Genomic DNA, 230,686 nt, shown 5'->3' with positions numbered 1-230,686 from the left:
ACTGCTTTATAGATTATTTGCATAGTGTTAGTATTACAACTAGTTAGAGGTCCTAAAATTAAGCGTTTATTATCTATACTACGTATTTGGTCTATTAAAAGGTCTGAATCTTTTTCTAATTTATTATGAGCCTTAATACGGATTCGTAAAGGAAAAGCATTATCTATTAAATTAGTTGTCAGTGGGATGATTAAGGTAGACGGATGATTTGCATCTAATAATACTTGATCTTGAATAATCAATACAGGTCTTGTTTTACCAGGTTCACTACCGATTCTAGGATTTAAATCGGCAAGCCAAATTTCTCCGAGATTAATTTTCAGGGTCATGTTCAATATTAGAAAATTCAGAATTTATTTTTATACTTTCCTTGCGGGTACGCATACTAGCTGCAAATAACTTTTCCCTACGTTCTTGCTCATATAAGCTTTTATTCATGTTTTCAATAGATTTTCTAATATACTGACTACGTGAAATATGAAGTTTTCTAGCCCTCTTAGTTACTTCTTCTGCTAAGTCATCGGGTAATCTTACAGTAAGTGCGGACATATGCTTTAAATATTACAATTATAGTTACACTAATGTAGTATAATTTGTAATATAATTTATGTCAAGTCATCCTTTTTATCAATCACCTATTAGGTGCTTAAGCAAATTATTATATACTCTTTGCAAATAACCGATATAGAGAATATATGATAAAAAATTATTGGAAAAAGTTTTGGGATAGTAATGTTACTAAATCACAGCATTTTATCGAGTTAAGTGACATTGCTTATGGTAATGCAAAGAAAATTAGAGTAGGAATTGATGCTTATCGTGAAAATGTTATAGTATATAGATGTGTCAACCTAATTGCTCAATCAGCCGGGCATGTTCCTTGGAAAGTACTAAAAAGTAAAAGTGGTGAAGTAATCTCAAATCATCCCTTAAATAATTTACTCAAAAGACCAAACCCCGAAAAAGCTGGAGCTGATTTTTCAGCGAATTAATATCTAGTATGTTATTGTTTGGTAATAGTTACATTTTATCGACATCAAACTTTAAACCTAAAGAGATTTATTTACTACCAGCTAGTGCAACTGAAGTAGTATTAGACCAGAATGTTTTAGTTGCATATAAATATCAAAGTGCAAGCGGTGATAAATTATATAGAATAGATCCTATTTCTAAAATAAGCAGAGTTTTGCATTTAAAAAACTACCATCCCCTAAATCAACATTATGGCTTATCATGCTTAGAAGCAGCTTCACTTCCTATTGATTTACATCAACAATCCTCTTACTGGAATCATTCATTATTACAATTACAAAATGGTGCTAGACCATCTGGAGCATTAATAGTGAAAGATAGTAATGGCTACCTTAGTGATGAGCAGTTTGAACGACTACAAACGCAATTATCAGGAAAATTTACCGGTAGTACTAACGCTGGTAAGCCTTTGTTGCTCGAGGGTGGGCTTGGTTGGCAGGAGATGAGTATTAACCCAAAAGATATGGACTTTATTCAGTCTAAAAATTCTGCCGCAAGAGAAATAGCCCTAGCATTTGGAGTACCGCCGCAATTACTTGGTATTAACGGCGATAATACCTATAGTAATATGCAAGAAGCAAGACTTGCTTTATGGGAGGAAACCTTAATCCCGTTACTTGATAAAATGGCTGATAATATAAGCAATTGGTTTTCTTATCTATTTAATGAAGAAATTACCATTGATTTTGATTCTGATAGTATATCCGCTTTAACCGAAAAACGTGAAAATCTTTGGGCTAAAATTTCTAATGCTAATTTCATGACTTTAAACGAAAAAAGAGCACTTGTCGGGCTACAAAGAATAAAAGGAGGTGATAATTTATGATTAAAGACACTACAGATACTTTAAATAATTTATATAATTTCACTACTAAGCTTATTCTTTTACTTGAAGATGAGCTAGAGTACCTTACTTTAAATAAAAGTGAAAATAATTTAGCTGATACTAAAAATATTGCAGAAATATTAAATAAATTAGTTAACCTACTAATACAATTAAATAAATTGCCTAATAATCAAATAACATTTGAAACTTCAAAAATAGATGAAAAGGATAAAATGATTATAGATAATTTCTTGAAAAATTATAATTTAAAGTCGAATTTTTAGAATGTAAAGATATTTTAACAAATTAATTTATTACAAAAAAAGTAAATATGAATTAATAAATTTTGACTTTTTTCATCCCCAAGTTTTCCCTTTAATCCATAGTAAAACCTATTGTTGTAAAAACATCTCATTAAATTAATAAATCTATTAATATTTAATATAAAAGTTAACAAGCAAGATTAGTTTAATATAGACTTATTAACAAGTGTATACCAATTAACAATATATAGTTTTATTAAAAATAATTAATAAATAGGGTTAGAGATTATGAGGAAAAAATCCAGCATACTAAAAAGTTTTTTAGCTACTGCTTCTTTATGTGGATCATTACTTTCAAGTTTTAATGCAGCAGGTGCATTACTTAATGTTACGGGTAGTGCGGTATTAAGTACTAATTCCGGTCTTTCGGGGTCTTTTAATAGCGGAGATAGTCTTAATATAATACTAGGTACTTCTGCTAATACTATATTAGCAGATAAAGATGATGTTGTAATTAGCGGAATAGGAACAACTCTTAATCTCTTAAAATATGGTGGAGTAAAGGTAAGTGGTAAGAATGTATCAATAGGTGCACTTAGTGCTTTAGTACCTCTTAATACTGATTTTGGTACCCTTTCATTTACTGCTGATAAAGCTAGTGCAACTATTACAGCTATTGGTACTGGTAATCTAATGTTTAACAGTGTGGATTTTGCCGGTAAAAATTCTACTTTACAGATTAATGATAATCTAACTATTGCAACTCCTATAGATAATACGGTAGCTGCAGTTAATGGTACATTAAATCTAGGAAACGGCGTAACTATTACTAAAGATATTGGTGGTACTAATTCTTTACTTGCAGTTAATATTAACGGTAGTGGTAACATAAACTTTGGCGGGATTGTTAAGGCAAAAGATATTAACTTAGGGAACTCTTCAGCAAATGTTACTGCAACAGGTTTAGTTACAGCACCATTAAATTATACACAAGGAGGAACATTTACTGCTAGTGCAGGTATTAAAGGTAATATAGATTTTAAAAACCAAGCTGGGACATTTACTTTAGCTGACAATATGACAATTACCGGTAATATAAATAGCACCGGTGGGGTAAAAGGTACATTAAATTCTGTAGGCGGTACTATTACCGGAACCATCAATAATTTAAAGTTACTGCAATGTAATGGTGGCACTGATAAAACCCTTAAGTTACAAGGCGATGCTATATAATAGATAGTTTAGTTTTTGCAAATGCTGCTGCTTCTGGAACTGTAAATGCAGTTGGTAAATTAACCCTTGGTGGTCTTACTTTTAACAATAATAACAACGCGGGTGGTACTTTAATTATTGGTGCAGCAAGTACTATTAACGGATCAATATTAAATGGTATAAAAGGGACAATAAAGTTAAACGCTAATTTAACAATTAATGATCCAAGTGCTGGTTCAGTAAATGAAATTGATATAGCAGATAACACCACTTATACAATTGATTCTGTAAATGGCGATATAGATCTATTAGCAAATAATAGAAAAATAATATTTGAAGGAGTGGATTCACAGTTAGCCTTAGTAAATAGCAGTAGCACGAATGCTAGAACATTTACTTTAAATAATAATCTAAATCCCTCATCGACTCAAGATGGTTACGGAATAGTAAGAGTAAGTACAGCCGGAAAGGATTTAACTATAACAAATGATGCTACAATACGCACATAGGTCAAGATAATGACCATCGCCTGAAAGAATTCATAGTTAGTACTATTGGAACTCCTGGGAATCCTGGAAGTATCACAATTGATTATATCGTGTTTACTAAGCTCTTAAGTATGAATAGCTTAGGTATAGTAACACTTAATAAAGCTTTAGATTTAGGAGCAGGTGGTACTATAGCATTTGGTGCAGACGGTACACTTATTGCAAATGGTATAACGGGTAGTGTTACTACTTCTAAAAACGGTCAAGGGACGTTAACAATAAATAGCGGTAGTGTTACAGGTACTATAGGTGATGCGACTAATTCTTTATTAGCAGTAAATGATTAATGGAAATGGTAATATTACTTTCAGTGATATCATTAAAGCAGAGACTATTACTATAAATAATGCAGCAGCAAATGTTGTTGTTACGGGCTTAATTACCGGAACATTAAACTATAATGCAAATGCTACCTTATTTGCCCAAGGTGGTATTAACGGTGGTGTAAATTTCAATGCAAATGGTGGTAATTTTTCTGTATATTCTAATGCTGGTCAGACCTTAACAGCAAATTTTGACAATCTAGATGCAGGAGCATATGGTTCAGTTACTATAAGCCATAATGGAGATGACGCTGGAACGGCTGCTATAATTAATGGTACTGTAGGTGGAACTAACCCTATTGCGAATTTCAATATTATAAACGGGAATGAATTTAGTACTAATATTGTACTAAACGGACCAATTAATGCAACAAATATCTTGTTTAAGCGTGATGTTGATGAAAAACCTAATTTTACTATAGCTATAAATAATAATATTACAGGTGCAATTCAAAATGTTAGTAATGGTAAGAATAATTTTGTATTGAACATAGCAGATGGAAAAAAGATAACAGGGACTATAGATTCGCAGGATGTCCTGTCAACAATTATAAACCTTGCAGGTAATAACGAAATTACAGGAGCTATTACAAATGCTTCCACTATTAACTTTAACGGGGCAAACATAAAACTTGATTCTACCGTAAATTCTACAAATTTTGTTGTCGCTAATGATGGAGCTAGTGCAATTGTTACTGATCTTATGACTGGTGATTTAGGATATAAAGCCGCAGGCAGTGTAACAGCTACCAGCGGGCTTACAGGTGGGGTAGATTTCCAAAATCAACGGAATATTTACTTTAGGTGCAGGCAAAACACTTACAGGTTCAGCAATTAGTACTGGCGGAAGAAGTGGGACATTTGTTTTTGTAGGTGATAGAATAGTAACCCAAAACTTAGGAATAGATGGAGCAGGATTAACACAAATAATATTTAATGGTACAGATGTAGTACGAGGCGGCGTAGACGCAACGACTTTAACAGTTAATGCTGGAGCAAACGCTGCAATAGCAAAAGATACGACAGGTAACGCAGTTTATGACGGAGCTGGAAGTTTAACCTCTACTGGAAATTTCAAGGGTGATGTAAATTTCCAAAATCAAACCGGAACATTTACTTTAGGTGACGGCTCTACTATAGACGGAATTGTAACAAGCACTGGCGGTGTGGCTGGTACTTTAAATTTCATCAGTAATGGTACAGTAACTAAAAATATAGGTGCTGATGCTGAAAATAGCCCAGCTATTATAAATCTTCAAGGTGATAATACATCGAATGTAGCTCTAAATAATAATGTGTTTGCAGGAAATATCAATTTTATAAATGGTGGAAAGCTTCAGCTTAGCGGAAATTTAAAAACGCCTAACCTTGATTTTAAAACAACTGGTGGTACTTTAGAATTTAACGGCAATGGTCAATATATTCTAGATGCTACTATAAATGGCGATAATGGTGTATTAAATGTTTTAGCTACATTAACGGCTACCAATGTAGGTACGCTTAAAACAATTAATATAGGAAACAATCTAGCCTCACAAATTTTTACTATTAAAGAAAATAATCCTAATGTCACTCTTCTAAGTATAGCGAATAGTAGTATTAACTTTAATAATGCAAATTCAGAGTTAGTAATATCTGCTCCAGTAGAACAAACTACTACATTTGCCGCTAGCTTAGCAGGCTTTACTGGTGGCGGTGGTATAGTCTCTTTAGATGGTAGTACTGCAAATTTAACTGTAAGTGGTCAAAATGGTGCAACACTTGGTACGGCTGGCAATGCACTTACTGCTTTAAATATTAAGGGTAATGTTACAATTAGTGATAATTTAGACGTTCATGATACCAATCAGTTAAACATTAAAGCTGGAGCAAATCTTACTGATCAAAGTTTAACATCAGCTTTAATTCAAAATATAGTTATAGGTGAAGCAGGAGCAAATGGAGCAGCTACTTACGGCTTAGATGCAGAAAGTAGAGATTTTGATTTAAGTACTACTAAAATGAAATTTATTAATGCAGATTCTGCCTTAAATCTTCAAAATAGCTCAACTATTACTGATCGAACCATCACTTTAACAGGAATTTTAAATCCAGGCGGTGATCAGTGCGGTAAACTAAAATTAACTGCGGGTGCTAAAGATTTAATAATTTCTGATGGTGGTAATGGTTATACGCTTGGTATAGACGGCAGCAGATTAAAAGAGATAGCTTTCATTAGTACTGGTGATGGTATAGTTAAATTAAATGCCGATATATTTGTTGAAAAAATTGTACTAGATGTTGATAGCATAGAATTAAAAGGAGTAAATTCAGATATTTATTTTGAATATGAGACAGTTTACTCAGCAACAGGTGATATAAACGGTAAGGTAGACTTCCAAGGTAATGCAGGTGTAATAAATCTTGCTGATGGAGTAAATATTAATGGAACTGTTACAAGCACTGGTCAGAATGGTACATTAACTTTCCTAGGTGCGGGACAAGTTACCGATTTAATTACTAATATAGCTATGCTAAAAGCTGGAGCAGGCAATGTATCTTTAACTGCTGGCGGTAACTACTCTATCGGCGAAATTCAGGGTAATGGTAATAATAACCTAACTTTTGCAGCAGGCACTAATTTAACTGGCGGCATTAATACAAGCGGCGGTCAGGTTGTAAATCTAATCTTTACAAATGGCGGTAGTGTTAGTGATAGTATAGGTTCAAGTGCAGCGGTCGGTAATATTACAGTGCAAGCAGGTAGTGTAAGCTTTGGCAATACTGTTAATAGTGGCAATATTGTTCTATTAAATGGTGCTACTGTAGAAGTTAAGAATAATTTAACTGCTACCGATATTTCTAGTGATAATACTAATAGCGGTACTTTAAAATTAAATAACCCAGCACCTATTAATATAACATCTACTATTGGGGCTAATAATTCTCTTAATACTATAGAAGTAGCAAATAGCGATGCTAAAATTTCAGGCGGCTTAAATGCTCAAAATATTAACTTTTCTAATGCAAACAACGCAGCAACTTTAACTTTAAATGCAGCAAGTAATGTTACAAACGTTACTACAGCAGGAAATAATACTCATACAATAGCAGTAACCGACTTTACAGCAAATGGAGCAATAGGTACTGATACTAATAAATTAAAATCAATAGAGTTACTAGGCAATGGCTTAGTCAATATTAATACTGATAAGTTCTATTCAGGTGTAACTACTGCTAATAACAGACAAGGTAATGTAAAACTTAATATTGATGGTGCTAGTAGTTATGATTTAGGTAGCAACGGGTAAAAGTTTAGCAAACGTTCAGTTTAGCGGTAATAATACTGTCAAAGGTGATCTATATGCTGGCAATGTTAATATTGATTCAGGTAAGACTGTTAATTTTGATCGTGGAACTAATAATACAAATCCTAAGACTTTAAACCTCCCTAACGCCATAGTAGATGGTACACCGCTACCTCGTTCACTTCAATTATTTACTTATTTAACCGATGTTGCGGCAAGTAATTTTAATTTTGCAGATTCTACTTCGTCTGCAGAATTCAAAGATGCAGTTTTAGTGAATGCCCCAATTAATAATGGCGGTACTGTAAAATTTGATCAAAATGTTTGGTTCAAAGAAGAAGTTAAAAATGTACAACGATTAGAATTCTCACCTAACACGTCTGTTATACTTGAGAAAAATATACAAGCAGGTACTTTAATAGCTGATAAAGCAAAATTAATTTTAACAGCTAACTCAGTGGTGGAGGGTGACCTAAACGTAACAGATGCCATTTTAGATTTAGCAAATTATGAGTTAAAACATACGGGAAATGTTACACATAATGGCACATTAAATATTATTACATATTTTGATACAACATTAAAAACAGGTGGACATATATTAGTTGATCAGGATTCAAGTTATGATATGTCCAACCTAAATAAAATAATAATCAATGTAGTATCAAGATCAGATACAACTAAAATTGCAAAAGGTGATAAGCATCAAATAGTTACTCTTAATGAGGGAGCAACTTTTTCCCCGTATCCTAACAGCGATGTAACTATTAATTCTAGCGATACAGGAAATAAATGGGTAAATTGGGTTAGTGATGGTACTGGATTTGCATTAGTTGCAGATGATGTAGATGGCGGTGGCGGTGGTAATGGCTCTGGCGGTTTAGATCTATCTGTAATAAACCCTATAACGAATCCTATAGCTAGCGGTATAGCAACACAATTAGCTAATAATGTTAAGGATTCTGACACTACTAGTAGTGCTGCACAATTAAAGAAAGATCTAGAAGCTATGCCTACAAATACTATGATTGAAACGTTAGATCGTTTAGGTCATAGAGTAAATATTGCAGAAGTTAGTGAGGGAGTTGGAGAATTTACTAATATGGAACTCCAAAATATATTAACCGATGTTGCTATAAACATGGATAACTTAACCTCAGAAGGAATTTTTGGACGATTAGAAGAATTAGGAGACGAAACTAGATTAAGCGGACTAAATGAACCAAATTCAACTCTTAAAAATAATAATACTAGCGGTAGAAGACGTACTATTAATAGAACTCAAGCCGCAACTGCTGCCGGTGATGAAGATAATATCGGTACTGGCGTTTGGGGTGTACCATTCTATGGCATCGCAACACAAAAATCTAAAAATGGTGCAAGTGGTTATAAATCCAATACTGGCGGTGGTATAATAGGGATTGATTATGCAGTCGATGATTCTATAGTACTTGGTGCTGCTTATACTAGAGCAGAGAGTAAATTACGCCATAAAAATACTAAAATTGGTGATAAAACTAAAGCTACAAGTAATATATTTTCTGTTTACGGGCTTTATAACTGGCTACAAAACAACTTATTTGCTGAGTTTATAGGTTCGTATGGTAGAAATAGAATAAAAAATAAGGAAAAACGTATTACTTCTACAGGTAATCAAACTGCTATAGGACAATTTACCAATAGTTTTTATAGTGGTGAATTACTTGGAGGTTATAATTATGTCATACCTAATTCTAACCTTACAACCTTAACTCCTATGCTTGGAATTCGTTATGCTACATTTAAAAATAACAGCTATAACGAAAACGGTACTACTTTCCAAAATTTATCAGTTAGAAGAAATTCATATAATAAATTTGAGGGGATAATCGGATTAAAAGGTACAACTAATTTCTTTGTAGAAAATATAATATTAAAACCTGAGTTACATGGCTTTATAAATTATAACTTTAATAATAAAACCCCTAATATCGCTGCATATCTTGATGGAAATGACGAACCGCTTACAACAATTGGATTTAAACCAGCAAAAGCTCTTTATAATGTAGGCTGTGGTGTTTCAACTAGATATAATATGTTAGAACTAGGTATTAGATATAATCTATCTCTTGCAAAGAAATATATTGCTAACCAAGGTTCTTTAAAAATTAAAGTAAATTTATAGATTAATATTGACTTCCTCACATAATCTCACATAGTAGCTATGTGAGATTATAAATGAGCCTGCAAAATTTTCGTATTCATAAAAGATTAAGTTTAAATCCTGAAACAGTTGAAGCTATATTAAATTAAATATTTGAGTTAAGCTATTATAGGTAAATAGATTTCCGTAACGTCCCCACTCTGTTACAGTATTTAATATGTTTGTAAGCTCGGCTCTGTCCAAATAAGTGTGTAAATTTCCCAAAGGTTATATAAAAGAAAATATAACAAAAAGAGAAATTACAATGACAGAGAAACAAAATGCTGCAATGGATCAAGCGATAGATTTATTGATCAATAATGATACAGATGTATCAACTTTATTTGCGTAGGATGGTTTATTAAAAGAACTGACCAAGCGTCTTGTAGAGAGAGCTTTACAGTCTGAGATGAATAATCATTTAGGATATAGCAAGTATAATCAAAGTGCTGCCCAGAATTCACGTAATGGTTATAATACAAAGAATCTAATTACAAAGAATGGTGCTGTTGAGATTGAGGTACCAAGAGATAGAAATAGTAGCTTTGAACCATCATTGGTAGCAAAGCGTCAAAGAAGACTTGATGGTTTTGATGATAAAGTACTATCTTTGTATGCTAAAGGTATGAGTTTATCAGATATAAAATTACAGCTTCAGGAGTTATATGGAGCTGATGTAAGCAAGAGTTTAATTAGCGGGATCACAGATGATATAATAGAGGATGTTAAGCTATGGCAGAGCCGTCCATTAGATCCAGTATATGCTATAGTATTTTTTGATTGTTTAATAGTAAAAGTGCGTCAAGATAAACGTATTATCAATAAATCAGTATATGTTGCCTTAGGCGTTGATTTAGAAGGACGGAAAGATATTTTAGGATTGTGGATCAGCGAGAATGAAGGAGCTAAATTTTGGCTTGGTAATTTTACTGAGATGAAAAATAGAGGTATGCAAGACATACTGATAGCATGTAGCGATAACCTTAATGGTATGTCTGAAGCTATAGGTGCTGTTTTTCCAAAGACGGAGCATCAATTATGTATTGTACATCAAATTACAAATAGTTTAAGATATGTATCATACAAGGACCGGAAAGAGCTTGCTGGTGATTTAAAACCTATTTATACAGCTAGCACAGAAAAAGAAGCACTTTCCGCTTTAGAGGCTTTTGAATCTAAATGGAATAAACAATATCATCAAATTGCTAAATCTTGGTACGTTCACTGGGATAATTTAATGATTTTCTTAGGATATCCAGAAGAAATAAGGAAAATAATTTATACAACTAATGCTGTGGAATCCGTTAATAGTCAACTTCGAAAAGTTACAAAAAATAAACGGGTTTTTCCAAATGATAATGCTGTTTTTAAAAGCTTATATTTAGCAATTGATTACATGACCAAAAAATGGTCAATGCCTATGCCAAATTGGAATGCGGCTATGGCTCATTTTTTAATAAAATTTGAAGATAGAATCTAGTCCTTTGAAAAAGTTTGCACACTTAATTGGGAAGACTCGTAAGCTCTTCATTTTTATATTCTTTTCTTAAGTGACTAATAAGAGTTTGCTTTTTCATTTGGCTTTTAGATTCTTGTAAAATACGCCTAATAGAAGCAGCTACTGGAATATATTCAATCAAATGTCTACCAAAGATTTTTCTTCTTTCGTCTGCATCCCTATCAAGGAATACCCTACCCGCTCCGGTAATATGGACATCACTATTTTGGATTTCAATGAACTGAAAAAGCTGCAAAGCTCCCAAAATGCTAAAGAAATTATCAGAAGATATATTTAACGACTTAGCTAGAGTAGCAAGGCTAGCCTGACCATTATACGGCTTAGATATTAATATTTCCATCATTCGCTCCATATTATAAGGCTCAGCAGCATGAATCGACATAATATCAGCACTGTTAGATTTTAAATTAATCTTCATCAAATCATAAATTTTATTTACAAGACAAGTAAATTCTTTACTTAAACGATCACGTGGATGCGGTAAAGTAATAGGAATCTCTGCTATAATCTTACCAGGATTGGAAGATAATACCATAACTCTATCACATAGAAATATTGCTTCTTCTATATTATGCGTTACCAATAATATAGATTTTAACGATATAGTTTTTTCTGACCATAAATCTAATAAATCTGTTTTTAATACTTGACCGGTTAAAATATCTAAAGCGGAAAAAGCTTCATCCATCAGTAAAATCTTAGGCTCAACTGCAAGCGATCTTGCAATCCCTACACGCTGTTTCATACCTCCTGAAATTTCTTTTGGATAATTATGTTCATATCCACTAAGCCCTATTATATTTAAAGCGTTTATGGCTTTTCTTCTTACCTCGTCTGATGGTAAATTTTTTGCTTTTAAACCAAGCTCAATATTCTCAAGTACTGTAAGCCATGGAAAAAGAGCAAAATTCTGAAACACCATAGAAATTTCCTCTATTGGTCCTTCAATTTTCTTGTTATTAAATATTACTTCCCCAGTTGTAGGTGGTACTAATGCTGATAATATCCGCAGTAAAGAGGATTTACCTGAACCAGATTTACCAAGCAACCCAACAATCTCTTTTTCATAAAGAGTAAAATTAATATTATCTAGAATTTTAACTTCATTACCTGATGGAGCAATAAAACTTTTATTTATTTCTTTTAAAATCAATATGTCTTTATTGGTCATAAGATTATTTCTATTAATTAGGCGATTTCAAAGTCGTCATTGTGAGAAGAAACTGAAAGTTTCGACGAAGCAATCTCATTAAACATCCTGAGATTGCCTTGTCGCTTCGCTCCTCGCAAGGCATTGTTGCGTGGATCATTCTCTTCTGTCATCCCGTGATTTATTCATGGGATCCAGTTAAAAATACTAATAAAATTAGTATTTTTTATTATTTTCTGGATCTAGTTCCCAAGCCACGGTATGACACCGAGGCGTTTTTCGATCCACGCAACAAAGCCTCCTCATAATGACGTATGGTAAATTAAGTTGAAGTTTGCGTATTAAAGAATTGAATTAAAGCATTATATAATTGATCAAATTGAGTAATTGTAGCTTTAATCCATCGCTTCATATTGGCCCAAAATTTCTCTATTGGATTTAGATCAGGGGAGTAAGGTGGTAAGAATATTATCCTACAACCTACTGATTCTATTAGTTCTTTGGTCCTTTGAGACTTATGGAAAGCAGCGTTATCCATCACTACAACTTGTCCAGGTTTTAGCTCTTTTATTAAAAATTCTCCAACCCAACTTTCAAATAATTGTCTATTACATGTTCCATTAAATATCATCGGTGCTATACACTCTTTATTAACATAACCAGCTATGATATTTGTTCTGTTGTAATATTTACCGCTTTTTTTACCAATAAGTTTTTCGCTTTTTTTGCCCCATCCTCTATCTTTGCAGATATTTATCTCAATACCACTTTCATCAATATATACAAGATGTTCTATTGGTATATCTTTTATGACCTCTTGGTACTTATCTCGCTTTTCTTGACTTGCTTCCAAGTAGGAAAAGTCTTTTTTTTATAGCTAAAACCTAGTTGCTTTAACCAATAATACGCACCCACAGAACTCATATTAAAATACGTACCCATTTCTAATAATGTGAAATTAGGATTAGAACTCACGTACAACTCAACATCTTGACTTGTTACCCGTCCTTTTTTGCCTCCTATTCTTCTTGCTAAATAATGTCCTTCGGACTTATATCTCTTATACCAATTCCTTACTGTGTTTGCTGCTATTTCAAATCTTATCGCAGTGCTATTGCAGCTATTACCTCTTTCTACATATCCTATAACTCTTTTTCTAAAATCTTGACTATATGATCTTGGCATTTTCCTTTATATATATCATCCCTATACTCAAACCTCAACTTAATTTACTATAGTATAAAACAACATCTAACTCAACTTACTTTTACTTACCGACAAATTATATAACGGACGCCATACTAAACGGCTTATAACTATAACATACAGTGACATTACCACTACCCCGATAGCTACTCGGCTATAATCACTAGCATTTGCAGCATTTGTAATATACGAACCAAGACCAATTGCAGAAATACGCACATTTCCCCAAGATACTATTTCTTCTACTATACTTGCATTCCAAGCTCCTCCATAAGCTGTTATAACGCCAGTAACTATATGCGGGAAAATTCCGGGTAATATAATATTTTTCCACCATAACCATCCTTTAACACGAAATATATTAGCTGATTCTTTTAGATCAGTAGGAAATGCTGAAGTTCCAGCTATAACATTAAAGAGAATATACCATTGCGTGCCAAGTATCATAAGAAAACTCAAAGCTATGTTAGGATTGAGATTATAGTGTGAAATAAAAATAACCACGAAAGGGAATAAAAAATTAGCAGGAAATGCTGAAGCAATCTGTATTATATGTAATAGTTGAGATTTGATCTTACATTTAGTAAAATAAATTAATTATTAAATGGAGATAAGAAATGAACTTAAATCAAAAAATAATAAAGCCAAAATTAGGATTACTAGAACTCGCTAAGAGTCTTGGTAGCATATCATCAGCATGTAAAGCGATGGGCTATAGCAGAGATAGTTATTACAGATTTAAAGAACTGTATGAAACTGGTGGTGAAGAAGCGTTGTATGAAATTAGTCGAAGAAAGCCAATAATAGCCAATAGAGTTGATCCAGTGATAGAGAAGGCAGTAATGGATATGGCAATAGAATATCCAGCATATGGTCAGCTAAGAGTATCAAATGAGCTTAAGAAGAGCGGTATACTTGTATCACCTGGAGGAGTGAGATCAATTTGGTTACGTAATGATTTAAACAATATCAATAAAAGGCTTAAAGCATTAGAAGCAAGGATGGCTCAGGATGGTATTGTACTTACTGAATCTCAGTTACAAGTACTAGAGAAACGACGTAGCGAAAAAGAAGCCCATGGCGAGATTGAGACACAGCATCCAGGTTATCTAGGATGCCAAGATACATATTATGTAGGAAATTTTAAGGGTATAGGTAAGGTTTATTCTCAGGTATTTATTGATAGCTATAGCAGAGTAGCTGATGCTAAACTATATACTGATAAAACAGCTTTAACTGCTGCTGATATGCTTAATGACCGCGTGTTACCATGGTATGAAACTCAAGGCATACCAATACTTCGTATTCTGACAGATCGCGGGTCAGAATATAAGGGAAATATAGAGCATCATGCTTTTGAATTATTTCTAAGTATCGAAGGTATAGAACATACTATTACTAAAGCATATTCTCCTCAAACAAATGGTATGTGTGAACGTTTTAATAAAACTATGACACAAGAATTCTTTGATACAGCTATGCGGAAAAGGATCTACACTGATCTTGATGATTTACAATTAGATCTTGATATTTGGTTAGAGCATTTCAATAATGAGCGACCACATTCAGGAAAATATTGTTATGGTAAAACGCCTATGCAAACTTTTAAGGATAGTAAGAAATTAGCTATTGAAAAGAACAATGAAATCTTATATCTTGAATACTCATCTGACAGTCATAATTTATCAGATATTCAGATATAATTTTTATAGTGTCTGTAAGATCAAATCTTGACTTCTACATATTATAGGCATCATTTTTTCGGTATAGCTATTATTTAATCCGATAAATACACCAATAGGTACCCATATAATGATAGCTAAAATTACCATAGCAATTACTCTTAACAGAGTAAAAAACCTAATTTTATTACCAATAAAAACTCAGGCAAGCTAATTGCTGTTTTAACAAAATCATAGCATTTATTTGCAGCATATATTGCTAAACAAGCTAAACACCCATACCATATGATAGCTATAAATAAATTTGGTATGGGTTTTATAAAGATAATATAGACCTTAGATAAAAGATTTGAGATAATTTTTGTTATATTATTAACAAGAAAATTACATGGTATTAATATAACAGAGATAATTTTTGCTATATATGTGGTGATAAAATTTGTCTTTTTGAATAAATCCAGAACCATGGATTTAGGGGTACAAGTTTTTACTATATTTTCATAACGAAACTTATCCGCCCACACAATTAACGGACGAAATATAATTTGATCATATAATATAATTACTATAAACATAGTGATTACAGAATAAATTATAGAAATTATATCTTTCTCATATATAGCTTTAGCTATATACGAACCAATGCCAGGCACACTAATTGTATTTCTACCTATTACTATAGTCTCTGATGCTACCAGTAAAAACCAACCACCAGACATCGACATCATACTATTCCAAATTAGTCCTTGTGTGGCAAAAGGCAATTCAAGTTTTAAAAATTTTTTCAGTGGGGAAAGTTTAAATACGCTATAGCTTAATGCGATAAGATAGTGACTTAGAGTATGAGTTAGATTATACTAAATGAAAAACTTATGGCAAAGGCATATTCATACGATTTAAGAATACGAGTAATAAAAAGTTTAACAGATGGTAAAACAATAAAAGAGACTTCTGAGATATACTCTATTAGTAGGAAGACTATAATAGAATGGAAAAAATTAAAGAAACAAACCGGCGATATCAAAGCAAAAAGTGGTTATCATACAGGACATCGTAGAATAATAAGAGACATAGAAGGATTTAAAAAATTTATAGAATTAAATTTTGATAAAACCACCATGGAACTAGCTAACAACTGGAGTCAAAAAGTATCTGCAAGTACGATATCAAGATTGCTTAATAAATTAGGTTATAGTTATAAAAAAAACTTTTCTTCATCCCAAAAGAGATGTTGGTCTAAGGAATGAGTTTATATTGAAACTAAAAACTATAGACAAACAAGATTTAGTATTTATCGATGAATCTGGGATAGAAGATAATAGCTGTAGAGTGACTAACGAATATTAGAATTCCCTATGACGAATATTAAAATTACCTATTTTTGAGTAAAAAATATTGTCTAGTGTATTATATTATTATCCTCCAATTTTATAGTTAATTTTTTTTCTTTTGCTGTAGCGATTCTATAACTTTCAGTATTCAGTTCAAGAATTGAAGAATGGTGAACCAATCTGTCAATGGCTGCTGATGTAGTCATTTCGTCTTTAAAAATGGAATTCCATTTTGCAAAAACTAAATTGCTAGTAATTAATACACTACGCATCTCATAACGTTCAGCTAATAAGGTAAATAAAACATCAGTTTCCTCACGATTATATGGTACATATGATATATCATCAATTATCAATATTTCAAAATAATCGAATTTTTTAATAATTTGCTTAAGTTTTAAACTAAGCTTTGCTTCTAGTAATTGTTGAACCAAATTAGCTGCTGTTGTATATAATACACGCCTACCGGCAAGACACCACTCACGTGCTAAACCTATACTAAGATGACTTTTGCCAGTACCAGGATTACCAAAAATAAGTATATTTTCATAGCGATCCATAAATTCTCCTTGTGCAAGATATTGGATCTTAGTTGACGATAATCCTGGGATACGCTTAATATCAAAGTTGCTTAATAACTTATCTCGAGAGAGTTTTGCTTGCTTTAGCAATCTGGCGATACGTTGCTGATGTCTATGTTCTAACTCACGTATGGCTAACTCTTGTAGATAATCTATATATGTTTTCTTTTCTTGCTCAAAGCTTTCTGCAACTGATTTATAGCATGATGCAAAAGTAGGTAAACAAAGGTTCTTGAGTAAATTATTTAGCGGTTGCGGAGTTATTATCTTTTTACTCATGCGACCTCCATTGTTTTAAAGCAATGTAATTGATCATATTCGGACAGTACTGGTTGATTAATTTTTACTGAACAAACAGTTTTAGTCTGACTATTTAGTAAATCTGTAATATGATCAATTATTGGTTCAATCTTCTCTTCTACTAGCATTTCTAATGCAGCAACTACATTCAATTCTCCATACATTTTTGCTAATTGTAATATTTTAAGATATATTTTATGCCCCTTATATGGATATATAGATATCAGCTGGTCATATACCTGACGAAATATAGCACGTGGAAATAAAGCTTCATAATATTGATATTGGGCAAATGCTCCAGGTTTACGTACTAAACTATCAATGATATGTCTATAATCAATAACATAGCCATTGCTGATTCTAAACATTTTTTGTAAACATTTGTTACCATAGTAAAGCTCTATTTCTTCAGAATAAATATAAGCTTTTAAAGTATAACCTATTAAGCGACTAGGCACAGAATAAGCTACAGATAAAATACTAACTGTACTGCTTGGGTTAACACGTACTGATAATATTGTAGGTGCATTCCATTTCCTGATTGGTAACTCTTTTAAATAAACTAATTCTTCAGCTAATTTTTCTTTTCTACAGCTATTGCGCTTTTCTTTAATTTGTGTAAGGAATAATTCATAAGCTTTTAAATCAACAAAATTACGTGATCCACGTAATAGCAAATGTTGATTCACTGCTTGCTTAAATGTATCATGACTTTTTTCAACAGAACCATTTTCATGACTGACACCGGGATTATTTCGCGATGGTGCAACATCGTAATAACCAAGCAATTCTTGCCATTTTTCTGTAAATTGTCTACTATTACCACATTGCTTGGTAGCTGCACTTAAATTATCTGTACGATGCTCTGGTAAAACTCCACCTAACTCCCATACAGCTTTTTCAAACCCTGATGCTAATGTATCAAAACTTTCACTATGGCATATGCTGAAAGTTTCCCAACATGAATAAGGCAATATAAAATGAAATAGTAAATGAGAATATGGTTTCCCATCAATACAAATACCTAATTGATTCATATTGGTCCAATCAGACTGGCTTTGTTTGCCAGGAAGAATATTTTGTAAAAAGATGACTGGCTTATCCTTACCATGTTCAGCTCTCCATTGTTTCAACCTTTTCTGCAAACAGCGTAATTGCTTTCCATTATAATTTCCATGATACTTTTCTGTCAAATATGCTAATATGGTAGTTGCTTGCAACTCCGGTGCTGATCCTAGCATTGATTCTATTTCATCCCAGTGCTTAACAAATGGATCCTTACGTGTCCTATATTTACGTACTGTTCGTAATTCGCTTGGATACTTATTAACACCTAAATATTTACGTGCTGTTTTTACACTCATACCTGCTTTTGCAGCAGAAATTATCTGATTATATTTTTTGATCTTTTGCATTAAAATACCTACTTGTTTATTTGTACATGTCATCAGTAATTCTCGAATAATAAATAAATCTTAAAAAGAAATTTTTATTCGATATTACTGTCCATAGTTACTTCTTTTTTATAGGTAATTTTAATGTTCGTTGAGGGTATTTCTAATATTCGTTAGTCAGTAGAGAACACGGGTGGAGCATTATCGGTCAAAGATGTTATGGTGAAAGGGTCTATCAACATAAATCACGGATTAGTATGATTGCTGGGGTGTCTGCCAAAGATATTATTGCCCCAATAATATTTGATGGGACATGTAATAAGGACATTTTTGAAACTTATGTACAAGAGATATTGATTAAAGAGTTAAAGCCTGGTCAGATAGTAGTAATGGATAATATTAATTTTCATAAAAGTACAAAAGTGAAAACGTTAATTGAATCTGTTGGTTGCAGTATTTTATTTTTACCAACTTACTCTCCTGATTTAAATCCTATTGAGCATTACTGGTTTAAAATCAAGAACGAAATAAGAAAAACTGTTTATAATTTTGAGCACTTTTTTGATGCGGTTTACTATGCTCTTGAAAAAGTCACTACCTTATCGCATTAAGCTATACTTGCTTCGATTAAATCATTTGGGATAGTTTTAAGTGATTGATAAAAGCTAAAGGCTATATTAGGTACTTGGTTAGTAAATGTAGCAAATATTACTGCACATTCTATACCTAAACTACTATTTGGAAATATCAATACAAACCATGTAACAGTAAATGTTAAAAAGCCTAATATTGGTATTAAAATATTTTCTGCTGTTTTATATTTTGCAGCAATAGTCCCGTATATTATAGCAGTGATCAACGAAATAATAATTGCTATAAACATTCGTTATGTAGTTTGCAGCGTATATTCTAATAAATGGACTGGATCTAAATATATTTCATTTTTTGCAATAGCCACAATGGATGAATCCATTTCATGCAGTCCCTTACCTATTGCAAATATAATTCCGGATACAATTACTATTATACATAGATCCCAAATATTAAATGAGCCTCTATGAAAATTGTTTTTATATATATGCATGTGCTTTGCTTTAAAAATTAGAAAACGTCATTTCGAGAAGAAACTGCAAGTTTTGACGAAGCAATCTCAGGATGCTTAACGAGATTGCCACGGCGATGCTACGCATCTCCTCGCAATGACGACAAAAAACACTTTACTCCAAACGTTCAATATATGTAATAGCCTTATTAAGATCATATTGATTAACTGCAAAAGGACCACGGAAAGGTTTATCTAATATAAATAATAAGAAAATCATAGAACCGGAGGTTATACAAACTAACATGACTGAAATTTTATGCAAGTAGACCCTAATCCCAAGCATACAAATAAAAATTAGGTTAATTAGTAGTCATAATAAATACGACTACCCAATATTGAACATTTAAGGAAAAATAAGACATTTTAATCCTATTATACCTGATAGTATAAAGCTCTTTGATCTCTTTAACTATTTCTTTCTTGATAAATAATTGCATCTGATCATTTACTTTATAATCTTTAAGACGACTAGTAATATCTTGTAGGAAACTAAGAGCCTCATGACCGATTTTTTTTACCCTCTCTCATTAACTGCCATTCACGCCCTACTACATTTTGTGCATAATTTTTAATATCTGCATAAATTGCAGGTTTCATCTCGTGGGGAAGCCAGCTAACACTATCTGCAAGTCTCATCAATATTGTAGATTCGGTTGCTACTACTTCCTGAGCCTTATTAAAATTACCAAGCAGATATATTAATACAAAACCAGTTGATACTGCATACATGCTTCCTACTACACCTGATAAAAATCCTCCAAGGCTGCCTAGTTCTTCTCTTTGGAAATTAGTTGGAATAATATATTTAGAGAGATATAAGCATATACTGCAAAACCCCATTAAAATAATGTTGATTATAAGAAATAAGACAATATTAGGAATGTCATAAATAAAATCAATTATCTGGTCAGGCATAGAATAATATTTATGTTTGTATCATTTTAAATAGTTAGCTGCTATACAATGTCATTCCCGCAAAAGCGGGAATCCAGCATAAAGCGAGATAACATCGAGCTTTTATTTTAAAAAATTTACTGTATTTAGACCTCCACTTCCTCCAAGGTTATTGTAGAGTCTGCAAGCTTAGAAATTTTCTCAATTTTTAAACGGGCTTCTTTGAGTTTCTTTTCACAGTGATTTTTAAGCAAAATACCACGCTCAAAACTATTCACTGCTGCTTCTAAAGTCTCTTGCCCGTTATCTATTTTTTTTACAATTTCTTCAAGTTCGCTTAAAGCTTCTTCAAAGCTAATATTTTCGTCTAAATTTTTATTAGTAGTCATGTGTTTTTATTTTTAATGGTTAACTAAATCAGTTGCCTCTGTAGTTGTTGGTGATATTAGCAATTTTTTTAATTCACTACTATCAAAGGTCTTTTTAGGAGCAAACATACTTCCTTGTACTTTCAAACTAAGATTGCTTAAAACACTCTTATCTGCATTAGAATTAGTGTTTTTTGTATCAGATTTAACAAGGCTAGACGGAATATAAAAAGATAGCATATTTGACGAATCCATATCAAAATTATATATATTAACTGCGAAAGATGCGGCTCCTGTACTATATTGTGTAACAAAATTTATATCTTTTAAAAGAGCAATACCTTTTTGTAAGTCAATATTACCACTTATACCCGTAATTCTTTGTTGTCCTGTCGTTATTGCACTATTTATATCTTTATCGAGATTCAATGCATTATAATCAAGATTGTTAATTTTTTGTATAAAAGAATCAATGTTAAAGTTATTAACGGTGATGATATTTATAGCAAATTGTGATTTACTAGTAAGATTGTATAATTGATTTTGCAGTGTATTACCGTTAGTAGAAAAACTACCACTGATACTTATCTCACCTTCTGAAGTAGCAAATATTTTAGGTAAAAGTGCTGAAGCTTTATCTAAATCTATTGTGTTTAATGCATATACAAAATTAAGAGAGTAAGGATTTAGCAAAATATTACCACTACCTTGCAATTTACCACCTAATAAGTCTGCTTCAATATTATTGAATTGTAGTAAATTACTATTATTTACTGCATAGAATTTAACATTTTTTAATACTAAATCATTTTGCGACAAGCTAGATAGATTACCATATATTTGTAGCGTAACTTTATCCAAACTATAATCATTTACTAATTTATTTCTTAAATCAAGTAGCTTTGCAGGTGATAATAAATCAGTACTTACACTACCATCTTTAATTTCTACAGTTAAAGATGGTAATACGCTAGAAGCATCCAAATTCCAACTAGTTGATAAGTAACTATTATTTGTTTTAAAATCTAGATTACTAATTTTTACATTAGCTGGTGAAATTTTAGCAAGTAGATTCATCTTATCAAAGGTTTGATCATTATATTTAACACCATCTACTAAAATATCTAAATTAATTATATAAGGATTCGTTCTAATCGGGATAAACTTACTTGGATAATCTAGACTCTTCATATCCTTAGTCAATCCCTGTACAAATTCGATAAAAGGTGAAATTACTGGATAACTATTTTTTGTTAAATCTAAGGAAGATATACTAAGTGTAGCATTTAAATGAGGGGTTTGAGCAATAAATTTACCAGAAAAATTCCCTGATAAATTTAAATTATCCGTCTTTAGTAATAAATCTTTAAAAAATAAATCTATTAAGGTTAGTTTTAACTCAGACGATAGAGTAAATGGTATAGCATCTTTAACTGTGATATCAGCAAATCCTAATATATTTAGCAACGAATTAAAATCATTATGCTTTAAATATATTTGTCCATCAAACATACTTCTAATAGAATTTTGCGTTACATTCCCTAGAAGCTTAAACTCACCACCTGGTTTAATACTTCCTAAGCATTCATCTATTTTTAAAGTACCTTTTGATAAGCTAGAAGTAAATGTTACTTTCTCTAATGCAGTATTATTACTTAAAATTACTTCATCAATTACAATATTGATTTTAAGCAACTTATCCGCAAAAATAAATCTAATATTCGATGGAGCAGTATCAAATGTTACCGGAGTATTTGAAGAGACTATTGAATTTAAATCTATTTTAGAAAAATTTAAATTAACAGTACCAGTAGTAGTATTATTTTTAGCAATACTACTAGCACCACCTCCTGTAATAAATGGTGATTCCACAACTATATCTTTTAACTCTACTGCATCTTCTGAATTTAAAATATTAAACTTAACATTTACTGCACTTGTTTGATTCAGCTTATTTAAAATATGGCTTAAATCCGGTAGTATATTATACATTGCTAATGCTAGATTTTTGATATTATATTCACCATTACCACCATCAAGCTTAGAATCCTTATAAACTTGTGATAATTTAAAATTATAATCTTTATTATCAATATCAAAGCTAAAATTTACTACATTCTCACTCTTATTAATTGAGCCTGAAATTGTTCCTAATTCATTACTTGTAGTTTTAAATATATAATTAGATGATAAATGTTCCTTTTTAAATGAACAATTAGAAAAATTTAAAATGGAATAATCTTGTTTATTAATAATATTGAGGTTAGTAACATTAAGATTTATATTTTGCAGTTTATATTTAAAAAACTTATCTATCAGCTCTTCATTATTATAAATATTAAGCATCTTAGAATCTGTATAAATCTTAGAATCTAATATTTCTAACTTACTAATTTGAGGGCTAAATTTTATAAGCGACCAGAATGAGAAATAGACTTTAACTTCTTCTAAATCTAATTTTCCTTCTTCCTTTATCGATTCAATAGCTAAATAAGGTATTGGGAATTTATTTATCTTTATTTTTCCGATATTCTCATTGGCAATTCCTAAGCGGCTAGTGAAATTACTTGCAACAGAATTATAATTAACTAGAGACAATGCACCAAAAAAAAGAAATAGTAATAAGGAGCAAGAAATTATTATGCTAGCAATTATTTTTTTTATCATATCTATAAAAAAGTTTTTAATTATATTATTATATATAACTATCAAAATTTAAAGGTAAATTAATGGATTCCTTAAAAAATTTAATTTTAGTCGGTGTAATAAAATCATGCCATGGGATAAAAGGACATGTAATTTTAAGATCTTTTACTGATCCTGCTATAAAAATAACTGAAAAAGAATTAGTAAACGAATCAGGCGAAAAAGTAAATATTAATCTAATTAAACAAAATTCTAAAGGTGAATTAATTTGCCAATTTAATAATATATCTACTCGCAATGAAGCAGAAAATTTAAAAGGCTATAAATTATTTTGTTTACGTTCAAGTTTACCAAAACTAGAAGAAGATGAATTTTATATAACTGATTTAAATAATTTATCAATATTAGATAATAACCATACTGAAATTGGCAAAATTAAACATATCCTAAATTTTGGTGCTGGTGATATAGTAGAAGTAGAATTTTTAGATAAAACAACCGAATTATTACCTTTTAATAAAGATTTCTTCCCCACTATAACGAAAGATTATGCCATTTTAAATTATAAGAGGGATGAATCATAAGGTCATTGCGAGCTGACTTTGCGGCATGTATCGAAAAGCACCATCAGTGTCATCCCGTGGCTTGTCCACGGGATGACACCGAGGGTGTTTTCTATCCACACAACAACTCTAAAAATTTATATCATGGAAATGATTGTCCTTTTTTATTATTAGGAGCTTTGACATTCGATACTGTAGGATTTTCTAACTGTATAGCACTTCTTGCATCCGTCAATTTTGCCATAATTGCTACATTATCTTTAATATTAACTTTATCTTTTCCTACAACCATTTTAGCTCTTTCAATATCTGGTTCATCTTTACTTATAGGTTTTAATTCAGACTTTCCTAATAAAGTTCTTACATCTTCTGTTTTATCTTGAGATTGCCCTGAAACAGCTGCCCCTCTTTTTTCCACCTGTTCTTGTAATAAATTATCTATAGCTTTTAAACGAGCATCTTTAGATAAATCTTTATTATCAATTAAATTAGCCTGTATGAAATCTAACTGATCTTTAGTAGAAGATTTTTCATTAAACTTTTCAGTTAAATCTTTAGCTTGCTTTTCCGATTCAGCTTTCTTTTCTTCATTAGTTTTAAGATTTCCGCGTTCATCAAGGAGGTTACGAAGATTATTAACTTTTTTACTTATAAATTGAGATATATCATTTAACCTACTTGAAGTTTCTTGTACAACTTTTTCTTGTTCAGATACTATAGGTTTTTCTGTTTGTTCTTTTGACTGTTTTGATGTATCATCAACAGATCCTTTTTCAAATCCAGGCTTAGCAGCTTCATTAAGATTTCCCAAAGCTTCCATTGTTTCTCTTGCAGCTTTAATTAAATTTTCTTTTGTTTGATCTATCGGCGGCTTATCTTGTTCTAGATTTTGTTCTTTTAACCCTTGAGTTAAATTCTGGGGTTCTCTTTCTAATATTGCTTCTTTTATTGCTGAGTTGGCTATGTTTTCAAGAGTAGATTTTTCTTCAGGTACAGCATTAGCTTTAATGCTTTTGACAACGCCTTGAGTTATTTCAGATGCTACCTCAGGACCTTGATTTCCTACACCCTTATGAATCCCATCTATCAAACCTTTAGTCATTAATTCCTTATCTTTTAGCTCAGCTGTGCTTTTTACAATTCCATCTTCTGTATACGAAGCAATGGTAGCTTTGTCTGGTACAGACATGGTTTTATGACTAGCGATGGTCTCACCTACAACCTCAATAATACCCACTTTATCCTTAATGTCTAAAGGACTTTGAGCAACTTCTTTTGTAATACCTTGAACTATCTCACCTTTTACTTCTGCTTTAGCTGGACCATCTAGGACATCTGTGGTGATAGTTTTTATTGCATCCGTCTTTTTTACAGCGTCAGATAAAGGATCATATAAAATACCTTGTACTTTCTTTATTGTTTCTTCTGCTGCTTGCTTCTCTTTAATTTTATCTAAATTTTGCTGTATTAATTGCTGCTGCTCTGGGCTTAGAATTCCTGCTTCCCTAGCCTTATCTAGTAGTACATCGCCTATTAATTGGCTTTTCTCTTGAAGTGGATGCTTTGAAGCTTCTATCCTATTGCTTACTATTTCAACTACTTCTCCTTTTTCACCTTTGTTAAGCTTACTGTTTATTACAGCATCAGTTATGCCATCAATAGCCTGCCATCTTACATCTGGCTCACTAAGCTCTAAAGCAGAGTCAGTTATCTTTCCTGCTAATTGTTTTTTAGAAGCTAAACCTAAATCATCTGTATTTAGAATAGCAGTCATCATATCTTTTAGCAGCATTCCTTTTTGTGGTCCTGATAAGCCATTATCCTCTTTATTTATAGCCTCTAATATAGCACCTATACCCTCTACCCTTACCTCTTCAGGAAGCTCTTTATTGCCTAATACATTTTCAGCTAAAGTATTAATTCCTGCTTGTTTTTGGTCAACGTTTGCTTCTTTCTCTCCTAAGATTTTCTCTGCTACCTCACCGATTAAACCAGCTGGCTCATTTTCATTTTTTAAATCTTTATTTAACTGATCTAATAAGTTCTGCATAGCTTGCGATAAGCCTGCTGCTGCATCAACTATACTTTGTGGTTGTGGCTGTGAAACCTCAGCTTGTTGTGGTTGTGGCATTTGTGAAACCACAGGCTTTTGCCCTGAACTAAAAGGTGTTATAGGAGGCACTTGATTAAAAGCTATCCCCGATTGAGGTTCAGGTATCTCTGTATTTTTAGTTTCAATAGGTTTTTCGTTTGCTGGATCTATTTGCTGTGAAGATATTGACTTTTCACCTCCTTGAACTCTATAAATATCTTGGTCTATAGTTTGTGAGACATCAACACCCTGCCCTTTGTTTATTGCAACCTCTTTCATCATGGCTTCATATTTGCCTCGTGTTACAGGCAGCGTATAAATTTCTCCACCATGCTCTATATAACCTACTGCATTTTCATCTTTTCCCATAAATTTTATAGGTTGCGGTGAGCTTATTTCTTTGAATTTAGGAGTACCATCAGGATGCGGATCTGCTTCATAATGTGCAGTAAAACGTAGTGCATTATTAGATTTACCTTCTTTATTTTGTGCAACAAGCGATAAATGCATTGTGCCACTTTTACCTTCAAGGTTTATAGGAAAGTCTACTGTTCTATAAGAATTAACTGTAACTGGAGTACCATCTTGCTTATAGACAGTCATCGGAGCAGTTTTATGAGTTTTTTCGGCTAATGTACAAATTTCTTCACCAGCACCATTTTTAATTACAGTTGATCTAAGATCCCCTGCACTTACTTGATTTTCCCACTGCATTGACCTAAATCCGCCAACATACTTATTGGCATATTCTTGTCTAATGTTTTCATACTGCCCTTTAAATTGCTCGTCAGATAAAGCTTTATCATATAAGCCTTGTCTTTCCCCTGCATTAAGGTTTGTTAAAAATTGTCTGAATTTTTCTTTATCTTGTGCTTCTTCTGAGTAAGCAGGGTCATTATTAAGATACTTTCTTAATAACTCTTCTTGTTCTTCTTTAATTTTATTTTCACGATAAACTTCTGCACTATGTGATGCATGAACGTTTTTATAGCCTGCTAATTCTATATTTTCTAATCCTTTTTTAAGCTCAGGATTTTCTAAAGTTTTATCGTATAATTCTCTTTTATTTGGATCTTCATTTAAAGTTTTTAAAAAATCTCTAAATTTTTCGTCATTTTCAAAATTAGGTTTTAGTTCAGGATTTTCTGCATTTTCTTTTAGTAATTGATTTCTTATTAAATCACGCTGCTTTTCCAGAATTTCTTTTCGAATAGCTTCAGTTATTGGATCTACAAAGCCATCTCCTGATATACCTCCTGCTAGAGCACTAGCTGAAAGCGAGGATAATGAAGTGGCAGTAGCAGGTGTAGCATCAACACCACTAGTGAAAAGACTATCTCCCTCAGACTCAAACAACTCTTGCTCTTGTCTTGTTTGTTCTTGCTTTTCTGCTTCAGTGAACTTTTTATTCGCTACTGGATCAAACTCTTTTATAACTTCCTCTAAATTAGGATCATTATCTTTACTCATAAAACCTCCACGCTATATTTTAAATTACATTAATTCTAATAATAGTTTGTTAGCAATAGCAAGAAAAAAATTGTTTTTTATTGAGAAAGTTTAACAGATTTTTTATATTCTTTGTTTAATTCTTTTACTGCCCAAAACCATATTAAACAGGTGATTATAAATATAAACATTAAACATACGGAAATAGATTGATAACTTGCAGAAGGCAAAATAATAAAAACCAAGGATTGTAAAAATGCACTTCCTGATTTTCCAAGTTTTGTACCAAGCACATCAGCAGCAGCTTTTCCTTTTATTTTTATTTCCTTATCTAACGGCACATAAGCCATCTCTTTTGTTGAATCAAATAAGGTATATTTACTTGATTTACTAAGCACATTTTGAATAGCACCAATAGTTATGGCAATTAAAGCTGGATCGGCAAGAATAAAGCTTGCTACTATTAAACCAGCAGAGCTTTCAAAATTATTAACAGTAAAAAATAATATACCTGTAGTAAAAACTATTATAGGAGTAATAATAGCTGCCGTAAACCAACCGAGTTTTCTAACTATATTTGAGCCAAGTACAACAAAAAGAATGGTAAACGCTCCCGTATAACTTAAATAATTACCGATAAATGCAGCATATTCAGTCGGGGTTTTGTATATTTTAGTGGCTGCTGCTTTCCAAGGACCTTCCACTAAATTTATAGCAATACCATAACAAATAAGTAAAGTTGCAATTAATCTAATATGTCTTGAAGAAAGGATCATCTGAAAGCTTTCGGCAATTGTCATGGTTTTTTTCTTTGCCTTAAAACGCAACAATGCCATATGCTCTTTGTCTAGCACTTTATGATTTAGTAGCCAAAACGTTTTAATACCTACTATTCCTAGAATTAATACTATGGTTAATATAATCTGCACGGAAAGAGTATGAAAAGATGCCTGTAGTGAAAATTTAGCGGCTACATACTCATTAATGTGACTTAAATTTTCTAAAAACTGTCCTGCTAAATAAATCCCTGTTTGGCTAAGTAATCCAAATAAAGGATAAAACCTTTTCGATTCTTCAACAGTAGTTATATTATTTACAAACTGCCAAAAAAGCAGTGCAAAAGCTACATTTGGCCATAATTCAGCTATTATATAAAATAGAGAAAAACTCCATTTCGACAAAAGCAAAATAAACCATTTTAAATTAGGCAGACTTGCAATTAAATTTTGAGCAGTAACTGGACTTAAATGTAATATCTCATGATTTGGGAAAATAACATAAGCAAAAAGGGCAAAAAATGCTAAAAATATTGAAATAATCAGATAAAATATATTTTCTGCTTTCATTCTATTGACAAGCTTCACATAAATAGCCGTCATTAAAAAAGCACAAGGCATAACTCCCCAAAACTTTAGAAAGGAAATTGTTTCTGCTCCAATCATCGTAGTAACTATACTATCTTTTAAAGCTCTGATTAAATTTTGAATAAATAAAATACAAAACATTAGTAAAGTAATGAATAAAAATTTAGAAAGCTCTTGGCGCTTTATTGGCCAAATATAGTCTGAAAATTTATTTATTAACTTGTTGATTTTATGGGGGGAATTATCTAAATTATGATTTGTAGAAGAATGGTTTAAATTATTTTGGTTAATTGTCATTGATTTTGGTCTAACCTAATTGGCTAGAATTGTATATTAGAGATTTTTTAAACACACGTCAAGTATATACTTGATCAACTTGAAAATTAGCTATGTCGTCTTAATAAGTTCTGCGGTGCTCACGTATTAAGTAACTGCTGCCGCTCCGAGGGGTTTAGACTCCTTGCCTTTTTCTAAGTTGATTCTCTTTTTTATCAATTCTTCATTTCAAAAAAATAATGTATGAATAGTTACTGGTTAAATGTTTATAAACCTAAAGGGATAAGCTCGGCTAAACTTGTTAGCATAATAAAAAAAGTACTTGGTAAAGTTAAGATAGGACATAGCGGCACTTTAGACGTTGAAGCTGAAGGAGTACTGCCTCTTGCTATAGGTGAAGCTACAAAATTAGTGCAAATGTTAATTGACGCTAAAAAAACCTATATTTTTACTGTAAAATTTGGCAAACAAACCGATAGTGGTGACTATGCCGGTAAAGTAATAGCTACAACAGATTATATACCATCGAAAGAAAGTGCCTATGCTATATGCTCTAAATTTATTGGTATTATAACACAAATCCCCCCTGCTTTCTCTGCTCTTAAAGTTAATGGAGTACGAGCGTACAAATTAGCACGAGATGGTAAAGAAGTAGAGCTAAAACCACGTAATATAACAATTTATGATCTAAAATGTCTTAATTACGACGAAAAAAATACTACCGCTACTTACTATGCTGAATGCTCAAAAGGTACTTATATAAGGACTTTAGCAGAAGATTTGGCATTGTCCTTGCAAAGTTTAGGATTTGTGATAGAATTACGCCGTACTCAAGTTGGAATATTTAAAGAAGAAAATTCTATCCGAATTGATTCTCCTACTGAGATTACCAAAACTTCCCTAGAGGAAAAAAATATAAAGATAGAAGCAATACTGGACGACATCCTGGTTCTTGATGCTAACGACGAGCAAGCACAAAAAATTAAATATGGTCAAAAATGCCTATTTGATTATGATAAAAACGCAGATTTTATATGGGTTCGCTATAAGGGCGTTCTGCTTGCAATTGGTAGTATAAGCAAGAATTGCTTTAATTCTTTACGAGTATTTAATTTAACGCAATAACTAAGGAGAAATGATCGATGTCGATTACACAAGAACGTAAACAAGAATTAATTAAAAATTATGCTATAAATGATAATGATACAGGCTCAAGTGCAGTACAATGTGCTATTTTAACTGAGCGGATCAACAACTTAACTGAGCATTTCAAATCTAACCATAAAGATCATACCTCAAGAAGAGGATTATTAATCTTAGTCGGACGCCGCCGTAGATTACTTAATTATATAAAGAAAAAAAATGTGAGCGAGTATTTAGATTTAATAAGTAAGCTCAGTATTAGAAGGATAAAATAATTACATAATCGTTATTGCGAAGAGCAATTGCTATGTGAATTTATGTCATCCATGCATGGATACCAAATCGTCATTGCGAGCGAATGAAATGAGCGTGGCAATCTCATGAAAAAGCACAAGATTCCTAAGATTGCCGCGTCGAAACTTACAGTTTCTCCTCGCAATGACGCAAAACACTAAAATAAAAATTAAGAGATATATATAGATGTTTAATGAAATAATTAAAACAGTTGAATGGGGCGGAAAGACTCTTGAACTTAGTACCGGCAAGATAGCTCGCCAAGCTGATGGAGCAGTTACTGTTAAAATGGGTAACTCTGTCTTACTATGTACAGCAGTCACTGCTGCCAAAGCAAAAGAAGGTATTGGCTTCTTTCCTCTAACAATTAATTATAGAGAAATGGCATATGCTGCTGGTAAAATACCAGGTGGCTTTTTTAAGCGTGAGGGCAAAGCATCAGATCGAGAGGTTTTAGTATCACGTTTGATAGATAGACCGATCAGACCATTGTTCCACCCTGCTTTTGTTAATGAAACATTTGTTACCTGTACTGTTCTTTCATATGCCCCTGAAACACCAGTTGACATACTTGCTATTATTGGTGCTTCTGCTGCACTTAGCCTTTCACCTGCACCTTATCTAGAAATAGTTGCTGCAAGTAAAGTAGGATTAATAAACGGGGAATTTGTTTTAAACCCAACACTTGACTTATTAAAGACAAGCCAGCTTGATTTAGTTGTTGCAGGAACAAACGACTCTGTAATGATGGTTGAATCAGAAGCACATTTACTTTCTGAGGAACAAATGCTTGCTGCTGTAAAATTTGGCTTTGACAGTTTCCAACCGGTAGTAAATATTATTAAAGAACTTGCGGCTGAAGCTAAAAAACCAAAGCTTGAAATGCAAGATTTATACCCTGCTGAATTAAAGAATGAAATCAAAAAACTATTTGCAAAAGAAATTGAGCAGACTTTTGCGATTAAGTCTAAGCAAGAACGTAGTACTAATTTAGAGCTAATACCTGAAAAAGTACTTAAGCATTTCGCAGATGATATAGAAAGTAAGAAATATAATAATTACCAAATCGAATCAGCTTTAAAATCTGTTGAATCCGATATATTACGTGGTAACATTTTACAAAAAAATAGACGTATCGATGGACGTACTACAACGGATATAAGAGAAATTACTTGTGAAGTTGGATTATTGCCTTGTGCTCACGGCTCAGCTTTATTTACTAGAGGCGAAACACAGAGCTTAGTAAGTAGTACTTTTGGAACTAGCTTAGATGAACAAATAATCGATAGCCTTGAGGGTGAATATAAAGAACACTTTATGCTTAATTATATCTTCCCGCCTTACTCTGTTAATGAAGCAATGCCAATGAAAGCTCCAGGAAGACGTGAAGTTGGACATAGTAAACTCGCTTGGCGTGCAGTAAATCCAGTATTACCTACTAAAACACAGTTCCCTTATTCTATTAGAGTAGTTGCAGAAACTACCGAATCTAATGGATCTTCTTCAATGGCAACAGTTTGCGGTAGCTCACTTGCTTTAATGTATGCTGGTGTTCCAATAAAAGCACCAGTAGCAGGTATTGCTATGGGACTTGTTAAGGAAAAAGAAAAATTTGCGGTATTATCTGATATTCTTGGCGATGAAGATTATTTCGGCGATATGGACTTTAAGGTGGCAGGTACTAGCGAAGGTATCACAGCTTTACAAATGGATATTAAAATATCTGGTGTAAATTTCGATATAATGCAAATAGCTTTAGAGCAAGCACGAGCAGGACGTTTGCATATACTTGAACAAATGAATAAAGTTATTAGTAAACCAAATAATGAGATGAGCAAAAACGCTCCATCTACTACTACTTTAAAAGTTGATAAGGATAAGATCAGAGATATTATCGGTCCTGGTGGTAAAGTAATAAAGGAAATTTGTGAAACTAGCGGTGCTAAAATTGATATAAGCGATGATGGCACAGTTTCTATTTATGCTTCAGATAAAGATAAGCTAAAAGTTGCTTTGGACAAAGTTAAAGCTATTGCTATTGAGCCTGAAATAGGTGAAGTATTTAACGGCACCGTGATGAAAATATTAGATTCTGGTGCTTTTGTTAATTATTTAGGCAATAAAGATGGTTTTGTTCATATTAGCGAAATTGCAGAAGAAAGAATCGAATCAGTCGGCAGCGTTTTAAAGCAAGGTGATATAGTAAAAGTTAAGCTTATCGGGTTCGATAATAAAGGTAAAGCAAAACTAACTATTAAGAATGCTGATAAAGATAAATCTTCAGCAAGTCCAAAACCAAAAAACAATCCTAAAGAACACCAAGAACCTGAAAAACGGGAGAATGATAAAAAAAGAGCTTGGAACGAAGACAATAATGCTGAAACAACTGAAGTAGTTACAGAACGTAAATATTTTACCTAGTAATATTGTCATCCAATGGTGGCATTATTGCATGGATCGAAAAGCATCTTTGGTTGTCATGCCGTGGCTTGACCACGGCATCCAGAAAATAATAAAAAATACTAATTTTATTAGTATTTTTAACTGGATTCCGTAAATAAATCATGGATGACAGGGAAAAATGATCCATGCAAGCAAACCTTACTCAGAAATGACATAGAAAGACAGGAATAAAACAAAAAGCACTGATTTAGAATTAAGTTTTTTACAATGAACCCTATAAACAATTACGAAAATATTGCTAAAAGAGTAATTTCTAGTGAAGCTAGTGCTTTAAAAAAGCTATCTGAACATATTCCTGAAGACTTCAACCAAATTGTAGAATTGTTACTATCTTTTAAAGGACGGGTAGTTTTAACTGGTATAGGTAAAAGTGGTTATATTGCAAAGAAAATAGCCTCAAGCTTTTCTTCAACTGGTATGCCAGCTTTTTATATACATCCAGCGGAAGCAAGCCATGGGGATCTTGGGATGATTACTAAAGATGATTTAGTAATTATGCTTTCTAATTCTGGCGAAACTAAGGAATTATTTAACATCATTAAATATTGCAAAAATTTTTCTGTAAAAATTGTTGCAATGACAATGAATAAAATTTCTACTTTAGCTACAAATAGTGATTTCTTACTTATAGTGCCTGAATATTCAGAAGCTTCAATAATTGGTGCTCCTACAGTTTCATCTTTAATAATGTTATCACTTGGCGATGCATTAATGACTGTTATACATGAAGTAAAAGGTTTTACCAAGGATGATTTCAAGTCATATCATCCTGGCGGTAGCATAGGGGCTAATTTGACAGAGATTAAACATTTAATGCGTAGCGGTGATCAAATACCTTTAGTGCATGAAGATACACCTTTTGCTGAAACTATAATTGTTATGAATAAAAAACGTTTAGGTTGTACCTTAGTAATAGATAAAGCTGAGAATTTAGTAGGGGTTATAACAGATGGTGATTTACGTCGTCACATTAACGATGAAATTCACCTAAAAATAGCCTCAGATATTATGACTAAAAACCCTGTATATATCTCATCTGAAATATTTGCAAAAGAAGTTTTAGACTTAATGAAAGCTAAAAATATTACTAATTTACCTATTGTTGACAATAATATCATTATAGGCATTACTCATATACATGATTTATTGCGAGCAGGAGTCAATTAGTATATGCCCTCTTCTTATAAAAGGCGAAAAAAATTTTGGAAATTTGCTTATTTCCTAATTATACTTGGAATTTTATATGCAGGATATATATTAGTTAAAAGTAGTCACCCTACTGAAGAAAATGATACTAATATTGTAGAAAAAGCTTCAGAAAAAAACCTTGATTTAAAATATAATATTATATTAAAAGATTCAGTTTTTGAGGGAGTAGATAAGAATTTAAATAGCTATCTAGTCAAAGCTGAGCAGGCTATAAAAGATTCAGATAACAAATATAAATTAGATACAATAAACGGCACATATAACGTAAATCAAAACCAATCAGTTACTGTTTATGCAAAAGAAGGGTTTTTAAACGAAGAATCGCATATATTAGATTTAAAAAATGATGTAAAATTTTATTTTGAAGATATGATATTTGACACTAATGATGCAAGAATTGATTTAATAAATAAAAGCATAATTAGCAACTCTTCTGCTACATTATTTCATAAAAGCTCTACTATTACTTCAGATAGTTTTAACACGCAAGACGACAATAATATTATAATTTTTAAAGGCAATGTCTACACAACTATTGATCTATCGGATTATTAAACTTGTAATATTCTTTACTATTAGTATCTCAACATATGCTGATGATAAAGAAGTTTCAAACTTACATATTACATCTGATACTTTAACCATTAATAGAGTTAAACAAAAGGCAGAATATCTTGGGAATGTCGTTGTTTATTTTGATAATGCGATACTTAGAACAGAAGAATTATATATTTTTTATAAAGCTGTAGATAATAAACAAACCATTGATTATATAGTTGTTCCAACTAAATTGAGTGTTGAGAAAAAAATAAATAACGAGTTATTATTAGCTGATTCAGGAAAATATTTTTTAGATAATAAACAACTTATTTTACTTGGTAATGTTGTATTAGAACGTAATAATAATATTTTAAAAACTAATAAACTTATTTATTATGTGGATATTATTAATAAAAATAATAAGAAAATAAATTAAATGGACAGCTTACAAGTTAAAAATATATCAAAATCCTATAAAAAGAGAACCATATTAAGCGATATATCTCTTAATGTAAAACAAGGCGAAATAGTTGGGTTATTTGGTCCAAACGGAGCTGGTAAAACAACTTGTTTTAACATCATTATTGGCTTAATGAAAGCAGATTCTGGACAGTTATTGCTAAATGATATTAATATAACTAATTTACCAATTTATTTAAGAGCAAGACTTGGTATTGGTTACCTTCTTCAAGAACCTTCAATTTTTCGAGGCTTATCGGTTGAAGATAATATTAAAGCTATAATTGAAATATCTGAAAATGATAAAGAAGTAATTGAGCAAAAAACGCATAATTTACTAGAAAAATTTTCTATAATACATTTAAAATATCTATCAGCTGCTAGCTTATCAGGGGGCGAAAGACGCAGGCTTGAGATTGCAAGATCGCTTGCAATAGAACCAAAATTTATCATGCTTGATGAACCGCTTGCTGGTATTGATCCCCTAGCTATTTCCGATATCAAAAATCTAATTACTTACCTACGTGAATTCAATATAGGTATTCTAATTACTGATCATAACGTGCGTGATACTTTAGACATAGTCGACCGAGCATATGTCATTTTTGAAGGGAAAGTACTGCTAGAAGGGAGTAGTAAAGAAATAGCAAGTAGCAAGAAAGTTAAAGAGGTTTATCTGGGAGAAAGCTTTAGCTTATAATATACTCGATTGTCATCGATCCCACTATAAGCACACGGGATGACAGCTAAGAATCCAGATTCCCGCTTTCGTGGGAATGACATCGAGGACGTTTCCCGAACTGTATGTAACAAAGGCAAATTCTATGGAAATCAACAAAGACATTTTTAGGGCATATGACATAAGAGGTAATATCCTTACCGATTTAACAGTAGAGGTAGCCTATAAGGTTGGTTTTTGCTTTGCAAAGATGACCATAAAAGATGGCAATAATAAGATCTGCGTCGGTATGGATGGTCGCCTTAGCTCCCCTGCTCTTTACAAACTCTTAGAAATAGGATTGGTTAATGGAGGAGCTGAGGTTATAAATATTGGTGTTGTCCCAAGTCCAGTTCTATATTTCGCTGATAAAAAATCTACACCAGCTGGTAGTATTATGGTTACTGGTTCACATAACCCTCGTGATGATAACGGCTTTAAACTAATACAGCATGGCAAATCTTTTTTTGGTTCTCAAATACAGGATTTATTAACAGAGATTTTAAATACTGATTGGAGTAATAATCCCCCTGAAATCAATCTTGTAAACAAGAATAAAATCAATATTAGTGACAGATATATAAAAAATATTCTAGAAGCAGTAAATATTAACCTCAACCTAAAAGTAGCTTGGGATCCTGGTAATGGAGCAACGGGAAATATTGTTGAGGAGTTAAAAAATCATTTAAATAATGAAAACATTATCATTAATAGCAAGATAGACGGGAATTTCCCAAGTCATCACCCTGACCCTACTAAGGCTGATAATTTACAAGAATTAATTAAACTAGTTAAAGAACAAAATTGCGATCTTGGTATAGCTTTTGACGGTGATGGCGATAGAATTGGCATTGTAAGCTCAAGCGGTAAGATGTTATTTGGTGATCAAATTTTATGCATTTTTGCTGAGGATATTCTAAAAGAAAACCCGAATGCTACTATAATACTTGATGTAAAAGCTAGCCAGCTTATAGCCGATAGAATCAAATCATATGGCGGACAACCTATAATATGGCGAACTGGTCATCCATTTATTAAAAGTAAAATGGCTGAATCAAAAGCTTTACTAGCCGGTGAGATGAGCGGGCATATATTCTTTGCCGATAAATATTTTGGTTTTGATGATGCAATCTATGCGGCATTAAGGTTTTTAGATTTATTAACTAGATCAAATAAAACTTTAGATGAAATAATATATGAGCTACCAAAAAGCTATAGCACACCGGAAATTAAAATTTTTGTTCCTTCTGAATTAAAATTACAAATTATTGAGGAAATTAAAGAAAAATTACTAAAAAATAAAATAGAGTTTAATGATATTGATGGGGTGCGAGTAAATACGGAAGTTGGGTGGTGGTTATTGCGTAGCTCTAATACTGAATCTGCTATTATTGCAAGAGCTGAGTCAAGTAATGCGAAAAAATTAGAAGAACTAAAAACAATGATTAATCAATTATTAAGCAAGTATGGACTTACTATTTAAGTGCAAAAGAAAGATATAATTATATTATGTGGTCCTACTGCTAGCGGCAAATCTTACCTAGGTCATGCATTTGCTAAAGCTTGCGACGGGGAAATAATAAATATCGACTCAATGCAGGTTTATAAAGAAATTCCAATTATTACCGCCTCCCCTCCGGAAAACTATAAAAGCGAAATTCCTTATCATTTATATAACTTCTTGCCTATTACTGAAGATTTTTCTGTAGTAAAATATCTAAAACTTGCTTCAGAAAAAATAAATCAGATAGCCACTAGTGAAAAGCTTCCTATATTAGTAGGTGGTACAGGATTATATATTAATTCTTTAGTTTTTGGATATAATAATATTCCTGATATATCTGACGATTTAAGACAGCAGGTAAGAAAGCTGCATAACGAAATAGGCAATATAGAACTACATAATAGACTTACAAAGCTTGATACTATTGCTTCCTCTAGAATTAATCAATCAGACACTCAAAGGCTAATTAGAGCTTATGAAGTAGTGCTGCAAACCGGTAAATCTATTTTCTTTTTTCAAACTTTACCAAAAGAACAAATCTTATCTGAATTTAATTTTAAAATTATCTTCTTAAATCCTGAGAGAAAATTCTTATATAAAACAATTGATGAACGTTTAGCTAATATATTTAAAGATGGGGCAATAGATGAGGTTGCTTTAATCAAAAAACAATTTAATTCTGAAAACTATCTAAACTTAAAAGCTGTAGGCATAAAAGAAATTTTGGCTTATCTAGAAAATAAACTAACTTTAAATGAGGCTCTAACCTTAGCTCAAACACGAACACGCAGGTATGCTAAAAGACAAATCACTTGGTTTAAGCATCAGATAAAAGAAAAAATAACTTTAGATTATTCTAACGAAGAAGAGTTTCTACAAATAACTCGAAAACTTTCTATTCTTATGGATTTGCCAAACAGCAATAAATAATAGACCAGTGGTAAATATTTGAAGTATTTGCAATGTTATGCCTAATACTGGTATAAAAGGAACAGCTGGTTGCAGTAATATCGGCACTCCACTTGAAAACATTACTAATCTTGTAGCATCTTGTACTGAAACACTATTAAATAATAATTTTAATGCAACACATACTAATAATATTATAATACTTCTTTCCAAAAAGAATGTTACGAACCAAAATAATATAATAGATGGCATACCAAGATAAATAAATAAATTTGGTAAATACATTAGGTTATCGGCGAAATATTTTTTTATTATTTGAGGGGTTAAAGTCATTTGATTTTGATCAAATAAACTTGAGTAATTAATGGTACGAGGGAAGCTTTTGTTAGTATTATCTATTGCAAAATTTATTGTAAGTTTATCTGCTTCAATTACGAAAGGTATCTTGCTTTTTTCTCTAATTGAAACTTGATTTGTTGTATCAATAACAGCTACTTTATCGTTATTCTTATTATATAAATAAATAGGTTCTTCATCTTTTACAGAAATTCGTGAATTAGCATATTGCATTTCCGGTAATTGATTGATGATATATTCAATATTATCGGTAGTTTTTGTCTGTTTTGTTCCGTTAAAGCTATCTTTCAAGGTTATTAAATAATTTAATATAAAGATACAATAAATTATTGCCGAAATAAAAGACACAATAAATAAATATCTTATTCCGTAACCATGATATTTTTGATATATGTCTTTATAGAACTCTATAGAGCTAATTGATAGACGTAACTGGCGGAGTAATGTATTTAGTCCTCCTAATATATATGATAATAAATACATTATTTTATTAAACTTTTATACATAAACAGCAGTAATATAGCGTATAATTATAGAAAATTGCAAATTTTTAGTGCATTAAAGTCTAATTTATATATAAGTTTATTGATAAAAAATTATTTATTTACTAATATTTATATTTCGATAACAACATTAATTTTATATGCTACTTCCTGAAATAACTCTAACTTTAACAGCACTTTTAAGCCAATTCTTTGCCGTAATACTGCAAGGTAAAAATAGAATTGTTGCTAATATAACTATTTTACTTACCATATTAACAATTTTCATTATTTTAAAATATTCTTACTCTGAAAGCGTATTATACCTAGATTATGTAATGTTTACTACCAATGCAAATATTGCTAATTATAAGGCTATCATATTGATATTTACTATAATATCTATGATAATTTATTGCGATTATTCGGTGCGTAGCGGTGAACCACTAAAATTTGAATTTATTACTTTGATATTATTATCTACAGTTGGGATTTTTGTGGCAATTTCAGCACAGAATTTTTTATTACTCTTTTGTGCCATGAAACTTACTGCCTTAACTTCCTATATACTTGCTGGTTTTAAATTAAGTGAGATTAAATCATCAGAGGGAGCATTAAAATATTTTATATTAGGTAGTTTAGTTAGCTGCTTATCATTATTTGGTATTTCTTTTATATATGGATTTGGCGGAAGCTTACAATTTTCAGATATATTTTATAAGCTAAATGATAGCTCTTCGGTAAATTTAGGTTTAGTAATTGGTGTAGTATTATTTTTAAGCAGCATTTTCTTTAAGCTTTCAAGTGCACCTCTGCATTTTTGGGCACCAGATGTATATGAGGGATCGCCTATTACTTCGGTTACTTATTTTACAGCGGCTTCAAAAATCGGAGCTATTGCTATTTTATTAAATATCGAAAATTTAATTATCAAAAACTATCACCCTATTAGCTATAATCTGATAAAAATAATTGCTTTATTATCCATGATATTTGGTGCTCTTGGTGCTATTCGTCAAACTTCTTTAAAAAGATTAATGGCATATAGTACTATTCTAAATATCGGTTATGTATTAATCGGCGTATTGTTGCGTACTGAAGACGGCAATAAAGCTGCTATGCTCTATATGTTAATATATGCAGCAGCAAGTATAGGGTTCTTTACTTGCCTAATTATGTTACTCGGAAAACAGACAGACAAAGCCAATTTTGAAAGTATTCAGGGAATTGCAGAAAATCATAAAGCTATAGCTGCTGCAATTTGTATAATTATGTTTTCTATGATAGGTATCCCACCGCTTGCTGGCTTTCTTGGAAAATATTATCTCTTTTATCAAGCAATTACCCAAGAAGAGTTTTTACTTGCTTATTTCGGTATCTTTACTAGTGTCATTGCGGCTTTTTACTATCTTAAAATAATTAAAACGATGTATTTTGCTGAAAAACCTAATCCAACAAAAATACCTATTTCCTACGGACTATTATTAATTAATTTTGTAATAATAGGTTTTTTACTTTTCGGATCTTTTATTATTTCGTCTTAGGTTTAAATGAATTTAGGTAGATATAAGCTATTTGTTTTTGATGAATTAGATAGCACAAACCTTGAAGCCGTTAGAATGGCTAAAAATAAACCTGATAGAGATTATATCATACTTGCTAAATCTCAAACTAAAGGACGTGGTAGAAGTGGTAAAAACTGGCAATCTACTTCTGGAAATTTACATACTAGTTTACTAATTAAGCCTAATAAAGACCTTGAATTACTACCGCAATTGTCTTTCGTTACAGCCCTAGCGGTTTATGATAGTGTGGTACATGTCATACCGTGGCTTGACCACGGTATCCAAAAAATAAACGGGATTCCTCTACAAGCACACGAGATGACGCCCCTAGTTCTTAAAAAAATCCAATTAAAATGGCCAAATGATGTTCTAGTAGGGGATAAAAAAATATCCGGTATACTTCTTGAATCAGTTAAAGTAGAAGATGTTTATTATCTTATTATCGGTGTTGGTATTAACATAACTTATCACCCAATAAATATCGACCAGCCTACTACCTCCTTAGTCAAGGAAAACTTCCCTATTATAACTCCTCAAGCTTTACTTGAAATATTAATAGAAAATTTTGAAAAATATTATCAAATTTGGGAGAAAGAAAGCTTTTCATTTATTAGAGAAACATGGCTGAAACATGCTTATAAGTTACATGAAAATATTACTGTTAAATATCAAAACGATATTATTACAGGCACTTTTCAAGGTATTGATTCCATAGGTAGAATAATATTGCAACTACCTTCCAAAAAAATACTCTCTATTTCTACTGCTGAACTTTCCTTTTAGCAAAAAAATTACTAAATTTAAATTATAAATTTAATTATTATTAATTATTTTTCCGTCATTGCGAGAAGAAAATGTAAGTTTCGACGAAGCAATCTCATTTACTTCTCGTAAAGCATTGCCTACATGGATTAGTTATGTTATTCCCGCGTAGGCGGGAAGACATTGCGGGCGTTTTTCGATCCACGTGAGTAATATAACAAAAAGCGATGAGGTTCAGACATTAAATTTGCGAGCAAGATTGCGGAGCGTATATTAAATACGTGAGCACAATCGAGACCTGCAAAATTCGCTTGTATCAAGCTTTCTGAATTATGCTGTATACCGCAAATACTTCAAGATTTGGTAAGTCAAATAAGCGGTGAGTCTGCGGAACGTAGATAAACTACGTGAGCAAAGACGAATCCCGAAATTTGGCTTACCAAATCTTGAAGTATTAAAGGTATACCTCCTCGCAATGACAATAAAAGCTTAAGCCCCTTAATTAAAAAGTAATACCATATGCCTCAAAATAATAATCCTAACCCTATTTCTCAAGAGTTCATGAACAAGGCTAATGAGCAATTTAATAAAATAAAAGAACTGAAACTTAGCAAAAATCCCAGTGTTAATAATATTAAAGAACTAATAGTCATGGTGGAGCACGCAGAAAAATACTTTAAATACGCTTTATTCACAGGTTGTAATAATGCGACTTATGCGTTAACCCAATTATATGATTTTATATTTACAAAATATCCTGACTCTCAGAATCAAGATTTACAAAAGAAGATATTACGTGATGATTTAGTTTTATTAGGGCAGAAATTTGAAGTTATCGAATGTAAGCAAATGAATTTAATATTTAATCCACCTAAGACAAGCGAAAGCGAAATAAATATTTTCTACGATGCTATTTGCAGAACACGAGAATATTTTAGTAATAAAAAATTAGTTGATAATCCTGAAACAAATGATGAAATTATTAATTATTACCTCAAATCTTTTGAAGCAATATCAGAGAAAAAAGACGTTAACAATAATTATAACCCAGAAGATGGTTGGTGTTACCCTACTCATACCTATTGGGAAAATGGTAATAAAGTTTGCATATATGAAAGTGGTGATCAAAAGTTTGAAATAACTTTGGTGGGTACTTAGTCAAAATTTTTTGAAATGTAAAAAAAGTATCAAATATAGTTAAATTATGAAAAATACAGGAACAGAATTTATTAAATTAACTCCAAAATATTTATTTGATAAAGGTATTAGATATTACAATGAATTTTTGGATATGAAACCTAAAAACGATAATGCAATAATTGAAAGTCAACAAGTCTACGCAAATGCTATGTTATATTTACAAGGTGCTATGTTTTTGGGTAGTAGTGATGCTTCTAATTTCTTAATTAAAATTTATAATGAATCTGAAATTAATAATAAACAAGTAAGTAACCTAATAAAAACTATAGATGGTATAGAAAATTTTTCATATTACTATAAAAGAACAAAATCTACAAATTTAAATGATTTTGGTATTACTGATCTTGCTGAACTTAATAGTATGGCTTTACTACCACTTTCATACATGGGTAGTATAAAAATAGATTGGAATGATGCTGTAATTTCTAAATCTTCAATTCTTGATATTTTAGAAGAATTTGTAAACGATTTTAATTCTTCTTTACCATTTGAATACCACCTAATTACTAGAGAAAATATTGGTGCGTTTATAGAAAGCATAAATGAAAAAATTATAGACACTTTTGTATTGTGTAAGATACCAGAAAAAAATGGTATATGGTAAATTAAGTTGAAGTTTGCGTATTAAAGAATTGAATTAAAGCATTATATAATTGATCAAATTGAGTAATTGTAGCTTTAATCCATCGCTTCATATTGGCCCAAAATTTCTCTATTGGATTTAGATCAGGGGAGTAAGGTGGTAAGAATATTATCCTACAACCTACTGATTCTATTAGTTCTTTGGTCCTTTGAGACTTATGGAAAGCAGCGTTATCCATCACTACAACTTGTCCAGGTTTTAGCTCTTTTATTAAAAATTCTCCAACCCAACTTTCAAATAATTGTCTATTACATGTTCCATTAAATATCATCGGTGCTATACACTCTTTATTAACATAACCAGCTATGATATTTGTTCTGTTGTAATATTTACCGCTTTTTTTACCAATAAGTTTTTCGCTTTTTTTGCCCCATCCTCTATCTTTGCAGATATTTATCTCAATACCACTTTCATCAATATATACAAGATGTTCTATTGGTGTATCTTTTATGACCTCTTGGTACTTATCTCGCTTTTCTTGACTTGCTTCCAAGTAGGAAAAGTCTTTTTTTTATAGCTAAAACCTAGTTGCTTTAACCAATAATACGCACCCACAGAACTCATATTAAAATACGTACCCATTTCTAATAATGTGAAATTAGGATTAGAACTCACGTACAACTCAACATCTTGACTTGTTACCCGTCCTTTTTTGCCTCCTATTCTTCTTGCTAAATAATGTCCTTCGGACTTATATCTCTTATACCAATTCCTTACTGTGTTTGCTGCTATTTCAAATCTTATCGCAGTGCTATTGCAGCTATTACCTCTTTCTACATATCCTATAACTCTTTTTCTAAAATCTTGACTATATGATCTTGGCATTTTCCTTTATATATATCATCCCTATACTCAAACCTCAACTTAATTTACTATAGTAAATTACTCCCCAATTTAAATTTTAAAGAGAAACCTATAGAAAATACGAAAGGCATCACAGCAAATGAGATTAAAAAACCAAATGAAGCACCTAAATTACCCCAAAAATTACACTTTGAGGATTACACTAATAATAAAATAGGAGATTACGAATCACGCTCAATGGAATCAAAAAGTGACTCTAGTGAACTTTTAGACCTAATAGGAGGATGTCCTATATCTTAAAAAGGAATGAAAACGATGAAAGAAAAATTACCTTATCTTTATGAAGTAATAAATAAGGCATTAAGTGATTATGAAGAATATATTGAAAAACCTCTTAGAATATCAAAGGATTTAGAAATAACACAAAATAATGAAGCAGTTTTAATTGAACTATATAAAAGATTAAAAGAAATATTCATTTATGGCGAAACAAAAGCAGCTTGGTATCTAGCTCAATTCTATTACAATGGTTGGTTGTTTGAAAAAGATCGCGAGATGGGAAATTTTATCATTGCAATAGGAATAAAGCTTGATTCGGTAAAATGTTTAAATAATGGATATGAAGGTGATCTACAAAAAGATTTGAACAATCTAGCTATAAAATGTGCTAAAACCATTAAAAATATTAAAAGACAATATCAAATAGATATGGATAGTATTATTACTGACGAAATAAGGAAAAATGCCGAACTTAATTTTAAAAAAAATTTAGAAAATTCTGAATTAAAAAATATATTTGAACCAAAATTTTTTCCTAATTCTTTAGACATGTTACAAGAAGCATTAAAATATTATTTTGAAAATATAAAATTACCTCTTACTCAATCAAAAGATTGTACATTAACAATAACACAAGATAATAAATATATTATATCCAAAATATATGTAAAATTAAAAGAAGCTTTAGTTTGTGGTCAAGAAAATGCCGCTTGGTACTTAGCTCAGTTTTATTATAATGGCTGGTTGGTTGAAAAAAATATTATTTATGGAGATTTTATACTTACGATAGGAAAGCATTTTGAAGCTAAAAAAAGCTCTAATAGCAATTATAAAGGTGAAGATATTTTAGCAGATTACTTACAAAAATTAGTTACAGCTTGTGCTACTTCTATTTCCAATAACAAGTATGTATACCGAGCAGGTATTAATGATACAATGAAGCACAATGCAGAATGTGCCATTAATATACATTTAAACAATACTGATTTAAAAGACATATTTAATAGCTGACTAACGAATATTAGAAATACCCTCAACGAACATTAAAATTACCTATAAAAAAGAAGTAACTATGGACAGTAATATCGAATAAAAATTTCTTTTTAAGATTTATTTATTATTCGAGAATTACTGATGACATGTACAAATAAACAAGTAGGTATTTTAATGCAAAAGATCAAAAAATATAATCAGATAATTTCTGCTGCAAAAGCAGGTATGAGTGTAAAAACAGCACGTAAATATTTAGGTGTTAATAAGTATCCAAGCGAATTACGAACAGTACGTAAATATAGGACACGTAAGGATCCATTTGTTAAGCACTGGGATGAAATAGAATCAATGCTAGGATCAGCACCGGAGTTGCAAGCAACTACCATATTAGCATATTTGACAGAAAAGTATCATGGAAATTATAATGGAAAGCAATTACGCTGTTTGCAGAAAAGGTTGAAACAATGGAGAGCTGAACATGGTAAGGATAAGCCAGTCATCTTTTTACAAAATATTCTTCCTGGCAAACAAAGCCAGTCTGATTGGACCAATATGAATCAATTAGGTATTTGTATTGATGGGAAACCATATTCTCATTTACTATTTCATTTTATATTGCCTTATTCATGTTGGGAAACTTTCAGCATATGCCATAGTGAAAGTTTTGATACATTAGCATCAGGGTTTGAAAAAGCTGTATGGGAGTTAGGTGGAGTTTTACCAGAGCATCGTACAGATAATTTAAGTGCAGCTACCAAGCAATGTGGTAATAGTAGACAATTTACAGAAAAATGGCAAGAATTGCTTGGTTATTACGATGTTGCACCATCGCGAAATAATCCCGGTGTCAGTCATGAAAATGGTTCTGTTGAAAAAAGTCATGATACATTTAAGCAAGCAGTGAATCAACATTTGCTATTACGTGGATCACGTAATTTTGTTGATTTAAAAGCTTATGAATTATTCCTTACACAAATTAAAGAAAAGCGCAATAGCTGTAGAAAAGAAAAATTAGCTGAAGAATTAGTTTATTTAAAAGAGTTACCAATCAGGAAATGGAATGCACCTACAATATTATCAGTACGTGTTAACCCAAGCAGTACAGTTAGTATTTTATCTGTAGCTTATTCTGTGCCTAGTCGCTTAATAGGTTATACTTTAAAAGCTTATATTTATTCTGAAGAAATAGAGCTTTACTATGGTAACAAATGTTTACAAAAAATGTTTAGAATCAGCAATGGCTATGTTATTGATTATAGACATATCATTGATAGTTTAGTACGTAAACCTGGAGCATTTGCCCAATATCAATATTATGAAGCTTTATTTCCACGTGCTATATTTCGTCAGGTATATGACCAGCTGATATCTATATATCCATATAAGGGGCATAAAATATATCTTAAAATATTACAATTAGCAAAAATGTATGGAGAATTGAATGTAGTTGCTGCATTAGAAATGCTAGTAGAAGAGAAGATTGAACCAATAATTGATCATATTACAGATTTACTAAATAGTCAGACTAAAACTGTTTGTTCAGTAAAAATTAATCAACCAGTACTGTCCGAATATGATCAATTACATTGCTTTAAAACAATGGAGGTCGCATGAGTAAAAAGATAATAACTCCGCAACCGCTAAATAATTTACTCAAGAACCTTTGTTTACCTACTTTTGCATCATGCTATAAATCAGTTGCAGAAAGCTTTGAGCAAGAAAAGAAAACATATATAGATTATCTACAAGAGTTAGCCATACGTGAGTTAGAACATAGACATCAGCAACGTATCGCCAGATTGCTAAAGCAAGCAAAACTCTCTCGAGATAAGTTATTAAGCAACTTTGATATTAAGCGTATCCCAGGATTATCGTCAACTAAGATCCAATATCTTGCACAAGGAGAATTTATGGATCGCTATGAAAATATACTTATTTTTGGTAATCCTGGTACTGGCAAAAGTCATCTTAGTATAGGTTTAGCACGTGAGTGGTGTCTTGCCGGTAGGCGTGTATTATATACAACAGCAGCTAATTTGGTTCAACAATTACTAGAAGCAAAGCTTAGTTTAAAACTTAAGCAAATTATTAAAAAATTCGATTATTTTGAAATATTGATAATTGATGATATATCATATGTACCATATAATCGTGAGGAAACTGATGTTTTATTTACCTTATTAGCTGAACGTTATGAGATGCGTAGTGTATTAATTACTAGCAATTTAGTTTTTGCAAAATGGAATTCCATTTTTAAAGACGAAATGACTACATCAGCAGCCATTGACAGATTGGTTCACCATTCTTCAATTCTTGAACTGAATACTGAAAGTTATAGAATCGCTACAGCAAAAGAAAAAAAATTAACTATAAAATTGGAGGATAATAATATAATACACTAGACAATATTTTTTACTCAAAAATAGGTAATTTTAATATTCGTCATAGGGAATTCTAATATTCGTTAGTCAATAGCTTAGAATCAACTATTATTCCCACAATTTCAGCTCCTTTACCTAGTACCACAGACCAACCATCTAATGCAGTAAGGCGAGCTACTCAAAGTGATATCAAAGATTTCAAAAATAAAAAACCTACTAATATAAAAAAACAAAAAGTACAATAGATTATAATGTTAATTTTGAAAAAGATGAAGAAACAAATTCAGTATTAACAAGCAACAAACCTACCACTAATATACACGAAACAAAAAGTAAATTAAATTATAACTCCACTACTGCTAAAAACGTTGAGGAAACAACTTTAGTATTAAGAGGCAATAATTATTATTATCAACCACCTATTAATACACAAGATGAACCACAAAACCTTATAAATCATAATAATAAGGGCGAAAACAAAGATGATGATGAAACTTCAATATTAGGTCATAAACAAGGATGCAGTTGTCTAATAATGTAATAAATTTGATTTAAGGTATATTTTGAAAACGACTCAAATAAATAACAATAAAATTTTTTATCTGTTACCTGAAAATCAGTTGCTTACAGAAGGTTTACTACAAGTTGAGTTATTATCTAATTTTGAGATGATTTAGGATTCTTATGCTGAAAAAGCGATAAATCTACTATTTGAGTCAGCAGTTGAAAATTTAACATGTGCTATGCTACTTGGTGAAGAAAAAGCAATATTACCGCTTGTCCAGCTTTATCATTAGGGCACTATTTATGGCATTTTGCCGGATTTAGTTTTCAGCGACTATATTATTTTGCTAGGGCGAAAACTCGAATATGAAATATGCAATGACATTCCTTTGCAAATTATCGTTAATACTAATTATTTTGATAAACAGTTAAAAGAGTTAGACATTATTATTAATTCTAATACCTTATTTTATTATAATAACTTTAAATGTATAGGGGAAGATATTAAAAAAAATCATTAGAGACTGCAACAAACAATTCGATAAGGAATGGTATTTTTGTAAATTTGAGTATTCAGATTTAACCTTATCATCGTTTGAGATATTAAATGAAGAACAGAATTTAGTAACTGTAACAGGTGAAAACACTGTGAGTGATAATAAATGTTTAATGTCTTGATTGGGTTCTCTTGCTCTTGCATGGCTTGATTTTTCTGTCATTGCGAGAAAGTTATGTAATAACCAACGAAGCAATCTTAGGAGTTTTACTTCATGAGATTGCCACGCCACTTTCAGTGGCTCGCAATGACATACATTTAATACAAAAACAACTTCTTCTGACTCTTCGATTCTTCGTTTACATTATTATTATTATTTTGTGGATAACCATGATCTAATGTTTTCAAATAATCACCAATTGCTTTAGAAAACTCCTCCATTTTATAACGGAAGAAATGATCAGCACCGCTAATAATTTTACATCCAACCTTAATATGAGCTTGTTGTTTAGATAACTTACTTGCTAAATCTTTTACCGCTTCAGCTGAGACTATACTATCACTATCACCTTGTAGTACAAATCCTGGAATAGGACAAGGCGAAAGGAATGAAAAATCATATTTATTTACTGGAGGCGAAATAGCAATAAAGTTATTTATTTCAGGGCGTCTCATCACAAGCTGCATAACTATCCATGCACCGAATGAAAACCCTAATACTAAATTAGACTGAGCGTTTGGATTATTTTGCTGTAACCAATCAAGAGCTGTTCCGGCATCTATAACCTCACCTACTCCATTATTAAAGTTACCCTCCGAATGCCCTACTCCTCTAAAGTTAATACGTAAAACTGTATATCCATGCTCAGATAAAACTTTATAGGCGTTATACACTACTGTATTGTTCATATCACCGCCATGCAAAGGATGGGGATGAAGAACCAATGCAACTGGAGCATTATATGCTTCTGCTTTTACATATATTCCTTCAATCCGCCCCTCAGGACCATTAAAATAAATTCGCGACATAATTATTTGTAATATTTAATTTGTTTTTGTTAATAAACTTTGCGTCATTGCGAGCGGAAACTTTATCACCCTGTCATCCTGTGGCTTGACCACAGGATGACAACATTCTTTTATTCACATAGGCAATGCCTCCTCGCAATAACAACTCATCAAGAAAACACAACCCTCTCGACCGCCTCAGCGTTATGCTGCACTAAATCTTTCGCTATTTCTTTGGTAATCATCTTTTTTAGACCATTTTTAAGCTCGTGACGAACGCAACCAAGCATTTGCGGTTCAGCAACTATAATTAGCTCTTTATACTTACCTTGGTCATGACCTACTGCTTTTTCTAAATGTTTTATAACGCTTTTTGCTGCTTCTTTATGCTCTATATCTTTTAAAGAAGTATGAGACTCGAACAATGAAGCAGGTGTAGATTTATTTTGGTATAAACTCTGTCTTTTTTCTCTATGGTGGTGATGCTCTTCCAAATCTAAAGGTAACTTTAAAGGCTTATTATTAGTAATTTTAACTCCTTGAGCATCGTAAAGCATCATTTGCTTGCTATCGATAACTGCAATTAATTTTAATGCTGTTGTATTATTCATAATACCTCCATAAGAATAGTTGGTAATTGTATGATAATACTAATTATTTCTTAAACCAAGACTAATTTAATACAAATAGCAAATTATTAGCATAATCCATTGCTTAACTATAAAAATTTATTTTCAAATCAAGCGTAGGAGTGCTCCAATGTTATTGAGTAAGTACTAATTTAATAATTTTTGCTTTTCACTATTAATTATCTCTTCAATCTTATCATTAAGAATACGTACATCAGTTTGTTCTACTTCTTCTTTTTCTATTACTCCAATAATTTTTACCTTTATAGTTCCTGGCTGTTTAAACCAAAAACCTCTAGGCCAAAATAAGCCGGCATTATGTGCCATCATTACTATTGGCACTTTAGTAATAGAAGCAAGCTTTACAGCACTTGGCTTAAATTTTACTGTTCTATCAGGTGGAACTTTTGTTGATTCAGGAAATATTATTAACCATAAACCTTCCTTGATTTTTTCCTCACCCTCTCTTAAAATTTGAGCAACTGAACTATTAGTACCACGATTTACTGCAATCGGTTTAACCATACGAAGCCCCCAACCAAGTAGCGGTATATTAAATAGCTCACGTTTTAATACCCATGAATGTTTAGGGATAATAAGCTGCATAAACATCTGATCCCAAAAGGATTGATGGTTAGAAACAACTATTGAAATGGTCTTAGGCAATTTCTCAATCCCCTCTACTTCATATTTTAAACCACAACAAATTTTTGCAAGCCACACAAAAGCATAAGAAAAGATAACAGCGATCCTATATCTTATTTGATAGTTGACATTGAAAAACGTTACGGGTATGTAACATATAAGAAAAAAGATAAAAGTAAATAACGATAATAATCCGTAAAATGATAAAATTCTTAAACGCCAAAGCATATAGTAAAAATTAAATATTAATTTGGTATACCGCAAATACTTCAAAAGTTGGTAAGCCAAATTTCGGGGTTCGTCTTTGCTCACGTAGTTTATCTATGTTCCGCAGACTCACCGCTTATTTGACTTACCAACTTTTGAAGTATTTGCGGTATATATATATATAACATATATTTGTTAATGAATACAATAATAAAGGTATACAATGAAAAAAACTGTTCTTTCAGGTGTGCAAGCTACTGGTTCTTTGCATCTTGGTAACTATTTAGGTTCGATTCGAAACTGGGTTAAAATGCAGGAAGAATATAATTGTTTTTTCTTTTTGGCTGATCTGCATTCTATCACTGTTGATATAGCACCTAGTGAACTTAAAAGATCAGTTATCGAAACTTTAGCGATTTATTTAGCAGCTGGGCTTGATCCTAATAAAGTCACAATTTTTGCTCAGAGTATGGTAAAAGAGCATACCGAACTCGCTTGGTTGCTGAATTGCGTGACACCGCTCGGCTGGTTAAAACGCATGACACAGTTTAAAGATAAGGCTGGAAAGGATCAAGAAAAAGCCTGCCTTGGGCTTTTTTCCTATCCAGTACTTATGGCTGCTGATATACTGATATATAAAGCTGATATAGTGCCGGTCGGTGAAGACCAAAAACAACATTTGGAGCTAACTAGAGATATCGCCGGCGTAATTAATAGGAAGTTTAATAAGGAAATTTTAAAAGTACCGGATGTTTTAATTGGTGGCTCAGGAACAAGAATTATGAGTCTTAGAGATGGCAGAAAAAAAATGAGCAAATCCGATTCCTCGGATTTTTCTCGTATTAATTTAAGAGATGATAATGATCTTATTCATCAAAAAATTAAAAAAGCCAAAACAGATCATTTAAGCTTTGTTAGTTATAATAAAGAAGCAAGACCAGAGATTAGTAATTTACTAGATATTTACACAAGCTTATCAGAAAAAAAACTTGAGAATATAATTCAGAACTATGAAAATCAAGGCTTTGCAAAATTTAAAGAAGATTTAGCAGAAATTATTATTACTAACCTGCAACCTATGCGTGATAAATATTTAGAGTTAATGAATGATCAAGAATATTTACTCAAAATACTTCAACAAGGTGCAGAAAAAGCAAGAATTAGAGCATCTGAAACTGTAAACGAGCTGAAAGAACAATTTGGATTTGTGATATAAAGAGTGATATGTTAGGTGTTATTACCGCTGATGTCATATAGCTCTGATGTTATTCCCACGTAAGGCTTGCTTGCGTGGATACTAAGTCGTTTGAGCTACGCGAATGAAATGAGCGTGGCAATCCAGAAAAAATAATAAAAATGCTATAAGCTAGCATTTTTATACTGGATTGCGTACGTACAATTACTTCGTAATTTCCTTAGCTCAGACGGAAAAAACTAATCCACGCGGGTAATGCTACCACAGGTTGACAGGGACAAAACTAAATCCTACAACACCACCAATAATTATAAGACCTTGTCACTAATTCTCCAAATTAAACGAACATAGGAAAGATTTTTTACGATTTCTCTTGAATTATTCTGTATTTTTTGCTATGAATCTTCTTGGATAGGTGGCCGAGCGGTTTAAGGCACTAGTCTTGAAAACTAGCGTACGGGCAACCGTACCGTGGGTTCGAATCCCACCCTATCCGCCAGCCAGCTCTAAAAAACTCTTTATTCCTTATAGCTTAGCTGTCGAAAAAGTAAAAATATCGTTATAATATATTTTTTCAAAAAATCCCCTATTTATAAAATAATATTTTTTGGTAAATATTTAGAATATCTTTCTAAATGATCTTCCTATTTATTAGATTTATCTATATAAGCTTTATTACTAATTAAACCCATACCGTAAGTTTTACAATATTCAAGCATTTCTATTGAGTCGGGATGCTCCGCTCCAAAATCTATAATTTGTGGTTTAGCAAAAAATTTATAGTTAAGCGTATCTTTTCTTTTACACGCAACCTTTGCTCCTTTAAGATTTACTTCGCTTACTTGTGCTACATTCTTATAATTTCTTCTATAAACATTAAAATATATACCTCGTGCATCCATATAGCTATCTAAAGCTTCCTCAAGCTTACCATCCGCAAATAATATATCCCCTCTTATTATACATGTAACAGCTATTGTAGGGTTGAATACATCAGACATTCTTCTACTCATAAAGCTTTTATCATTATTCTTAAAAATCTCTATTGCTTTATCTGCATATTCTAAAGCTTTATCTTTTTCACCTAAACCGAATAATGCTATTGCTTTTTGAGTAAATATTCTACCAAATATTATATTAGTTTCTTTTTTTACACGCTTTTGCATGTTATATACTTGCTCTACTTGATTAAGAGCTTCTTGATATTGCCCAAGTTTATTTAATATTTCAGCTTTTATTAAATAATCTACTGTTAAAAATACTGCATTTGGATCCAACCCACCAGAAATAGCAGCTTGAATAGATTGATTAATTTGTTCTAACGCTTCATTATATTTTCCTTCTATAAAAAATAATTTTGTTTCAGCAATATATATCATTGATTTATCAGCATTATCAATTACTTTATTATCTAACTGCTGTTTTAAAATTTGTATATTTTCTTGAGCTTCCTGCACATTTCCTATTGTAAGATATACTTGTGCTAACCCATAAGTTACATTAGCTTTATATGCTTCATATCTTTTAATATCTTTATATACTTCTTCAGATTTAGTAAAATATTCTACAGCTTTTTTATAATTATAAGATTTACCATAATACCATCCTATTATATTTAGATAACCAGCATATACTCGTTTTTCTTCATTACTCATTAACCATAATCTATATTTTCCCTTTTCGTTATTTTCTTCAAACCAATTAACTAATTTACCTGCACCAATTATATCATAAGAATTATCACATTGAACTAATTGCTGTAATTTTATTGCAGTCAATTTATGCAAATTTATATTATAGCTTTCTGTATTTTTTAATATTATTTCAATATTTCCTGGTATTGTTTTAGCATTTCTATACATAAACGCTTTTACCACACTTTTCGGCACAGCTTCAACAAACTTAATAACCACATCTTCTAAATATTTACTATTATTTGCACTATTTTTTTTCTAATATTTTTTGAACAATAACATCATGCATTTCAAAAACTGGATCATCTTCGCTAGCATCTATATTTGTTATTAAAGCAAATTTTGTTAGCTCAAAAATATCATCATTGAGGTTATCTTTATTATCGGTAATAATTCTAAGAGCCTGTCTTGAAAAGATATAAGAAATAATTTATATTGTCAAAAAATAATAAAGTAGGAATATGTATCCCAGTGATATAGTGGAAGAAGAAAGGATACATTTAGCTCCATTTGTTGGTCCTTGCAAGATAGGACGGTCACGTAAACATAATATAAGAGATATAATTAATGGCATTCGTTACGTAATGAGGAGTGGTTGTCAGTGGCGATTATTACCTAAAGATTTTCCCCCATGGCAAACAGTATATGACTATTATTTACGTTGGCGTAAGAATGGTAGATGGCAAGAAATACATGATAGATTAGTCCAAAAAGTAAGGGAGAAAGAAAGTAAGAAATCCACTCCTACTGTAGGGATTATAGATAGTCAGTCTGTTAAGACTACCCAAAAAGGGGAGCTAGAGGATATGATGCAGGCAAGAAGATTAAGGGTAGGAAACGCCATATATGGTAAATTAAGTTGAAGTTTGCGTATTAAAGAATTGAATTAAAGCATTATATAATTGATCAAATTGAGTAATTGTAGCTTTAATCCATCGCTTCATATTGGCCCAAAATTTCTCTATTGGATTTAGATCAGGGGAGTAAGGTGGTAAGAATATTATCCTACAACCTACTGATTCTATTAGTTCTTTGGTCCTTTGAGACTTATGGAAAGCAGCGTTATCCATCACTACAACTTGTCCAGGTTTTAGCTCTTTTATTAAAAATTCTCCAACCCAACTTTCAAATAATTGTCTATTACATGTTCCATTAAATATCATCGGTGCTATACACTCTTTATTAACATAACCAGCTATGATATTTGTTCTGTTGTAATATTTACCGCTTTTTTTACCAATAAGTTTTTCGCTTTTTTTGCCCCATCCTCTATCTTTGCAGATATTTATCTCAATACCACTTTCATCAATATATACAAGATGTTCTATTGGTGTATCTTTTATGACCTCTTGGTACTTATCTCGCTTTTCTTGACTTGCTTCCAAGTAGGAAAAGTCTTTTTTTTATAGCTAAAACCTAGTTGCTTTAACCAATAATACGCACCCACAGAACTCATATTAAAATACGTACCCATTTCTAATAATGTGAAATTAGGATTAGAACTCACGTACAACTCAACATCTTGACTTGTTACCCGTCCTTTTTTGCCTCCTATTCTTCTTGCTAAATAATGTCCTTCGGACTTATATCTCTTATACCAATTCCTTACTGTGTTTGCTGCTATTTCAAATCTTATCGCAGTGCTATTGCAGCTATTACCTCTTTCTACATATCCTATAACTCTTTTTCTAAAATCTTGACTATATGATCTTGGCATTTTCCTTTATATATATATCATCCCTATACTCAAACCTCAACTTAATTTACTATAGTTACAGATACACTTGGTTTAGTATTATCATGTGAAGTGCATTCAGCAGGTATACAAGACAGAGATGGTGCTAAAAATGTAATAATCAAGGCAAAAGCAAAATATCCTAGTATTATCAAATTTTTTGCAGATAGTGGTTATGCTGGAGCATTACAAATTTGGTGTTTTTTAACTGTAAGAGCATTACTGACAATTTCTCGTAAAATTGTTGATCAAGTGGGGTTTAAAGTGATTCCCAAGCGTTGGATAGTTGAACGTACTTTTGGCTGGCTCAATAATTTTCGTCGTATGAGTAAAGACTATGAGCATAACTATAAAACTTCTGAACATATTATTTATATCAATATGATTACACTTATGCTTAAAAAATTGACTAAACCTTAATTTCAAGACAGGCTCTAAGTAACCCCTTAGAAAAACTTTGGTTATTGAGTAATGCTATTTTATTTAGGAGCTACCTTGTAGATGGTTTTAATTGTTCTGTTACAAGCGAGAGATTAAAGCTTATTTTATCATCAGATTCTTGTATTTTATTTTTATATTCTTCTTTATCTAACCCCGGCACATTATTTAATATTTGAGCACCTTACTATTAATACCGGATAACCTTTAAACTCTTGCACTAAAAATTCTACTAAATTATTATCTTTATCTAATAAAATAATATTTGCAAGTTCAATAGTTTCGTGTTTTTTAAATGGTATAGCCTTTACTATATAACGCATTATATCGCTATCTTGCGAACAAAATATGATATTACCATTATGCTCCCAATTAATAAAATCCTGTATTTTTTTATTCTCACCTACTTTTAAATTATCAAATACTAACAACCATTTATCATTCTGTCCTAAATACTCCATTAACTCTTTTTTTACATTAGCTGCTTCTTCTGCTATTAAAATTTTCCCTTCAGCTTTATAGTAAATTAAGTTGAGGTTTGAGTATAGGGATGATATATATAAAGGAAAATGCCAAGATCATATAGTCAAGATTTTAGAAAAAGAGTTATAGGATATGTAGAAAGAGGTAATAGCTGCAATAGCACTGCGATAAGATTTGAAATAGCAGCAAACACAGTAAGGAATTGGTATAAGAGATATAAGTCCGAAGGACATTATTTAGCAAGAAGAATAGGAGGCAAAAAAGGACGGGTAACAAGTCAAGATGTTGAGTTGTACGTGAGTTCTAATCCTAATTTCACATTATTAGAAATGGGTACGTATTTTAATATGAGTTCTGTGGGTGCGTATTATTGGTTAAAGCAACTAGGTTTTAGCTATAAAAAAAAGACTTTTCCTACTTGGAAGCAAGTCAAGAAAAGCGAGATAAGTACCAAGAGGTCATAAAAGATACACCAATAGAACATCTTGTATATATTGATGAAAGTGGTATTGAGATAAATATCTGCAAAGATAGAGGATGGGGCAAAAAAAGCGAAAAACTTATTGGTAAAAAAAGCGGTAAATATTACAACAGAACAAATATCATAGCTGGTTATGTTAATAAAGAGTGTATAGCACCGATGATATTTAATGGAACATGTAATAGACAATTATTTGAAAGTTGGGTTGGAGAATTTTTAATAAAAGAGCTAAAACCTGGACAAGTTGTAGTGATGGATAACGCTGCTTTCCATAAGTCTCAAAGGACCAAAGAACTAATAGAATCAGTAGGTTGTAGGATAATATTCTTACCACCTTACTCCCCTGATCTAAATCCAATAGAGAAATTTTGGACCAATATGAAGCGATGGATTAAAGCTAAAATTACTCAATTTGATCAATTATATAATGCTTTAATTCAATTCTTTAATACGCAAACTTCAACTTAATTTACCATATTAATGGCTTTTGCTAACTTTAATAACTCGTCACTAATATTTAAATTGGAATCAATAAACCAAATTAAATTATAATCATTTTTATTTGCATAGGTATACATTCTAGCTAGCTGAGTTTTTCCCATGCCGCTAATGCCTACGATACTTGTTTGTCTGTATTTTTCTAGATTAGTTTTTATTTGATTTAATTGCTGGACATGATTTATAAAATAGCTGACCGGTGCAATTATATTGTTTACTTTGGCTTGAGCGAATAAATTTAAAGAGATGATAGATATTGTCAATAATAGTAAAAACTTTTTTATTTCTTTTCCTTGATTTTAGTTGTTAATATAATTTATAACGTCAAATAATTTTAATTAACTAATCAAGAAAGAGCTTAATTTCCTTACTTATTATATATGACTGTTAACAAAACAAGTTTAAATATTTAGTCTGATTCTTCTTTATCCCAACCAGCTAAATAAATGATATTATCTTCATTTGATATTTTATTTTTTAACTGCTTTTTCACTTATTTCTATAAGGTTTATCTTATCATAGCTTACTTTGCAGTTAAATCCGTTTAACTTTAGTATTTTAAATATTTGTTCTATACTAAGGATAAATGGATTAGCATGTGATTTCGTAAATTCACTTGATACTGCAAATAAATCCTTTTCTTTTTCTAGCGGTACTCCACTATAATTAAAATTGAGTGATACCTTACCTGCAATATTACTTATGAATAAATTTATTTGATGTTTATTATTATAAAATTGCTTTTTAATAATAAAGAAAAGATAATTTATTATACTATATATCACTTGATAAAGTGCTGCGGTAGAAGAAAAGTATATTTGTTTTTCAAGGCATTTTATACTAAAAGAAATGTGTTCATCTTCTTTATCAAATCTATTAGTAAAAACTTTAATTAACTTTCTTACATCTATTTCCTCTTTATTAGAGGAATTATATAAAGCGATAGAACAATATAAATCTTTTTCTAAATATGATCTTTTTAATTTTTTATCTTGTTTATCTAGTGAATCTTTTTCATTTAATAATGTTGTTTTTGCTACTTCTTGATTAAATAAATAATTAATTTCAACATCTGTAGTTTTTTTAAACTCTGTATCCCACAATTTTGTCATCCATAGCTTTTCACACTCTTTAACAGCGGTCTCATACTTGTCTTTATATTCTATCTCATTTTTTTTGATAAAGCTTGATATATATAATATAAAACGATAAAGGTAAGAGATAAAAAGGTGATCATAAACCATAAGGGATTCTTAATATCTCTTACTATCTTATTCCAGTAGTCATTATTAATACTGGTTCTTATTATTAATTTATTATCTTGATTTAAATAATATATTTTATCCATTTCATAATTTTCAAAAATAGCATTTGAATAAATTAAACTATTATTCAGTTCTATCTTTACATTATTAAAATTAGGTATAGATCGCTCTAATAGTGATTGCAGTTTGTATAAGCTATAATTTACACAATTTTCATTTTTACAAATTCTAATATAATTATTATTTGAAGAGATATTAGTAGACTGTAAATTAGTATCTAATCTAAAAGCTAATGATTGAAACTTATTTAAACCAGTTTCTAATATTAAATTATAGTTGTTATTTAAAAATAATAATTTTGCGTCTTTTATTTTTTGGTCATAATAATTAAAAAGTACTAACATGATAACTATATAGCTAACTCCAACGAAAATAATTGTAGAAAAATTAATTCTTTTCGTTTTGCATATGGATTTTAAAATATTGAAATGCATAAACCAAAAATGACACTCATAATCATTACAAAACCTACTAAAACCTTAATTTAGGTTTTAAATTTTAAATTAAATTTAGGAAATAGGCTTTTGTACCAAAAAGATTTATACTTTTTCTACTAAAAGTCAATAAGAATTTTTATGTTGTGTAAAATAAAGAAAGTACGGGAGGTATATTTTAGATATTATAGTATTTTTTAAGTAATGTGAGCAAAAGATATAATTTAAATTACTAGGTTCTATGTATTTAATAAGTATCTAAAATGATGCATAGTTTTAGATATTGTAAGGAGGTAACGATGGTGGTCAGGTTATTAATATAATTATAATTAATGAACCGTGCCCCGATATGTTACTCCTTACTTCCTTTGGTTCCGAACAATCAATAGAGCAAGGGGTTATTCACTTGATCTTAATGGTTGATCGTGAATAACCCCTTAGCTCGTACATAGAACAGGAGAGAAAACATGACAAAGAATATTTTTATAGGTATAGATGTATCTGAGGATACTTTAGATATATGGTTACACCCGTTGAATAAATATAAAGTTTTTGATAACAACCAAAAAGGAATTAATGAGCTAGTCGAATATATAGCGGATTATAATATTGCTAAAATTGTAATTGAAGCTACCGGAAGACTTGAATATGAAGCAGCAAATACTTTACAAAAAGTTGGATATTTAGTCTCAGTAGTTAATCCTTATTTTACATCAGCGTTTAGAACTATGAGAGGTAAGTTTACCAAAACCGATACTATTGATGCACAAATGTTAGCATTATTTGCAGAAAAAATGAATCCTGAATCTAGAAAAGTGGCGAATGAAATAGAAAAAGAATTAAAAGAGCTTACAGCTAGACGTAACCAACTAATTACTATGATAGTATCTGAACGCAATCGCTTACGTAGAGTTACTAATCAAAAAATAATTAATAGTATAAATAGTGTTATTAATTTACTTAATGATCAAAAAGAAGAAGTGGAAAAGCTTATATTATATCATATTTTAAATATAGAAAGTTATAAAGAAATATATAATTTACTTATTACTATCCCGGATATTGGCTCGATTATAGCAATAACCTTAATTACAGAGTTGCCAGAGCTTGGTAATTTAAATTGTAAACAAATTGCTTCTTTAGTAGGAGTAGCACCTCACTGTAAGGAAAGCGGTAAAACAAGATTTAAAGCAAAAACTAAAGGTGGTAGGAAAACGGTACGGGCGGCATTATATATGGTTGCTGTTACATCTGTAAGATGTAATCCCGCAGTTAAACCTTTTTATAAAAGACTTGTAGAAAAGGGAAAAGCTAAAAAATTAGCTCTTACTGCAATAATGAGAAAAATAGTAATAATTGTCAATAACATTGTTAAAAACAAACGACCTTGGCAAAACCAATATAAAATATTCTCTTGACTTCTCGAACACAATCATCGGGGAGTTCGAAAAACCGCCAATAACAGTCTATAATAGCCTTTAGGTTTAAAACCTTGTACATAGCTACTATCTCCCCCAACCATGACAAAGTTGAGGAGCATTTTTAAATGGATGATTCTAACCATCTGTGATCAAGGGCTTCTATACCCTAGGATAGCATTGCTGCTATCCTTGCAAAGGATTTTAGCTAACTTTTCTAAAATGTCAACTATATTTTCTAATGATACTCCTCGCAGCAGAGCTACGAGGTATCTATCCAAAAAGTTTTAACTGTTTTTGTTGAAATGCTTTATAAGAAGGTTTGCCTGAACCTTTATTTTTTACATAATTACGTAATTTCCGCTCATCACCATGTTTACATACTGTGCTCATAAAATATCCTTTACTCCAAAACTCACTTCCCCATAATTTTTCTTTAAGATTTGGATATTTCTTAAACATTTCCTTAGATGTAATACTTTTTATGATTTGAGTTATTTTTGTTGGGCTATACATTGGTATTGACTGTAGTAAAAAATGTACATGATCTTTATCTACTCCTATTTCCAAAAATCTAATTTCATAACGAGCTTCTATGTCCTCACAAATTTTACATAAATAATCGTCTAGTTCCTCATTGAATATTACTCTTCTATACTTTGCCGGTGTTACTAAATGATATATTAGTACTGTGACATTATGACTTTTATGTATATAACTGCTTTCTTCTATGCATCTAGTATATCACGAAGCAGAGCTTCGGGGAATTAAACCCTAAGAGATTAATAATAGAAAATATAAATTATTTTTTAATTAGCTATTTATTTGCAAACAAAAAGTATATTTTTGATAAATGAAGAGTTGATAGACGAGGTTTAATTACTCGTCTCTTACTACTAAGACTGATATACTAGAGTGACGAACGATTTTAGAGGCATTAGGACCAAGCATATAATCTCTCAGCTGTGGTCTAACTGCTGAGATTATTATTAAATCAGCTTTGATATCATTGGAACGCTTAATTATTTCATCATAAGCAGCACCGCTACCTATGTAATAATCGGCTTCAATCTCATCAGGTACATATTGTTTTATAAGCTCTTTTACCTGAGTTTGATATTTTGCTTTTTTTTCTGCAATCCAATTTTTAGGTAAATAATCTTCGACCATTTTCATACCAAAATCAGAAATCACATATAAGAAATGCAGCTTTGCTTGAGAAGTCGTTGCAAACATTAAAGCTTTAGAAAGAAGAGCTTTCATAGACTTTTTATCTGCTAAGTCTATAGGTATAAGTATATTTTTAACATAGTATTTCTATATAATACTCTAATAAATAGTTATTCTCTATTTCTGACCGAATCATGTTTTGGTAAAACAAAGTTTTGAGTATCGGCAAAATAGTTAATGTTAATATTGTTCAATAAATAATTAGAAAGTTTAAAATTTGCAACATTTCTATGAAAAGCACCAATAAATTTATCTAACATATTAGAATCTATATCATCTCTAGTCACTAAAATTGCTGATACTTTTACAGTTGTTTGATCATCTGTAATACCTGGATATAAGCCTTTATGAAGCTCTGCTTTGCGAAAAGCTCTGTTTTGTTGTATTAACTCGGCTATTTTATCATTTTCAATTGAAATAAAATCGATTTCACATCTATTAGCAATTAAATTCACTAAAGGGTTTGGATGTCCAACCATCATGATTATAGCATCTATTTCTTTTTGACGGAATTTATCGATAGAATCTTCGTAATTAATATCAGTGTTTATTGGTTCTTTAGCAAATTTATATAGAGAACACATCGCATCATAAGTAATATTGCTGCTAGAATATTCTGGACCACTAGTTATTCTTTTCCCATCAATATCAGCAAAAAACTTTATCTTATCCTCATCTTTTACGACAACTGTAAAAAATTCATCATGTAAGTTTAACACCTGACGTAGATTTTGCATTTTTTCTTTATCGCTATAATAACCTATTCCGTCATATGCTTCTACTGCAATATTCGCCTGCACTATGGCTAAATCGATTTTACCTTGTTGCAATAATTTTAAATTTTCAATACTACCATTTGTTGCAACAACTTCGCATACTATATTTTCGTTATTTTTTTCATCTCCTATAATTGTTTTGCATAAATCAAGACCTATAGAATAATAACCTTGCAAAATAGAGCCAGTACCAATCTTAAAGACTTTTTGCTTTTGATCGGCATAAATATTATTACATATAAGAATTATACTAAAAACAAAGCTATATAATACTAATTTAAGGTTATTCATATAATTAATTCGCATGATTTTCAGGCTGCTGTTTTTCTTTACTATCGCCAAGTTTTAACTCAAGTAAATTAATAGAGCCGATATTTATTCCTTTTTCAGAAAATTCAACATCAAACTTAGCTTTTTCTATATTATTATAATCAGGATTTGAGCCATCTGATTCTTTAACTACAGCTTCATCTGAAGCATTATTAACTGCTTTAGCAATAACTGTTTTAATAAACTTTTTAGAAAACATAATATTATTAGGTAATAACTTATCAATAATAGGGTGATAATTTTCAAGCTCAAATGATAACTTACCTTGTGGTAATTTGTTAGCAAAAAACTGTAAAGCACCATTTAGATTGATTTTAGAGTTATGATCACAACTAAAGATAAATTTCTCTACATTAAAATTTTGTAAAATAGCAGAATTTTCACCATCAGGAGCGAATTTTAATAAAGCAACAATATCTAAATTAGCATTTTTAAAATTAGCTATGTTCTTTTCAGAGTCATAATTCATATTTAAAATCAATGAAATATCTTCACTATCTGTCATATTTTTCTTAGAAATAAAGAAAGCTAAGTCATTAATTTTGAAAATCTCTTCATCATCTTTAAATATTAATAATGATTTATTATTAAGCTGAATCGATTTTATTACTTCTTTTAAATCATCATCTTTAGATATTTTATATAAAGGTTTATTAAATTTCCCTATTCCTTTTATATCTTCTTCACTACGCATATCATAAGTGAATGTTTTATCCCCATAATTATCTACTTCTTTAATAAATGGTCCAAAATTTAAAGTAGCTTTCTTAGTACTAAATTTAATACTTAAAACAATATTTTCGCTTGAAAGCTCTTTAGAATTTACATGATCTATTAATTTTACTTTTGGATCTGTTATAGTAATTTTCCAGTGAAACGGATATCCTAAAAATTCAACTGTATTATAAGATATTTTAAGATTATCAGATTCAGAGTTTTTAATTAAATTTATTACATTATTTTTTAAAGTATAAGCGGCAGCAAACCATACTATAGTAAAGGCTAAGAAAACAAAAATAAGTATTTTACGTATCACTTTTTTAATCCATTATTTTATGTTACGAGTAGCGGAAGGGAGACGTACTTTTATACCGTCTAGTTTTTCGGTTAAAATAATCTGACACCCTAATCTAGAAGTATCTGTAAGACCAAAGGCTAAGTCAAGCATATCTTCTTCTTCGTCCTTAGGTTTTTCTAATTTGTTGTAAAATTCTTCCTCTAAAATAACATGGCAAGTAGCACAGGCAAGAGAACCTTCACAAGCACCCTCAAGATCTATACTATTACTATGAGCAACTTCTAAAATAGAAAGTCCCAGCGGTGCTTCTATTATTTTCTCTTCCCCATTATTTATAATAAATGTAACTTTTACTGTTTTCGACATTATCCTGTTTCTTCCTTAGATTTTTCATATAACTTATCTTATAAAGAGGAATTTGCAGGAAACACGGAACGCAGCACCGCAGCGTACATAAACGTACGTGAGGATGCGAGTACCGGATTGACGTACAAATTACCTTTAGAAGTAAGTTATTTGATCTGATTGATATTTTTACCTTTTAACAAATTACTAATTACTACATTAATCTTTGTATTTAAAGATTTTTTTGTTTTAGATTTAAAATCTTTAACAGCGTTATTAATTAAAGCACGATCTCGTGCATCTATTGCATGCTTTATATTATTTAATAAATTACTGATTATATGCTTTTCATTTTCTGATAGTAAATCTACTAATTCTTTAATAGCATGCTCTATATTAAAAATCAAAGATTCAGCTTCAATAACTGTTTCTTGTAATAATCTTGCAGCATGATCTAGTTTAGCATTTTTATAAGCACTTTCTAAAATCTTATCAACTTCACTTGTATCAATCCCGTAATCCGGCTTCACTTCTATAATATGTGAGGTATTACTTATTTTTTCGTAAGCAGAAACAGACAATATACCGTCAGCATCAATAGCAAAAGTAACTTCCGCTCTAATACTCCCTGCTTTCATAGGAGGAAGTCCCTTTAGCTCAAACCTAGCCAAAGTGCGGCAATCTGTTACCATTTCACGTTCACCTTGTAATATATGAAATTGTATGCCGGTTTGATTATCAGTATAAGTTGTAAATTCTTTTACCACAGAAATAGGGATCGGAGTATTTCGCATGATAATTTTTTCAACAATGCCACCATACAATTCCATACCTAAAGATAAAGGTACTACATCAATCAATAATGAATCGATGTTCGGTGTTGTTAGATTCTCTGCTTGCAGTGCAGCCCCGTATACAATAGCTTTATCAGGATCAATATCTGAGAGAATATTTACTTTAAAAGCTTTATACAATTCATCCTTAATTAACGGAATACGAGTTACGCCACCAACCAAAATAATGCCATCTATGTTCGGATTTTCTGCTATTTCCAAACATTCTTTGGCTATATTGATAGTACGACCTATTATAGGGGTAATTAACTGTTCAAATGTTTGTTTATCAAACGATATGTTATTGAACTCAAAACTATCTTGTTTCGATAATGCTTCTTTTGCTTTTTTAGCGATCTGCAAAGTATCTAAATTATCAGGTAAATTAAATTTATTACAAAAATAATCAACAATGATTTTATCTATATCATCGCCGCCAAGCATATTATCACCACTTGTTGCTATAACCTGAAAAACTCCCTCTGTAATATTTAGAATTGATACGTCAAAAGTACCGCCGCCTAAATCATATACAAGATAACAACCTGTTTGGTTTTTATTTAATCCGTAAGCATATGCAGCTGAAGTAGGCTCTGCAATCAACCTTAGAACTTCTAAACCTGCAAGCTTTGCGGCAAACATCACCTGCCCTCTTGCAGCATCATTAAAGTGAGCAGGAACAGTAATAACAGCTTGAGTTACTTCAGTTGCAAGCTCTTTTTCTGCTTGCTGTTTTAAATATATGAAAACTTCTGCCGCAACCTCAGCAATCCGCATTTGATTATTGGCAAAATTTAATTTAACTTCTTGACCTTGCAGATCTATATAATCTTTAACTAAAGAAAAAAGAGCAGGAGTATTTAGAATTTCATTTAATGTTTTGCCGAATAACCTTTTAATTGAGCGTAAACCTTTATTACTACCTACTATAATATTGTTATTCGTAAATTCTATAGTAGTTGGGATTAATTCTTTATTATCTTCAGTTTGTATAATTTTAACTTCTCTACCAACTGAAATAGCTATTAGCGAGTTAGTAGTGCCAAAATCTATACCCACAGCTATTTTAGCCTCTTGTTTAGATTCTGCTTGCCCTGGTTCTCTAATTTCTATTATTTGCATAATTTCATTTTTTCCTGAAGCTTACTCAGCAATGTATGAATATATTTAAGTTTACTAGTTTTGATAGTCGCATCTGATAAATCTTGCTTTTTAAAGGACTCGGCTAGAAAATTTATTTCAGCTTTTTCCATTAACTCATATTTGCTTTTTATTTCTTCCAAACTTTTATATGAGTTAGTATTTTCTATAAGCTCCATTTCATCCCAAAACATACTTAACTCAAAAGCTGAAAGCTTGCTGCGTACTTTCTCATCATTTAAGTTTACGCCATACAAAAGCAGCATATATTCAGCACGCTTTAAACTATCTTTAAGTGTAGAATAAGCTTTATTTAGGTTTGATGCTATAATAAGATTTTGCTCTTTTTCTTGCAAATTTTTGGCTTTATCAGGATGATATTTTATCTGCATGGCAAAATATTGCTTTTCTAATATCTTCAAATCAATATTATAAATTTGCTCTAACCCTAATAATTCAAAATAATTTTGCACTTTTACTTTTTTGTAATTCTAAACTGCTTTATCATACATTAAAAATATAAAATATACAATTATGGAAATAGATATATTACATTTTGAAAAAAATCCAAATTTCATTCTAGCCGGCATAGATGAAGCTGGCAGAGGACCATTAGCCGGACCAGTAGTAGCTGCCGCTGTTATAATTGATCAAGACAATATTATAGCTGGTATTAAGGATTCTAAAAAGCTTTCTAAAAAGAAAAGAGAATTATTATATGAGCAGATAACTGCTAATTACACTTGGGCAATTGGTATTATTTCACACACTGAGATCGATGAGATTAACATATTAGAAGCCACGAAAAAAGCTTGCATACTTGCTACAGAAAACCTTAGCACTAAGCCGGAAATAGTTTTAGTTGATGGTAATATGAAATTTTGTGATAAAAGATTTATCAGCATCATAAATGGGGATAATTTATCACTATCGATTGCCGCAGCTTCTATTGTAGCAAAAGTTACTAGAGACCGATTAATGCTAGAGTTAAGTAATGAATTCCCGCAATTTTTATGGCATAAAAATTCAGGTTACGGCACAAAAGATCATATACAAGCCATAAACGAATATGGCTTATCCCCATATCATCGTCTAAGTTTTACCAAAGCTTTATATAAATAAAAGTTTATTTTATATTACTGATATTAAACTTTAAGCTTAGATAAATATAGACATCACATACAAATTAGAATAAAATACGCTGCAAAATAAAACTACTAGATTTTGTGGTCAAAAAAATTAAAGCATGATTCCTTAGTAAAAATTATAATGACCGATAAAATAGCGGCACAAGAATTTTTAGAATATTATTTACCTGAGGATTTTAAAAAACTAATAGATTTATCAAAAATAACTGTAGAACAAGAAAGCTATATTGAAGAGTCTCTAAGTAAAAAATATAGTGATATAGTGTATGGAATTGACCTTCATCTACCAACTTTTCATTTAAGTTATTTGATAAATATTTATCACCGCAACACAAGGATAACATTATGAAAACTATAGCAGATACGTATATAGATGAGGGAAAACGAGAAGGTGAGTATAATAAAGCGATGCTGATAGCAAAAAAGATGTTCTTTCAAGGGTTTAAGGTTTCCGTTATTGCTGAGCTTATCGGTCTTAATGAATCTCTTATTCGCTCAATTGCAAAAAAGTAATTAATAGTGAAGTAATTTACTACACAATTTTTAAAACTTTATATCTTTCTCAAAAAAAGCAACGCGTTATTGTCATAATTAAATATACTCTTTATAATGCTGTTATTCAAACTAGTAAAAACATTTATGAAAGAATTCCCGAAGAATTATAATTTTATCGAAAGCGAAAAGAAATGGCAAAAGATTTGGCAAGAAAAGCAAATTTATGCTTACGATGAGAATATCGCTAAAGACGAAACATTTGTCGTAGATACGCCTCCACCAACTGTTTCAGGGCAGCTTCATATCGGGCATGTTTACAGCTATACGCAGACCGATTTTATAGTACGTTTTCAGCGTATGATGGGAAAAAACATTTTCTATCCTATGGGCTTTGACGATAATGGACTACCAACAGAACGACTTGTTGAAAAGCAAAGACAAGTTAAAGCATCTAATATGGGCAGAGAAGAATTTATTAATATTTGTAATGAGGTAGTAGCAAGCGAAGAAGAAAAATTCAGAAGCTTGTTTAATCATATAGCTTTATCGGTAGATTGGAGTTTAGAATATCAAACAATCAGCCCCTTATCTCATAAAATCTCACAAATGTCTTTTCTTGATTTAGTAAAAAAAGGTGAGGTTTATCGTAATAATCAGCCAATTTTGTGGGATCCAGTAGATGGCACAGCCCTTGCTCAAGCTGATATTGAGGATAAGGAAAAAGCCTCATTCATGAACTATATTACATTTAAAACTGAAGCAAATGATGAATTTACCATCGCAACTACACGACCTGAACTATTACCTGCTTGCGTTGCTGTATTCTATCACCCAGACGATAAACGTTATCAACATTTAGCAGGAAAGTTTGCCGTCACTCCGCTGTTTAATATTAAAGTTCCGCTTTTAGCTGACCCGTTAGTGCAGCAAGATAAAGGCACAGGTCTTGTTATGTGTTGCACATTTGGTGATCAAACAGATATTATTTGGTGGAAAACGCATAATCTGCCTTTGAATACTATTATTACCAAAAAAGGTACGATAGATTTTCCTCATGAAATTGGGATAGATGGCTTAAAAATAAAAGAAGCTCGAGCAAAAATAATAGATATTTTAAAAGAGCAAGAATTGCTTGTTAAGCAAGAAGAGATTACCCAAACTGTTAAATGTGCTGAGCGTTCAGGTGCACCTCTTGAGGTACTAACTGTGCCACAATGGTTTGTTAAAACTATATCGCATAAAGATGAGCTATTAAAAAGAGCAAACGAACTAAATTGGCATCCTAAAAATATGAAGATTCGTTTAGACAACTGGATTAATGCCATATCTTGGGACTGGTGTATAAGCAGGCAGCGTTATTTTGGCGTGCCGTTTCCTGTTTGGTATTCTAAAAGAATTGGCGAAGAGGGTAAAATTTTATATGCCGATATCTCGCAGTTACCTGTTGATCCTTTAAAAGACTTGCCTGCTGGCTATAGCAAAGATGAAGTAGAGCCCGACTTAGACGTTATGGATACTTGGGCAACTAGCTCTGTTTCGCCGCAACTTTCAACATGGGGTATTTCTGATGAATTCGCTATTAATAAGGATAGGCATGATAAATTGTTCCCAATGGATTTAAGACCTCAAGCACATGAGATTATTAGAACTTGGGCATTCTATACTATCTTAAAAGCTCATTTACATCAAAATACTCTACCATGGAAAAATATCATGGTTAGTGGTTGGTGTTTGGCTGAAGATCGTAGCAAAATGTCTAAATCTAAAGGAAATGTATTAGTACCGGAAAAATTGCTAGAGCAATATGGTTCTGATGTTATACGCTATTGGTCAGCTAATTCGAGGTTAGGAGCTGATACTGCCTATTCAGAAGACGTAATGAAAAATGGTAAAAGGCTTGTTAATAAGCTATGGAATGCTGCTAAATTTGTATCGCAGCATTTTGATAAATTATCTGCTGAAGATAAAAAAGCAAATTTTATAGATGTAAAAGAAAAAATTACTCATAAATTTGATCAGTGGATAATTAATAAATTAGTAGAGCTAGTAAATAATGCAACCAATGAGTTGCAAAATTATGAATATGCTAATGCTATGCATTTAACGGAAAAATTTTTCTGGTCAGTATTTTGTGATAATTATTTAGAGATAAGTAAAACACGAGCTTATGATGAGGAAAATAAAAACCCTAACGGACAATATAGTAGCATATTAACGCTTTATCACGTTATGAAAACTTTACTTAAACTATTTGCACCATTTATGCCACATATTACTGAGGAGTTATATCAAATATTATATAGTGATAATTCTATTCACATTAAAGGTAATTGGATTAATTATGGTAATTTAAACTATAAAATAGATGCAAAACAAGCTGAAAGATTGCTTGAAATTTTAGATCATGTTAGAAAATTTAAAGCTGAAAAAAATCTATCCATAAAAGCAGAAATACAATTGCTTGAAGTTAGCGGCATTGAATTATCCGATGAATTGACATCAGATTTAAAAAATGTTACATCAGCAAAAGAAGTAAAATTCAAACCAACAAATGATGAAATTAAAGTCAATATTCTTACCTAAAAATATTTTAGGCTCTATTCTCTTGCTTCTTGCCGGTATATTTTTTTATACTCACGTGCTTGAACATGATTGGCGATATAAAACGCTTACCGATGAAGAGATAAAAAAATATAGGATTAGTGAGAATACGGCTCTCTCACTCTATCAAATAATGAAGGATACTCATGAGTTGTTAACTAAGCACAATATTAATTATTGGATAGACGGTGGAACTCTACTTGGGGCAGTTCGTCATCAAGGTATAATACCTTATGATGATGATCTTGATATTGGCATAATACAGGAAGATGAGATAAGGCTACAGCAAATATTTCCAGAGTTTCAAAAATTAGGTTATTCTATTTCTCATGATCTAGCTTATAAAATATGTCAAAAAGGCTGCATCGATATTTTTACTTTTCAAAAAGAACAAAATAAATTTATTCATGCTAACTTAAAAACACGCACTCAATATCCTAATGATTTTTTTTATGATCATGAGTTGTTGCCTTTAAAAAAATATAAATTTGGTAATATAGAAGTTTTTGGTCCTTATAACCCAAAGGAAAATTTAAATAGACAATATCCTGAATGGGACAAATATGCGGTGATACATCATCCGCACAATTTTCATTTGTTTTTTCTATCAAATATCGAGAAAAAAACTAAATTCATATTAACACCGGAATTGTTAAAACCGGCTAAAGCACTTAAGCCCTTAAAAAATAGAGTAGATTAATGTTATTAAATGATACACATAAACTAGAATTATTAGAAATAGTAGAAAATAACTCAGCAGATATAGCATCACTGCTAGATTATCTAGAAAATAATTTAGATATTCTTCCCACTGATCTAGAAGGTGAAGATCAAGAAACTTTAAAATTCTTTATAATAAAAAGCTTTAACAATGAAATTTCTAATTTTCAATCAGAAAAAAACTTGAGAGTGTTAATGAATTACTAGAGGAACTAGAAGAAGGATGGGATGCTTGTTTTAATGAAAACGTAGAATATAGAATGTATAAATTAACAATTAATGGTCAAACTTATTATGAAGAATTAGACTTTAGTGGAGGTGAAGAAGAAATGAATTGCGATTCTAATTATGATAAAATTTCATCAGAGTATTTAGCTGAACCTAAGCCTATTAAAGAATTACCAGAAATTAGGTTTAATTTAGCTGAAATATTAACCTTGGGGCAAAAATTACTTTGGAACAACTAAATATTTTATTAAATATATCAGCATCTCAAGCTAACTTTCCTATTTTAAACCAATATAGTAAAACTTTAGCTATGAAAGTCTTTTCTATAAGTGATAAAAATATTTTCAATATTAGTTTACAATCTAATGATGCTAATTTTGCTAATGCAATAATATATTTAACTGATAAATTTGATCAAAGAGGAAAGGCTGATTATAACCAAGGTCTAACTTTGTGTATTAATAACCAAGAAATTACCTCTCAAGACATATTACCAATTGATGAGTCTTTACTTTTAGGTTTGCCTAATATTTCAACATAGGTAAATTAATTAAGAATATCATATTATTATCACTACCCAATAAAAACTTAAATAATTAATCCTAAAATTAATGTTGCTGAAAGATTTTTAATGCTAGACTCAACATATTAATTATTATTAAATTCAAGGATAAATTATGATTAACTATGATTTAAATACTAATTATACATACTATATGCTAGAGGGGTTAAGAGCACAAATAGCCCCTATGCATTTAGGCATAAAGATTTTGAAAGAAGCATATGAGCGTGAATCATTAGAGAATAATGGTTTTGCTAGAATCATGCATTCTTACTTAACGCTTTGCGAGCGTATGACTAGAAAATATGAAAAGCCAGAATTTAATATCCTTGAAACTACTATTGATAACAAAACCTGCAAGATCAATGAAAAAGTTATATTGAAGAAGCCTTTTTGTGAGTTACGTCATTTTGAAAAATTAGACTTTAAAAATACACTACCTAAATTATTAATAGTAGCACCTATGGCGGGTCACCATGCTACGTTACTTCGCTCAACTGTGCAGGAATTATTACCATATACGGATGTTTATATTACCGACTGGACGGAAGCAAGCTATGTACCGCTTGAAGCAGGTTCTTTTGACATGGATGATTACATTGATTACGTAATGGAGTTTATTAATTTTCTAGGACCAAATGTTCATACTATGGCTGTTTGTCAACCGACTGTACCTTTGCTTGCTGCTATTAGTTTGATGTCAAAAGATAATAACCCAAACGTTCCAAGCTCAATGATTTTAATGGGCGGTCCTATTGATGCTAGAAAAAATCCTACCGCAGTAAATGAATTTGCTTTAAGCAAAAGTTTGGAGTGGTTTTGCAAAATGGTTACGATGCAAGTGCCACCTAATTATCCTGGTCATGGTAGAAAAGTATATCCAGGATTTTTACAATTAGCTGGTTTTGTAAGTCTAAATCTATTCCGTCATATAGATTCTCATTTAGAATTATGGCAAAATTTATTAAATTGTGATTATCAAAAAGCTGATCATACTATTAAATTTTATGATGAATATTTAGCCGCTATGGATATGCCGGCAGAATTTTACCTACAAACTATTGATGAAGTATTCCAACAATTTGCACTAGCAAGAGGCAAGTTAGTTTCAGAAGAGCGTCCTATTGATCTAAAAAATATTACTAAATGTGCATTACTTGGTATAGAGGGAGAACTTGACGATATTGCAGCAGTTGGTCAAACCAAAGCTGCTTTAAAGCTTTGTGCCAATATTCCTGAATCAATGAAGAAATATCATTTACAAAAAGGTGCAGGACATTATGGCGTGTTTAGCGGAAGCAAGTTTAAACAGTTTATAGTACCTATTATTAAAAGCTTCATATACGATTTTGATAAAGCTAATTTTAAACAAACTAAAACCAAAATGGTTTAACAAAACTTTAATAATAAAAAAATAATTATCTATAGTAAACGGAGTTGAATTATGTGCCATTTATAGGAAATATTTTATTTTTTTAAGGATATAGCGAATACCGCTAATGCTAACCCATTTACGGTATGAGATATGTTTTAAAAAAATTAAAAGATAATGTATAAATAGTATATAATTCAACTCCGTTTACTATATCATTAGTTTGGTCTTCCCATCTCAATAATAGTTGAATCTTTAAAATCAGTATTTATTAAAAAAGGTACAGTAATATAAGCTTGTATTCTATTATTAGCTACTTCTTGTGCTATAAGATCATCAATTGGCTCGCTAAAACTTTTACTATATTTAAGAAGCTTTATAGCAGCTTTTAAATTTATCAAATAAGCTGTAGCAGTATAAAAATATCTTTGGCTACCAACTTTTTTAAGATAAGGATTATTATAAATTTTATAGAATTTTTGCCTTGGTAGATGCATCAAAAATAAATAAACTAAATCCCAATCATTAGGTAAATATTTGATTATGGTTGAGAATTCCTTATAAAGATTTTCTTCTAATATAGCATCGTCTTCTAAAATTAAGGCATATGAAATATTTTCTTTGACCATTTTAAGCCAAATTTCTCTATGACTACAATAACATCCAAATTCACCCGCTGTTAAAACCCGATTCAACACCTTACTATTTGCATAATAATTTATATTCTCTGATGGACAAACAATAGCATAATTATTATCTAATGATAAAAGAGAAGGATTATTCTTTAGATCCAAACCGGTAAACTTTTCTCCTTTCTCATTTACCATAGATAATTCATAACCGTTTACTGCTCTAAATCTTTCATAAGGTAAATTAATATGAATAAATTGTTTATTTATATTATTATATCTATTAGTACTATGATCTAGATTGATTACAAAAATTTTAACATCTTTTTCGCTAATCGGGGTGGTTTTTAACTGATAAGTAATATAGAATAAAGAAATTTCATTTGATCCAAATTTACAAAATATTAATAGACAGCTGATTATAATAAATAATATAAAAAAATATTTTTTTATGTAATAAATTTTATTTTTCATTTAATAAAGGTAAAAGTTTTTCTTTTAATTTCTCTTTTATTATAGGGTAATTATTTAGAGAATTGGATACAATTGAGTTATTATATATTTCACAATACTTTTTTGTCATCTTGATCAACAGAAATAATTATATAGATCTTATTCTAAATCAAAATCTTTAGCGAATATTACTGCCTTAGGCTTTAACTCTTTATATAGCTTTCATATGTCTTTTTTTATTGCAAGATCATAATTTTTATAATCTATAATAATTTTCTTAACATTTGAATTATCGATTTACTCCTCTATTTGTTGTGTTGGTGGATTTTCTGCTTCTACCTCAATAATTTCAGATTTGGAAGAAACAATTTGGTAGCGTTCAAGACTTGCAGGTAGCGCCTTATTTCCTGAATCAATACCGAGTTTTTGGATATTCTTAACTCTTGACATAAAATTACGATTAAAAGAAGCCGCAAACTTATCATAATTAGTAACCATATTATGCAGATTATTGCCAATTTTTTGAGAATAATCTGCTATAGTACCAATAGAGCTTAATAATTTTCTTACTTCTTCAATAATTACTTTATAATTTTCTGAACGTCTATGATCAGTAATTTGAAATTTTGCGAATGAAAGCATATTCATAAGCCCACTAGGACCTACTGGGAAAATACTACAGCCCCAAGCTTTTTGTAGAAAATTAGGATCAGCTGCAATAACTTTTTCAACGGCTTGTTCAGTGGGTAAAAACATCAAAGTAATGACATTGTTATAATTCTGTTCTTTTTTATTTAAGTCAGCTAAAATATTTTCAGCATAATCTTTATTGGCTAACGACTTTAAGTGATAATTCATGGTTTTGCTAAGATTTCCGCTATTATCCTGCTCATCAACTAAAAATTTGGAAGCTTTTGAATCAATCACCATCAAATTACCGGAAGGTAGAAAAATAAGTGCATCAGGTCTTAATTTAGTGCTATCTGAGGTAGTTAAACCATATTGCATGATGAAATCTAAATTAGAACGTAATCCTGATGATTTTAAGATATTTTCAAGAGTAATCTCAGCAAGTAGCCCTGCCCCAATAGGCGAAAGTAACGACTGTTTGATTAAGTCCACTGTGCTTTTAGACTGCTCAATATCTTTATTAAGTGCTCCTACCATAGTAATTAAACGCTCAAACTCGCTATTAAATTTTCCTGAAGCAGTAGCAATGTTTTTCTCAGCTAGCTCTCTTGCTGCTGTATTTTCCATTTTATGTATTTCAATTAGCTGCTTAGATAAATCTTTGCCCAAATCAAATAAAGCAGCTTTAGCCGAAGAAAAAGATTCACTACGTATTTTTTCGGAATCTTTAATAGATTGTTCTTGATACTCTACTCTGCACTTTAGTTGTTCAATTTTTTGTAAGTAAGCTATTTTTTCTTGATTAAGCAGCTGATTATGATTAGAGAGTTCTAAGTTCTGATCTGTTAAGAATTGTAGCTGAGTTTTTAAAGTTTTGATCCTTATACAAAACCAAATATCTAAGCTTACTAAGATGAGTAAAACTATTGAGGCACTTAGTAATAAATAAGGCATATGGAAAATATTGTTTAGTATAGATGTTATCCCGTGGCAGCATTGTTGCGTGGTTCCGATGTCATTCCTGAGAAAGCAGGAATCCAGTAATTACTAAATGAAAATTTAGTTATTTTTATAATCAAAAATTCTATTTATTCAAATTTTTTCTGGATTTCCGCCTGTGCGGGAATGACATACAAAACATTTTTCGAGCCATGCAACAAAACACTATGCTCCTTGCAATGACTTACACCAACCTTAAGCCGGTATATCTTCAACAGCTGATTGCTTTTTACTTGATTTTGCTGCTGGAGTAATAATAGAAGTAATTATTGGCTCTATTAGCCCCTTAACTACATCTTCCGTGATAGTAACACGTTGTTTCTTTAACTCAGCGACTTTATACATACTATCAAGCAAAAGATGCTCAATTATCGAACGAAGTCCTCTTGCTCCAGTTTTTTTAGCTAAAGCTTTTTCAGCAATAGCTTCTAATGCAGAATCCTCAACTATTAACTCAGCTTCATCAAGCTCAAATTGTTTTCTAAACTGTTTTATTATAGCATTTTTTGGCTTAGTTAAAATTGTAACTAAAGCTTCCTTATCTAAATCATCTAAGGTTGTAACGATTGGTAATCTTCCAATAAATTCAGGAATTAAGCCAAATTTTGTTAGATCCTCAATCTCTAAAGATTTAAGAATTTCTCTGTTGATTTTTTCTTTGTCAATATTTACATTTGCTGCAAAACCTATAGAACTATTATTTGTTCTAGAAGTTATGATGCTATCAATTCCCATAAAAGCACCACCGCAGATAAACAAAATATTTGAGGTATCGAACTGCACGAAATCTTGCTGTGGATGTTTTCGACCACCTTGCGGAGGAACGGAAGCAACTGTTCCTTCCATAATTTTAAGTAGTGCTTGTTGTACGCCCTCCCCTGATACATCTCTAGTAATTGAAGGGTTTCCGGACTTTCTAGCAATCTTATCAACTTCATCGATATAAATTATTCCTTTTTGAGCTTTTGCGACATTAAACTCGGCGGCTTGAAGTAATCTAAGCAGAATATTCTCAACATCTTCACCAACATAACCAGCTTCCGTTAAAGAGGTAGCATCAGCCATAGTAAAAGGTACATCTAAAATTTTAGCAAGTGTTTGAGCAAGCAAAGTTTTACCTGAACCGGTAGGACCAATTAACAAAATATTGGATTTATTAAGTTCAACATCATTATTGCCTGATTGGACATATTCGAGCCTTTTATAATGATTATATACCGCTACTGCTAAGACTTTTTTAGCTTGATCTTGACCAACTACATAATCATTTAAAACTGAACATATTTTTTGCGGAGTCGGAATGGTGGAAGTAATTTGCTTTAATGCAATTTTACTTTCTTCTTCCATTATATCCATGCATAAATTTATACATTCATCGCAAATAAATACTGCGGGACCTGCTATTAATTTTTTCACCTCATGCTGCTTTTTACTGCAAAATGAACAAATTAATTCTTTTTTATTAGCTTCTACTACCATCAATTTTTCTTTTTTAATATTATATTTAATTGTATGAATCAGTTTTTCGTCATTGCAAGAAGAAACTGAAAGTTTCGACGAAGCAATCTCAGGAGTTTGCTTTATGAGATTGCCACGTAGGCAAAGCCTGCTCGCAATGACAGACTTTTCTTATAAAACTCGTGCATACATATAGTAATCTTTATGCTCATTTGCAACTACTTCATATTTCTTACGTATTCCCTCACGTGCAAATCCACATCTCTCAAGTAAATTAATTGAACGAATATTATCAGTAATTACTGTTGCTTGAATTCTAATGATTCCCATATGATCGGCAATCTTTAAAATATTTTTTATAGATTTTAACATTATGCCCTGCCCCCAAAAGCTATAATCCAAATCATAACTGATTTCTGCCTTGTGATGCTCTAGATTTATTATATTAAAACCGGCAGTGCCAATAAGTTTATTATCGGTTTTAAGTGCAATACCCCAATAAAAACTTCTGTGGTTCTTATATAAACTAGACCAATAACGAATTTCTTCCTTAGCTTCCTCTAAAGTTTTTGGTCTATTACTATCGGTTATATAAATAGCCATTTCAGGCTTATTCATATAATTAAAATAATCTTCCACATCTGCGTCCGTTAGCTCTCTTAATATTATATCATTTAAATCGAGCGTAGGAAAGGGGGAGTATAAATATTTTCTATCAATCATACATGTATACTCGCTGAATTTGAAAAATTGGCGGCGGCGTCTTTGTAAATCCTCGGATGCTCACGTATTAAGTATACGCTCCACTCCTCGTCTTACAGTCTCCTTGCTCTTTTCCAAATTGAGCTTCGTCTACCAACTATTTGTTTATTAAAATAATATATAATTAATTGGGTCTTGTACATTATTCTTTTTAAAAGCATCAAGCCTTATCGTACAAGCAAGGCAAGTGCCGCAAGATAAATCATCTTCGCTAGGATCATAACATGATATAGTATTTTTATAGTCTACTCCAAGCTCAAGCCCTGTTCTAATTATCTGATCTTTGGTCATATCAATCAAAGGAGTATGAATAGTAACTCCGCCTATATTAGTTGCTAGATTTGCCATTGCTTCAAAAGATTTTATGTATTCAGGGCGGCAATCAGGATAATTTGCTGAATCGCTAGTATGTACCCCTATGAAAATATCCTTAGCACTTATTACTTCAGCAAACCCTAATGCATAACTTAAAAAGATCGTATTACGAGCAGGTACATAGGTAACAGGTACATCTTCAGGTAGCTCTTTCGCATCATGATAATGAGGAACTTTTATATTATCATCGGTAAGAGCAGAACCACCAAAAGCTCGTAGGTCTATATTAATAATTTTATGCTGCTTGACGTTATATTCTTTTACTAGCTCTTTAACTTTTCTTAATTCAGCATTGTTACGCTGCCCGTAATTAAAGCTTATAGCATGAATCTCATAACCTTGCTTTTTCATTATTGCAAGAACAGTAGCAGAATCCGCCCCACCACTAACTAAAATAACTGCTTTTTTCATTTCTATATTCATTTCTCTATTAAGAATAATTATAATACAATTATATAAAATATATACAGATTATATAAAATATATACAGAAATTTTTATGACCACAAAAATATTTATTAAAGAAAAAACTATCAATAGTAAAGATTTGAGTGCTTTAAGCAAAGATATAGACAACGCTAAAAAAGGTACAAATTAATACAACAATTATCAGGTAAAAGCACCTCAAATATGTCTACTGATGAAATAATGAAATTAACACGAGGTAAGGTATAAATATTCTTGACTAAATAATGATAATAATTTAAAGTCACGCTGTTACTTTGATAACTCATGGCGGGTGTAGCTCAGTTGGTTAGAGCATCAGGTTGTGGTTCTGAGGGTCGCGGGTTCGATTCCCGTCACTCGCCCCATTTTTTAGTTTTGTTAACGTCACGTCATTGCGAGGAGCAAAGCGACGTGGCAATCTAATACAAACATCCTGAGATTGCCACGCTCATTTCATTCGCTCGCAATGACGTTTTTTTCATATGAACATCAACCTTTTATATAGATTAGCTAAAAACTTAAGATTCTATAAAAAAGATTTGATAATTGTTATAATCTCTCTTCTTAGCGTATCACTTTCATTATTACTAATCGGTAATGTTTTCAGAAATTTAGTTGATCAGGGTTTGGTTTTGGATCATCCTTTGGCAGTTAATAAATCCATATTATATATCTGCCTGCTTATTATTATCTTAAGTATTGCTAGTTTTTTCCGCTCGTATTTTATCAATAATGTTGCTGAGAAAGTCTCAAGTCAAATAAGAAAGGAAGCATATAGCAATCTAATTAATTACGAAATTACTGAATTTGAAGAGCTAAAAATCGGCGATATAATCTCACGTCTTACGAGTGATATAGATCAAATATCTAAGCTCATTGTTAATTTCCTATCCTTTTTTATTCGCAATTCGGTGATGCTAATCGGCAGTATTATTCTGATGTTTTTTGAAAGCTTTAAGTTGGCATCGATAGTAATTATCACCATTCCTTTGCTGCTAATTCCCATAATCAAATTTGGTAAACACGTTAAAGCTTTATCCAAAAAAACCTTAGAATCTCAATCACTTTTAGCATCTGATATTAACGAAAGCTTTAGTAACATCAAAACCATTCATGCTTTTGGCGGTCAAATCGCTAAAATTACCGAATTTAATAATTTACTGCAAAATTATCTAAGTTATTCCGCAGCACGTTTAAAAATTCGTGCTTTATTCTTTGCGTTCTCAATGGCCCTTATATTTCTTGGGATTACACTGGTTATTTGGATTGGAGCTTTGGATATAGTAAAAGGGAATTTATCCTCTGGTCAAATTATATCATTTATTTATTATGCAATTATTGCCGGTTTTAGTAGTGGCGGTATTTTTGAGTTATTAAGCGAGATGCACTTGCCACTTGCTGCTTTAGAGCGAATAGTTACTATTATTGATAAATCACCTATAGTCCATAATAATTATTCAGATTTAAAGCCGACTAATTCTATATCGTTAGAGTTTAAAAACGTAAATTTTTCCTACCCATCAAGACCTAATTTAAAAATTATCAATAATATATCTTTTAAAATAGATGCTAGTAGTTTTATTGGAATTGTCGGCAGATCAGGTTCAGGCAAAAGTACTTTGATGCAGTTATTATTACGCTTTTATATCCAGGAAAGCGGTACAATCCTGATCAGCAACCAAGATATATCTCTTTTAAATCCTAACGGAATCCGTAAGCTAATTGCTTATGTTCCGCAGGAAGCTAGTATTTTTTCTGGTACTATTAAATCAAATATTATGTTTGGTAATGACGCTAGTGAAGAGGATACAGCAGAAATAATAAAAATTACCGGTATAGCTGATTTTGCTGATAAAATTCCTGATGGGATTAATGCCAAAATAGGCGAAAAAGGCGTAAGATTGTCAGGTGGGCAGAAGCAAAGAATAGCCTTAGCAAGGGCTTTACTACGCAAACCGCAAATTCTACTTCTCGATGAAGCAATGAATGCTTTAGATAGTCAAAGCGAGCAGAAACTATTAAACTCTATTAGGGATATAATGCAAGGGAAAATCATCATATCAATCGCCCATCGCATTAGTAGCATAGAATCAGCCGATAATATTTTGATAATAGATAAAGGAGCGGTAGAAGCCGAAGGAACGCACGCTCATTTACTTAAAACCTCCGACCTCTATCGCACTATTTGTAAGGAAGTAGATTAGTGGTTATATTTCATTGTTTGTTTATTGACTTTCAAGATAATATAGGTTATTTCTGATTCTTGTAATATTGATTTCTATAACTTTATAAATATAGCTCTTTATATGTCTAAACTAAAAATCTCACTAATATTTGCTTTTGTAATTATTATAAATACTGCTGTTAATGCTAATAGTAGCATTAACAATGAAATCTATAAATCTCAAGATCACAAACAAGAAAAACAAGCTGATCTACTTAATAAAATAAAAGTCAGTGCTTCTAGATATTTATCATATAGGGATATTTCGGCTCTATTAAAACAATATGTTCATGGGACTAAAGCGTTAGATTATGGTTCCGGCACAGGATTGTCTACCAAATTCTTATTAGAACAAGGCTATGAAGTTACAGGAGTAGAAGTTAGCCTTGCAATGATAGAAAAGTCTAAGAAAGCCTTACCTGAAGTAAATTTTTCATTAATTAAAGATGGGGTAATTCCTTATTCCTCTAATATTTATGATTTGGTTTTTTCAAGTTTAGTACTTTTTGAAATTGGTAATGAGCAAGAAATGGTTAAATACCTACTTGAAGCCAAAAGAGTTATGAAAAAAGATGGGATATTTCTAGTACTTATCGGGTCAGAAGCTATGTATTATAATAAAAATCTTTATAGCTTTTACAACGATTATCCCGAAAATAAGAATCTTAAAAGTGGTAGTTTAGCAAAAGTAAAGCTGCCTGATATTAATTTAACCTTTGAAGATTATTATTGGTCAGAAGAGGATTATAAAAAGTTTTTTAAAATAGCGGGTTTTAATATTATCAAAATTCATCATCCGCTTGGTAAGAAAGGCGAGCCATATCTATGGCAAGATGAAAAATCTATATCTCCATTTATTATTTTTATCCTGCAAAAACAAGCTGAGTGATAACTTCTATGACTAACAATTCACGTGTTGGTATAGGGTATTATTCTATTTAATAGAAAAAATTAAATTTTGCTTGGCAAGCGAATTAGCTCGCATGGTGAATCCACATATGGTAATCCGGGTGGACATTTAGAATTTGGTGAAACTTAGAACCCCATAAAGTAGAAAGCTGGCAGTGGTTGCGTTAGATAAACTACCAGATAATCTTTTTTTACCTCTAAAAAAGTTAATTGATAGTAATAGTTATGTAATAATTAAAAATATGTTATAGTATATCTTAATAATTGGATAGATTATTTCAATGTTAAGTAGAATTAAATTATATATTAAAAAGCACTATAACAGCAAAAAGAAACTTTCTTTAATTACTCCGGAAGCCTTGTTTAAGGCGATACGAGAGAAAAATATTGCTGAAGCTAAGTATTTGCTTGAACATGGCATTAGTCCTAATACAGATTATCAAGATAATATTGGAGGAGGCGGGGTAATTTTACATTGGGTTATAAAGGAACAAAATGAAAATGATACAATAATTAAATTATTATTAGAAAAAGGAGCTGATCCTAACAGCCGAGATAGTTTCGGAGATACGCCATTACATTTAGCTTCTCAAAAAGGTTATACTAATATAGCAAAAATTCTTCTTGAAAATAATGCTTTTATAGATGCTCAAGGTTTTTGCGGTTTTACTCCATTTGAGGCAGTAGCTATGTTGTTTCCCAAAGTTAATTTCGATATTGTTAAGCTGCTATTACAATATAATGCTAACTTTATTTCAAAGATTATAAATAATTTTTATAGGTATCAAAAATCAATAAATGATGAAAAAGAAATAGCTTTAAAAGCTTTAATAGAACTTGAACAGCTATTTCGCAAAGAAAAAATATATAAAATTGCAAATAAAACCTATATTACAAAAGATCATTTTGAAGATTTTGTTAAATGGAAAGCAGAGGCTGAAATACCTAAATATATCAAAAATAATAAAACCCTTTTAAGTAAGTATATCTACAAATTATTTACTCTAAATAATTATTTAAACGATGATTCTTTTCTGGTTAGCAAGGAAACAAAAAAACTTTTGGAGAAAAAAATTCAAGAATATGTAGGGAATCAAAATTTAACTGAAACATTACGACCAGTACTAACTTTAAAATATCTTGCTGAATTTAAATTAATTCAAAATCCTGATGAGAGTAAAAAATATTTGAGTAATAATTTATCGCTTCCTGCTATAGAAATTATTGAAAAACTAGAGCAAGAATATAAAATTAATATAAGCGGTATAAGCGACCAAAATGAGGAGGTATATAATCTTAATTTGATCTTCTAGCTCTTTTTAGGTAACCCTAAAAACTTGTCATTTCAAAATAATCTAATATTTCTTGCTCTTCCTCTGTCAAATTATATTTTCCTAACTCACTCTTTAAATTGTTCTATTAATTAGAATACTAAAAATAGTTGCATGTTAATACTACTTTCTCTATTATAATCCCAATTTTTGGGTTACAATTACATACCTAATAATCAACTAATTTATATTAAATTATGGCTCATAAAGATTTATCACATTTAACAAAAGAACAAATCAAAGATTTAATAAAACGCTACTATAATCATAAAAAAATGGTTGATTTATTAGAAGAATTTGATATTAACGTACATCCTAATACGCTAATTAAACTCTTTCCTCCTATAATTCATAATGAATTATTTTGTAAGTATTGCTTAGATGTAAACCTAGTAAGTAAACTAGAAAGTAGAAATCATGCTAATTGTAATGTAGTACATTTTGAAAAATTTTGCCCTGCATGTGATCATAGAGATAATTCACACTGTCCATGTTCTCATTGCAAAGATATTAGAAAACAAAAAAAACAAGCTGAAGAAGAAAACAAACGAAATATTTTAATGCAAACATTTTTGTCTACTAATATTGATATTCCTGCAGTTGAGGAATTGACATTGAAAGATGCGGTATATTTAATTTCTACAGCAGAACACTCTGCTACTAAAGACTTTGAGTTTATAAAACCATATTTAGAAGGACCTACTATAAACAGTTTAGTACCAGATGAAGAATTAATATATGATATTATAGAGCATTTAAATCGTAGAGGCTTCATACAAATTAATCCTTTAAAAAATAATCTCGATGTTTTTAAATTTGATTTAAACGACAAGGTAGTAGGTTATTATCGAGATAAACTATTATGGGAATTTTTACCTAATATGGATATTAAAGAAAAAATAGAATATTTAAATTTGATTCTAAATATTACTAAAGGCGAGTGGTCTTTTTCATGGAAAAATGATGTTATTGAAATGTGGGAGTTAATCACTAAATATGAATGTTTAGAAAATTTAAAATGTTTATTAGAAGAACATAGTTTTCCTGAAATGGATCAGCATGCAGAAAAGCAAGCTTTATCAACTTTTATAGATTTATTTGAAGATTTTTCAGTAGGACAAATATTTAACTTATCATGGCAAGCAGTACGTGACACAAAATATGAAAGTTCTTTAGAAAAAACCAGTTATTATAGATATAACAAAGATAACATCGCCACCATAATTATAAATAGAATACAACCAATAGCACTTAGAATAATAGCAAACCGCTGGGCTATAAAAAATTCTAAAAGAGAATATTGTACTCCACAAACTATACTTAGCTCTGTTTTTTTTGATTTATTCTTAGATAGAAATAAAGAATATTTTGAAAATGTTATACCAAGTGAATATAGTAAATAAATTTTATTTATAAAAATATGAATAATTTACGATAAAATTTCTTGAAACTTTAATCCTTTATATATACTCCCAAGTATAGCAGGGTTACCTTTTGGTAAAAAATTAAAAGGTATACAACAAATTAAAGTTTCAAAACGACAATCAAAATCCATGTTATTATACAATTTAACATCTAATGCATTCATATTATATTTGTCTATTCGTTTATCTTGAATATATTTTTTAAAGAAATTTTTTGCTTCATTAACTGTTTCTGCTTCAATGATAATCTGCTCACAATAACTAGTATCTTTTATTTTTTTAGAATTAACTTCTACATTAATAATCCATCTTTTTAAATTTTTTATATTCAATAAATGGAAACGATAAGCAATGTAGAAAAATTTTGCCATAATAAATTGCAATAATTTTAAAATTAAACATATTGACGTTAAAATAAAAAAGCTATTTTCAAAACAAGGGTAGAAAATGTATAGCTTAATGCGATAAGATAATGACTTAGAGTATGAGTTAGATTATACTAAATGAAAAACTTATGGCAAAGGCATATTCATACGATTTAAGAATACGAGTAATAAAAAGTTTAACAGATGGTAAAACAATAAAAGAGACTTCTGAGATATACTCTATTAGTAGGAAGACTATAATAGAATGGAAAAAATTAAAGAAACAAACCGGCGATATCAAAGCAAAAAGTGGTTATCATACAGGACATCGTAGAATAATAAGAGACATAGAGGGATTTAAAAAATTTATAGAATTAAATTTTGATAAAACCACCATGGAACTAGCTAACAACTGGAGTCAAAAAGTATCTGCAAGTACGATATCAAGATTGCTTAATAAATTAGGTTATATGGTAAATTAAGTTGAAGTTTGCGTATTAAAGAATTGAATTAAAGCATTATATAATTGATCAAATTGAGTAATTGTAGCTTTAATCCATCGCTTCATATTGGTCCAAAATTTCTCTATTGGATTTAGATCAGGGGAGTAAGGTGGTAAGAATATTATCCTACAACCTACTGATTCTATTAGTTCTTTGGTCCTTTGAGACTTATGGAAAGCAGCGTTATCCATCACTACAACTTGTCCAGGTTTTAGCTCTTTTATTAAAAATTCTCCAACCCAACTTTCAAATAATTGTCTATTACATGTTCCATTAAATATCATCGGTGCTATACACTCTTTATTAACATAACCAGCTATGATATTTGTTCTGTTGTAATATTTACCGCTTTTTTTACCAATAAGTTTTTCGCTTTTTTTGCCCCATCCTCTATCTTTGCAGATATTTATCTCAATACCACTTTCATCAATATATACAAGATGTTCTATTGGTGTATCTTTTATGACCTCTTGGTACTTATCTCGCTTTTCTTGACTTGCTTCCAAGTAGGAAAAGTCTTTTTTTTATAGCTAAAACCTAGTTGCTTTAACCAATAATACGCACCCACAGAACTCATATTAAAATACGTACCCATTTCTAATAATGTGAAATTAGGATTAGAACTCACGTACAACTCAACATCTTGACTTGTTACCCGTCCTTTTTTGCCTCCTATTCTTCTTGCTAAATAATGTCCTTCGGACTTATATCTCTTATACCAATTCCTTACTGTGTTTGCTGCTATTTCAAATCTTATCGCAGTGCTATTGCAGCTATTACCTCTTTCTACATATCCTATAACTCTTTTTCTAAAATCTTGACTATATGATCTTGGCATTTTCCTTTATATATATCATCCCTATACTCAAACCTCAACTTAATTTACTATAGTTATAAAAAAAACTTTTCTTCATCCCAAAAGAGATGTTGGTCTAAGGAATGAGTTTATATTGAAACTAAAAACTATAGACAAACAAGATTTAGTATTTATCGATGAATCTGGGATAGAAGATAATAGCTGTAGAGAACACGGGTGGAGCATTATCGGTCAAAGATGTTATGGTGAAAGGGGCTATCAATATAAATCACGGATTAGTATGATTGCTGGGGTGTCTGCCAAAGATATTATTGCCCCAATAATATTTGATGGGACATGTAATAAGGACATTTTTGAAACTTATGTACAAGAGATATTGATCAAAGAGTTAAAGCCTGGTCAGATAGTAGTAATGGATAATATTAATTTTCATAAAAGTACAAAAGTGAAAACGTTAATTGAATCTGTTGGTTGCAGTATTTTATTTTTACCAACTTACTCTCCTGATTTAAATCCTATTGAGCATTACTGGTTTAAAATCAAGAACGAAATAAGAAAAACTGTTTATAATTTTGAGCACTTTTTTGATGCGGTTTACTATGCTCTTGAAAAAGTCACTACCTTATCGCATTAAGCTATACCTCCATAAAAACTTTCTTAACGATAATATATAATGTAGCACTTATAATTATCCATAAAACAACTAGATTTGTACGTTGTTTATCTTTAAATTTGTCTGTTAGAAAAAGAAAAAACCAATAAGCTATTGTTCCACCTATAGTAAAATTCCAAATTTCAATATCATTAAGTGATCCTCTAATGCCCCATTCAACATGATCCCAATCTACAATAGTTGGTTTATCCTCGGTCATAATAAACCCCATATTCTCGAATGCTTCAGTTAATAAAGCTTTTATATGAAAAGCAATTATAACACAACTAACTCCAAAAAAATTAATTATGATATCAGACTTAATCAGATGTTTAAAATTAAATCTGATTAATAGATTTATTACTAACAGTACTAGAATTGCTATATCAAAATACATATCTTTTTTGATTATTTGGACATAAATATAATGAATTATTTTCTATAATATTACTATAAATTTAAACTATAAGTAACAAAATTTGTTATTCTTTTTTATTTATCTCCTTCGCCTCTCTCCAAAGTTTCAGTAAAAATTCTGCGGATTGTCCTTGTAGATTTGGCAAATTATGTTTTCTGGTAAGTGTTTTTACTGCCTCCATACGCTTAGCAAATTTTACACCAGTTTTGTTAAGCGTCTCTTCTACATCAAACTCTAAAAACCTACATAAAGAAATTGCCGTATGAAGTAAATCGCCTATTTCTTCCTGCACTCTTTCTTTGGATTCGCCATCGTTAATAGCTTCTTTTATCTCTCTACATTCATCAATTACCTGCTCTAAAATCATCTCATAATCAGACCAATCAAAGCCATAATCCCGTGCATCTTTTTCTAAGGTAATTAAATCTTTTAAAGCGTTCATAAATTTATATTTTTACTTAAGTTTTTTAGTAAGAAATAATACTAAATCGTCATCTAGTATAGTTTTATCACCATAATTTAAAGTACGGTCATTATATGCAATTGATTGACCATCAGGTATATAACCGTTTCTAATATAAAGCCTTTGAGCGGCAGCATAGCCTGAATATAATCCAACACCGATACCGATAATATTACTTTTCTGCTGTGCTGTATTTTCGGCTGTTTTTAATAATTTTAAACCAATACCTAAATTTCTAAATAACGGTAATACATTGAGATCTTTTATTTCAGGAATTTGGTTTTTATAAAACGGCAAATATTTTGATTGCCAAACAAGGGTTACATATCCAGCTATTTGATTATTTAAATACGCAACCCAAATAAGCATTTTGTTTTGTTGTTGTTCTTGCAAATATTACTCAAAAATTTCTTTCGGCTTATGCCATCCTACCTTAGCAAAATTTGATACTAGTAAATCAATATCGACAATATTTAATTCTTTGATTCTGAGTTTAGCAATTAAATCTTCTTCCATAAATTTATAATACTTTTCCCAAATCTATATAATTTTTCTGTATTGAAACATCGTTAAATTCCATATCTATATATCCAAGCTTGTGGTAAAAAGTTTCAGCACTTATTCTTGCATGCATTTTTAGAATTTTGATATTTTGGTCTCTTAACCATTTTTCTAAAAGCTGCATCATATATTTACCGAAGCCTTGCTTTTGATGTGGCTTATCCACCGCAAGCGATCTTAAAGCTGCTTCATTTTCATTTAAAAATTCTATATGGGCAGTTGCAACTATCTCTTTTGCCTTATAAAGCACAAAATGGTAATGATTACTTGCGGTTATAGACGGATGGTTAGTGTCATATTCTACATTTATAGGTTCGAAAATTTGTTCCGCTCGTATGCGGTGATATTCTTGCCATTCTCTATCATTGGTGCAACGTGTTAGATATATTTTATCATCTTTAAACATAAATGTATTTTTTGAAATTGTTTATGCTATAATATTCTACTTAAAATTTAAATTACTTTATATTTATGAACAAAATTATTACACAATTACCCGAAATTAAGCTAGTCGGTATTACAACTCGTACTTCTAACGCAGCTGAATTCAATCCTGATACTGCTAAAATAAAGTCTATGCTGCAAAGATTTTTTGCTGATAATTTACAAGATAAAATTTTAAATAGAAAAAATCCTGGTAAAATTTTTGCAGTTTACACAAATTACGCTAGCAATGAAAATGGGGAGTATACCTATTTTCTAGGTGAAGAGGTTACTACTTTTGAGAGTACTAGTCAAGGATTTGAGGAGCTGACTATTCCGGTGCAGAATTATGCAAAATTTACATCAGATCATGGTCCAATACCGGCAGTCGTTATTAATATGTGGCAAAAGATTTGGCAAATGGATGATACAGCTTTAGGCGGTAAAAGAGCTTATATAGCTGATTTTGAAATATATGATGAAAGAAGCCACGACCATAATAATGCTGTTCTGGATATTTATATTGGTATCAAAAATGAAAATATTTAATAGCTATCGTGATTCGGTTTATATCAAAGATCACGTCAAATCAAAGCATATTATAGCAGGCGAGTATTCCTATTATTCAGGCTATTATCATGGTGTGGCATTTGATGAATGTGTTATGTATAGTAAATTAAGTTGAGGTTTGAGTATAGGGATGATATATATAAAGGAAAATGCCAAGATCATATAGTCAAGATTTTAGAAAAAGAGTTATAGGATATGTAGAAAGAGGTAATAGCTGCAATAGCACTGCGATAAGATTTGAAATAGCAGCAAACACAGTAAGGAATTGGTATAAGAGATATAAGTCCGAAGGACATTATTTAGCAAGAAGAATAGGAGGCAAAAAAGGACGGGTAACAAGTCAAGATGTTGAGTTGTACGTGAGTTCTAATCCTAATTTCACATTATTAGAAATGGGTACGTATTTTAATATGAGTTCTGTGGGTGCGTATTATTGGTTAAAGCAACTAGGTTTTAGCTATAAAAAAAAGACTTTTCCTACTTGGAAGCAAGTCAAGAAAAGCGAGATAAGTACCAAGAGGTCATAATAAGATACACCAATAGAACATCTTGTATATATTGATGAAAGTGGTATTGAGATAAATATCTGCAAAGATAGAGGATGGGGCAAAAAAAGCGAAAAACTTATTGGTAAAAAAAGCGGTAAATATTACAACAGAACAAATATCATAGCTGGTTATGTTAATAAAGAGTGTATAGCACCGATGATATTTAATGGAACATGTAATAGACAATTATTTGAAAGTTGGGTTGGAGAATTTTTAATAAAAGAGCTAAAACCTGGACAAGTTGTAGTGATGGATAACGCTGCTTTCCATAAGTCTCAAAGGACCAAAGAACTAATAGAATCAGTAGGTTGTAGGATAATATTCTTACCACCTTACTCCCCTGATCTAAATCCAATAGAGAAATTTTGGGCCAATATGAAGCGATGGATTAAAGCTAAAATTACTCAATTTGATCAATTATATAATGCTTTAATTCAATTCTTTAATACGCAAACTTCAACTTAATTTACCATATTTAGATGTAGAAAATAATAACTGTGATGCTGATGAAATTGATAAGCTGATTATTGGCAAATTTTGTTCGATTGCTACCGGTACTAAATTTATGATGGGAGGGACACAAGGGCATAATTATAACTGGATAGCATCTTACCCACTCGATTCTTTTGATGAAGATTTTGACAATTACGAAACAATCCCGCCGAAAGCTTATAAGCTTAAAGGTGATACTGTGCTTGGGAATGATGTTTGGATCGGTGCTGAAAGCTTAATTATGCCCGGGATTAAAATAGCCGACGGAACAATAGTCGGGGCAAGGAGTTTAGTAACTAAAAACATTGGAGCTTATGAAATATGGGGCGGTAATCCTGCTCGTTTAATTAAAAAACGCTTTTCTGACGAAGATATAGAAAAATTGCTACAAATAAAATGGTGGGATTGGCATGACGACAAAATAAAGCAAAACTTACATCTACTCAGAAATTCAGATGTAGAGAGCTTGTGGGAAAAGTTTAAAGAAATATAGGAAAGCAATTAATGCAAATTATTTATATGTTATAATGCTCATAATATTTTAGAGGTTATTATGATAAGTGAAAAATTTTGATTATGCATTCAAAATATTAGAGTTACAAATACATATATTAAGTTTAAAATTACAGCAAATAAAGTTAAAAGACTATAAACACGTTAAAGAGTTAAATGAGCTAGATTATCAGCTTTATATTTTGATGAAAAGCATAACAAAATATGATTTTATTTCTCGTATTAATTTCGGTAATTCATTGTTAGTTGGGAAGGGTAATTTAAGCTTTACTGTTAGCTTAATAAAAAAATTACAACAATCACCTAAATGTACTATGGTAAATTAAGTTGAAGTTTGCGTATTAAAGAATTGAATTAAAGCATTATATAATTGATCAAATTGAGTAATTGTAGCTTTAATCCATCGCTTCATATTGGTCCAAAATTTCTCTATTGGATTTAGATCAGGGGAGTAAGGTGGTAAGAATATTATCCTACAACCTACTGATTCTATTAGTTCTTTGGTCCTTTGAGACTTATGGAAAGCAGCGTTATCCATCACTACAACTTGTCCAGGTTTTAGCTCTTTTATTAAAAATTCTCCAACCCAACTTTCAAATAATTGTCTATTACATGTTCCATTAAATATCATCGGTGCTATACACTCTTTATTAACATAACCAGCTATGATATTTGTTCTGTTGTAATATTTACCGCTTTTTTTACCAATAAGTTTTTCGCTTTTTTTGCCCCATCCTCTATCTTTGCAGATATTTATCTCAATACCACTTTCATCAATATATACAAGATGTTCTATTGGTGTATCTTTTATGACCTCTTGGTACTTATCTCGCTTTTCTTGACTTGCTTCCAAGTAGGAAAAGTCTTTTTTTTATAGCTAAAACCTAGTTGCTTTAACCAATAATACGCACCCACAGAACTCATATTAAAATACGTACCCATTTCTAATAATGTGAAATTAGGATTAGAACTCACGTACAACTCAACATCTTGACTTGTTACCCGTCCTTTTTTGCCTCCTATTCTTCTTGCTAAATAATGTCCTTCGGACTTATATCTCTTATACCAATTCCTTACTGTGTTTGCTGCTATTTCAAATCTTATCGCAGTGCTATTGCAGCTATTACCTCTTTCTACATATCCTATAACTCTTTTTCTAAAATCTTGACTATATGATCTTGGCATTTTCCTTTATATATATCATCCCTATACTCAAACCTCAACTTAATTTACTATATTACTAAAGCATATTCTCCTCAAACAAATGGTATGTGTGAACGTTTTAATAAAACTATGACACAAGAATTCTTTGATACAGCTATGCGGAAAAGGATCTACACTGATCTTGATGATTTACAATTAGATCTTGATATTTGGTTAGAGCATTTCAATAATGAGCGACCACATTCAGGAAAATATTGTTATGGTAAAACGCCTATGCAAACTTTTAAGGATAGTAAGAAATTAGCTGTTGAAAAGAATAATGAAATCTTGTATCTTGATTATATATCTGACAGTCATAATTTATCAGATATTCAGATATAATTTTTATAGTGTCTGTAAGATCAAATCTTGACTTCTACAAATAATCTATCGCCTATAGTTGATTATTTGATTTTCGGCATTGTTCATAAAGGGCATGAGAACTTACCTATAGTTTACATCAGTCTTAAAGATATATTAAACCAATTAAGCTATAGTGATATTTTAGTAGGGCTGAGCAAAGAATTTACGATTATGAGTGCAGACTCTTTTTTGCATAAAGTATCGATCAATAATATGCCTTTATTAGTAGAGTATTCTACAGGATATTATAGTAGAATAAAAATGGACGTTATAGCTGAAACGCAAAAGGCACAAGGTTTTTTAAATAAAATTAGAGAGATTGTAGATCAAAAATCAATTCAGAATCATATATATGTTAATCCTGGGGACATCGTCATATTAAATAACAAAATGGTTTTACATAAGAGAGATAAATATACCCCTAAATGGGACGGAAAAGATCGTTATTTCACAAGAATATATGCAGTAAAAGATATAAAACAAGGAGTGCTAGCAAATCCTGATAAACCTTGGATATGGGTATAAATATAGATATCGTCAGAGGTAAATGGCAATGCTGTGTGAAATTGCTCGCATGGACCAAAAAGCGTTCTCAGTGTCATATCGAATAGTATTGGACAGTTTTATTATTGTAAGGATATTAAATAGCTTCCAAATCGTCATTGCGAGGCGGCTTGCTTGCGTGGATACTAAGTTGTCTGAGCTACGCGAATGAAATGAGCGTGGCAATCCAGAAAAAATAATAAAAATGCTACAAGCTAGCATTTTTATACTGGATTGTGTACGTACAATTACTTCGTAATTTCCTTAGCTCAGACGGAAAAACTAATCCACGCAACAATGCTTTCTCGCAAAAGCGGGAATCCAGTAATTACTAAACGTAAATACAATTAGTTTTTATAATCAAGAATTATATTTATTTAAATTTTTTCTGGATTCCAGCTTTTGCAGGAATGACATACGGGACATTTTTTGAGCCATGCAACAACACTGGTACTAATAAGGGAGTGACAGGGGAAAATGATCCACATAGGCAATGCTTTCAAAAGAACAAGTAAGTTTTATTAACGTATTGGGCTGTTGAAAAAGTATTTTTTTTAAAAAAATTTCTACAAAAATTACTATTTTTATATAAAAATGTATTTAAAAACACATAAATTTTCATAAAAAGCATAATTATTAGTAGTATTTTTATGAAAAAATAAATAGTAAAAAAATAGTTTTAGGCTTTTTCAACAACCCGATATGAAATAAAAATTATTGCAATTTTAAAACATGTTCTAAAATTTTTTCTGCTGCACTTGAAGCAGACAGATCGCTTACGTTCAGTTCTAATAAATTAGGATGTGAGATATTAATTAACTCTATCCCCTCTTCAATTCGTAGAGATTTATAACGCAAAGCTCTTTCAGGATTTGCTACACGCTTTTTATTTTCCTCTTCAGAAATAAGTAGCTTTAACCGGCACAAAAAGCGAATCACGTTGCAAAGCCATATTCTCTACTTGTTTAAAAAGCTTGTGATCTCGTTCAATTTCACCGAGTACATTAGTTAGCACATAATTATTGCTATGTTCGCAAGAAATAAATTCAAAAATACTATCCCGAATTTTCCTAATTATTTCCCAAGCAAATTCCGGAATCTTCTTAAAGCCATCATATTCAAGCAAAGCAAAAATAGGGTTATTGATTAGCTGATTATCACATATAATATATCCGCTTTTGCTAAGCTTTTTTGCTATAGTATATTTACCCGTTCCTGGCTTTCCTATTAAGTAGATAATGGTGATCATTTTCTAAATCTTTCCTCTAATTCCTTATCCAAAAGCCAAATATGTTCTTTTTCAAGTATTTCGTAACGTAATTGTTCTTTTTCTTTATCAAGGATAGGTAAAGGTGCTATTTTGGCAGCTCCGTAATGAATACCTTGAAAATCAATATTCATATCTAGGCAAGCTTTTTCAACCGACTCCAGCTCTTTCATCTGATCATCAACAAAAATAATCTTTTTAAAATGCAAATTATACTTCTCAAGAGCAGCTTTTAATACTAAACCTTTATCTGCTAAGGAGGTTAAAATAACTCCCGATATTAACATCGGAATACCGTTTTTATTTTCAAATTCCGGAAAGGTTCCATCTTCTTTAAAAGGTGAAGTAGTAACAAAAGAAATTCCTACTTGATTCAAACCTGTAAATCTTAAATCTTCCATTTTATCTATATTGCCGTATTTACCTGTCCACCAACCAGTTAGAGCAATTGCCGGAATGTTTCGTTGCTCCAAACTCTTAATCAAGCTTCGCATATTTTCGTCAACAGGCTGGACAGTACGTCTTTCAAAGACGCAACTATACAGATATCTAAGCTCATCTTTTGAGTAGCGTTCTCTTAGTTTTTGCGTTAGCTCTAATCTAACCGGAACATTAAAAGCAAACTCATCGGTCGGCATCACTAATACATCATCTACATCAAAAATAACCAAAGTATCTTTATCGGCTTTGTTTACATATTCTTCTATTACTTTGAAATTATTAGTCGGGATAATATCCCCGAAACAATTAGCAGATAAACAAAAAAAGCTTAAAAAAAAATTAGATTTAAGGGTTTCATAATTATTTTATTACTTTTCTAAAAGTCAGAGATATACGCCTATTACGAGCTATTTTATTATCACTCTTTCTAGCTATAATTCCATGCTGCCATTTATATCTTGCTTCATTTTTAAGTATTAGTAGACTCCTAGCTTGAAGAGTAATAGAACGCTTGACTTTATCTTTCGTTAGCTCCATAGCACATCTTGAACCTAGACTTAACGAGCATATAGTATCTGAAAAACAAGGTATACAATCTGTATAAGGTGTTATTCCTTGCCCGGGCATATATTCATTTATTATTACTTGATCGGGAATTTCATGAAAAATATTTTGTTTATGTAATGAATCACATAAAGTTTGCAACCATTGAGGTAACATACCTAAAAAATAGGATTGATTTATAAAACGACTTTTATAGTAATATTTATAACCGTAATGTTGCACTCTACGTTTCAATTCATTGTTCCACTTGCTATTATCTATTAATTTTATCAGCTTATTCTCTTCTTCGATCGTTATATATTCTGAAATATATGTTAACCCTGGAATAATTATCTGATCATCAAAAAGACTAAGCTGATTCATAATTTAAATTCCCAAGTAGCAAATTTAGAATGTTCTTCAATTGCACTTTCATCTTGATTGGTCATAGTGTGTGAATATTCTGGATAATCTTTTGGATCAAATTTATATTTAATAGGCATTGGTATTTTTAATTCTTGAGACAATTTCTCAAACTGAAATATTTTATTATAAAAATCACTATAGTAAATTAAGTTGAGGTTTGAGTATAGGGATGATATATATAAAGGAAAATGCCAAGATCATATAGTCAAGATTTTAGAAAAAGAGTTATAGGATATGTAGAAAGAGGTAATAGCTGCAATAGCACTGCGATAAGATTTGAAATAGCAGCAAACACAGTAAGGAATTGGTATAAGAGATATAATCTGACTAACGAATATTAGAATTCCCTATGACGAATATTAAAATTACCTATTTTTGAGTAAAAAATATTGTCTAGTGTATTATATTATTATCCTCCAATTTTATAGTTAATTTTTTTTCTTTTGCTGTAGCGATTCTATAACTTTCAGTATTCAGTTCAAGAATTGAAGAATGGTGAACCAATCTGTCAATGGCTGCTGATGTAGTCATTTCGTCTTTAAAAATGGAATTCCATTTTGCAAAAACTAAATTGCTAGTAATTAATACACTACGCATCTCATAACGTTCAGCTAATAAGGTAAATAAAACATCAGTTTCCTCACGATTATATGGTACATATGATATATCATCAATTATCAATATTTCAAAATAATCGAATTTTTTAATAATTTGCTTAAGTTTTAAACTAAGCTTTGCTTCTAGTAATTGTTGAACCAAATTAGCTGCTGTTGTATATAATACACGCCTACCGGCAAGACACCACTCACGTGCTAAACCTATACTAAGATGACTTTTGCCAGTACCAGGATTACCAAAAATAAGTATATTTTCATAGCGATCCATAAATTCTCCTTGTGCAAGATATTGGATCTTAGTTGACGATAATCCTGGGATACGCTTAATATCAAAGTTGCTTAATAACTTATCTCGAGAGAGTTTTGCTTGCTTTAGCAATCTGGCGATACGTTGCTGATGTCTATGTTCTAACTCACGTATGGCTAACTCTTGTAGATAATCTATATATGTTTTCTTTTCTTGCTCAAAGCTTTCTGCAACTGATTTATAGCATGATGCAAAAGTAGGTAAACAAAGGTTCTTGAGTAAATTATTTAGCGGTTGCGGAGTTATTATCTTTTTACTCATGCGACCTCCATTGTTTTAAAGCAATGTAATTGATCATATTCGGACAGTACTGGTTGATTAATTTTTACTGAACAAACAGTTTTAGTCTGACTATTTAGTAAATCTGTAATATGATCAATTATTGGTTCAATCTTCTCTTCTACTAGCATTTCTAATGCAGCAACTACATTCAATTCTCCATACATTTTTGCTAATTGTAATATTTTAAGATATATTTTATGCCCCTTATATGGATATATAGATATCAGCTGGTCATATACCTGACGAAATATAGCACGTGGAAATAAAGCTTCATAATATTGATATTGGGCAAATGCTCCAGGTTTACGTACTAAACTATCAATGATATGTCTATAATCAATAACATAGCCATTGCTGATTCTAAACATTTTTTGTAAACATTTGTTACCATAGTAAAGCTCTATTTCTTCAGAATAAATATAAGCTTTTAAAGTATAACCTATTAAGCGACTAGGCACAGAATAAGCTACAGATAAAATACTAACTGTACTGCTTGGGTTAACACGTACTGATAATATTGTAGGTGCATTCCATTTCCTGATTGGTAACTCTTTTAAATAAACTAATTCTTCAGCTAATTTTTCTTTTCTACAGCTATTGCGCTTTTCTTTAATTTGTGTAAGGAATAATTCATAAGCTTTTAAATCAACAAAATTACGTGATCCACGTAATAGCAAATGTTGATTCACTGCTTGCTTAAATGTATCATGACTTTTTTCAACAGAACCATTTTCATGACTGACACCGGGATTATTTCGCGATGGTGCAACATCGTAATAACCAAGCAATTCTTGCCATTTTTCTGTAAATTGTCTACTATTACCACATTGCTTGGTAGCTGCACTTAAATTATCTGTACGATGCTCTGGTAAAACTCCACCTAACTCCCATACAGCTTTTTCAAACCCTGATGCTAATGTATCAAAACTTTCACTATGGCATATGCTGAAAGTTTCCCAACATGAATAAGGCAATATAAAATGAAATAGTAAATGAGAATATGGTTTCCCATCAATACAAATACCTAATTGATTCATATTGGTCCAATCAGACTGGCTTTGTTTGCCAGGAAGAATATTTTGTAAAAAGATGACTGGCTTATCCTTACCATGTTCAGCTCTCCATTGTTTCAACCTTTTCTGCAAACAGCGTAATTGCTTTCCATTATAATTTCCATGATACTTTTCTGTCAAATATGCTAATATGGTAGTTGCTTGCAACTCCGGTGCTGATCCTAGCATTGATTCTATTTCATCCCAGTGCTTAACAAATGGATCCTTACGTGTCCTATATTTACGTACTGTTCGTAATTCGCTTGGATACTTATTAACACCTAAATATTTACGTGCTGTTTTTACACTCATACCTGCTTTTGCAGCAGAAATTATCTGATTATATTTTTTGATCTTTTGCATTAAAATACCTACTTGTTTATTTGTACATGTCATCAGTAATTCTCGAATAATAAATAAATCTTAAAAAGAAATTTTTATTCGATATTACTGTCCATAGTTACTTCTTTTTTATAGGTAATTTTAATGTTCGTTGAGGGTATTTCTAATATTCGTTAGTCAATAAGTCCGAAGGACATTATTTAGCAAGAAGAATAGGAGGCAAAAAAGGACGGGTAACAAGTCAAGATGTTGAGTTGTACGTGAGTTCTAATCCTAATTTCACATTATTAGAAATGGGTACGTATTTTAATATGAGTTCTGTGGGTGCGTATTATTGGTTAAAGCAACTAGGTTTTAGCTATAAAAAAAAGACTTTTCCTACTTGGAAGCAAGTCAAGAAAAGCGAGATAAGTACCAAGAGGTCATAAAAGATACACCAATAGAACATCTTGTATATATTGATGAAAGTGGTATTGAGATAAATATCTGCAAAGATAGAGGATGGGGCAAAAAAAGCGAAAAACTTATTGGTAAAAAAAGCGGTAAATATTACAACAGAACAAATATCATAGCTGGTTATGTTAATAAAGAGTGTATAGCACCGATGATATTTAATGGAACATGTAATAGACAATTATTTGAAAGTTGGGTTGGAGAATTTTTAATAAAAGAGCTAAAACCTGGACAAGTTGTAGTGATGGATAACGCTGCTTTCCATAAGTCTCAAAGGACCAAAGAACTAATAGAATCAGTAGGTTGTAGGATAATATTCTTACCACCTTACTCCCCTGATCTAAATCCAATAGAGAAATTTTGGACCAATATGAAGCGATGGATTAAAGCTAAAATTACTCAATTTGATCAATTATATAATGCTTTAATTCAATTCTTTAATACGCAAACTTCAACTTAATTTACCATAGTATGTTCTATACCTTCGATACTTAGAAATAATTCAAAAGCATGATGCTCTATATTTCCCTTATATTCTGACCCGCGATCTGTCAGAATACGAAGTATTGTATGCCTTGAGTTTCATACCATGGTAACACGCGGTCATTAAGCATATCAGCAGCAGTTAAAGCTGTTTTATCAGTATATAGTTTAGCATCAGCTACTCTGCTATAGCTATCAATAAATACCTGAGAATAAACCTTACCTATACCCTTAAAATTTCCTACATAATATGTATCTTGGCATCCTAGATAACCTGGATGCTGTGTCTCAATCTCGCCATGGGCTTCTTTTTCGCTACGTCGTTTCTCTAGTACTTGTAACTGAGATTCAGTAAGTACAATACCATCCTGAGCCATCCTTGCTTCTAATGCTTTAAGCCTTTTATTGATATTGTTTAAATCATTACGTAACCAAATTGATCTCACTCCTCCAGGTGATACAAGTATACCGCTCTTCTTAAGCTCATTTGATACTCTTAGCTGACCATATGCTGGATATTCTATTGCCATATCCATTACTGCCTTCTCTATCACTGGATCAACTCTATTGGCTATTATTGGCTTTCTTCGACTAATTTCATACAACGCTTCTTCACCACCAGTTTCATACAGTTCTTTAAATCTGTAATAACTATCTCTGCTATAGCCCATCGCTTTACATGCTGATGATATGCTACCAAGACTCTTAGCGAGTTCTAGTAATCCTAATTTTGGCTTTATTATTTTTTGATTTAAGTTCATTTCTTATCTCCATTTAATAATTAATTTATTTTACTAAATGTAAGATAAAATCTCAACTATTACAAATAATGCATATATTATTCCTTTAATATTAATTAATATTATTATGCTATATTAATTACATTTAATTAAGGAATTTTATTAAATTAGGAAAATTTATTTATTTATTATTGCTTAAAAACTACTTATTATTAAATAGAAAGCTTATATTATTATTTTAAAAGCGTACCAAACAAAAAGTAGATTATTTATATAATATAGATTGATAAATAAACAAGATAGAATAAATGTGGGGATAAGAAAAATTTTTGAAAAGCAAACAATTAGTTAAAGATAGTGACAGTAAATATTTGGACTGAAGTAATTACTATTAAAGTAATGTACTTAAATTTAGTCTTTAAGGAGGTAATCCAGCCGCAGGTTCCCCTACGGCTACCTTGTTACGACTTCACCCCAGTCGCTAATTTTACCGTGGTTGGCTGCCTCTTGCGTTAGCTCACCACCTTCAGGTAAAATCAACTCCCATGGCGTGACGGGCAGTGTGTACAAGGCCCGAGAACGTATTCACCGCGGCATGCTGATCCGCGATTACTAGCGATTCCAACTTCATGCTCTCGAGTTGCAGAGAACAATCCGAACTGAGATGTCTTTTAGGGATTTGCTCCACGTCGCCGTCTTGCTTCCCTCTGTAAACACCATTGTAGCACGCGTGTAGCCCAACCCGTAAGGGCCATGATGACTTGACGTCGTCCCCACCTTCCTCCGGCTTATCACCGGCAGTTTTCTTATAGTTCCCGGCATTACCCGCTGGCAAATAAGAATGAGGGTTGCGCTCGTTGCGGGACTTAACCCAACATCTCACGACACGAGCTGACGACAACCATGCAACACCTGTGTGTGGTCCAGCCGAACTGAAGGAAAGCATCTCTGCGATCCGCGACCACCATGTCAAGGGTTGGTAAGGTTTTTCGCGTAACATCGAATTAAACCGCATGCTCCACCGCTTGTGCGAGCCCCCGTCAATTCCTTTGAGTTTTAATCTTGCGACCGTACTCCCCAGGCGGAGTGCTTAATGCGTTAGCTGCGAAACCGAGAGAAAATCTCCCAATATCTAGCACTCATCGTTTACGGCGTGGACTACCAGGGTATCTAATCCTGTTTGCTCCCCACGCTTTCGTGCATCAGCGTCAGTTGTAGCCCAGATGACCGCCTTCGCCACCGGTGTTCCTCCTAATATCTAAGAATTTCACCTCTACACTAGGAATTCCATCATCCCCTACTACACTCTAGATTAGTAGTTTTGAAAGCAATTCCGAGGTTAAGCCCCGGGCTTTCACTTCCAACTTACTAAACCGCCTACGCACTCTTTACGCCCAGTAATTCCGAACAACGCTAGCCCCCTCCGTCTTACCGCGGCTGCTGGCACGGAGTTAGCCGGGGCTTTTTCTGCAAGTAACGTCATTATCTTCCTTGCTAAAAGAGCTTTACAACCCTAGGACCTTCATCACTCACTCGGTATTGCTGGATCAGGCTTTCGCCCATTGTCCAATATTCCCCACTGCTGCCTCCCGTAGGAGTCTGGGCCGTGTCTCAGTCCCAGTGTGGCTGATCATCCTCTCAGACCAGCTACAGATCGTAGGCTTGGTGAGCCATTACCTCACCAACTACCTAATCTGACGCGGGCTCATCCATCAGCGATAAATCTTTCCTCCGTAGAGAATATACGGTATTAGCTTTTATTTCTAAAAGTTATTCCATACTGATGGGCAGATTCCCACGTGTTACTCACCCGTCTGCCACTAACTAATTGGAGCAAGCCCCAATTAGTTCGTTCGACTTGCATGTGTTAAGCATACCGATAGCGTTCGTTCTGAGCCAGGATCAAACTCTCAAGTTTGATTCTGTCAGTTTTACTTTAAAAAATTGACAGGTTTAATTATCACTTTTGTGATATGTACATGTTTACTGTCACTATCTATATCTAATTATTTACTTTTAAAAACAGCTGCGATTTTTTTTCATTTGTCGCTCTCGATAGGTGTAGTTATAAGCAATATAATCGGACCTGTCAACTACAATTTTGAAATTATTTTTATTTTTATTTTGTACCTTATTACTACCCAGTATAAATATTTAACTTCAAAAGCCTTAAAAGCTTATTCTTAAGGGTTTTTACCTTTAATTATGTATTTAAAATATAAATTAGACCCACCCTAAAATTATAACTATTTTGCTTTATATCTTTCGTCATGCTCAAAATATTAAAATCTTGCATTTCCTTTATCGCTACGTTTTATAGTTGATTCTTTTAATCTCTCTACATGACTTTTGCTATTAACTGGTTTTTTATTTGTCATTTCTTTCTTTTCTTGCCTCTGAATAGCATGCTCATCAAGTTTCTTTTGACAATAATTTTTTAATGAAGATATACCTAAAGCACCTGATATTTTTACAATAAGGCTATATATTTTATCTTTAAATGGCAATTTAGAATCTTTCATAACTTCCTGACGATCTTGGGAAGCTTCACTTTTTAAGTATTGATCTACTTTATTATGAGCAGCTAATTTATTTTCTTTAAGGCAATTTGCTAATTGTGTTTGAACTTTTTTTAGCTCTTCTGCGTGATTAGGATTTTGTAAATTTGCATTATCTATAATATCAATTAAAGGCTTAGCAGGATCTTGCTGTATTTTTTTGCCGGATGTGTAAGTTCATACTCATTTAAAGAAAGCATTTTGCCATTTGTTAAAGTAATTTTAACGTTATTATTAGCGATAAGGTGAATATTATTTTTCTAGCTACTTGTTCCCAATCTCTGTAACCGGCGGGAGGCAAATACATCTTGTCATCTTTATTATATTTACCTTCAATACCGGTAATTTTTTGTAATACATTGGTAGCAGCAGCAACCACACCATCATCAGTATTTCTAGTGTTACTTTCGTAAAAATCGTTTCCAGGAAGTGAAACATGATCCCAGGCTACTATTTTATATAAAGTACAGTTTTTAAATTCTCCTTTTTTTTCTTCATATTGCTCAGGAGGCAATAATTGAGGTTTTTTATCTTGCCCGTCCGGAGTTTGCTCACTAGGTCTAACTCGGTATTTTATTCCTCCTATATTTTTTTCAGTATTTTCAACCTCATTATATGGATCATAATATATACATGCTATGTTAGGGAATTTTTTCTCATGTTTTGCATTGCCAAATCTAAATGAGTACCCATTTTTCCATAAAATTCTCCGGCAAAATTACCGCAACCTATACCTGGCATAGTAATTACTGCCGGCTTACCTTCATTACTTGCAGTTTCATTAGCATGAGCTAGAAGAGGTAAAAGCCTTTTTTCAATTAAGCTGTCATATTTTTTTTGATCTATTTTACCGTTAGTAGTTACTTCATCATAATCTATCGGCTTACCTTCGAGACCTGCTATACCGTTTAATAAAACTCCAGGTGTAAATAAAAGATTTCCTTTAAATGGCTTATCATGTGTTTTTAAATTTGGATCAGTCGTAGACCATACACCGTTATCATGCACCTCAACATTTACCGCAACATTTACATCTCCTAATAATTTTAATTCTTTATGATTCCAATCTAAACCCTTTCCTTGAACTGATAGTTCAACAAAAATTCTAGGCTGCTTAGTTGATAATAGAGCTTCTAAAAATTTTTCGTTGCTCATAGCACTTAAATCTTGATTACCTAATTTTTCTTTTAAGTAAGCACCTGGTTGCTCGTGACCTTCTATTAAAGCGTTTTTATAATCGATTAATTCTTTTAGACTGGTTTCATTTAAGATTAAATTATACTCTGGTTTTGTTTTAGACATGATATTAACTTTTTACATTAGTACTTAATAAGTATAAATATAAAATCTTAACCTAAGCTAATAAATATTAACTTTTTGATAATTATTTTAAATATTTGATGTAAATAAAATCATTTATTTAGCAAATCCTCTAATTGGAGAAAATATTTATAGTAACCCTTTCACTAGTGTTGAGCCTTAAATTATGGACTTTCTGAAATTTTTAGAAAGCCTAACTAATTACTCCTATTTCTTGACGTCTAATCTTGAGTTTAAGTTCTTCAAGGTTAAATCTAATATCAATCACAGCTCCGCTTGCCTCTCTATTTGCGATATCTAAAACTCCACAATGTTCTTCGACTATTCTTTTAACAATAGCAAGCCCTACTCCCATACCTTTACTTCTAGTGGTTACATAGCTTTCAGTAGCCTTACCTATTAGCTCAGGCGGGAATCCTCTGCCGTTATCTATGACTGTAATATTAATAAATTGCTCACTCACATTTATCTTAACTTTTATCTCTGCTTGATTGCTTCCCTCTAATGATTCTTCAGCATTTTTAAGTAAATTTATCATTACTTGATTTATCTGAGTAGTATCACACGTAAAATCAAATTGATCGATATTAGTTTCGAAAATATAAGAAATATTATCATTAAGTAATTTACGTGCTTCTACAATATTATTAATTACATAAATCAAGTCACAATTAGTAAATTTAGGTGCAGGAAGACGAGCAAAAAGAACAAACTCAGATACAATATTTTTAATATCATTAGTATGGCGAATAATCATTTTTAAATAATTCTCAAACTCTGCCCTTTCTTTAATTTCAGGACTAAATTTTTTAAGTAATCGCTCGGAAGCAAGCAAAATAGGTGTTAATGGATTTTTAATCTCATGTGCTACTTTTTTTGCTACATCTGACCAAGCTAACGCCCGTTGTGCTATCACTAAATCTCTTTGCTGGCGTGAAAGTTGCTTAATCATTCTATTAAATGCGGCATAAAGCGTTCCTATTTCATCTTTATCCACTTCATTCTCTGGAACTTGAACTGTTAGATCACCGCCCTTTACTTTATCTGTTGCAATAACTAACTTTTTGATAGGGTTTACTATTTTAGCAGTAACTATAACACCAAAACTTATCGCTACTAAAAGAAGTAATAAAGCAATAAAGATAAAAATAATTGAGAATTTTATTTGTATGTTTCCTATTTGGTTTTTAAGACGATGATACTCTGCTGCCGCTCCATTAGTTGCATCTATATGATCAATAATTTTATTATCAATTAACCTACCAACTAACAAATATACGTCATTATATTCTTTTAATTTAATCAACATTCTTATCTTAGTCGGATCAGATTTTACTTCCACAGGCTCACACGAATCTGCCTTTTTAATTAGATGTGCAGGAATAGTTGCAAATGATAAGGAAAAACTTAAATAGCTATTAGCAATTATTGTGTTGGTCGACTTATTTAATACTATTGCCTCATCAAGCGATCTCATTTCAGCTTCAGTATTTAGTGTCTTAGTAAATAAAGCAGGATTATGAATTAAATCGTAATACATATCGCTTAAATCTTCAGCAACAGCAAGTGCTGTTTCTCTCAACTGTAATTTATGTTCAGTAATATAAGAATCAGCAACCATTATAGATTGATCAAGCACAATAGAAATTTTTTGATCAAACCAAGCCTGAATACTAAGGTTTAAAAAATAAGCAGAAGATATTGAAACAATTATAGTAGGAATAGCAGCAGCTAGACTAAACGCCACTACTATACGGTTTTGTAACTTAGAAGTATTTTGATCGCTATTTTTAAAGAAAAAACTTTGGAAAAATTTACGAGTTAATAGTACGCCAAGAATTAAGAAAATTATTAAATCAATTAGTAAAAACCAAATTACTTTACTAGAATTAACTACACCACTTTTTGTACCTGTAGATATTGTGTAATAAGTAAGATAAGAAAAAATAATAGCTATTGCGACTAAAATACCGATAAATCTTTTACTATAGAGATATTTAAATAAAAATATTTTTAATTTTGGCATCTTGCTATCTTAAAATCTTAATTCGTTTGTTATTTTAGCGTTGTTGCATGGCTCATAAATTGTCATGAGCTACATGACTGCAATGAGTGTGGCAATCTCATGAAGTAGAACTCCTAAGATTGAGGCTTCACCTCTCCTCACAATGACGACTCTACATCGATGCAAGCAAGCCTCACACGAGAATATTAACTATAATAACAAAAAAAGCTAGAAATACCACTATTTCTAGCTTTTATGCTTCTAATAAATGAAGATGATAATTTAATTAAATTCAAGCAGCATCTGACCTTTGACCACATTATCCTTTTCACTTACAAAAATTTTAGCTATTTTCCCGTCACGTTCAGCTAAGATAATATTTTCCATTTTCATAGCGGTTAAGATCATTATTTCCTGCCCTATTGTTACATCTTGCCCCTCTTTCACTTTAATTGAAGCAATCTGACCATTAAGAGGTGCTTGCATTTCAGAATTTTCTTCTGTTACTACTTTCGAAACCATTAACCCCTCAAGCTCTGAAATACGAGGGGAGCGAACAAAGGCTTTTACACTAATACCAGCATGTGATAGTAAATAACCGGTTCTGATATTTTCGATTTTAATATTTGTCTTTTTGCCGTTAATTATTGCTACAAAAAGCTCGTTACCTAAATTCCAGTTACTACGAATATATATTCGGTCACTTTCATGACGTATATTATAACCATTTTCAACAGGCGTAATTAGAACGGGGAACAATTTATCGTCAATCGTTACCACCCATCTAGTACCGATTTTATTAGCTTGGTTATTGATATTTCCAGAAATTAAAGAGGCACGTCTTTGCTCAGATATATAAATAAAAATAGCAGTTGCTAAAAATACTGCTGTTACTTCTGAGGTTAGACTTGCACCAGAAAATCCATCTGGATATTCTTCTTGAATAAAAGCAGTAGAAATATCACCGCTAACAAAACGAGGATGAAGCATCACTGCTTCTAAGAAACTAATATTATGAGAAATACCATTAATAATGTAAGAACTTAAGGCAGAACGCATTACCTCAATTGCCTGCTCTCTTGTTTCGCCGTAAGTACATAATTTTGCGATCATCGAATCATAAAACATACTAACTTCGCCGCCAAGTCCAATGCCGGTATCTATACGAATATTTGGGCTTTTTACAGGTTCAGAATATGCAGTAATCCTACCACTTGAGGGCAAGAAACCACGGCTTGGATTTTCTGCACAAATTCTTGACTCAAACGCCCACCCTTTTAACTTTACGTCATCTTGCGTAAATGATAATTTTTTACCGGCAGCAATTTTTATCATTTCTTCAACGATATCTATATCGGTTATTAATTCAGTAACAGGATGCTCTACCTGCAATCTTGTATTCATTTCTAAGAAATAGAAATTCTTTTCACTATCTACTATAAACTCAACAGTACCTGCAGAGTAATATCCAACTTTTTTGGATAGCGATATTACTTGCCTATACATTTCTTGCCTTATTTCTTCAGTAATAAACGAGCTCGGTGCTTCTTCAATTACTTTTTGATGGTGACGCTGTATTGAGCATTCACGTTCCCCAAGACATACGCTATTGCCATACTGATCAGCAAGCAGTTGAATTTCGATATGACGAGGTCTTTGAATTAATTTTTCAATAAATAATCTATCATCGCTAAAACTATTACCGGCTTCAAGCTTTGCAGATTCAAAAGCATTTGCCATTTCAGAAGGGTTATTTACTACCCTCATACCACGCCCGCCACCACCGGCAGCCGCTTTCACAATCACCGGAAAGCCTATTTCTTTTGCGATATCTATTGCTTGTTTAACATCATTTATAGTTCCCATATAACCTGGAACAGTACTAACTCCTGCTTCTATTGCTATCTTCTTTGCTTCAATTTTGTCACCCATTTTCTTTATAGTAGCAGCATTAGGACCTATTAAAACTACTCCCTCTCTTTTAAGAACATTGGCAAAATTAGGGTTTTCAGATAAAAAGCCATAGCCAGGATGTACGGCATTTGCACCACTTTCACGAATTGCCGAAACAAGATTTTTAATAGATAAATAGCTCTCTGTTGCAGGTGAATCGCCTATATAATAAGCTTCATCAGCATGTTGAACATACATTGAGTTTGTATCGGCTTCAGAATATACGGCAACCGATCCAATTCCCATTTTCTTTAAAGAACGAATTATTCTAACAGCAATTTCGCTACGATTAGCGATTAAAATTTTATCAAATAAAGGTTTAGTCATAGAATTTTGATTAAAATAGTTATTTAGTTATCCACCGATATGTGGCTCAGCATAAATTGTTTCACCTGTAAGAGATAAAGCACATGTACTTGTTATATCATCATAGAACTCAACAGGTATGGGAGGTGGCGCTTCTTCTGGGGCTGAATCTTTTATCGGTCTTACAAGTGCATGTGCTGGATTATAGAAATATTTACTTTCCTTATGATTAAAAAACGAATTAGATTTAACGAAAGGCGTATATGGAGTCATAGGTGTTACTGGAGTCATAGGTACATCCGAAGAAGTATTTTTTTTATCTCTTGCAATCCTAGTTACTGCATAAGGAGTAATTATTTTATTACCATTATAATCTATTGGAGTTGGAGGTGCTATATATATTAATTCCTCTTGTGGTACGATAATTAAAGGTGATGGTGAAGTTTTCATAATTAATTTTTGATTATATTATTGTTCTCAAATCTTATATTTTATTTTTAAATGTTATTTTTATGTCATTCCCGCTTAAGGCTTGTTTGCGTGGATCATTTTCCCCTGTCATCCCGTGATTTATTCACGGCATCCAGCTATAACGGCAAATTATCATGTTTCTTCCAAGGTAGTTCTACTTTTTTAGTACGTAAGAAATTCAGGGCTTTACATATTCGCCATCTTGTATTTTGTGGTCTTATGATATCGTCTAAATAGCCTCTAGATGCTGCAACAAAAGGCGATGTTACTACTTTTTTATATTCATCGATTTTTTGTTTTTTAGCCTCTGGATCTTTACATTCTTCCCTAAATATTATTTCAGCTGCCCCCTCTGCTCCCATAACTGCGATTTCGGAATTAAACCAAGCATAATTTATATCACCTCTAAGATGCTTAGAGTTCATCACTATATAAGCTCCACCGTAAGCCTTGCGAGTAATCACGGTAATTTTTGGCACTGTTGCTTCAGCATAAGCATATAAAAGTTTAGCACCGTGCTTGATAATACCATCATGCTCTTGAGAAGTACCTGGCAAAAACCCTGGCACGTCAACAAGGCTTATTATAGGAATATTGAAAGCATCACAAAACCTAATAAATCTTGCTGCTTTTCTTGAAGCATTAATATCTAAACATCCCGCTAAATGCAATGGTTGATTTGCAACGAATCCTACCGGATATCCCTCCATATAACCAAGACCAATGATGATATTCTTAGCAAAATCTGGCTGCAATTCAAAAAACTCTCCCTCATCTACAATACGCTCGACAAGCTCTTTCATATCATAAGGTTTATTGGGAGTATTAGGGATCAGAGTACTTAGAGACATATCAACCCTATCAGCAGGGTCAACAGTAGGACGAATAGGTAGAGGACTACGATTAGATGATGGTAGAAAATTAAAGAATCTACGAATTTCTAGCAATGCTTCTATATCATTATTAAATGCAAGATCAGCCACACCGCTTTTAGTAGTGTGCATACGTGCACCGCCAAGCTTCTCTTGGCTTACTTCTTCACCTGTAACAGTCTTTACTACATCAGGACCAGTTACAAACATATAGGAAGTATTTTTAACCATGAATATAAAATCGGTTAAAGCAGGTGAATAAACAGCACCGCCCGCACAAGGTCCCATAATTAAGGTAATCTGAGGAATAACCCCTGATGCTAACACATTACGCTGGAATAGCTCACCATATCCGGCAAGAGCATCCACACCCTCCTGAATTCTTGCACCACCTGAATCATTAATACCGATTACGGGAGCACCAGTTGCTATAGCTTGATCTAGAATATCGCAAATCTTTTTAGCATGATACTCACCAAGTGAACCACCAAGCACTGTAAAATCTTGGCTATAAATAAAAACTAATCTACCATTTATTGTGCCATGACCCGTTACAACACCATCGCCTAAAAACTTCTTATCATCCATCCCAAAATTTTCGCATCTATGAGCTACAAACATTCCTGTTTCGGTGAAACTATTAGGATCTAATAATACTTCTATTCGCTCACGTGCTGTTAACTTACCTTTCTTATGCTGGGTATTAATTCTATCTTCACCACCCCCTTGCCTCGCAATATTTTTTTTCTCGTCAAGTAACTCCGCAGAGACTATATTACTTTGATTCATAGATATTTATAATTTTATTTTTCAAAATATCCGTAGTATAATATAATAATGTTAGCGTGAAAAGATAATTATTTATGTCATCTACCAAAGATAGCAAAGAACAAACTACAAAAACCAAGATAAAGCCTAATTTTAGCAATTTATCATCTGCTCTAAAAAAGAATTTACAGAGACGAAAGAAAGTTCAGAAAGAAAAAGAGAAAAAGATGTAACCTCTTAATAAAAATATTTCAAAAGTTAATGTTTCTTTACCTTTGATAAATAATTTAGCTTGTAATATATTAAAATAAAGTATAAGAATGCACAGCAAATTACTAATGAGGAGGAAACAAATATGATTATAACGCATGAACTAATAAATAGAATAGCAACACAACAAGTTACAAAAAATGATATCGCAACACTAAAAAGTGCTTTTGGTAACGATATCCCTGGACGCAAAGCTTTTCTTGACGCATTAGATGAAATTTTAACAGATCAGGAGTTACACGCATTAAACTCCGCAGTAATGAAGCATGCTAACATTTTAGGTGATGCACCGAATCTTCTATGTAGGACGCAAGAAGAGAAAATTTTTGCTGACTTATTAGTAATGGAAGCTAAACGTAGTGGTATGCAAATAAAATTTGACGATAATAATAATGCACAACCTCTAAAGCCACAAGATATTCCTGACGCTATTTTGGCTCATTATAATACATTGCAGGAACATTTCTATAATGATACTAAGGTCAGAGAGAATAATAAATCTAATTATGATATCAATACTTTAGTATCTCAAAGCATAAATTTTCTTTTATACCCTACTCTTTTAAGAGATACAAAAACTTATCAAGATTGGAGCGATGAGACTAAAATGAGTACTGAAATAGCATTGCAAAATATGAAAGGTCAGTATATTAAGCAGTTAAGTGACTCTAATATTGCACAACATGCAATTAATCATAAACAAGTAAAATTTAACTCAGACCCACAAAAAAATATATCTTCAGATGATAAAACTAATAATATTATTACTATTTATGGTAATAATTTAGGTATAACTACAGAAAAAATAGTATCAAGTGCCATAGAACAATATGAAAATAATAACAAATTAAATTTAAATAATTCAACTAAAACAAACGAAATAAAAATATTAACCGATCAACTAAACGATAATTTACTCAACAAGCTAGAGAAGAATTTTTATCCGACATTAGTTATAAATAGCAAAAAAAATAATAGATGTAATTACTAAAGGATTAGAAAAAATTAAGTTAAATAAGTTATTTAATAAATTTGCAAATTTTAATGAAGAAAATTTATTAGCAATAACAAATAAAGTATCAGAAAAAATAGGAATCGTTGAAAATAAATCTAATACACATAGAAAGCCACAAATATTACCAGTAATTAAGGGTGATGTAGATGAAATTTTGAATAAATTGTCTAAAATGCCAAATTTATCAGAAAAAGAAAAAATGTTATTACAAAAACCCAATCCAACAAATAAACCAAAATCACAAAAAAGCCGTACAATTTGACATGTTAATATAAATTGCATAATATATTTGACAATAATTCAAACCTAGAGTAATGATTAAAATCATGTATCCTCTGTCATCCCGTGATTTATTCACGGGATCCAGTTAAAAATATCAATAACATTGATATTTTTAGTTATTTTTCTGTATGCCCTGGACAAGCAACTAGATGACACCGAAGATGCTTTCCGATCCATACAACAAAGCCTCCTCGTAATGACAAAAACTTAATAAATTACTATATACTATGGATTCACATAAATTATATCTTTTCAAGGATAAACGATTCTTACCGAATTTTATAGTACAATTATGCGGTTGTCTTAACGATAACATCTTGAAAAATGCTCTTGTAATTTTAATTACTTATGGAGTTGTTGGTTCTCTAAGCAAATATAATAACTTACTTGTTTTAGTTACCAATGCTATTTTTGTTCTACCTTTTATAATATTTGCAAGTATAGCCGGACAAATCGCTGATAAATATGAACGCTCTACCCTAATTAAAATTATAAAAGCTTGCGAGATTGCTATAATCGCTTTTGCTATTTACGGCTTTCATCATAATAATATTATAGTACTACTCTGCTCTATTTGCCTAATGGGTATTCATTCCACTTTCTTTGGTCCAATTAAATATAGTGTACTGCCTGATCATTTAAGTAAAGATGAGTTACTAGGTGCTAACGGCTTCGTTGAGGCTGGAACTTTCATTGCTATTTTTATTAGTACTATAATCGGCAGCTATTACACAATCAGTAATAATTTCATAATTTATTCCTTAGTTACAATTGCAGCTATTGGTTTTATTTCAAGCCTTACTACACCAAAATCAAATAACGCAAATCGTGATATTAAGGTAAATTTTAATATCATAAATGAAAGCCTAAATATGATAAGATATGCTCAAACCAAAAAGCAAATATATTTAGCAATACTAGGTATTTCATGGTTTTGGTTTATTGGAGCTGCTATAATTTCTCAGATACCTTTACTTGCTAAAATAACGTTTAAAGCTGATGAGAATGTTGCTAATTTGTTTTTAGCAGTTTTCTCGCTTGGCGTTGGTGTCGGCTCATTTTTATGTAGCAAAATATTTGAAGATGAAATCACTGTTAAATACCTCTTTATTTCAGCACTTGGCATTAGTATTTTTGGCATCGATTTATTTTTTGCTAGTAGAATTAGTGCCGTTGCTTATGAACCAGCTCAACTAAAAAGTATTTTTGTATTTTTATCAAAAAGGCATAATTGGCGAATAGTTATTGATCTATTCTTTTTAGCAGCAATTGGTGGATTATATATTGTACCTCTTTTTGCTATATTACAGCATTACGCAAATCCCGCTCACCGCAGCCGTATTATTGCCATAAACAACCTAATTAATTCTATCTTTATGGTAGGATCAACTATTATCCTATCATTATTATTTTATTTAAATTTTACGATACCTTGGATAATATTATTTATCAGCCTATCTAATATGATCGTTACCATCTATATTTATCGCTTAATCCCTGAAGTTAAAATTATTCCTTATCCTGTCCTACGTAGAATATTCCAATTTTGGTTTGATTTAATGTATAAGGTTGAAGTTAAAGGACTTGAGAACTTACAGAAAGCAGGCAACAAAGTAGTAGTAATTGCTAATCATATTTCATATCTGGATCCTCCATTAATTGCGACCTACCTAAAAGAGGAAATGACCTTTGCAATAAGCCCTGATATACGCAAAATATGGTGGATTAAACCATTTTTACGTATGGCTAATACTTTGCCTGTTGATCCAAACAACCCAATGGCAATTAAGACCTTAGTAAAAGAAGTACAAAATGATCGTAAAATAGCTATTTTTCCGGAGGGTAGAATAAGTGTTACTGGCTCTTTAATGAAGATTTATGAGGGTCCTGGGATGATTGCTGATAAAGCAAACGCAACTATTCTACCGGTTAGAATAGATGGCACACAATTTACTCATTTCTCAAAACTACAAAATATATTAAAGAGAAAGATATTTCCTAAAATTACTGTTACTGTTCTACCACCGGTAAAATTTGCTGATATTGGTTCTGCATCCGGTCAAGAAAGACGCCAATATATAGCAAGAACTCTATATGATATTATGGCTGATATGATGTTTGAGAGTTCAGACTATAAGAATACTTTATTTGCATCATTGATAGAAGCTGCCAAAATTCATGGATTTAAGAAAAAAATAGTTAATGATTTTGAAAATAACAAAGCTACTTATCAAGATTTAATACTTAAATCTTTTATTCTTGGCGATTTAATCAAAAGAAATAACATTTTTGGCAAGCATTTAGGTTTAATGCTACCTAACACGACAAATACCCTAATTACTTTTTATGCTATGCAATTTAGCGGATTTGTTCCAGCTATAATTAATTGGAGTAGCGGGATAAGTACTATTATTAACTCCTGTAAAACCGCACAGTTAAAAGTAATTTACACTTCAAAACAATTTATAGAAAAAGCAGAGCTACACGAATTAATAATTAATTTATTAGATTTTGGTATTAAAGTAATATATCTAGAAGATTTTAAAAACCAAATCAATCTAGCTCTAAAATTAAAAGCTTCAATAGGCATCCGTTTTTCTAAAACTTATTATAAGTATTTTTGTCGTAATCGTGATGATGAAAAACCAGCAGTAATAATTTTTACTTCAGGTACTGAAGGAGAACCTAAAGCTGTAATGTTATCTCACAGAAACCTACAAGCTAATAGATATCAAGTAACTGCTAAAATACCTTTTAGCCCTGATGATATAGTATTTAACTCATTACCACTATTTCACTGCTTTGGGCTTGGCGGAGCAATTATTACAACTTTAAACGGCATTAAGCTATTTTTATACCCCTCACCTTTAAATTACCGCAGCATACCAGAAATGATATATGATGTCGGAGCAACCATATTAATTTCAACTGATACATTTTTAAATGGGTATGCCAATTATGCTCATCCATACGACTTTTACTCATTACGTTATATATTTGCAGGTAGTGAAAAATTAAAAGAAACTACAAGGCAATTCTGGCTTAATAAATATGGCATACGTATTTTTGAAGGATATGGTATAACAGAAAGCTCACCTATAATTGCTTGCAATACCCCTATGCATAGTAAAGCTGGTACTGTTGGGAGGTTATTGTCAAAGATTGAATATAAACTTGAAAAGGTTGAGGGGATAGATGAGGGGGGACGCTTACTAATTCGTGGTCCTAACATCATGCTTGGTTATTTAGACGAAAGCGGTAATTATATTTACAAAGAATGGCACGATACGGGTGATATAGTTAAAATTGATGGAGAAGGATACATAACTATTTTAGGACGTTTGAAAAGATTTGCTAAAATAGCTGGCGAGATGATTTCGCTTACAAAAGTCGAGGAGCTTGCAAGTGAGATTGATCTTAGCTCCTTACATGCTGCAATTTCCACGCAAGATGAAACCCAAGGGGGAAAAATTATTTTATTTACTACCAGTACTGTTATAAATAGAGAGAATTTTACAAATAACATACGCAAAGCACAAGTTTCTTTACTCTATGTACCAAAAATAGTTATTACCTTACCTGAAATACCGCTACTTGCAAATGGTAAAGTTAATTACTTAGAAATGACGAAAAATTTGGATAAGTATATTTCTCCTCTTTGAAAAAGAGTATTTTGTAATCCTTTCAAAAGAAGTTTAAATATTTTATTGCACAGTTGAAATTTATTAGATATTTTCAATTAAGTTTAATTAATTAGAAAATTATTATGAAAAAACAAACTTTAACACAAGGTATGAATTACCTGACGAAAAAATTGTTTTTTGTCACATGGTAGAACCTACCTTAAGAATTACTAAAACATTAAGTCAAAATTGTTTACAAGAATTATACTTAAATGTTACAGATAACTCAAACAAGTCATTTAAGTCATCTGATAAAGAATGTCAAAGAAAAGTAGAGGATTTTATGGCAAAAAAAGATGGTATAATATACCCAGTTTTTAGAAAAAAATTAGAGAATTCTCTACAAATAGATACTAGATCAAGTGATGATACTGTAACAATAATTGATCCTAAATTACATACCATCGAAGATTATTATTACGACTAGTACTATAACAAATTTACCATGCGGTCAAGCTGTGTTTGCATAGCTTGCGTGGATCGTTTTTTTGTTGTCACCCTGTGATGGCATTGTTGCGTGGTTTCGATGTCATTCCTGCGAAAGCAGGAATCCAGGAAAAAAGCATAAATACAGCAAATTTTTAAAATTAAAAGCTCGATTTATCTCGCTTTATACTAGATTCCTGCTTTCGCAGGAATGGACATCCAGGATGTTTTTCGATCCACGCAACAAAGCCCCCTGTGATTTATTCCGAGAATCCCGTTACAAGTGAGCTAGATGACAGAGGTAAAATTGAGCTATGCAACAACATACTTTAGTAGGAATAACATAGGCAAAATGTAGTATTACTATATAGAAACGGTATACCATTCTGAAGCAATGTTTAGTCCAATTGACTTTAAAAATAGGCGTTTAGGTTCATCATATCCGCCACAAATAACTAAAATTTGACTAGCATTCTTTAGTTTAGCTCTAGCCTTAATGTCCCCCTTCGGGGATCAAAAATCCCTCGCCTTTAGGCGAAGGGAAGATATAATGAAATTGCTTTAGCAATGAATTTATATCAAGAAATATGAGAAGTTATAGAAAGAATAGTCATAGTCAGTATGATTTAAAAGTGTATCTTATATGGATACCAAAATATAGGAAGAGAATATTGATAGGCAAAGTATCGGAAAGGACTAGAGATTTACTGAGGCAGATTTGTATGGAACATGAAGTACATATAATTTCAGGGAAAATATCATGTGATCACGTACATATGTTTATCTCATATAAGCCGCAAATATCTCTTAGCAAGTTAGTACAGTATTTAAAAGGCATTAGCTCAAGAATTTTATTGCAAGAATTTACTCATTTACGAAAACAATTTTGGGGCAATCATTTGTGGGCTAGGGGCTATATGGCAGTCAGTTCAGGTAATATAACTGATGAAATGATACAGCACTATATTGATGAACAGGAAGGTGAACCTGTGAATGATGATCGATTTCTAATCGATTCCACTTTATAACCCCTCAGCTTATAGCTGAGGGTTGTTTAGTTTCTTCTACTAGCTTATTGCCTACTGAAAACCAATCATTCTCTGTTTCAACACAAAAATCATCAACCATTAAAGTAAGACCTAATGGGTCATAAACTTCGGGAGCTTCTATTATCTTACCTATAATAAAACCAATTATTTTATTTTCACTTTCTGCAATCAACATAATATAATCATCAAGTAGTAATAGCTCTTTAAACCATTTAGCTTGTAACTCTTCGGCTCCTTTTTTATAACGCCAAAATTGTGGTTGAGCTTTTTCATAAGCCAGGCGTTTGGTGTGCGATAAAGAGACCATGGCATGAATATCATCACTATTAGTAAAACGAATAGAGATATTGTTATTTGTTTGAATATATTCTTGTGTATTAAACTCAAAAATAACTCTTTCGGCTTCATAATGATCTATTTGGGCAAGCTTAATTTCTTCTTGATAATTACCTCTAGTAAATTCATTTATTGCATTACGCCAGAATGTTATTGCAGATTTATTTTCAGGTAAAGCAGAAACTTCCCATAATCCTTGATGCATTTGCCAAATTTGCTGTGCTACTTGCTTGCCTATTCCTTTATTTTGAAACCTTGCCGTAATAAAAAATTCAGCCATATTCCAATCAAGCTTATCAGTAGTTCCTATTTTATTAAGTAATACAAAACCTGCTATTTCATTATTTACTTTAATCAAATAAGCTTTCCTATCAGGACTTGTAAAATATTTTTTATAATCGGTAGCTTTATATAAACCATCTTGTGGCAACGACCAATCATATTCATCCGATTCAAAACCACAATAACGCGACAAATCATATACATAAAACCGTGCCATATTTTGGATTAACGGATAATCATCAAAGGTGGCAGGAATCAAATTTACATTCTTTATAAAACTACTTATCATAACTCTTTCCTAAAATAGGCTCTTAATCAAACTGTTTTAGTTATTAAAGATACATATTCATTACTTAAACTATATTTTCTTCCTCTATTAGAAAAATCTACAATTTTTAAAAATCCTTGATTTACCCAATCGGCACAGAGCTTAGCACTTGTTCGTGGTTTAAAACCGAAAAGATTACCGATTTGACTACTAGTTACGATTTCAAATTCTTTAAAAAGTTCTAATACTTTTCTTTGTTTAGGATCAAGTTTTCTTAGTAGAATACTCATATCCGGAAGACCTTTGGTACTGGCGTCTTGCATCTGATTAAGTACTTTTTCAAAAGATATAGCCATACCATTTATGAAATACTCTATCCAGCCCGTTATATCTGCTTCAGCACGCCCCATATAATAATTATGATGTCCTATGCTAATAGCTTCATAATAAGATCCTAGATTTTTAGCATAATACTCTTCTAGAGAATATAAACCTTTAAGATCATAACCACCTAAATGCAGTATTAAAGTTGTAAGTAACCTTGCAGTTCTGCCATTACCATCATAATAAGGATGAATCGTTGCAAATTGATAATGAGCTATTCCTGCAACAATAGGGAAAGGCAGCTCATTATTATTAATCCATAATACCATATTGTGCATAAGATTTTTTACGTCTTTTGCTTCTGGAGGCATATAAATAATTGATTTAGTTCTGCTATCTTTTATGACATTTTGTCCATCTCTATATTTTGTAGGCTTAACATTGGTTCTACCATCAGACATAACTAAGGCATGAAGAGTTTGTATTATATTTTCTGTAATTTTTATATTTTGGGCTACCCATTTTTCGACTTGCGTTAAAGCTGCATAGTAACCTTTAACTTCATGCTCATCTCGTTCTCTTCCTGGAAAATGTTCCTGATGTTGAACTATAGCTTAATGCGATAAGATAGTGACTTAGAGTATGAGTTAGATTATACTAAATGAAAAACTTATGGCAAAGGCATATTCATACGATTTAAGAATACGAGTAATAAAAAGTTTAACAGATGGTAAAACAATAAAAGAGACTTCTGAGATATACTCTATTAGTAGGAAGACTATAATAGAATGGAAAAAATTAAAGAAACAAACCGGCGATATCAAAGCAAAAAGTGGTTATCATACAGGACATCGTAGAATAATAAGAGACATAGAGGGATTTAAAAAATTTATAGAATTAAATTTTGATAAACCACCATGGAACTAGCTAACAACTGGAGTCAAAAAGTATCTGCAAGTACGATATCAAGATTGCTTAATAAATTAGGTTATAGTTATAAAAAAAACTTTTCTTCATCCCAAAAGAGATGTTGGTCTAAGGAATGAGTTTATATTGAAACTAAAAACTATAGACAAACAAGATTTAGTATTTATCGATGAATCTGGGATAGAAGATAATAGCTGTAGAGAACACGGGTGGAGCATTATCGGTCAAAGATGTTATGGTGAAAGGGTCTATCAATATAAATCACGGATTAGTATGATTGCTGGGGTGTCTGCCAAAGATATTATTGCCCCAATAATATTTGATGGGACATGTAATAAGGACATTTTTGAAACTTATGTACAAGAGATATTGATCAAAGAGTTAAAGCCTGGTCAGATAGTAGTAATGGATAATATTAATTTTCATAAAAGTACAAAAGTGAAAACGTTAATTAAATCTGTTGGTTGTAGTATTTTATTTTTACCAACTTACTCTCCTGATTTAAATCCTATTGAGCATTACTGGTTTAAAATCAAGAACGAAATAAGAAAAACTGTTTATAATTTTGAGCACTTTTTTGATGCGGTTTACTATGCTCTTGAAAAAGTCACTACCTTATCGCATTAAGCTATATGTTTTTAATCTGATCTGCATCAAGCCTATTCCCTTCTAGGCACCGTCAAGTTAAGAGAGATGTAAATTAAGTATTGAGCAAATGCATGGAATAATTTATATAATAGCAGTAACCATTTATCTCTAAATTTCACCATTATGCGTATTACTCAAGCTCCGAAGAGACATCGTTTTCCAGCAAGCATCATTAGCCATGCAGTATGGTTATATCATCGTTTTAATAGTAGCTACCGAGATGTTCAAGAACAGATGGCATATCGAGGTATTATTTTGAGTCATGAGACAGTAAGATTTTGGTGCAATAAATTTGCAGTTTATTTTCAAGATGTTATCAGAAAGAGAGAGCGGAAGCCAACTGATAAATGGCATTTAGATAAAATGAACATTAAGATTAAAGGTGAAGTATTCATACTATGGAGGGCTGTTGACTCTGAGGGACATGAATTAGAAGTATTGCTACAGAAGCGACGCAACAAGAAATCAGCTATTCGCTTTTTATTAAGATTATTGGGCAATTACCCAGCTCCAAGAGTAATTGTTACTGATAAGCTCAAGAGTTACATTAAACTGATTAAGCTTATGTGTCCTAGGACTAAACATCGAACTAATAAGAGATTAAATAATCGCGTTGAGAATGCACATCAACCAACTAGGCGAAAAGAGAAGATATTGATTAAATTTAAGCATCCTAATGTAGCACAATGTACATTATCACTGATGGGAAAAGTTAGAAATATATTTGCCGTAAATGTTGGAAGATATACTAAAACAGCACCTGACCAAAGAATTGCATTTGCATCCGCTAAATCCATTTGGGATGAAGCTACTCAAAGACTTCTTGCTGTCTGAAATCTAAAAATATTACTCTTTTTGACACTATGTTACTTAACTTGACGATGCCGTGGCGTGTTGTAAAAATAGACGAGTAAAAATTTGATAGCAAATTTACTAGGTAAATGTATTTAAAGTTAACTTACTTAGAAATTACCAAGAAATTTAGAAATAATTAAAATTATGTTCTCCAATATTGATGAAAAATATCTTTCTCATATACCTGCTGTAAAAGCACTAATGGCATTCGGCTACGAACTGCTTAATCAAGCAGAACTGAAAAAAAAGCGAGTTAATCCTCACAACATATTATTGGAGGATATATTAATCAAAAAAATTAAAGAACTTAATAAGAATAAAATTGATTTAGATAATGAAGATGCAAAAAAGGCTTTGTATCAGCTTACAAACATTAAAAATTCCGGTTTAGTAAAAACCAATGAAGAGATATATGATTTACTAACTTTAGGAGCAAATATTAAGAAAGATTTTAAAAGCTACAACTTAAAATATATCGATTGGCAAAAGCCTAAAAATAATAGCTATCACGTTACTTTTGAAATGTCCTTAGATTCTGTAACAGGTAAGACACGTATATGTGATATTGTATTATTCGTTAACGGCATACCTTTTGTAGTAATTGAATGTAAAACACCTTTAGAGTCATTAGATCAAGCTATATCTCAACATATACGTAATCAAAAACCAAATGAAATACTGCAACTTTTTTACTATGCTCAATTATTAATTGCGTTAAATAAGAATGAAGCAAAATATGCTACCGTGGGTAGTTCAAAAAAATACTGGAGTATTTGGAGAGAAGAAGAGAAGCAAAATATTGATATTATACGCAATTTAATTAATACTCCTTTGCTCGAAAAAGAAAAAAATAATCTTTATACCGGTGCTTTTGCTGATAGTAGAAATTATTTTGATACACAACAATTAGACGGCACTATAGAACCTACCGAACAAGATAAATTATTTTATGCATTATGTCGTCCTGAAAGGTTGCTTGACCTAGTTGCCAATTTTTGTGTTTTTGACAATTCAGTAAGAAAAATAGCTCGACATCATCAGTTTTTTGCTACACATGCAACTGCAAAAAGAATACACAAAGATAATGAGCATAATATTAGAAAAGGCGGAGTAATATGGCATACTCAAGGTACGGGCAAATCTTTAACAATGATATTTATTGCTAAATTTTTACTTGAATCCTCCAATATTACAGATTCACGTATTATAATTATAACAGATAGAATCGAACTTGATGAACAAATTAAACATGCTTTTAAAAATTGTGGGCTTGAACCTAAACTTGCAACTTCATCCAAAAATTTAATTGAACTACTTAAAGGCGGCACATCCGTCATAACTTCAGTTATTCATTAGTTTAACAAAGCTTTTTTTGAAGACTTTCGAGATTCTAATAACAACTTTTTTGTCCTTGTCGATGAAAGTCATCGCACTCAATACGGTGATTTAGCCAATAAAATGCGAATTATCTTGCCTAAAGCTTGTTATATAGGATTTACCGGTACGCCTCTCTTAAAAAAAGAAAAAAATACTGTGGAGAAGTTTGGTAGACTAATTCATGCGTATACTATAAAAGATGCTTTAAAAGATAATATGATTGTACCATTATTTTATGAGGGGCGTAATATTGAAAAGCTTCTTAATAATGAATCCATACTTAATAAAAATTTTGATAAAATTACATATGAAACAGATGAAGAAACAAAAGTAGCTTTAAAAAAAAGCATATAGTAGCTTAGATGCACTTTCTAATACAGAGGACATTATTAAAGCTAAAGCAATCGACATTTCAACGCATTATTCAACAATGTTTAAAGGCACTGGTCTAAAAGCCATGTTAATAGCCCCCTCTAGATCGATTGCTATTCGTTTTAAAAAATTTTTGGATGAGATAGATCAAGTAAGTTCTGAAGTTATTATATCTTCTTTTGATGATCGAGAAAGTCATAATGATATTGAAAGCAAAAATGAAATACAAGAATTTTTATCTACCCAAAAAGGGTTAAAATCAAACCAAATCATTGAACAATTTAAAAATACCGATAACCCTGAAATTTTAATTGTAGTATCAAAATTACTAACCGGTTTTGATGCACCTCGTATTGCAGCTGTTTATATATGTAAAAAATTAAAGGAGCATAATCTTTTACAAGCAATTGCCAGGGCAAATCGTCTATTTGAGGAGATTGAGAAAACTAAGGAATATGGTTATATAATTGACTATGAAGGGTTAGCAGTAAAATTAGATGATGCATGCAAGCTTTATGAAAGTGATAAGTTAAGAAGTTTCGATAAAGAAGATTTAGAAGAGGCTATATTTGTCATAAATGACAAGGTGGAAGAGTTTTTCTCGTTACTGCAAGAAATTAGAAATATTTTTACTAGTGTATCTAATAGCTCAGATCTTGAACAGTGTGAGCAATATTTAGCCGATGAAAACATACGGAGTAATTTTTATTTCCTGCTAGACAGATTAAAAAATTTGATGTCTATATTCTCTAATTCTAATAAATTAGCTGAATATTTTAAACCAAAAGAATTAGACGAATTATATAGCCAATTAAAAAACTTTAATAAGCTTAAGAAAATAGTAGAAAAGCGTTATAATGAAAAAACAGATAAAAAAATATATACCGAGCAAATCGCAAAGTTACTTGATGAGCATATTACTGCCGGTGATATTACTAACACTGAAACAATTAACATTTTTGACAATGAATTATTTGGCAGTTTTATTAAAAGAACAGACATTACAGCTTTAGAGAAAGCTAATCAAATTAATGCTGAGATAAATTATATTATTAGTAATTGTATACGTGTTGATCCTGCACTTTTTCAGAAATTTTCTGAACTTATAAATAAAACAATTTTACAACATCGCAACAAACATTTATCGGATAGCGATTTTTTAAACAAATCTATAAACATACTAAATGAACTTAAAAAAGATATACCAAGTGAATTAGGACTTAGCAAAACAAAGCTAGCTTTTTATAGGAAATTACTTAACTTTTTGCATGATAAAACAAATCAAAATCAGCGTGAAAATGCTATTAAAATTGCTCTTGATACCTATAAAATCATTAAAGGGAAAATAATTGTTCATTGGCAAAAAAATAGTGAAGTTTTAAGAGAGATGAAAAATGCACTTGACGATTACTTTTATGATGTTGTTGGAAAGAAAATGGATATTAATTTTAATACTAAAAATTTAAGTATTCTTACAGATAGTTTAATTGATCTTGCTATAGAGCATGAAAGCTAAATAATTATGCTCCTGATTCTTGCAGGAAGTTTTTGCGATTTATTTTTCATAAAGTTTAGAAATTGGCTAACTGAATCTACTATATCATCATTTTTGATATGCGGGAAGTTTAGTAATTCTTTTAAAACTATGGTTGATGGTTTAGGTATTAACACTATACTGGCTTGAAATAAAGGCACTACCGCAGCAAATCTCGTAACTTTATCTAATTTTGGTTTAATACCAATCACTCTAATATTATCCCCTAAGAAAGCCAAATCTTGAATTAGCTGCTGTCCGCTTGCTTTATCTTCTATTAATATAAATCTCGGTTTATACTGATTTGCTAATTTTTCCGTCAAATTTTTAAGTTCTGGATAATTAATTCTTTTACGTATTAATGATACTAAATAATATTTCTGCCCTAAAATACCCCATATAGTACAGACACTATAGTCAGAATCTTCAGAAATTTTAATTGCCGTATCCCAGCTTTGGACAAAATAATCAAATTTCTCAGGCAAATTTTCATAAAAGCTAATATCTTCCATATTAAGCAGTGATGAGCCTTGCGGTATAGGTTCTTGCAAATATTGAGCATAATAATTATGGCTACCTATTTCTTGCTCTAATTTCTCTAAACAATCAGCAGGCTTTTTGTAGCTATCCAGCACCTCGCCACTAAAATAATTATATTCTTTTTTCTGATTATTAATCGTTAACTTAAAAGCAAGATCATTACTAGCTACTGCTGGAATTTTTAAATGATGCCACGCATTGCTATTATTAAGCAAATATCCAACTAAATCATCACTATGCAGACGCTGCATAACCAAAACTATTGCCACACGATTACGATTATTAAGCCTACTGACAAAGGTTTGTTCAAACCAATCTATAACTTTTTGGCGTATTTTATAGGAATGTATTTGCGTAGGGTTATGTGGATCATCAATAATTAAGATATCACCTCCCTCCCCTGTAGCTGAACCCCCCACCGATGTTGCAAACCGAAAGCCATTAGCAGTTGTAAGAAATTTACTTTTTTGATTATGAGTTTTACTAAGTATAGTATTTGGGAAAAGTTCCTTATACCAATTGGAATTCAAAATAAAACGACAATCGAGTGAATGTTTTACGCTAAGCATTTGAGAATAGCTTGCAGCCATAATACGCTTGGTTGGATCAATTCCAAGCAAAAAAGCAGACCAAGCAACACTAACGCAGATGGATTTCAGGCTTCGCGGCGGTATGTTAATTATTAAGCGATTAATATCACCATTTTGCACTGCCGTTAAATAATCGCTAATTATATTTATATGTTTACTAGGATAATATTCAGCACCCGGGTTAATAGTATTAAATACTTTAAAGATAAAACTAGGAAAATCCTGACGCAAAATTGAGTCTAGTAATTCTTTTGAATAGATCATATTGGTTTAATTGTCATTCCTAGCTAAAAGCAGGAATCTAGTATTTATTTAATTTTTTGGGATTCCCGCCTATGCGGGAAATGACATTGAAAACGTTTTTTTATCCATGTAAACAACGCCTCTCCTCACAATGACGTTTAAAACCTATCATAAATTATCATTGCCATTAATAGCCTATAGTATATAATTCTTAAAACTACATAATTTACTTATGAAATCTTTAAAAACCATTTTAGCGTTTATTATATTTACCTGCTCGCCTACTATATTTGCAGAGGAATTAGATTCTGTTGCAACTACTGAAGATATTGAGAATGACATATTTAACCTTATTAATAATGATCCACCGGTTTTAAATTCTGATCAAGCCATTAGTGATAGTACAGAATTCAAAAATTGTGATAATTGTGAGATTATTGCCTTAAATAAAACTACTGCTAAATCTGAAAAACTCACGTTTAAAGTTGGCGAAGAACAATATTTTGGTAATATAAAAATTAAAATATATAAATGTGTTAAAAACCTTGATCCGTATAACGAAGATAATTATATATTGATGACTATAACGGAATATATAATTGACGAAGACCCTAAATTACTTTTTCAAGGTTGGATGACCTCTGGCAGCATTTCACTTTCTACATTCGAACACCCTATTTATGAAATATTTGCTAAAGAGTGTTTTTAAGTTAAAATGATAAACTATTTTTTTATATTCTTAATTCCTAGCCTTGGCATGGTTGCCGGCTTATCAGTCGCAGCTACTGTAACGGTGTTTTTGCTGGGTGTTATTATACATGCATTGGCATCCAGCGGCTTGACCACAAGATCTAGAAAGAATGTTTTGCATATTTTACTAGATTCCCGCTTTCGAGGGAATAACATATGGGGTAGTGAGAATAAAACAGAACTACTCTTCGCTGGTTGGTGCTTGATATCCTGTTTATTTGCGATCAGACCTATTAATAGCTTAATTAACTTTACTCAAGTCTTTACAATCTTATTTCTTGGTTTTGTGGTTAGTAATTTCAAACCATTTCAAAATCGTCCACAGCTTAAAAAAGCTTTAATATTTGGCACTCTTACCGCAATTTCACTATTTTTTATTGAGTATTTCTCTCATGGCTTCTTAACTAAAATAGTTAAAGCAAATTTTAACCTTTATATGCTAGATCGTGGTTGTGCTTTATTATCAATTACTACATGGGTAGTTATCGCTATTTTAACTCATAATAAAAAATATTACTTAGCTCTAATATTATATATCTTAGTGCTTTATTTATTAAATATTTCTGATAGTTTAGCAAGTTTCTTAGGGTTTAGCTTAGGGGGAATAGTATTTATTTTAGCAAGGATCATAAAACCAATATTTTCTAAATTGATAATATTTGGTCTAATAATCAGCTCAATATTATTTCCAATTATAGCCGGACAAATTAATCCTAAGGAGTTATCAGACAAATATTTGACTACTCACCTATCAGCAGCTCACCGTCTATTTATTTGGCATTTTGTTGCAAATAGAATTACTGAAAAACCACTTATGATTAATGGCTTTAATTCTTCTAAATATACCCAAGTTAAAGATAGTGAAATGATCGATTATAAGGGTGAAAAATGGCATCCTTTGCCGCTTCACCCGCATAATAACATATTACAAATTACCTTAGAGCTGGGATTAATAGGGTTAGCTTTATTCTTAAGCTTGGTTTACAAATATCTCAAACAAATCGGTAACATAGCAAATGATAATTTTAGAGCAAGCTCTTATGCATGTTTCATAAATTATTACATTATCGGCATGATTTCATATAATGTTTGGCAAATATGGTGGGTGGCAAGCAGCATTTGGGTACTAATTTTAATGAAGTTATTAGTCAAACCCGATATTGTCATTGATAAATAATGTTATTTGGGGTAGATTGTTAGAATCTGGATCATTGCGAGGAACAAAGCGACGAAGCAATCTTGTCAAACATCCTGAGATTGCTTCGCCGAAACTTTCAGTTTCTTCTCGCAATGACGATAAAACAATAAAAAAATATATGCTACAGAATTCAGAACTCTTACAAGAATATTTACCGATTGCTATATTTTTTGGTATTGCAACATTGGTATCTAGCCTAATAATGATTTTACCGAATCTGTTATCTACCAAGAAATATAATAAGGACAAATTAGAGCCTTATGAGTGCGGGTTTGAACCTTTCGACGATGCCAGATCAAAATTTGATATACGATTTTATTTAGTTGCTATTTTATTTATTATCTTTGATCTTGAAATCACATTTTTAGTTCCTTGGGCTATTAGTCTTGGAACAATAGGTAAAATAGGCTTTTTCTCAATGATGTTCTTCTTATTCGTGCTTACTGTAGGATTTATATATGAATGGAAGAAAGGAGCTTTAGACTGGGAATAAGAAATACTTGTTTAATTTAAAAATTAGCGACACCTCCTTTTGTTTTTAAATTAAACTTCGTATTTCCGTCCATATTTATTAGATTTAACTTATGTAAAAATAAAATGCATAATAATTTTTATCAAGAAGATGAGCTGCTTAATAATGAACTTTCAAATCGAGGGTTCTTATTAACTAAAGTCGATGATGTTATCGGTTGGGCGAGAAGCAATTCATTATGGCCTATGACTTTTGGGCTTGCTTGTTGTGCTGTTGAGATGATGCAAGCAGCAGCAAGTAGGTATGATATGGATCGCTTTGGCATGCTGTTTAGACCAAGCCCAAGACAATCCGATCTTATGATAGTTGCAGGAACGCTTACCAACAAAATGGCACCAGCATTACGTAAAGTATACGACCAAATGGCTGAACCTAAATGGGTACTTTCAATGGGTAGTTGTGCTAATGGTGGTGGGTATTATCACTTCTCTTATTCGGTAGTAAGAGGCTGTGACCGAATTGTACCGGTTGACGTATATGTCCCTGGCTGCCCTCCTACAGCTGAAGCTTTAATTTACGGACTTATGCAGTTACAAAAGAAAATCCAACGCACTACAGGTTTTAAATATGACGCTCGAAAAAATCATTGAAAAGCTTACTGCTAAGTCCAACATTCTAATAACTCCTATTATAGTTAAGGATTACATAGCGTATAAAGTTGATCTGAATTTTTTACTACCTTTCTTAAAAACCTTAAAAGAATCAGAAGAACTACGTTTTACCATACTAACCGATTTATTTGGTAGCGATTTTCCTGAAAGAACTAAACGATTTGAAGTAGTATACAATTTATTGAGCTTAAAACTAAATAAACGTCTTATCATTAAAACTTATGTATCTGAAAAAGAAAGCGTACCATCTATAATCAATATATTTAATGCCGCTTGTTGGTATGAACGTGAAGTTTATGATATGTATGGTGTAAATTTTGATGGCAATGATGATAAAAGGCGGATACTCACCGATTATGAGTTTGAGGGACATCCTTTGCGTAAAGACTTCCCATTAACCGGTTATACACAAGTTAGATATGATGAACAAGCAAAGAAAGTAGCTTACGAACCGGTCAATTTAGACATAGAATATCGTGAGTTTGATTTTAGCTCACCTTGGCATAGCCCTACTTATGTATTACCTGGAGATGAGAAAGCTAAATGATTAGAGCTTTTACTATTAAAGAAATGATTCCATATATTGTAAAAGGTCAACGAAATAACTTAACCTTACATAAAAATTTTTCATTAAAAATAGATGAAGAATTTTTTAAAATATTTAGCGAAAAAAAGTACCATATATACATTTACGTACTATTAGTGACTTTTCAAAACATATGGTAATTGATCCTGTAAATAAATCATTTATACGTTACAGTGAAGATGTTAAGTCTAATTATGGGTGGCAAGTAAATTATAATAAATTTTCTCTTTCATACCAACTTGTTTTAGCAAATAAACAAAATCAAGAATTATATAACACTTTTGCTTATTTTAACCCTTTTCTATTTGATTGTATAATAAACGATGACTTTGAAATATTACCTTTAGGTTCTGTTAATATAGAAGAACCTTTAATATAAAAATAACTATCATGCAAAACAACACTAAAAGTATAACGTTAAACCTTGGTCCGCAACATCCGGCAACGCACGGAGTTTTAAGGCTAATTCTTGAGATGGACGGGGAAGTGGTAAATAACGCTGATCCTCACATTGGGTTACTTCATCGTGGTACCGAAAAGCTGATTGAACATAAAACTTATCTGCAAGCTATACCTTACTTTGATCGCCTTGATTATGTTTCGCCAATGAGTCAAGAACACGCTTTTGCTTTAGCTGCCGAATCACTATTAGAGTGCGAAATACCACGAAGAGCTCAGTTTATTAGGGTGCTATTTTCAGAACTAACGAGAATCCTGAACCATACATTAAACATCGGTAGCCAAGCTTTAGATGTCGGGGCAACCACTCCTTTATTATGGCTGTTTGAAGAGCGTGAAAAGATCATGGAGTTTTACGAACGTGTTTCTGGCTCTCGTATGCACTCGAACTATTTCAGACCAGGCGGCGTTGCTGAGGATTTGCCTAGCGGCTTACTTGAAGATATTGATAAGTTCATTCAGCAATTCCCGCCTAAACTTCAAGATATTGAAAATCTGCTAAATGAAAATAGGTTATGGAAACAGCGTTTAGTGGATATTGGTGTTGTTTCACAAAAAGAAGCCATGGACTGGGGATTTTCAGGACCAATGCTTAGAGGTTCGGGCATAGCCTGGGATTTGCGTAAATCAAACCCTTATGACGTTTATGACGAAATGGATTTTGAAGTACCGATCGGCAAAAATGGCGATTGTTATGACAGATATTTAGTGCGTATGCTTGAAATGTATGAGTCTGTTAAGATAATCAAGCAATGTATAGAAAAAATGCCGCAAGGTCCGGTTAAAACTGATGATCCAAAACTAGCACCACCAACAAGGGCTAAAATGAAAGAGTCTATGGAAGCAATGATTCATCACTTTAAGCTTTATACCGAGGGGTACGATGTTCCAGCCGGCGAGATTTATAAGGCAGTAGAAGCTCCTAAAGGCGAGTTTGGCGTATATTTATACTCTAATGGCGGTAACAGACCTTACAGATGCCGAATTAAAGCCCCAGGATTTGCTCACTTGCAAGGACTTGACTTTATGTCTAAAGGTCATTTAATGGCAGATGTTATTACTATTATAGCAACACTTGATATAGTATTCGGTGAGATCGATAGGTAGACTCGTTTTATTTGAAAAATTGGCTACGTCGCTTCTAGATTTTTGATCCTCACGTACCAAAGTGTACGCTGCGGTCAAAAATCTAGATGCTTCTTGCTCTTTTCCAAATAAAACTTCGTCTACTAAATTATTCATGATATTAGGAGTATATGAATACAAAAATGACAAATTTTAGTTTTGATAAGAAAAATTTAAGTCTAGCAGAAGATATCATAAAAAAATATCCTCCGGAGGGCAAAAGAAGTGCCATATTACCACTTCTTGATCTTGCTCAACGTCAAAATGGCGGTTGGCTGCCCGTTCCTGCTATTGAGTATGTGGCGAATATGCTAGAAATGCCGTATATGCGAGCTTATGAAGTGGCAACTTTTTACACTATGTTTAATCTAAGGTCCGTCGGTAAGCATCATATACAAATATGCACCACTACCCCTTGCTGGTTGCGTGGTAGCGATGATATCATGAAAACTTGTGAGAAAAAACTTGGCATAAAAGATAAAGAAGTAACCAAAGATCAAAAATTTAGCCTAATTGAAATCGAATGTTTAGGTGCATGCGTTAATGCTCCGGTAGTGCAAATTAATGACGATTATTATGAAGATTTGACGCCGAAAAAGATGGAAGCAATTATAGATAAGCTGCGAAATGACTAGAATATTATTATTACTTCTTACTTTCTATCGATATTTTATTTCCCCATTACTTGGTGGTAACAATTGCCGATTTTATCCTACCTGCTCCAAATATGCTAAAGAGGCACTAAACACACATGGAGGTATCAAAGGATCATGGCTTACTTTTAAAAGAATAATTAAATGCCAACCTTTTTGCGATGGCGGATATGATCCTGTTCCAACAGTAAATAGTATTACTACCCCTATGTCATTCCCGCGAAAGCGGGAATCCAGAAGAAAAATTAAATAAATACAATAGATTTTTAAAATTAAAAGCTAGATTTATCTCGCTTTATACTGGATTCCTGCTTTTAGCTAAGAATGACATATAGGATATTTTCCGATCCAAGCAACAATACCTACGCGGGCATGACACCGAAGATGCTTTTCGAACAGTGCAATGAATTAATAATAAATTAAAATGAGTAATACACTAACCCCATTAGGACGTGAATTCTTTGCTAGAGATACTAATATAGTAAGTCAAGAGCTGCTGGGTAAAGTTTTATATTTCCAAGGTAAAACAGCTATTATTACTGAAACTGAAAGCTATATTGGACAAGAAGATCCGGCTTGTCATGCTGCAAGAGGTCGTACAAAAAGAACTGATGTAATGTTTGGTCTGGCTGGTTTTAGCTATGTTTATCTGATTTACGGCATGTATTATTGTCTAAACTTCGTAACCGAAACTGACGGCTTTCCTGCTGCCACCCTAATTCGTGGAGCATATATTATTTCACCTACAAATTTGCATCTAAATGGACCAGGAAAGTTGTGTAAATATTTAGGAATTAATATTTCTCATAATAGAATTGACCTAATTAATAACAACGAATTTTTTGTTAGTGACATTAACTTAAAACTCCCTTATTCTACCACCACACGTATCGGCATAACTAAAGGCACAGATAAGCTATGGCGTTATGTCGTTGCTAATCCTATCAATTTAACAAAAATATCATTTTAACTAAAAGCAGAAGTTTGGAAGAAGATTATTGGAGCGGGTGGAGGGATTCGAACCCTCGACTTCGACCTTGGCAAGGTAGCGCTCTACCCCTGAGCTACACCCGCTTAAATATAGAATAATTAGCTGTGGGCATTTTAATATTTGAATTTAAGGGGATAAAATTCATTATTAATATTAAAACGCCCTTGTGCTTTTTATTTAAGCGACTTTGAATATAAGAAATAATGGAATAAATTGCAATAGTTAAATTAGAAAATTATTAATATATTGCATTTATTTTTAAGACGATTTCTTCCATAAATCGCCCCTTTGCACTAGCTGATAAACTTACTAGGCTCTGTCCAAATAAGTGTGTAAATTTCCCAAAGGTTATATAAAAGAAAATATAACAAAAAGAGAAATTACAATGACAGAGAAACAAAATGCTGCAATGGATCAAGCGATAGATTTATTGATCAATAATGATACAGATGTATCAACTTTATTTGCGTAGGATGATTTATTAAAAGAACTGACCAAGCGTCTTGTAGAGAGAGCTTTACAGTCTGAGATGAATAATCATTTAGGATATAGCAAGTATAATCAAAGTGCTGCCCAGAATTCACGTAATGGTTATAATACAAAGAATCTAATTACAAAGAATGGTGCTGTTGAGATTGAGGTACCAAGAGATAGAAATAGTAGCTTTGAACCATCATTGGTAGCAAAGCGTCAAAGAAGACTTGATGGTTTTGATGATAAAGTACTATCTTTGTATGCTAAAGGTATGAGTTTATCAGATATAAAATTACAGCTTCAGGAGTTATATGGAGCTGATGTAAGCAAGAGTTTAATTAGCGGGATCACAGATGATATAATAGAGGATGTTAAGCTATGGCAGAGCCGTCCATTAGATCCAGTATATGCTATAGTATTTTTTGATTGTTTAATAGTAAAAGTGCGTCAAGATAAACGTATTATCAATAAATCAGTATATGTTGCCTTAGGCGTTGATTTAGAAGGACGGAAAGATATTTTAGGATTGTGGATCAGCGAGAATGAAGGAGCTAAATTTTGGCTTGGTAATTTTACTGAGATGAAAAATAGAGGTATGCAAGACATACTGATAGCATGTAGCGATAACCTTAATGGTATGTCTGAAGCTATAGGTGCTGTTTTTCCAAAGACGGAGCATCAATTATGTATTGTACATCAAATTACAAATAGTTTAAGATATGTATCATACAAGGACCGGAAAGAGCTTGCTGGTGATTTAAAAACTATTTATTACAGCTAGCACAGAAAAAGAAGCACTTTCCGCTTTAGAGGCTTTTGAATCTAAATGGAATAAACAATATCATCAAATTGCTAAATCTTGGTACGTTCACTGGGATAATTTAATGATTTTTTTTAGAGCCTGTCTTGAAAAGATATAAGAAATAATTTATATTGTCAAAAAATAATAAAGTAGGAATATGTATCCCAGTGATATAGTGGAAGAAGAAAGGATACATTTAGCTCCATTTGTTGGTCCTTGCAAGATAGGACGGTCACGTAAACATAATATAAGAGATATAATTAATGGCATTCGTTACGTAATGAGGAGTAGTTGTCAGTGGCGATTATTACCTAAAGATTTTCCCCCATGGCAAACAGTATATGACTATTATTTACGTTGGCGTAAGAATGGTAGATGGCAAGAAATACATGATAGATTAGTCCAAAAAGTAAGGGAGAAAGAAAGTAAGAAATCCACTCCTACTGTAGGGATTATAGATAGTCAGTCTGTTAAGACTACCCAAAAAGAGGAGCTAGAGGATATGATGCAGGCAAGAAGATTAAGGGTAGGAAACGCCATATAGTTACAGATACACTTGGTTTAGTATTATCATGTGAAGTACATTCAGCAGGTATACAAGACAGAGATGGCACTAAAAATGTAATAATCAAGGCAAAAGCAAAATATCCTAGTATTATCAAATTTTTTGCAGATAGTGGTTATGCTGGAGCATTACAAATTTGGTGTTTTTTAACTGTAAGAGCATTACTGACAATTTCTCGTAAAATTGTTGATCAAGTGGGGTTTAAAGTGATTCCCAAGCGTTGGATAGTTGAACGTACTTTTGGCTGGCTCAATAATTTTCGTCGTATGAGTAAAGACTATGAGCATAACTATAAAACTTCTGAACATATTATTTATATCAATATGATTACACTTATGCTTAAAAAATTGACTAAACCTTAATTTCAAGACAGGCTCTTAGGATATCCAGAAGAAATAAGGAAAATAATTTATACAACTAATGCTGTGGAATCCGTTAATAGTCAACTTCGAAAAGTTACAAAAAATAAACGGGTTTTTCCAAATGATAATGCTGTTTTTAAAAGCTTATATTTAGCAATTGATTACATGACCAAAAAATGGTCAATGCCTATGCCAAATTGGAATGCGGCTATGGCTCATTTTTTAATCTCTTAGGGTTTAATTCCCCGAAGCTCTGCTTCGTGATATACTAGATGCATGGAAGAAAGCAGTTATATACATAAAAGTCATAATGTCACAGTACTAATATATCATTTAGTAACACCGGCAAAGTATAGAAGAGTAATATTCAATGAGGAACTAGACGATTATTTATGTAAAATTTGTGAGGACATAGAAGCTCGTTATGAAATTAGATTTTTGGAAATAGGAGTAGATAAAGATAATGTACATTTTTTACTACAGTCAATACCAATGTATAGCCCAACAAAAATAACTCAAATCATAAAAAGTATTACATCTAAGGAAATGTTTAAGAAATATCCAAATCTTAAAGAAAAATTATGGGGAAGTGAGTTTTGGAGTAAAGGATATTTTATGAGCACAGTATGTAAACATGGTGATGAGCGGAAATTACGTAATTATGTAAAAAATCAAGGTTCAGGCAAACCTTCTTATAAAGCATTTCAACAAAAACAGTTAAAACTTTTTGGATAGATACCTCGTAGCTCTGCTGCGAGGAGTATCATTAAAATTTGAAGATAGAATCTAGTCCTTTGAAAAAGTTTGCACACTTAATTGGGAAGACTCGATTTCTGATTCATGCGATATACACTTATTATTTGCATAACTTTTATACAACTTATAACCGGCATAACCAATTGCACTTATAACTCCTAAAACTGCCGCTCCACCTGCAATGTACACACCTAGTGAATAACCATCATTGTGGCTTTCGTTATCCTCTTGCTGCTCTGTCATTGAATTTAATAATGTAGTTACAGTAGTATTTACTATTTCAGATACAGTACTATTTGTTGCTTGAGTTATATCATTCAATATTTTAAATACCCTACAATCCCCAAGCTAGAAAAATTGTTGAATAAATTGTTCATCATTGTTGGGATATATTAGTTCCTGTGTATTTTTCTTATTATTTATAAAATTCCAAATATCTTCTCTAGTATAATTTTTAACATCCTCAAAAGTGCGTTGTTGAAAAATATTTAGTGCTTTATATAGATTTTGTATACATACTTGAGATTTTTTATTATCATACAAATAAAATGTACCGTTTAACTCATGTTGCGTATAGTTATAAGCTGCTTCATTATTTTGTAATGCAGTTACGACATTATCTTTTATTTCAAAAATTCCCTTAAACTCTTTTTCTACATATTGTATGCCCAATTGGCATGTATTACCTAATGATTCAAAAAATTTTCGAGCTTGTGTAACACATGATTTAGGAGTAATATAACTATCATTAGATATAACATATTCTTCACTTCCTAGAAAAAAATTGGTAAAATTACCGAACATATTAGGATTTTCTTTAACCCTAGAAATAGGTTGAAGACTTAATTGAAATTGTTTAGGCATAACACTCTCCATATATTATAGTTGATTATGAAAAGGTATAATATAAATATTTTTAGCGGTTAATAATTGTTATTATTTAATAAAATTGCTTTTTAATTGATATAATAGCTCTAAAGCTTCTTTAGGCGATAATTTATCAGGGTCGATGGTTTTAAATTTTTCCTCCAATTTACTGTTTTGTAGTTTAGGGGACTCAATAGCGAATAGACTCAAATTATTTGACTCCGTCGATAAAATATTCTTTCCTTTACCTGCGGCATTTTTCTCAAATTTAAGCAGAATCTGCTCTGCTCTATTGATAACGCTTGCAGGCAGCCCCGCTAAAGCTGCAACATGAATGCCATATGATCTATCGGCTGCACCTGCTATAATATTATGTAAAAACAAAATATCTTTGCCTGATTTCTCAATAGCAATAATATAATTTTGCATAGCCGGCAGAAAATTATCCATAATAGTTAGCTCATGGTAATGGGTTGCAAATAAACACCGACATTTCAGCTTATCATGGATGTATTCAAGCACTGACCAAGCGATAGATACGCCATCATAAGTAGAAGTTCCACGCCCTACCTCATCTAATATAATCAACGAGTTTTTAGTAGATTGTGCAAGGATCGCTGACGTCTCTAACATCTCTGCCATAAAAGTCGATTGTCCTTTAATCAAATCATCAGCTGCTCCGATTCTGCTAAATATCTTATCCACCATCCCTATTCTAGCACTTTTAGCAGGCACAAATGAACCTATTTGAGCAATGATTGCGATAATGGCATTTTGCCTTAGGAAAGTACTTTTACCTGCCATATTAGGACCGGTAATTAGCCAAATACGTTCCGCTTCCGATAAATGACAATCATTATGCACAAAGCTTTTTCTCTCTCTATTCAAAGCCTCTTCGACTACCGGATGTCGCCCTTTAACGATGTCAAAGCTTAAATCATCCGTAAACTCAGGTCTGACATAATCATTTTCGCTTGCAATATAAGCAAAGTTACAAAACACATCAATACCGCTTAAGGAGCTAGCAAGAATCCGTAAATAATCGGATTGCTTCGTTACTCGCTTGCATATATCTTCGTATAACTCTTTTTCCAAACTTACTACTAAGGTTTTAGCATTAACTAGATCGCTTTCAAGTTTTTGCAACTCAATTGTAGTATAACGCACGCTATTAACAGTAGTTTGACGATGAATAAATTTGGGATCATTAATCTTATTAGCATTTTTAGCGGTGATATCGATAAACAGCCCTATCACATTATTATGAGATATTTTTAAACTATCTATACTTGTTTCTCTTTTATATTGATCTTTTAGTTTCTCAATATGTAGTTTACCATTATTAATTAAATCATGTAGCTGCAATACTTTTGGGTGGTATGAATGCTTTATAACACCGCCATCATTTAAATTATTCGGTGCATCTTCACATATGCTTTCCTCAATTAAATTATACAACTCATCATTTCTTATTAACGGTTTAACAATTTTTTCAATAAAGCTTGGTAGCTCAAAACCATAATTATCAAAGAATATTTCTTTAATAGAGTTAGCCGCCTCTAACGTATATTTAATACTAAGCAAATCACGCCCCGAACCTCTATTCATAGTAATACGGGTTAAACAACGCTCTATATCGCTGGTTTTCTTAAGTAGCTCACGGACTTTTGCAGTTATATCTAGATTAGAATGAAAAAAATCGGTTATATTTAAACGCTGATTTATTTTATGAATGTCAGTTAACGGGCTTGATAGGAAATTATATAACAATCTACCGCCTTGTTTAGTAACAGTGTGGTTAAGGGTACTTAGCAAGCTTCCTTTATTCCCTCCACACGAATTTGTGACTATCTCAAGATTACGTCTTGTTGAAAAATCAATTGTCATATAACTATGAAAATCGATAATTTTTGGCTTTGGTAAATTTGGGATATTTTCTTTTTGCGTTAGGGTAAGATATTCCAAAATACTACCTATTGCACAAATTTGGTTGCTAGATATTTCCCCTACCCCTTTAATATCTCTCATCTTATAAAAATCTAGAATAATTTTTTCACATTTATTAGCAGCAAAAAAACTATCAACCTGATAAGTAATACGGAAATTTAGTTGCTTAGAAATATTACTCACAAGATCAGAAGATCTTAAATGCTCACTAAGTAGAATTTCACGAGGCTTAAGGCGGGCAAGTTCATTAAGAATTTCAAGCTCAGGAACGTTAACTACAAAAATTGTGGAAGTAGAAAGATCAGCATAGCAAAGTGCTGCCATATCTTTGTTTTTCGGCACAACAAGACTTGCTAGATAATTCGGTTCAGCCGTAGTAATCAATTTTTCTTCAATCACTGTGCCAGGCGTTATAATACGAGTAACATTTCTATTAACTACCGCCTTATAACCGCCTCTATTTTTTGCTTCTTCAGGAGTTTCGAGTTGATCGCAAATAGCGACCTTATAATTTTCTTCGATTAATTTAGTTAGGTAATTTTCAAGAGCATGGTAAGGTACGCCGCACATCGGCACTTCTTCATCGCCGTTCTTACCCCTCTTAGTTAAAGCAATACCGAGTACGCCGCTAGCAAGCACGGCATCCTCATAAAACATTTCATAAAAGTCACCCATTCTAAAAAGCAATAAGCAATCTAGGTGAGCAAATTTAATATCTAAATATTGCTGCATCATTTTAGTAGCAGCATCATACCCAAATTTATCCTTAAACTCTTTAAAATCCATACCAAGTAAAATTATTTATATACTGGTTTATGACTATATAAGAATGTGCTAATTAATTAAATATATATTTTTCATTATCAGATTTTTAGATAATCATTGCTGTGTTTCTCAACATATTCTTTATATTTACCTTTAAAATCGATAATATTTCTTTTATGAGAAAGAGCGATAATTCTAGTTGCTAGGCTTGCAAAATCACGATCGTGAGTAACTAATATTACTGTACCCTCAAAAGACACCGTCAAGTTAAGAGAGATGTAAATTAAGTATTGAGCAAATGCATGGAATAATTTATAGAATAGCAGTAACCATTTATCTCTAAATTTCACCATTATGCGTATTACTCAAGCTCCGAAGAGACATCGTTTTCCAGCAAGCATCATTAGCCATGCAGTATGGTTATATCATCGTTTTAATAGTAGCTACCGAGATGTTCAAGAACAGATGGCATATCGAGGTATTATTTTGAGTCATGAAACAGTAAGATTTTGGTGCAATAAATTTGCAGTTTATTTTCAAGATGTTATCAGAAGGAGAGAGCGGAAGCCAACTGATAAATGGCATTTAGATAAAATGAACATTAAGATTAAAGGTGAAGTATTCATACTATGGAGGGCTGTTGACTCTGAGGGACATGAATTAGAAGTATTGCTACAGAAGCGACGCAACAAGAAATCAGCTATTCGCTTTTTATTAAGATTATTGGGCAATTACCCAGCTCCAAGAGTAATTGTTACTGATAAGCTCAAGAGTTACATTAAACTGATTAAGCTTATGTGTCCTAGGACTAAACATCGAACTAATAAGAGATTAAATAATCGCGTTGAGAATGCACATCAACCAACTAGGCGAAAAGAGAAGATATTGATTAAATTTAAGCATCCTAATGCAGCACAATGTACATTATCACTGATGGGAAAAGTTAGAAATATATTTGCCGTAAATGTTGGAAGATATACTAAAACAGCACCTTACCAAAGAATTGCATTTGCATCCGCTAAATCCATTTGGGATGAAGCTACTCAAAGACTTCTTGCTGCCTGAAATCTAAAAATATTACTCTTTTTGACACTATGTTACTTAACTTGACGATGCCCTTCTAATTCATGTCCCTCAGAGTCAACAGCCCTCCATAGTATGAATACTTCACCTTTAATCTTAATGTTCATTTTATCTAAATGCCATTTATCAGTTGGCTTCCGCTCTCTCTTTCTGATAACATCTTGAAAATAAACTGCAAATTTATTGCACCAAAATCTTACTGTCTCATGACTCAAAATAATACCTCGATATGCCATCTGTTCTTGAACATCTCGGTAGCTACTATTAAAACGATGATATAACCATACTGCATGGCTAATGATGCTTGCTGGAAAACGATGTCTCTTCGGAGCTTGAGTAATACGCATAATGGTGAAATTTAGAGATAAATGGTTACTGCTATTCTATAAATTATTCCATGCATTTGCTCAATACTTAATTTACATCTCTCTTAACTTGACGGTGCCATTCTATTAATCAAATTAATAAAAGTGGCGAAACAGCTTTAAGTTTAGCTGAGAACAAAAACTTTAAAAATATATGTGATTTATTAAATGAACAAATTAACGGATTGAATAATATTAATGAATTAGGCAAAATAGTATTTTTGGAATAGATTAGAAAAAGAAATGGACGCAACTTATCCACCCTTTAAATTTTTATGCTGCTTGTGAATTTTGTTGCATAAAACTTTACCCTTGGTGGTTAGCAAATCGTACTACTTGCTTCCACCATTCAAATTATTCGCAATTAATAATAAATGTACTAAATATTAAATTCATTATACATATTTGTATATTTTCCTATAATATCTTTAGCTAATTCAGCTATATTAGCATTAATTTACTATCCGATGATAGATAAACTAAATATAATAATCATCTGAAAGTCAAAAAATCATGCATAAATTCTTATTAACTTTAAAATTAATGCGGGCAGATAAGCCGGTAGCTTATTTGCTGGTCTTCTTTCCTGCCTTATTTGGCTTGCTACTTGCAAATCCGTCTAAAGCAGATTTAATACATTTATTGCCATTATTTATCTTAGGTAGCATAACTACAAGAAGTAGCGGGTGTATTATCAATGATATATTTGATCGAAAATTCGATAAGCATGTTGCCAGGACTAAAAACCGCCCTATAACTAGCGGTGCTTTGTCTATAAAATATGCTATCAGCATACTCTTTATTCTTGCTTTTATCTCGCTTTTTATTTTGCTAGCTTTGAGTAGGACGGCAATATATATAGGTTTTTTTGCAGTAATTATGATTAGTACATATCCGCTAATGAAACGGATCACTTACCTCCCACAAGTTTTTTTAGGCTTTACGTTTAATTTAGGAACGCTAATAGCCTATGCAGCAGTTCAGAATAAGCTTGATATAGGAGCAATTATCATGTATTTAGCCTGCTGTTTATGGACGATAGGGTATGATACTATATATGGATTTATGGATATAAATGACGATAAGAAAATAGGAGTAAAATCTTTAAGTATTTACTTAGAGAATAAAGCCTATAAATTTTGGCTTTATATATTTTATGTTGGATTTATTTTGTTATTTATCTCAGCTGCCGGCTATAATGTAGACTATCTACCTATCCTAGCTGCTTCAATCTTGTTAATATTACAAATAGCAACTTTAGAAATTCACAATCCAACTAATTGTATGACGAGATTTAAAGCAAATCATTATGCCGGATTTCTATTAAGTCTAAGTCTTTATTAAATATATTACTAATTTATATATAACCATACCTATACAAATCTTACAAAATTCGCTGGCACCGTCAAGTTAAGAGAGATGTAAATTAAGTATTGAGCAAATGCATGGGATAATTTATAGAATAGCAGTAACCATTTATCTCTAAATTTCACCATTATGCGTATTACTCAAGCTCCGAAGAGACATCGTTTTCCAGCAAGCATCATTAGCCATGCAGTATGGTTATATCATCGTTTTAATAGTAGCTACCGAGATGTTCAAGAACAGATGGCATATCGAGGTATTATTTTGAGTCATGAGACAGTAAGATTTTGGTGCAATAAATTTGCAGTTTATTTTCAAGATGTTATCAGAAAGAGAGAGCGGAAGCCAACTGATAAATGGCATTTAGATAAAATGAACATTAAGATTAAAGGTGAAGTATTCATACTATGGAGGGCTGTTGACTCTGAGGGACATGAATTAGAAGTATTGCTACAGAAGCGACGCAACAAGAAATCAGCTATTCGCTTTTTATTAAGATTATTGGGCAATTACCCAGCTCCAAGAGTAATTGTTACTGATAAGCTCAAGAGTTACATTAAACTGATTAAGCTTATGTGTCCTAGGACTAAACATCGAACTAATAAGAGATTAAATAATCGCGTTGAGAATGCACATCAACCAACTAGGCGAAAAGAGAAGATATTGATTAAATTTAAGCATCCTAATGCAGCACAATGTACATTATCACTGATGGGAAAAGTTAGAAATATATTTGCCGTAAATGTTGGAAGATATACTAAAACAGCACCTTACCAAAGAATTGCATTTGCATCCGCTAAATCCATTTGGGATGAAGCTACTCAAAGACTTCTTGCTGCCTGAAATCTAAAAATATTACTCTTTTTGACACTATGTTACTTAACTTGACGATGCCGGTTTAGGCATTAAATTTACGAGCGAGATTGCGGAGCGTATAAAAATACATGAGCACAATCGAGACTCGCAAAATTTCATGTATCAACCTTATTGATTGACGCTATATATGTTTGTTTATAAAATCATCTGTAACTTCAAATAAATCTTTAATTGGTGGGCGGAAGCTATTAGTCATTAAAACAAAAGCTTTTTTATGGTTTGATCGTGCCATATTATATCCACATAAGCAGCTTGTTCCTGACATATAACCAGTTTTTGCGATAATATCTTTTGAAAGTTTGGTACGATTTTCAAGTGTAGAATTTTCTTCTCCAGATCTTGGTAATGTATTTATAAATTCAGGGATTTCATAGCTTTTTTTAACAACGAAAAAAGAATGGCAGGTTGAATACGGTTATATCTTGAAAGCCCAGAACCATCAACAAATAAAGAATCCTTTGTATCAATTATAAAATGCTGTTTAATTAATTGTTTGATAATATCATTCCCTTGAGTCCAATCTGTAATTTTTTGGCTTGAGTTATAATTAATGACAGTCAAATATATACTGTCAAATACTAAATTGTCAGAACTCTTCATTGCAGGTTTTATAATTTCTTTAAGAGGGAGTGACTCAATTTGATTTAATAACTTAAAGCTACTAATTATTTTACTTGTATCCTGAGCAATTTTTATTTTACCTTTTATATTAAGTGTTTTAAGTATTGCTTGTATTCTCTTTACTATATACTCATCGTGGTTTTTAGGAGCAAGTTTTAATTCTATAGGATCATCTTTGTTATTAATATTGCCTGCAATTCTAATTGTTCCTTTTAGTTTCTTTACTATATATTCATCATGATTTTTAGAAGTAAGCTTTAATTCTATAGGATTATTTTCCTCATTAATATTGTCTGTAATATTCATTATTTCGTCATTCCATGATAATTGAAAAGATGAAGGGCTACTATTTGTTATTATATTAGAATGAATATTATATCTCAGATCAGTCAATATTTTAGCAGGTTTTCCTAGGTTATTTGGTGTTATTTTTACTTATATAAGATTTTTATCTATGTTTATAGAAGATACAGGCGTCGAATAGTTTTTTCCTATATCGTCTATCATAAGATTAGATGAATATGGAGACGTTTTAAAAATTGAGCTATCTAGAATGATATATCCGTTAATTTTTGAATTACGAAGTGGTTGTAATAAACTTATTAGCTGCTTAGAAGTTAATGTAGGATCACCAGAAAATTTTATTATTAGATCATGAATTTTATTGCCCTTTTTGTTAACTAATAATTCTGTTTTATATTTATATAAAGGATCAAGAGTTTTTAATGCAACAAGAGCAGTTACAACTTTTTGACAGTTAGCAGGTGTAGCATAAACTTTTGAGTAATGTTCTTTATAAATATAATTATTTTGTACATCTCCAATGATGTAAGAATAAAACCCTGGCTTTTTTTGATATAATTGTTTGTATGGTGAAGTGCAGCTTGTTAGTAATATAGCTATAATAATTAGAAAACAAATTTTCATTATCCTCCTATGTAAACATCCTAACTATTGGAATATTTGAAGGATCAAGCAATTTTTTCATTTGCGTAAAAGCTTGCACAATATTTTCTACAGAACTATCAATAAATTTATCGGTGTTGATATAATTTTCTGATTCATCTTGAATATAAAAAAGAATAGATGATACATAAACTGAAAGCAGTAAGCCTCGTTTAGTATAATAATTATAATCAATCGATTTATCACCAGTATATTGCCAAATAATATCACAGCTGTGGAATGCAACTTCTGTACCTTGAATAGGGTTTAGTGCAAAATATGTAGCATTTTTGCTATGAATAATAGGTAACACGACTTTAATTCTAGTCCTTACTGCTAAGGATATTTTTTCTCTTATTTTATTTGGTACTTCCTGTTTATTTAAAATCTCTAGCGTAATATTGTCTAGATAGCTTTCAAAAAATTTTACTATTTCGGCTAATCCATCTGGAAAAAGTATTAAGCCATAGCCCTTAGCAAAGCCGCATTTTTCTTCTGCTTCATTAATTATTTTGTCATTCCATTCGTTAAATGGTAATAATTCTAGTAATGATTGCATAAAGCTTATTTTCTTTATGTAGTGTTCTTCTTGAATATTCATATTTTTAACCTTGACATATAACTTATTATATAGATAATATAGCTTGTTACCAAATATATATTTATTTTTAAGGAGAGTAATTTTAGTGATACTAGTAAATGTTCACGCCGGTAATTGTGATAATACGCTTAAGAATTTTAAGAAAAAGCTACAAAGAGAGCTTTATTTTCGTAAAATGAAAGAACAGCGTTACTACGAACCAAAGTCAGTAAAGCGTGTTCGTAAAGCACAAGAAGCTGCACGAAGAAAAAGAAAGTTTGCTCGTAAAAGAATGTACGAAGATTAAAATTTCTAATTAGTTTCAGGTAAAATAAAAGGCAAGTTATTACTAAATAGCTTGCTTTTTTATTGTTTATATGCTACCTGTCATCCCGCGACTTGATCGCGGGATCCAGCATAAAGCGAGATAAATCGAGCTTTTAGCTTTAAAAAGTTATTGTATTTATTTAATTTCTAGATTCCTGCTTTCGCAGGAATGACATAAAACTCAAGCAACAACGCTACACCCTACGAACGTACAACAATCCATAAATCAATGAGCCAATTATTATGACTAATGGCGTTAGAGGAAGATCGAAATAGAAAGAAGAAGCAGCAGCACAAAAATTAATAAATAGCGAAACAAAAATCGATATTATAATCATCAAGGCAGGACTGTTCGCAATAAATCGTGCAATCATAGCAGGAATAATCAAAATAGCCGTCACCATAAGCACCCCAACTATTTTAATTGCAGAAAATACTGACACGGATAAAATAAGTAAAAATAATAGTTCTATAATATTAACTTTTACGTCTTTAATTAGTGCTATATCTCTGTTAATAATTATAAGAAGAATTTGATTATAAAAATATATAATAAAACCTATAATAACTATAAACATTATTGCTAGCACAATTAAATCATCAAAAGTTATAGATAAAATATCGCCAAACAGTAAATTTACTATATTGTTTTGTGCAGAAGAAAAATAATTAATAATTAAAGCAATAGCTAGCATAGTGCTAGAAATTAAATTAATAACTGCATTTTTTTCAGAATTATTTTGGAAGATAAATACAAAAATCGAAAAAAGAATTGCAACAATTAGTCCTGAATATATTAACGGAAAATGAGCGATAATACTAATGCTGACCGCTAAAAAGCTACTATGAGCAAGCCCGTCGCCAAAGTAAACATATCTCTTCCATAATGCTATGCAGCCGATGGGAGCAAATATGCAGCTAATTAAAATTAAGGCTAATATTATTAATATCATCTAAGTATATTAGAGCTTATGTCTTCAATCGATAAAAACGAATTAGAAAAATTTGAAAAAATCTCTCATAGTTGGTGGGACAAAGAGGGGGAATTCGGTATTTTACACCGCATAAACCCTATTCGTCTTAACTATATAATAGAGAAAATAAAATCGTATTACAACGATATTTCTAAACTAGAAATATTGGATGTAGGTTGTGGTGGCGGTTTAATTGCTACTAATCTTGCAATGCAAGGTTTTAACGTTACAGCTATTGATGCTTTGCAAAGTAATATTGATACTGCTTTGGCTTACGCTACCAAAAATAATATTAAGGTAGATTATTTAAAAAGCACTATAGAAGAATTAGAAAACGATAAGCAATATGATGTAGTGATTTGTCTTGAAGTTATAGAGCATGTGGAAAATGTTCAAGAATTTATGCTTAATTTAGTAAAGCGTATTAAGCCAAAAGGCATGGCTATAATTTCTACGATTAACCGCACCAAAAAAGCTTATTTACTCGGGATAATAGCAGCTGAGTATATACTCGGATGGGTGCCCAAAAATACTCATGATTATAGTAAGTTTCTAAAACCATCTGAAATTTATGAGATGCTCGCAGACACTAATGTAGAAATTGAGGAGCTAAAAGGTTTGGTGTATAACATGGCAGAAGACAAATGGGTATTAAGTGATGATGATATAGATGTAAATTATTTTATGTGTATACTCGTTTAATTTGAAAAATTGGCTACGTCATCCTACAAGTACTTCGGTACTCACGTACTAAAGTGTACGCTCCGTTCCTCGTCTTGTGGATTCCTTGCTCTTTTCCAAATTAAACTTCGTCTACTAACTTTTATGCACTTATAGATATATTAAAAAAATGACTAACAACGTAATTACTAGATTTGCTCCATCACCGACGGGGTTTTTACATATAGGTTCAGCAAGAACGGCTTTATTTAACTATTTATTTGCTAAGCATAATAACGGCAAATTTCTATTACGTGTTGAAGATACTGATAAAGAAAGATCAACAGAAGCAGCAGTAGAAGCTATATTTTCAGGTCTGAAATGGTTAGGGCTTAATTGGGATGATGAAGTTGTATTCCAATCTAAACGCAATGATCTTTACAAGCAAGTAGCGTTAAAGTTGCTTGCAGAAGGTAAGGCGTATTACTGTTTTACTCCACAAGAAGAAGTAGAAAAGCAGCGACAAAAAGCTGTAGAAAATAAACAACATTTTATTTTTAACAGCGAGTGGCGTAATAAAGACCCATCTACTTATCCAAAAGACGTAAAGCCGGTTATACGTTTAAAAACTCCAAGCTCAGGTAGTATAACAATTCATGATACTTTGCAAGGTGATGTGGTAATTGAGAATTCCCACATTGATGATATGGTATTGCTACGTAGTGATGGCACTGCTACTTATATGCTAGCTGTGGTGGTTGATGATCACGATATGGGTATAACTCACATTATTAGGGGTGATGATCATTTAACGAATGCTGCAAGGCAAATCGCTATATATAACGCTTTTGGTTACCATGTTCCAATTATGACTCATATACCGCTAATTCATGGAGCAGATGGTGCTAAATTATCTAAGAGGCATGGGGCTTTAGGTGTTGAAGCTTATAAGGATATGGGATATTTGCCGGAAAGCTTATGTAATTATCTGTTGCGGCTTGGTTGGAGTCATGGAGATAATGAAATTATTTCGCTGGATCAAGCAATAAAATGGTTTAACCTAGATTCACTTGGTAAATCACCTGCAAAGCTTGATTTTACTAAAATGAACAGCTTAAATAGCCATTATTTAAGAATGCTTGATGAAAATAGTTTAATTACTAAAATTTTAGAGATATTAAATAAAAATTATAAGGTCAGTGAGCAGGAAGTAAATTATATAAGACGTGGTTTGCAAGGTTTATTAGTTAGAAGTGAAACACTGCTAGATTTAGCAAAGCTTGCTAAAATTTATTTAGTAAATATTCCTGTTGCTTATGAATCGGAGGCAAAAGAGATAATAGCAAATTGCAATAAAAATTTGATTAATAATGTTGTACAAGGCTTAGAAAAACTTGAGCGGTTTGATAAAGAATCAGTACAGGATGAATTTAAGAAAATAGCAGCAGCAAATAGTTTAAAGCTAAATGAAGTTATGAAGCCTGTGAGAGCTTTAATAACCGGTATGGTCGGCTCACCTAGCATATTTGAAATTGCTGAAATTTTAGGGAAAGAAAATATTTTAAAAAGGTTAGAAATAAAATGAAGAATTATATAAAGAAAACTATATTTGTTTGTAGTGGTTTATTTGTAATAGTTGGGGTTTTTGTATTATTTAGGGTGGAAAATGTTAATGCTTCAACAGCTCCTAAAAAATATGGAGCTTGGAATTTAAACTGCAATCTTAATAACGAACAAAAACAAATTTGCTTTCTATCACAACAAATTAATAATACGGAAAAAGATAAAGAGAAAGAAATATTAGCAATGTACCATATTGGTTATTTCAGTGATGATCAAAGCATAAAAGAATTAAAACTAATTGAAGTACTACCGCCAAATGTTCAAATTCCTGCTGGCACAGCTATTAATAGCGGTGAGAAAATATTGCACCAGGAAAATATATAAATTGTACGATAAATAGTTGCCAAGCTATAGCTACTATTACAAAAGATGATATTGAAATGATTTTATTAAATGATAATTATTTAGAGTTCATAACGGCTGATGGCAAGCAAGCTAAAATTACATTTATAAAACATGGTTTGAAAGAGGGACTAAAGGTTTTAGAGAGATAGCAAATTACTAATTATGATATAATATGAATGAAATAAATATTCGTTCCGCAACAATTAATGATATATCAAGTATTTTACCTTTAATGTCGCAACTCGGTTACCCATCTAGCATAGAAGAATTAACAGCTCGTTTTAGTAATTTTATAAACATTGATGGATATGGTGTTGCCGTAGCTAGTTTAGATAATAAAATTGTTGGAGCTATTGCTTGGTCTAAATCTATATTATTTGTTTCAGACAAAACTAGGATTCATGTTGAAGCTTTGATTATTGATGAAAATTACCGAGAGCAAAAAATCGGTAAAAAGCTTATGGAATATTTAGAAGAAATAGCAAAAAATTATAGCCCCGTAATAGTTGATCTTACTTCTGGTTATAGACGAGCTAAAGACGGTACACATGCATTCTATGAAAATATAGGATATAAATGCGGTGAATCAGCAGGAGCATATTTTAGAAAAGAGCTATATATTTAAAATAAAGGCTTGATTTATCTGCACTTTATCTGCATACTATAAATAGTAACTTATGCAGATAAAGTACCGTTATTATGCAGATAAATCTAAAATTTAAACCGGCATCGTCAAGTTAAGTAACATAGTGTCAAAAAGAGTAATATTTTTAGATTTCAGGCAGCAAGAAGTCTTTGAGTAGCTTCATCCCAAATGGATTTAGCGGATGCAAATGCAATTCTTTGGTAAGGTGCTGTTTTAGTATATCTTCCAACATTTACGGCAAATATATTTCTAACTTTTCCCATCAGTGATAATGTACATTGTGCTGCATTAGGATGCTTAAATTTAATCAATATCTTCTCTTTTCGCCTAGTTGGTTGATGTGCATTCTCAACGCGATTATTTAATCTCTTATTAGTTCGATGTTTAGTCCTAGGACACATAAGCTTAATCAGTTTAATGTAACTCTTGAGCTTATCAGTAACAATTACTCTTGGAGCTGGGTAATTGCCCAATAATCTTAATAAAAAGCGAATAGCTGATTTCTTGTTGCGTCGCTTCTGTAGCAATACTTCTAATTCATGTCCCTCAGAGTCAACAGCCCTCCATAGTATGAATACTTCACCTTTAATCTTAATGTTCATTTTATCTAAATGCCATTTATCAGTTGGCTTCCGCTCTCTCCTTCTGATAACATCTTGAAAATAAACTGCAAATTTGTTGCACCAAAATCTTACTGTCTCATGACTCAAAATAATACCTCGATATGCCATCTGTTCTTGAACATCTCGGTAGCTACTATTAAAACGATGATATAACCATACTGCATGGCTAATGATGCTTGCTGGAAAACGATGTCTCTTCGGAGCTTGAGTAATACGCATAATGGTGAAATTTAGAGATAAATGGTTACTGCTATTCTATAAATTATTCCATGCATTTGCTCAATACTTAATTTACATCTCTCTTAACTTGACGGTGCCGTGGAAAAAGAGGAGAATATATTATGCATAATATTTCTCCTTAATCTCAGTTATAGGAGAGATTTTGAAGAAATTATAGCTCTGATAATGCAATCTCAAAGGAGAATATAGGGAGCATAAGAATTTTTTGATAACAATATTAAACTGTGAAAGCCCTAGAGATAAGGTGGTGGGCGATAGGGGAGTTGAACCCCCGACCTTTACGATGTCAACGTAACAGTTCGTTTTTTTAGATATTATCTGAACAATTTTATAAAAATAAAATACAACACTATAGTGCTGCATCACGCCTAGTGAAAGCCTTATATTCATAGCTACCTCTTCGATGTGTAAAGAAATAATTTTACTGTAGTTAACTTTGAATGACCTGTCAAATACTTATTAACATATACTAACAACTTACACTGACAGGAGAACATATGGAGCATTAATATTATCAACCATTATCTAATTTCGGTGATTATTCTTATATGATTTGCTATCATAGCCAAAGCATATTATAACTTTAGTTATCAATGCTCTTATGAGGTATTTATGTCAGTAAAATCTTTATTCTTTACTAGAGAAGCATTAAATAACATTAAAATCCCAACAGAAAAACAAAATATATATAGAGATACTAAAGAAAAAGGATTATTTTTAATAGTATCATACGGTGGCAGTAAGACATTTTACCTTGGTAAAAAAATTCAACAATTATACCAAAAAATCAAGATAGGGCGTTTTCCAGAACTATCTATTACTGAAGCAAGAACAAGAGCATCTGAATTAAAGGGGGAGATTGCAAAAGGATATAATCCTGCTGAAGAAAGAGCCAGATTATTAAAAGAGCTTACCTTTAAGGATTTTTATGACAAATACCTTAATGAATACAGTAAAATTAATAATAAAAGATGGAAAGATTATGCTGCTTCTGTAGATAGATATGCAAAACATTTATATCCTAGAAAAATATCCACCATTCAAAAAATAGATATTCAAGAGTTGTTTAATAATTTAACTAAAACTGGTAAATATGGAGCTAATAGATTTCTTGAAATATTAAGTCCTGTATTTAGCAAAGCAATAGAATGGGGATTAATTAAGGTGAATCCCGTTATTGGGATAAAGAAGCATCAGGAACAATCTAGAGACCGTTATTTAACTAGAGAAGAAATACCACAGTTTTTTACAGCAATAGTAGAAGAGAAAAACCAAGTAATGAAGGATTTTTTCTTAATAGCTTTATATACATCAGTTCGTAAAGACAATTTACTTACTATGAAATGGGAGCAAGTAAGTTTTACTGACAAACAATTGTATCTTCCAGAAACTAAGAATGGTGATCCCCACCATTTACCTTTATTAGATCAAGCAATAGAAATATTAAAAGCTAGGAAAGAGCAATCTAATAGCATTTGGGTATTTCCAAGTGAGAGCAGCAGTAGTGGTCACCTGCAAGAACCAAAGAAAGCATGGAAGAGGATTTGTAAAAAAGCAGGAATAGAAAATTTAAGGATCCATGATTTAAGGAGAACAATACCAAGTTGGATGGCAATGACTGGAGCAAATCAATATGTAATAGGACAGCTTCTAAATCATAGAGATCCAAGATCAACGGCAATTTATACTAGACTTGCCACTGATACTGCTCGAGAATATATGCAAAGAGCCATTAATGAAATGATCTCTACTACGGTTAAACAGTAAGAAATCCATCCACCAGTGTACCAAGCAAAGGGCAAATCTTTGTCATCTATTTTGCTAAGATGTTTATATCATATTTTGATCTTAAATTCCAGTTTCAAAATAGGTCTAATGTTTGAATATCATTAAGTAAATCTATTATATGGCAAAATAGTTTGTATAGGGATAGCGTAATTTTTTTGATAAATACAAGATTGTAAAAAATTTAGTTCTGATTCCATATTATTCTCAATAATTTCAACCATCCATGCTTTATAATTTTCCTGTGGATGGGTAGACCAACGATATCCTCTAGACTTTAATAAATCCTTAGTCTCATAGGGTGCATTTTTAGCCCAAACTTTAAATCTTGTTTTATGACAATTCATGAGTAATTGTTTCAATACTAATTCTTTAGAAACTGGTAGATACTGTGATAGTAAATGTAACCCTGCAAGGCAATCTATAACTGCTCGGTGTCCTTCATAAAAGAAATTATATTTATATGCAAGATATTCCAATTTTTGGCTTTCTATTTTTTCATATTTCCAATCTATGTCTACTCTAGAACAGCCCCAAATTTGGGGTGTCAGATCTGGAAATAATTTATCAAAAAATGGTCTATCAAATCCTGCATTATGTGCAATAATAATACTTACATTCTGAAGAAAATTAATAACTTCTTCTTTATTTATATTTTGGTCACGAACCATTTCATTGGTAATACCGGTTAGTTCGGTAATATGTGGTGCTATAGGCTCTTTTGGATCTTGATATTGATTAAATTCCTCAAGTATATTGTAAATACGTCCATCGTTCGTGTATTCAAATTTCACCATTCCAAGTTCTAAGATTTTATCAGTAACATAAGATAATCCAGTAGTTTCTGTATCTAAAAACACTCCTATTTTTTTTGGTCTGTCATCAGGTATGCTATAATAATTCGGTTTATTGTATCGTTTAATCACTTTATATTGATTAGTATTATTTAATACATCTGCTATTTGATCTAAATGGTTAAACATAGTATTTTATTTCAAAATATAAATTAAAAACTTAATTATGCACATAATTTATTCAAATTTAAGAAAAATATATATGTTGTTATTAAAAAGCTAAACTTACACTATGTTATAGCAAATATAATAAAAGACCTTGATTATAAGGTAGATTTTTAATAATACAGTATTTTAAACTTAAGTCATTTGTTATAAAATATAGTGTAAGTTTAGATTCTTATGTGCATAAATTAGTAATAAGAAAGCTCTCTATTATTATAAATTAACTTTTTCGATAATAGTAATATTGCTAGTATTATTCAAAAGATAAATACTAACAAGTAGGACAAAATTTACCGTGTACTGAAATATCAAATATTCTAGAAGAACCTAAGCAAATCAGGACAGGTGCATAAATAACATATAGAGTATTATGGTATTCTATCTTCAAATTAATGTAGTGAGATTTACCGATTCATGATATGTAAACCAATATGGCATATTTCTTTTAGACCATCGAGGTTTTATCTTATCATGATACCATTTAGCACTAAGGTATTTTTGATAAGCTATACATACATTAGATACACTAGTAAAATCTAAGTTTAAGATTTTTGATCTAGTACAATTAATAAATGTAGTTATTGTACTATTAGGAAGATAATAATTATATTTTGGTAAGGTGGATAACAATATTTCTGTTTTATGTAACTTATTAAAACGAAATTTATACTCTAAACATAAAGCTTCGAAGTGTTTAAAGAGCCAATTCCAATTAGCAATATTCACAGAAGTCCAAATAGTACAAGGATGTTTTAAATGAGTTGGTTTATATATGTCATTATAAATGGATTGACTGTTGATGAAAATTGCCGAACTTAATAATTGTGCAGATTCAAGTATCATTTTAACAACACGCTTATCATCTAATGCTTGGGCAGACACAATAGGAGAAATATCAGTAACAAAGATGTTCATACTCTGTGAATATTAATTTAAACTCGCCTTATTGATAGAAAATTGAATTGGTATATTTTCATTATTTTCCATAAGAAATTGATAATAATGCCTTGCTAGATCTACAGCATCACAACTACAGCAGGACTGGATAGCAAGTTTTAAACATTCTAGTTTTAATTCCATATCATTTTTAAACATACAAAACTCATCAATAATGTATTTCATTAATATTAACAAAATTACTGCTAGTTATCAACAAATTCATGGATAGAGCTATAGATTCTATCTCCAGATAAGCACAGTTTTAGATGAATTACAGTTTTTTTTATTATGGCTTAAAACTCCACTGGCAATGTAAAAATTAGGATGTTAATGTCATCATTAGTAAAACTTATCTATTAATGGAAATATCACTTAATTAATATGAATAATAATTGTGCTAATCAAAGATTATATTGGTCACTCTCTACTCCCCTAAAATATATGGGTTTAAGCTTAGATGAGTGGTTTGTTATATTGCTTGGTATAGTACCTGGGATAGTGTTACTGAATAGCGGACATGCTAAGCTTGGGGTCATTAGCATTATAACTGGTATTGTGCTTTGCTATATATTTAAAAAGTTTAAGAAACTATCAGAATATTTTGTACTTAAGAGTTATTTAGTCGCTAAGAAATGGCTATATGCTCCTACCTCTTATCCTAATTTGCTTAATAAAAAGGTAGGCAAGTAATGGAGCATTTATTTAAGCAAAGCTCCATTCAGCAGCTAGTTAAATATAATCAGAGATTATTGCTTATTACATTGCTGCTTGCAGTTACGAGTCTTCTTGGGATGATTAAAACAGTTAGCACGGAAGAAAAATGGTTATTAATTCCGGCAATAGAGCCAGATCGTCGGATGATAGTATCGTCCAAGAGCTATCATGAGACCTATCTTAAAGAATGGGCAGTTTTTGTAATGAAAGAATTATTTACTACTTCACCAGAAGAAGTAGAGAGGCAAATAGCAGATATGAAGGTGGTATCTAGTAATACAGAGCAATTGGATAAATTTTTTAAGGAACATTTAGATTTTGTTAAAGGATCTAATGTTTCATCAGTATTTTTTCCTAAAAAAGTAAAAGTCATTGAGGATGGAGTATTAATTAACGGAACATTTCGTTATTGGTTTTCTGAGAATAAGCATATAGCAGCTGATAAAACTTATTTGTTAACCTACAAGCGAGGAGCAAATCATTTGTTATTACTTACTGGTATTAAGGAAGAAGAGGCAAATAAGCAATGAAAAGTTTAAAATTAGAGTTGCAGATCTTAGTAGTTTTTGTTGGAATAATGTTTGCAAGCTTTAGTAGTAATGCTTATGGGACACATTATATGTTACATACTGATTCTTTGTTAGAGCTGCAAATAGCCAAAGACGCTCCAACTAGGATTAATATCGAAGGAGAAAAAATTAATGATATCTTTATTCACCCTAGGGAAGCTGCAGAAATAGTAGTACATGATTCGGGCTGTTTATTTATTTTACCGCAGCAAGATGAAGTCAAGCTTTACTTAACCCTAATTGGGGAAAATGGCACAATCCAAGATTTAATGCTGAATCTTACTAAAAGCAAACCAACGCCAATTAGACTTATGAAGTTTGATTTAGAAAAAGAAGTAACAAAGTTAACTAATAATAAGGAAGATAAGCATCATGAATGTAAAAAACAAAGATGTAATAGAAAAAGAAAATAATAAACAGTATTTAAGAATAATATATCCTTTATTGCCGGTATTGTTAATTTTTTGTGTAAATGTAATACTATCTGAAGTAGCTTTAGGAGAAACATTAGAAGGACAGTTAGATCGCATTGGTGGACTCTCTACTGGTAAACTTAAAACTATCGGGATATCAGGAGCAACGATTTTATCATCAATCTGGGCAGTAGTCAGGGGTAATTTAAGACTTGCCGGAGCAATTGTAGCCATTGGTATTATTTTAGGGTTTTATTTAGAGTGGGTCTCTAGTGGGATGAAAATCAGTTAGATAATTAAGATATTGATTAAAAGCAATGGATCAAGATTTCAATAAGCAGGCAGAATTACAAAGTACAGTAGAGGATCATAAATTACCATCTGCATTTAGTAAAAGATTATCAGGACTCATAGAGATAATTAAAAACAGACCATTAGTAACTCTAGCTTGCATGGGCGTAATAATAGTTTTGGTGTTTTATGGATTGTCAGAAAGTGAGGTAAAAACTTCCCGAGGTTTACAAGAAGATAGACAATCAAGGGAAATATCCGGAATAGAAAAAGCCATAGATCCAAGGGCTAAATGGACTGCAGAAATATTAAATGAAGTCAAAAACATGCAGAATCATTTAGAGAAGCTAATCGAGAATAAATATTTAGAAACTAAAACTAAAATTGACGATTTTAGTCAAAAGTTAGAATCATTAGAGAATACTCGTGAAGAAACTATATTATATGATGGCAATGATTTTAACAATAATCAAAAAATAGAAGATTTATTAGATAATAACCTTGAGCAAAGCACTGCTGCTGTTTCTACCGCTCCAGTAAAAAGATTACTTGGTTATGTAAAAAGAGCTGATGTAGAGCTCAAAAAAGATTTTAAAGATTATATTACTACTGGAAGTTTTGCACGAGGGGTGCTGCTTACTGGAGTAGTAGTTGGAACTGGCACTAATAACTCAGCATCTCCTGAGCCAATAATGATAAGGCTTGTTGATACAGCTATTTTTTCTAAAGGATATGAAACGGAGCAAATCAAAGAAGCAATTTTAATTGGTTCTTGTAGTGGGGATATTTCATCAGAGCGGGCTAAATGTCGTTTGGAGACGGTATCTTTATTAAATCGTAACGGCAAGATAATTGAAAAACCAGTAGAAGGATGGTTAATAGGAGAAGATGGGAGGCCTGGAATTAAAGGGATAGTAGTTGATAGATCATCAGATATCGCAAGGATGGCGGTGCTTAACGGCGTACTTGGCGGAATAGCACAATTTTTCCAGAACCAGGCAACAAATAGTATATTTCCGGTGTCACCGATTACCGGTCAGCACAATGCCTTAAAAGCTCATGACTCTCTTAAAGCTGGTGTTTATGCCGGTACCGGTAATGCTTTAGAAAAGCTTGCTGATTTTGCAATTAAACGAGCAGAAAGCATGAGTCCAGTAATTGTTGTCGCTTCAGGTAGAGTAATAGATGTAGTATTTAGAAAAGGTTTTGATTTAAGAGAGAATAAAGCGGTTGCTAAAGTAGATAGATTACTACCACCAACTACTACTGATTATTCGCAAAAGGAGGTAAATTATAGTAATTATCAAAATTATTCTGGGAATAAAGTGACAAGTTTTTCTAATAAAAAAACTAAATTGCAAGAACGTTTTATCAAGGATAATGGGACTGATGAAATGACAGATATTGATTTGCAGTCAGAACAACAATATCCGGGTAATTTTTAATGAATAATAAAATAATTAATCTGCTTTTGTTATTAATGTTAAGCTTTAGCGTTGCTAGTTGTAAATTGATGCCATATAGAAGCGATTTTGATTGCCCGCTGCCCCAAGGACTAAAATGTAAATCATTATATGAAGTAAATAAAATGGCAGATCTTGATATGTTTAATCCAAATAATAATGATAAGCCTAATTTTAAATCGAGATGCTCTGCTAGATGCTTTGGAGGGTATAATAATGATATCAGGAATTGATAAAGATTTTGCTCGGGAAAGACTAGCTAAACATTTTGTTTATGAATCATATGATGAGGAGAGTAGCTTGTTTTTTAATAGGGCTTCAGTAGGATTTGTCCTGCTTGGCTGGTCGTTAGTTGGGACAAGCTTGCAAGCACAAGGGGAGATAGCTGAATTTTTAAAAAGTGATGAGAATTTACCGGCAGGAAGTAGTTTTCAAATATTGATGATTGGCTCTGATCATATAAGAGAATATCTAGATAACTGGCAGTTACATAGAAAAAATACAATCTTTGCTGAGCTTAGCAGTAGAAGAACAAAATTTTTAGAGCAAAAAGCACAGGAAGAGGGAAATATCAAAGATGTAGTTTTATTAATTTCAGTCACTATTCCGACGCTGACGATTGATATTAATGAGATGATACAAAGAAGAGAAGCACTGCAAGATACATTTAAATCAATTGGTCTTACTACTTATAATGTTGAGGCAACATTGTTATTAAAATTTGTGCGTTTAATATTTGGTTGGAGAGAAGAAGAGCATCCTGAACTTAACCTTTGCGAAATATTATCTGAGCAGATTTTACCTGGTAATTTTTCTTTATATGAACAGGAAGATTATGTCAGTCTTAATGACAATCAAATATTTATCGCTCTAGAGGCAGGTAAAAGACCTTCTGAGTGGCGATTATCAGCCATGGATTTGTTTTTAGGTAATGAGCTAAGACGAGATGAATATATTAGATCAAATTTTTTAATTCATTTTGGTTTGCAGATTATACCAAATCAGTTAGTGGCAAAAACAGCTGCTATTACTAAAAGAGAAGCTTTAGAGAGAAATATTAATGCTGGAATGGGTAAATTCTTTCCTAACTTAGCTAGTGAAGCACAAGATTTAGCAGGAGCAGTAGCGTGCTTGCAAAACGGCGATAGAGTAGTAAATATCCATTTAAATGTCATTATGTGGGATAAGAAGAACAAAGCCAAAGGGGCAGCATCACAGTTTTGCTCAATGCTTAGAAGAAACGGCTGGTATTTTGTCCCTTGTAAATATGATCATTTAGCGGTGGTACTTGCTAGTTTACCGATGCAGTTAGTTGAAGCAGCACCAAATTCCTTAGTAGGTAAATTTAATAGATTCAATAACATATTTAATAAAAAGACTCAGGGAGTTGGTGTAGCATTATCAAATCTTGGTAGAGGCATAAGAACTATTGCCTCAGAAAGTAAGGTGTTACTGCCTATCATTGGTGAATGGAAAGGGGATTTGAGCTCTCCTGGTATGCTACTTATCGGTAGAAGAGGACAGATAATGTATTGGTCTCCTTTTGGTTCAGCATTAATTGGCTCAAATTTATATAACACAGCTGCAGCTCCAAATGAAAATTTTAATCTTTGTATAGCAGGAGTACCAGGATCTGGTAAATCAGTGTTTATGCAGGAGTTAATGCTATCAATTTTGGGTGTAGGCGGCAAAGTATTTGTTCTTGATTATGGTAGATCATTTAAAAGAACCTGTTTGTTATTGGGCGGTAATTATATTGAATTTGATGTGAAAAATCCGATATCAATTAATCCATTCTCAGAAATTCCAACAGGCGACAGCGAAGATTCAATTGAAGCACAAGCAGATTTTCTCGCAAGTTTTCCATCGATTTTAGCGACCATGGCAGCTCCTCAGTATGGAACTAATGATTTGCAGCAACCAATGCTGCAAAAAGCCTTAATAGCTGTTTGGCACGCAAAAAGAGCAAGAGCTGAGATCACTGACATAGCAGATTGGTTGCTTAAAAGAGAAGAGTCTTACGCACAAGAACTTGGTAATATGTTATTTCCATTTTCCCGTGATGGGCAATATGGCAAGTTTTTTAGTGGTAAAGCAAAATTATCACTAAATTCAGATATAGTAGTAATTGAAACTGATCATCTTCGTAGTAGCCCGGCACTACTTGCAGTAATTGTACAAATCATGATTGTGCATATTAACCAGAACATGGTTAAAGGTGATAGGAAGCGTCCCTTTCTAATCATGATTGATGAAGCATGGAAATTACTATCTGGCAAGAGATCTGGAGAATTTATTGAAGAAGCAGGAAGAATAGCAAGAAAATACAACGGCTCAATTACTCTTGCTACTCGGCAATTAACTGATTACTTCAGGGAAGCAGGATCAGCTGCAGAAAAGGCATTTGAGAACTCATCACATAAAGTTATTCTTAAGCAAAATCCTGAGAGCTTTAAAGCAATGAGAGCAAACCCTAAGCTTGCAGGTTTTGTTGATGAAGATTGGAAGCTAAATTTACTGCAATCAATTCATTCAAATCCACCGCATTATAGTGAAGCAGCGATTTATGGACCTAATGTCCATGGAGTTGTAGCAAGATTAATGTTAGATCCATTTACTCTAATGCTGACCTCTACTAATGCTAGGGATTACCAAACCATAGAAGATAGGATGAATGGGGGAATGAGCGTTACAGATGCCATCAATAATATACTGGAAGAGCGAGGCTTGGCTTAAAGTGATTAGAAAATATGAGAAGATATTTAGCTCTAAAAATTATTGTCATCAGCTTTTTTGTTTTATTTTTAGCTATATTGCAAGTCAGTAATGTTAATGCGGATGGTGTTAATAAGCCTGGCAAAAGCAGCAAAATATTAGATTATGGTGTTAGAGGTCATATATTTCCCATTATTGAAGAATCTTTACTAGAGATAATTATGGCGAGGCTCAAAATAGTAAAACAAAATGGAAATTTAGAGAAAATACAGGAAGAATTTCAAAATAGAGCAAAGCAAAAAATCTCTAGACCAACTCCGGTCTTAGCTCTAGCAAAAGCAAATAAAAACCGTAGCTGGTACTATAATCCAAGCTTTATACAAAAGACAGATATAAAAGATCAAGCAGGAAACATCATAGTAAAAGCTGGAACAAGTGTGAATCCTTTAGAAAAAGTAAGTTGGGGGGAGCTATTGATATTTATTGATGGTGATGATGAGCAGCAGGTTAAGTGGGCTAAATCAAAAATAGGGAAATTAGTACTCACGAATGGCAATCCTGTGGCACTTATAAAAAAGTTAAATAAGCCGGTGTTTTTTGATCAAGGTGGCGTTCTAACTACTTGTTTTAAGATAAAAGCTATTCCAGCTATAATAGAGCAAGAAGGGGTTTTATTAAAAATTAGTGAAATAAAGATTAATTGAAATGTTATAGTATTTGAGTAAAAATTAAGGTGTGAATAAAAACTGATAAAATCCGGAGGTAATCTATGAAGAAGTGGCAATTATCAGACGCAAAGCAAAATTTAGAAAAGATAATAGATTATGTATTACAAGGTAAGGTGCATGCAATAGTAAAGCCTAGTGGAGAAGTAGTATATCTAATTGCAGGTGAGAAAAATAATATAATAGCAGAGCAACCAAAGGTAGTTTATCAAGCAAATACAGATTTAATAACTTCTAAAATACACAAGTAATAATGAAATTAATAATGTTTATTATAATTATTTTGCTTGGTAATTATAGTTATGCATCAATTGGCTGCACTGGTAGGTTTGTAAATCCAATCACTGATGTTTGCTGGAAATGTTTATTTCCAATTACTATCGGAGGAGTAAAAATTGTCTCAAGTTCTATGGCTGATACTAATAACCCAAGGCAAATAATTTGTTTTTGCCCTAAGCCTTCGATTCCGATGCCGGTTCCTGGAATTCCAATTGGATTCTGGGAGCCGGTAAGACTGGTGGATGTAACTAAATCTCCGATGTGTATGGTAAGCCTTGGAGGCATTAATCTTGGTACCAGCATGCAAAAAGGTGTTAAGGATGATATAGAGGGAAGTAGCTTTTATCATGTACATTGGTACATATATCCGGTTATTTACTGGCTTGAGATCTTACTTGATTTTACCTGTTTAGAGATGTCACAAGTAGATATCGCATATTTAACTGAATTTGATCCATTATGGGGAGACGATAGCAAAGCTGCCATATTAAATCCTGAAAGTTTATTATTTGGAAGTATTACAGCTCAAAGTGCATGTATAGCTGATTGTGTGAGCTGTAGTTCTGGTAGTCTTTCTAATGATACGATGTTTTGGTGCGGGGGATGTCAAGGATCTCTTTATCCCTTTACCGGCACAACTAGCCATCATAATGGCGGTGTTGGAACTTCTGCATTAATAGTTGCTAAATTTATGGCTAAGTTACATAGGGAGTTGTTATTATGGGGATATATGGGGAGTAGCGGATTATGCGGTAAATATCCAATGCCAATAATCAAAAAGAGCCAATATAGACTGCAGATGACTTATCCTATACCAGAGGTGCATTCTTGTAAAAAGATTGGTGAGACTGAAACTACCTGGCAGGGTGCACGCGAATTCCCGGTTAAAGGTGAGGATTTTGGTTATTTGATTTGGAGAAAAAAATCATGCTGTCTCTTTTGATGTTATGATGATGCAAGATAACGGGATACAGAAAAATATGTGTTTCAACTTAATAGTTTTAATGAGTTTGCTAATTTTAAGTAATATAAATGCTTTGGCACAACAAGAAGGATTATTAAAGAAGAGCATACATCATAAGACATTAGAGGCTAAAACATATAATCAAATCTACATTTTTGTTTCATTTTCAATGCCTGATTCAGCATTAAAGAGTTATTATATTGAAGCAGAACAAGTAGGAGCAAGACTTGTAATGCGAGGTCTAAAAAATAATTCTTTTTTAGATACTAAAGCACAAGCTGATGAGATTGGTATTAGTTTTGATATTGATCCAAATCTATTTGAGAAATATCAAATTACTTCTGTACCGGCAATAATAGAGAATAGTGAAGACAAGGGAGTGAAAAAACTAACCGGTCACATATCATTACATGATGCATTAGAAATTATGAACAAAGGAAATTCATGAGGTTCACGTTTTTATCAATAATTATTGTATGCTTTAGTTTTAATGCAATTGCTAACATTCAAGATAGTTATAATAGGGCTAAACAATATGAAAATAGTATCAGGCTTGGCAATCCTGATCAAATGGGCAATAAAGTAATATTTGATAAAGACGTAGATATTTCAAACTTAAGTAATATGAGCGATCAAGATTTAACAAAGCAAGGCGGTCAAATATTAAATAATAGTTCATCAGGTCAATTACTACAACAAAGTGAGCTTAAAAAAATAGATGCTTCTCAAGAATACGACCTTAATGCTAAAAATCCATTAATTAGTAATTCAGCTAAGATTGAGGCAGATCCATTAAGTCATACTGAAGGGACTGCACTTAATGCTAGTGAAAAAGTAATTAAGACTAAAATTAGTAAGAGTTGCAGCGAAGGAGTAGAATTTGAAGTAGATATCATCAAGAATCTCATACTAGATGCGGAATTAATAGATAAATGGGGAGATTGGCAGGATAAAGCAATAGTATTTTCAGGTTCTGAGATAAGTAACAGTTATCGTCACTGGCTTTATCCTGTCTTTTGGAAAAAGAAAAGACATTTCGGTAAGCGTAAAACAATATACAGCATGCATATGCATAATAGTCAAGCAATAATGCTTGATATAAGAACAGCAATTGCCGGTAAGTTAAATGTTTCTCTTGATCATATTGATACATATATCGGCATTTCTGCTCAAGGAGAAGGAGCATTAACTGAAGGCTGGGATAGAGATATAGTTAAGTGGGATAGATATGTTTTTACTTATAAATATCGTGATAAAATCAAGGAATTTAGAGAAAAAGGTGAATATTTCCAAATAGTAAATAAATATTTAGAAGCTTTGCTTGAAGAACATGAATGCCATGAAATAAATCGCATATGTCTTGAAGCTGGTAATAAATTATTTTTTAATCAATATAATGTTAATCGTCCATGCTGGAGTGAGCAAATTAAATATCAATGTAGTAGTGAGCCAAAAGATGGGTGTGATCATTTAAAGAAGCAAGCTTGTGAATTAAAAAGTAGTAACTGCATTAAGCGAGCCTCTAGTATCTGTTTGCAGTGGAGGCGAGATTACATATGTATAGCCCAGAAAAAAGAGCTTAGCTCTTCTATTGCTGGATCACAAATGTTTTGTTTAGGAGGGGATTGTCATACTGCAACTATTGTGCCAAATACTGATATGGGAAATGTTGGATATCTTGCCATGCTAAATGAAATGAAAAAGGATATGCAGACAAATCCGATTATGGTTTTTAAAGGTGCAAGTGATAGTTGTCGTAAAACAAATATCGGTAATTTTCTTAATTGTTGTTCCGGATTCAAAGGTTGGGGACGGGATCTAGGATTAAGTAGGTGCAGTGCAGAAGAAAAAGCTTTAGCCTTAAAAAAAGCAAAAGATCAGTGCTATTATATAGGGACATATTGTGCTAAGAAAGATAAAGTATTTAAGACATGTATTACAAAAAAATCTACTTATTGCTGTTTTAATTCAAAACTTGCAAGAGTATTTCAAGAACAAGGCAAAAAACAATTAGCTATTGGTTTTGGCACGGCACAATATGCTAATTGCAGAGGTTTTACGGTAGAAGAGCTGCAAAGAATAGATTTTTCTAAATTTGATTTAGAGGAGCTATTTAGTGATTTATTGGATCAAGCAAAAGACAAAATGAATAAGAATTTTCCTCAGCAACTAAAAAACCAGATGCCTATAATGCAACAACAAAGGTTTAATAATAATCGTACTGATTCAAATTTATCTTATTAAAATAATGAAGTGGCTAGTAAACACAATAATTAAATCATCACTAGCTATTACATTATTAGTAATTAATTTATTGTTATTAATTAATAATTGGTCAAATAATGCATTTGCCGGTACTATGGAGTTAGATAGTAATAATAAAAATGAAATGATTAGATTTAATATAAATAATCAGTTTTGGCAACAACCCCAAGGGTTTTTATGGTATAATGAGGATCATGCTTACAAGCCAGAAATATTAAAATTTTCTCAAGATAAAAAAAAGCAAGAGCCAGAACTTGAGCCTTATGATGAAAGGATAGACGCTTTAAAGAAGGAATTTAATAGAGCTAAGCGTAAAGCCTTAGATGATCCTACTCTTGAAAATGTCATTATTGCTCAAAGGTTACATAAACAAATTTTAGAAAAATCACATAAATTTGCCACCATGTGGCAACTAGCAACGATATTAGATTACAAGCTAGTAAACATGGATGAACCAGTAAATTCCTTACATAAAAAATTATATGAAGTAAGGCAAGAAGAAGAAAACAGTAAAAAACTAAGATTTTTAGCTAAGAATTGGGGATTAATTCTGCAAGTAAATCAAGGATGTAATTACTGTCAGGCATTTACCCCTATTGTAAGAGAATTTGCAGATAAATATGGCTTTCAATTAATTTTTGTAAGTAATAGTGAAACTAGATTTCAAGGGATGCCAACCATTAAAGATACCGGTTTATTACAAACACTAAATCCTGCAAAACTTGTACCGGTATTATATTTAGTCGATAGCAGCGGCAAACAAATATATCTAATTGCAAAAGGCATTATTAGTGAAAATAAAATTGCTGAAAATATTTTATTGATAGTGCAGTACTATAATGTACTAAAGGTTAGTGATTATGATTGGTAACAATAAGTTTAGAAGAGTGATCTACATAAAACATGTGATACATATTTTCATGATAGTTTTGTTGTTACAAGCCACAACATCTTATGCTTGGGATTTACAGGATGTATTTGAAGGGATGAGTGTTAATGTAACGAAACCTGGTTCATATCAATCTCAAGCTGCCGGCTATTATGCAGCAGGAGGACTATCAATGCGGACAAGTAAAACAGCTTTTAATCCGATCTCTATAACTCCGCCAACACTGACCATGAGCTGTAGTGGTATTGATTCTTATCTTGGTAGTTTTTCGATTATTTCAGGTGAAGAGCTGGTACAGCTGATGAAAAATATTGGCTCGCAAGCAAAAGCTTATGCATTTTCATTGGGTCTTAAGACCTTTGCTCCACAAATAGAAAATGCCTTAAAAGATTTAAGAAATCTTGCTATGGAAATGAATCAATTTGCTAAGGGAGATTGTGAAATGACTAAGGCTCTTTTTGCTTCCATTTTGCCTAAAGATTCAGCCATGAGAGAATCAGTTTGCAAAGATTTACAATCCAGCTCTGGTTTGGATTATTTTGCTGCCGGCAAAAAATGTCGTAGTGATTTAGAGCAGAAACAAGCTTTAGCCAGCATCCAAAATAAAGATCCAGAGCTAATGCTAGATAATTATAATATTTTTATCAGGGCAGCAGAAAAAGCAGGGATTCCTGAAAATATGAGAAATGCCATTATGTCAATGATGGGAACTATAATAGTTCGAGATAATAATGTCTATTTCTTTGAATCACTTGCTCAAGATGAAAAGAGCTGGATTGCTCATTTAAAAGGCGGTGAATCTGCCTCAATTTATACTTGTGATAATATTCATTGTTTAAACCCAGCCCTAAGACATAATATTACTATTGCTCCAGATCAATCATATCAAGGCAAGGCTAAAACCAAGCTAGATGAATTAAAGAGCAAACTTGCTAGTAATAATGAGTTTAGTAATGCCGATATTACTTTCCTATCTTCAATAGGGGAAGCATTTCCAATATATGATTATATTACTTTAGAAGCAATATCTGGGGTAACTATTTTAGATAGCTCCTCAGAATTAGTGGCTAGTTACAGCTTGTTGCAGCATTTAAAGGAGGTAGTCTCTGAGGTTAGAAAAGCTGTTACCATGCTAAAACCAAAACAAGTAGCAGATCATCATTTAACTGCCTACTTAAAAGCTTTAGATCGAGTACAACTTTTTGCTCAGGAGAAATGGAGTAATATGCTAACCAGTAGTGATCAGATTGATAGAAGAGCAAGATTAATAGAACAACATTTAATAGCTAAAGAGAGGGCTTAAAAATTAATTATAAATTAAAGTTAGATGAGCAAGTAGATAAGCAAGCACAAAAATAAGCAAAGCAGATAAAAATTAAAAAGAATATGGCAGATTACGTAATACATACATTTGGTGGAGGAGATATATTATGGCAAATTTTTAATGGTATAGGAAGAGTCTTTGCCTCAAATAGTGAGTATTTTACACCAGTAGGTAAATTTGCTTTGACAATTGGTGGTATTTGGGCAGCAACTCGTGCTATTTTTAGAGGTAATATTGGTATTTTTGCCATGGAGTGGTTTTTTCCATCCTTATTTATTTTTATCTTTTTATTTGCTCCAAAAGCAAATGTATGGCTTAAGGATGAAATATCAATGCAGACTCCTGTTAAAATTGATAATATTCCAATAGGAATTGCTTTATTTGCGTCAGTATCATCAAAAATAAGTTATTCCTTATCAGAAATGCTAGAAAAACATTTACTACCACCTAATGAAGGGTTATCAAGCAGGAAGAATGGCATTATGTTTGGGGCAAAAGCTATCGGTAAAATCAAGGATATTCAAATAGAGGATCCAGTAACTTTAACCAACACAAAAGAATTCTTAAGACAATGTTTTATGAAACCTTATATAATTGGTAATATTTTAGGCAAAAAAGCCGAAGCACAAAGAGCAAGTGATATAATTGCTTTTATCGAACAAAATATGCCGAATAATTTTGGTATTTATTATAAAGACCCAAATAATTCTGCTATTTCTTTTAAAACTTGCAAGCAAGTAACTCCTTTAATTAAGGCAGCTATTAATAAAGAATTAAATGATGGCTTGTTGACTAAATTTGCAAATATCATAGGGATTCAGTCTGATAGGCAAGAGATATTATCTAGCAGATTAAAAACTATGACCTCTGATACTCTAAAATATCTTAAAAAAGAGCAAACAGATATTCACCAGTGGATGAGGCAAGCAATGCTACTTAATGCTAATCGTGAAGCTTATGATGACTTGCGAGAAAAATTTTCGCTATCTAGAATATATCCTCAGTTAGTTAGTATGAATGCTACCCGCGGGTTATTTCAGCAATCATTTTCGTATTTGGTTGCAGGAGAGATGGCAGCAAATATAATGCCTATCTTACAATCAGTATTTTTTGCCTTGGTGATTTGTCTCATTTTCGTAGTATTTCCCATGTCAATGTTGCCTGGTGGTTATACAATTTTTAAAACTTGGATAACCTTAATTATTTGGGTAACTAGCTGGCCAGTATTTTTTACTGTGATTCATTGTTTAGGAATGATTAGCCTATCTGGTAAATCTGGCACGAATCACTTTACTGGTTTAAATATCTTATCGCAAGGGAGTTTTTCAGAAATGGTGCTGCATGAATTTGCAACGTTTCAGATGTTAGCTGCTTCAGTGCCGATGTTATCCTGGGCAGTATTAAAGGCGTGTGCCCATGCAACTACCATTTTGGCCAATCAATTTTCTCCAGTACCGGTTGCAAGTAATATTGGTACTAATATTGCTGATAATAACCTCTCTATAGATAATTATAGCATCGGCAATCGAACTGTTGCTCAACAAAATCTTTCCCCACTACTTCAAATGGCAGGAGGAATTATTGATGATGGAGGAATGAGAGTGACTGTTACTTCCAGCGGTAGACAAGTACTGACTCAAGCAGTAGACTCACTTGTTAACAACTACCGCTCTTCTAAATTATTACAGGATAGTTATCAATCTCAGTTTATGAGTTCACAAAGTTATCTTGACTCATTAAATGATAGATATAGTGATTTAACTACTACAGGAAATTCCATAGCAACTGAAATAGGTAAAAGATTAAGTTATGAGGAAGCAAAATCTATCGGTATTACTGATAGCCAGTATCTAGCCTTGCAGCAGATGAATTCAGACAGCACATCTGCTACTGATCATACTGGTAGTAGTAATAGAAAAGGAACTAGTACTAGTTCCGATATAGGCTTAAGAATACCTAGTATACTCGGAATAACAGTTGGATCAAGTAATGACAAAGTACAAGATCAAGGTAAGTCAGTTAATCAACAACAATCATATAATGAAGCATTATCTAAGATTAAAAGTGCCACTAAAGAGGGTAGATTAGGTCACACAAATAGTGATCTGCAGTCATTTAGTAATAATCTAAATAGTAATTTTTCTGAGCAACAATCTGTAGGGCAAGAAATAGCAAGAACTAAACAAAATATCGAGCAATTAAGCTATAATATGAATTATATATCACAAAACTCGGCTGCTATTGATCGCAATTTAAATGAACCGGTATTAAATAGCATAATTGCCAAAAATATTCCCGGAGTAAGTAGTAAAGAGCAAGCTGCTATGTGGGCAAGTACTCACCAAAAAGATGCTGAACAAATAGCTTTAGATATAGCTAAAATTAATAATACTATACCTCAAAATTTAAGTGCTACAAGTAGCTCTCATATTCCATCTAAAGAAAGCTTGCGATCAAGTTTTGATGAAAATAAACAACGATTAAATGATCAAGCGGCTATTAGTAGTATTGATGACAGAAGAAATGATATTTATGATAAAAATGTAGAACAAATGCTAATTAATAATGTAGATAATAATGAAGTAGAAAAAGTAAAGATTCTTGAGCAGTTATCTGATAAAGTAAAAGATAAGAAGGTGCAAATTCAGGGTGAATTTAATAAAACTCCTGAATCAACGATTGTAAGAACTGGTGAGCAAATAGCAGATAATCTTGGCATTAGTGATAAGGCGATAAAGAAAAGAAATATTAAACTACCGGGCTATAAAAATGAAAATAATTAAGAAGAAATTTATGCAAAATATAAAAAAATTAGTGATTTTATCTATCTTGCCATTAATACTTTTTAACATTGTTTTAGCAGAAGGCTCAAATAACTATGTTAATGAAAAACCACAACCAATAAATCAACAACGCCACATTCAAGATTCAAGCATTTTAGCAGAAGAATATTTTAATATTGGTAGTTCTTTTTATAAATTAGGTAAATATCAGGAAGCTATCAAAAACTATGATTTAGCTATTAAATATAAGCCTTACTATGCTATAGCTTATAATAGCAAAGGAATAATTTTCAATAAGTTAGGAAAATATCAAGAGGCCATTAAAAATTATGATTTATCCATTAAATATAACCCTCACTGTGCAGAAGCATACAATAATAAAGGAAACGTTCTAAATACAATAGGACAGTATCAGAAAGCTATAACTTTATATGACATAGCTATTAAATATAATGCTAGTTTTGCAGAAGCATATAATAATAAGGGGAATTCTTTAAATAACTTAGGAAAGCATCAAGAAGCGATAGAGAATTTTGACCTTGCTTTAAAATATAACCCTAGATATCCAGAAGCTTATTATAATAAGGGAATATCTTTAATGTATTTATGGCAAAATCAGGAAGCGATAGAAAACTATAATTTGGCTATTAAATATAAACCTGATTATGTTAACAGCTATAACAATAAAAGTGTATCTTTAATAAATTTAGGAAAATATCAAGAAGCAATTGATACCTGTAATATAGTTATCAAATATCAGCCTAATTGTGTAGAAGCATACTATAACAAAGCCATGTCTTTAAACATATTAAAAAAACATAAGGAAGCAATAGAGAATTGTGATTTAGCAATCAAATATAATCCTGATTATATAGGATCATACTTAGAAAAAGGTATAGCCCTTAGAAAATTAGGACAATATGAAGAAGCAATTAAGAGCTATGATTTAGCTATTAAGCACAAAATTGATTATGCTGAGAGCTACTTAGAAAAAGCTATTACTTTAGTGAATTTAAACAAACATAAAGAAGCAAAAGAAAACTTTAATTTAGCTCTTAAATATAAACCTAATCTTATGACAGAATATAAAGAAATAATTAAGGCTTTAAGAAAACTAGGTAATGATCTGATGGCTGGTGAGTTTGAAGAAAAATTAAAGATAATGCAAGATAATTTATACGCACATAAAAACCACGGGGCTTGCCCCGTGGATGTAGTGCTCCCCATATCTTTCTGCTATGGTGATGTATGCAGATTAGAAAACAAGGTCACTGTGCTTACCAATGTGAGTATCATTTGGTGTTAGTGAGTAAATATAGGCGGAAAATATTCAATGCTGGGAGTTTTGGGTATTTTGAAGCAATACTTAAGCAGGTGTGGGGAAATATACCTGAGATAAAACTATTGACGATAAATCATGATATAGATCATATTCACATGCATCTATCTATACCACCAAAGGTGAGAGTTAGTGATGTGGTGAGGACAATAAAATCTATAACTGGTAGATTATTAAAAAAGAAATTTGAATATATAAGGAAGGCTTATTGGGGTATTGATGGAGTCTGGTCAGATGGATATTTCGTGTCAACTGTTGGAATTAATGAGCATATAATAAAACGATATATAGAGCATCAGGGGCAGGAGGATATGGGGCAAGCACAGCTTGTACTCGACCTATAGGTCGACACAGATACCACGGGGCTTGCCCCGTGGAGTGTTCACAATTCTATGCAACCACAAAATCAAAATAATTTTACTCGTGGTTCACAAATCTTTGCTCATCAGCTACGAATGCTTAGTCAAGGAAGTATCAATACTTTAACAGCTGGGCTAATATTTACTATAGTTTGGTTAATGTGGCGTATATATCAAAAATTATCCTTGATAAGTCTATATTATTTTATCATAGAGCGATACGTACAATTAAAACTTGCCATAGGAGAGCATTTTTACCCTATAAGCCAAATAGGTATTAAATTCTATTATTTAGAACAAAAAGCTTGGGTTTACCGTAATGCTGAAGAATTTGTTCATAAATTCTGGCATGTTACACCGCATTCGCATAATATCAATCAATTTGAGCAATTCTTATTGCATTCAGCTTGGCAAGAAGGTATTGTTACTTTTACTATTGGTCTATTTACTGCTATCATCTTTTTTATGTATCGAGGTAAAAAAGCTGTTATCCAAGATAAGATCAGGGGAGCAGATTTTGTCGAAGCAGGTATTTTAGCAAAAATGCTTTATAAAAACAACCAAGCTGCTAATATTTGCTTTTCTGGATTGCCATTGGTTAAAAATAGTGAAAGGAGACATATTCTTATTACAGGTACTACAGGTAGCGGTAAAACCAATATGATAAATGAGCTATTACCTCAGATTAGAAAAGAGTGTGGTAGAGCAATTATTGTTGATTTAACAGGTAGCTTTACTGATCGATTTTTTGATCCAAAATGTGATAAGATACTTAATCCTTTGCAAGAGAATAGTTCAGCATGGCTGCCGTGGAATGATTGTCATGACATTTGGGATTATAATGATATGGCAAGTAACTTTAGTAATTATAATCCAAAATTAGATGATTTTTTTGCTAAAACTGCTGAGTTGGTACTGGCTGAAGGATTAAGATTATATCATGATAGTAAAGACATCAAAAAACTAATAAATACTATTCTTTATGCAAATAATAAAGAATTTGTTAGGATCTTTAAAAATAGTGCAGTAGCCGGTATAATTAGCAGTAGTGCCCCTGAGACTTCGTCCGGTATTCAAGCAACTATTAGTAAAAATATTGAAGCTCTGCAACATTTAAAGCCTGATGGTAGTTTTAGTATTAGAAAGTGGTTTACTGCGGACAAAGGTTGGTTATTTATAACTAGTACTCCTAATCAAAGAGTAATGCTTAGACCACTTATTGCTGCATGGATTAGCATAGCGATAAAAGCATTAATGAATAGGAACATCAATAATACTTATAGTAATATGTGGTTTGTGATTGATGAGCTACCAGCACTGCAAAAGATATCTTCACTTCCTATAGCTTTAGCTGAAAGCAGGAAATATGGTGGTTGCGTTGTTGCAGGTATGCAAAACATTCATCAATTAGAGGAGATATATGGTTCTGCAGGAGCAGCTTCAATGCTTGATCTATTTGGCAGTAAATTTATCTTTCGAGTAAGTGATCAGCAGACAGCACATAAATCAGCTTTAATGCTTGGTGAGCAAGAAATAATCGAGACTCAAGAGAATCTCTCTTATGGTGCTAACTCTATGCGTGATGGAGTAAATATGCACAGCTTAGAAAAAAGGAAGTTATTAGTAATGCCATCTGAAATTATGAACCTAGAAGATCTCACCTGCTATGTAAAACTTGTGGGTAATTTCCCTATTACTAAATTACCAATGAATTTACAAACTTGATTTAAATCCAAAAACATAGAAGCCATTTTAATGGCATTTTTAAAAGATTTTAATATTTGATAAAGAGAACATACCTGAACAAGAAAAATCCTATTATAATGCCCCTTTAAATCGCTAATTTAGTATTACGAGTTTTAGAGGTAAGCCGTATATAAAAAACTTTTTTGTTATTTCAGAATCTTTTATAAATGATTTTTCAAACAGCAGAGTAAATTTTACAAGAAATATGTTTACTCTAAAGAACTAATAAAAGCTTCATCAAGACCGGTTACACTAGAAATTAAAGCAATATTGCAACCTTGAGCTAACATTTTCTTTGCTACCTCTACTGCTTTATTATATTCCCCTTCAGCTTTTCCTTCAGCTTTTCCTTCAGCTTTTCCAATTTGGATACCTTTAGCTTCACCAACTTGTAAGCCTTCAAGAATACCTAATTCTTTTCCTTCTTGTTGCCAATGTTCTGCTAAACTTCTCATAAGCCTTGTCCCTATTTCTGGATTTAACTTTGTTGATAATAAATTCTCTAGTTTTATTTTATCAGCTTGCTCTATCTTCGTCAATGTATAATATAATATCATTTCTAGATAATCATAGCCTATAGTTATTTTTGTTAATTCCGGTAATATATCTGATATTTCTTGCCATCTCTTTAATAATTCCCGCTCATGTATATGCTTGAGAAAAAATTCTAATATCCCTGACCATATCCTTTGTTTAAACTCTTCATCTGGTATTTCATGGACATTCACTAACTTGTAATCATTAATCCATAATTCTTTTGCTAATTTGTTATTAGCGAACAAATCCCATAAATTCCTTGAAACATTATATTTTTCCTGACCATTATAAAATATCATTGGGTATATTAATGGTAAAGTATTAGATTTAGGATTTTGTATTAAATATCGCTCACAAATATTAATCATATATTTAAATAGCCTAAAAGCCATGAAATGATCTGCTTTTGATTGATGTTCTACAAGCAAAAATAAATATCCGTCTTGTTTATCAAATTTGCATGAGAATAAAACATCAGAGATAGAATCTTTTAAAGAGCTTTCTACAAAAGTGGTGTTTTCCATTGCTAAACTAGGAAAATCTATTAAACTTTTAATATTTTGGGGCAAATGTGCATTAAAGAACTCATTAGCAACTAGAGGATTCTCCAGTGCCTTACGAAATATCTTATCATGCTTGTTTTTCTTCTTACCCTGATCTGGATCACCCAGCAAGTTTCCTTGTTCACTCATATATTTATATTTTTTAACTTGATAAATATTATTATACTATACTCTAAACTCTTATTCCTTGACTAAGCTTTACCTCAGATACTTGCTTTATCACACTTCTTATTTCTTTACCTATTTCTGAGCTTGGACTTATATATTGCATTACTTGTTTATCTCTTCCTATGGCATTTAAGTAATCTTCAGCAACGAGATGGCTTTTGCCTTGAAAATCATATATTACTATATCAGAAAATTTTTTATCACCAAGATTATATTTAGGATCAAATTTATTCTGCATAATTTGTAAATCTTTCTGTATCTTCTTCTCTATTGCTGCTATGCAAATCTTGTTACTATAGAGCATACAAGAATCTATACCTTTTTCTCTGTAGATTTGTATTGCGGTATTGATATTCTCTTCTGTGCCAAACTTGGCTAGAGCTGTTATTTGCTGTTGTTGCAAATTATTTAGTCCGTTATTATCGTTATTTACCATTTTTGAAAATAGTAATTCTATAGACTTAATTTGTGATTTGCTATTATCATTTGCTTTTAAGGATGATTTAAGTTCTATTGCCTTGATAGTTGCTGTTAATTTTATTATTTCAGGCTCTATAAGCTTATCTATAGATTCTGCCCCTTGGGATTTTAACATATCATTAAAATCGCCTTTTTCTGCTGGTCGTATTATTGATACTATAGCTCCTTTGCTAATTAATTCTTCCTGTGCTTTAATTACAGTATTAACTGATACTGCATCTTTACCATCATTATCAGCAGCAATTATTATTCTCTCACCTTTGATAGGCTCATAGTTCCTGATGTTACTTACACCTAAACTACAAAGAATTTTGCCTTTAATACCAGCTTCCGCAATGCTTAAAGCGGTTTCTACCCCTTCTGCTATAACCGTTACATTACTTGCTAAATTATTGCCATCTTTACTGCTTTGTACGTTCTGCTGTTCGTTATTTTTATTAATCTCAACAAAAGAACCTTTAATTTTTCCAAATGAACGTTTATTAACCTCAATATCAGCTTTATTATTTGTTTCTTTGTTTAAATAAATTGATTGTCCACCGGTAATATTACCATCTTTATTTCTAGCAAAAGCAATTAATGCAGGATAATATTGTTTACTATTACTATCCCACATCATATTAGTTTTTAGATCGTTACTTAGTTGGTATCTTGTTAATACTTCTTTAATTCTACGATGTTCTGATAAATATCTTTTTGCTACATTATTTGGCATGACATATTTTACAGAGTCTGATTTTTCATATAATCCTATAGCTCTCTTAATTTTTACTGTTTCAGCCTCTTGCTCTGTTTGAGTTTTAATTTGTTGATTTTTGTTTGCTGCTAAATTTACTGCTAGATCTTTACTATTTGTTGACACACCAACCATATTTTGTAAATATTTCTTAGCTTCTACAAAATCACAATTTTTTTCTCTTTGTACTAAGGTAAATAAATCTCCTCCCTCTCCTATACTAAAATCATGCCAGATACCAGCTTTACTGCCACCTATCTTCATCGCTATTTTACCATCTTTCTCCCAGCGGAGTAACTGGCTATTTGATAAATGCTTATTTGGACTACCAAGTAAGCTTCGTCCTATTTCTTCAGCTTTAAATGATAATTTTTGTTTTAATTCCAGAGCTTTTTGTTTATTAATTACATTATAATCTATTTTATTCTTTGCTATAACCTCCTCTTGTAATTTAACACTGATTGTTGTAGCTTGCTTATTACAATTATTGAGATTATCAGAAGAGCTTTTTTGCTCTTCTTGGGCTTTATGGCTTGTGGCAAAATTTGTGCTAGTGCTTCTTAGGATTTCTGCTACTTTAGCAGGTGGTCTTGAGCTTATTCTTAAGTGGTAATAATTATCATTACTGTGTAATCTATCCTTAATATCTTCTACTACCCCTTTAAACCAATTACCTACTTTATCTATAATATTAGGACTCTTGCTTTCCTGAACTGCTAGCAACTCTTCTAAAGTTTTAAAATTAATGCTAGATAGCCTATTATCTATTTTGCTAAGTTGCGATATTAAACTGACCATATTCCTGGTAGCCTTCCTATTATAGTAAAGTTTTACCTCTTCTATATGTCTAGTCATGGCTACATAAGAATTTCTGCTATTTCCTGCTAAATTATGTAATACATAGACATCTTTAATTGAGGCTCCTTGTGCTTTATATACTGTAGAAGCATAGCCATGTTTAAAGCTTACATCTTGAGGATTAAATTCTATTTCTTTCCTGCTATCTGTTTTAGTAACAAACTTATCGTTGCTTACTGAAGTTATCGTTGCAAATTCCCCATTTTCTATTTGTAAATCTTTATTAGTACTTTTAAACAAAATACGATCTCCTGCCATATAATCTTCATACTGCTGAGATGGTAGATAGCGTCTATACTCTTTACCGGTAAGCAAGCCTTTAGCTTTTAGTAACTCCCTGATCCCTTGATTAATACTATCTACTTCAACATTACGCATGGTAATTATTAAACGCTCATTTAGAGCAAATTTGCTGTTGCTCCAATCATTAATTAATCTTGCCATTGATTCTTCTAGCGTATGATCAATCTTTAAACCATCATGTTGTGCAAGTAAACGCAAGCCACCAGCAATATCTGATTTTGCAAAGCACGAAGCCATGTCTCTTGCCCATACTTTATTTTGTCTTCTAATTCTACTCAACTCATACGAGCCAAATTTACTAGCCAATACTGCAAACATTCCTCCTCGCTCAACGGAAGTTAGTTGTCTCTCATCTCCAGCCAGTATCAAATTACAATTATTACTCCTTGCTACTTTTAATAATTCTAAATAATCACTATTACCTACCATTCCTGCTTCATCTACTACTAGCGTAGTATTTCTTGGTAGCTCAGCTTTACCATTATATAATTTAAATAAAAACCCTTTTACCGTATGACATTGCTGGTAGCCTTTACTTTTAAGCTCTGATGCTGCTTTATGAGTAGGAGCGAGTCCTATAATATTTTGCCCATGATGAGTAGCAATTTTATAGCCTTCAGCAAGTACTTGTGACTTACCGGTGCCGGCTCTACCTTGAAGGATTTTAATACCTTGACTATTAATTAATATGTGATGCAGGCTTGCTCTTTGTGCTTCATTAACACTTGCAAGATTATCAATAGCACTTTTAAGCTTAATAACATTATTAAAATGAATCTGGCTATTTACCTTATCAGCTATTCTAACTATCCTTAATTCTTCATCCCGTATGTCTTGAGTAGTATAGTATTTAGTATCCGTGCCATCTTCATTATATAGTTTTACCAGCCTATCTGAATTTAATACCTCCCTTATTAGTTTTTGCTTTTCTGCTTCTTCTGGAATTTCTTTTACTGCTTTTTCTATATCGAGTTTAGTAAAAATAGCTTGATGACGAATAATACGATCAAGTACCACATCCGCTCCTTTGATAATTTCAATATGGGCTAACTTACATATTTTATTTTGCTCTGCTATTTCATTGATAATACTTCTCATTCTAGTAGGACCAACATGCTGCTCAGGGCTAAAACTTATTGGGTCTACTCTGATTTCTAAACCTAATTTAGCAAAATATTTATTGATTACTTCTTTAGCTCTCTCATGAATTATCTGATCTTCGGGGATAATAAACGCTTTGCCACTTACCTTGGCAAATTTAGGATTTAAATCTACTGCCTTAGCTCCTAAAGATTTTCCATCTTCTGTAAATCTTCTGGTAGTAACAAGCAAGTGAGCATGCCAATTCTTCTCACCATCATGAGGTGAATGAATATCTACCTGCACCCCAAGCCCATTCTTTACCCATCCCATTTCTTCAATAATTTCATGGGTAATAGCTATTCTATCTTGTAAATCTAATTCCGTATCATCAGGCAGTGCTATAACTACATCTTTTAATAATTGACTGTTTTTTCTTTTCTCACTCCTTTCCACTTCGTTCATCAAGATACTTGGATTTTTGAATTTCTGATCTACGTGGCTAGGTAATAATACTGCATGGTAAACATTATCGCCTTTTTTGCTAAAATTATAAGTCACGTTAGTTCTTTCATCTTTAATAATCAGCCTAGCATTATAGGCAGCTTTACAGCAGCTATTGCCTCCTGAACTTCTACCTACTATCTCTATTCTTGCAAACTGTATTGCCATGATTCTTTTTCTTATGATTATTACAATCCTGCATTACATTAGCATGAATGTTTTTCATCATCCATTGAATCAGCAATAAATTAGCAAATAATAAACGATAGTTTATATATTGCGTAGTGCGACACGATGGCACTAAAATAAAGTCTGCAAGTATATTGCGGCTAGGTTGCATTTAGACCTAATTACTATTATTGCGGTGCAAGGTTGGTAACGATCTTGTGCTAAGCGCAATAAGAAGCCTAACTAAATTACTAATCTGGATGGGAAATAGGGGCAAGGTAAAGTTAAAATTGGTTAAACGAAAGTGAATCTTTGTTTGGAAAATATCGTAAATATAAAAGTAGATACTCCAGATAATATCTGTTATAGGGATGAAGCTGAAAAGCTTAGCTGTAAGAAGGCACACGCGACCTTCTTTAAAAATGCCAGTTCCCCGGTATACAGAAGGTAACCAACTTAACGCATCTTTAATTAGTGAAACGTGGTAAGCCTATTATTTGGCAACTGATAGTAGGTAAGAGAGGTCTTAAAAAGCTAATGACACTAAGTCGAAAGACTACAGGAATACATAACTGGGTGTATAGGCACTATGTGCTAATCAGAAATGATGCTGACTTAAGACTGGTGATTTACCCTAAATAAGTAAACAAGATTATGAATTATATTGGAAAAGTTAGATGCTAAACGCAAATGTAACAATTAAGACTAATGATAATAATAATTCCGAGCAAATCCATTGGTATGCAATTGATTGGCAGGATATTAATAAAAAGGTTAATAATCTTCGTAAACGTATTTATAGGGCATCTGCAAATGGTAATACGAAACTAGTAGGTAGTCTAAAGAAACTGATGTTAAAGTCAAGGTCAAATAAATTACTTGCTATAAGACGTGTTACCCAAATCAATCGAGGGAAGAGAAGTCCTGGTATTGATAAAATAGTTGTTAATACAGATAAAGAAAGAAATCTATTAATGCACAAATTAATAGATAACAATCTATTATCTGTTAAACCAATCAAGCGTGTGTACATACCTAAAAGAAAGGGCAAACTTAGACCCCTAGGCTTGCCCACTATTTTGGATAGATGTAGGCAAGCTGTTGTTAAATCAGCACTTGAACCATACTGGGAAGCTAAGTTTGAGGGTAGTAGTTACGGCTTTAGACCTGGACGTAGCACCCACGATGCAATACAGAGAATTTCTGCTATTGTTTGCCCTGGTACAACTAGGGGATGGATATTAGACGCTGATATTAAAAGTGCATTTGATAATATCGATCATGATTTTCTTTTGTGAAGATTGTAGGAAATTTTCCAGCACGAAATTGGATTAAAGCATGGCTTAAATCTGGCGTAATGGAAGAATATCAATTCACCAAAACAACAGTTGGTACTCCTCAAGGAGGAGTAATCAGTCCCTTACTTTTAAACATCGCTCTTCATGGAATGGAAGACATACTTAACATAACTTATGATAAATATGATCATCTCCACCCTAAGTCTGAATATGCTTTAGTCAAATATGCAGATGATTGTGTGCCACGAGTGCAAAGGAAGTTACATGAAGCCATAAGTGTAAATTGAATTTGTGCGTAACTATATAAGAGATGGAAGTAGGTCTTCCGAAGCCGCTTTACAGGAAGAGGCTTCAAACCACTCTAAGCTGCGTTGGTTAAGAGCCAAGGTGGTGAGCGTTAGAGAAAAGGTACCTTGCAAGGTATCAGGTAAGAATCAAGGAGATGAAGCGATTAAACCATTGCTGAAGTGTCGAAAGCGTATAGATGAGATCAAAACTGAGGGGTAGTCGTTAACTCAGGATAAATTTGGCGGGAACCTGTTTACTGGTCAAGTGGTCTCCGGCATAGAGGTGGCATGAACTTGATTTAGGCTCTTATGTGGAACGTGGGAACTTGTGTATTGATGCAAAGGGAGCGATGCAAGTGGAAGCCCCACGAGTATCTGAGTACCAAAGCAGTACATAGGGGCGGATTGGCTCGTAGTAGTGATGAAGCTGTTGAAAGGCAGTGGAGCAAAGGGGCTGAGTTATCCGTTTTATTGATTAGTCAACTAATAAGAATTGGGAGGAGCTAAATTGAATAAAACAAAACCATTTTGTATTTCCAAGAAAAGTATAATGGCAGCTTGGGAAAGAGTTAAAGCGAACAAAGGTACCTATGGGGTTGATGAAGAATCAATTGAAGATTTTGCATTAAACCTAAAGGATAACCTTTATAAGTTATGGAACCGGATGTCATCTGGTACGTATTTTCCTCCACCTGTAAAGGCGGTAGAAATAGCAAAATCAGATGGTAGCAAACGCTTGTTAGGTATTCCAACTGTGGCAGATAGAATTGCACAAGCAGTGGTTAAAGAGCAGCTTGAGCAATTAGTGGAGCCAAAATTTCATGAAGATTCTTATGGGTATCGTCCTAGGAAATCGGCATTGGATGCAGTTGGAGTAGCAAGGCAGCGATGTTGGCGGCAAAATTGGTGTATTGATCTGGACATCAAGAATTTCTTTGATAGTTTGGATCATCAATTAATGATAAAAGCCATAAGATTCCATAGCGAAGAAAAGTGGATCCATCTTTATGTGAAGCGGTGGCTTCAAGCCCCTTTACAATTGGAGAGTGGAGAACTGATAGAAAGGAAGTCTGGTACTCCTCAGGGAGGAGTAGCGAGTCCTTTGTTGGCAAACATTTTTATGCATCATGCATTTGATGATTGGATGAGAAGGAACTATCCAGAAGTAAGGTTTGAGCGTTTTGCAGATGATATTTTAGCACATTGTAGTTCACAAAAGCAGGCTAAGAAAGTACTGGAAGAGATTAAGATTAGACTAAAAGAGTGTGGTCTTGAACTACATCCAGAAAAGACGAAAATAGTATATTGTAAAGATGATGATCGAGGAGGCTCTTATGAGCATGAAAGCTTTGAATTTCTTGGCTATACATTTAGACCACGATTGTCAATGAATAAATATGGTAAAACTTTTGTTAACTTTACACCTGCAATTAGTAAGCAAGCTGCAAACCGTATCAGAAAGGAGATAAGGGGTTGGAGAATACATCTGCGAAGTGATAAAACTATTACTGACCTAGCGAGGATGTTTAATGCACATGTACAAGGATGGGTAAATTATTATGTACGATATTATAAATCGGCTATGTATCCATTTTTACGTAACATGGAGCGTTTTCTAATACGTTGGGTAATGAGGAAATACAAAAGATTTCAAGGTTACAAGAAACAAGCAAGGAATTGGTTAGGATGTGTGCGAAAGCGTGAACCTAGACTATTTGTTCATTGGAGGTTAGGTCTTGGATCAAGGTTTGGATAATGGGAGCGGTGTAAGCTGAGAGGTTTGCGCACCGTTCTGCGAGAGACTGGAGGGGAGGTTCCTTCGGTCTACTCACCTTGTCATTTGTGCAAAATCTGAAAGCTCTTGTATCAAAGCAAAGCAGATAATCAACGATTGGTTAAATATTAGAGGATTAGGATTATCAGAAGAAAAGACCAAGATACTTCATATTAAGGAGGGTTTTGACTTTCTGGGATTTAATATTCGTCAATATAATACTAAAAGTAGAAGAAGAGGTGTAACACTACTAGTCAAACCGTCCAAAGATACTATTAAATCATTTAAAAAGCGAATAATGATTGAATGGAAAAGAAGCTTCGCATGGGGAATTGATAGAATAATTGAAAATCTTAACCCTAGAATAATGGGGTGGTGCAGTTATTTTAACAAGGTTGTCGCCAAAAGAACTTTTATCCAACTAGATCGTTGGATGTGGATGCGACAAGCAAGATTTGCTTGTAGAAGACATCCTAATAAATACTGGAAGTGGCTTAAAGAGAAGTATTGGGGCAGAATCAAAGCTCGAAATGATAATTGGGTCTTTATGGATAAAAGTAAAGATCTATATCTATGGAAATTACAATGGACAGCAATTAAAAGGCATATTCTAGTTAAAGGCAAAGCATCTCCTGATAATCCAGCACTTAAGGAATACTGGCAAAAACGTCAAGCTAGTAAACCAAAGTACTTCTTTAAGACCAGACAGATTCTTTGGCGTAGACAAGAAGGTAAATGCCTTGTTTGTTTAGATTCAATAGATAATGGAGAAAATGTACAAGTCCATCATAAAATACTTAAAAGATGTGGCGGCACTGACCATATTAACAATTTGTGCTTATTGCATACAAACTGTCATAGGCAAGTACATAGCAAGCGAGGTCAACTAATTGCAGCTGTTAGTAAATTGCTTGAGCCGTATGCATAGCAATATGCTTGTACGGTTCTTTGGGAGGAAAGCACTCTAAGTGCCTACCTACCCGCTGCTCTTTTGTTTTTACAAACCAAAAGCTAACATCTCTCTCTTTGTTGTTTTTAACGATCTTAACTAATAGCAATTATTCTTGTTTGTATTTATTTAGTTTTGCTGGTTCGGGTAGGTATGGGAGATTATTTTAATATTGGATTTTGAAGTCTAGATTTGTATCTATTACACTAGTTCAGATGAAAATTTCACAGAATTTTTTATTGCTTGCAATTATGGGAGTGTTGCGAGATGAGAGAATAGCAGTTATAATCAAAAAATAAAAATATGTTTATATGTCAGAGCACCAAATGTTAATGGTAAGTTTAGATGAGTTAGTAAATGTGAATCATCAATATCGTAAATTCAAAAGTTTATTTAATGTCCCCTTCGGGGATCAAAAATCCCTCGCCTTTAGGCGAAGGGAAGATATAATGAAATTGCTTTAGCAATGAATTTATATCAAGAAATATGAGAAGTTATAGAAAGAATAGTCATAGTCAGTATGATTTAAAAGTGCATCTTATATGGATACCAAAATATAGGAAGAGAATATTGATAGGCAAAGTATCGGAAAGGACTAGAGATTTACTGAGGCAGATTTGTATGGAACATGAAGTACATATAATTTCAGGGAAAATATCATGTGATCACGTACATATGTTTATCTCATATAAGCCGCAAATATCTCTTAGCAAGTTAGTACAGTATTTAAAAGGCATTAGCTCAAGAATTTTATTGCAAGAATTTACTCATTTACGAAAACAATTTTGGGGCAATTATTTGTGGGCTAGGGGCTATATGGCAGTCAGTTCAGGTAATATAACTGATGAAATGATACAGCACTATATTGATGAACAGGAAGGTGAACCTGTGAATGATGATCGATTTCTAATCGATTCCACTTTATAACCCCTCAGCTTATAGCTGAGGGTTGTTTAGTTTCAAAGCAGTTGAAGCTGAGTTATTAGAAGTAGAATGCCAAGCTAATTATAAAGGATATGGTATAGAAAGGCTGTTTAAATGTTTGCTTCTACAATTTATGGAAGACTTATCTGATCGGGAATTAGAACGTTATTTAGCTGATAGCACAGCGGCGAAATGGTTTTGTGATTTTGCTCTTACAGAGAAGACACCTGATTATAGTGTATTTAGTAAAATACGTAAAAAAATAGGCACTAATTTACTATCAAAAATATTTACAAAATTCCGCGATCAGCTACGAGTACAAGGTTATATGGGTGAAGTATTTACCTTTGTAGATGCTTCTCATTTAATCTCAAAAGCTAATCTCTGGGAGGAACGTGATAAGCTAAGAGCACAAAAATATGATAAATTGAATAATAAGACTTTGCCTAAGGTTGCAAAGGATAAACAAGCTAAAATTGGCTGTAAGGGATGGAATAAGTTTTGGTATGGTTATAAAAAACATGTGAGTGTCGATATTCAATCAGGCATGATCAATAAGGTTGCAGTTACCCCTGCAAATGTTACTGATAGCAAAGGTTTTAAGCATGTTATGCCAAACTTCGGTGCTACATATGTTGATAAAGGTTATTGTACAATCTCTGCCAAGAATGCAGCAGCTAAAAAGGGACTCCATCTTTGTGCAATAAAGAAAAATAATATGAAAGATAAGAATCTTAACCTTGATAAATATTATACGAAAATCAGAGCACCTTTTGAGAGGGTGTTTTCAAAAGATAATAAGCGGATTAGGTATATAGGAATTGCCAAAAATCAATTCTCCGAATTTATGAATGCCATATGTTTTAATGTCCCCCTTCGGGGATCAAAAATCCCTCGCCTTTAGGCGAAGGGAAGATATAATGAAATTGCTTTAGCAATGAATTTATATCAAGAAATATGAGAAGTTATAGAAAGAATAGTCATAGTCAGTATGATTTAAAAGTGCATCTTATATGGATACCAAAATATAGGAAGAGAATATTGATAGGCAAAGTATCGGAAAGGACTAGAGATTTACTGAGGCAGATTTGTATGGAACATGAAGTACATATAATTTCAGGGAAAATATCATGTGATCACGTACATATGTTTATCTCATATAAGCCGCAAATATCTCTTAGCAAGTTAGTACAGTATTTAAAAGGCATTAGCTCAAGAATTTTATTGCAAGAATTTACTCATTTACGAAAACAATTTTGGGGCAATCATTTGTGGGCTAGGGGCTATATGGCAGTCAGTTCAGGTAATATAACTGATGAAATGATACAGCACTATATTGATGAACAGGAAGGTGAACCTGTGAATGATGATCGATTTCTAATCGATTCCACTTTATAACCCCTCAGCTTATAGCTGAGGGTTGTTTAGTTTAAAACGATTAGTGGTTTTAACAACTTTAATGGCTTAAAGAAATTTATTAATAAAAATCCTAACTCTGTAAATAAATCTCTATTAAATTACTATATTATTGAATAAAATTTATCTCAATATTAAACAGAATTCCTTTTTTAAAATATTTATTTATCTCCCTTCCTCTTATTTTACTATCAAACATTATCTTTCAACGGTCCCATTATAGATTGATAGAAGGCATTTTTAATATAATCAAAGCCATAAGTAAATAATGAAAATAGTTGTTTTTCAATGGTTTTATAGCTTTTTATACGAATTGGATTTAGTGCATTTTGTATTAATCCATTCTTGATTATTAAGGCTGAAGTGATAGCAGCTACCACTAATAATTTCTCAAATCTGTCCAAATTTACTAAATGACTTTTTTCAATATCAAAACCACCACTTTTAAGATGCTTAAACAACCGTTCGATTGACCATCGATATCTATATAAAGCGAAAATATCAACTTCAATCTCAATGGATGATACCAACACCATTAGTTCACTTTTATCGTTTTTATATGCAGCAAAAATGATACTCCTCGCAGCAGAGCTACGAGGTATCTATCCAAAAAGTTTTAACTGTTTTTGTTGAAATGCTTTATAAGAAGGTTTGCCTGAACCTTGATTTTTTACATAATTACGTAATTTCCGCTCATCACCATGTTTACATACTGTGCTCATAAAATATCCTTTACTCCAAAACTCACTTCCCCATAATTTTTCTTTAAGATTTGGATATTTCTTAAACATTTCCTTAGATGTAATACTTTTTATGATTTGAGTTATTTTTGTTGGGCTATACATTGGTATTGACTGTAGTAAAAAATGTACATGTTCTTTATCTACTCCTATTTCCAAAAATCTAATTTCATAACGAGCTTCTATGTCCTCACAAATTTTACATAAATAATCGTCTAGTTCCTCATTGAATATTACTCTTCTATACTTTGCCGGTGTTACTAAATGATATATTAGTACTGTGACATTATGACTTTTATGTATATAACTGCTTTCTTCCATGCATCTAGTATATCACGAAGCAGAGCTTCGGGGAATTAAACCCTAAGAGATTAACTTTTTTATCCCACAATACACCGCTACAAACCTTATATTCTAAAGCTTTAAGATCATTAAATATTTTTACAATGCTTAGAGTTTTTAAACTTTTTTCAAGGCGAATTTTGTTATCTCTTTTTAAGGGAATAGCAAATTTTATGTGATTATTTATCAGAAAATTTAACCATTCTTTATTCATAAATTCCCGATCAGCAATCAAATACTTTATTTTTTCAACACCCAAATTTTTAATAAATTTCTGTAAAAATTCTTCCATCAATTCTCCAGAACATACCCCACCATGCGGTAAAGATTTCCAGTACACTGGCACTGATATTTTACCAATTATAATTACTAAAAATAAAATATTAATATCTGATTTCCCAAATTTTCAGTTTGTTCGATCTATTGCTACAACATAATTTTCTATACAAAAAAAGCTTAATATCAATGATGCAACTTTCATATAATCAAAAGTAAATTCTTTCAAAAAACGATAAATCCTATGGGTTTTTGATGATATTTTAGCATCACCTACAATACCAAGGGCTAAACCTTTTTGATAAATAGAACTTCCAGTCATTAGACTGATTATCATTCCAGACAAACATTTTAATCTTGATTTATTTCCATCTATATATAAAATTAATTCTCGAAGTAGTATTTGGTGCATTGTTTTCCAAAAAATCCACCTTATACTACTTTATTACCCTTTAAATCAACCTTTCTTCAACATCTCTACAAAATTGTAGGGTACTATGATTCTTAATTTACTAACTATGAAATGAATGATAATACTAAATAAGTATAGTATAGTAATTGAGTAGGTTTTAAAAACTACAGAAAAAATAAATAAAAAAAGTCATTGTGTTAAAGTTTAAGAATAACTAAAGTAATAATAGAGGTTTTTGTATTTACTGTAAGCTAATACAAAAATCCATAAGATGTCATGTAGTTTTACGATCCAAAAAATAAATAGGAGAAAATTTTATGCGTTCTGATCAAGTTAAAGAAGGGTTAGTGGCTTCTGTTAATCCAAATGATCCTTATAAAGGGGCTAAACAGCTACAAATAGAGCATTGGTGTCATTTATATGGTGCTCCTTTACTGAAGACAAGTTTTCCAGATGAGTTAGATTTTATTGCTCAAGTAATTAATGATGATGCTTGTTGGGGAAAAGTAGATAGTTTAGAACAAGTAAAACTCAATAGAAATGAAGTAGGTAGGAGATTACTTGCAGAAAAGACTCCAGATGGTAAAGAAAACCCTTTTGATAATTTTCAAAAATATAGGGTAGCCTGCTGGTGCTGTTTTGAAGATGATATTCGCAAGTTATTTGATGAGGCTCAATCTGATCGTGCTTGGCCGGCATCTATAGAATCTATACTAGATAGTACATATTCACGTGCGGGAGGGTTAGTATCCTTTTGGTCACATTTTATTACTGGTTATACAGACAAGTTTAAAAATAAGTTAAAACTTGCAGGAGATAATTTAGATATGCATGGTTATGAATGTGCAATGATGGGAAAACATGTACAAGCATTAGAGTTTTTTTGGAATAAATTACAACCGATATTATCTGCAGAACAAAAAGAAGAGCTATTAATAAACACGGCTATTTACTATGAGCTATTTAGTGGCAGAGCTAATGTAGATATGATTGATTTTTGTCTTCATCGTCTTGATGTCGATAAATATCCTGAGTTGTTAAAAAGAGACATTGAAAAGAATGGTCATCATTTTATTTTTACAGAACTTGTAGGTGATTATTATTTTGACCGTGCTCAAAAATTATTTACATATTTAAAACCAGAAGATTTACCCAATGATCAATATAGTACATTAGTATCCATAGCATTAACCGAAATCTCTTCAGCACCTGATAGTAGTTTTGTAAAAGCTGGCTATGATATGCTGAGTGTTATGTGGAATATGCCCGGATTTGAAGAACATAAACAAAAGTTTTTACATGAACTAAGTTATAGTTTTGTTGCTGCAGGTAGTATAGCAAAACTCATTATAGCAGGGAAACACTCAGAAATATTATCAGAAATAGTTAGCTCTCTTAACTTAGAACAAGTACAAAATCTTAAGAAACACCAATGGATTTATGATGTTTTTATAAAAAATAATCTATTTAATAATAGTCTTAATATAGTGGATTCTGATCAACAAGAAATTGCTTTATTAGAAGGTGCAGGAGATGTTGTTGTGTTATTAGGGGTTAACGCTCCCATATCTACATTATTGGATGAGAATGGGGCAGGAGATATAGGTTAGATAGGATTAAGAAATTTAATCAATTTAAGGATAAAAGTTTATGTAATAAATATTTATGAGGTTTATTATGCCTAATATAAAGGAAAAACCACAAGAATTTGAATTAATAGAACTACTTTTTCCAGATATTGCTAAAAGTAGTATACCTCAAAATCCACCACTTGATTATTCTTTTCAAGCAAGATTCCAGTCATTTTTAAATCAGATTCCTTCTTACTTACATTCTAGTATAAAAGAAGGTTTTTTTCCTCATTTTTTCTTAGGAAGTTTTTCTACATTATTAGATACTAGGCTTGGTGTACAAAAAATTGGAATAACAAGTCTTTATTTCCGTTTTGATAGTGCAAGAACTTTAAAAGTAGTGGTAGAAATAGAAAAAAAAGTACATGTTTTTATCTTTAATGAAGAGGGCAACAAAAAATATACATCTGAACAATTACGTATACGGAAACTTGAATTTACTACAGATGAATTAGATGAGATAAATAATTTAAGAGCAAATAATAAACAAAGCAAACTAAAAGAAAAAGACATTAAAATTCAATTAATAAAGATTAATAAATCTACAGGAGAAAACAAAATCACAGTTGAAATAGATAATAATATACCAATAAAACATAATGCAGGCCCTGCTCCTGTTAAGTTTCCATTTCAAAAAGTAACTAAGCAAAGAGCAGGAGACGATTATCTAGAAAATGATATAGCTAAGCTTGCTAGTTCAGATGCAAAGCAAGTAAGAGATATCTTTGAAAAAATCTTAACCCATATTAAAGATACTCACACTGCTTTAAGTTTGTCAAAAGATGTTTATGGGAGTCAAGCACGAGAAGCTGATCATCATGGATTTGTAGCCGGTGTATTTGATAATTTTAGGTATCGCGAAAATACCCGTATCTATTTAGAACAATTTGCAGGTAGAGGATATGCCGATATTATTTTATTAGTTCGTGGTCCTGATCGAGCAACAAATTCTATTCCTATCATTATTGAACTTAAGGCAGGAATTACAGGACAAATAGGATCTAGTGATGCTCTTAAACAAGCAAAAGATTACACTAAGGGATTCCAACCTAATACTATGAGGATTCTAACTATTCCAGATAATATTCTTTGTGTTGGTATGAACTTGGATAGTACAGGCTCATCATTTATGCAAATGGAATTGGTAAAACGTGATATAGAAATAACTCCTTTAGTACAGGGAATACTAGATTCTACACGAAAATGGGAAATTAGGGATCAAATTACTCGAGAAAAAGATAAGAGCGTTTTTCAAGATAAAATCAAAGAGTATTTAGAAAATACTTATCATACCTTTCCAGGCACAGGAGAAAAAAGTGAGAATCATTACTTTAGCAGGTTTCTACTTGGACAATCGATATTATTAGAAGACGATAAATATACAAAGCATATTTTTATCTATAATAAGGATGATATTGTAGCAACTGAAGAACTAAAAGTGTTGGATTCTCAGGCAACAAGAGTGCAACCTGGACGTATAGCCAAAGATAAGACTAAAGATAGTCAACAAACTGATCTCAAAGGAGATAAGAGTCATGCCATTACAACAGTGTTGTTTATCCCATCTAGTCAAAAAGACTCTGTTATTTTATTAAATATTATAGAAACTAATAGAGATGTGCAGCTAAAAAAGATTCCATTAAATCAAGCATTAATTGGTGATAGGAAAATTATTCAACTGGATTTACATTTTAGAATAGATAAAAAGCAATTTGAAGAATATTGTAATATAAAAATAATTGATCTTTATCCTTCTCTAAAATCATATAATGATGCTTATAATGAAGAATCTAAGGGAGATTTTACAAAAATTACTTACCCTGATAAGCTAAAAGAAAAGTTCGCTGATGCTCTAAATTCTCAGTTACAGGCTGATATTTCATCAGATAAATATAATAATTTATTAAAGAAAATCGGGGAAGGGATTAATCCTATTAAATCATTCATTAGTAAAGAAGCACATTTTCAAGCAATATTACATGGAGCATTTAGTCATTATAGTGATGTAAAATTAGCAGAAGAAGAGAAAATCAGAGAGTTAGTATTAACAGAATTTCAAACAGGAGCTGGTGGTAGAATAGACATGTTAATTCAAGGTATTGGAGCTTCTGTTCAAGGTACTAAAGAGTACACGCCTGTAGGACTAGAATTAAAATATGATGACTCAATTAAACTAACTCAAACACAGGAAAATAATCTATTAAAAATAACAGATATAGCAGAAAAAATACAAAAAGAACAAGAATTTCTAAATGATAAAGGAAAAAAAGTAGTAAAAAACTTAGTTGACGAACAAGTCAACAGATACTCCCAAGGAGCAGCTTTAAAGGCGATAACAGATAGTGATAAAATAGTTATAATGGGAGCTGTGTTTAATGCTCAAGCTAGGAATGCTGATTCTTTGTTATTAACAAGTGATTCATTTACTTCTGCTATAGTAGTGCATAGTTCTACTACTGTTGTTGATCCTAATGTAGTAGCTGGGCTGTCAAAACTATGTTTAGGTGCTGGAAGAACAAAAAGGAGTATTAATGATTGTTTGTATTCATGGGATGATGTAGATAATTTTAATGTAAACAAAAAAGTACCAAGAGATTTAGATCAGATTATGATTGATAGTAAGAAATTTCTGGAGTATACCAAAAATATTCAAGATAATAATAAAAATTCTCAACTATTAGAATTAGCTAAAGAAAGAATTACAGCAGGTGATAACAATATTAATATTATTGGTGAGTACAAGTATTTATTGAATAATGTTATTCAAGATGGAGGATATAATAGTTATATTCAAAATGAGCGCATTAAAGATTTATCACATGATTTTTCAAAGAGTGATGCTTCAAAAATCAATCCTAAATTAAAGCAAGGGCTATTAAATGCTGCAGGTAAAGTTCAATTAATAAGAGGAATACATAGTACTATTGCTACTTGTCAAGATGGAAGTGAAGGATATTGTGCATTAAGTGTGACTGGGTTGAGTTATTCTTTTCTATCACAACCAATTGAGCATATAATGGTAAAGATTACACCTAAAATTGTCAATACAGCTGCAAATACTGCTGGCAAGTTTGTACCACGTGTTTTAGGTTATAATACAAAGTTCGTTATCCAAATAGGAGGAATGAAATATGGCGCAAAAATAGCAAAAGGTACAGCAGGAGCATTAGCAGGAGTATTTGATATTATTGATATAGCAATGTCATCCAATGCTTTAGTACAATGTGCTAATAAAAAAGGCAGTAATGATCCGTGTAGTGATAAAGACATAAGAGATAACATAGCATCCATATCTTTTTCTGGTGTTTCATTTATTGCAGGAGTAGGTCTTACAGTTGCAGGAGCTCCGCTAGCAGCTACAGGAGTTGGTTTAGTATTAATGGTGGGTTATGGAATATATAGCGGTGTCAGCAACATTATAGAGTATGAAGAGAAATATGATACGACACACGGCGAGAATTGGAGTATCTTTTGGCGAACGTTTTTGTTAAAAAGAATGCCAGAGGATATAGAGCATTTAAAGGCAAGACATGAATTTATTAATAGTATAGTAAATAATACTCGGCAGATGTTAGAACAATCTCCTAATGAAATAGTTGCTTATGCTACAGGATTAGGTAAAATAGAATTAGAGTATAGACCATTATGTACTACCACTGTGCATTATGCTCCGGTGTTTTGTATAGGACGTAGACCTAAATCAGGGCCATGTAGCAATGGTGGCACCGGATTTATAGCACAAAATGTAACAGAATGTACAATACGCTCTCAATATATTCCAGTTTTACATCCAGCTGCTTCAAGCATTGATTTACATCACGCAAGTAAACATAATGCACATAATCTTTCACGTGTATTACCGAAAGGTATTGCTAATGTTACAATGACTTGTCTACCAAAAATAACAAATATGGATTATGAGAAAGACTTACCCCAATCAAGGTCAGATGTTGTGTATGAGTGTGATAATGCAGTGGTTATGGTTCATAATAAGAGAAACTCGTCAAAAAACAATAATAAATGGATTATGTATGATCTAAGATATATAAATACAGGTACAATAATTGGTAGTAGTGAATTACATAACATTTTTTTACTTTATGAGGGTAATACAGGAATATTTGGTGGTTATAACACTACTAATAAGTTTATTTTTACAAGTGATAAATTTTTAGGTCCTATTTCTTTAGGTAGCAATTCTACTAATGTACTTAGTACAGAGCAATTAACAAATGAGGTAATAGGCTTTAGGGTCACGAATATTTACTCATCTGGTATAGGATTATCGCAAGTAATATTAAAAAATGGTTATAGTTTTGCAGTACGTTATTTTAGGTATAATGATGCTAAGCTTCATTATGTTGGAAGAAAAAATAAAGTAGATAATGTTGTTTGTGAACCATTTCATCTTACAAACGTTCATTATCCAGGAGAATATCATATACCCGCACCTCATATCTCTATAGATAGTGGAGGAGGTAATAGTGAAGATAAAAAAGATTTAGTTGAAAACTGTGGTAGAGTGATTGTAAGACCTTTTACTGAGGTTAGAGGTGGTAATAGTACTTATACTTTTGATGTAAAAACGGAAGGATATGAAAACCAGGATTCAAGTTCAACAATTAATGTACATGGAAATGGCACGATTATTTTTCCAGAAATTAGTTTATTCAAAGATTGTGATCAAATAACTTACTCTCCAGTAAATAATACTATGTCTTTTAGGATACCGTTGAGTCAAAATGGTACATTCACTCTTGACGTTAAAAACTATCTTGATAGGAACAATAATACCAACTTTGCATTAATAGACAAGTACGGTAGTAATATTATCCCTAAACTAGATAGTAATTCTACTGTTGTTAACAGATTTGAACTGCATACAAAACATTCCCTTGATAATTTTAATATTGCTAAAGATTATTATAGAGAAATTGCACATACAAAAAAAGATTATCAAGTTTTCGGTGTGATTAGTAGTGCATCGGAAAATGAGAATAAAGGATCCTATAAGATGTTTATTGGTTCCTCTGGTATTGATGTTATTAATCTTGATAAGCAAACTGTATTTGTTAAAGGTGGAGAAGGACAAGATGTGTATATAGCGAGTAACACTTCAGGTGAGAGTACAGTAACAATTGATAATAGGTCAGAAGATAAAAAATTTGATATTTTAAGTGTACAATCTATCGATGATGTTTCATTGGAACAGGAGGGTAGTGATTTAAGTTTCTTCATTGAAAAAAAAGTTAATCATACGACTAGAATAGATACTATTATAGTAGAGAATTATTTTTTAGGGAATGAATATAAACATCTGCTATTGGTAGATAAAAATCGAAATTCTTTTGTACCTTTTGAGTTAAGGAAGGATGTTGTATTAGTACCTTTTTATCATGCTAGTAGTGGAAAAAATGTATTTACGCTACCGGTAAGTGTAAAACAGGTTGTAGTGGATAGTAATTTAGAAAATATAGAATTCTGCAGAAATAATAATGATCTATTATTATTAGAAAAAGACATAGGTGAAAATCCTAATCCTTTGGTTGTAATACTTAAAGATTTTTATTCTGATACTCTTAAATGGCAAGATTTTAAACTATATTCATATAGCAATGGTAGTATAAATTATAAATATAGTACTAATTTATTACAAGAATACCCTAAAGCTTTAGATTATAAAAAATATAATTATGAAAAAATTGTAAAAGAATATGTTGTAGATTTTGGTAAATCCTTTGAAATTAATCATAATCAGAAATTAGTAAATAACACCTTAATTTTTATAGAATCAGATGCACAACGTATAGGGGTGATGTTATTAAAAAATGTGCTACCTGAACAAATTAAAGTTCATATTATAGATCAAGATTTAATATTTACTGATAAAAATTCTAATAATTTTATTAAAATAAAAAATTGGTGTATTAATGAAAATTATAGAATATCTACACTAGAATTTGATTTAGGTTTAGATCCAATAAAAATTCAAAGGTTAGATAAAAACAACTGTTCTACCTCGTATTTAGAGAATAACATTTCTAACGCTTCGCAATTATATAAATTAAATAAAGAACTAGAATCTGTGATAGATTATGATATAGAACATGTTTTAAGATGTGTAATGTCAATTAATAGCTTCGATATCACCGAAGCTTACGCGATCCTAGGCTTTACTTCAGTGCAAGATGAGATTAATTTTATTGAAGATTATGATTTTAAAGAATTTACTAGATTAAAAAGTCATATTAATAATAGTTTATTGTCTAAATATCAAGATAAATTATTATATAACGTACAATTACAAAACTATTCTTTAGATAAGGCAACACAATATAGTAATATAATAAATCAGCAACTTTTTCCTGATAACGTTGTTAATAGAATAATGAAAACAATCAATCATGTTCAGAATCCAGTCGAATATGTAAAAAATAGAGATGGTTATAACATTACGATTAATAAAGTTGAGGATAATACTATTATAGATTTACGTTCTTTATCAAAACGAATAAAAGAAAGTTTATATAAAGAATTACAATCTGAGATTGTGGAGTCTGGTAATGATATATTAATGAAATTATTCTATTATAAAGATGGGGGAAGAGTATCTCCACTTACAAATGGAGAAATATATCTTTTTCCACCAGATAAAAACTATATAGCAACAATAAAATTAAAAGAAGCATTAAACCAAGATTGGTATAAGAGATTGGAAATATATTTAAATGATATAGCTATAAGGATCAGTTATAATAGCGAAGGACTATTTTTTGTTCAAGTGCCTTTGATTATGAATGCTAATAAGAATGTTATTATTATTACAGAAAAGGAGATAGAATGGAAAATGCAGTGGACCATGCTACAGACTGCTCAAAATAGCATTATAGATTATGTATCTAATTCTAGCACAGAAAACAGTGTAATATATGATCGTTATCGTCGTGAGATTGCTGAGGGAAACGAAACAGAAAATATCAGTGATCATGTAATAAGTAATGCAGCGAGTAACATGTCATCACCAATAAATAATATGATTAATTGGTTAAAAAGTAACATAGTAGGAGTATTATCCAATGTGCTAAATCCAGTTAATAAAATCAATTGGTTTACTACAGAAAATATTAAGACTCCATCAATAGATGCGAAGCAGATAGTGGGTAATAGTACAAATAGTACAGATAAGAATTCAACATCAATTAAGGAAGTAGATTATTCACAATTTAATCTTAATGATAGTTTAACATTAGCTGATTTAATAATAAGAAAAATTACAAAAGTAAAACCTTATATTACAAAAGAAGAACCGCTTAATTTATTAAAGGTTCAGGGGTATGTCCTTAATATCATATCAGGATTTGAGGAAATGTTAGAGGAATATGCCCAAGGAAAAGATATCTTAATGGAAGAATTAGAATTTGACCCTATAACTCTACAAACGCAATTAATCAGCGAAATAGTAAATGGTAATCATAGTAATATAGTAGAAATATTATCTAAATCTATAGAAAAAACTCAGCTAGCCATTAAGGCTACTAAACTAAAAAATGATTTACAAGATAAAATTGTAGAAATGCTAGAAAAACAACAAGATATGTTATTAGCAAATGAACCATTAATTGACAACAGGCAAAATAATCAATCAAAGATAGAAAATACAGATATAGTGTATAATATTTCTGACATAGAAAATTATGCTAATGTAACCACTAACTGTCAGCCGGATGTTGGTTTGATTGGATAAGGGAAAAGCTTGGTAACTGATAGTCAGAAATTCAAGCAAAAATTGAAATCCTACTGTTACTTTTTAAGAGAAAGGATAAAGGACTCATCAAGACCAGTGACAGCAGCGTGAATCAACTATGTTTAGAATAAAAATTTAAATATTTTTAAGTTTAAATGAGAACGTTCATAGAACCATACGCATCAAGTTAAGCTGTCAACTGCCTTGATTACAGTAGTTTATGAATAGTTTGATTATAACATCATATGTGACTGGGAATACATATTTAAATATAAATGCCTTATTTATGGTAAAACAAAACATAATGATTTTACACTTAAAATGCTTGAATATGAGATATATTCCTTAACTTGATGCGTATGGTTCATAGAACTGTGTCAAACTAGAAACCTCTTCCAAAATTTAGCCTATTGGGAAAGTAAATATCTAGCTGGGAAATTGTCAGTGCCCAATTTGATACTGGCATGTTCCATTTAGCTATTATCTGTTTTATAGCACAAAATACTAACTTAAACAAGGCATTTTCACTGGTAAATGAGCCTTTGGTTTTAGTATATTTTCTGACCTGACGATGGAATCCTTCAATAGGATTAGTCGTGTAAATCAACTTTCTTACTTCGCTTGAATATTTAAAATATGTAGTTAAATTGTAACCGTCTGGGGAAGGTGGTCTATGAATAATAAATGAGGGATGGTAAGATTTCTTGATTTAATTAACAAGGGACCTCATATGAAGAGAAAGAGAACAGCTGTATCAAGAGAAGTGAAGGCTAGTATAATATCAGAATCATTTGAAGGTAATTGTAGTATAAAAGATCTTGCTAAGCAATATAAATTATCAACCACAACAATTTATAGATGGAGAAGAACAAAGAAAAATATCAAAAGACAAGAGCAGCAAGAAAATACACAATTTATAGAATTACATCCAATCACAGTATCAACAACATGCACTCTCAAGAAGGTAGAATTAATTTTTGATGATTATAGATGTTGTCTTGAAGGCAAGATGAATAGCAATCAACTTATAAAATTAATTCAATTATTAGAAGAAAGAGTATGTTAAATATTGGTAATAATAGTAAGATTTATAGTCCCTTTGGTGGTTAAAACCTCCATCTTCCAGATGGAAAAGCTTTAGCTTGCCATGTGGCGCCATGATGCGTTAGCATCATAAGCACCATGACTCAATACAGCAACAAATCACACACAGTTTACTATCATCGCTATCATATAGTGTGGATTACAAAATATCGATACAAGGTGTTAACCTATGATATCAAAAAGCGAGTGAGAGAAATTATTGCAGTAGTTGCAGGAGAGCTCAATATTAAAATAGAAAATGGAGTAATATCAAGCGATCATATACATATATTTGCCAATATACCACCTCATATTAAAGTGAGTGAATTTGTACAAAAAGCTAAAGGAAGATCGTCAAAAAAGATACAAGAAGAATTTCCAATATTAAGAAAAAAGTATTGGGGTAGACATTTATGGGCAAGAGGATACTTTAGTTCGACTAGTGGCAATGTGACTGATGACATGATTAATGAATATATTAATAGACATACTGATGCTCATGAACCAGCAATGACTACTAATATAAGACTGGAATAAGCTTTAGCTTGATTTGCGACTTCTAGTCGCTATAGACAAACTTTCATCTCTCAGATGAAAGTGATTGATTTATGTACAGGACACACAGATATGAGAAAATGATGTGGCTATAGTATTCCGGACAGTTAGTATGAGACAATATTAACAGAAAGGAAATACAGTATGACAAAAACAAAAATATATACTAGTGAATTTAAAGAATCAGCAGTTAAATTGGCAACTGAATCGAAGCGACCTGTTATTCAGACTGCAAAAGAATTAGGTATCAGTAAGAATACTTTATATAGTTGGATAGATAAATATTCTAAGCAATTTGAAGAATCAATAACAAAAGCAGACGAACATCTGTATGACGAATTACAAAGATTAAAGAAAGAGCTGGTGATAATAACACAGGAGCGTGATATACTAAAAAAGGCTGCAGCGTACTTTGCAAAAGAGTCCCTGTAAGGTATGCATGGATAAAGAAGCATCAAGATTATTTCTCAATTAATGTCCCCTTCGGGGATCAAAAATCCCTCGCCTTTAGGCGAAGGGAAGATATAATGAAATTGCTTTAGCAATGAATTTATATCAAGAAATATGAGAAGTTATAGAAAGAATAGTCATAGTCAGTATGATTTAAAAGTGCATCTTATATGGATACCAAAATATAGGAAGAGAATATTGATAGGCAAAGTATCGGAAAGGACTAGAGATTTACTGAGGCAGATTTGTATGGAACATGAAGTACATATAATTTCAGGGAAAATATCATGTGATCACGTACATATGTTTATCTCATATAAGCCGCAAATATCTCTTAGCAAGTTAGTACAGTATTTAAAAGGCATTAGCTCAAGAATTTTATTGCAAGAATTTACTCATTTACGAAAACAATTTTGGGGCAATCATTTGTGGGCTAGGGGCTATATGGCAGTCAGTTCAGGTAATATAACTGATGAAATGATACAGCACTATATTGATGAACAGGAAGGTGAACCTGTGAATGATGATCGATTTCTAATCGATTCCACTTTATAACCCCTCAGCTTATAGCTGAGGGTTGTTTAGTAGATTTTTAGAAAATGAAAAATATACTCCTTCTTTGTTATGGGAACACATTAAGAATGATTTTATCTTTTCATCTAACGGATATACAATATTTGATGATACGGTGTTAAACAAAAGGAACACAAAGAAAATAGAGGTTGCTAGATCGCAGTATAGTGGAGCTACAGGTGGAGTTACTACCGGTATAGGAGTAGAGAGTCTTGTATATTATAACCCCGATATTGATAAGTTTTGGGTAATAGATTATCGCATTTTTTCACCTGATCATGATGGAGCGACGAAACTAGATCACCTACTAAAGATGTTCAATAATGCTGTTTATAGCAAAAAGATTCCTTTTCAAACTGTACTTTTTGACACATGGTATGCTACACACAAAATTATGCAACATGTTGACTCCTTGGGCAAATATTATTATGCCCCTATTAAAGCCAATAGAAATGTTAGTAAAACGTGTGATTACGAGCCTTATAAAGCTGTTAGCAAGTTGACGTTTTCAGATGAAGAAATTAAGAATGGAATGGAGATTCATATAAAAGGATTTGCCAAAAATAAGCATGTTAATTTGTTTAACATTTACTGTTTCTACCAACAGAGTTGATTATGTTGTTACCAATAACAAAACTCAAAAATCTTCTAAAGCTGCACATGTCAACAGCGGTCGAAAAATGATACAGATTTTTAATATGCAACGGCTGAAAATTGATACAGTATCATAAAAAAATTATCTGATATTTAAGTCATAAGATTTTCCTCCTGTTTATTAATAATTCCTATTGGCACAAGACCAGCTTTCTTTTTATCCTTAAGCCTGAAACTATCACCTTTAATATTAAGTATAGTGGAGTGGTGAAGCAGACGATCTAAAATAGCAGCTGTAAGAGCACTATCCTGAGCAAGACTATTATGCCATTGTCCAAATGGAAGATTACTTGTAAGAATTATGCTACCCTTTTCGTAACGCTTTGCTATAACTTGAAATAACAGATTAGCTTGTTCTGGTTTTAACGGCAGATATCCAAACTCATCTATTATAAGTAATTTATATGGTAGTATGACTCTTTTGAATATGGAGTCCAGGTTTCCCTGATTTAGCCCAGTATTAAGTACAAGCATCAAATCTGCAGCTGTTGTAAATTTAGTCTTGATTCCACATTGTGTAGCTGCATAACCAAGAGCAATAGCTATATGGGTTTTCCCTACTCCAGAAGGACCAAGCAGAATAATATTTTCCTGTCTTTCTACAAAAGACAGAGACCTTAGACCTTCCAGAATCTTGCGTTGTATTCCTGTAGCAAAATCATAGTCAAAATCATCCAGCGTTTTAATAGCAGGAAAGCCTGCCATTCTGGTGAGTATTGATTTACTTCTATTCTGTCGTGCCAACAGCTCTGTTTTTAATATTGACTCAAGGAAATCCATATAACTTGAGTCTTCTTACTAGAGGATTGTGCAATATCAAAATAATTTTCAGCTATCTGAATAAGGTTTAAAGAGCGGCACAGCTCTTCTATACGTTGGTGCTGCAGGTTCATAATGCCTCCAGTATACTTTGGTATATGCATAGGGAATGTTGTAAGGAAACTGTAGAAAATTGTTGCCTTTTATCTTCCATAATCTCTAGTGCTGCAGGATGACTACCACTATAATCCAATGGTAGTGGCTGAAGATTGCTCCTTTCAAACTTTAATCTTTCTGCAGGTATTTCGCCTGTTGTTCCATGCACACGCCGATTTGCAGTATCACGCAACCATTTTAGTACCTCTGAATTTGCAGTATCCACATCCAACACTAACTCTGCAGTTTTTAATTTTGTTGCTAATGGATTATAAAAGCTTTCTCTTATATATCTGTTAAATCGCTCAACCTTGCCCTTAGTTTTTGCTCTATAAGGCCTACACACTTTTAATCGGAAACTGTAATGTTTGGCAAAATCCAGCATACCTTTATTAAAGCGGTGTATGCCAGGACCATATGTATCCCTATCCAGTATTACTGTCTTCATGTTGTCATACAGTACTTCTTCTGGCACTCCGCCAAAATATTCAAATGCCCACTTATGGCATTCTATTAATGTTACAAGCTTCTCATTAGTAACAAATTCTACATAGCTTGCTCGACTAAATCCTAATGTAGCCACAAAAGCTGATAGAGGCCTTTTTCCCTTACGAAATTCAATCCAGTCAACTTGCATCTGTTTGCCAGAAGCAGTCTCAAATCTTAGCATATCCTCCTGTTTAGCTGCAGGCTTTATACTCCTTAAATAATCCCTGAGTTGGGTCATCCCGCCTGTGTAACCCAACTCCTTTATCTCTTGAAACAGTACAGTACCAGGTAGTGATACAGGATGGGCAGATTTTATTCTGTCACTCAAGTAGTCTTTATATGGGGCAAGCTTTGTTACCAACTTTGGCCTATCCTTATATTTAGGGTTACCATCATATTTTAAATATTTACGTACTGTATTTACTGATGCACATACTTCTCTTGCTATACTTCTTGTCATTGTCAATTAGAAAGGGACCAGTAAATTACGTCAAAAAGGGACCACTATATTTAAAAATTTTTATGCCATATTACCTCCAGATTTATAGTTATTAATACGATAACTTTTACCTTTTATGTTTAGTATATGAGCATGATGTACCACTCGATCAATAATTGCATGAGTTAATACTTCATCAGCAAATATTTCATTCCATTTTTCAAAATCCTTGTTTGTGGTAATAATGGTAGATTTATTTTCATATCGTTTAGCAATAATATTAAAAAAGTCTTCTACTGAATGTTTTGGCAATTGCTTAAACCCGAGCTCATCAAGAATTAATAAATCAAACGATAGGAGTAATTTAACCTTTTTGTGATAACTATTATCTGCTCTTGCAATATGTAAATTATAAAGCATATCCGATACCGTAGTAAAATATACAGAGTATTCTCGTGTTAAAGCTTTTAATGCTAGCCCAATGGCAAGATGAGTTTTCCCAGTTCCTGAATCACCTATGAATATTACATTTCCCTTAGTATTAATATAATCACAAGTTGATAAATCACTTATTACTTTGGCATCAACACTTGGTTGGAAATTAAAATCAAAGTCTTCTAAATTTTTAGTTACCGGTAATTTAGCAGCACTTTTACGGCGACGGTAATTATTATCCTTACGGTTAGATTTTTCATCTTCACATAATAGTGATAGAAATTCTTTAAATCCTAGTTTATTATTTTGAGCATAAATAATCCTTTCATTTAAACTATTGACTATACCTGATAATCTAAAGCTTCGTAGGTCATTAAATAAGTTCTGCATTATTACCTCCAAACTCTGGTAATGGTAAGTTTACTGCATTACTATTTAAAATATTCTTAATTTTAGAGTAAGAACTTATACCATAATGTAGTGCTCTATGACAGGCTTTATCTATTAAGTCATCATTGTAAACCTTACGTAAAGAAATGATGCCTCTGGCACAACGTTGCCAATCATTCACTCTTGTTTGTTGTAATGATTCTAATAATAAACTGCAATTATTCCCTATCTGCTGCATTTGTTGTTGATAATGTTCACTATATTCTATAAAACCTGGGCATAGACGTTTGTGTTTGGCATAATGAGACGGATTAGTGGTAAATATCCCCTTGCCCTCTGTTCTAACATGTCTTGCTATTAAATCATTTTGTATAGAAAATATTTGAACAAGTTTTGGGGACAATTGTACCATTACATCACTGTATATATATTTTGCTGGTACAGAGTAATAATTATTATCTATGGTAATATGACAATCTTTTGCTACTTTTCGATTATGCCAAGATGACAAATCAAAAGTTTCTAATGGTAAAGGAATTAAACTACTTCTTTCCTCTTGCTCAAACAGTTCTCTAGGTATTCTCTTAGTAGTACCATGTATTCGGCTATTGACCTTATTTAACCAATTTGCAAGACCATGTGTTAATTCTTCATATCTATCAAATTTACGACCAGCAAAAAAATTATTTTTAACGTATTTTATTCCCGACTCAACTTTGCCTTTTTCTTGCGGTTGATAAACTCGACAAGGAGAAAGTAAAATTCCATAATGATCGGCTAAGCACTTATATTCCTTCTGATATACTGGCTCATAAAAATTGGCATCTACCACTCCAGCTTTAAGATTATCAAGTTTTATTACTTTTGGACTACCAGCAAAATAATTAAATGCATTGATATGACATTGAATCCATGTTTGACAACTTTGATCAAACACTACTTCATAATAATCAAGGCGACTATAGCTTAAACGCATATTAAATACATATGCTTTAACTCTACGCCCCTTAGAATTATACTGTAAGCCTATGTCACCAAAATCTACTTGTGCTTCCTCTCCTGCTAAAGTATGAAAACGAATGCAACTGTTATCCTTAATTTTATATTTTTTGATATAACGGGTCAAAGAAGTATAACTGCTTGTATAACCTTGATTTTTTAACTCCTCAAAAATTCTTATGTAACTTAGATTTTTTTCTAATAACTCAATTATTTTTTCGTGCCAAAAATCCAAAACTGAAGATCGTTCATAGATTGCTGGGGATTCTGTACCAGCCTCTACATAGCGGTTTATTATTTTTCGTACTGTTTTGCGGTCTGTTCTTGTTAGTTTGGCAATATTCCTTTGACTATTGCCTTGTTTATAAAGGGTGATAATTGTTGTATACATATTTATTCTTATCATTGTATCACTAGATATTTACTTGCTTAATTATCTAGTGAATATTGCACATTAACCTTATTAGGTCACACCAACTTCTCTGGTCCCTTTTTCGTGCAATTTACTGGTCCCTTTTATTTTAGCAATGACACTTCTTAAGCTTTTACCATGTTTATTCAATATTTTTATTTCCATTATTTGCTCCAGTATTATCATTATTCATTACCTCCTTATTCAGAAGATATTACTTTAATACTGTATCAATTTTTATCCGTTGCTCTGTATCATTTTACTTCCGTTGCTAACACACAAGATGAGTTTGGCTTGCGATGGGTAATTGAGAGCATGCATAGAGAAATTAAGCAACTGACTGGTATAGAACGTTGCCAATGCAGAAAACAGCGTATCCAACGTAATCACATTAGTTATGCATTTCTAGTTTGGGCTTTTCTCAAAAGAACTGCAAATAAAATAGGTAAAACGGTCTACCAAATAAAGTTAGGGCTTTTAGATGACTATATGCAACAACAGCTTCGTTCTCCATCTTTACGATATTTAGAACCAAACATAGCGTAAGTTTTGTATAATTGGTAAAATATCAGTGCCAGTGTACTGGAAATCTTTACCGCATGGTGGGGTATGTTCTGGAGAATTGATGGAAGAATTTTTACAGAAATTTATTAAAAATTTGGGTGTTGAAAAAATAAAGTATTTGCTTGCTGATCGGGAATTTATGAATAAAGAATGGTTAAATTTTCTGATAAATAATCACATAAAATTTGCTATTCCCTTAAAAAGAGATAACAAAATTCGCCTTGAAAAAAGTTTAAAAACTCTAAGCATTGTAAAAATATTTAATGATCTTAAAGCTTTAGAATATAAGGTTTGTAGCGGTGTATTGTGGGATAAAAAAGTTAATTTTGCTGCATATAAAAACGATAAAAGTGAACTAATGGTGTTGGTATCATCCATTGAGATTGAAGTTGATATTTTCGCTTTATATAGATATCGATGGTCAATCGAACGGTTGTTTAAGCATCTTAAAAGTGGTGGTTTTGATATTGAAAAAAGTCATTTAGTAAATTTGGACAGATTTGAGAAATTATTAGTGGTAGCTGCTATCAATTCAGCCTTAATAATCAAGAATGGATTAATACAAAATGCACTAAATCCAATTCGTATAAAAAGCTATAAAACCATTGAAAAATAACTATTTTCATTATTTACTTATGGCTTTGATTATATTAAAAATGCCTTCTATCAATCTATAATAGCTATAACTCAACTCATAGATACCTTATTACTACCTCCAAAAAAAGAGCTTTTTCACACTCTCAACGCCCCATTACAAAAATTGTAGGGTACTATGCTCTACGCCCCTTAGAATTATACTGTAAGCCTATGTCACCAAAATCTACTTGTGCTTCCTCTCCTGCTAAAGTATGAAAACGAATGCAACTGTTATCCTTAATTTTATATTTTTTGATATAACGGGTCAAAGAAGTATAACTGCTTGTATAACCTTGATTTTTTAACTCCTCAAAAATTCTTATGTAACTTAGATTTTTTTCTAATAACTCAATTATTTTTTCGTGCCAAAAATCCAAAACTGAAGATCGTTCATAGATTGCTGGGGATTCTGTACCAGCCTCTACATAGCGGTTTATTATTTTTCGTACTGTTTTGCGGTCTGTTCTTGTTAGTTTGGCAATATTCCTTTGACTATTGCCTTGTTTATAAAGGGTGATAATTGTTGTATACATATTTATTCTTATCATTGTATCACTAGATATTTACTTGCTTAATTATCTAGTGAATATTGCACATTAACCTTATTAGGTCACACCAACTTCTCTGGTCCCTTTTTCGTGCAATTTACTGGTCCCTTTTATTTTAGCAATGACAATATTATTATATAAATTTAATTTTTTGTAATTTGCAGTTATATTTAAACAATGTTTGTGTAATTGATTTGCAACTCTCGGTACCTTGAGATAAGTAGCAATAGTTAAGAAAAATTGTAAAGTCTCTAAAATTATTTTCCATCCTTTCTCAGGAATTTTAGCTCCGACTGTTTGTATATTATGTAATCGATCAAATAATTTAATTAATAGCAACTCTTTTTTCTTTTGCTGATATAATATTTTAACTATTTCTGCTGAACTAATTTTTTTATCATTTTTAACTCGTGTTAAATCTTCAACTTGATTAGCAATCTTGTGACCAAATTCTTGTATAATCATTTCTTTAGTAAGTAACGTATCTTCAATACAATCATGCAATATGCTAGTTATTATAATATCTGTTCTAAATAAATAATCAGAAACCATATATGTTACTTCTAAAGGATGTGAATAATAAAATTCTCCTGTTTCTCTTCTTTGCCTGCCATGATACTTTTTAGCAAAATAAATTGCTTTTTTAATTTTATTAAGATCAACTTTGTTTCTAGAAATCTTATTAATAAGCATGATCTTCGTTAATAGTCTTTTACTATATCGGCAATTTGATAGATATGTAACTTTTATTTTGTTTAGCTCAAGATCTATACTTTTAGGTTTTAACTTTCTTACAATAGGATCTATAGTTTTTTGATGATTTTCTTGACTTTTTGCCATATATCCTTCCTTACTATAATTTACTTAAGTGTAGCAAGTGAAGCACAATAATCAAGAAAATCATCATTATTAGTTAATACATAATCATTAAAACCTTATAAGTCTTAACATTATGTATCATAAATCAGATCATCAAGAAGAGGTAACTTAATTGGTATATTACAGACTATAGTAGTACTTTTACCTTTTTCACTGGTTACTTCAATCTCTCCATTTAGCTCATTAATTAGACGTTTTACAAAACTTAATCCTGATCCAAGTCCATTATATTGCATAGCAACATCAAATTTATCAATCTTTTCATGAAGATGTTGCCTGATTTCTTTAGACAGACCAATACCACTATCATGCACCATAAATTGGAATACCATTTCTCTGTTTTGTTGTTCTGATTCTGAAACGGCTGGACTAATAGCAAACATGTTCACTGTTACCACAACTTTACCTTCTTTAGTAAATTTAATAGCGTTATCTATTAACTGCTCTAATATTACTCCTATTCGATAAGTATCACTAATTATAGTATTTGTTAAATCATACTGAAAATTACAAGATAAATTTAATCCCTTACGTTGAGCTATTGGCATCGCTTTATCAATAATCTTATTTACCAGCTGTTTTGGATCAAACTTATTTAAAACTATAGGAGGTAGTCCAGAATTATTCTGTAGATAACTAAGTATATTGTTATAATAATCCAGTAATTCTTCAGCACAACTTACTACACTAGCTAGATAATCCTTTTTTTCAGGATTATCTTCTATTTCATAAAGAGCTGTTACTAATGAAAAAATCCCATTACATGGAATCTTTAATCCATGTACCATATTTTGCACCACATCTCTTTTAAATAACGCAGATTCTTTCAATTTATTATTTGCTTCTTGTAATTCTAATTTATATTTAATTATATCAGTATAATTTGTGATCGTCGAGTTAATGATATTCTCTTCTTGCTGATATGGTATTAATGTGACAGATATGGGAGATAATTGAAGATTCCAATTTGTTTTAGTAAGATTATGATTATCTTTTGGTTGATTTTGATTATTAATTGTCATAGCATTCCCTTGCTGTTAAAGTTAAGAAAACAGCTCAGAGGTTAAGGTGATAAAATTTTGTTGTTTTTAACTTAGCCTCTGAACTCAGAACTGCACCATACAGCTCTCAACAAGGATAGATATCACCACAATTCTTTGAAGTACAGAGGATTTAAGAGCTTTTTTGACAAACTTTGCACAATTTAACAAACAGCTGCACAAATGAGACAGTGCTAAATTGCTATTGTTTGCTTGCTCAACTTTTTATCTATTACATATAAATCAAAAGTAGCATTAATTATGCTACAAAAAAACATTAAAAATTCCTTCGAGTACAGCATTTTGCTGGCATTTAAGCCTATTTTATACTATAATTTATGGTATAAATATTTTAATCATAATTTCATGTCAGTAAAAACTTTAGATAAACCGCAACCATTCATACAATGGGTTGGTGGTAAAAGAAAAATTGCCGATCAATTAATTAAGTTTTTTCCATCACGACTAAATAACTACTATGAACCATTCCTTGGTGGTGGGGCTTTATTTTTTCAAGTTAGAGATAAATTTAAACAATGCTATTTATCTGATATTAATCTAGAGCTAGTAACGTCCTATAACACGATAAAAAAGAATCCAGAGCAGGTCAGTAAATTACTAGACTCATATAAAGAAAAACACTCGAAAGAACATTATTATCAAGTTAGAAGTAATAATGACAGTAATGACCCAACGAAGATTACTGCAAGATTTATCTATCTTAATAGATATTCATTTAAAGGCATTTACCGGATTAATATTGATGGAAAACCAGCTCAAACTTTCTCTGGTAGGAATTATAGTAAATCCGATATTGCCTTTAGATTAAAACAGTGTAGTCAGCTTTTAGCTGGCACATCTATTTGTGCTATGGATTTTTCTTTCATTGAACCACAAAAAAATGATTTTGTTTATTTTGATCCTCCTTATCATAAATCAGGTGAGAAATTTTATACTAGATTACCCTTTGATGAAAATGAGCAAATTAGACTGCGAGATTTTGCTACAGAACTCAATGATAAAAATGTTAAAATAATGGTTTCTAATAGTGACACTCCTTTTATTAGAAACTTATACAAAAATTTTAATATTAGTACTATTAAGGTTAAATATTCCATGCCTGAACATAATAAAATATCTGATGAAGTAGTTATTACAAATTATCAATTACCACAATAGCTTAGTTATATTCAAACTTGATTAATTCAAAGCAATAATCTTGTATCTTAAAAGCTTCTTCTAGATCTTGCATATGACGATTCCTAACATAATAATCATTAAAAGCTGTTGTTGATTTAAGGATTACCTTTTTGTTGACTATATCTTCCTCTACCACTACTAATTTACTTAATACCCCAAAATCAATATATTGGTTATAACGTTCAATAAGAAATTTCCGCACCCGGTACCATACTGAATTAGGATTTAATTGCTTGCTAAGCTGCAGTAGGTAATTTTGTTTTTCATCTTCAGTATTATTCTGCTTCGTTTTAAGTTCAGCAAATGGTATGATTTGTAACTGTCCAATATTACTGCCATAGATCACTTGTACTTGCTGTAGTATTTTATCTTGTGCATTTTCTGAAAGCGTAATATGTTTAAGCAGTTTTATTTGATAGCTATTACCTACTACCCCAATAAATGAGCAGGAGCTTAGTAATTCATAAGCTGTATCAGGATCAAAACTACCAACAATTTTACGTTTTAACTGAGCTTGCAAGCTAGTATCAAGGCTACTTTCTATCTTATCTAGATATCGCTCCTTAACTTTATGCACATTGCTAGATTTAAACTGAAACTTCTCACAATTAGCTTGAGTAGTTTCTCTCAGTTCATGAGCTAAGGCTTTAGCCATGTAATTTAAAAACACTTTTTTATGACCAAAATGATGTTCTGGGTATTGTTCTGCTAGTTTCAATAAGAGCTTGTTAATAAAAGTAAGATTAAATTCTCGATTTGATTTTATCTGTAATAAATCAGCCTCTTCTTGGGTTAAGGGATGAAAATCTGTTAATTTTTTTCTTTTGAACCAACTTTTATGATTAACGGTATTAATTGCTGCATTATTGCTACTTGATGATGTAGAGTCATATTTTTTAGAGATTTTATTAATAACTGCTTGTAGTGCAGTATTAATCCGTGTAGCACCTGTTGTGATATTAGCACTAGAGAAATTAGTATTATCAGCTTGTTGTTGATCGTTGATTGAGCTTGTTACCTTGAATTGTAAATATGCTGCAAGTTTTTGTTGTTGTAATTGAGTTTGGTTATTATGATTAAATTCATTTTTTTTATTTTGAAAAATTGTAGATTCGCTATATCTAGATTTATTAGATATATTTTTATTATTATCTATATATAAGTAGTTAGCGAAATTTCTTTCGGGTTGAGCTGAAATTTCTTTCGGGTTGGGGCGAAAAATTTTTCGTGTATGGTTGAAATTTTTTTCATTTTCAGCTGAAGATTTATGATTATAAGGCTGGAAATTTTTTGCTAATTTTACACAAGGAGTATTACGACATTTGATACCATATTTAATTATTGTTGAGGTAGAGAGATTGATGAACCCGGATTGTTCTAGTTCGAGTAGACATTGTCTTACTCTGCGTTGACAAACACTTAAGTGTTCTTCAAAGAAATGATAGGATTCCTGAAGTTCATCTATACTGTTGTTATAGTAGATTTGCATGCGGAAGACTATTAGAGATAGTAGCTGTCTTGCAGTTTTGCTTAAAATTTTACCATTATGAGAGGAAAGAGTACTCCATTCAGGCGGAATAAAATTACCGACAAAATTGTAGAATATAACAGAGCTATTATCACTATTGTTAATATTTAACTTATTATTAGAGTTAGAGGTGGAAAAAGAGGAGAATATATTATGCATAATATTTCTCCTTAATCTCAGTTATAGGAGAGATTTTGAAGAAATTATAGCTCTGATAATGCAATCTCAAAGGAGAATATAGGGAGCATAAGAATTTTTTGATAACAATATTAAACTGTGAAAGCCCTAGAGATAAGGTGGTGGGCGATAGGGGAGTTGAACCCCCGACCTTTACGATGTCAACGTAATGCTCTAACCAACTGAGCTAATCACCCTTATATTTTTAAATTCTATATTTATTGTATAATATTCTGGATTTCAAGCATTATTTATATTATTTTATTATTTATTTATTATGAATTTAAAATCTAAAGCTTTTGACTTTACTCAAAATTTTATTATTGCACTTGATGGTCCTGCTGCTTCCGGTAAAGGTACTATTGGGCTTATGCTTGCTGAAAAATTTTCTTTAAAATATGTTCAATCAAGTATCGTTTATAGGAAGCTTGCTTTGGATTGTATTAGTCAGAAAATAGATATCGCAGATATAAATAAAGTAATTGCTTTATCTAAAGAAATAGATATCACAGGTAAATTTGACTTAGAGGACGAAAATATAGGAGCCATTGCTTCGCAGATTGCCGTAATAGCTGAGGTAAGAGATAATCTAAATAAGCATTTAGTAAAGTTAATTAATACTACACCTCGAATTCTTATGGAGGGTAGAGATATAGGGACAATAGTTGCACCTAATGCCGATTTTAAAATATTTATAACCGCAAACCCTGAAGTTAGAGCTGAGAGACGATATAAACAGTTGCAAGCTAAAGGGAAAGCATGTATACTTGACGAGATTTTACAACAGATAATTTTGCGTGATAAAAGAGATAAAGAGCGAGAAGTAGCACCTTTATTACCGGCTTTGGATGCATTAATTATTGATACTTCCAAACTTTCACCCTTATCGGTTGTAGAACAAGTAACGCAGTTTATATTGCAAGAATAAAATAGCTTGGTGCTTATAGTTTATTTTATTTATTATTTATTAACCCTTTAAAAAAGATTATCTATTAGTTCGGCACCACTAATATTTACGAGAAAAATTATGACAACAAAATTAAAACAAAGATTCGTCCCACAACTTGCAGCAGTTAATCATGAATTTGAAGATGATTTTTCTAAAATGCTTGAAACTGTTGATACGAGTCATATAAAACCTGGAACAGTAGTAAAAGGTCAAGTAGTTGATATTAATGAAGTAGTGGTTGTTGACGTTGGATTAAAAAATGAAGGTAGAATACCTAAATCCGAATTTTTATTATCACCAGCACATAAATTACCTGAGATTGGTGATTTAGTTGATGTTTATATTGAAAAAACTGAAGGGCATAGCGGTAAAACCCTAAGCCGTGAGAAAGCGATAAAAGAAGAATTATGGGGTCAGCTAGAACTCATGTGTAGCAAAGGTGAGTTTGTTGATGGTACAATTTTTGGTCGTGTAAAAGGTGGATTCACTGTCGATTTATCCGGTGTTGTAGCGTTTTTACCAGGAAGCCAAGTGGATGTTAGACCAATTAAAGATCCTAGCTCTATAATGAATATTAGGCAACCGTTTAAAATCCTTAGTATGGATAAAAAGCTTGGTAATATAGTTGTTTCAAGAAGAGCTATATTAGAGGAATCACGTTCTGAAGCTAGAGACGAAATGCTATCTAAAATCAAGGAAGGAATGATCCTTGAAGGAACAGTAAAGAATATTACAGATTATGGTGCATTCATTGATCTTGGTAGTGTTGACGGCTTATTACACTTAACTGATATTTCTTGGGGTAGAGTTAACCATCCATCAGAAGTGCTAGAATTTAATCAGAAAGTTAAAGTAATGGTTATCAAGTTTAACGAAGAGACTAAAAGAATATCTCTCGGTATGAAACAACTTGATTATAACCCATGGGAAAAAATTAAAGAAGAATTCCCTGTAGGTAAAAAAATGACTGGAAAAGTCACAAATTTTGCTGATTATGGTGTGTTTATTGAATTAAAAGACGGTCTAGAAGGGCTTGTTCACTCAAGTGAAATTAGTTGGCTTAAATCTAATCAAAATCCTAGAAAGACCCTTACTATAGGTCAAGAAGTAGAATTCATGGTATTAGAAGTTGATACGGAAAAACATCGTGTTTCTTTAAGTATTAAGCAATGCCAGCAAAATCCTTTAATAAAATTTGCTGAAACTAATCCTGTTGGAACAGTGATTAAAGCTCCAATTAGAAATATTACTGATTTTGGAATCTTTGTTGCACTTAGTGATAATTTAGATGGTATGATTCATGAAGGTGATATTAGCTGGGAAGATAATGGCAATGAGTTACTTAAAACATACAAAAAAGGTGATGAAGTAGATTGCAAAGTTCTAACAATCAATATTGAAAAAGAGCAGATTAGCTTAGGTATTAAGCAATTAACTCCTAATCCATATCAAGGAATTGCTGATGAATATAAAAAAGGAACAGTAGTTAAAGCTGTTGTAACAGCAATAAAAGATGACGGATTGGAAGTATTAGTAAACGATAAAGCAGCAGGATTTGTTAAAAAATCTGATTTATCAGATGAAAAAGAAGAACAAAAATCTGAAATGTTTGCAGTAGATCAAGAAATCGAAGCAAAAGTTGTTTCTATCGAAAAGTCAACCAATAAAATCTTATTATCAATAAAAGCCCATAAAATAGCAGAGCGTCAAAAGGCTCTTAAAGAATATGGTTCTAGCGATAATACAACCAATATGGGCGACATACTTGCTAATGCTTTAGAAGATAGTAAGAAGTAGGATTGTTAGTCAACCTCCTAGGTGTAATCCCGTGGCTTATCCACGGGATGCCTTGTTGCGTAGATCATTCTTCCCCTGTCATCCCGTGATTTATTCACGGGATCCAGTTAAAAATACTAATAAAATTAGTATTTTTTACTATTTTCTGGATACCGTGGACAAGCCACGGTATGACTACCTTGGGGCGTTTTTCGATCCACGCGGGCAATGCCTCCACGGGATGACACATATCCTTCCAACAAAAAACTTTAAGGAAAAATATCCAATGTCCTACGTACCTATAGTAATTGAACAAACCTCTAGGGGTGAGCGTGCTTATGATATATATTCAAGGTTATTAAAAGAACGGATAATCTTTGTATGTGGTCCTATTGAAGATCATATGGCAAATTTAATTACGGCTCAATTATTGTTTCTTGAGGCAGAAAATCCTGAGAAAGACATATATATGTATATAAATTCTCCTGGAGGAGTCGTAACAGCTGGTCTTGCAATTTATGACACAATGCAATATATCAAGCCTAAAGTAGCTACACTTTGTATCGGTCAAGCTTGTTCTATGGGGTCATTTTTACTTTGTGGTGGTGAAAAAGGAATGAGATACAGCCTGCCGCATAGCCGTATTATGATTCACCAACCATCCGGAGGCTATAGAGGACAGGCAACAGATATAGAAATTCATGCTCAAGAAACTCTAAAAATCAAAAAGATCCTTAATAGCTTATATAGTAAACATACCGGACAAGATGTAAAGCATGTTGAGAAAAGTATGGAGCGTGATAATTTCATGTCACCTGAAGAAGCAAAAAAATTCGGCATAATCGATAAAATAATTACACATAGAGATATTAAGTTGTTAAAGGATAAGGAACAAGGTCAGTAGCAAATCGTCATTGCGAGGAGAAAATGAAAGTTTCGACGAAGCAATCTTAGGATGTTTGATGAGATTGCTGTGTCAATGCTTTGCATCCACGAATTTGTTGCGTAGATCGGTTTTCCAATTGTCATCCTCTGATTTATTCACGGACCTGCATATTATTTTTTCTGGATTGCCACGTTCATTTCATTCGCTCGCAATGACATAAACGAGCCAACTCCCGAACCTCCTCGCAATGACAGTATCTTAATACAACACATAAAAAACTTATAGATTTAGTATCATTATTAGAGTATAAACAATTATCTTTTTATTGGGGTCATAGCTCAGTTGGTAGAGCGTTTGAATGGCATTCAAAAGGTCGGGGGTTCAATTCCCCCTGGCTCCACCAGTTATTTTCAGGTATTTCAGCCATTTTTACACCTTTATAAAAATTTTATATGTTCCTTATATGTTCCAAAATACTTAATTTTAATATTGAGACAGTATAAAAAAATAATCAGCTCATAAGCTATTCTTTTCCATACTTACTTAAAACATAATCAAACAATGCCAAGCTATCGGCTTCGTTATTATCAACCGGCTTAAATCCTTTCTTTTAACAGCTTCTATTACGTCATATTTAGTAGCGTTACCTTTACCAGCGATATGTTTCTTGATAGTACCAACTTACTATTAACTAAAAGCCAATAGTCCATTTTAATTTCATTTATCTTCAACTGATGCTGGAGGGCATTTCAAGCATCAACATTGCGGCAAAAAATCAACCGCCGCCAATGAGTTACTGCGATGGGTAAAAACTAAAGGTGGTGTTACGCTGCAAGGCTTGGTGAAACGCCGTAATGTAGAGCGATTATTGTTTTTAAGTGAAACAGCTACAGCGGTGGTTGTTAGCTCTGCCTAATATACTCTCTATATTTACATTTTAATAAAAATTCTTAAATATTCTGTTATAATTATAAGTAGTAATTATTACTAGTTATTAAAACGGCACCGTCAAGTTAAGAGAGATGTAAATTAAGTATTGAGCAAATGCATGGAATAATTTATAGAATAGCAGTAACCATTTATCTCTAAATTTCACCATTATGCGTATTACTCAAGCTCCGAAGAGACATCGTTTTCCAGCAAGCATCATTAGCCATGCAGTATGGTTATATCATCGTTTTAATAGTAGCTACCGAGATGTTCAAGAACAGATGGCATATCGAGGTATTATTTTGAGTCATGAGACAGTAAGATTTTGGTGCAACAAATTTGCAGTTTATTTTCAAGATGTTATCAGAAGGAGAGAGCGGAAGCCAACTGATAAATGGCATTTAGATAAAATGAACATTAAGATTAAAGGTGAAGTATTCATACTATGGAGGGCTGTTGACTCTGAGGGACATGAATTAGAAGTATTGCTACAGAAGCGACGCAACAAGAAATCAGCTATTCGCTTTTTATTAAGATTATTGGGCAATTACCCAGCTCCAAGAGTAATTGTTACTGATAAGCTCAAGAGTTACATTAAACTGATTAAGCTTATGTGTCCTAGGACTAAACATCGAACTAATAAGAGATTAAATAATCGCGTTGAGAATGCACATCAACCAACTAGGCGAAAAGAGAAGATATTGATTAAATTTAAGCATCCTAATGTAGCACAATGTACATTATCACTGATGGGAAAAGTTAGAAATATATTTGCCGTAAATGTTGGAAGATATACTATATAATAGTTGAGATTTTATCTTACATTTAGTAAAATAAATTAATTATTAAATGGAGATAAGAAATGAACTTAAATCAAAAAATAATAAAGCCAAAATTAGGATTACTAGAACTCGCTAAGAGTCTTGGTAGCATATCATCAGCATGTAAAGCGATGGGCTATAGTAAATTAAGTTGAGGTTTGAGTATAGGGATGATATATATAAAGGAAAATGCCAAGATCATATAGTCAAGATTTTAGAAAAAGAGTTATAGGATATGTAGAAAGAGGTAATAGCTGCAATAGCACTGCGATAAGATTTGAAATAGCAGCAAACACAGTAAGGAATTGGTATAAGAGATATAAGTCCGAAGGACATTATTTAGCAAGAAGAATAGGAGGCAAAAAAGGACGGGTAACAAGTCAAGATGTTGAGTTGTACGTGAGTTCTAATCCTAATTTCACATTATTAGAAATGGGTACGTATTTTAATATGAGTTCTGTGGGTGCGTATTATTGGTTAAAGCAACTAGGTTTTAGCTATAAAAAAAAGACTTTTCCTACTTGGAAGCAAGTCAAGAAAAGCGAGATAAGTACCAAGAGGTCATAAAAGATACACCAATAGAACATCTTGTATATATTGATGAAAGTGGTATTGAGATAAATATCTGCAAAGATAGAGGATGGGGCAAAAAAAGCGAAAAACTTATTGGTAAAAAAAGCGGTAAATATTACAACAGAACAAATATCATAGCTGGTTATGTTAATAAAGAGTGTATAGCACCGATGATATTTAATGGAACATGTAATAGACAATTATTTGAAAGTTGGGTTGGAGAATTTTTAATAAAAGAGCTAAAACCTGGACAAGTTGTAGTGATGGATAACGCTGCTTTCCATAAGTCTCAAAGGACCAAAGAACTAATAGAATCAGTAGGTTGTAGGATAATATTCTTACCACCTTACTCCCCTGATCTAAATCCAATAGAGAAATTTTGGACCAATATGAAGCGATGGATTAAAGCTAAAATTACTCAATTTGATCAATTATATAATGCTTTAATTCAATTCTTTAATACGCAAACTTCAACTTAATTTACCATATAGCAGAGATAGTTATTACAGATTTAAAGAACTGTATGAAACTGGTGGTGAAGAAGCGTTGTATGAAATTAGTCGAAGAAAGCCAATAATAGCCAATAGAGTTGATCCAGCGATAGAGAAGGCAGTAATGGATATGGCAATAGAATATCCAGCATATGGTCAGCTAAGAGTATCAAATGAGCTTAAGAAGAGCGGTATACTTGTATCACCTGGAGGAGTGAGATCAATTTGGTTACGTAATGATTTAAACAATATCAATAAAAGGCTTAAAGCATTAGAAGCAAGGATGGCTCAGGATGGTATTGTACTTACTGAATCTCAGTTACAAGTACTAGAGAAACGACGTAGCGAAAAAGAAGCCCATGGCGAGATTGAGACACAGCATCCAGGTTATCTAGGATGCCAAGATACATATTATGTAGGAAATTTTAAGGGTATAGGTAAGGTTTATTCTCAGGTATTTATTGATAGCTATAGCAGAGTAGCTGATGCTAAACTATATATACTTAATGCGATAAGATAGTGACTTAGAGTATGAGTTAGATTATACTAAATGAAAAACTTATGGCAAAGGCATATTCATACGATTTAAGAATACGAGTAATAAAAAGTTTAACAGATGGTAAAACAATAAAAGAGACTTCTGAGATATACTCTATTAGTAGGAAGACTATAATAGAATGGAAAAAATTAAAGAAACAAACCGGCGATATCAAAGCAAAAAGTGGTTATCATACAGGACATCGTAGAATAATAAGAGACATAGAAGGATTTAAAAAATTTATAGAATTAAATTTTGATAAAACCACCATGGAACTAGCTAACAACTGGAGTCAAAAAGTATCTGCAAGTACGATATCAAGATTGCTTAATAAATTAGGTTATAGTTATAAAAAAAACTTTTCTTCATCCCAAAAGAGATGTTGGTCTAAGGAATGAGTTTATATTGAAACTAAAAACTATAGACAAACAAGATTTAGTATTTATCGATGAATCTGGGATAGAAGATAATAGCTGTAGAGAACACGGGTGGAGCATTATCGGTCAAAGATGTTATGGTGAAAGGGGCTATCAATATAAATCACGGATTAGTATGATTGCTGGGGTGTCTGCCAAAGATATTATTGCCCCAATAATATTTGATGGGACATGTAATAAGGACATTTTTGAAACTTATGTACAAGAGATATTGATCAAAGAGTTAAAGCCTGGTCAGATAGTAGTAATGGATAATATTAATTTTCATAAAAGTACAAAAGTGAAAACGTTAATTGAATCTGTTGGTTGCAGTATTTTATTTTTACCAACTTACTCTCCTGATTTAAATCCTATTGAGCATTACTGGTTTAAAATCAAGAACGAAATAAGAAAAACTGTTTATAATTTTGAGCACTTTTTTGATGCGGTTTACTATGCTCTTAAAAAAGTCACTACCTTATCGCATTAAGCTATATTTATTGATAGCTATAGCAGAGTAGCTGATGCTAAACTATATACTGATAAAACAGCTTTAACTGCTGCTGATATGCTTAATGACCGCGTGTTACCATGGTATGAAACTCAAGGCATACAATACTTCGTATTCTGACAGATCGCGGGTCAGAATATAAGGGAAATATAGAGAATCATGCTTTTGAATTATTTCTAAGTATCGAAGGTATAGAACATACTATTACTAAAGCATATTCTCCTCAAACAAATGGTATGTGTGAACGTTTTAATAAAACTATGACACAAGAATTCTTTGATACAGCTATGCGGAAAAGGATCTACACTGATCTTGATGATCTACAATTAGATCTTGATATTTGGTTAGAGCATTTCAATAATGAGCGACCACATTCAGGAAAATATTGTTATGGTAAAACGCCTATGCAAACTTTTAAGGATAGTAAGAAATTAGCTATTGAAAAGAACAATGAAATCTTATATCTTGAATACTCATCTGACAGTCATAATTTATCAGATATTCAGATATAATTTTTATAGTGTCTGTAAGATCAAATCTTGACTTCTACATATACTAAAACAGCACCTTACCAAAGAATTGCATTTGCATCCGCTAAATCCATTTGGGCTGAAGCTACTCAAAGACTTCTTGCTGCCTGAAATCTAAAAATATTACTCTTTTTGACACTATGTTACTTAACTTGACGATGCCGGGGAGAGTTTTACCTTATAAAGAAAAATCCTATTATAATAACCCTTTAAATTACTAATTTAGTATTATGAGTTTTAGAGGTAAGCCGTGTATAAAAAACTTTTTTGTTATTTCAGAACTTATATAGAGTAAATTTTACAAGAAATATATTTACTCTAAAGAACTAATAAAAGCTTCATCAAGACCGGTTACACTAGAGATTAAAGCAATATTGCAACCTTGGGATAATAGTTTTTTTGCTATTTCTGTTTTTACTCTGATATTTTCTTCAGCTTTTCCTTCAGCTTTTCCAATTTGGATACCTTTAGCTTCACCAACTTGTAAGCCTTCAAGAATACCTATTTCTTTCCCTTCTTGTTGCCAATGCTCTGCTAAACTTCTCATAAGCCTTGTCCCTATTTCTGGATTTAACTTTGTTGATAATAAATTCTTTAGTCTTATTTAATCAGCTTGCTCTATCTTCGTCAATGTATAATATAATATCATTTCTAGATAATCATAGCCTATAGTTATTTTTGTTAATTCCGGTAATATATCTGATATTTCTTGCCATCTCTTTAATAATTCCCTCTCATGTATATGCTTGAGAAAAAATTCTAATATCCCTGACCATATCCTTTGTTTAAACTCTTCATCAGGAATTTCATGGACATTCACTAACTGGTAATCATTAATCCATAATTCTTTTGCTAATTTGTTATTGGCAAATAAATCCCACAAATTCCTTGCAACATTATATTTCGCCTGATTATTGTAAAATATCATTGGGTATACCAACGGTAAAGTCTTAGCTTTAGGATTTTGTATTAAATGTCGCTCACAAATATTAATCATATATTTAAATAGCCTAAAAGCCATAAAATGATCTGCTTGTGATTGATGTTCGACAAGCAAAAATAAGTATCCGTCTTGTTTATCAAATTTGCATGAAAATAAAACATCAGAGATAGAATCTTTTAAAGAGCTTTCTACAAATGTGGTGTTTTCCATTGCTAAACTAGGAAAATCTATTAAACTTTTAATATTTGGGGGCAAATGTGCATTAAAGAATTCATGGGCAACTAGAGGATTCTCCAGTGCTTTACGAAATATCTTATCATGCTTAGCTTTCTTCTTATCCTGATCTGGATCACCCAGCAGGTTTCCTTGTTCACTCATATTGTTGACATTTTTTAACTTGATAAAATATTATTATACTACACTCTAAACTCTTATTCCTTGACTAAGCTTGTGCTCAGACACTTGCTTTACCGCACTTCTTATTTCTTTAGCTATTTCTGAGCTTGGACTTATATACTGCATTACTTGTTTATCCCTTCCTATAGCATTTAAATAATCTTCAGCAACGAGATGGCTTTTGCCTTGAAAATCATATATTACTATATCAGAAAATTTTTTATCACCAAGATTATAATTAGGATCAAATTTATTCTGCATAATTTGTAAATCTTTCTGTATCTTCTGCTTTATTGCTGCTATGCAAATCTTGTTACTATAAGCAGTACAAGAATCTATACCTTTTTCTCTGTAGAGTTGCATAGCAGTATTGATATTTTCTGCTGTGCCAAACTTGGCTAAAGCTGTTATTTGCTGTTGTTGCAAATTATTTAGTCCGTTATTATCGTTATTTACCATTTTTGAAAATAGTAATTCTATAGACTTAATTTGTGATTTGCTATTATCATTTGCTTTTAAGGCACCGTCAAGTTAAGAGAGATGTAAATTAAGTATTGAGCAAATGCATGGAATAATTTATAGAATAGCAGTAACCATTTATCTCTAAATTTCACCATTATGCGTATTACTCAAGCTCCGAAGAGACATCGTTTTCCAGCAAGCATCATTAGCCATGCAGTATGGTTATATCATCGTTTTAATAGTAGCTACCGAGATGTTCAAGAACAGATGGCATATCGAGGTATTATTTTGAGTCATGAGACAGTAAGATTTTGGTGCAACAAATTTGCAGTTTATTTTCAAGATGTTATCAGAAAGAGAGAGCGGAAGCCAACTGATAAATGGCATTTAGATAAAATGAACATTAAGATTAAAGGTGAAGTATTCATACTATGGAGGGCTGTTGACTCTGAGGGACATGAATTAGAAGTATTGCTACAGAAGCGACGCAACAAGAAATCAGCTATTCGCTTTTTATTAAGATTATTGGGCAATTACCCAGCTCCAAGAGTAATTGTTACTGATAAGCTCAAGAGTTACATTAAACTGATTAAGCTTATGTGTCCTAGGACTAAACATCGAACTAATAAGAGATTAAATAATCGCGTTGAGAATGCACATCAACCAACTAGGCGAAAAGAGAAGATATTGATTAAATTTAAGCATCCTAATGCAGCACAATGTACATTATCACTGATGGGAAAAGTTAGAAATATATTTGCCGTAAATGTTGGAAGATATACTAAAACAGCACCTTACCAAAGAATTGCATTTGCATCCGCTAAATCCATTTGGGATGAAGCTACTCAAAGACTTCTTGCTGCCTGAAATCTAAAAATATTACTCTTTTTGACACTATGTTACTTAACTTGACGATGCCGTTATTTCAGAATTTTTTATAAATGATTTTTTAAACAGCAGAGTAAATTTTACAAGAAATATATTTACTCTAAAGAACTAATAAAAGCTTCATCAAGACCGGTTACACTAGAGATTAAAGCAATATTGCAACCTTGGGATAATAGTTTTTTTGCTATTTCTGTTTTTACTCTGATATTTTCTTCAGCTTTTCCTTCAGCTTTTCCAATTTGGATACCTTTAGCTTCACCAATTTGGATACCTTTAGCTTCACCAATTTGGATACCTTGAGCTTTACCAACTTGTAAACCTTCAAGAATACCTATTTCTTTTCCTTCTTGTTGCCAATGCTCTGCTAAACTTCTCATAAGCCTTGTTCCTATTTCCGGATTCAACTTTGTTGATAATAAATTCTTTAGTCTTATTTTATCAGCTTGCTCTATCTTCGTCAATGTATAATATAATATCATTTCTAGATAATCATAGCCTATAGTTATTTTTGTTAATTCCGGTAATATATCTGATATTTCTTGCCATCTCTTTAATAATTCCCTCTCATGTATATGCTTGAGAAAAAATTCTAATATCCCTGACCATATCCTTTGTTTAAACTCTTCATCAGGAATTTCATGGACATTCACTAACTGGTAATCATTAATCCATAATTCTTTTGCTAATTTGTTATTGGCAAATAAATCCCACAAATTCCTTGCAACATTATATTTCGCCTGATTATTGTAAAATATCATTGGGTATACCAACGGTAAAGTCTTAGCTTTAGGATTTTGTATTAAATGTCGCTCACAAATATTAATCATATATTTAAATAGCCTAAAAGCCATAAAATGATCTGCTTGTGATTGATGTTCGACAAGCAAAAATAAGTATCCGTCTTGTTTATCAAATTTGCATGAAAATAAAACATCAGAGATAGAATCTTTTAAAGAGCTTTCTACAAATGTGGTGTTTTCCATTGCTAAACTAGGAAAATCTATTAAACTTTTAATATTTGGGGGCAAATGTGCATTAAAGAATTCATGGGCAACTAGAGGATTCTCCAGTGCTTTACGAAATATCTTATCATGCTTAGCTTTCTTCTTATCCTGATCTGGATCACCCAGCAGGTTTCCTTGTTCACTCATATATTTATATTTTTTAACTTGATAAATATTATTATACTATACTCTAAACTCTTATTCCTTGACTAAGCTTTACCTCAGATACTTGCTTTATCACACTTCTTATTTCTTTACCTATTTCTGAGCTTGGACTTATATATTGCATTACTTGTTTATCTCTTCCTATGGCATTTAAGTAATCTTCAGCAACGAGATGGCTTTTGCCTTGAAAATCATATATTACTATATCAGAAAATTTTTTATCACCAAGATTATATTTAGGATCAAATTTATTCTGCATAATTTGTAAATCTTTCTGTATCTTCTTCTCTATTGCTGCTATGCAAATCTTGTTACTATAGAGCATACAAGAATCTATACCTTTTTCTCTGTAGATTTGTATTGCGGTATTGATATTCTCTTCTGTGCCAAACTTGGCTAGAGCTGTTATTTGCTGTTGTTGCAAATTATTTAGTCCGTTATTATCGTTATTTACCATTTTTGAAAATAGTAATTCTATAGACTTAATTTGTGATTTGCTATTATCATTTGCTTTTAAGGATGATTTAAGTTCTATTGCCTTGATAGTTGCTGTTAATTTTATTATTTCAGGCTCTATAAGCTTATCTATAGATTCTGCCCCTTGGGATTTTAACATATCATTAAAATCGCCTTTTTCTGCTGGTCGTATTATTGATACTATAGCTCCTTTGCTAATTAATTCTTCCTGTGCTTTAATTACAGTATTAACTGATACTGCATCTTTACCATCATTATCAGCAGCAATTATTATTCTCTCACCTTTGATAGGCTCATAGTTCCTGATGTTACTTACACCTAAACTACAAAGAATTTTGCCTTTAATACCAGCTTCCGCAATGCTTAAAGCGGTTTCTACCCCTTCTGCTATAACCGTTACATTACTTGCTAAATTATTGCCATCTTTACTGCTTTGTACGTTCTGCTGTTCGTTATTTTTATTAATCTCAACAAAAGAACCTTTAATTTTTCCAAATGAACGTTTATTAACCTCAATATCAGCTTTATTATTTGTTTCTTTGTTTAAATAAATTGATTGTCCACCGGTAATATTACCATCTTTATTTCTAGCAAAAGCAATTAATGCAGGATAATATTGTTTACTATTACTATCCCACATCATATTAGTTTTTAGATCGTTACTTAGTTGGTATCTTGTTAATACTTCTTTAATTCTACGATGTTCTGATAAATATCTTTTTGCTACATTATTTGGCATGACATATTTTACAGAGTCTGATTTTTCATATAATCCTATAGCTCTCTTAATTTTTACTGTTTCAGCCTCTTGCTCTGTTTGAGTTTTAATTTGTTGATTTTTGTTTGCTGCTAAATTTACTGCTAGATCTTTACTATTTGTTGACACACCAACCATATTTTGTAAATATTTCTTAGCTTCTACAAAATCACAATTTTTTTCTCTTTGTACTAAGGTAAATAAATCTCCTCCCTCTCCTATACTAAAATCATGCCAGATACCAGCTTTACTGCCACCTATCTTCATCGCTATTTTACCATCTTTCTCCCAGCGGAGTAACTGGCTATTTGATAAATGCTTATTTGGACTACCAAGTAAGCTTCGTCCTATTTCTTCAGCTTTAAATGATAATTTTTGTTTTAATTCCAGAGCTTTTTGTTTATTAATTACATTATAATCTATTTTATTCTTTGCTATAACCTCCTCTTGTAATTTAACACTGATTGTTGTAGCTTGCTTATTACAATTATTGAGATTATCAGAAGAGCTTTTTTGCTCTTCTTGGGCTTTATGGCTTGTGGCAAAATTTGTGCTAGTGCTTCTTAGGATTTCTGCTACTTTAGCAGGTGGTCTTGAGCTTATTCTTAAGTGGTAATAATTATCATTACTGTGTAATCTATCCTTAATATCTTCTACTACCCCTTTAAACCAATTACCTACTTTATCTATAATATTAGGACTCTTGCTTTCCTGAACTGCTAGCAACTCTTCTAAAGTTTTAAAATTAATGCTAGATAGCCTATTATCTATTTTGCTAAGTTGCGATATTAAACTGACCATATTCCTGGTAGCCTTCCTATTATAGTAAAGTTTTACCTCTTCTATATGTCTAGTCATGGCTACATAAGAATTTCTGCTATTTCCTGCTAAATTATGTAATACATAGACATCTTTAATTGAGGCTCCTTGTGCTTTATATACTGTAGAAGCATAGCCATGTTTAAAGCTTACATCTTGAGGATTAAATTCTATTTCTTTCCTGCTATCTGTTTTAGTAACAAACTTATCGTTGCTTACTGAAGTTATCGTTGCAAATTCCCCATTTTCTATTTGTAAATCTTTATTAGTACTTTTAAACAAAATACGATCTCCTGCCATATAATCTTCATACTGCTGAGATGGTAGATAGCGTCTATACTCTTTACCGGTAAGCAAGCCTTTAGCTTTTAGTAACTCCCTGATCCCTTGATTAATACTATCTACTTCAACATTACGCATGGTAATTATTAAACGCTCATTTAGAGCAAATTTGCTGTTGCTCCAATCATTAATTAATCTTGCCATTGATTCTTCTAGCGTATGATCAATCTTTAAACCATCATGTTGTGCAAGTAAACGCAAGCCACCAGCAATATCTGATTTTGCAAAGCACGAAGCCATGTCTCTTGCCCATACTTTATTTTGTCTTCTAATTCTACTCAACTCATACGAGCCAAATTTACTAGCCAATACTGCAAACATTCCTCCTCGCTCAACGGAAGTTAGTTGTCTCTCATCTCCAGCCAGTATCAAATTACAATTATTACTCCTTGCTACTTTTAATAATTCTAAATAATCACTATTACCTACCATTCCTGCTTCATCTACTACTAGCGTAGTATTTCTTGGTAGCTCAGCTTTACCATTATATAATTTAAATAAAAACCCTTTTACCGTATGACATTGCTGGTAGCCTTTACTTTTAAGCTCTGATGCTGCTTTATGAGTAGGAGCGAGTCCTATAATATTTTGCCCATGATGAGTAGCAATTTTATAGCCTTCAGCAAGTACTTGTGACTTACCGGTGCCGGCTCTACCTTGAAGGATTTTAATACCTTGACTATTAATTAATATGTGATGCAGGCTTGCTCTTTGTGCTTCATTAACACTTGCAAGATTATCAATAGCACTTTTAAGCTTAATACCATTATTAAAATGAATCTGGCTATTTACCTTATCAGCTATTCTAACTATCCTTAATTCTTCATCCCGTATGTCTTGAGTAGTATAGTATTTAGTATCCGTGCCATCTTCATTATATAGTTTTACCAGCCTATCTGAATTTAATACCTCCCTTATTAGTTTTTGCTTTTCTGCTTCTTCTGGAATTTCTTTTACTGCTTTTTCTATATCGAGTTTAGTAAAAATAGCTTGATGACGAATAATACGATCAAGTACCACATCCGCTCCTTTGATAATTTCAATATGGGCTAACTTACATATTTTATTTTGCTCTGCTATTTCATTGATAATACTTCTCATTCTAGTAGGACCAACATGCTGCTCAGGGCTAAAACTTATTGGGTCTACTCTGATTTCTAAACCTAATTTAGCAAAATATTTATTGATTACTTCTTTAGCTCTTTCATGAATAATTTTATCTTCGGGGATAATAAACGCTTTGCCACTTACCTTGGCAAATTTAGGATTTAAATCTACTGCCTTAGCTCCTAAAGATTTTCCATCTTCTGTAAATCTTCTGGTAGTAACAAGCAAGTGAGCATGCCAATTCTTCTCACCATCATGAGGTGAATGAATATCTACCTGCACCCTAAGCCCATTCTTTACCCATCCCATTTCTTCAATAATTTCATGGGTAATAGCTATTCTATCTTGTAAATCTAATTCCGTATCATCAGGCAGTGCTATAACTACATCTTTTAATAATTGACTGTTTTTTCACTTTTCTGTACGCTCCACTTCATTCATCAAAACCCTTGGGTCTTTGAATCTTTCATCTACATGAGCAGGCAACAACACTGCATGGTAAACATTATCTCCTTTTTTGCTAAAATTATAAGTGACGTTAGTTCTCTCATCTTTAATAATCAGCCTGGCATTATAAGCAGCTTTTAGGCAAGCATTTTTACCTTCACTTCTGCCAACTATTTCTATTCTTGCAAACTGTATCGCCATGGTTCATGAATCTCAATCCTATTCAATCCATCATTGACATTACCATGCAATCTTAAAATCATCCATTGAATCTAAAATATATGAACCAGCAAGCAAATAATAAACGATAGTTTATATATTGCGTCTGCCTACTCTTTCGAGTAGGCCTGAACCTCTTCCTCTGCTGCTTTTTAACTCTACTTCATAACTAAACTCTTGTTTCATTATTTGTTGATTGGTTCGGTTACAGGTATGGAATTACTTTAATTTTAACTCTGTGTTTATTTTTGTGCTTATATTGGAGGATTTAGGTAGTATAAATCTAATTAACGCGAGTTTCGTATTAAGATGCCTAGATTATAGCTAATAAATTTGTCATAATCCTGATTCTTTAAGGCTTTTGGGCAATTTAATAAGAATAGTTGGAGTAAAAAACGACAATTTGCTGAAAATTTACGTATTTTTAGCAAATTTTATAACAAAGACCGTGTTATCAATATCCTTATAACCCAGTATTTATCAGCTATTCAGGACCTTTGTGAATACGAAACTCGCGTTAATTAGTCGCTTCAAAAGGAAATCTTGCAGAATTTTTTATCAATAATTAAAATAGATTTGACTGCTCTAATTTTTTGAGGATTCATGACATGTGACAATAATATTTAAATATTATACTCATATGGGGAATATCATAAAACAAAGACTAAAATTGCAACAGAAAAAAGCAAAAATTATTACAGAAGAGGCTAAACTTAAAATTCAAGAAAGGAAAATGCGTACTCTCCACTTAATAGCAATGGGAGGATTAATTGCTAAAGCTAAACTTGATGATTTACCATCTAACAGCTTATTTGGGGCTTTGATTTCTTTGAAAAAAGAATTAATACAACATCCTAATGTCCAAGATCAGTGGACTCAAATCGGTAAAAATATTTTTGATCAAAAATTAAACAATTAACGTCCATTATCTTAATGGGACTGTTGAAAAAGTTTTAAGTAATTTAAATACATTATAGTAAAATAAATTAAAAGTTATACTATATACGCTTATTTATCAAAACTACAGTGGTTTATACAAACAAAATGACTACAAAAATACTTTTTCAACACTTCGCTGATATTAATACACATAACACTTTATCTTCTATTAAAGGTAAATGTAATATTCTACCATGACATCTTTTCTTAAGTTCAATCTTTTTAAATTCAGGTCTAATCCGTTCTACTATCTCTCTAAATCTTTAAATTTACACCAGCTAGTTGTACCAAATTTTTTGGGTATTTACTCAACTTTAGATAATTTAAACTTTTATTCACATTATCTATTTTCCTTTACTTAATTCAATCCAATCTCTTTCGCAGGAGGTTTATTATTTCACGAACCTTTTCTTTTATAGCTCTTGTTAGAATCTTGTATTTATGTAATATTTATGATATGTATGCTTTCCTTTTTCCTAATTTTATAGGATGACTATGACTTTCTCAAACTAAAGTTTCTCCACATGAAGGTAGAGGCTAGAGCCATCCGATGGATAGTCCACTTTTCGCTTTTCGCATGTTCCGTTACGGCAATCCAAATGATGACAAAGATTCTCAAGTATCTGCTCATATGCAAGGAGTTGTGACATAGTCCAATTAAATCGACTCAAAATATTATAGGCATTATTGATGTTAGTATTAATATAAGCTGTATTAAACCTATCATTAGAGAGTAACTTTCTTAATCTTGTTTCCTGTGTCTTTTTATATTCATCGTGGTTTGCTGTACCAAATTCTGCTGTATTATGCATCTCTCTGCTACGTATTTGTATTTCTATATTACGTTTATAGATATTAATTATGACATGTAAGGAACGGTAGCCATTATCCTTAGGATTAGTAATATAGTCTTTAAACTTCTTTACATCAACAGAATAAATATTGTAAATAATATCTAATACTTTATAACAGTCTTCTTTTTTATTAACTATAATCCTAAAAGCAATTAGGTCCTTCAATTCTTTCACAGTGGTAGCTTTTTTTAATATCTTCTTTAAAACAGAACAAGGGGATTTTAATCTGTAATGTATTTCAGCAGCTATATTAGCTTTATATAGTTTAGTGCTAATAGCAGCTATGATATTATGTAAATCATTAGTATTTATACCTTGCATAATTAACATTTATAATAAATTATAATACGTTTGTTATAAAATAATCAGCTTTTGATCCCTGTAATTAACTATTAACTCCACATTAGTACACTAAACTCCATAAAGAGATATAACTCTTGGAACTTTACTTTTAAATTTATGGAGGGAAAAAGCTGATTATTTTACAGTAACTTAAGTGCAATTTAACTCCCTGACCTTACTAATCTGGCAGAATGTAATAAATTCGCAGAACTAAATTTGCCTATCCCCGAGGCAAGCCACGGGGAATTTAACCCAACAGGGATTAAAACTTAAATTAGAATTATTAACAACTCTTAAAAAAACAGTAAGTATTATACATAAATAAAAAACACATAGATATTTAATGTAAAAATTTATCTATTAAAGACCTCTAAAAATAAGTGAATTAAGTAGTCAATAATAAGAAAGTAGATATTAATGAAGAGATTATAATCATTAAGAATTATTAGAATGGATATATTTACAGTTGCTGGAAGAGACAGATTAAGTAAAGATAACGTACTTAAGTTAGAACAAATAATTAACTGGAATCAAGTAAGTAATTATTTAAAGAACAGTAAACTGAGATCTGACTTAGAGCCTGTCTTGAAAGACTAATTATCTAATTACATAGTACTTCAACATGTTACTTTAGTACTATTTTATGTCTAAAAAATTTACAAGTTTTAGCAAAATTACTGTTTTTTTATATAGATTTTAAACTGCTTGTTATGAATTAGTGTATTATTGTTGTTATCAATCCACTTTCAAGACAGGCTCTTAGGCAGGATTGGTTATAGCGAGTGATTGTTATTTAAATGTATCCTATTAGGACAATTATATAATTTAACGTGAATAGCGAATTAAAATAAGTCAAGAATTAAGGGAAGAGTCGATAGATGGTTTGTTAGGTAGTAACTGGTAATTGATAAGAGAAGCGATCATGTGAGAGAAGGCATTTTTGACTGATCCATATATGACGATGTCTTTTAACCTTATAGAATATATAATAGTTTAAATAAATTAGATTTTATGGAAGATAAAGGCTATGTGTCCGCAAGAAATATATGCAAAACATTTACGTG

Annotated in this window: 223 protein-coding genes, 5 tRNA genes, 1 rRNA gene and 24 pseudogenes (2 of these 253 running past the window's edge); 148 read left to right on the top strand and 105 right to left on the bottom strand. The window is 31.8% G+C overall.

What is annotated here, in order from left to right; genetic code table 11:
- Nucleotides 1-329: the 5' portion of a type II toxin-antitoxin system PemK/MazF family toxin gene (locus ACICQC_RS03995; protein WP_395477471.1), read on the bottom strand. The gene continues 28 nt to the left of window position 1, outside the view; the window shows 329 of its 357 coding nt (coding positions 1-329); its start codon is at nucleotides 327-329; its stop codon lies off the left edge, out of view.
- Nucleotides 313-549: a ribbon-helix-helix protein, CopG family gene (locus tag ACICQC_RS03990; RefSeq protein WP_395477470.1), complete on the bottom strand. Its 237-nt coding sequence runs from the start codon at nucleotides 547-549 to the stop codon at nucleotides 313-315. Before ACICQC_RS03990 ends, ACICQC_RS03995 begins: the two co-directional genes overlap by 17 nt.
- A gap of 146 nt (nucleotides 550-695) precedes the next feature.
- Here ACICQC_RS03990 and ACICQC_RS03985 point away from each other — a divergent pair.
- From ACICQC_RS03985 to ACICQC_RS03975, 3 genes and pseudogenes are all read left to right on the top strand, one after another.
- Nucleotides 696-1,858: pseudogene (locus tag ACICQC_RS03985) on the top strand (phage portal protein).
- Complete coding sequence (locus ACICQC_RS03980; RefSeq protein WP_395477469.1) at nucleotides 1,855-2,142, top strand: hypothetical protein; 288 nt, start codon at nucleotides 1,855-1,857, stop codon at nucleotides 2,140-2,142. The pseudogene ACICQC_RS03985 and the gene ACICQC_RS03980 overlap by 4 nt, the downstream one beginning before the upstream one ends.
- Before the next feature lie 267 nt (nucleotides 2,143-2,409).
- Nucleotides 2,410-3,354 (top strand): hypothetical protein, encoded by a 945-nt coding sequence (locus ACICQC_RS03975; protein WP_395477468.1) that lies wholly within the window; start codon nucleotides 2,410-2,412, stop codon nucleotides 3,352-3,354.
- Here ACICQC_RS03975 and ACICQC_RS03970 read toward each other — a convergent pair.
- The gene (locus tag ACICQC_RS03970; RefSeq protein WP_395477467.1) at nucleotides 3,347-3,604 is read right to left on the bottom strand and encodes a hypothetical protein; all 258 of its coding nucleotides are present in this window, start codon (nucleotides 3,602-3,604) and stop codon (nucleotides 3,347-3,349) included. The genes ACICQC_RS03975 and ACICQC_RS03970 overlap by 8 nt on opposite strands.
- Before the next feature lie 70 nt (nucleotides 3,605-3,674).
- Between ACICQC_RS03970 and ACICQC_RS03965 the strand changes: the two genes are divergently transcribed.
- The 5 genes and pseudogenes from ACICQC_RS03965 to ACICQC_RS03940 all read left to right on the top strand — a co-directional run bounded on the left by ACICQC_RS03965 (nucleotide 3,675) and on the right by ACICQC_RS03940 (nucleotide 11,153).
- Nucleotides 3,675-3,842: a hypothetical protein gene (locus ACICQC_RS03965; RefSeq protein WP_395477466.1), complete on the top strand. Its 168-nt coding sequence runs from the start codon at nucleotides 3,675-3,677 to the stop codon at nucleotides 3,840-3,842.
- 110 nt (nucleotides 3,843-3,952) lie between these two features.
- A complete protein-coding gene (locus ACICQC_RS03960; protein ID WP_395477465.1) occupies nucleotides 3,953-4,168 on the top strand; it encodes a hypothetical protein in 216 nt (71 codons plus the stop codon).
- Nucleotides 4,161-5,042 carry a hypothetical protein gene (locus ACICQC_RS03955; RefSeq protein ID WP_395477464.1) on the top strand — a complete coding sequence of 294 codons (882 nt, stop codon included), beginning with the start codon at nucleotides 4,161-4,163 and terminating at the stop codon, nucleotides 5,040-5,042. The genes ACICQC_RS03960 and ACICQC_RS03955 overlap by 8 nt, the downstream gene beginning before the upstream one ends.
- A 1,501-nt stretch (nucleotides 5,043-6,543) precedes the next feature.
- Nucleotides 6,544-9,655: pseudogene (locus ACICQC_RS10265) on the top strand (autotransporter domain-containing protein); the annotation flags it as partial.
- 283 nt (nucleotides 9,656-9,938) lie between these two features.
- Nucleotides 9,939-11,153 (top strand): annotated as a pseudogene (locus ACICQC_RS03940) (IS256 family transposase).
- A 22-nt stretch (nucleotides 11,154-11,175) separates the two neighbouring features.
- On the opposite strand, the gene ACICQC_RS03935 reads toward ACICQC_RS03940, so the two are convergent.
- The 4 genes from ACICQC_RS03935 to ACICQC_RS03920 all read right to left on the bottom strand — a co-directional run bounded on the left by ACICQC_RS03935 (nucleotide 11,176) and on the right by ACICQC_RS03920 (nucleotide 14,052).
- Nucleotides 11,176-12,363 carry a nitrate/sulfonate/bicarbonate ABC transporter ATP-binding protein gene (locus ACICQC_RS03935; protein WP_395477461.1) on the bottom strand — a complete coding sequence of 396 codons (1,188 nt, stop codon included), beginning with the start codon at nucleotides 12,361-12,363 and terminating at the stop codon, nucleotides 11,176-11,178.
- Nucleotides 12,364-12,664: 301 nt separating this feature from the next.
- A complete protein-coding gene (locus tag ACICQC_RS03930) occupies nucleotides 12,665-13,195 on the bottom strand; it encodes an IS630 family transposase (RefSeq protein WP_395477460.1) in 531 nt (176 codons plus the stop codon).
- On the bottom strand, nucleotides 13,150-13,527 hold the full coding sequence (locus ACICQC_RS03925) for an IS630 transposase-related protein (RefSeq protein WP_395476240.1): 378 nt from the start codon (nucleotides 13,525-13,527) through the stop codon (nucleotides 13,150-13,152). The genes ACICQC_RS03930 and ACICQC_RS03925 overlap by 46 nt, the downstream gene beginning before the upstream one ends.
- 66 nt (nucleotides 13,528-13,593) lie before the next feature.
- A complete protein-coding gene (locus ACICQC_RS03920; RefSeq protein ID WP_395477459.1) occupies nucleotides 13,594-14,052 on the bottom strand; it encodes an ABC transporter permease subunit in 459 nt (152 codons plus the stop codon).
- A gap of 113 nt (nucleotides 14,053-14,165) precedes the next feature.
- Between ACICQC_RS03920 and ACICQC_RS03915 the strand changes: the two genes are divergently transcribed.
- The gene (locus tag ACICQC_RS03915) at nucleotides 14,166-15,251 is read left to right on the top strand and encodes an IS481 family transposase (RefSeq protein WP_395476848.1); all 1,086 of its coding nucleotides are present in this window, start codon (nucleotides 14,166-14,168) and stop codon (nucleotides 15,249-15,251) included.
- Nucleotides 15,252-15,391: 140 nt separating this feature from the next.
- Here the strand turns inward: ACICQC_RS03915 and ACICQC_RS03910 are convergent, their stop codons facing one another.
- Entirely contained in the window at nucleotides 15,392-15,994 is a 603-nt protein-coding gene (locus ACICQC_RS03910) for a hypothetical protein (RefSeq protein WP_395477458.1), read from the bottom strand.
- 108 nt (nucleotides 15,995-16,102) lie between these two features.
- Here ACICQC_RS03910 and ACICQC_RS03905 point away from each other — a divergent pair, with 108 nt between their 5' ends.
- Nucleotides 16,103-16,477 carry a transposase gene (locus tag ACICQC_RS03905; RefSeq protein ID WP_395476636.1) on the top strand — a complete coding sequence of 125 codons (375 nt, stop codon included), beginning with the start codon at nucleotides 16,103-16,105 and terminating at the stop codon, nucleotides 16,475-16,477.
- 152 nt (nucleotides 16,478-16,629) lie between these two features.
- On the opposite strand, the gene istB (ACICQC_RS03900) is transcribed toward ACICQC_RS03905, so the two are convergent.
- Together istB (ACICQC_RS03900) and istA (ACICQC_RS03895) are read right to left on the bottom strand one after the other, a co-directional pair.
- Nucleotides 16,630-17,421 (bottom strand): IS21-like element helper ATPase IstB, encoded by a 792-nt coding sequence (istB, locus tag ACICQC_RS03900; protein WP_395476338.1) that lies wholly within the window; start codon nucleotides 17,419-17,421, stop codon nucleotides 16,630-16,632.
- Nucleotides 17,418-18,890, bottom strand: a complete 1,473-nt coding sequence (gene istA, locus ACICQC_RS03895; RefSeq protein ID WP_395476339.1) for an IS21 family transposase — start codon at nucleotides 18,888-18,890, stop codon at nucleotides 17,418-17,420. The genes istB (ACICQC_RS03900) and istA (ACICQC_RS03895) overlap by 4 nt, the downstream gene beginning before the upstream one ends.
- A 128-nt stretch (nucleotides 18,891-19,018) precedes the next feature.
- Here istA (ACICQC_RS03895) and ACICQC_RS03890 point away from each other — a divergent pair.
- A pseudogene (locus tag ACICQC_RS03890) lies at nucleotides 19,019-19,447 on the top strand (IS630 family transposase); the annotation flags it as partial.
- Here the strand turns inward: ACICQC_RS03890 and ACICQC_RS03885 are convergent.
- The 4 genes and pseudogenes from ACICQC_RS03885 to ACICQC_RS03870 form a co-directional block, all read right to left on the bottom strand.
- Nucleotides 19,444-19,719, bottom strand: coding sequence for a hypothetical protein (locus tag ACICQC_RS03885; protein ID WP_395477457.1), 276 nt, complete (start codon nucleotides 19,717-19,719; stop codon nucleotides 19,444-19,446). The pseudogene ACICQC_RS03890 and the gene ACICQC_RS03885 sit on opposite strands and share 4 nt — an antisense overlap.
- A gap of 334 nt (nucleotides 19,720-20,053) precedes the next feature.
- A pseudogene (locus ACICQC_RS03880) lies at nucleotides 20,054-20,781 on the bottom strand (DUF4239 domain-containing protein).
- Nucleotides 20,782-20,981: 200 nt separating this feature from the next.
- A complete protein-coding gene (locus ACICQC_RS03875) occupies nucleotides 20,982-21,224 on the bottom strand; it encodes an exodeoxyribonuclease VII small subunit (protein WP_395477456.1) in 243 nt (80 codons plus the stop codon).
- A 12-nt stretch (nucleotides 21,225-21,236) separates the two neighbouring features.
- On the bottom strand, nucleotides 21,237-23,870 hold the full coding sequence (locus ACICQC_RS03870; RefSeq protein WP_395477455.1) for an AsmA-like C-terminal region-containing protein: 2,634 nt from the start codon (nucleotides 23,868-23,870) through the stop codon (nucleotides 21,237-21,239).
- 62 nt (nucleotides 23,871-23,932) lie between these two features.
- On the opposite strand from ACICQC_RS03870, the gene rimM reads away from it, so the two are divergent.
- Complete coding sequence (gene rimM, locus ACICQC_RS03865; protein WP_395477454.1) at nucleotides 23,933-24,433, top strand: ribosome maturation factor RimM; 501 nt, start codon at nucleotides 23,933-23,935, stop codon at nucleotides 24,431-24,433.
- A gap of 121 nt (nucleotides 24,434-24,554) precedes the next feature.
- Here the strand turns inward: rimM and ACICQC_RS03860 are convergent, their stop codons facing one another.
- Both ACICQC_RS03860 and tlc4 read right to left on the bottom strand, forming a co-directional pair.
- Entirely contained in the window at nucleotides 24,555-27,974 is a 3,420-nt protein-coding gene (locus ACICQC_RS03860) for a Sca4 family spreading effector (RefSeq protein ID WP_395477453.1), read from the bottom strand.
- A 77-nt stretch (nucleotides 27,975-28,051) separates the two neighbouring features.
- Nucleotides 28,052-29,614, bottom strand: coding sequence for an NTP/NDP exchange transporter Tlc4 (gene tlc4 / locus ACICQC_RS03855; protein WP_395477452.1), 1,563 nt, complete (start codon nucleotides 29,612-29,614; stop codon nucleotides 28,052-28,054).
- Nucleotides 29,615-29,836: 222 nt separating this feature from the next.
- Between tlc4 and truB the strand changes: the two genes are divergently transcribed.
- The 9 genes from truB to miaA all read left to right on the top strand — a co-directional run bounded on the left by truB (nucleotide 29,837) and on the right by miaA (nucleotide 38,853).
- A complete protein-coding gene (gene truB, locus ACICQC_RS03850; protein WP_395477451.1) occupies nucleotides 29,837-30,718 on the top strand; it encodes a tRNA pseudouridine(55) synthase TruB in 882 nt (293 codons plus the stop codon).
- Between the two features lie 17 nt (nucleotides 30,719-30,735).
- The gene (gene rpsO / locus ACICQC_RS03845) at nucleotides 30,736-31,011 is read left to right on the top strand and encodes a 30S ribosomal protein S15 (protein WP_395477450.1); all 276 of its coding nucleotides are present in this window, start codon (nucleotides 30,736-30,738) and stop codon (nucleotides 31,009-31,011) included.
- A 205-nt stretch (nucleotides 31,012-31,216) separates the two neighbouring features.
- Complete coding sequence (gene pnp / locus ACICQC_RS03840) at nucleotides 31,217-33,451, top strand: polyribonucleotide nucleotidyltransferase (RefSeq protein ID WP_395477449.1); 2,235 nt, start codon at nucleotides 31,217-31,219, stop codon at nucleotides 33,449-33,451.
- Between the two features lie 249 nt (nucleotides 33,452-33,700).
- Nucleotides 33,701-34,660: an SIS domain-containing protein gene (locus ACICQC_RS03835; RefSeq protein ID WP_395477448.1), complete on the top strand. Its 960-nt coding sequence runs from the start codon at nucleotides 33,701-33,703 to the stop codon at nucleotides 34,658-34,660.
- A gap of 3 nt (nucleotides 34,661-34,663) precedes the next feature.
- Nucleotides 34,664-35,257 (top strand): LPS export ABC transporter periplasmic protein LptC, encoded by a 594-nt coding sequence (gene lptC, locus ACICQC_RS03830; RefSeq protein ID WP_395477447.1) that lies wholly within the window; start codon nucleotides 34,664-34,666, stop codon nucleotides 35,255-35,257.
- Entirely contained in the window at nucleotides 35,223-35,678 is a 456-nt protein-coding gene (locus ACICQC_RS03825) for an LptA/OstA family protein (RefSeq protein WP_395477446.1), read from the top strand. The genes lptC and ACICQC_RS03825 overlap by 35 nt, the downstream gene beginning before the upstream one ends.
- Nucleotides 35,679-36,401, top strand: coding sequence for an LPS export ABC transporter ATP-binding protein (gene lptB / locus ACICQC_RS03820; protein ID WP_395477445.1), 723 nt, complete (start codon nucleotides 35,679-35,681; stop codon nucleotides 36,399-36,401).
- A 124-nt stretch (nucleotides 36,402-36,525) separates the two neighbouring features.
- Nucleotides 36,526-37,902 carry a phosphomannomutase/phosphoglucomutase gene (locus ACICQC_RS03815; RefSeq protein ID WP_395477444.1) on the top strand — a complete coding sequence of 459 codons (1,377 nt, stop codon included), beginning with the start codon at nucleotides 36,526-36,528 and terminating at the stop codon, nucleotides 37,900-37,902.
- Nucleotides 37,903-38,853 (top strand): tRNA (adenosine(37)-N6)-dimethylallyltransferase MiaA, encoded by a 951-nt coding sequence (miaA, locus tag ACICQC_RS03810; RefSeq protein WP_395477443.1) that lies wholly within the window; start codon nucleotides 37,903-37,905, stop codon nucleotides 38,851-38,853.
- Here the strand turns inward: miaA and ACICQC_RS03805 are convergent.
- Nucleotides 38,797-39,672: a DUF1189 family protein gene (locus ACICQC_RS03805; RefSeq protein WP_395477442.1), complete on the bottom strand. Its 876-nt coding sequence runs from the start codon at nucleotides 39,670-39,672 to the stop codon at nucleotides 38,797-38,799. The genes miaA and ACICQC_RS03805 overlap by 57 nt on opposite strands.
- A gap of 160 nt (nucleotides 39,673-39,832) precedes the next feature.
- Between ACICQC_RS03805 and nuoN the strand changes: the two genes are divergently transcribed.
- From nuoN to ACICQC_RS03780, 5 genes and pseudogenes are all read left to right on the top strand, one after another.
- Nucleotides 39,833-41,215, top strand: a complete 1,383-nt coding sequence (nuoN, locus tag ACICQC_RS03800; protein ID WP_395477441.1) for an NADH-quinone oxidoreductase subunit NuoN — start codon at nucleotides 39,833-39,835, stop codon at nucleotides 41,213-41,215.
- A 6-nt stretch (nucleotides 41,216-41,221) separates the two neighbouring features.
- Nucleotides 41,222-42,019, top strand: coding sequence for a biotin--[acetyl-CoA-carboxylase] ligase (locus ACICQC_RS03795; RefSeq protein WP_395477440.1), 798 nt, complete (start codon nucleotides 41,222-41,224; stop codon nucleotides 42,017-42,019).
- A gap of 311 nt (nucleotides 42,020-42,330) precedes the next feature.
- A pseudogene (locus ACICQC_RS03790) lies at nucleotides 42,331-42,476 on the top strand (palindromic element RPE5 domain-containing protein); the annotation flags it as partial.
- Nucleotides 42,477-42,517: 41 nt separating this feature from the next.
- Nucleotides 42,518-43,156, top strand: coding sequence for a hypothetical protein (locus ACICQC_RS03785; RefSeq protein WP_395477439.1), 639 nt, complete (start codon nucleotides 42,518-42,520; stop codon nucleotides 43,154-43,156).
- 46 nt (nucleotides 43,157-43,202) lie between these two features.
- Entirely contained in the window at nucleotides 43,203-43,802 is a 600-nt protein-coding gene (locus tag ACICQC_RS03780) for a hypothetical protein (RefSeq protein WP_395477438.1), read from the top strand.
- Nucleotide 43,803: 1 nt separating this feature from the next.
- On the opposite strand, the gene ACICQC_RS03775 is transcribed toward ACICQC_RS03780, so the two are convergent.
- Both ACICQC_RS03775 and ACICQC_RS03770 read right to left on the bottom strand, forming a co-directional pair.
- Entirely contained in the window at nucleotides 43,804-44,334 is a 531-nt protein-coding gene (locus ACICQC_RS03775) for an IS630 family transposase (RefSeq protein WP_395476342.1), read from the bottom strand.
- Nucleotides 44,289-44,666 (bottom strand): IS630 transposase-related protein, encoded by a 378-nt coding sequence (locus ACICQC_RS03770; RefSeq protein WP_395476240.1) that lies wholly within the window; start codon nucleotides 44,664-44,666, stop codon nucleotides 44,289-44,291. Before ACICQC_RS03770 ends, ACICQC_RS03775 begins: the two co-directional genes overlap by 46 nt.
- A gap of 294 nt (nucleotides 44,667-44,960) precedes the next feature.
- Between ACICQC_RS03770 and ACICQC_RS03765 the strand changes: the two genes are divergently transcribed.
- The 4 genes from ACICQC_RS03765 to ACICQC_RS03750 all read left to right on the top strand — a co-directional run bounded on the left by ACICQC_RS03765 (nucleotide 44,961) and on the right by ACICQC_RS03750 (nucleotide 49,323).
- Nucleotides 44,961-45,935: a hypothetical protein gene (locus tag ACICQC_RS03765; protein ID WP_395477437.1), complete on the top strand. Its 975-nt coding sequence runs from the start codon at nucleotides 44,961-44,963 to the stop codon at nucleotides 45,933-45,935.
- 123 nt (nucleotides 45,936-46,058) lie between these two features.
- Nucleotides 46,059-47,531, top strand: a complete 1,473-nt coding sequence (gene istA, locus ACICQC_RS03760; RefSeq protein WP_395476339.1) for an IS21 family transposase — start codon at nucleotides 46,059-46,061, stop codon at nucleotides 47,529-47,531.
- A complete protein-coding gene (gene istB, locus ACICQC_RS03755) occupies nucleotides 47,528-48,319 on the top strand; it encodes an IS21-like element helper ATPase IstB (protein ID WP_395476338.1) in 792 nt (263 codons plus the stop codon). Before istA (ACICQC_RS03760) ends, istB (ACICQC_RS03755) begins: the two co-directional genes overlap by 4 nt.
- A 794-nt stretch (nucleotides 48,320-49,113) precedes the next feature.
- Entirely contained in the window at nucleotides 49,114-49,323 is a 210-nt protein-coding gene (locus ACICQC_RS03750; protein WP_395477436.1) for a hypothetical protein, read from the top strand.
- A gap of 293 nt (nucleotides 49,324-49,616) precedes the next feature.
- Here ACICQC_RS03750 and ACICQC_RS03745 read toward each other — a convergent pair whose 3' ends face one another.
- The 3 genes from ACICQC_RS03745 to ACICQC_RS03735 all read right to left on the bottom strand — a co-directional run bounded on the left by ACICQC_RS03745 (nucleotide 49,617) and on the right by ACICQC_RS03735 (nucleotide 51,808).
- Nucleotides 49,617-50,327, bottom strand: a complete 711-nt coding sequence (locus tag ACICQC_RS03745) for an alpha/beta hydrolase (RefSeq protein ID WP_395477435.1) — start codon at nucleotides 50,325-50,327, stop codon at nucleotides 49,617-49,619.
- 149 nt (nucleotides 50,328-50,476) lie between these two features.
- Complete coding sequence (locus tag ACICQC_RS03740; RefSeq protein WP_395477434.1) at nucleotides 50,477-50,917, bottom strand: host attachment protein; 441 nt, start codon at nucleotides 50,915-50,917, stop codon at nucleotides 50,477-50,479.
- Nucleotides 50,918-51,082: 165 nt separating this feature from the next.
- Complete coding sequence (locus ACICQC_RS03735; RefSeq protein ID WP_395477636.1) at nucleotides 51,083-51,808, bottom strand: lysophospholipid acyltransferase family protein; 726 nt, start codon at nucleotides 51,806-51,808, stop codon at nucleotides 51,083-51,085.
- A 202-nt stretch (nucleotides 51,809-52,010) separates the two neighbouring features.
- On the opposite strand from ACICQC_RS03735, the gene trpS reads away from it, so the two are divergent.
- Together trpS and ACICQC_RS03725 are read left to right on the top strand one after the other, a co-directional pair.
- A complete protein-coding gene (gene trpS, locus ACICQC_RS03730; RefSeq protein WP_395477433.1) occupies nucleotides 52,011-53,003 on the top strand; it encodes a tryptophan--tRNA ligase in 993 nt (330 codons plus the stop codon).
- A 388-nt stretch (nucleotides 53,004-53,391) separates the two neighbouring features.
- A tRNA-Ser gene (locus tag ACICQC_RS03725) sits at nucleotides 53,392-53,481 on the top strand.
- 145 nt (nucleotides 53,482-53,626) lie between these two features.
- On the opposite strand, the gene ACICQC_RS03720 is transcribed toward ACICQC_RS03725, so the two are convergent.
- Nucleotides 53,627-54,895, bottom strand: a complete 1,269-nt coding sequence (locus ACICQC_RS03720; RefSeq protein ID WP_395477432.1) for a tetratricopeptide repeat protein — start codon at nucleotides 54,893-54,895, stop codon at nucleotides 53,627-53,629.
- A 242-nt stretch (nucleotides 54,896-55,137) separates the two neighbouring features.
- Between ACICQC_RS03720 and ACICQC_RS03715 the strand changes: the two genes are divergently transcribed.
- Nucleotides 55,138-55,539, top strand: a complete 402-nt coding sequence (locus ACICQC_RS03715; RefSeq protein WP_395477163.1) for a transposase — start codon at nucleotides 55,138-55,140, stop codon at nucleotides 55,537-55,539.
- Here the strand turns inward: ACICQC_RS03715 and ACICQC_RS03710 are convergent.
- Both ACICQC_RS03710 and ACICQC_RS03705 read right to left on the bottom strand, forming a co-directional pair.
- The gene (locus ACICQC_RS03710; RefSeq protein WP_395476342.1) at nucleotides 55,531-56,061 is read right to left on the bottom strand and encodes an IS630 family transposase; all 531 of its coding nucleotides are present in this window, start codon (nucleotides 56,059-56,061) and stop codon (nucleotides 55,531-55,533) included. The genes ACICQC_RS03715 and ACICQC_RS03710 overlap by 9 nt on opposite strands.
- Nucleotides 56,016-56,393 (bottom strand): IS630 transposase-related protein, encoded by a 378-nt coding sequence (locus ACICQC_RS03705; RefSeq protein WP_395476240.1) that lies wholly within the window; start codon nucleotides 56,391-56,393, stop codon nucleotides 56,016-56,018. Before ACICQC_RS03705 ends, ACICQC_RS03710 begins: the two co-directional genes overlap by 46 nt.
- Before the next feature lie 90 nt (nucleotides 56,394-56,483).
- On the opposite strand from ACICQC_RS03705, the gene ACICQC_RS03700 reads away from it, so the two are divergent.
- Complete coding sequence (locus ACICQC_RS03700) at nucleotides 56,484-56,831, top strand: transposase (RefSeq protein WP_395477431.1); 348 nt, start codon at nucleotides 56,484-56,486, stop codon at nucleotides 56,829-56,831.
- Nucleotides 56,832-57,013: 182 nt separating this feature from the next.
- Here the strand turns inward: ACICQC_RS03700 and ACICQC_RS03695 are convergent, their stop codons facing one another.
- Nucleotides 57,014-57,310, bottom strand: coding sequence for a hypothetical protein (locus tag ACICQC_RS03695; RefSeq protein ID WP_395477430.1), 297 nt, complete (start codon nucleotides 57,308-57,310; stop codon nucleotides 57,014-57,016).
- Between the two features lie 108 nt (nucleotides 57,311-57,418).
- Between ACICQC_RS03695 and ACICQC_RS03690 the strand changes: the two genes are divergently transcribed.
- Both ACICQC_RS03690 and ACICQC_RS03685 read left to right on the top strand, forming a co-directional pair.
- Complete coding sequence (locus ACICQC_RS03690; protein ID WP_395476240.1) at nucleotides 57,419-57,796, top strand: IS630 transposase-related protein; 378 nt, start codon at nucleotides 57,419-57,421, stop codon at nucleotides 57,794-57,796.
- Nucleotides 57,751-58,281: an IS630 family transposase gene (locus ACICQC_RS03685; RefSeq protein WP_395476239.1), complete on the top strand. Its 531-nt coding sequence runs from the start codon at nucleotides 57,751-57,753 to the stop codon at nucleotides 58,279-58,281. The genes ACICQC_RS03690 and ACICQC_RS03685 overlap by 46 nt, the downstream gene beginning before the upstream one ends.
- Here ACICQC_RS03685 and ACICQC_RS03680 read toward each other — a convergent pair.
- From ACICQC_RS03680 to ACICQC_RS03670, 3 genes are all read right to left on the bottom strand, one after another.
- Nucleotides 58,278-58,574, bottom strand: a complete 297-nt coding sequence (locus tag ACICQC_RS03680) for a hypothetical protein (protein ID WP_395477429.1) — start codon at nucleotides 58,572-58,574, stop codon at nucleotides 58,278-58,280. The genes ACICQC_RS03685 and ACICQC_RS03680 overlap by 4 nt on opposite strands.
- A gap of 207 nt (nucleotides 58,575-58,781) precedes the next feature.
- The gene (locus tag ACICQC_RS03675) at nucleotides 58,782-59,423 is read right to left on the bottom strand and encodes a hypothetical protein (protein WP_395477428.1); all 642 of its coding nucleotides are present in this window, start codon (nucleotides 59,421-59,423) and stop codon (nucleotides 58,782-58,784) included.
- A 50-nt stretch (nucleotides 59,424-59,473) separates the two neighbouring features.
- Complete coding sequence (locus ACICQC_RS03670) at nucleotides 59,474-59,980, bottom strand: hypothetical protein (protein ID WP_395477427.1); 507 nt, start codon at nucleotides 59,978-59,980, stop codon at nucleotides 59,474-59,476.
- 557 nt (nucleotides 59,981-60,537) lie between these two features.
- Here ACICQC_RS03670 and ACICQC_RS03665 point away from each other — a divergent pair.
- Complete coding sequence (locus ACICQC_RS03665) at nucleotides 60,538-61,488, top strand: IS110 family transposase (protein ID WP_395477426.1); 951 nt, start codon at nucleotides 60,538-60,540, stop codon at nucleotides 61,486-61,488.
- A gap of 273 nt (nucleotides 61,489-61,761) precedes the next feature.
- On the opposite strand, the gene tnpA (ACICQC_RS03660) is transcribed toward ACICQC_RS03665, so the two are convergent.
- From tnpA (ACICQC_RS03660) to ACICQC_RS03640, 5 genes are all read right to left on the bottom strand, one after another.
- Nucleotides 61,762-62,220 carry an IS200/IS605 family transposase gene (gene tnpA / locus ACICQC_RS03660; protein WP_395477266.1) on the bottom strand — a complete coding sequence of 153 codons (459 nt, stop codon included), beginning with the start codon at nucleotides 62,218-62,220 and terminating at the stop codon, nucleotides 61,762-61,764.
- A 147-nt stretch (nucleotides 62,221-62,367) separates the two neighbouring features.
- Entirely contained in the window at nucleotides 62,368-62,751 is a 384-nt protein-coding gene (locus ACICQC_RS03655; protein WP_395477425.1) for a universal stress protein, read from the bottom strand.
- A 77-nt stretch (nucleotides 62,752-62,828) separates the two neighbouring features.
- Nucleotides 62,829-63,785: a TAXI family TRAP transporter solute-binding subunit gene (locus tag ACICQC_RS03650; protein WP_395477424.1), complete on the bottom strand. Its 957-nt coding sequence runs from the start codon at nucleotides 63,783-63,785 to the stop codon at nucleotides 62,829-62,831.
- A gap of 4 nt (nucleotides 63,786-63,789) precedes the next feature.
- Complete coding sequence (locus tag ACICQC_RS03645; RefSeq protein WP_395477423.1) at nucleotides 63,790-64,860, bottom strand: hypothetical protein; 1,071 nt, start codon at nucleotides 64,858-64,860, stop codon at nucleotides 63,790-63,792.
- Nucleotides 64,861-64,872: 12 nt separating this feature from the next.
- On the bottom strand, nucleotides 64,873-65,208 hold the full coding sequence (locus ACICQC_RS03640; protein WP_395477422.1) for a ferredoxin family 2Fe-2S iron-sulfur cluster binding protein: 336 nt from the start codon (nucleotides 65,206-65,208) through the stop codon (nucleotides 64,873-64,875).
- Between the two features lie 12 nt (nucleotides 65,209-65,220).
- Between ACICQC_RS03640 and ACICQC_RS03635 the strand changes: the two are divergent.
- Nucleotides 65,221-65,361: pseudogene (locus ACICQC_RS03635) on the top strand (palindromic element RPE1 domain-containing protein); the annotation flags it as partial.
- On the opposite strand, the gene hscA reads toward ACICQC_RS03635, so the two are convergent.
- Both hscA and hscB read right to left on the bottom strand, forming a co-directional pair.
- On the bottom strand, nucleotides 65,355-67,142 hold the full coding sequence (hscA, locus tag ACICQC_RS03630) for a Fe-S protein assembly chaperone HscA (protein WP_395477421.1): 1,788 nt from the start codon (nucleotides 67,140-67,142) through the stop codon (nucleotides 65,355-65,357). The pseudogene ACICQC_RS03635 and the gene hscA sit on opposite strands and share 7 nt — an antisense overlap.
- On the bottom strand, nucleotides 67,133-67,633 hold the full coding sequence (gene hscB / locus ACICQC_RS03625) for a Fe-S protein assembly co-chaperone HscB (protein WP_395477420.1): 501 nt from the start codon (nucleotides 67,631-67,633) through the stop codon (nucleotides 67,133-67,135). Before hscB ends, hscA begins: the two co-directional genes overlap by 10 nt.
- Nucleotides 67,634-67,694: 61 nt before the next feature.
- On the opposite strand from hscB, the gene ACICQC_RS03620 reads away from it, so the two are divergent.
- From ACICQC_RS03620 to phaZ, 9 genes are all read left to right on the top strand, one after another.
- On the top strand, nucleotides 67,695-68,282 hold the full coding sequence (locus ACICQC_RS03620; RefSeq protein WP_395477419.1) for a ribonuclease HII: 588 nt from the start codon (nucleotides 67,695-67,697) through the stop codon (nucleotides 68,280-68,282).
- Between the two features lie 147 nt (nucleotides 68,283-68,429).
- Nucleotides 68,430-68,657: an Rpn family recombination-promoting nuclease/putative transposase gene (locus tag ACICQC_RS03615; protein WP_395477418.1), complete on the top strand. Its 228-nt coding sequence runs from the start codon at nucleotides 68,430-68,432 to the stop codon at nucleotides 68,655-68,657.
- Nucleotides 68,654-68,821: a terminase gpP N-terminus-related DNA-binding protein gene (locus ACICQC_RS03610; RefSeq protein ID WP_395477417.1), complete on the top strand. Its 168-nt coding sequence runs from the start codon at nucleotides 68,654-68,656 to the stop codon at nucleotides 68,819-68,821. Before ACICQC_RS03615 ends, ACICQC_RS03610 begins: the two co-directional genes overlap by 4 nt.
- A gap of 126 nt (nucleotides 68,822-68,947) precedes the next feature.
- Nucleotides 68,948-71,386, top strand: a complete 2,439-nt coding sequence (locus ACICQC_RS03605; protein WP_395477416.1) for a valine--tRNA ligase — start codon at nucleotides 68,948-68,950, stop codon at nucleotides 71,384-71,386.
- The gene (locus ACICQC_RS03600) at nucleotides 71,355-72,104 is read left to right on the top strand and encodes a LicD family protein (RefSeq protein WP_395477415.1); all 750 of its coding nucleotides are present in this window, start codon (nucleotides 71,355-71,357) and stop codon (nucleotides 72,102-72,104) included. The genes ACICQC_RS03605 and ACICQC_RS03600 overlap by 32 nt, the downstream gene beginning before the upstream one ends.
- Nucleotides 72,104-72,331, top strand: coding sequence for a hypothetical protein (locus ACICQC_RS03595; RefSeq protein WP_395477414.1), 228 nt, complete (start codon nucleotides 72,104-72,106; stop codon nucleotides 72,329-72,331). Before ACICQC_RS03600 ends, ACICQC_RS03595 begins: the two co-directional genes overlap by 1 nt.
- Nucleotides 72,332-72,384: 53 nt before the next feature.
- A complete protein-coding gene (locus ACICQC_RS03590; protein WP_395477413.1) occupies nucleotides 72,385-72,591 on the top strand; it encodes a hypothetical protein in 207 nt (68 codons plus the stop codon).
- Entirely contained in the window at nucleotides 72,579-72,893 is a 315-nt protein-coding gene (locus tag ACICQC_RS03585) for a hypothetical protein (protein WP_395477412.1), read from the top strand. Before ACICQC_RS03590 ends, ACICQC_RS03585 begins: the two co-directional genes overlap by 13 nt.
- 136 nt (nucleotides 72,894-73,029) lie before the next feature.
- The gene (gene phaZ / locus ACICQC_RS03580; RefSeq protein WP_395477411.1) at nucleotides 73,030-74,307 is read left to right on the top strand and encodes a polyhydroxyalkanoate depolymerase; all 1,278 of its coding nucleotides are present in this window, start codon (nucleotides 73,030-73,032) and stop codon (nucleotides 74,305-74,307) included.
- A gap of 197 nt (nucleotides 74,308-74,504) precedes the next feature.
- Here the strand turns inward: phaZ and ACICQC_RS03575 are convergent, their stop codons facing one another.
- The 5 genes from ACICQC_RS03575 to queC form a co-directional block, all read right to left on the bottom strand.
- Complete coding sequence (locus ACICQC_RS03575) at nucleotides 74,505-75,389, bottom strand: glycosyltransferase family 25 protein (RefSeq protein WP_395477410.1); 885 nt, start codon at nucleotides 75,387-75,389, stop codon at nucleotides 74,505-74,507.
- Nucleotides 75,390-75,665: 276 nt separating this feature from the next.
- On the bottom strand, nucleotides 75,666-76,952 hold the full coding sequence (locus ACICQC_RS03570) for a DNA recombination protein RmuC (protein ID WP_395477409.1): 1,287 nt from the start codon (nucleotides 76,950-76,952) through the stop codon (nucleotides 75,666-75,668).
- Between the two features lie 240 nt (nucleotides 76,953-77,192).
- A complete protein-coding gene (gene clpX / locus ACICQC_RS03565; protein ID WP_395477408.1) occupies nucleotides 77,193-78,476 on the bottom strand; it encodes an ATP-dependent Clp protease ATP-binding subunit ClpX in 1,284 nt (427 codons plus the stop codon).
- A gap of 150 nt (nucleotides 78,477-78,626) precedes the next feature.
- On the bottom strand, nucleotides 78,627-79,178 hold the full coding sequence (locus ACICQC_RS03560; RefSeq protein ID WP_395477407.1) for a GNAT family N-acetyltransferase: 552 nt from the start codon (nucleotides 79,176-79,178) through the stop codon (nucleotides 78,627-78,629).
- Between the two features lie 147 nt (nucleotides 79,179-79,325).
- Nucleotides 79,326-80,003 carry a 7-cyano-7-deazaguanine synthase QueC gene (gene queC, locus ACICQC_RS03555; protein WP_395477406.1) on the bottom strand — a complete coding sequence of 226 codons (678 nt, stop codon included), beginning with the start codon at nucleotides 80,001-80,003 and terminating at the stop codon, nucleotides 79,326-79,328.
- A gap of 323 nt (nucleotides 80,004-80,326) precedes the next feature.
- On the opposite strand from queC, the gene ACICQC_RS03550 reads away from it, so the two are divergent.
- The 6 genes and pseudogenes from ACICQC_RS03550 (at nucleotide 80,327) to ACICQC_RS03525 (ending at nucleotide 85,905) form a co-directional block, all read left to right on the top strand.
- Nucleotides 80,327-80,403, top strand: a tRNA-His gene (locus ACICQC_RS03550).
- 117 nt (nucleotides 80,404-80,520) lie between these two features.
- Complete coding sequence (locus ACICQC_RS03545; RefSeq protein WP_395477405.1) at nucleotides 80,521-82,242, top strand: ABC transporter ATP-binding protein; 1,722 nt, start codon at nucleotides 80,521-80,523, stop codon at nucleotides 82,240-82,242.
- A 102-nt stretch (nucleotides 82,243-82,344) separates the two neighbouring features.
- Nucleotides 82,345-83,151 carry a class I SAM-dependent methyltransferase gene (locus ACICQC_RS03540; RefSeq protein WP_395477404.1) on the top strand — a complete coding sequence of 269 codons (807 nt, stop codon included), beginning with the start codon at nucleotides 82,345-82,347 and terminating at the stop codon, nucleotides 83,149-83,151.
- Nucleotides 83,152-83,217: 66 nt separating this feature from the next.
- Nucleotides 83,218-83,298 (top strand): annotated as a pseudogene (locus ACICQC_RS03535) (ADP-ribose pyrophosphatase); the annotation flags it as partial.
- A gap of 154 nt (nucleotides 83,299-83,452) precedes the next feature.
- Nucleotides 83,453-84,484: an ankyrin repeat domain-containing protein gene (locus ACICQC_RS03530; RefSeq protein WP_395477403.1), complete on the top strand. Its 1,032-nt coding sequence runs from the start codon at nucleotides 83,453-83,455 to the stop codon at nucleotides 84,482-84,484.
- Between the two features lie 215 nt (nucleotides 84,485-84,699).
- Nucleotides 84,700-85,905 carry a hypothetical protein gene (locus tag ACICQC_RS03525; RefSeq protein WP_395477402.1) on the top strand — a complete coding sequence of 402 codons (1,206 nt, stop codon included), beginning with the start codon at nucleotides 84,700-84,702 and terminating at the stop codon, nucleotides 85,903-85,905.
- Between the two features lie 26 nt (nucleotides 85,906-85,931).
- On the opposite strand, the gene ACICQC_RS03520 is transcribed toward ACICQC_RS03525, so the two are convergent.
- Nucleotides 85,932-86,297: a hypothetical protein gene (locus ACICQC_RS03520; RefSeq protein WP_395477401.1), complete on the bottom strand. Its 366-nt coding sequence runs from the start codon at nucleotides 86,295-86,297 to the stop codon at nucleotides 85,932-85,934.
- A 143-nt stretch (nucleotides 86,298-86,440) separates the two neighbouring features.
- Between ACICQC_RS03520 and ACICQC_RS03515 the strand changes: the two genes are divergently transcribed.
- The gene (locus ACICQC_RS03515) at nucleotides 86,441-86,773 is read left to right on the top strand and encodes an IS630 transposase-related protein (RefSeq protein ID WP_395477037.1); all 333 of its coding nucleotides are present in this window, start codon (nucleotides 86,441-86,443) and stop codon (nucleotides 86,771-86,773) included.
- On the opposite strand, the gene ACICQC_RS03510 is transcribed toward ACICQC_RS03515, so the two are convergent.
- Together ACICQC_RS03510 and ACICQC_RS03505 are read right to left on the bottom strand one after the other, a co-directional pair.
- A complete protein-coding gene (locus ACICQC_RS03510) occupies nucleotides 86,770-87,300 on the bottom strand; it encodes an IS630 family transposase (protein WP_395476334.1) in 531 nt (176 codons plus the stop codon). The two genes, ACICQC_RS03515 and ACICQC_RS03510, sit on opposite strands and share 4 nt — an antisense overlap.
- Nucleotides 87,255-87,632, bottom strand: a complete 378-nt coding sequence (locus tag ACICQC_RS03505) for an IS630 transposase-related protein (protein ID WP_395476240.1) — start codon at nucleotides 87,630-87,632, stop codon at nucleotides 87,255-87,257. The genes ACICQC_RS03510 and ACICQC_RS03505 overlap by 46 nt, the downstream gene beginning before the upstream one ends.
- A gap of 58 nt (nucleotides 87,633-87,690) precedes the next feature.
- Here ACICQC_RS03505 and ACICQC_RS03500 point away from each other — a divergent pair.
- A pseudogene (locus ACICQC_RS03500) lies at nucleotides 87,691-88,245 on the top strand (IS630 family transposase); the annotation flags it as partial.
- Nucleotide 88,246: 1 nt separating this feature from the next.
- Here the strand turns inward: ACICQC_RS03500 and ACICQC_RS03495 are convergent.
- From ACICQC_RS03495 to ACICQC_RS03480, 4 genes are all read right to left on the bottom strand, one after another.
- Nucleotides 88,247-88,660, bottom strand: coding sequence for a hypothetical protein (locus ACICQC_RS03495; protein WP_395477400.1), 414 nt, complete (start codon nucleotides 88,658-88,660; stop codon nucleotides 88,247-88,249).
- 85 nt (nucleotides 88,661-88,745) lie between these two features.
- Nucleotides 88,746-89,123 (bottom strand): MazG nucleotide pyrophosphohydrolase domain-containing protein, encoded by a 378-nt coding sequence (locus ACICQC_RS03490; RefSeq protein WP_395477399.1) that lies wholly within the window; start codon nucleotides 89,121-89,123, stop codon nucleotides 88,746-88,748.
- 12 nt (nucleotides 89,124-89,135) lie between these two features.
- Entirely contained in the window at nucleotides 89,136-89,537 is a 402-nt protein-coding gene (locus ACICQC_RS03485) for a GNAT family N-acetyltransferase (protein ID WP_395477398.1), read from the bottom strand.
- 127 nt (nucleotides 89,538-89,664) lie between these two features.
- Nucleotides 89,665-90,111 carry a GNAT family N-acetyltransferase gene (locus ACICQC_RS03480; protein WP_395477397.1) on the bottom strand — a complete coding sequence of 149 codons (447 nt, stop codon included), beginning with the start codon at nucleotides 90,109-90,111 and terminating at the stop codon, nucleotides 89,665-89,667.
- 65 nt (nucleotides 90,112-90,176) lie between these two features.
- Between ACICQC_RS03480 and ACICQC_RS03475 the strand changes: the two genes are divergently transcribed.
- From ACICQC_RS03475 to ACICQC_RS03455, 5 genes are all read left to right on the top strand, one after another.
- A complete protein-coding gene (locus tag ACICQC_RS03475) occupies nucleotides 90,177-90,677 on the top strand; it encodes a GyrI-like domain-containing protein (protein ID WP_395477396.1) in 501 nt (166 codons plus the stop codon).
- Between the two features lie 170 nt (nucleotides 90,678-90,847).
- A complete protein-coding gene (locus tag ACICQC_RS03470; protein ID WP_395476240.1) occupies nucleotides 90,848-91,225 on the top strand; it encodes an IS630 transposase-related protein in 378 nt (125 codons plus the stop codon).
- A 12-nt stretch (nucleotides 91,226-91,237) separates the two neighbouring features.
- Entirely contained in the window at nucleotides 91,238-91,711 is a 474-nt protein-coding gene (locus tag ACICQC_RS03465) for an IS630 family transposase (RefSeq protein ID WP_395477635.1), read from the top strand.
- A 103-nt stretch (nucleotides 91,712-91,814) separates the two neighbouring features.
- Nucleotides 91,815-92,231, top strand: coding sequence for a CatB-related O-acetyltransferase (locus ACICQC_RS03460; RefSeq protein ID WP_395477395.1), 417 nt, complete (start codon nucleotides 91,815-91,817; stop codon nucleotides 92,229-92,231).
- Nucleotides 92,232-92,298: 67 nt separating this feature from the next.
- Entirely contained in the window at nucleotides 92,299-92,577 is a 279-nt protein-coding gene (locus ACICQC_RS03455; RefSeq protein ID WP_395477394.1) for a hypothetical protein, read from the top strand.
- On the opposite strand, the gene ACICQC_RS03450 is transcribed toward ACICQC_RS03455, so the two are convergent.
- Nucleotides 92,574-93,104, bottom strand: a complete 531-nt coding sequence (locus ACICQC_RS03450; RefSeq protein ID WP_395476334.1) for an IS630 family transposase — start codon at nucleotides 93,102-93,104, stop codon at nucleotides 92,574-92,576. The two genes, ACICQC_RS03455 and ACICQC_RS03450, sit on opposite strands and share 4 nt — an antisense overlap.
- Nucleotides 93,059-93,436 (bottom strand): IS630 transposase-related protein, encoded by a 378-nt coding sequence (locus ACICQC_RS03445; protein ID WP_395476240.1) that lies wholly within the window; start codon nucleotides 93,434-93,436, stop codon nucleotides 93,059-93,061. Before ACICQC_RS03445 ends, ACICQC_RS03450 begins: the two co-directional genes overlap by 46 nt.
- A 54-nt stretch (nucleotides 93,437-93,490) precedes the next feature.
- Here ACICQC_RS03445 and ACICQC_RS03440 point away from each other — a divergent pair.
- Nucleotides 93,491-93,796 (top strand): annotated as a pseudogene (locus ACICQC_RS03440) (integrase core domain-containing protein); the annotation flags it as partial.
- A 27-nt stretch (nucleotides 93,797-93,823) separates the two neighbouring features.
- The gene (locus ACICQC_RS03435) at nucleotides 93,824-94,342 is read left to right on the top strand and encodes a TauD/TfdA family dioxygenase (protein ID WP_395477393.1); all 519 of its coding nucleotides are present in this window, start codon (nucleotides 93,824-93,826) and stop codon (nucleotides 94,340-94,342) included.
- Between the two features lie 732 nt (nucleotides 94,343-95,074).
- On the opposite strand, the gene ACICQC_RS03430 is transcribed toward ACICQC_RS03435, so the two are convergent.
- The 5 genes from ACICQC_RS03430 to ACICQC_RS03410 all read right to left on the bottom strand — a co-directional run bounded on the left by ACICQC_RS03430 (nucleotide 95,075) and on the right by ACICQC_RS03410 (nucleotide 97,114).
- Nucleotides 95,075-95,287, bottom strand: coding sequence for a hypothetical protein (locus ACICQC_RS03430; protein ID WP_395477392.1), 213 nt, complete (start codon nucleotides 95,285-95,287; stop codon nucleotides 95,075-95,077).
- Nucleotides 95,259-95,609: a hypothetical protein gene (locus ACICQC_RS03425; protein ID WP_395477391.1), complete on the bottom strand. Its 351-nt coding sequence runs from the start codon at nucleotides 95,607-95,609 to the stop codon at nucleotides 95,259-95,261. Before ACICQC_RS03425 ends, ACICQC_RS03430 begins: the two co-directional genes overlap by 29 nt.
- Nucleotides 95,606-96,298, bottom strand: coding sequence for a DUF2608 domain-containing protein (locus ACICQC_RS03420; protein ID WP_395477390.1), 693 nt, complete (start codon nucleotides 96,296-96,298; stop codon nucleotides 95,606-95,608). The genes ACICQC_RS03425 and ACICQC_RS03420 overlap by 4 nt, the downstream gene beginning before the upstream one ends.
- Nucleotides 96,299-96,428: 130 nt before the next feature.
- Nucleotides 96,429-96,995: an alpha-ketoglutarate-dependent dioxygenase AlkB gene (locus ACICQC_RS03415; protein WP_395477389.1), complete on the bottom strand. Its 567-nt coding sequence runs from the start codon at nucleotides 96,993-96,995 to the stop codon at nucleotides 96,429-96,431.
- Entirely contained in the window at nucleotides 96,992-97,114 is a 123-nt protein-coding gene (locus ACICQC_RS03410) for a hypothetical protein (protein WP_395477388.1), read from the bottom strand. Before ACICQC_RS03410 ends, ACICQC_RS03415 begins: the two co-directional genes overlap by 4 nt.
- Nucleotides 97,115-97,225: 111 nt before the next feature.
- Here ACICQC_RS03410 and ACICQC_RS03405 point away from each other — a divergent pair, with 111 nt between their 5' ends.
- On the top strand, nucleotides 97,226-97,378 hold the full coding sequence (locus tag ACICQC_RS03405) for a helix-turn-helix domain-containing protein (protein ID WP_395477387.1): 153 nt from the start codon (nucleotides 97,226-97,228) through the stop codon (nucleotides 97,376-97,378).
- 52 nt (nucleotides 97,379-97,430) lie between these two features.
- Here ACICQC_RS03405 and istB (ACICQC_RS03400) read toward each other — a convergent pair whose 3' ends face one another.
- Together istB (ACICQC_RS03400) and istA (ACICQC_RS03395) are read right to left on the bottom strand one after the other, a co-directional pair.
- Nucleotides 97,431-98,222 (bottom strand): IS21-like element helper ATPase IstB, encoded by a 792-nt coding sequence (istB, locus tag ACICQC_RS03400; protein ID WP_395476338.1) that lies wholly within the window; start codon nucleotides 98,220-98,222, stop codon nucleotides 97,431-97,433.
- The gene (gene istA, locus ACICQC_RS03395) at nucleotides 98,219-99,691 is read right to left on the bottom strand and encodes an IS21 family transposase (RefSeq protein ID WP_395476339.1); all 1,473 of its coding nucleotides are present in this window, start codon (nucleotides 99,689-99,691) and stop codon (nucleotides 98,219-98,221) included. Before istA (ACICQC_RS03395) ends, istB (ACICQC_RS03400) begins: the two co-directional genes overlap by 4 nt.
- Before the next feature lie 206 nt (nucleotides 99,692-99,897).
- Between istA (ACICQC_RS03395) and ACICQC_RS03390 the strand changes: the two genes are divergently transcribed.
- Nucleotides 99,898-100,065: a hypothetical protein gene (locus ACICQC_RS03390; protein WP_395477027.1), complete on the top strand. Its 168-nt coding sequence runs from the start codon at nucleotides 99,898-99,900 to the stop codon at nucleotides 100,063-100,065.
- On the top strand, nucleotides 100,020-100,550 hold the full coding sequence (locus ACICQC_RS03385; RefSeq protein ID WP_395476239.1) for an IS630 family transposase: 531 nt from the start codon (nucleotides 100,020-100,022) through the stop codon (nucleotides 100,548-100,550). The genes ACICQC_RS03390 and ACICQC_RS03385 overlap by 46 nt, the downstream gene beginning before the upstream one ends.
- An 8-nt stretch (nucleotides 100,551-100,558) precedes the next feature.
- On the opposite strand, the pseudogene ACICQC_RS03380 reads toward ACICQC_RS03385, so the two are convergent.
- The 9 genes and pseudogenes from ACICQC_RS03380 to ACICQC_RS03340 all read right to left on the bottom strand — a co-directional run.
- Nucleotides 100,559-101,334: pseudogene (locus ACICQC_RS03380) on the bottom strand (helix-turn-helix domain-containing protein); the annotation flags it as partial.
- Between the two features lie 398 nt (nucleotides 101,335-101,732).
- Nucleotides 101,733-103,231, bottom strand: a 16S ribosomal RNA gene (locus tag ACICQC_RS03375).
- Nucleotides 103,232-103,595: 364 nt separating this feature from the next.
- On the bottom strand, nucleotides 103,596-103,835 hold the full coding sequence (locus ACICQC_RS03370; RefSeq protein ID WP_395477386.1) for a hypothetical protein: 240 nt from the start codon (nucleotides 103,833-103,835) through the stop codon (nucleotides 103,596-103,598).
- A 247-nt stretch (nucleotides 103,836-104,082) separates the two neighbouring features.
- Nucleotides 104,083-104,385 carry a hypothetical protein gene (locus ACICQC_RS03365; RefSeq protein ID WP_395477385.1) on the bottom strand — a complete coding sequence of 101 codons (303 nt, stop codon included), beginning with the start codon at nucleotides 104,383-104,385 and terminating at the stop codon, nucleotides 104,083-104,085.
- A 122-nt stretch (nucleotides 104,386-104,507) separates the two neighbouring features.
- The gene (locus ACICQC_RS03360) at nucleotides 104,508-105,173 is read right to left on the bottom strand and encodes a hypothetical protein (RefSeq protein WP_395477384.1); all 666 of its coding nucleotides are present in this window, start codon (nucleotides 105,171-105,173) and stop codon (nucleotides 104,508-104,510) included.
- Between the two features lie 211 nt (nucleotides 105,174-105,384).
- Nucleotides 105,385-107,217: an ATP-binding protein gene (locus ACICQC_RS03355; protein ID WP_395477383.1), complete on the bottom strand. Its 1,833-nt coding sequence runs from the start codon at nucleotides 107,215-107,217 to the stop codon at nucleotides 105,385-105,387.
- 261 nt (nucleotides 107,218-107,478) lie between these two features.
- Entirely contained in the window at nucleotides 107,479-109,476 is a 1,998-nt protein-coding gene (locus ACICQC_RS03350) for an acetyl-CoA carboxylase biotin carboxylase subunit (protein ID WP_395477382.1), read from the bottom strand.
- A gap of 27 nt (nucleotides 109,477-109,503) precedes the next feature.
- The gene (locus ACICQC_RS03345; RefSeq protein WP_395477381.1) at nucleotides 109,504-109,905 is read right to left on the bottom strand and encodes a hypothetical protein; all 402 of its coding nucleotides are present in this window, start codon (nucleotides 109,903-109,905) and stop codon (nucleotides 109,504-109,506) included.
- A 137-nt stretch (nucleotides 109,906-110,042) separates the two neighbouring features.
- Nucleotides 110,043-111,587 carry an acyl-CoA carboxylase subunit beta gene (locus tag ACICQC_RS03340; protein ID WP_395477380.1) on the bottom strand — a complete coding sequence of 515 codons (1,545 nt, stop codon included), beginning with the start codon at nucleotides 111,585-111,587 and terminating at the stop codon, nucleotides 110,043-110,045.
- 74 nt (nucleotides 111,588-111,661) lie between these two features.
- On the opposite strand from ACICQC_RS03340, the gene ACICQC_RS03335 reads away from it, so the two are divergent.
- The 5 genes from ACICQC_RS03335 to tnpA (ACICQC_RS03315) all read left to right on the top strand — a co-directional run bounded on the left by ACICQC_RS03335 (nucleotide 111,662) and on the right by tnpA (ACICQC_RS03315) (nucleotide 118,270).
- The gene (locus ACICQC_RS03335; RefSeq protein ID WP_395477379.1) at nucleotides 111,662-111,799 is read left to right on the top strand and encodes a hypothetical protein; all 138 of its coding nucleotides are present in this window, start codon (nucleotides 111,662-111,664) and stop codon (nucleotides 111,797-111,799) included.
- Between the two features lie 122 nt (nucleotides 111,800-111,921).
- Nucleotides 111,922-112,827, top strand: a complete 906-nt coding sequence (locus ACICQC_RS03330) for a DUF5410 family protein (protein WP_395477378.1) — start codon at nucleotides 111,922-111,924, stop codon at nucleotides 112,825-112,827.
- Nucleotides 112,828-113,360: 533 nt separating this feature from the next.
- A complete protein-coding gene (locus tag ACICQC_RS03325) occupies nucleotides 113,361-116,795 on the top strand; it encodes an acyl-[ACP]--phospholipid O-acyltransferase (RefSeq protein WP_395477377.1) in 3,435 nt (1,144 codons plus the stop codon).
- A 166-nt stretch (nucleotides 116,796-116,961) separates the two neighbouring features.
- On the top strand, nucleotides 116,962-117,243 hold the full coding sequence (locus ACICQC_RS03320; protein ID WP_395477376.1) for a hypothetical protein: 282 nt from the start codon (nucleotides 116,962-116,964) through the stop codon (nucleotides 117,241-117,243).
- A gap of 586 nt (nucleotides 117,244-117,829) precedes the next feature.
- Complete coding sequence (tnpA, locus tag ACICQC_RS03315) at nucleotides 117,830-118,270, top strand: IS200/IS605 family transposase (RefSeq protein WP_395476231.1); 441 nt, start codon at nucleotides 117,830-117,832, stop codon at nucleotides 118,268-118,270.
- 4 nt (nucleotides 118,271-118,274) lie between these two features.
- On the opposite strand, the gene ACICQC_RS03310 is transcribed toward tnpA (ACICQC_RS03315), so the two are convergent.
- Together ACICQC_RS03310 and ACICQC_RS03305 are read right to left on the bottom strand one after the other, a co-directional pair.
- A complete protein-coding gene (locus tag ACICQC_RS03310) occupies nucleotides 118,275-119,198 on the bottom strand; it encodes a GNAT family N-acetyltransferase (protein WP_395477375.1) in 924 nt (307 codons plus the stop codon).
- 26 nt (nucleotides 119,199-119,224) lie between these two features.
- Nucleotides 119,225-119,962: a Fic family protein gene (locus tag ACICQC_RS03305; RefSeq protein ID WP_395477374.1), complete on the bottom strand. Its 738-nt coding sequence runs from the start codon at nucleotides 119,960-119,962 to the stop codon at nucleotides 119,225-119,227.
- 211 nt (nucleotides 119,963-120,173) lie between these two features.
- On the opposite strand from ACICQC_RS03305, the pseudogene ACICQC_RS03300 reads away from it, so the two are divergent.
- The 4 genes and pseudogenes from ACICQC_RS03300 to ACICQC_RS03285 all read left to right on the top strand — a co-directional run bounded on the left by ACICQC_RS03300 (nucleotide 120,174) and on the right by ACICQC_RS03285 (nucleotide 125,196).
- A pseudogene (locus ACICQC_RS03300) lies at nucleotides 120,174-121,055 on the top strand (IS630 family transposase).
- A gap of 144 nt (nucleotides 121,056-121,199) precedes the next feature.
- On the top strand, nucleotides 121,200-121,910 hold the full coding sequence (locus tag ACICQC_RS03295; RefSeq protein ID WP_395477373.1) for an IS6 family transposase: 711 nt from the start codon (nucleotides 121,200-121,202) through the stop codon (nucleotides 121,908-121,910).
- Between the two features lie 165 nt (nucleotides 121,911-122,075).
- Nucleotides 122,076-123,662 (top strand): annotated as a pseudogene (locus tag ACICQC_RS03290) (type I restriction endonuclease subunit R).
- Between the two features lie 76 nt (nucleotides 123,663-123,738).
- A complete protein-coding gene (locus tag ACICQC_RS03285) occupies nucleotides 123,739-125,196 on the top strand; it encodes a UvrB domain 3-containing protein (RefSeq protein WP_395477372.1) in 1,458 nt (485 codons plus the stop codon).
- Here ACICQC_RS03285 and terL read toward each other — a convergent pair.
- Nucleotides 125,193-126,608: a phage terminase large subunit gene (terL, locus tag ACICQC_RS03280; protein WP_395477371.1), complete on the bottom strand. Its 1,416-nt coding sequence runs from the start codon at nucleotides 126,606-126,608 to the stop codon at nucleotides 125,193-125,195. The genes ACICQC_RS03285 and terL overlap by 4 nt on opposite strands.
- Nucleotides 126,609-126,819: 211 nt before the next feature.
- Here terL and ACICQC_RS03275 point away from each other — a divergent pair, with 211 nt between their 5' ends.
- The 10 genes from ACICQC_RS03275 to ACICQC_RS03230 all read left to right on the top strand — a co-directional run bounded on the left by ACICQC_RS03275 (nucleotide 126,820) and on the right by ACICQC_RS03230 (nucleotide 133,471).
- Nucleotides 126,820-127,296 (top strand): DUF2155 domain-containing protein, encoded by a 477-nt coding sequence (locus ACICQC_RS03275; protein ID WP_395477370.1) that lies wholly within the window; start codon nucleotides 126,820-126,822, stop codon nucleotides 127,294-127,296.
- A 6-nt stretch (nucleotides 127,297-127,302) separates the two neighbouring features.
- Nucleotides 127,303-128,514, top strand: coding sequence for an O-antigen ligase family protein (locus tag ACICQC_RS03270; protein WP_395477369.1), 1,212 nt, complete (start codon nucleotides 127,303-127,305; stop codon nucleotides 128,512-128,514).
- Between the two features lie 139 nt (nucleotides 128,515-128,653).
- On the top strand, nucleotides 128,654-129,028 hold the full coding sequence (locus tag ACICQC_RS03265) for an NADH-quinone oxidoreductase subunit A (protein ID WP_395477634.1): 375 nt from the start codon (nucleotides 128,654-128,656) through the stop codon (nucleotides 129,026-129,028).
- A gap of 104 nt (nucleotides 129,029-129,132) precedes the next feature.
- The gene (locus ACICQC_RS03260) at nucleotides 129,133-129,657 is read left to right on the top strand and encodes a NuoB/complex I 20 kDa subunit family protein (protein ID WP_395477368.1); all 525 of its coding nucleotides are present in this window, start codon (nucleotides 129,133-129,135) and stop codon (nucleotides 129,655-129,657) included.
- Entirely contained in the window at nucleotides 129,635-130,225 is a 591-nt protein-coding gene (locus ACICQC_RS03255; RefSeq protein ID WP_395477367.1) for an NADH-quinone oxidoreductase subunit C, read from the top strand. Before ACICQC_RS03260 ends, ACICQC_RS03255 begins: the two co-directional genes overlap by 23 nt.
- Nucleotides 130,226-130,397: 172 nt before the next feature.
- Nucleotides 130,398-130,643: a hypothetical protein gene (locus tag ACICQC_RS03250; protein ID WP_395477366.1), complete on the top strand. Its 246-nt coding sequence runs from the start codon at nucleotides 130,398-130,400 to the stop codon at nucleotides 130,641-130,643.
- Between the two features lie 11 nt (nucleotides 130,644-130,654).
- A complete protein-coding gene (gene nuoD, locus ACICQC_RS03245; RefSeq protein WP_395477365.1) occupies nucleotides 130,655-131,830 on the top strand; it encodes an NADH dehydrogenase (quinone) subunit D in 1,176 nt (391 codons plus the stop codon).
- A gap of 149 nt (nucleotides 131,831-131,979) precedes the next feature.
- Nucleotides 131,980-132,483: an NADH-quinone oxidoreductase subunit NuoE gene (gene nuoE, locus ACICQC_RS03240; protein ID WP_395477364.1), complete on the top strand. Its 504-nt coding sequence runs from the start codon at nucleotides 131,980-131,982 to the stop codon at nucleotides 132,481-132,483.
- Nucleotides 132,476-132,754 (top strand): membrane protein insertion efficiency factor YidD, encoded by a 279-nt coding sequence (yidD, locus tag ACICQC_RS03235; RefSeq protein ID WP_395477363.1) that lies wholly within the window; start codon nucleotides 132,476-132,478, stop codon nucleotides 132,752-132,754. The genes nuoE and yidD overlap by 8 nt, the downstream gene beginning before the upstream one ends.
- A 171-nt stretch (nucleotides 132,755-132,925) precedes the next feature.
- The gene (locus ACICQC_RS03230) at nucleotides 132,926-133,471 is read left to right on the top strand and encodes a DNA-3-methyladenine glycosylase (protein ID WP_395477362.1); all 546 of its coding nucleotides are present in this window, start codon (nucleotides 132,926-132,928) and stop codon (nucleotides 133,469-133,471) included.
- Nucleotides 133,472-133,500: 29 nt separating this feature from the next.
- Here ACICQC_RS03230 and ACICQC_RS03225 read toward each other — a convergent pair.
- Nucleotides 133,501-133,575, bottom strand: a tRNA-Gly gene (locus ACICQC_RS03225).
- Nucleotides 133,576-133,820: 245 nt separating this feature from the next.
- Here ACICQC_RS03225 and ACICQC_RS03220 point away from each other — a divergent pair.
- The 6 genes from ACICQC_RS03220 to tnpA (ACICQC_RS03195) all read left to right on the top strand — a co-directional run bounded on the left by ACICQC_RS03220 (nucleotide 133,821) and on the right by tnpA (ACICQC_RS03195) (nucleotide 136,430).
- Nucleotides 133,821-133,964: a hypothetical protein gene (locus ACICQC_RS03220; RefSeq protein ID WP_395476501.1), complete on the top strand. Its 144-nt coding sequence runs from the start codon at nucleotides 133,821-133,823 to the stop codon at nucleotides 133,962-133,964.
- Nucleotides 133,965-134,021: 57 nt separating this feature from the next.
- Complete coding sequence (locus tag ACICQC_RS03215) at nucleotides 134,022-134,747, top strand: IS256 family transposase (protein ID WP_395477361.1); 726 nt, start codon at nucleotides 134,022-134,024, stop codon at nucleotides 134,745-134,747.
- A 178-nt stretch (nucleotides 134,748-134,925) separates the two neighbouring features.
- Nucleotides 134,926-135,312: a transposase gene (locus ACICQC_RS03210; RefSeq protein ID WP_395477360.1), complete on the top strand. Its 387-nt coding sequence runs from the start codon at nucleotides 134,926-134,928 to the stop codon at nucleotides 135,310-135,312.
- Complete coding sequence (locus ACICQC_RS03205; RefSeq protein WP_395477632.1) at nucleotides 135,288-135,695, top strand: transposase; 408 nt, start codon at nucleotides 135,288-135,290, stop codon at nucleotides 135,693-135,695. The genes ACICQC_RS03210 and ACICQC_RS03205 overlap by 25 nt, the downstream gene beginning before the upstream one ends.
- 63 nt (nucleotides 135,696-135,758) lie before the next feature.
- The gene (locus ACICQC_RS03200; protein ID WP_395477359.1) at nucleotides 135,759-135,929 is read left to right on the top strand and encodes a transposase; all 171 of its coding nucleotides are present in this window, start codon (nucleotides 135,759-135,761) and stop codon (nucleotides 135,927-135,929) included.
- 42 nt (nucleotides 135,930-135,971) lie between these two features.
- Nucleotides 135,972-136,430 (top strand): IS200/IS605 family transposase, encoded by a 459-nt coding sequence (gene tnpA / locus ACICQC_RS03195; RefSeq protein WP_395477358.1) that lies wholly within the window; start codon nucleotides 135,972-135,974, stop codon nucleotides 136,428-136,430.
- A gap of 51 nt (nucleotides 136,431-136,481) precedes the next feature.
- Here tnpA (ACICQC_RS03195) and ACICQC_RS03190 read toward each other — a convergent pair whose 3' ends face one another.
- The 4 genes from ACICQC_RS03190 to ACICQC_RS03175 form a co-directional block, all read right to left on the bottom strand.
- The gene (locus ACICQC_RS03190) at nucleotides 136,482-136,772 is read right to left on the bottom strand and encodes a hypothetical protein (RefSeq protein ID WP_395477357.1); all 291 of its coding nucleotides are present in this window, start codon (nucleotides 136,770-136,772) and stop codon (nucleotides 136,482-136,484) included.
- Nucleotides 136,773-136,799: 27 nt separating this feature from the next.
- Nucleotides 136,800-137,315, bottom strand: a complete 516-nt coding sequence (locus ACICQC_RS03185; protein ID WP_395477356.1) for a hypothetical protein — start codon at nucleotides 137,313-137,315, stop codon at nucleotides 136,800-136,802.
- A 72-nt stretch (nucleotides 137,316-137,387) separates the two neighbouring features.
- Nucleotides 137,388-140,051 (bottom strand): DNA mismatch repair protein MutS, encoded by a 2,664-nt coding sequence (gene mutS, locus ACICQC_RS03180; protein WP_395477355.1) that lies wholly within the window; start codon nucleotides 140,049-140,051, stop codon nucleotides 137,388-137,390.
- Between the two features lie 77 nt (nucleotides 140,052-140,128).
- Nucleotides 140,129-140,383 (bottom strand): hypothetical protein, encoded by a 255-nt coding sequence (locus tag ACICQC_RS03175; protein WP_395477354.1) that lies wholly within the window; start codon nucleotides 140,381-140,383, stop codon nucleotides 140,129-140,131.
- A gap of 1 nt (nucleotide 140,384) precedes the next feature.
- On the opposite strand from ACICQC_RS03175, the gene ACICQC_RS03170 reads away from it, so the two are divergent.
- Nucleotides 140,385-141,095 (top strand): IS6 family transposase, encoded by a 711-nt coding sequence (locus ACICQC_RS03170; protein WP_395476422.1) that lies wholly within the window; start codon nucleotides 140,385-140,387, stop codon nucleotides 141,093-141,095.
- A gap of 32 nt (nucleotides 141,096-141,127) precedes the next feature.
- Here the strand turns inward: ACICQC_RS03170 and ACICQC_RS03165 are convergent, their stop codons facing one another.
- Entirely contained in the window at nucleotides 141,128-141,460 is a 333-nt protein-coding gene (locus ACICQC_RS03165) for a transposase (RefSeq protein ID WP_395477353.1), read from the bottom strand.
- Between the two features lie 531 nt (nucleotides 141,461-141,991).
- On the opposite strand from ACICQC_RS03165, the gene ubiA reads away from it, so the two are divergent.
- Together ubiA and ACICQC_RS03155 are read left to right on the top strand one after the other, a co-directional pair.
- Nucleotides 141,992-142,822, top strand: coding sequence for a 4-hydroxybenzoate octaprenyltransferase (gene ubiA / locus ACICQC_RS03160; RefSeq protein WP_395477352.1), 831 nt, complete (start codon nucleotides 141,992-141,994; stop codon nucleotides 142,820-142,822).
- A 153-nt stretch (nucleotides 142,823-142,975) separates the two neighbouring features.
- A complete protein-coding gene (locus ACICQC_RS03155) occupies nucleotides 142,976-143,686 on the top strand; it encodes an IS6 family transposase (RefSeq protein ID WP_395476494.1) in 711 nt (236 codons plus the stop codon).
- 277 nt (nucleotides 143,687-143,963) lie between these two features.
- Here the strand turns inward: ACICQC_RS03155 and ACICQC_RS03150 are convergent.
- The 3 genes and pseudogenes from ACICQC_RS03150 to ACICQC_RS03140 all read right to left on the bottom strand — a co-directional run.
- Nucleotides 143,964-144,646: pseudogene (locus ACICQC_RS03150) on the bottom strand (D-alanyl-D-alanine carboxypeptidase); the annotation flags it as partial.
- Nucleotides 144,647-144,775: 129 nt separating this feature from the next.
- Entirely contained in the window at nucleotides 144,776-145,267 is a 492-nt protein-coding gene (locus ACICQC_RS03145) for a D-alanyl-D-alanine carboxypeptidase (protein ID WP_395477351.1), read from the bottom strand.
- Between the two features lie 7 nt (nucleotides 145,268-145,274).
- Nucleotides 145,275-145,886: a COQ9 family protein gene (locus ACICQC_RS03140; RefSeq protein ID WP_395477350.1), complete on the bottom strand. Its 612-nt coding sequence runs from the start codon at nucleotides 145,884-145,886 to the stop codon at nucleotides 145,275-145,277.
- Between the two features lie 85 nt (nucleotides 145,887-145,971).
- Here ACICQC_RS03140 and rpsU point away from each other — a divergent pair, with 85 nt between their 5' ends.
- Nucleotides 145,972-146,172 (top strand): 30S ribosomal protein S21, encoded by a 201-nt coding sequence (gene rpsU, locus ACICQC_RS03135; protein WP_011477128.1) that lies wholly within the window; start codon nucleotides 145,972-145,974, stop codon nucleotides 146,170-146,172.
- Nucleotides 146,173-146,386: 214 nt separating this feature from the next.
- Here rpsU and ACICQC_RS03130 read toward each other — a convergent pair whose 3' ends face one another.
- Entirely contained in the window at nucleotides 146,387-147,145 is a 759-nt protein-coding gene (locus ACICQC_RS03130; RefSeq protein WP_395477349.1) for a metal ABC transporter permease, read from the bottom strand.
- A gap of 18 nt (nucleotides 147,146-147,163) precedes the next feature.
- Here ACICQC_RS03130 and ubiG point away from each other — a divergent pair, with 18 nt between their 5' ends.
- From ubiG to ACICQC_RS03110, 4 genes and pseudogenes are all read left to right on the top strand, one after another.
- A complete protein-coding gene (ubiG, locus tag ACICQC_RS03125) occupies nucleotides 147,164-147,868 on the top strand; it encodes a bifunctional 2-polyprenyl-6-hydroxyphenol methylase/3-demethylubiquinol 3-O-methyltransferase UbiG (protein WP_395477348.1) in 705 nt (234 codons plus the stop codon).
- A gap of 148 nt (nucleotides 147,869-148,016) precedes the next feature.
- A complete protein-coding gene (gene gltX, locus ACICQC_RS03120) occupies nucleotides 148,017-149,411 on the top strand; it encodes a glutamate--tRNA ligase (RefSeq protein WP_395477347.1) in 1,395 nt (464 codons plus the stop codon).
- A pseudogene (locus ACICQC_RS03115) lies at nucleotides 149,408-149,943 on the top strand (invasion associated locus B family protein). The gene gltX and the pseudogene ACICQC_RS03115 overlap by 4 nt, the downstream one beginning before the upstream one ends.
- Nucleotides 149,944-149,966: 23 nt before the next feature.
- Nucleotides 149,967-150,419 (top strand): GNAT family N-acetyltransferase, encoded by a 453-nt coding sequence (locus ACICQC_RS03110; protein WP_395477346.1) that lies wholly within the window; start codon nucleotides 149,967-149,969, stop codon nucleotides 150,417-150,419.
- A gap of 152 nt (nucleotides 150,420-150,571) precedes the next feature.
- Here ACICQC_RS03110 and ACICQC_RS03105 read toward each other — a convergent pair whose 3' ends face one another.
- Nucleotides 150,572-151,282: an IS6 family transposase gene (locus ACICQC_RS03105; protein ID WP_395476422.1), complete on the bottom strand. Its 711-nt coding sequence runs from the start codon at nucleotides 151,280-151,282 to the stop codon at nucleotides 150,572-150,574.
- Nucleotides 151,283-151,915: 633 nt separating this feature from the next.
- Between ACICQC_RS03105 and ACICQC_RS03100 the strand changes: the two genes are divergently transcribed.
- A complete protein-coding gene (locus tag ACICQC_RS03100) occupies nucleotides 151,916-153,070 on the top strand; it encodes a tyrosine-type recombinase/integrase (RefSeq protein ID WP_395477345.1) in 1,155 nt (384 codons plus the stop codon).
- Nucleotides 153,071-153,192: 122 nt separating this feature from the next.
- Here ACICQC_RS03100 and ACICQC_RS03095 read toward each other — a convergent pair whose 3' ends face one another.
- Nucleotides 153,193-154,071 carry a 3'-5' exonuclease gene (locus ACICQC_RS03095; RefSeq protein ID WP_341794883.1) on the bottom strand — a complete coding sequence of 293 codons (879 nt, stop codon included), beginning with the start codon at nucleotides 154,069-154,071 and terminating at the stop codon, nucleotides 153,193-153,195.
- 420 nt (nucleotides 154,072-154,491) lie between these two features.
- Entirely contained in the window at nucleotides 154,492-155,022 is a 531-nt protein-coding gene (locus ACICQC_RS03090) for a pyrimidine dimer DNA glycosylase/endonuclease V (RefSeq protein ID WP_395477344.1), read from the bottom strand.
- 405 nt (nucleotides 155,023-155,427) lie between these two features.
- Here ACICQC_RS03090 and ACICQC_RS03085 point away from each other — a divergent pair, with 405 nt between their 5' ends.
- The 17 genes from ACICQC_RS03085 (at nucleotide 155,428) to ACICQC_RS03005 (ending at nucleotide 173,863) form a co-directional block, all read left to right on the top strand.
- Nucleotides 155,428-155,736 (top strand): hypothetical protein, encoded by a 309-nt coding sequence (locus ACICQC_RS03085; protein WP_395477343.1) that lies wholly within the window; start codon nucleotides 155,428-155,430, stop codon nucleotides 155,734-155,736.
- On the top strand, nucleotides 155,736-156,290 hold the full coding sequence (locus ACICQC_RS03080) for a TraE/TraK family type IV conjugative transfer system protein (RefSeq protein WP_395477342.1): 555 nt from the start codon (nucleotides 155,736-155,738) through the stop codon (nucleotides 156,288-156,290). Before ACICQC_RS03085 ends, ACICQC_RS03080 begins: the two co-directional genes overlap by 1 nt.
- Nucleotides 156,287-156,742, top strand: coding sequence for a hypothetical protein (locus tag ACICQC_RS03075; protein WP_395477341.1), 456 nt, complete (start codon nucleotides 156,287-156,289; stop codon nucleotides 156,740-156,742). Before ACICQC_RS03080 ends, ACICQC_RS03075 begins: the two co-directional genes overlap by 4 nt.
- Nucleotides 156,702-157,034 (top strand): hypothetical protein, encoded by a 333-nt coding sequence (locus ACICQC_RS03070; RefSeq protein WP_045805770.1) that lies wholly within the window; start codon nucleotides 156,702-156,704, stop codon nucleotides 157,032-157,034. The genes ACICQC_RS03075 and ACICQC_RS03070 overlap by 41 nt, the downstream gene beginning before the upstream one ends.
- 25 nt (nucleotides 157,035-157,059) lie before the next feature.
- On the top strand, nucleotides 157,060-158,478 hold the full coding sequence (locus ACICQC_RS03065) for a TraB/VirB10 family protein (RefSeq protein WP_395477340.1): 1,419 nt from the start codon (nucleotides 157,060-157,062) through the stop codon (nucleotides 158,476-158,478).
- Nucleotides 158,479-158,712: 234 nt separating this feature from the next.
- A complete protein-coding gene (locus ACICQC_RS03060; protein WP_395477631.1) occupies nucleotides 158,713-161,232 on the top strand; it encodes a TraC family protein in 2,520 nt (839 codons plus the stop codon).
- A 14-nt stretch (nucleotides 161,233-161,246) separates the two neighbouring features.
- Nucleotides 161,247-161,915: a type-F conjugative transfer system protein TraW gene (traW, locus tag ACICQC_RS03055; protein WP_395477339.1), complete on the top strand. Its 669-nt coding sequence runs from the start codon at nucleotides 161,247-161,249 to the stop codon at nucleotides 161,913-161,915.
- A 65-nt stretch (nucleotides 161,916-161,980) separates the two neighbouring features.
- Nucleotides 161,981-162,187, top strand: coding sequence for a type II toxin-antitoxin system Phd/YefM family antitoxin (locus tag ACICQC_RS03050; RefSeq protein WP_395477338.1), 207 nt, complete (start codon nucleotides 161,981-161,983; stop codon nucleotides 162,185-162,187).
- A gap of 2 nt (nucleotides 162,188-162,189) precedes the next feature.
- Nucleotides 162,190-163,158 carry a conjugal transfer pilus assembly protein TraU gene (traU, locus tag ACICQC_RS03045; RefSeq protein WP_395477337.1) on the top strand — a complete coding sequence of 323 codons (969 nt, stop codon included), beginning with the start codon at nucleotides 162,190-162,192 and terminating at the stop codon, nucleotides 163,156-163,158.
- Between the two features lie 37 nt (nucleotides 163,159-163,195).
- A complete protein-coding gene (trbC, locus tag ACICQC_RS03040; RefSeq protein ID WP_395477336.1) occupies nucleotides 163,196-163,627 on the top strand; it encodes a type-F conjugative transfer system pilin assembly protein TrbC in 432 nt (143 codons plus the stop codon).
- Nucleotides 163,624-165,423, top strand: a complete 1,800-nt coding sequence (locus ACICQC_RS03035; protein ID WP_395477335.1) for a conjugal transfer protein TraN — start codon at nucleotides 163,624-163,626, stop codon at nucleotides 165,421-165,423. Before trbC ends, ACICQC_RS03035 begins: the two co-directional genes overlap by 4 nt.
- A gap of 1 nt (nucleotide 165,424) precedes the next feature.
- Nucleotides 165,425-166,315, top strand: a complete 891-nt coding sequence (locus ACICQC_RS03030) for a conjugal transfer protein TraF (protein WP_395477630.1) — start codon at nucleotides 165,425-165,427, stop codon at nucleotides 166,313-166,315.
- Entirely contained in the window at nucleotides 166,305-167,636 is a 1,332-nt protein-coding gene (locus ACICQC_RS03025; RefSeq protein ID WP_395477334.1) for a conjugal transfer protein TraH, read from the top strand. The genes ACICQC_RS03030 and ACICQC_RS03025 overlap by 11 nt, the downstream gene beginning before the upstream one ends.
- An 83-nt stretch (nucleotides 167,637-167,719) precedes the next feature.
- Nucleotides 167,720-170,440, top strand: coding sequence for a conjugal transfer protein TraG N-terminal domain-containing protein (locus ACICQC_RS03020; RefSeq protein ID WP_395477333.1), 2,721 nt, complete (start codon nucleotides 167,720-167,722; stop codon nucleotides 170,438-170,440).
- A 10-nt stretch (nucleotides 170,441-170,450) separates the two neighbouring features.
- Nucleotides 170,451-171,746, top strand: a complete 1,296-nt coding sequence (locus tag ACICQC_RS03015) for a tetratricopeptide repeat protein (protein ID WP_395477332.1) — start codon at nucleotides 170,451-170,453, stop codon at nucleotides 171,744-171,746.
- A complete protein-coding gene (gene tnpA, locus ACICQC_RS03010) occupies nucleotides 171,689-172,123 on the top strand; it encodes an IS200/IS605 family transposase (protein ID WP_395476676.1) in 435 nt (144 codons plus the stop codon). The genes ACICQC_RS03015 and tnpA (ACICQC_RS03010) overlap by 58 nt, the downstream gene beginning before the upstream one ends.
- A 48-nt stretch (nucleotides 172,124-172,171) precedes the next feature.
- Nucleotides 172,172-173,863 (top strand): type IV secretion system DNA-binding domain-containing protein, encoded by a 1,692-nt coding sequence (locus ACICQC_RS03005; RefSeq protein WP_395477331.1) that lies wholly within the window; start codon nucleotides 172,172-172,174, stop codon nucleotides 173,861-173,863.
- Nucleotides 173,864-174,093: 230 nt separating this feature from the next.
- Here the strand turns inward: ACICQC_RS03005 and ACICQC_RS03000 are convergent, their stop codons facing one another.
- A complete protein-coding gene (locus ACICQC_RS03000) occupies nucleotides 174,094-175,113 on the bottom strand; it encodes an Rpn family recombination-promoting nuclease/putative transposase (RefSeq protein WP_395477330.1) in 1,020 nt (339 codons plus the stop codon).
- A 43-nt stretch (nucleotides 175,114-175,156) separates the two neighbouring features.
- Entirely contained in the window at nucleotides 175,157-179,281 is a 4,125-nt protein-coding gene (locus tag ACICQC_RS02995; RefSeq protein ID WP_395477329.1) for an AAA family ATPase, read from the bottom strand.
- A 677-nt stretch (nucleotides 179,282-179,958) separates the two neighbouring features.
- Here ACICQC_RS02995 and ACICQC_RS02990 point away from each other — a divergent pair.
- The 7 genes from ACICQC_RS02990 (at nucleotide 179,959) to tnpA (ACICQC_RS02960) (ending at nucleotide 185,911) form a co-directional block, all read left to right on the top strand.
- On the top strand, nucleotides 179,959-180,579 hold the full coding sequence (locus ACICQC_RS02990; protein WP_395477328.1) for a reverse transcriptase N-terminal domain-containing protein: 621 nt from the start codon (nucleotides 179,959-179,961) through the stop codon (nucleotides 180,577-180,579).
- On the top strand, nucleotides 180,576-180,866 hold the full coding sequence (locus ACICQC_RS02985) for a reverse transcriptase domain-containing protein (protein WP_395477327.1): 291 nt from the start codon (nucleotides 180,576-180,578) through the stop codon (nucleotides 180,864-180,866). Before ACICQC_RS02990 ends, ACICQC_RS02985 begins: the two co-directional genes overlap by 4 nt.
- 508 nt (nucleotides 180,867-181,374) lie before the next feature.
- Complete coding sequence (ltrA, locus tag ACICQC_RS02980) at nucleotides 181,375-182,622, top strand: group II intron reverse transcriptase/maturase (RefSeq protein WP_395477326.1); 1,248 nt, start codon at nucleotides 181,375-181,377, stop codon at nucleotides 182,620-182,622.
- A 316-nt stretch (nucleotides 182,623-182,938) separates the two neighbouring features.
- Nucleotides 182,939-183,568 carry a group II intron maturase-specific domain-containing protein gene (locus ACICQC_RS02975; protein WP_395477325.1) on the top strand — a complete coding sequence of 210 codons (630 nt, stop codon included), beginning with the start codon at nucleotides 182,939-182,941 and terminating at the stop codon, nucleotides 183,566-183,568.
- 507 nt (nucleotides 183,569-184,075) lie between these two features.
- A complete protein-coding gene (gene tnpA / locus ACICQC_RS02970; protein ID WP_395477324.1) occupies nucleotides 184,076-184,516 on the top strand; it encodes an IS200/IS605 family transposase in 441 nt (146 codons plus the stop codon).
- Nucleotides 184,517-184,538: 22 nt separating this feature from the next.
- Complete coding sequence (locus tag ACICQC_RS02965) at nucleotides 184,539-185,417, top strand: transposase (RefSeq protein ID WP_395477323.1); 879 nt, start codon at nucleotides 184,539-184,541, stop codon at nucleotides 185,415-185,417.
- A gap of 53 nt (nucleotides 185,418-185,470) precedes the next feature.
- The gene (gene tnpA / locus ACICQC_RS02960; RefSeq protein ID WP_095568239.1) at nucleotides 185,471-185,911 is read left to right on the top strand and encodes an IS200/IS605 family transposase; all 441 of its coding nucleotides are present in this window, start codon (nucleotides 185,471-185,473) and stop codon (nucleotides 185,909-185,911) included.
- A 209-nt stretch (nucleotides 185,912-186,120) separates the two neighbouring features.
- Here the strand turns inward: tnpA (ACICQC_RS02960) and ACICQC_RS02955 are convergent, their stop codons facing one another.
- The 4 genes from ACICQC_RS02955 to ACICQC_RS02940 all read right to left on the bottom strand — a co-directional run bounded on the left by ACICQC_RS02955 (nucleotide 186,121) and on the right by ACICQC_RS02940 (nucleotide 187,609).
- A complete protein-coding gene (locus ACICQC_RS02955; RefSeq protein ID WP_395477322.1) occupies nucleotides 186,121-186,390 on the bottom strand; it encodes a hypothetical protein in 270 nt (89 codons plus the stop codon).
- Between the two features lie 141 nt (nucleotides 186,391-186,531).
- Nucleotides 186,532-186,990, bottom strand: coding sequence for an IS200/IS605 family transposase (gene tnpA, locus ACICQC_RS02950; protein WP_395477321.1), 459 nt, complete (start codon nucleotides 186,988-186,990; stop codon nucleotides 186,532-186,534).
- Between the two features lie 4 nt (nucleotides 186,991-186,994).
- Nucleotides 186,995-187,303 (bottom strand): hypothetical protein, encoded by a 309-nt coding sequence (locus ACICQC_RS02945; protein WP_395477320.1) that lies wholly within the window; start codon nucleotides 187,301-187,303, stop codon nucleotides 186,995-186,997.
- 114 nt (nucleotides 187,304-187,417) lie between these two features.
- Entirely contained in the window at nucleotides 187,418-187,609 is a 192-nt protein-coding gene (locus tag ACICQC_RS02940; protein ID WP_395477319.1) for a hypothetical protein, read from the bottom strand.
- 407 nt (nucleotides 187,610-188,016) lie between these two features.
- Here ACICQC_RS02940 and ACICQC_RS02935 point away from each other — a divergent pair, with 407 nt between their 5' ends.
- Nucleotides 188,017-189,309, top strand: coding sequence for a hypothetical protein (locus tag ACICQC_RS02935; RefSeq protein WP_395477318.1), 1,293 nt, complete (start codon nucleotides 188,017-188,019; stop codon nucleotides 189,307-189,309).
- A 67-nt stretch (nucleotides 189,310-189,376) separates the two neighbouring features.
- Nucleotides 189,377-197,074 carry a hypothetical protein gene (locus tag ACICQC_RS02930; RefSeq protein WP_395477317.1) on the top strand — a complete coding sequence of 2,566 codons (7,698 nt, stop codon included), beginning with the start codon at nucleotides 189,377-189,379 and terminating at the stop codon, nucleotides 197,072-197,074.
- A 382-nt stretch (nucleotides 197,075-197,456) separates the two neighbouring features.
- Here the strand turns inward: ACICQC_RS02930 and ACICQC_RS02925 are convergent.
- A pseudogene (locus ACICQC_RS02925) lies at nucleotides 197,457-197,723 on the bottom strand (transposase); the annotation flags it as partial.
- An 81-nt stretch (nucleotides 197,724-197,804) separates the two neighbouring features.
- Between ACICQC_RS02925 and ACICQC_RS02920 the strand changes: the two are divergent.
- From ACICQC_RS02920 to ACICQC_RS02900, 5 genes are all read left to right on the top strand, one after another.
- On the top strand, nucleotides 197,805-198,140 hold the full coding sequence (locus ACICQC_RS02920; RefSeq protein ID WP_395477316.1) for a transposase: 336 nt from the start codon (nucleotides 197,805-197,807) through the stop codon (nucleotides 198,138-198,140).
- A gap of 116 nt (nucleotides 198,141-198,256) precedes the next feature.
- Nucleotides 198,257-198,694, top strand: a complete 438-nt coding sequence (gene tnpA / locus ACICQC_RS02915) for an IS200/IS605 family transposase (protein WP_395477315.1) — start codon at nucleotides 198,257-198,259, stop codon at nucleotides 198,692-198,694.
- A gap of 162 nt (nucleotides 198,695-198,856) precedes the next feature.
- The gene (locus ACICQC_RS02910; protein WP_395477314.1) at nucleotides 198,857-199,144 is read left to right on the top strand and encodes a transposase; all 288 of its coding nucleotides are present in this window, start codon (nucleotides 198,857-198,859) and stop codon (nucleotides 199,142-199,144) included.
- Between the two features lie 132 nt (nucleotides 199,145-199,276).
- Nucleotides 199,277-199,717 carry an IS200/IS605 family transposase gene (tnpA, locus tag ACICQC_RS02905; RefSeq protein ID WP_095568239.1) on the top strand — a complete coding sequence of 147 codons (441 nt, stop codon included), beginning with the start codon at nucleotides 199,277-199,279 and terminating at the stop codon, nucleotides 199,715-199,717.
- 22 nt (nucleotides 199,718-199,739) lie between these two features.
- Nucleotides 199,740-200,348, top strand: coding sequence for a hypothetical protein (locus ACICQC_RS02900; protein ID WP_395477313.1), 609 nt, complete (start codon nucleotides 199,740-199,742; stop codon nucleotides 200,346-200,348).
- A gap of 134 nt (nucleotides 200,349-200,482) precedes the next feature.
- Here the strand turns inward: ACICQC_RS02900 and istB (ACICQC_RS02895) are convergent.
- The 4 genes and pseudogenes from istB (ACICQC_RS02895) to istA (ACICQC_RS02880) form a co-directional block, all read right to left on the bottom strand.
- Nucleotides 200,483-201,282: pseudogene (istB, locus tag ACICQC_RS02895) on the bottom strand (IS21-like element helper ATPase IstB).
- Nucleotides 201,279-202,253, bottom strand: a complete 975-nt coding sequence (gene istA, locus ACICQC_RS02890; protein WP_395477312.1) for an IS21 family transposase — start codon at nucleotides 202,251-202,253, stop codon at nucleotides 201,279-201,281. Before istA (ACICQC_RS02890) ends, istB (ACICQC_RS02895) begins: the two are co-directional and overlap by 4 nt.
- Nucleotides 202,254-202,313: 60 nt before the next feature.
- Nucleotides 202,314-203,057 carry an IS21-like element helper ATPase IstB gene (istB, locus tag ACICQC_RS02885; RefSeq protein WP_341790851.1) on the bottom strand — a complete coding sequence of 248 codons (744 nt, stop codon included), beginning with the start codon at nucleotides 203,055-203,057 and terminating at the stop codon, nucleotides 202,314-202,316.
- Nucleotides 203,041-204,447 carry an IS21 family transposase gene (istA, locus tag ACICQC_RS02880; protein ID WP_395476243.1) on the bottom strand — a complete coding sequence of 469 codons (1,407 nt, stop codon included), beginning with the start codon at nucleotides 204,445-204,447 and terminating at the stop codon, nucleotides 203,041-203,043. The genes istB (ACICQC_RS02885) and istA (ACICQC_RS02880) overlap by 17 nt, the downstream gene beginning before the upstream one ends.
- Nucleotides 204,448-204,606: 159 nt before the next feature.
- On the opposite strand from istA (ACICQC_RS02880), the gene ACICQC_RS02875 reads away from it, so the two are divergent.
- Entirely contained in the window at nucleotides 204,607-205,014 is a 408-nt protein-coding gene (locus ACICQC_RS02875; protein WP_395477311.1) for a transposase, read from the top strand.
- 79 nt (nucleotides 205,015-205,093) lie between these two features.
- Nucleotides 205,094-205,648, top strand: coding sequence for a transposase (locus ACICQC_RS02870; protein ID WP_395477310.1), 555 nt, complete (start codon nucleotides 205,094-205,096; stop codon nucleotides 205,646-205,648).
- 154 nt (nucleotides 205,649-205,802) lie between these two features.
- Here the strand turns inward: ACICQC_RS02870 and ACICQC_RS02865 are convergent, their stop codons facing one another.
- The 3 genes from ACICQC_RS02865 to ACICQC_RS02855 all read right to left on the bottom strand — a co-directional run bounded on the left by ACICQC_RS02865 (nucleotide 205,803) and on the right by ACICQC_RS02855 (nucleotide 208,117).
- On the bottom strand, nucleotides 205,803-206,201 hold the full coding sequence (locus ACICQC_RS02865) for a helix-turn-helix domain-containing protein (protein WP_395477309.1): 399 nt from the start codon (nucleotides 206,199-206,201) through the stop codon (nucleotides 205,803-205,805).
- Between the two features lie 72 nt (nucleotides 206,202-206,273).
- Nucleotides 206,274-207,056: an HD domain-containing protein gene (locus ACICQC_RS02860; protein ID WP_395477308.1), complete on the bottom strand. Its 783-nt coding sequence runs from the start codon at nucleotides 207,054-207,056 to the stop codon at nucleotides 206,274-206,276.
- 110 nt (nucleotides 207,057-207,166) lie between these two features.
- Nucleotides 207,167-208,117 (bottom strand): sensor histidine kinase, encoded by a 951-nt coding sequence (locus ACICQC_RS02855; RefSeq protein WP_395477307.1) that lies wholly within the window; start codon nucleotides 208,115-208,117, stop codon nucleotides 207,167-207,169.
- Nucleotides 208,118-208,501: 384 nt separating this feature from the next.
- Between ACICQC_RS02855 and ACICQC_RS02850 the strand changes: the two genes are divergently transcribed.
- Complete coding sequence (locus ACICQC_RS02850; RefSeq protein ID WP_395477306.1) at nucleotides 208,502-209,314, top strand: DNA adenine methylase; 813 nt, start codon at nucleotides 208,502-208,504, stop codon at nucleotides 209,312-209,314.
- A 1-nt stretch (nucleotide 209,315) separates the two neighbouring features.
- Here the strand turns inward: ACICQC_RS02850 and ACICQC_RS02845 are convergent, their stop codons facing one another.
- Nucleotides 209,316-211,022, bottom strand: a complete 1,707-nt coding sequence (locus ACICQC_RS02845) for a hypothetical protein (protein ID WP_395477305.1) — start codon at nucleotides 211,020-211,022, stop codon at nucleotides 209,316-209,318.
- 138 nt (nucleotides 211,023-211,160) lie between these two features.
- Nucleotides 211,161-211,237: transfer RNA gene (locus tag ACICQC_RS02840), tRNA-Val, on the bottom strand.
- Nucleotides 211,238-211,314: 77 nt separating this feature from the next.
- Here ACICQC_RS02840 and cmk point away from each other — a divergent pair.
- From cmk to ACICQC_RS02820, 4 genes are all read left to right on the top strand, one after another.
- Nucleotides 211,315-211,968, top strand: coding sequence for a (d)CMP kinase (cmk, locus tag ACICQC_RS02835; RefSeq protein WP_395477629.1), 654 nt, complete (start codon nucleotides 211,315-211,317; stop codon nucleotides 211,966-211,968).
- A gap of 99 nt (nucleotides 211,969-212,067) precedes the next feature.
- Nucleotides 212,068-213,786, top strand: a complete 1,719-nt coding sequence (locus ACICQC_RS02830; protein WP_395477303.1) for a 30S ribosomal protein S1 — start codon at nucleotides 212,068-212,070, stop codon at nucleotides 213,784-213,786.
- A gap of 265 nt (nucleotides 213,787-214,051) precedes the next feature.
- On the top strand, nucleotides 214,052-214,669 hold the full coding sequence (gene clpP, locus ACICQC_RS02825) for an ATP-dependent Clp endopeptidase proteolytic subunit ClpP (protein ID WP_395477302.1): 618 nt from the start codon (nucleotides 214,052-214,054) through the stop codon (nucleotides 214,667-214,669).
- A 309-nt stretch (nucleotides 214,670-214,978) separates the two neighbouring features.
- Nucleotides 214,979-215,054: transfer RNA gene (locus tag ACICQC_RS02820), tRNA-Ala, on the top strand.
- Between the two features lie 120 nt (nucleotides 215,055-215,174).
- Here ACICQC_RS02820 and ACICQC_RS02815 read toward each other — a convergent pair.
- Nucleotides 215,175-215,332, bottom strand: a pseudogene (locus ACICQC_RS02815) (Holliday junction resolvase); the annotation flags it as partial.
- Between the two features lie 115 nt (nucleotides 215,333-215,447).
- On the opposite strand from ACICQC_RS02815, the gene ACICQC_RS02810 reads away from it, so the two are divergent.
- From ACICQC_RS02810 to ACICQC_RS02775, 8 genes and pseudogenes are all read left to right on the top strand, one after another.
- Nucleotides 215,448-215,567 (top strand): lysozyme, encoded by a 120-nt coding sequence (locus ACICQC_RS02810; RefSeq protein ID WP_395477628.1) that lies wholly within the window; start codon nucleotides 215,448-215,450, stop codon nucleotides 215,565-215,567.
- 184 nt (nucleotides 215,568-215,751) lie between these two features.
- Nucleotides 215,752-216,384 carry an IS6 family transposase gene (locus ACICQC_RS02805; RefSeq protein ID WP_395477301.1) on the top strand — a complete coding sequence of 211 codons (633 nt, stop codon included), beginning with the start codon at nucleotides 215,752-215,754 and terminating at the stop codon, nucleotides 216,382-216,384.
- A gap of 59 nt (nucleotides 216,385-216,443) precedes the next feature.
- A pseudogene (locus tag ACICQC_RS02800) lies at nucleotides 216,444-216,548 on the top strand (IS481 family transposase); the annotation flags it as partial.
- Nucleotides 216,549-216,591: 43 nt separating this feature from the next.
- The gene (locus ACICQC_RS02795; RefSeq protein ID WP_395476240.1) at nucleotides 216,592-216,969 is read left to right on the top strand and encodes an IS630 transposase-related protein; all 378 of its coding nucleotides are present in this window, start codon (nucleotides 216,592-216,594) and stop codon (nucleotides 216,967-216,969) included.
- The gene (locus tag ACICQC_RS02790) at nucleotides 216,924-217,454 is read left to right on the top strand and encodes an IS630 family transposase (RefSeq protein ID WP_395476239.1); all 531 of its coding nucleotides are present in this window, start codon (nucleotides 216,924-216,926) and stop codon (nucleotides 217,452-217,454) included. Before ACICQC_RS02795 ends, ACICQC_RS02790 begins: the two co-directional genes overlap by 46 nt.
- A pseudogene (locus ACICQC_RS02785) lies at nucleotides 217,435-217,965 on the top strand (helix-turn-helix domain-containing protein); the annotation flags it as partial. The gene ACICQC_RS02790 and the pseudogene ACICQC_RS02785, both read left to right, overlap by 20 nt.
- A 62-nt stretch (nucleotides 217,966-218,027) precedes the next feature.
- Nucleotides 218,028-218,910, top strand: a protein-coding gene (locus ACICQC_RS02780; protein WP_395477300.1) for an IS630 family transposase whose coding sequence is annotated in 2 segments (ribosomal slippage) — nucleotides 218,028-218,354 and nucleotides 218,356-218,910 — 882 coding nt in all. Because the reading frame shifts where the segments join, the coding sequence is not laid out codon by codon here.
- A 6-nt stretch (nucleotides 218,911-218,916) separates the two neighbouring features.
- Nucleotides 218,917-219,443: pseudogene (locus ACICQC_RS02775) on the top strand (integrase core domain-containing protein); the annotation flags it as partial.
- Nucleotides 219,444-219,774: 331 nt separating this feature from the next.
- On the opposite strand, the pseudogene ACICQC_RS02770 reads toward ACICQC_RS02775, so the two are convergent.
- Nucleotides 219,775-220,782, bottom strand: a pseudogene (locus tag ACICQC_RS02770) (Rpn family recombination-promoting nuclease/putative transposase).
- Between the two features lie 45 nt (nucleotides 220,783-220,827).
- A pseudogene (locus tag ACICQC_RS02765) lies at nucleotides 220,828-221,331 on the bottom strand (conjugal transfer protein TraA); the annotation flags it as partial.
- 87 nt (nucleotides 221,332-221,418) lie between these two features.
- Here ACICQC_RS02765 and ACICQC_RS02760 point away from each other — a divergent pair.
- On the top strand, nucleotides 221,419-222,129 hold the full coding sequence (locus ACICQC_RS02760) for an IS6 family transposase (protein ID WP_395476494.1): 711 nt from the start codon (nucleotides 221,419-221,421) through the stop codon (nucleotides 222,127-222,129).
- A gap of 116 nt (nucleotides 222,130-222,245) precedes the next feature.
- On the opposite strand, the gene ACICQC_RS02755 is transcribed toward ACICQC_RS02760, so the two are convergent.
- From ACICQC_RS02755 to ACICQC_RS02745, 3 genes and pseudogenes are all read right to left on the bottom strand, one after another.
- On the bottom strand, nucleotides 222,246-223,301 hold the full coding sequence (locus ACICQC_RS02755; RefSeq protein ID WP_395477299.1) for an Rpn family recombination-promoting nuclease/putative transposase: 1,056 nt from the start codon (nucleotides 223,299-223,301) through the stop codon (nucleotides 222,246-222,248).
- Between the two features lie 43 nt (nucleotides 223,302-223,344).
- A complete protein-coding gene (locus tag ACICQC_RS02750) occupies nucleotides 223,345-226,815 on the bottom strand; it encodes an AAA family ATPase (protein ID WP_395477627.1) in 3,471 nt (1,156 codons plus the stop codon).
- An 87-nt stretch (nucleotides 226,816-226,902) separates the two neighbouring features.
- A pseudogene (locus tag ACICQC_RS02745) lies at nucleotides 226,903-227,469 on the bottom strand (MobA/MobL family protein); the annotation flags it as partial.
- Between the two features lie 658 nt (nucleotides 227,470-228,127).
- On the opposite strand from ACICQC_RS02745, the gene ACICQC_RS02740 reads away from it, so the two are divergent.
- On the top strand, nucleotides 228,128-228,406 hold the full coding sequence (locus ACICQC_RS02740; protein WP_395477626.1) for a conjugal transfer protein TraD: 279 nt from the start codon (nucleotides 228,128-228,130) through the stop codon (nucleotides 228,404-228,406).
- A 529-nt stretch (nucleotides 228,407-228,935) separates the two neighbouring features.
- Here ACICQC_RS02740 and ACICQC_RS02735 read toward each other — a convergent pair.
- Nucleotides 228,936-229,601: a bifunctional (p)ppGpp synthetase/guanosine-3',5'-bis(diphosphate) 3'-pyrophosphohydrolase gene (locus tag ACICQC_RS02735; RefSeq protein WP_395477293.1), complete on the bottom strand. Its 666-nt coding sequence runs from the start codon at nucleotides 229,599-229,601 to the stop codon at nucleotides 228,936-228,938.
- 1,048 nt (nucleotides 229,602-230,649) lie between these two features.
- Between ACICQC_RS02735 and ACICQC_RS02730 the strand changes: the two genes are divergently transcribed.
- Nucleotides 230,650-230,686: the beginning of an NB-ARC domain-containing protein gene (locus ACICQC_RS02730; RefSeq protein ID WP_395477298.1), read on the top strand. Its footprint extends 2,915 nt past the window's final position; the window shows 37 of its 2,952 coding nt (coding positions 1-37); its start codon is at nucleotides 230,650-230,652; its stop codon lies off the right edge, out of view.

The sequence above is a fragment of the Rickettsia endosymbiont of Pantilius tunicatus genome (assembly GCF_964291875.1).
Lineage (GTDB): Bacteria > Pseudomonadota > Alphaproteobacteria > Rickettsiales > Rickettsiaceae > Rickettsia.
Note: the sequence above shows the minus strand (reverse complement) of the source record. Positions and strands in the feature narration are given on the sequence as shown.

Bases quoted from the DNA above. Each gene is read 5' to 3' on its own strand.
- ACICQC_RS03655 (WP_395477425.1), bottom strand. From the start codon at position 62,751: ATGAAAGCTCTTCTTTCTAAAGCTTTAATGTTTGCAACGACTTCTCAA.
- traU (WP_395477337.1), top strand. From the start codon at position 162,190: ATGAAATTAATAATGTTTATTATAATTATTTTGCTTGGTAATTATAGT.
- ACICQC_RS02935 (WP_395477318.1), top strand. From the start codon at position 188,017: ATGCGTTCTGATCAAGTTAAAGAAGGGTTAGTGGCTTCTGTTAATCCA.
- ACICQC_RS03590 (WP_395477413.1), top strand. From the start codon at position 72,385: ATGTATAAATTAACAATTAATGGTCAAACTTATTATGAAGAATTAGAC.
- ACICQC_RS03015 (WP_395477332.1), top strand. From the start codon at position 170,451: ATGCAAAATATAAAAAAATTAGTGATTTTATCTATCTTGCCATTAATA.
- ACICQC_RS03915 (WP_395476848.1), top strand. From the start codon at position 14,166: ATGAACTTAAATCAAAAAATAATAAAGCCAAAATTAGGATTACTAGAA.
- phaZ (WP_395477411.1), top strand. From the start codon at position 73,030: ATGATTAACTATGATTTAAATACTAATTATACATACTATATGCTAGAG.
- ACICQC_RS03560 (WP_395477407.1), bottom strand. From the start codon at position 79,178: ATGATTGATAGAAAATATTTATACTCCCCCTTTCCTACGCTCGATTTA.
- ACICQC_RS03875 (WP_395477456.1), bottom strand. From the start codon at position 21,224: ATGACTACTAATAAAAATTTAGACGAAAATATTAGCTTTGAAGAAGCT.
- ACICQC_RS03735 (WP_395477636.1), bottom strand. From the start codon at position 51,808: ATGCTTTGGCGTTTAAGAATTTTATCATTTTACGGATTATTATCGTTA.
- ACICQC_RS03575 (WP_395477410.1), bottom strand. From the start codon at position 75,389: ATGAAAAATAAAATTTATTACATAAAAAAATATTTTTTTATATTATTT.
- ACICQC_RS03350 (WP_395477382.1), bottom strand. From the start codon at position 109,476: ATGACTAAACCTTTATTTGATAAAATTTTAATCGCTAATCGTAGCGAA.
- ACICQC_RS02740 (WP_395477626.1), top strand. From the start codon at position 228,128: ATGGGGAATATCATAAAACAAAGACTAAAATTGCAACAGAAAAAAGCA.
- ACICQC_RS03520 (WP_395477401.1), bottom strand. From the start codon at position 86,297: ATGGCAAAATTTTTCTACATTGCTTATCGTTTCCATTTATTGAATATA.
- tnpA (WP_395476676.1), top strand. From the start codon at position 171,689: ATGCAGATTAGAAAACAAGGTCACTGTGCTTACCAATGTGAGTATCAT.
- ACICQC_RS03170 (WP_395476422.1), top strand. From the start codon at position 140,385: ATGCGTATTACTCAAGCTCCGAAGAGACATCGTTTTCCAGCAAGCATC.
- clpX (WP_395477408.1), bottom strand. From the start codon at position 78,476: ATGGTAGTAGAAGCTAATAAAAAAGAATTAATTTGTTCATTTTGCAGT.
- tnpA (WP_095568239.1), top strand. From the start codon at position 199,277: ATGAGAAGTTATAGAAAGAATAGTCATAGTCAGTATGATTTAAAAGTG.
- tnpA (WP_395477358.1), top strand. From the start codon at position 135,972: ATGGAAGAAAGCAGTTATATACATAAAAGTCATAATGTCACAGTACTA.
- ACICQC_RS02755 (WP_395477299.1), bottom strand. From the start codon at position 223,301: ATGAGTGAACAAGGAAACCTGCTGGGTGATCCAGATCAGGATAAGAAG.
- ACICQC_RS03100 (WP_395477345.1), top strand. From the start codon at position 151,916: ATGTCAGTAAAATCTTTATTCTTTACTAGAGAAGCATTAAATAACATT.
- ACICQC_RS02990 (WP_395477328.1), top strand. From the start codon at position 179,959: ATGCTAAACGCAAATGTAACAATTAAGACTAATGATAATAATAATTCC.
- ACICQC_RS03355 (WP_395477383.1), bottom strand. From the start codon at position 107,217: ATGCCAAAATTAAAAATATTTTTATTTAAATATCTCTATAGTAAAAGA.
- ACICQC_RS03545 (WP_395477405.1), top strand. From the start codon at position 80,521: ATGAACATCAACCTTTTATATAGATTAGCTAAAAACTTAAGATTCTAT.
- ACICQC_RS03505 (WP_395476240.1), bottom strand. From the start codon at position 87,632: ATGCCAAGATCATATAGTCAAGATTTTAGAAAAAGAGTTATAGGATAT.
- ACICQC_RS03425 (WP_395477391.1), bottom strand. From the start codon at position 95,609: ATGATCACCATTATCTACTTAATAGGAAAGCCAGGAACGGGTAAATAT.
- clpP (WP_395477302.1), top strand. From the start codon at position 214,052: ATGTCCTACGTACCTATAGTAATTGAACAAACCTCTAGGGGTGAGCGT.
- ACICQC_RS03955 (WP_395477464.1), top strand. From the start codon at position 4,161: ATGATTAATGGAAATGGTAATATTACTTTCAGTGATATCATTAAAGCA.
- ACICQC_RS03415 (WP_395477389.1), bottom strand. From the start codon at position 96,995: ATGAATCAGCTTAGTCTTTTTGATGATCAGATAATTATTCCAGGGTTA.
- ACICQC_RS03540 (WP_395477404.1), top strand. From the start codon at position 82,345: ATGTCTAAACTAAAAATCTCACTAATATTTGCTTTTGTAATTATTATA.
- ACICQC_RS03525 (WP_395477402.1), top strand. From the start codon at position 84,700: ATGGCTCATAAAGATTTATCACATTTAACAAAAGAACAAATCAAAGAT.
- ACICQC_RS03745 (WP_395477435.1), bottom strand. From the start codon at position 50,327: ATGTCGCGAATTTATTTTAATGGTCCTGAGGGGCGGATTGAAGGAATA.
- ACICQC_RS03615 (WP_395477418.1), top strand. From the start codon at position 68,430: ATGACCGATAAAATAGCGGCACAAGAATTTTTAGAATATTATTTACCT.
- ACICQC_RS03305 (WP_395477374.1), bottom strand. From the start codon at position 119,962: ATGTCTGATGGTAGAACCAATGTTAAGCCTACAAAATATAGAGATGGA.
- istA (WP_395477312.1), bottom strand. From the start codon at position 202,253: ATGACAAGAAGTATAGCAAGAGAAGTATGTGCATCAGTAAATACAGTA.
- ACICQC_RS03270 (WP_395477369.1), top strand. From the start codon at position 127,303: ATGATAAACTATTTTTTTATATTCTTAATTCCTAGCCTTGGCATGGTT.
- ACICQC_RS03935 (WP_395477461.1), bottom strand. From the start codon at position 12,363: ATGACCAATAAAGACATATTGATTTTAAAAGAAATAAATAAAAGTTTT.
- istA (WP_395476339.1), bottom strand. From the start codon at position 18,890: ATGACATGTACAAATAAACAAGTAGGTATTTTAATGCAAAAGATCAAA.
- ACICQC_RS03980 (WP_395477469.1), top strand. From the start codon at position 1,855: ATGATTAAAGACACTACAGATACTTTAAATAATTTATATAATTTCACT.
- ACICQC_RS03075 (WP_395477341.1), top strand. From the start codon at position 156,287: ATGAAAAGTTTAAAATTAGAGTTGCAGATCTTAGTAGTTTTTGTTGGA.
- ACICQC_RS03095 (WP_341794883.1), bottom strand. From the start codon at position 154,071: ATGTTTAACCATTTAGATCAAATAGCAGATGTATTAAATAATACTAAT.
- ACICQC_RS03470 (WP_395476240.1), top strand. From the start codon at position 90,848: ATGCCAAGATCATATAGTCAAGATTTTAGAAAAAGAGTTATAGGATAT.
- ACICQC_RS03960 (WP_395477465.1), top strand. From the start codon at position 3,953: ATGAATAGCTTAGGTATAGTAACACTTAATAAAGCTTTAGATTTAGGA.
- ACICQC_RS03595 (WP_395477414.1), top strand. From the start codon at position 72,104: ATGTTATTAAATGATACACATAAACTAGAATTATTAGAAATAGTAGAA.
- ACICQC_RS03080 (WP_395477342.1), top strand. From the start codon at position 155,736: ATGGAGCATTTATTTAAGCAAAGCTCCATTCAGCAGCTAGTTAAATAT.
- ACICQC_RS03860 (WP_395477453.1), bottom strand. From the start codon at position 27,974: ATGAGTAAAGATAATGATCCTAATTTAGAGGAAGTTATAAAAGAGTTT.
- ACICQC_RS03145 (WP_395477351.1), bottom strand. From the start codon at position 145,267: ATGAAAATTTGTTTTCTAATTATTATAGCTATATTACTAACAAGCTGC.
- ACICQC_RS03005 (WP_395477331.1), top strand. From the start codon at position 172,172: ATGCAACCACAAAATCAAAATAATTTTACTCGTGGTTCACAAATCTTT.
- ACICQC_RS03000 (WP_395477330.1), bottom strand. From the start codon at position 175,113: ATGAGTGAACAAGGAAACTTGCTGGGTGATCCAGATCAGGGTAAGAAG.
- ACICQC_RS03140 (WP_395477350.1), bottom strand. From the start codon at position 145,886: ATGAATATTCAAGAAGAACACTACATAAAGAAAATAAGCTTTATGCAA.
- ACICQC_RS03675 (WP_395477428.1), bottom strand. From the start codon at position 59,423: ATGACAAAATTGTGGGATACAGAGTTTAAAAAAACTACAGATGTTGAA.
- tnpA (WP_095568239.1), top strand. From the start codon at position 185,471: ATGAGAAGTTATAGAAAGAATAGTCATAGTCAGTATGATTTAAAAGTG.
- ACICQC_RS02830 (WP_395477303.1), top strand. From the start codon at position 212,068: ATGACAACAAAATTAAAACAAAGATTCGTCCCACAACTTGCAGCAGTT.
- ACICQC_RS03060 (WP_395477631.1), top strand. From the start codon at position 158,713: ATGATATCAGGAATTGATAAAGATTTTGCTCGGGAAAGACTAGCTAAA.
- ACICQC_RS03360 (WP_395477384.1), bottom strand. From the start codon at position 105,173: ATGTCTAAAACAAAACCAGAGTATAATTTAATCTTAAATGAAACCAGT.
- ACICQC_RS02795 (WP_395476240.1), top strand. From the start codon at position 216,592: ATGCCAAGATCATATAGTCAAGATTTTAGAAAAAGAGTTATAGGATAT.
- tlc4 (WP_395477452.1), bottom strand. From the start codon at position 29,614: ATGACAATTAACCAAAATAATTTAAACCATTCTTCTACAAATCATAAT.
- queC (WP_395477406.1), bottom strand. From the start codon at position 80,003: ATGAAAAAAGCAGTTATTTTAGTTAGTGGTGGGGCGGATTCTGCTACT.
- pnp (WP_395477449.1), top strand. From the start codon at position 31,217: ATGTTTAATGAAATAATTAAAACAGTTGAATGGGGCGGAAAGACTCTT.
- ACICQC_RS03020 (WP_395477333.1), top strand. From the start codon at position 167,720: ATGGCAGATTACGTAATACATACATTTGGTGGAGGAGATATATTATGG.
- ACICQC_RS03805 (WP_395477442.1), bottom strand. From the start codon at position 39,672: ATGTATTTATTATCATATATATTAGGAGGACTAAATACATTACTCCGC.
- ACICQC_RS03255 (WP_395477367.1), top strand. From the start codon at position 129,635: ATGACGCTCGAAAAAATCATTGAAAAGCTTACTGCTAAGTCCAACATT.
- nuoE (WP_395477364.1), top strand. From the start codon at position 131,980: ATGAATACAAAAATGACAAATTTTAGTTTTGATAAGAAAAATTTAAGT.
- ACICQC_RS03705 (WP_395476240.1), bottom strand. From the start codon at position 56,393: ATGCCAAGATCATATAGTCAAGATTTTAGAAAAAGAGTTATAGGATAT.
- ACICQC_RS03370 (WP_395477386.1), bottom strand. From the start codon at position 103,835: ATGAAAGATTCTAAATTGCCATTTAAAGATAAAATATATAGCCTTATT.
- terL (WP_395477371.1), bottom strand. From the start codon at position 126,608: ATGATCTATTCAAAAGAATTACTAGACTCAATTTTGCGTCAGGATTTT.
- ACICQC_RS03405 (WP_395477387.1), top strand. From the start codon at position 97,226: ATGCCAAGATCATATAGTCAAGATTTTAGAAAAAGAGTTATAGGATAT.
- ACICQC_RS03665 (WP_395477426.1), top strand. From the start codon at position 60,538: ATGACAAAGAATATTTTTATAGGTATAGATGTATCTGAGGATACTTTA.
- ACICQC_RS03445 (WP_395476240.1), bottom strand. From the start codon at position 93,436: ATGCCAAGATCATATAGTCAAGATTTTAGAAAAAGAGTTATAGGATAT.
- ACICQC_RS03155 (WP_395476494.1), top strand. From the start codon at position 142,976: ATGCGTATTACTCAAGCTCCGAAGAGACATCGTTTTCCAGCAAGCATC.
- istB (WP_395476338.1), top strand. From the start codon at position 47,528: ATGAGTAAAAAGATAATAACTCCGCAACCGCTAAATAATTTACTCAAG.
- ACICQC_RS03640 (WP_395477422.1), bottom strand. From the start codon at position 65,208: ATGTCGAAAACAGTAAAAGTTACATTTATTATAAATAATGGGGAAGAG.
- ACICQC_RS02975 (WP_395477325.1), top strand. From the start codon at position 182,939: ATGATTGAATGGAAAAGAAGCTTCGCATGGGGAATTGATAGAATAATT.
- ACICQC_RS03795 (WP_395477440.1), top strand. From the start codon at position 41,222: ATGAATTTAGGTAGATATAAGCTATTTGTTTTTGATGAATTAGATAGC.
- ACICQC_RS03275 (WP_395477370.1), top strand. From the start codon at position 126,820: ATGAAATCTTTAAAAACCATTTTAGCGTTTATTATATTTACCTGCTCG.
- ACICQC_RS03785 (WP_395477439.1), top strand. From the start codon at position 42,518: ATGCCTCAAAATAATAATCCTAACCCTATTTCTCAAGAGTTCATGAAC.
- ACICQC_RS03310 (WP_395477375.1), bottom strand. From the start codon at position 119,198: ATGATAAGTAGTTTTATAAAGAATGTAAATTTGATTCCTGCCACCTTT.
- ACICQC_RS03325 (WP_395477377.1), top strand. From the start codon at position 113,361: ATGGATTCACATAAATTATATCTTTTCAAGGATAAACGATTCTTACCG.
- ACICQC_RS02875 (WP_395477311.1), top strand. From the start codon at position 204,607: ATGTTTATTCAATATTTTTATTTCCATTATTTGCTCCAGTATTATCAT.
- istB (WP_395476338.1), bottom strand. From the start codon at position 17,421: ATGAGTAAAAAGATAATAACTCCGCAACCGCTAAATAATTTACTCAAG.
- ACICQC_RS03480 (WP_395477397.1), bottom strand. From the start codon at position 90,111: ATGTTTAAAGATGATAAAATATATCTAACACGTTGCACCAATGATAGA.
- ACICQC_RS03570 (WP_395477409.1), bottom strand. From the start codon at position 76,952: ATGCCTTATTTATTACTAAGTGCCTCAATAGTTTTACTCATCTTAGTA.
- ACICQC_RS03260 (WP_395477368.1), top strand. From the start codon at position 129,133: ATGCATAATAATTTTTATCAAGAAGATGAGCTGCTTAATAATGAACTT.
- ACICQC_RS03250 (WP_395477366.1), top strand. From the start codon at position 130,398: ATGGTAATTGATCCTGTAAATAAATCATTTATACGTTACAGTGAAGAT.
- istA (WP_395476339.1), top strand. From the start codon at position 46,059: ATGACATGTACAAATAAACAAGTAGGTATTTTAATGCAAAAGATCAAA.
- ACICQC_RS03495 (WP_395477400.1), bottom strand. From the start codon at position 88,660: ATGTATTTTGATATAGCAATTCTAGTACTGTTAGTAATAAATCTATTA.
- ACICQC_RS03670 (WP_395477427.1), bottom strand. From the start codon at position 59,980: ATGTTAGTACTTTTTAATTATTATGACCAAAAAATAAAAGACGCAAAA.
- ACICQC_RS03650 (WP_395477424.1), bottom strand. From the start codon at position 63,785: ATGAATAACCTTAAATTAGTATTATATAGCTTTGTTTTTAGTATAATT.
- ACICQC_RS02805 (WP_395477301.1), top strand. From the start codon at position 215,752: ATGCGTATTACTCAAGCTCCGAAGAGACATCGTTTTCCAGCAAGCATC.
- ACICQC_RS03885 (WP_395477457.1), bottom strand. From the start codon at position 19,719: ATGTTTATAGCAATTATTATTTCGTTGATCACTGCTATAATATACGGG.
- ACICQC_RS02945 (WP_395477320.1), bottom strand. From the start codon at position 187,303: ATGGAAGAATTTTTACAGAAATTTATTAAAAATTTGGGTGTTGAAAAA.
- nuoN (WP_395477441.1), top strand. From the start codon at position 39,833: ATGCTACTTCCTGAAATAACTCTAACTTTAACAGCACTTTTAAGCCAA.
- ACICQC_RS03090 (WP_395477344.1), bottom strand. From the start codon at position 155,022: ATGAACATCTTTGTTACTGATATTTCTCCTATTGTGTCTGCCCAAGCA.
- lptC (WP_395477447.1), top strand. From the start codon at position 34,664: ATGCCCTCTTCTTATAAAAGGCGAAAAAAATTTTGGAAATTTGCTTAT.
- yidD (WP_395477363.1), top strand. From the start codon at position 132,476: ATGACTAGAATATTATTATTACTTCTTACTTTCTATCGATATTTTATT.
- ACICQC_RS02855 (WP_395477307.1), bottom strand. From the start codon at position 208,117: ATGACAATTAATAATCAAAATCAACCAAAAGATAATCATAATCTTACT.
- ACICQC_RS03295 (WP_395477373.1), top strand. From the start codon at position 121,200: ATGCGTATTACTCAAGCTCCGAAGAGACATCGTTTTCCAGCAAGCATC.
- ACICQC_RS03285 (WP_395477372.1), top strand. From the start codon at position 123,739: ATGTTTAAAGGCACTGGTCTAAAAGCCATGTTAATAGCCCCCTCTAGA.
- ACICQC_RS02845 (WP_395477305.1), bottom strand. From the start codon at position 211,022: ATGCATAATATATTCTCCTCTTTTTCCACCTCTAACTCTAATAATAAG.
- nuoD (WP_395477365.1), top strand. From the start codon at position 130,655: ATGCAAAACAACACTAAAAGTATAACGTTAAACCTTGGTCCGCAACAT.
- ACICQC_RS02735 (WP_395477293.1), bottom strand. From the start codon at position 229,601: ATGCAAGGTATAAATACTAATGATTTACATAATATCATAGCTGCTATT.
- ACICQC_RS02860 (WP_395477308.1), bottom strand. From the start codon at position 207,056: ATGGCAAAAAGTCAAGAAAATCATCAAAAAACTATAGATCCTATTGTA.
- ACICQC_RS03515 (WP_395477037.1), top strand. From the start codon at position 86,441: ATGGCAAAGGCATATTCATACGATTTAAGAATACGAGTAATAAAAAGT.
- ubiA (WP_395477352.1), top strand. From the start codon at position 141,992: ATGCATAAATTCTTATTAACTTTAAAATTAATGCGGGCAGATAAGCCG.
- ACICQC_RS03320 (WP_395477376.1), top strand. From the start codon at position 116,962: ATGGTAGAACCTACCTTAAGAATTACTAAAACATTAAGTCAAAATTGT.
- ACICQC_RS03165 (WP_395477353.1), bottom strand. From the start codon at position 141,460: ATGCGTATTACTCAAGCTCCGAAGAGACATCGTTTTCCAGCAAGCATC.
- tnpA (WP_395476231.1), top strand. From the start codon at position 117,830: ATGAGAAGTTATAGAAAGAATAGTCATAGTCAGTATGATTTAAAAGTG.
- ACICQC_RS03070 (WP_045805770.1), top strand. From the start codon at position 156,702: ATGAATGTAAAAAACAAAGATGTAATAGAAAAAGAAAATAATAAACAG.
- ACICQC_RS03600 (WP_395477415.1), top strand. From the start codon at position 71,355: ATGATGAAATTAAAGTCAATATTCTTACCTAAAAATATTTTAGGCTCT.
- ACICQC_RS03105 (WP_395476422.1), bottom strand. From the start codon at position 151,282: ATGCGTATTACTCAAGCTCCGAAGAGACATCGTTTTCCAGCAAGCATC.
- ACICQC_RS03835 (WP_395477448.1), top strand. From the start codon at position 33,701: ATGAACCCTATAAACAATTACGAAAATATTGCTAAAAGAGTAATTTCT.
- ACICQC_RS03065 (WP_395477340.1), top strand. From the start codon at position 157,060: ATGGATCAAGATTTCAATAAGCAGGCAGAATTACAAAGTACAGTAGAG.
- tnpA (WP_395477321.1), bottom strand. From the start codon at position 186,990: ATGGAAGAAAGCAGTTATATACATAAAAGTCATAATGTCACAGTACTA.
- istA (WP_395476339.1), bottom strand. From the start codon at position 99,691: ATGACATGTACAAATAAACAAGTAGGTATTTTAATGCAAAAGATCAAA.
- ACICQC_RS03085 (WP_395477343.1), top strand. From the start codon at position 155,428: ATGAATAATAATTGTGCTAATCAAAGATTATATTGGTCACTCTCTACT.
- ACICQC_RS03335 (WP_395477379.1), top strand. From the start codon at position 111,662: ATGTCATCTACCAAAGATAGCAAAGAACAAACTACAAAAACCAAGATA.
- lptB (WP_395477445.1), top strand. From the start codon at position 35,679: ATGGACAGCTTACAAGTTAAAAATATATCAAAATCCTATAAAAAGAGA.
- ACICQC_RS03230 (WP_395477362.1), top strand. From the start codon at position 132,926: ATGAGTAATACACTAACCCCATTAGGACGTGAATTCTTTGCTAGAGAT.
- traW (WP_395477339.1), top strand. From the start codon at position 161,247: ATGAGAAGATATTTAGCTCTAAAAATTATTGTCATCAGCTTTTTTGTT.
- ACICQC_RS03905 (WP_395476636.1), top strand. From the start codon at position 16,103: ATGGCAAAGGCATATTCATACGATTTAAGAATACGAGTAATAAAAAGT.
- ACICQC_RS03345 (WP_395477381.1), bottom strand. From the start codon at position 109,905: ATGAAAACTTCACCATCACCTTTAATTATCGTACCACAAGAGGAATTA.
- truB (WP_395477451.1), top strand. From the start codon at position 29,837: ATGAATAGTTACTGGTTAAATGTTTATAAACCTAAAGGGATAAGCTCG.
- ACICQC_RS03620 (WP_395477419.1), top strand. From the start codon at position 67,695: ATGGAAATAGATATATTACATTTTGAAAAAAATCCAAATTTCATTCTA.
- ACICQC_RS03530 (WP_395477403.1), top strand. From the start codon at position 83,453: ATGTTAAGTAGAATTAAATTATATATTAAAAAGCACTATAACAGCAAA.
- ACICQC_RS02995 (WP_395477329.1), bottom strand. From the start codon at position 179,281: ATGGCAATACAGTTTGCAAGAATAGAGATAGTAGGTAGAAGTTCAGGA.
- ACICQC_RS02910 (WP_395477314.1), top strand. From the start codon at position 198,857: ATGACAAAAACAAAAATATATACTAGTGAATTTAAAGAATCAGCAGTT.
- tnpA (WP_395477315.1), top strand. From the start codon at position 198,257: ATGACTCAATACAGCAACAAATCACACACAGTTTACTATCATCGCTAT.
- ACICQC_RS02750 (WP_395477627.1), bottom strand. From the start codon at position 226,815: ATGAGAAGTATTATCAATGAAATAGCAGAGCAAAATAAAATATGTAAG.
- ACICQC_RS03410 (WP_395477388.1), bottom strand. From the start codon at position 97,114: ATGCCTATTAAATATAAATTTGATCCAAAAGATTATCCAGAATATTCA.
- ACICQC_RS03215 (WP_395477361.1), top strand. From the start codon at position 134,022: ATGAATAATCATTTAGGATATAGCAAGTATAATCAAAGTGCTGCCCAG.
- ACICQC_RS02850 (WP_395477306.1), top strand. From the start codon at position 208,502: ATGTCAGTAAAAACTTTAGATAAACCGCAACCATTCATACAATGGGTT.
- istB (WP_395476338.1), bottom strand. From the start codon at position 98,222: ATGAGTAAAAAGATAATAACTCCGCAACCGCTAAATAATTTACTCAAG.
- gltX (WP_395477347.1), top strand. From the start codon at position 148,017: ATGACTAACAACGTAATTACTAGATTTGCTCCATCACCGACGGGGTTT.
- ACICQC_RS02760 (WP_395476494.1), top strand. From the start codon at position 221,419: ATGCGTATTACTCAAGCTCCGAAGAGACATCGTTTTCCAGCAAGCATC.
- ACICQC_RS03605 (WP_395477416.1), top strand. From the start codon at position 68,948: ATGAAAGAATTCCCGAAGAATTATAATTTTATCGAAAGCGAAAAGAAA.
- ACICQC_RS03025 (WP_395477334.1), top strand. From the start codon at position 166,305: ATGATTGGTAACAATAAGTTTAGAAGAGTGATCTACATAAAACATGTG.
- ACICQC_RS03765 (WP_395477437.1), top strand. From the start codon at position 44,961: ATGAAAGAAAAATTACCTTATCTTTATGAAGTAATAAATAAGGCATTA.
- tnpA (WP_395477324.1), top strand. From the start codon at position 184,076: ATGAGAAGTTATAGAAAGAATAGTCATAGTCAGTATGATTTAAAAGTG.
- ACICQC_RS03130 (WP_395477349.1), bottom strand. From the start codon at position 147,145: ATGATATTAATAATATTAGCCTTAATTTTAATTAGCTGCATATTTGCT.
- ACICQC_RS03110 (WP_395477346.1), top strand. From the start codon at position 149,967: ATGAATGAAATAAATATTCGTTCCGCAACAATTAATGATATATCAAGT.
- ACICQC_RS03770 (WP_395476240.1), bottom strand. From the start codon at position 44,666: ATGCCAAGATCATATAGTCAAGATTTTAGAAAAAGAGTTATAGGATAT.
- trpS (WP_395477433.1), top strand. From the start codon at position 52,011: ATGAAAAAAACTGTTCTTTCAGGTGTGCAAGCTACTGGTTCTTTGCAT.
- ACICQC_RS02930 (WP_395477317.1), top strand. From the start codon at position 189,377: ATGCCTAATATAAAGGAAAAACCACAAGAATTTGAATTAATAGAACTA.
- ACICQC_RS03690 (WP_395476240.1), top strand. From the start codon at position 57,419: ATGCCAAGATCATATAGTCAAGATTTTAGAAAAAGAGTTATAGGATAT.
- ACICQC_RS03330 (WP_395477378.1), top strand. From the start codon at position 111,922: ATGATTATAACGCATGAACTAATAAATAGAATAGCAACACAACAAGTT.
- ACICQC_RS03610 (WP_395477417.1), top strand. From the start codon at position 68,654: ATGAAAACTATAGCAGATACGTATATAGATGAGGGAAAACGAGAAGGT.
- ACICQC_RS03175 (WP_395477354.1), bottom strand. From the start codon at position 140,383: ATGGTGAAATTTAGAGATAAATGGTTACTGCTATTCTATAAATTATTC.
- ACICQC_RS03475 (WP_395477396.1), top strand. From the start codon at position 90,177: ATGAACAAAATTATTACACAATTACCCGAAATTAAGCTAGTCGGTATT.
- ACICQC_RS03825 (WP_395477446.1), top strand. From the start codon at position 35,223: ATGTCTACACAACTATTGATCTATCGGATTATTAAACTTGTAATATTC.
- ACICQC_RS03815 (WP_395477444.1), top strand. From the start codon at position 36,526: ATGGAAATCAACAAAGACATTTTTAGGGCATATGACATAAGAGGTAAT.
- ACICQC_RS03035 (WP_395477335.1), top strand. From the start codon at position 163,624: ATGAGGTTCACGTTTTTATCAATAATTATTGTATGCTTTAGTTTTAAT.
- ACICQC_RS03990 (WP_395477470.1), bottom strand. From the start codon at position 549: ATGTCCGCACTTACTGTAAGATTACCCGATGACTTAGCAGAAGAAGTA.
- ubiG (WP_395477348.1), top strand. From the start codon at position 147,164: ATGTCTTCAATCGATAAAAACGAATTAGAAAAATTTGAAAAAATCTCT.
- ACICQC_RS03975 (WP_395477468.1), top strand. From the start codon at position 2,410: ATGAGGAAAAAATCCAGCATACTAAAAAGTTTTTTAGCTACTGCTTCT.
- ACICQC_RS03780 (WP_395477438.1), top strand. From the start codon at position 43,203: ATGAAAAATACAGGAACAGAATTTATTAAATTAACTCCAAAATATTTA.
- ACICQC_RS02940 (WP_395477319.1), bottom strand. From the start codon at position 187,609: ATGACTGGAAGTTCTATTTATCAAAAAGGTTTAGCCCTTGGTATTGTA.
- istA (WP_395476243.1), bottom strand. From the start codon at position 204,447: ATGTATACAACAATTATCACCCTTTATAAACAAGGCAATAGTCAAAGG.
- ACICQC_RS03695 (WP_395477430.1), bottom strand. From the start codon at position 57,310: ATGGAGTATTTAGGACAGAATGATAAATGGTTGTTAGTATTTGATAAT.
- ACICQC_RS03925 (WP_395476240.1), bottom strand. From the start codon at position 13,527: ATGCCAAGATCATATAGTCAAGATTTTAGAAAAAGAGTTATAGGATAT.
- ACICQC_RS03870 (WP_395477455.1), bottom strand. From the start codon at position 23,870: ATGATAAAAAAAATAATTGCTAGCATAATAATTTCTTGCTCCTTATTA.
- ACICQC_RS03740 (WP_395477434.1), bottom strand. From the start codon at position 50,917: ATGAATAATACAACAGCATTAAAATTAATTGCAGTTATCGATAGCAAG.
- ACICQC_RS03340 (WP_395477380.1), bottom strand. From the start codon at position 111,587: ATGAATCAAAGTAATATAGTCTCTGCGGAGTTACTTGACGAGAAAAAA.
- ACICQC_RS02865 (WP_395477309.1), bottom strand. From the start codon at position 206,201: ATGTATACAACAATTATCACCCTTTATAAACAAGGCAATAGTCAAAGG.
- ACICQC_RS03185 (WP_395477356.1), bottom strand. From the start codon at position 137,315: ATGCCTAAACAATTTCAATTAAGTCTTCAACCTATTTCTAGGGTTAAA.
- ACICQC_RS03050 (WP_395477338.1), top strand. From the start codon at position 161,981: ATGAAGAAGTGGCAATTATCAGACGCAAAGCAAAATTTAGAAAAGATA.
- rimM (WP_395477454.1), top strand. From the start codon at position 23,933: ATGGATTCCTTAAAAAATTTAATTTTAGTCGGTGTAATAAAATCATGC.
- hscA (WP_395477421.1), bottom strand. From the start codon at position 67,142: ATGCAAATAATAGAAATTAGAGAACCAGGGCAAGCAGAATCTAAACAA.
- ACICQC_RS02920 (WP_395477316.1), top strand. From the start codon at position 197,805: ATGAAGAGAAAGAGAACAGCTGTATCAAGAGAAGTGAAGGCTAGTATA.
- trbC (WP_395477336.1), top strand. From the start codon at position 163,196: ATGTGTTTCAACTTAATAGTTTTAATGAGTTTGCTAATTTTAAGTAAT.
- ACICQC_RS03460 (WP_395477395.1), top strand. From the start codon at position 91,815: ATGGGAGGGACACAAGGGCATAATTATAACTGGATAGCATCTTACCCA.
- ACICQC_RS03490 (WP_395477399.1), bottom strand. From the start codon at position 89,123: ATGAACGCTTTAAAAGATTTAATTACCTTAGAAAAAGATGCACGGGAT.
- ACICQC_RS03265 (WP_395477634.1), top strand. From the start codon at position 128,654: ATGCTACAGAATTCAGAACTCTTACAAGAATATTTACCGATTGCTATA.
- mutS (WP_395477355.1), bottom strand. From the start codon at position 140,051: ATGGATTTTAAAGAGTTTAAGGATAAATTTGGGTATGATGCTGCTACT.
- ACICQC_RS02870 (WP_395477310.1), top strand. From the start codon at position 205,094: ATGGAAGAATTTTTACAGAAATTTATTAAAAATTTGGGTGTTGAAAAA.
- ACICQC_RS03210 (WP_395477360.1), top strand. From the start codon at position 134,926: ATGTATCCCAGTGATATAGTGGAAGAAGAAAGGATACATTTAGCTCCA.
- rpsO (WP_395477450.1), top strand. From the start codon at position 30,736: ATGTCGATTACACAAGAACGTAAACAAGAATTAATTAAAAATTATGCT.
- istB (WP_341790851.1), bottom strand. From the start codon at position 203,057: ATGCAGAACTTATTTAATGACCTACGAAGCTTTAGATTATCAGGTATA.
- ACICQC_RS03715 (WP_395477163.1), top strand. From the start codon at position 55,138: ATGTATCCCAGTGATATAGTGGAAGAAGAAAGGATACATTTAGCTCCA.